Source organism: Sphingosinicella sp., from assembly GCF_041916975.1.
In the GTDB taxonomy this organism is placed as follows: Bacteria; Pseudomonadota; Alphaproteobacteria; order Sphingomonadales; family Sphingomonadaceae; genus Sphingosinicella.
In genome coordinates, this window is sequence record NZ_JAYRYK010000001.1 from 2,063,363 (window position 1) to 2,283,109 (window position 219,747).

226 protein-coding genes, 3 tRNA genes and 2 pseudogenes (2 of these 231 only partly in view) are annotated in these 219,747 nt (G+C 65.5%); 114 read left to right on the forward strand and 117 right to left on the reverse strand.

Going from position 1 to position 219,747, the window contains the following annotated elements:
- From trpS to ACE3TJ_RS09855, 21 genes are all read left to right on the forward strand, one after another.
- Positions 1–698: the 3' portion of a tryptophan--tRNA ligase gene (trpS, locus tag ACE3TJ_RS09755; RefSeq protein ID WP_374595908.1), read on the forward strand. It extends 313 nt beyond the left edge of the window; only the last 698 of its 1,011 coding nucleotides appear in the window; the start codon falls outside the window, past its left edge; it ends in the stop codon at positions 696–698.
- Between the two features lie 91 nt (positions 699–789).
- The gene (locus ACE3TJ_RS09760; RefSeq protein ID WP_374595909.1) at positions 790–1,446 is read left to right on the forward strand and encodes a DUF4136 domain-containing protein; all 657 of its coding nucleotides are present in this window, start codon (positions 790–792) and stop codon (positions 1,444–1,446) included.
- A gap of 91 nt (positions 1,447–1,537) precedes the next feature.
- Entirely contained in the window at positions 1,538–2,488 is a 951-nt protein-coding gene (locus tag ACE3TJ_RS09765) for a hypothetical protein (protein WP_374595910.1), read from the forward strand.
- On the forward strand, positions 2,485–2,943 hold the full coding sequence (locus ACE3TJ_RS09770; protein WP_374595911.1) for a universal stress protein: 459 nt from the start codon (positions 2,485–2,487) through the stop codon (positions 2,941–2,943). Before ACE3TJ_RS09765 ends, ACE3TJ_RS09770 begins: the two co-directional genes overlap by 4 nt.
- Before the next feature lie 84 nt (positions 2,944–3,027).
- Positions 3,028–3,585 carry a NifU family protein gene (locus ACE3TJ_RS09775; protein ID WP_374595912.1) on the forward strand — a complete coding sequence of 186 codons (558 nt, stop codon included), beginning with the start codon at positions 3,028–3,030 and terminating at the stop codon, positions 3,583–3,585.
- A 32-nt stretch (positions 3,586–3,617) separates the two neighbouring features.
- Complete coding sequence (locus ACE3TJ_RS09780) at positions 3,618–4,211, forward strand: malonic semialdehyde reductase (RefSeq protein WP_374595913.1); 594 nt, start codon at positions 3,618–3,620, stop codon at positions 4,209–4,211.
- Complete coding sequence (tsaB, locus tag ACE3TJ_RS09785; RefSeq protein ID WP_374595914.1) at positions 4,211–4,825, forward strand: tRNA (adenosine(37)-N6)-threonylcarbamoyltransferase complex dimerization subunit type 1 TsaB; 615 nt, start codon at positions 4,211–4,213, stop codon at positions 4,823–4,825. Before ACE3TJ_RS09780 ends, tsaB begins: the two co-directional genes overlap by 1 nt.
- A complete protein-coding gene (locus tag ACE3TJ_RS09790) occupies positions 4,822–5,280 on the forward strand; it encodes a GNAT family N-acetyltransferase (protein WP_374595915.1) in 459 nt (152 codons plus the stop codon). The genes tsaB and ACE3TJ_RS09790 overlap by 4 nt, the downstream gene beginning before the upstream one ends.
- A gap of 102 nt (positions 5,281–5,382) precedes the next feature.
- Entirely contained in the window at positions 5,383–5,802 is a 420-nt protein-coding gene (locus ACE3TJ_RS09795; protein ID WP_374595916.1) for a MucR family transcriptional regulator, read from the forward strand.
- Positions 5,803–5,872: 70 nt separating this feature from the next.
- On the forward strand, positions 5,873–6,298 hold the full coding sequence (locus ACE3TJ_RS09800) for a Fur family transcriptional regulator (RefSeq protein ID WP_374595917.1): 426 nt from the start codon (positions 5,873–5,875) through the stop codon (positions 6,296–6,298).
- 14 nt (positions 6,299–6,312) lie between these two features.
- Positions 6,313–7,620 (forward strand): tRNA (N6-isopentenyl adenosine(37)-C2)-methylthiotransferase MiaB, encoded by a 1,308-nt coding sequence (miaB, locus tag ACE3TJ_RS09805; RefSeq protein ID WP_374595918.1) that lies wholly within the window; start codon positions 6,313–6,315, stop codon positions 7,618–7,620.
- A gap of 2 nt (positions 7,621–7,622) precedes the next feature.
- Positions 7,623–8,627, forward strand: a complete 1,005-nt coding sequence (locus ACE3TJ_RS09810) for a PhoH family protein (protein ID WP_374595919.1) — start codon at positions 7,623–7,625, stop codon at positions 8,625–8,627.
- On the forward strand, positions 8,620–9,126 hold the full coding sequence (gene ybeY, locus ACE3TJ_RS09815) for an rRNA maturation RNase YbeY (protein ID WP_374595920.1): 507 nt from the start codon (positions 8,620–8,622) through the stop codon (positions 9,124–9,126). Before ACE3TJ_RS09810 ends, ybeY begins: the two co-directional genes overlap by 8 nt.
- A gap of 13 nt (positions 9,127–9,139) precedes the next feature.
- Entirely contained in the window at positions 9,140–10,051 is a 912-nt protein-coding gene (locus ACE3TJ_RS09820; protein WP_374595921.1) for a hemolysin family protein, read from the forward strand.
- Complete coding sequence (gene lnt, locus ACE3TJ_RS09825; protein ID WP_374595922.1) at positions 10,048–11,544, forward strand: apolipoprotein N-acyltransferase; 1,497 nt, start codon at positions 10,048–10,050, stop codon at positions 11,542–11,544. The genes ACE3TJ_RS09820 and lnt overlap by 4 nt, the downstream gene beginning before the upstream one ends.
- A 66-nt stretch (positions 11,545–11,610) precedes the next feature.
- Positions 11,611–12,003, forward strand: a complete 393-nt coding sequence (locus ACE3TJ_RS09830; RefSeq protein ID WP_374595923.1) for a helix-turn-helix domain-containing protein — start codon at positions 11,611–11,613, stop codon at positions 12,001–12,003.
- 80 nt (positions 12,004–12,083) lie between these two features.
- The gene (metK, locus tag ACE3TJ_RS09835) at positions 12,084–13,304 is read left to right on the forward strand and encodes a methionine adenosyltransferase (protein ID WP_374595924.1); all 1,221 of its coding nucleotides are present in this window, start codon (positions 12,084–12,086) and stop codon (positions 13,302–13,304) included.
- Positions 13,305–13,530: 226 nt separating this feature from the next.
- Entirely contained in the window at positions 13,531–13,938 is a 408-nt protein-coding gene (locus tag ACE3TJ_RS09840) for a disulfide bond formation protein B (protein ID WP_374595925.1), read from the forward strand.
- Positions 13,939–14,111: 173 nt separating this feature from the next.
- Positions 14,112–14,648, forward strand: a complete 537-nt coding sequence (locus ACE3TJ_RS09845) for an RNA polymerase sigma factor (protein WP_374595926.1) — start codon at positions 14,112–14,114, stop codon at positions 14,646–14,648.
- Complete coding sequence (locus ACE3TJ_RS09850) at positions 14,645–15,223, forward strand: hypothetical protein (protein WP_374595927.1); 579 nt, start codon at positions 14,645–14,647, stop codon at positions 15,221–15,223. Before ACE3TJ_RS09845 ends, ACE3TJ_RS09850 begins: the two co-directional genes overlap by 4 nt.
- 35 nt (positions 15,224–15,258) lie before the next feature.
- On the forward strand, positions 15,259–16,245 hold the full coding sequence (locus tag ACE3TJ_RS09855) for a M23 family metallopeptidase (protein ID WP_374595928.1): 987 nt from the start codon (positions 15,259–15,261) through the stop codon (positions 16,243–16,245).
- A gap of 4 nt (positions 16,246–16,249) precedes the next feature.
- On the opposite strand, the gene ACE3TJ_RS09860 is transcribed toward ACE3TJ_RS09855, so the two are convergent.
- The gene (locus ACE3TJ_RS09860; RefSeq protein WP_374595929.1) at positions 16,250–16,534 is read right to left on the reverse strand and encodes a 4a-hydroxytetrahydrobiopterin dehydratase; all 285 of its coding nucleotides are present in this window, start codon (positions 16,532–16,534) and stop codon (positions 16,250–16,252) included.
- Positions 16,535–16,584: 50 nt separating this feature from the next.
- Here ACE3TJ_RS09860 and ACE3TJ_RS09865 point away from each other — a divergent pair, with 50 nt between their 5' ends.
- Complete coding sequence (locus tag ACE3TJ_RS09865; RefSeq protein ID WP_374595930.1) at positions 16,585–16,983, forward strand: metallopeptidase family protein; 399 nt, start codon at positions 16,585–16,587, stop codon at positions 16,981–16,983.
- Here the strand turns inward: ACE3TJ_RS09865 and ACE3TJ_RS09870 are convergent.
- Positions 16,972–17,682, reverse strand: coding sequence for an NAD-dependent deacylase (locus ACE3TJ_RS09870; RefSeq protein ID WP_374599384.1), 711 nt, complete (start codon positions 17,680–17,682; stop codon positions 16,972–16,974). The genes ACE3TJ_RS09865 and ACE3TJ_RS09870 overlap by 12 nt on opposite strands.
- Positions 17,683–17,752: 70 nt before the next feature.
- On the opposite strand from ACE3TJ_RS09870, the gene dapB reads away from it, so the two are divergent.
- Both dapB and ACE3TJ_RS09880 read left to right on the forward strand, forming a co-directional pair.
- The gene (gene dapB / locus ACE3TJ_RS09875; protein ID WP_374595931.1) at positions 17,753–18,556 is read left to right on the forward strand and encodes a 4-hydroxy-tetrahydrodipicolinate reductase; all 804 of its coding nucleotides are present in this window, start codon (positions 17,753–17,755) and stop codon (positions 18,554–18,556) included.
- Between the two features lie 15 nt (positions 18,557–18,571).
- The gene (locus ACE3TJ_RS09880) at positions 18,572–18,865 is read left to right on the forward strand and encodes a putative quinol monooxygenase (RefSeq protein ID WP_374595932.1); all 294 of its coding nucleotides are present in this window, start codon (positions 18,572–18,574) and stop codon (positions 18,863–18,865) included.
- Here ACE3TJ_RS09880 and ACE3TJ_RS09885 read toward each other — a convergent pair.
- Positions 18,862–19,305, reverse strand: a complete 444-nt coding sequence (locus ACE3TJ_RS09885; protein WP_374595933.1) for a DUF2244 domain-containing protein — start codon at positions 19,303–19,305, stop codon at positions 18,862–18,864. The two genes, ACE3TJ_RS09880 and ACE3TJ_RS09885, sit on opposite strands and share 4 nt — an antisense overlap.
- A 48-nt stretch (positions 19,306–19,353) precedes the next feature.
- Here ACE3TJ_RS09885 and nth point away from each other — a divergent pair, with 48 nt between their 5' ends.
- The 3 genes from nth to ACE3TJ_RS09900 all read left to right on the forward strand — a co-directional run bounded on the left by nth (position 19,354) and on the right by ACE3TJ_RS09900 (position 20,678).
- The gene (gene nth / locus ACE3TJ_RS09890; protein WP_374595934.1) at positions 19,354–19,989 is read left to right on the forward strand and encodes an endonuclease III; all 636 of its coding nucleotides are present in this window, start codon (positions 19,354–19,356) and stop codon (positions 19,987–19,989) included.
- A 152-nt stretch (positions 19,990–20,141) separates the two neighbouring features.
- Positions 20,142–20,531, forward strand: coding sequence for a hypothetical protein (locus ACE3TJ_RS09895; RefSeq protein WP_374595935.1), 390 nt, complete (start codon positions 20,142–20,144; stop codon positions 20,529–20,531).
- A gap of 70 nt (positions 20,532–20,601) precedes the next feature.
- A tRNA-Arg gene (locus ACE3TJ_RS09900) sits at positions 20,602–20,678 on the forward strand.
- 220 nt (positions 20,679–20,898) lie between these two features.
- On the opposite strand, the gene ACE3TJ_RS09905 is transcribed toward ACE3TJ_RS09900, so the two are convergent.
- Positions 20,899–21,579: a GNAT family N-acetyltransferase gene (locus tag ACE3TJ_RS09905; RefSeq protein WP_374595936.1), complete on the reverse strand. Its 681-nt coding sequence runs from the start codon at positions 21,577–21,579 to the stop codon at positions 20,899–20,901.
- Entirely contained in the window at positions 21,579–22,076 is a 498-nt protein-coding gene (locus ACE3TJ_RS09910; protein ID WP_374595937.1) for a MarR family winged helix-turn-helix transcriptional regulator, read from the reverse strand. Before ACE3TJ_RS09910 ends, ACE3TJ_RS09905 begins: the two co-directional genes overlap by 1 nt.
- Positions 22,077–22,236: 160 nt before the next feature.
- Between ACE3TJ_RS09910 and ACE3TJ_RS09915 the strand changes: the two genes are divergently transcribed.
- The 6 genes from ACE3TJ_RS09915 (at position 22,237) to ACE3TJ_RS09940 (ending at position 28,516) form a co-directional block, all read left to right on the forward strand.
- Entirely contained in the window at positions 22,237–23,154 is a 918-nt protein-coding gene (locus ACE3TJ_RS09915) for an EamA family transporter (RefSeq protein WP_374595938.1), read from the forward strand.
- A gap of 81 nt (positions 23,155–23,235) precedes the next feature.
- Complete coding sequence (locus ACE3TJ_RS09920; protein ID WP_374595939.1) at positions 23,236–24,393, forward strand: acyl-CoA dehydrogenase family protein; 1,158 nt, start codon at positions 23,236–23,238, stop codon at positions 24,391–24,393.
- 118 nt (positions 24,394–24,511) lie between these two features.
- Positions 24,512–25,891, forward strand: coding sequence for an L-serine ammonia-lyase (locus tag ACE3TJ_RS09925; protein WP_374599386.1), 1,380 nt, complete (start codon positions 24,512–24,514; stop codon positions 25,889–25,891).
- 7 nt (positions 25,892–25,898) lie between these two features.
- A complete protein-coding gene (locus ACE3TJ_RS09930) occupies positions 25,899–26,474 on the forward strand; it encodes an NAD(P)H-dependent oxidoreductase (protein ID WP_374595940.1) in 576 nt (191 codons plus the stop codon).
- A gap of 4 nt (positions 26,475–26,478) precedes the next feature.
- Positions 26,479–27,648 (forward strand): serine hydrolase domain-containing protein, encoded by a 1,170-nt coding sequence (locus ACE3TJ_RS09935; RefSeq protein ID WP_374595941.1) that lies wholly within the window; start codon positions 26,479–26,481, stop codon positions 27,646–27,648.
- An 82-nt stretch (positions 27,649–27,730) separates the two neighbouring features.
- Positions 27,731–28,516, forward strand: coding sequence for a GNAT family N-acetyltransferase (locus tag ACE3TJ_RS09940; protein ID WP_374595942.1), 786 nt, complete (start codon positions 27,731–27,733; stop codon positions 28,514–28,516).
- Between the two features lie 19 nt (positions 28,517–28,535).
- Here ACE3TJ_RS09940 and ACE3TJ_RS09945 read toward each other — a convergent pair whose 3' ends face one another.
- Genes ACE3TJ_RS09945 through ACE3TJ_RS09955 form a run of 3 tightly spaced genes read right to left on the reverse strand, consistent with a single transcriptional unit; the run spans position 28,536 to position 33,896 of the window.
- On the reverse strand, positions 28,536–31,730 hold the full coding sequence (locus ACE3TJ_RS09945) for an error-prone DNA polymerase (protein ID WP_374595943.1): 3,195 nt from the start codon (positions 31,728–31,730) through the stop codon (positions 28,536–28,538).
- Entirely contained in the window at positions 31,727–33,235 is a 1,509-nt protein-coding gene (locus ACE3TJ_RS09950) for a DNA polymerase Y family protein (RefSeq protein ID WP_374595944.1), read from the reverse strand. Before ACE3TJ_RS09950 ends, ACE3TJ_RS09945 begins: the two co-directional genes overlap by 4 nt.
- Positions 33,135–33,896 carry an ImuA family protein gene (locus ACE3TJ_RS09955; RefSeq protein ID WP_374595945.1) on the reverse strand — a complete coding sequence of 254 codons (762 nt, stop codon included), beginning with the start codon at positions 33,894–33,896 and terminating at the stop codon, positions 33,135–33,137. Before ACE3TJ_RS09955 ends, ACE3TJ_RS09950 begins: the two co-directional genes overlap by 101 nt.
- 155 nt (positions 33,897–34,051) lie before the next feature.
- On the opposite strand from ACE3TJ_RS09955, the gene ACE3TJ_RS09960 reads away from it, so the two are divergent.
- Positions 34,052–37,072: an autotransporter domain-containing protein gene (locus tag ACE3TJ_RS09960; protein ID WP_374595946.1), complete on the forward strand. Its 3,021-nt coding sequence runs from the start codon at positions 34,052–34,054 to the stop codon at positions 37,070–37,072.
- 50 nt (positions 37,073–37,122) lie between these two features.
- Here the strand turns inward: ACE3TJ_RS09960 and ACE3TJ_RS09965 are convergent, their stop codons facing one another.
- Both ACE3TJ_RS09965 and ACE3TJ_RS09970 read right to left on the reverse strand, forming a co-directional pair.
- Positions 37,123–37,779, reverse strand: coding sequence for an SdpI family protein (locus ACE3TJ_RS09965; protein ID WP_374595947.1), 657 nt, complete (start codon positions 37,777–37,779; stop codon positions 37,123–37,125).
- Positions 37,761–38,060, reverse strand: coding sequence for a metalloregulator ArsR/SmtB family transcription factor (locus ACE3TJ_RS09970; RefSeq protein WP_374595948.1), 300 nt, complete (start codon positions 38,058–38,060; stop codon positions 37,761–37,763). The genes ACE3TJ_RS09965 and ACE3TJ_RS09970 overlap by 19 nt, the downstream gene beginning before the upstream one ends.
- Positions 38,061–38,188: 128 nt before the next feature.
- On the opposite strand from ACE3TJ_RS09970, the gene ACE3TJ_RS09975 reads away from it, so the two are divergent.
- On the forward strand, positions 38,189–38,578 hold the full coding sequence (locus ACE3TJ_RS09975) for a YbaN family protein (RefSeq protein ID WP_374595949.1): 390 nt from the start codon (positions 38,189–38,191) through the stop codon (positions 38,576–38,578).
- Here ACE3TJ_RS09975 and mdoH read toward each other — a convergent pair.
- The 6 genes from mdoH to katG form a co-directional block, all read right to left on the reverse strand.
- Entirely contained in the window at positions 38,529–40,379 is a 1,851-nt protein-coding gene (gene mdoH, locus ACE3TJ_RS09980) for a glucans biosynthesis glucosyltransferase MdoH (protein WP_374595950.1), read from the reverse strand. The two genes, ACE3TJ_RS09975 and mdoH, sit on opposite strands and share 50 nt — an antisense overlap.
- Before the next feature lie 86 nt (positions 40,380–40,465).
- Positions 40,466–42,010, reverse strand: coding sequence for a glucan biosynthesis protein (locus ACE3TJ_RS09985; RefSeq protein ID WP_374595951.1), 1,545 nt, complete (start codon positions 42,008–42,010; stop codon positions 40,466–40,468).
- Between the two features lie 98 nt (positions 42,011–42,108).
- On the reverse strand, positions 42,109–43,155 hold the full coding sequence (locus ACE3TJ_RS09990; RefSeq protein WP_374595952.1) for a phytase: 1,047 nt from the start codon (positions 43,153–43,155) through the stop codon (positions 42,109–42,111).
- 3 nt (positions 43,156–43,158) lie between these two features.
- Positions 43,159–44,559, reverse strand: coding sequence for a fibronectin type III domain-containing protein (locus ACE3TJ_RS09995; RefSeq protein ID WP_374595953.1), 1,401 nt, complete (start codon positions 44,557–44,559; stop codon positions 43,159–43,161).
- 84 nt (positions 44,560–44,643) lie between these two features.
- Positions 44,644–47,472, reverse strand: coding sequence for a TonB-dependent receptor (locus ACE3TJ_RS10000; RefSeq protein WP_374595954.1), 2,829 nt, complete (start codon positions 47,470–47,472; stop codon positions 44,644–44,646).
- Positions 47,473–47,648: 176 nt separating this feature from the next.
- On the reverse strand, positions 47,649–49,808 hold the full coding sequence (katG, locus tag ACE3TJ_RS10005) for a catalase/peroxidase HPI (protein ID WP_374595955.1): 2,160 nt from the start codon (positions 49,806–49,808) through the stop codon (positions 47,649–47,651).
- 223 nt (positions 49,809–50,031) lie between these two features.
- Here katG and ACE3TJ_RS10010 point away from each other — a divergent pair, with 223 nt between their 5' ends.
- On the forward strand, positions 50,032–50,469 hold the full coding sequence (locus ACE3TJ_RS10010) for a hypothetical protein (protein ID WP_374595956.1): 438 nt from the start codon (positions 50,032–50,034) through the stop codon (positions 50,467–50,469).
- Between the two features lie 236 nt (positions 50,470–50,705).
- The gene (locus ACE3TJ_RS10015) at positions 50,706–52,016 is read left to right on the forward strand and encodes a tyrosine-type recombinase/integrase (RefSeq protein WP_293779470.1); all 1,311 of its coding nucleotides are present in this window, start codon (positions 50,706–50,708) and stop codon (positions 52,014–52,016) included.
- Positions 52,017–52,067: 51 nt separating this feature from the next.
- On the opposite strand, the gene ACE3TJ_RS10020 is transcribed toward ACE3TJ_RS10015, so the two are convergent.
- From ACE3TJ_RS10020 to ACE3TJ_RS10035, 4 genes are all read right to left on the reverse strand, one after another.
- Positions 52,068–52,394 carry a DUF736 domain-containing protein gene (locus ACE3TJ_RS10020; protein WP_293779696.1) on the reverse strand — a complete coding sequence of 109 codons (327 nt, stop codon included), beginning with the start codon at positions 52,392–52,394 and terminating at the stop codon, positions 52,068–52,070.
- Between the two features lie 364 nt (positions 52,395–52,758).
- Positions 52,759–53,220: a MucR family transcriptional regulator gene (locus ACE3TJ_RS10025; RefSeq protein WP_293779472.1), complete on the reverse strand. Its 462-nt coding sequence runs from the start codon at positions 53,218–53,220 to the stop codon at positions 52,759–52,761.
- 159 nt (positions 53,221–53,379) lie between these two features.
- Positions 53,380–55,113, reverse strand: a complete 1,734-nt coding sequence (locus ACE3TJ_RS10030) for a ParB/RepB/Spo0J family partition protein (protein ID WP_293779474.1) — start codon at positions 55,111–55,113, stop codon at positions 53,380–53,382.
- Between the two features lie 93 nt (positions 55,114–55,206).
- Positions 55,207–55,650, reverse strand: a complete 444-nt coding sequence (locus ACE3TJ_RS10035; protein ID WP_293779476.1) for a DUF2958 domain-containing protein — start codon at positions 55,648–55,650, stop codon at positions 55,207–55,209.
- Positions 55,651–56,267: 617 nt separating this feature from the next.
- Between ACE3TJ_RS10035 and ACE3TJ_RS10040 the strand changes: the two genes are divergently transcribed.
- From ACE3TJ_RS10040 to ACE3TJ_RS10085, 10 genes are all read left to right on the forward strand, one after another.
- Positions 56,268–56,597 carry a helix-turn-helix transcriptional regulator gene (locus tag ACE3TJ_RS10040; protein WP_293779478.1) on the forward strand — a complete coding sequence of 110 codons (330 nt, stop codon included), beginning with the start codon at positions 56,268–56,270 and terminating at the stop codon, positions 56,595–56,597.
- 10 nt (positions 56,598–56,607) lie between these two features.
- Positions 56,608–57,036 carry an arsenate reductase (glutaredoxin) gene (arsC, locus tag ACE3TJ_RS10045; protein ID WP_293779480.1) on the forward strand — a complete coding sequence of 143 codons (429 nt, stop codon included), beginning with the start codon at positions 56,608–56,610 and terminating at the stop codon, positions 57,034–57,036.
- 3 nt (positions 57,037–57,039) lie between these two features.
- Positions 57,040–58,101, forward strand: a complete 1,062-nt coding sequence (arsB, locus tag ACE3TJ_RS10050) for an ACR3 family arsenite efflux transporter (protein WP_293779482.1) — start codon at positions 57,040–57,042, stop codon at positions 58,099–58,101.
- 5 nt (positions 58,102–58,106) lie between these two features.
- Positions 58,107–58,877, forward strand: coding sequence for an arsenical resistance protein ArsH (gene arsH / locus ACE3TJ_RS10055; RefSeq protein WP_293779484.1), 771 nt, complete (start codon positions 58,107–58,109; stop codon positions 58,875–58,877).
- 110 nt (positions 58,878–58,987) lie between these two features.
- Complete coding sequence (locus ACE3TJ_RS10060; protein WP_293779486.1) at positions 58,988–59,353, forward strand: hypothetical protein; 366 nt, start codon at positions 58,988–58,990, stop codon at positions 59,351–59,353.
- 66 nt (positions 59,354–59,419) lie between these two features.
- Positions 59,420–59,686, forward strand: a complete 267-nt coding sequence (locus tag ACE3TJ_RS10065) for a hypothetical protein (protein ID WP_293779488.1) — start codon at positions 59,420–59,422, stop codon at positions 59,684–59,686.
- A 64-nt stretch (positions 59,687–59,750) separates the two neighbouring features.
- A complete protein-coding gene (locus tag ACE3TJ_RS10070) occupies positions 59,751–60,980 on the forward strand; it encodes a TolC family protein (protein WP_293779490.1) in 1,230 nt (409 codons plus the stop codon).
- On the forward strand, positions 60,977–62,212 hold the full coding sequence (locus ACE3TJ_RS10075; protein WP_293779492.1) for an efflux RND transporter periplasmic adaptor subunit: 1,236 nt from the start codon (positions 60,977–60,979) through the stop codon (positions 62,210–62,212). The genes ACE3TJ_RS10070 and ACE3TJ_RS10075 overlap by 4 nt, the downstream gene beginning before the upstream one ends.
- On the forward strand, positions 62,209–65,343 hold the full coding sequence (locus ACE3TJ_RS10080) for an efflux RND transporter permease subunit (protein ID WP_293779494.1): 3,135 nt from the start codon (positions 62,209–62,211) through the stop codon (positions 65,341–65,343). Before ACE3TJ_RS10075 ends, ACE3TJ_RS10080 begins: the two co-directional genes overlap by 4 nt.
- A 15-nt stretch (positions 65,344–65,358) precedes the next feature.
- Positions 65,359–65,727, forward strand: coding sequence for a copper-binding protein (locus ACE3TJ_RS10085; RefSeq protein WP_374595957.1), 369 nt, complete (start codon positions 65,359–65,361; stop codon positions 65,725–65,727).
- Here the strand turns inward: ACE3TJ_RS10085 and ACE3TJ_RS10090 are convergent.
- On the reverse strand, positions 65,696–66,154 hold the full coding sequence (locus ACE3TJ_RS10090; RefSeq protein WP_293779497.1) for a helix-turn-helix domain-containing protein: 459 nt from the start codon (positions 66,152–66,154) through the stop codon (positions 65,696–65,698). The genes ACE3TJ_RS10085 and ACE3TJ_RS10090 overlap by 32 nt on opposite strands.
- Positions 66,155–66,222: 68 nt before the next feature.
- Here ACE3TJ_RS10090 and ACE3TJ_RS10095 point away from each other — a divergent pair, with 68 nt between their 5' ends.
- A complete protein-coding gene (locus ACE3TJ_RS10095) occupies positions 66,223–66,861 on the forward strand; it encodes a cation transporter (RefSeq protein WP_293779499.1) in 639 nt (212 codons plus the stop codon).
- A 68-nt stretch (positions 66,862–66,929) separates the two neighbouring features.
- On the opposite strand, the gene ACE3TJ_RS10100 is transcribed toward ACE3TJ_RS10095, so the two are convergent.
- Positions 66,930–68,882: a cytochrome c/FTR1 family iron permease gene (locus ACE3TJ_RS10100; RefSeq protein WP_293779698.1), complete on the reverse strand. Its 1,953-nt coding sequence runs from the start codon at positions 68,880–68,882 to the stop codon at positions 66,930–66,932.
- Between the two features lie 343 nt (positions 68,883–69,225).
- Between ACE3TJ_RS10100 and ACE3TJ_RS10105 the strand changes: the two genes are divergently transcribed.
- Positions 69,226–69,780 (forward strand): helix-turn-helix domain-containing protein, encoded by a 555-nt coding sequence (locus ACE3TJ_RS10105; RefSeq protein WP_293779501.1) that lies wholly within the window; start codon positions 69,226–69,228, stop codon positions 69,778–69,780.
- A gap of 47 nt (positions 69,781–69,827) precedes the next feature.
- Positions 69,828–70,487, forward strand: a complete 660-nt coding sequence (locus tag ACE3TJ_RS10110; protein ID WP_293779503.1) for a class I SAM-dependent methyltransferase — start codon at positions 69,828–69,830, stop codon at positions 70,485–70,487.
- 27 nt (positions 70,488–70,514) lie between these two features.
- Here the strand turns inward: ACE3TJ_RS10110 and ACE3TJ_RS10115 are convergent, their stop codons facing one another.
- From ACE3TJ_RS10115 to ACE3TJ_RS10190, 16 genes are all read right to left on the reverse strand, one after another.
- Positions 70,515–70,820, reverse strand: a complete 306-nt coding sequence (locus ACE3TJ_RS10115; RefSeq protein WP_374595958.1) for a hypothetical protein — start codon at positions 70,818–70,820, stop codon at positions 70,515–70,517.
- 180 nt (positions 70,821–71,000) lie between these two features.
- Positions 71,001–71,645, reverse strand: coding sequence for a thioredoxin domain-containing protein (locus ACE3TJ_RS10120; RefSeq protein WP_293779507.1), 645 nt, complete (start codon positions 71,643–71,645; stop codon positions 71,001–71,003).
- Positions 71,642–72,088 (reverse strand): disulfide bond formation protein B, encoded by a 447-nt coding sequence (locus ACE3TJ_RS10125; protein ID WP_293779509.1) that lies wholly within the window; start codon positions 72,086–72,088, stop codon positions 71,642–71,644. The genes ACE3TJ_RS10120 and ACE3TJ_RS10125 overlap by 4 nt, the downstream gene beginning before the upstream one ends.
- Positions 72,085–72,567: an SRPBCC family protein gene (locus ACE3TJ_RS10130; protein ID WP_293779511.1), complete on the reverse strand. Its 483-nt coding sequence runs from the start codon at positions 72,565–72,567 to the stop codon at positions 72,085–72,087. The genes ACE3TJ_RS10125 and ACE3TJ_RS10130 overlap by 4 nt, the downstream gene beginning before the upstream one ends.
- 38 nt (positions 72,568–72,605) lie before the next feature.
- A complete protein-coding gene (locus ACE3TJ_RS10135) occupies positions 72,606–75,095 on the reverse strand; it encodes a heavy metal translocating P-type ATPase (RefSeq protein ID WP_293779513.1) in 2,490 nt (829 codons plus the stop codon).
- Between the two features lie 55 nt (positions 75,096–75,150).
- Positions 75,151–75,792 (reverse strand): cation transporter, encoded by a 642-nt coding sequence (locus ACE3TJ_RS10140; RefSeq protein ID WP_293779515.1) that lies wholly within the window; start codon positions 75,790–75,792, stop codon positions 75,151–75,153.
- 1 nt (position 75,793) lies between these two features.
- The gene (locus tag ACE3TJ_RS10145) at positions 75,794–76,189 is read right to left on the reverse strand and encodes a DUF305 domain-containing protein (protein ID WP_293779517.1); all 396 of its coding nucleotides are present in this window, start codon (positions 76,187–76,189) and stop codon (positions 75,794–75,796) included.
- An 82-nt stretch (positions 76,190–76,271) separates the two neighbouring features.
- On the reverse strand, positions 76,272–79,556 hold the full coding sequence (locus ACE3TJ_RS10150) for an efflux RND transporter permease subunit (protein ID WP_293779519.1): 3,285 nt from the start codon (positions 79,554–79,556) through the stop codon (positions 76,272–76,274).
- A 1-nt stretch (position 79,557) separates the two neighbouring features.
- Positions 79,558–80,727 carry an efflux RND transporter periplasmic adaptor subunit gene (locus tag ACE3TJ_RS10155; RefSeq protein ID WP_293779521.1) on the reverse strand — a complete coding sequence of 390 codons (1,170 nt, stop codon included), beginning with the start codon at positions 80,725–80,727 and terminating at the stop codon, positions 79,558–79,560.
- A gap of 13 nt (positions 80,728–80,740) precedes the next feature.
- Positions 80,741–81,949 carry a TolC family protein gene (locus tag ACE3TJ_RS10160; protein ID WP_293779523.1) on the reverse strand — a complete coding sequence of 403 codons (1,209 nt, stop codon included), beginning with the start codon at positions 81,947–81,949 and terminating at the stop codon, positions 80,741–80,743.
- Between the two features lie 55 nt (positions 81,950–82,004).
- Positions 82,005–82,286: a hypothetical protein gene (locus tag ACE3TJ_RS10165; protein ID WP_293779525.1), complete on the reverse strand. Its 282-nt coding sequence runs from the start codon at positions 82,284–82,286 to the stop codon at positions 82,005–82,007.
- Between the two features lie 183 nt (positions 82,287–82,469).
- Complete coding sequence (locus ACE3TJ_RS10170; protein WP_293779527.1) at positions 82,470–82,985, reverse strand: RNA polymerase sigma factor; 516 nt, start codon at positions 82,983–82,985, stop codon at positions 82,470–82,472.
- Positions 82,982–83,470, reverse strand: coding sequence for a hypothetical protein (locus ACE3TJ_RS10175; RefSeq protein ID WP_293779529.1), 489 nt, complete (start codon positions 83,468–83,470; stop codon positions 82,982–82,984). The genes ACE3TJ_RS10170 and ACE3TJ_RS10175 overlap by 4 nt, the downstream gene beginning before the upstream one ends.
- 221 nt (positions 83,471–83,691) lie before the next feature.
- Entirely contained in the window at positions 83,692–84,612 is a 921-nt protein-coding gene (locus tag ACE3TJ_RS10180) for a HEPN domain-containing protein (RefSeq protein ID WP_293779531.1), read from the reverse strand.
- A 342-nt stretch (positions 84,613–84,954) separates the two neighbouring features.
- Positions 84,955–85,308 (reverse strand): hypothetical protein, encoded by a 354-nt coding sequence (locus ACE3TJ_RS10185; RefSeq protein ID WP_293779533.1) that lies wholly within the window; start codon positions 85,306–85,308, stop codon positions 84,955–84,957.
- A gap of 119 nt (positions 85,309–85,427) precedes the next feature.
- Positions 85,428–85,622, reverse strand: a complete 195-nt coding sequence (locus ACE3TJ_RS10190) for a hypothetical protein (protein ID WP_293779535.1) — start codon at positions 85,620–85,622, stop codon at positions 85,428–85,430.
- Positions 85,623–85,831: 209 nt separating this feature from the next.
- On the opposite strand from ACE3TJ_RS10190, the gene ACE3TJ_RS10195 reads away from it, so the two are divergent.
- A complete protein-coding gene (locus ACE3TJ_RS10195; protein WP_293779537.1) occupies positions 85,832–86,083 on the forward strand; it encodes a hypothetical protein in 252 nt (83 codons plus the stop codon).
- A 127-nt stretch (positions 86,084–86,210) separates the two neighbouring features.
- Here the strand turns inward: ACE3TJ_RS10195 and ACE3TJ_RS10200 are convergent, their stop codons facing one another.
- A complete protein-coding gene (locus ACE3TJ_RS10200) occupies positions 86,211–86,843 on the reverse strand; it encodes a cation transporter (RefSeq protein WP_293779539.1) in 633 nt (210 codons plus the stop codon).
- Positions 86,844–86,911: 68 nt separating this feature from the next.
- On the opposite strand from ACE3TJ_RS10200, the pseudogene ACE3TJ_RS10205 reads away from it, so the two are divergent.
- A pseudogene (locus tag ACE3TJ_RS10205) lies at positions 86,912–87,326 on the forward strand (helix-turn-helix domain-containing protein).
- 81 nt (positions 87,327–87,407) lie between these two features.
- On the opposite strand, the gene mobF reads toward ACE3TJ_RS10205, so the two are convergent.
- The 7 genes from mobF to ACE3TJ_RS10240 form a co-directional block, all read right to left on the reverse strand.
- Positions 87,408–90,170 (reverse strand): MobF family relaxase, encoded by a 2,763-nt coding sequence (gene mobF / locus ACE3TJ_RS10210; protein ID WP_293779541.1) that lies wholly within the window; start codon positions 90,168–90,170, stop codon positions 87,408–87,410.
- Positions 90,170–92,002: a type IV secretion system DNA-binding domain-containing protein gene (locus ACE3TJ_RS10215; protein WP_366484316.1), complete on the reverse strand. Its 1,833-nt coding sequence runs from the start codon at positions 92,000–92,002 to the stop codon at positions 90,170–90,172. Before ACE3TJ_RS10215 ends, mobF begins: the two co-directional genes overlap by 1 nt.
- Positions 91,999–92,370 (reverse strand): hypothetical protein, encoded by a 372-nt coding sequence (locus ACE3TJ_RS10220; protein ID WP_293779543.1) that lies wholly within the window; start codon positions 92,368–92,370, stop codon positions 91,999–92,001. Before ACE3TJ_RS10220 ends, ACE3TJ_RS10215 begins: the two co-directional genes overlap by 4 nt.
- Before the next feature lie 207 nt (positions 92,371–92,577).
- On the reverse strand, positions 92,578–93,126 hold the full coding sequence (locus tag ACE3TJ_RS10225) for a hypothetical protein (RefSeq protein ID WP_293779545.1): 549 nt from the start codon (positions 93,124–93,126) through the stop codon (positions 92,578–92,580).
- 62 nt (positions 93,127–93,188) lie between these two features.
- Positions 93,189–93,362 (reverse strand): helix-turn-helix domain-containing protein, encoded by a 174-nt coding sequence (locus ACE3TJ_RS10230; protein WP_293779547.1) that lies wholly within the window; start codon positions 93,360–93,362, stop codon positions 93,189–93,191.
- Positions 93,363–93,532: 170 nt separating this feature from the next.
- Positions 93,533–94,387: a hypothetical protein gene (locus tag ACE3TJ_RS10235; protein WP_293779549.1), complete on the reverse strand. Its 855-nt coding sequence runs from the start codon at positions 94,385–94,387 to the stop codon at positions 93,533–93,535.
- A 192-nt stretch (positions 94,388–94,579) separates the two neighbouring features.
- Positions 94,580–94,654: transfer RNA gene (locus tag ACE3TJ_RS10240), tRNA-Gly, on the reverse strand.
- 159 nt (positions 94,655–94,813) lie between these two features.
- Here ACE3TJ_RS10240 and ACE3TJ_RS10245 point away from each other — a divergent pair.
- From ACE3TJ_RS10245 to ACE3TJ_RS10255, 3 genes are read left to right on the forward strand one after another with little or no spacing between them, the layout of a single operon-like run.
- Positions 94,814–95,719: a tetratricopeptide repeat protein gene (locus ACE3TJ_RS10245; RefSeq protein WP_374595959.1), complete on the forward strand. Its 906-nt coding sequence runs from the start codon at positions 94,814–94,816 to the stop codon at positions 95,717–95,719.
- Positions 95,716–96,351 (forward strand): LON peptidase substrate-binding domain-containing protein, encoded by a 636-nt coding sequence (locus ACE3TJ_RS10250; protein WP_374595960.1) that lies wholly within the window; start codon positions 95,716–95,718, stop codon positions 96,349–96,351. Before ACE3TJ_RS10245 ends, ACE3TJ_RS10250 begins: the two co-directional genes overlap by 4 nt.
- Positions 96,348–96,536, forward strand: coding sequence for a Trm112 family protein (locus ACE3TJ_RS10255; RefSeq protein ID WP_293779555.1), 189 nt, complete (start codon positions 96,348–96,350; stop codon positions 96,534–96,536). Before ACE3TJ_RS10250 ends, ACE3TJ_RS10255 begins: the two co-directional genes overlap by 4 nt.
- A gap of 266 nt (positions 96,537–96,802) precedes the next feature.
- Here ACE3TJ_RS10255 and ACE3TJ_RS10260 read toward each other — a convergent pair whose 3' ends face one another.
- The gene (locus tag ACE3TJ_RS10260; RefSeq protein WP_374595961.1) at positions 96,803–98,020 is read right to left on the reverse strand and encodes a UbiH/UbiF/VisC/COQ6 family ubiquinone biosynthesis hydroxylase; all 1,218 of its coding nucleotides are present in this window, start codon (positions 98,018–98,020) and stop codon (positions 96,803–96,805) included.
- 341 nt (positions 98,021–98,361) lie between these two features.
- Between ACE3TJ_RS10260 and ACE3TJ_RS10265 the strand changes: the two genes are divergently transcribed.
- The 5 genes from ACE3TJ_RS10265 (at position 98,362) to ACE3TJ_RS10285 (ending at position 103,975) form a co-directional block, all read left to right on the forward strand.
- Entirely contained in the window at positions 98,362–100,683 is a 2,322-nt protein-coding gene (locus tag ACE3TJ_RS10265) for a DNA translocase FtsK 4TM domain-containing protein (protein ID WP_374595962.1), read from the forward strand.
- Between the two features lie 94 nt (positions 100,684–100,777).
- Positions 100,778–101,380, forward strand: a complete 603-nt coding sequence (locus ACE3TJ_RS10270; protein WP_374595963.1) for an outer membrane lipoprotein carrier protein LolA — start codon at positions 100,778–100,780, stop codon at positions 101,378–101,380.
- 245 nt (positions 101,381–101,625) lie between these two features.
- The gene (xth, locus tag ACE3TJ_RS10275; RefSeq protein ID WP_374595964.1) at positions 101,626–102,417 is read left to right on the forward strand and encodes an exodeoxyribonuclease III; all 792 of its coding nucleotides are present in this window, start codon (positions 101,626–101,628) and stop codon (positions 102,415–102,417) included.
- Positions 102,414–103,475 carry a GTP cyclohydrolase II gene (ribA, locus tag ACE3TJ_RS10280; RefSeq protein WP_374595965.1) on the forward strand — a complete coding sequence of 354 codons (1,062 nt, stop codon included), beginning with the start codon at positions 102,414–102,416 and terminating at the stop codon, positions 103,473–103,475. The genes xth and ribA overlap by 4 nt, the downstream gene beginning before the upstream one ends.
- Positions 103,472–103,975 (forward strand): L,D-transpeptidase, encoded by a 504-nt coding sequence (locus ACE3TJ_RS10285; RefSeq protein WP_374595966.1) that lies wholly within the window; start codon positions 103,472–103,474, stop codon positions 103,973–103,975. The genes ribA and ACE3TJ_RS10285 overlap by 4 nt, the downstream gene beginning before the upstream one ends.
- Positions 103,976–103,984: 9 nt before the next feature.
- Here ACE3TJ_RS10285 and ACE3TJ_RS10290 read toward each other — a convergent pair whose 3' ends face one another.
- Positions 103,985–105,028, reverse strand: coding sequence for a trans-acting enoyl reductase family protein (locus tag ACE3TJ_RS10290; RefSeq protein ID WP_374595967.1), 1,044 nt, complete (start codon positions 105,026–105,028; stop codon positions 103,985–103,987).
- A gap of 10 nt (positions 105,029–105,038) precedes the next feature.
- Positions 105,039–105,701 carry a YggS family pyridoxal phosphate-dependent enzyme gene (locus tag ACE3TJ_RS10295; protein WP_374595968.1) on the reverse strand — a complete coding sequence of 221 codons (663 nt, stop codon included), beginning with the start codon at positions 105,699–105,701 and terminating at the stop codon, positions 105,039–105,041.
- Between the two features lie 22 nt (positions 105,702–105,723).
- Between ACE3TJ_RS10295 and ACE3TJ_RS10300 the strand changes: the two genes are divergently transcribed.
- On the forward strand, positions 105,724–106,263 hold the full coding sequence (locus ACE3TJ_RS10300) for a thiamine phosphate synthase (protein WP_374595969.1): 540 nt from the start codon (positions 105,724–105,726) through the stop codon (positions 106,261–106,263).
- 44 nt (positions 106,264–106,307) lie between these two features.
- Here ACE3TJ_RS10300 and ACE3TJ_RS10305 read toward each other — a convergent pair whose 3' ends face one another.
- The gene (locus ACE3TJ_RS10305) at positions 106,308–107,093 is read right to left on the reverse strand and encodes a porin (protein ID WP_374595970.1); all 786 of its coding nucleotides are present in this window, start codon (positions 107,091–107,093) and stop codon (positions 106,308–106,310) included.
- A gap of 223 nt (positions 107,094–107,316) precedes the next feature.
- Here ACE3TJ_RS10305 and ACE3TJ_RS10310 point away from each other — a divergent pair, with 223 nt between their 5' ends.
- The 4 genes from ACE3TJ_RS10310 to holA are packed head-to-tail and all read left to right on the forward strand — an operon-like array spanning position 107,317 to position 111,801.
- Positions 107,317–107,751 carry a DUF3576 domain-containing protein gene (locus ACE3TJ_RS10310; RefSeq protein ID WP_374595971.1) on the forward strand — a complete coding sequence of 145 codons (435 nt, stop codon included), beginning with the start codon at positions 107,317–107,319 and terminating at the stop codon, positions 107,749–107,751.
- Between the two features lie 6 nt (positions 107,752–107,757).
- Positions 107,758–110,265: a leucine--tRNA ligase gene (leuS, locus tag ACE3TJ_RS10315; RefSeq protein ID WP_374595972.1), complete on the forward strand. Its 2,508-nt coding sequence runs from the start codon at positions 107,758–107,760 to the stop codon at positions 110,263–110,265.
- Positions 110,262–110,750 carry an LPS assembly lipoprotein LptE gene (lptE, locus tag ACE3TJ_RS10320; RefSeq protein WP_374595973.1) on the forward strand — a complete coding sequence of 163 codons (489 nt, stop codon included), beginning with the start codon at positions 110,262–110,264 and terminating at the stop codon, positions 110,748–110,750. The genes leuS and lptE overlap by 4 nt, the downstream gene beginning before the upstream one ends.
- A gap of 7 nt (positions 110,751–110,757) precedes the next feature.
- On the forward strand, positions 110,758–111,801 hold the full coding sequence (gene holA, locus ACE3TJ_RS10325) for a DNA polymerase III subunit delta (RefSeq protein ID WP_374595974.1): 1,044 nt from the start codon (positions 110,758–110,760) through the stop codon (positions 111,799–111,801).
- Between the two features lie 37 nt (positions 111,802–111,838).
- Here holA and ACE3TJ_RS10330 read toward each other — a convergent pair whose 3' ends face one another.
- Together ACE3TJ_RS10330 and ACE3TJ_RS10335 are read right to left on the reverse strand one after the other, a co-directional pair.
- Positions 111,839–112,021, reverse strand: a complete 183-nt coding sequence (locus ACE3TJ_RS10330) for a hypothetical protein (protein ID WP_374595975.1) — start codon at positions 112,019–112,021, stop codon at positions 111,839–111,841.
- Positions 112,022–112,511: 490 nt separating this feature from the next.
- Complete coding sequence (locus ACE3TJ_RS10335) at positions 112,512–112,967, reverse strand: hypothetical protein (protein ID WP_374595976.1); 456 nt, start codon at positions 112,965–112,967, stop codon at positions 112,512–112,514.
- Positions 112,968–113,126: 159 nt separating this feature from the next.
- Here ACE3TJ_RS10335 and ACE3TJ_RS10340 point away from each other — a divergent pair.
- The 6 genes from ACE3TJ_RS10340 to ACE3TJ_RS10365 all read left to right on the forward strand — a co-directional run bounded on the left by ACE3TJ_RS10340 (position 113,127) and on the right by ACE3TJ_RS10365 (position 117,069).
- A tRNA-Arg gene (locus ACE3TJ_RS10340) sits at positions 113,127–113,203 on the forward strand.
- Positions 113,204–113,442: 239 nt separating this feature from the next.
- Entirely contained in the window at positions 113,443–113,925 is a 483-nt protein-coding gene (locus tag ACE3TJ_RS10345; RefSeq protein WP_374595977.1) for a UPF0262 family protein, read from the forward strand.
- Positions 113,926–113,952: 27 nt separating this feature from the next.
- The gene (gene dcd, locus ACE3TJ_RS10350) at positions 113,953–114,507 is read left to right on the forward strand and encodes a dCTP deaminase (protein WP_374595978.1); all 555 of its coding nucleotides are present in this window, start codon (positions 113,953–113,955) and stop codon (positions 114,505–114,507) included.
- Between the two features lie 4 nt (positions 114,508–114,511).
- Positions 114,512–115,393 (forward strand): EamA family transporter RarD, encoded by an 882-nt coding sequence (gene rarD / locus ACE3TJ_RS10355; protein ID WP_374595979.1) that lies wholly within the window; start codon positions 114,512–114,514, stop codon positions 115,391–115,393.
- A gap of 4 nt (positions 115,394–115,397) precedes the next feature.
- On the forward strand, positions 115,398–116,678 hold the full coding sequence (gene murA, locus ACE3TJ_RS10360) for a UDP-N-acetylglucosamine 1-carboxyvinyltransferase (RefSeq protein WP_374595980.1): 1,281 nt from the start codon (positions 115,398–115,400) through the stop codon (positions 116,676–116,678).
- Positions 116,671–117,069, forward strand: a complete 399-nt coding sequence (locus ACE3TJ_RS10365; protein WP_374595981.1) for a DUF2948 family protein — start codon at positions 116,671–116,673, stop codon at positions 117,067–117,069. Before murA ends, ACE3TJ_RS10365 begins: the two co-directional genes overlap by 8 nt.
- Here the strand turns inward: ACE3TJ_RS10365 and ACE3TJ_RS10370 are convergent.
- Both ACE3TJ_RS10370 and ACE3TJ_RS10375 read right to left on the reverse strand, forming a co-directional pair.
- Complete coding sequence (locus tag ACE3TJ_RS10370) at positions 117,066–118,595, reverse strand: lipopolysaccharide biosynthesis protein (protein WP_374595982.1); 1,530 nt, start codon at positions 118,593–118,595, stop codon at positions 117,066–117,068. The genes ACE3TJ_RS10365 and ACE3TJ_RS10370 overlap by 4 nt on opposite strands.
- A gap of 103 nt (positions 118,596–118,698) precedes the next feature.
- Positions 118,699–119,385 (reverse strand): hypothetical protein, encoded by a 687-nt coding sequence (locus ACE3TJ_RS10375; RefSeq protein ID WP_374595983.1) that lies wholly within the window; start codon positions 119,383–119,385, stop codon positions 118,699–118,701.
- A 286-nt stretch (positions 119,386–119,671) separates the two neighbouring features.
- Between ACE3TJ_RS10375 and ACE3TJ_RS10380 the strand changes: the two genes are divergently transcribed.
- On the forward strand, positions 119,672–121,678 hold the full coding sequence (locus ACE3TJ_RS10380) for a transglycosylase domain-containing protein (RefSeq protein WP_374595984.1): 2,007 nt from the start codon (positions 119,672–119,674) through the stop codon (positions 121,676–121,678).
- Here the strand turns inward: ACE3TJ_RS10380 and ACE3TJ_RS10385 are convergent.
- From ACE3TJ_RS10385 to ACE3TJ_RS10395, 3 genes are read right to left on the reverse strand one after another with little or no spacing between them, the layout of a single operon-like run.
- Positions 121,655–122,398: a M48 family metallopeptidase gene (locus ACE3TJ_RS10385; RefSeq protein WP_374595985.1), complete on the reverse strand. Its 744-nt coding sequence runs from the start codon at positions 122,396–122,398 to the stop codon at positions 121,655–121,657. The genes ACE3TJ_RS10380 and ACE3TJ_RS10385 overlap by 24 nt on opposite strands.
- The gene (locus ACE3TJ_RS10390) at positions 122,395–122,838 is read right to left on the reverse strand and encodes a YcgN family cysteine cluster protein (protein ID WP_374595986.1); all 444 of its coding nucleotides are present in this window, start codon (positions 122,836–122,838) and stop codon (positions 122,395–122,397) included. The genes ACE3TJ_RS10385 and ACE3TJ_RS10390 overlap by 4 nt, the downstream gene beginning before the upstream one ends.
- Positions 122,826–123,458, reverse strand: a complete 633-nt coding sequence (locus ACE3TJ_RS10395; protein ID WP_374595987.1) for an SCO family protein — start codon at positions 123,456–123,458, stop codon at positions 122,826–122,828. The genes ACE3TJ_RS10390 and ACE3TJ_RS10395 overlap by 13 nt, the downstream gene beginning before the upstream one ends.
- Before the next feature lie 61 nt (positions 123,459–123,519).
- Here ACE3TJ_RS10395 and ACE3TJ_RS10400 point away from each other — a divergent pair, with 61 nt between their 5' ends.
- From ACE3TJ_RS10400 to ACE3TJ_RS10410, 3 genes are read left to right on the forward strand one after another with little or no spacing between them, the layout of a single operon-like run.
- Entirely contained in the window at positions 123,520–124,152 is a 633-nt protein-coding gene (locus ACE3TJ_RS10400; RefSeq protein ID WP_374595988.1) for an ankyrin repeat domain-containing protein, read from the forward strand.
- 11 nt (positions 124,153–124,163) lie between these two features.
- Positions 124,164–125,453 carry an ActS/PrrB/RegB family redox-sensitive histidine kinase gene (locus ACE3TJ_RS10405; protein WP_374595989.1) on the forward strand — a complete coding sequence of 430 codons (1,290 nt, stop codon included), beginning with the start codon at positions 124,164–124,166 and terminating at the stop codon, positions 125,451–125,453.
- Positions 125,450–126,010: an ActR/PrrA/RegA family redox response regulator transcription factor gene (locus tag ACE3TJ_RS10410; RefSeq protein ID WP_374595990.1), complete on the forward strand. Its 561-nt coding sequence runs from the start codon at positions 125,450–125,452 to the stop codon at positions 126,008–126,010. The genes ACE3TJ_RS10405 and ACE3TJ_RS10410 overlap by 4 nt, the downstream gene beginning before the upstream one ends.
- On the opposite strand, the gene ACE3TJ_RS10415 is transcribed toward ACE3TJ_RS10410, so the two are convergent.
- The 11 genes and pseudogenes from ACE3TJ_RS10415 to ACE3TJ_RS10465 form a co-directional block, all read right to left on the reverse strand.
- Complete coding sequence (locus tag ACE3TJ_RS10415; protein ID WP_374595991.1) at positions 126,007–126,486, reverse strand: MmcB family DNA repair protein; 480 nt, start codon at positions 126,484–126,486, stop codon at positions 126,007–126,009. The two genes, ACE3TJ_RS10410 and ACE3TJ_RS10415, sit on opposite strands and share 4 nt — an antisense overlap.
- Before the next feature lie 183 nt (positions 126,487–126,669).
- Positions 126,670–127,344 (reverse strand): cell wall hydrolase, encoded by a 675-nt coding sequence (locus ACE3TJ_RS10420; RefSeq protein ID WP_374595992.1) that lies wholly within the window; start codon positions 127,342–127,344, stop codon positions 126,670–126,672.
- A 163-nt stretch (positions 127,345–127,507) separates the two neighbouring features.
- Positions 127,508–127,831 carry a DUF1491 family protein gene (locus ACE3TJ_RS10425; protein ID WP_374595993.1) on the reverse strand — a complete coding sequence of 108 codons (324 nt, stop codon included), beginning with the start codon at positions 127,829–127,831 and terminating at the stop codon, positions 127,508–127,510.
- Positions 127,832–127,840: 9 nt separating this feature from the next.
- Positions 127,841–128,209 (reverse strand): PilZ domain-containing protein, encoded by a 369-nt coding sequence (locus ACE3TJ_RS10430; RefSeq protein ID WP_374595994.1) that lies wholly within the window; start codon positions 128,207–128,209, stop codon positions 127,841–127,843.
- Positions 128,206–128,664 (reverse strand): PTS IIA-like nitrogen regulatory protein PtsN, encoded by a 459-nt coding sequence (ptsN, locus tag ACE3TJ_RS10435; protein WP_374595995.1) that lies wholly within the window; start codon positions 128,662–128,664, stop codon positions 128,206–128,208. The genes ACE3TJ_RS10430 and ptsN overlap by 4 nt, the downstream gene beginning before the upstream one ends.
- 51 nt (positions 128,665–128,715) lie before the next feature.
- Entirely contained in the window at positions 128,716–129,300 is a 585-nt protein-coding gene (gene hpf / locus ACE3TJ_RS10440) for a ribosome hibernation-promoting factor, HPF/YfiA family (protein ID WP_374595996.1), read from the reverse strand.
- Positions 129,301–129,405: 105 nt separating this feature from the next.
- Positions 129,406–130,092, reverse strand: a complete 687-nt coding sequence (dnaQ, locus tag ACE3TJ_RS10445) for a DNA polymerase III subunit epsilon (RefSeq protein WP_374595997.1) — start codon at positions 130,090–130,092, stop codon at positions 129,406–129,408.
- Positions 130,093–130,121: 29 nt separating this feature from the next.
- Positions 130,122–130,700, reverse strand: a pseudogene (coaE, locus tag ACE3TJ_RS10450) (dephospho-CoA kinase); the annotation flags it as partial.
- Positions 130,697–131,509 (reverse strand): shikimate dehydrogenase, encoded by an 813-nt coding sequence (locus ACE3TJ_RS10455; RefSeq protein ID WP_374595998.1) that lies wholly within the window; start codon positions 131,507–131,509, stop codon positions 130,697–130,699. The gene ACE3TJ_RS10455 and the pseudogene coaE, both read right to left, overlap by 4 nt.
- Entirely contained in the window at positions 131,506–132,105 is a 600-nt protein-coding gene (locus ACE3TJ_RS10460) for a nucleoside triphosphate pyrophosphatase (RefSeq protein WP_374595999.1), read from the reverse strand. The genes ACE3TJ_RS10455 and ACE3TJ_RS10460 overlap by 4 nt, the downstream gene beginning before the upstream one ends.
- A complete protein-coding gene (locus ACE3TJ_RS10465; RefSeq protein ID WP_374596000.1) occupies positions 132,102–132,932 on the reverse strand; it encodes a pyruvate, water dikinase regulatory protein in 831 nt (276 codons plus the stop codon). The genes ACE3TJ_RS10460 and ACE3TJ_RS10465 overlap by 4 nt, the downstream gene beginning before the upstream one ends.
- Positions 132,933–133,235: 303 nt before the next feature.
- Between ACE3TJ_RS10465 and hemE the strand changes: the two genes are divergently transcribed.
- From hemE to rnk, 5 genes are all read left to right on the forward strand, one after another.
- Positions 133,236–134,258: a uroporphyrinogen decarboxylase gene (gene hemE / locus ACE3TJ_RS10470; protein WP_374596001.1), complete on the forward strand. Its 1,023-nt coding sequence runs from the start codon at positions 133,236–133,238 to the stop codon at positions 134,256–134,258.
- Complete coding sequence (locus ACE3TJ_RS10475; protein WP_374596002.1) at positions 134,259–134,711, forward strand: CopD family protein; 453 nt, start codon at positions 134,259–134,261, stop codon at positions 134,709–134,711.
- Positions 134,712–134,855: 144 nt separating this feature from the next.
- The gene (rho, locus tag ACE3TJ_RS10480) at positions 134,856–136,112 is read left to right on the forward strand and encodes a transcription termination factor Rho (protein ID WP_374599389.1); all 1,257 of its coding nucleotides are present in this window, start codon (positions 134,856–134,858) and stop codon (positions 136,110–136,112) included.
- 22 nt (positions 136,113–136,134) lie between these two features.
- Complete coding sequence (locus ACE3TJ_RS10485) at positions 136,135–136,884, forward strand: YjbE family putative metal transport protein (protein ID WP_374596003.1); 750 nt, start codon at positions 136,135–136,137, stop codon at positions 136,882–136,884.
- A gap of 175 nt (positions 136,885–137,059) precedes the next feature.
- Positions 137,060–137,458 (forward strand): nucleoside diphosphate kinase regulator, encoded by a 399-nt coding sequence (rnk, locus tag ACE3TJ_RS10490; protein ID WP_374596004.1) that lies wholly within the window; start codon positions 137,060–137,062, stop codon positions 137,456–137,458.
- Here rnk and ACE3TJ_RS10495 read toward each other — a convergent pair.
- A complete protein-coding gene (locus tag ACE3TJ_RS10495; protein WP_374596005.1) occupies positions 137,439–138,413 on the reverse strand; it encodes a quinone oxidoreductase in 975 nt (324 codons plus the stop codon). The two genes, rnk and ACE3TJ_RS10495, sit on opposite strands and share 20 nt — an antisense overlap.
- 11 nt (positions 138,414–138,424) lie before the next feature.
- Entirely contained in the window at positions 138,425–138,925 is a 501-nt protein-coding gene (locus tag ACE3TJ_RS10500) for an N-acetyltransferase family protein (protein ID WP_374596006.1), read from the reverse strand.
- Positions 138,926–139,124: 199 nt separating this feature from the next.
- Between ACE3TJ_RS10500 and ACE3TJ_RS10505 the strand changes: the two genes are divergently transcribed.
- From ACE3TJ_RS10505 to ACE3TJ_RS10530, 6 genes are all read left to right on the forward strand, one after another.
- A complete protein-coding gene (locus ACE3TJ_RS10505) occupies positions 139,125–139,376 on the forward strand; it encodes a DUF6489 family protein (protein WP_374596007.1) in 252 nt (83 codons plus the stop codon).
- A 27-nt stretch (positions 139,377–139,403) separates the two neighbouring features.
- Positions 139,404–140,699: a tRNA uridine-5-carboxymethylaminomethyl(34) synthesis GTPase MnmE gene (gene mnmE, locus ACE3TJ_RS10510; protein WP_374596008.1), complete on the forward strand. Its 1,296-nt coding sequence runs from the start codon at positions 139,404–139,406 to the stop codon at positions 140,697–140,699.
- A 97-nt stretch (positions 140,700–140,796) separates the two neighbouring features.
- The gene (mnmG, locus tag ACE3TJ_RS10515) at positions 140,797–142,647 is read left to right on the forward strand and encodes a tRNA uridine-5-carboxymethylaminomethyl(34) synthesis enzyme MnmG (protein ID WP_374599391.1); all 1,851 of its coding nucleotides are present in this window, start codon (positions 140,797–140,799) and stop codon (positions 142,645–142,647) included.
- The gene (rsmG, locus tag ACE3TJ_RS10520) at positions 142,571–143,284 is read left to right on the forward strand and encodes a 16S rRNA (guanine(527)-N(7))-methyltransferase RsmG (RefSeq protein ID WP_374596009.1); all 714 of its coding nucleotides are present in this window, start codon (positions 142,571–142,573) and stop codon (positions 143,282–143,284) included. The genes mnmG and rsmG overlap by 77 nt, the downstream gene beginning before the upstream one ends.
- Entirely contained in the window at positions 143,281–144,063 is a 783-nt protein-coding gene (locus tag ACE3TJ_RS10525; protein ID WP_374596010.1) for a ParA family protein, read from the forward strand. The genes rsmG and ACE3TJ_RS10525 overlap by 4 nt, the downstream gene beginning before the upstream one ends.
- Positions 144,064–144,083: 20 nt before the next feature.
- The gene (locus ACE3TJ_RS10530; protein ID WP_374596011.1) at positions 144,084–145,004 is read left to right on the forward strand and encodes a ParB/RepB/Spo0J family partition protein; all 921 of its coding nucleotides are present in this window, start codon (positions 144,084–144,086) and stop codon (positions 145,002–145,004) included.
- A 172-nt stretch (positions 145,005–145,176) separates the two neighbouring features.
- On the opposite strand, the gene mscL is transcribed toward ACE3TJ_RS10530, so the two are convergent.
- From mscL to ACE3TJ_RS10555, 5 genes are all read right to left on the reverse strand, one after another.
- On the reverse strand, positions 145,177–145,599 hold the full coding sequence (gene mscL / locus ACE3TJ_RS10535) for a large conductance mechanosensitive channel protein MscL (protein WP_374596012.1): 423 nt from the start codon (positions 145,597–145,599) through the stop codon (positions 145,177–145,179).
- 83 nt (positions 145,600–145,682) lie between these two features.
- Positions 145,683–146,354, reverse strand: coding sequence for a TPM domain-containing protein (locus ACE3TJ_RS10540; RefSeq protein ID WP_374596013.1), 672 nt, complete (start codon positions 146,352–146,354; stop codon positions 145,683–145,685).
- On the reverse strand, positions 146,354–147,121 hold the full coding sequence (locus ACE3TJ_RS10545) for a YgcG family protein (RefSeq protein ID WP_374596014.1): 768 nt from the start codon (positions 147,119–147,121) through the stop codon (positions 146,354–146,356). The genes ACE3TJ_RS10540 and ACE3TJ_RS10545 overlap by 1 nt, the downstream gene beginning before the upstream one ends.
- A gap of 2 nt (positions 147,122–147,123) precedes the next feature.
- Entirely contained in the window at positions 147,124–147,705 is a 582-nt protein-coding gene (locus ACE3TJ_RS10550; protein WP_374596015.1) for a LemA family protein, read from the reverse strand.
- A 48-nt stretch (positions 147,706–147,753) separates the two neighbouring features.
- Positions 147,754–149,496 carry an amidohydrolase family protein gene (locus tag ACE3TJ_RS10555; RefSeq protein ID WP_374596016.1) on the reverse strand — a complete coding sequence of 581 codons (1,743 nt, stop codon included), beginning with the start codon at positions 149,494–149,496 and terminating at the stop codon, positions 147,754–147,756.
- A 93-nt stretch (positions 149,497–149,589) separates the two neighbouring features.
- Between ACE3TJ_RS10555 and ACE3TJ_RS10560 the strand changes: the two genes are divergently transcribed.
- The 3 genes from ACE3TJ_RS10560 to ACE3TJ_RS10570 all read left to right on the forward strand — a co-directional run bounded on the left by ACE3TJ_RS10560 (position 149,590) and on the right by ACE3TJ_RS10570 (position 152,370).
- The gene (locus ACE3TJ_RS10560) at positions 149,590–150,792 is read left to right on the forward strand and encodes a parallel beta-helix domain-containing protein (protein WP_374596017.1); all 1,203 of its coding nucleotides are present in this window, start codon (positions 149,590–149,592) and stop codon (positions 150,790–150,792) included.
- A complete protein-coding gene (locus ACE3TJ_RS10565; protein WP_374596018.1) occupies positions 150,792–151,808 on the forward strand; it encodes an SO2930 family diheme c-type cytochrome in 1,017 nt (338 codons plus the stop codon). Before ACE3TJ_RS10560 ends, ACE3TJ_RS10565 begins: the two co-directional genes overlap by 1 nt.
- A gap of 103 nt (positions 151,809–151,911) precedes the next feature.
- Complete coding sequence (locus ACE3TJ_RS10570) at positions 151,912–152,370, forward strand: CVNH domain-containing protein (protein WP_374596019.1); 459 nt, start codon at positions 151,912–151,914, stop codon at positions 152,368–152,370.
- 39 nt (positions 152,371–152,409) lie between these two features.
- On the opposite strand, the gene folE is transcribed toward ACE3TJ_RS10570, so the two are convergent.
- The 5 genes from folE to ACE3TJ_RS10595 all read right to left on the reverse strand — a co-directional run bounded on the left by folE (position 152,410) and on the right by ACE3TJ_RS10595 (position 156,887).
- On the reverse strand, positions 152,410–152,997 hold the full coding sequence (gene folE, locus ACE3TJ_RS10575) for a GTP cyclohydrolase I FolE (RefSeq protein ID WP_300537791.1): 588 nt from the start codon (positions 152,995–152,997) through the stop codon (positions 152,410–152,412).
- 47 nt (positions 152,998–153,044) lie between these two features.
- Complete coding sequence (locus ACE3TJ_RS10580; protein WP_374596020.1) at positions 153,045–153,545, reverse strand: NUDIX hydrolase; 501 nt, start codon at positions 153,543–153,545, stop codon at positions 153,045–153,047.
- 69 nt (positions 153,546–153,614) lie between these two features.
- Positions 153,615–154,388, reverse strand: coding sequence for a CsgG/HfaB family protein (locus ACE3TJ_RS10585; protein ID WP_374596021.1), 774 nt, complete (start codon positions 154,386–154,388; stop codon positions 153,615–153,617).
- Positions 154,389–154,533: 145 nt separating this feature from the next.
- Positions 154,534–156,483, reverse strand: coding sequence for an acetate--CoA ligase (gene acs / locus ACE3TJ_RS10590; RefSeq protein WP_374596022.1), 1,950 nt, complete (start codon positions 156,481–156,483; stop codon positions 154,534–154,536).
- A gap of 41 nt (positions 156,484–156,524) precedes the next feature.
- On the reverse strand, positions 156,525–156,887 hold the full coding sequence (locus ACE3TJ_RS10595; RefSeq protein ID WP_374596023.1) for a DUF4870 family protein: 363 nt from the start codon (positions 156,885–156,887) through the stop codon (positions 156,525–156,527).
- 103 nt (positions 156,888–156,990) lie between these two features.
- On the opposite strand from ACE3TJ_RS10595, the gene ACE3TJ_RS10600 reads away from it, so the two are divergent.
- Positions 156,991–158,265, forward strand: a complete 1,275-nt coding sequence (locus tag ACE3TJ_RS10600) for an MFS transporter (protein ID WP_374596024.1) — start codon at positions 156,991–156,993, stop codon at positions 158,263–158,265.
- A gap of 24 nt (positions 158,266–158,289) precedes the next feature.
- Here the strand turns inward: ACE3TJ_RS10600 and argB are convergent, their stop codons facing one another.
- Complete coding sequence (gene argB, locus ACE3TJ_RS10605; protein ID WP_374596025.1) at positions 158,290–159,192, reverse strand: acetylglutamate kinase; 903 nt, start codon at positions 159,190–159,192, stop codon at positions 158,290–158,292.
- A 66-nt stretch (positions 159,193–159,258) separates the two neighbouring features.
- On the opposite strand from argB, the gene ACE3TJ_RS10610 reads away from it, so the two are divergent.
- Together ACE3TJ_RS10610 and ACE3TJ_RS10615 are read left to right on the forward strand one after the other, a co-directional pair.
- Positions 159,259–159,684, forward strand: a complete 426-nt coding sequence (locus tag ACE3TJ_RS10610; RefSeq protein ID WP_374596026.1) for a hypothetical protein — start codon at positions 159,259–159,261, stop codon at positions 159,682–159,684.
- 58 nt (positions 159,685–159,742) lie between these two features.
- Entirely contained in the window at positions 159,743–160,699 is a 957-nt protein-coding gene (locus ACE3TJ_RS10615; protein ID WP_374596027.1) for a cation diffusion facilitator family transporter, read from the forward strand.
- 99 nt (positions 160,700–160,798) lie between these two features.
- On the opposite strand, the gene ACE3TJ_RS10620 is transcribed toward ACE3TJ_RS10615, so the two are convergent.
- Complete coding sequence (locus tag ACE3TJ_RS10620; protein WP_374596028.1) at positions 160,799–161,431, reverse strand: queuosine precursor transporter; 633 nt, start codon at positions 161,429–161,431, stop codon at positions 160,799–160,801.
- Positions 161,432–161,510: 79 nt separating this feature from the next.
- Here ACE3TJ_RS10620 and ACE3TJ_RS10625 point away from each other — a divergent pair, with 79 nt between their 5' ends.
- Positions 161,511–162,743: a NupC/NupG family nucleoside CNT transporter gene (locus ACE3TJ_RS10625; RefSeq protein ID WP_374596029.1), complete on the forward strand. Its 1,233-nt coding sequence runs from the start codon at positions 161,511–161,513 to the stop codon at positions 162,741–162,743.
- On the opposite strand, the gene ACE3TJ_RS10630 is transcribed toward ACE3TJ_RS10625, so the two are convergent.
- The 3 genes from ACE3TJ_RS10630 to ACE3TJ_RS10640 are packed head-to-tail and all read right to left on the reverse strand — an operon-like array spanning position 162,740 to position 165,282.
- Entirely contained in the window at positions 162,740–163,603 is an 864-nt protein-coding gene (locus tag ACE3TJ_RS10630; protein WP_374596030.1) for a 3-hydroxybutyryl-CoA dehydrogenase, read from the reverse strand. The genes ACE3TJ_RS10625 and ACE3TJ_RS10630 overlap by 4 nt on opposite strands.
- A 3-nt stretch (positions 163,604–163,606) precedes the next feature.
- A complete protein-coding gene (locus tag ACE3TJ_RS10635) occupies positions 163,607–164,536 on the reverse strand; it encodes an electron transfer flavoprotein subunit alpha/FixB family protein (protein ID WP_374596031.1) in 930 nt (309 codons plus the stop codon).
- The gene (locus ACE3TJ_RS10640; RefSeq protein ID WP_374596032.1) at positions 164,533–165,282 is read right to left on the reverse strand and encodes an electron transfer flavoprotein subunit beta/FixA family protein; all 750 of its coding nucleotides are present in this window, start codon (positions 165,280–165,282) and stop codon (positions 164,533–164,535) included. Before ACE3TJ_RS10640 ends, ACE3TJ_RS10635 begins: the two co-directional genes overlap by 4 nt.
- A gap of 166 nt (positions 165,283–165,448) precedes the next feature.
- Here ACE3TJ_RS10640 and ACE3TJ_RS10645 point away from each other — a divergent pair, with 166 nt between their 5' ends.
- A complete protein-coding gene (locus ACE3TJ_RS10645; RefSeq protein WP_374596033.1) occupies positions 165,449–167,452 on the forward strand; it encodes a BTAD domain-containing putative transcriptional regulator in 2,004 nt (667 codons plus the stop codon).
- Here ACE3TJ_RS10645 and ACE3TJ_RS10650 read toward each other — a convergent pair.
- From ACE3TJ_RS10650 to gluQRS, 10 genes are all read right to left on the reverse strand, one after another.
- Positions 167,424–168,134, reverse strand: a complete 711-nt coding sequence (locus tag ACE3TJ_RS10650) for a TfuA-like protein (protein ID WP_374596034.1) — start codon at positions 168,132–168,134, stop codon at positions 167,424–167,426. The genes ACE3TJ_RS10645 and ACE3TJ_RS10650 overlap by 29 nt on opposite strands.
- Positions 168,125–169,309 (reverse strand): YcaO-like family protein, encoded by a 1,185-nt coding sequence (locus ACE3TJ_RS10655; protein ID WP_374596035.1) that lies wholly within the window; start codon positions 169,307–169,309, stop codon positions 168,125–168,127. The genes ACE3TJ_RS10650 and ACE3TJ_RS10655 overlap by 10 nt, the downstream gene beginning before the upstream one ends.
- A gap of 19 nt (positions 169,310–169,328) precedes the next feature.
- Positions 169,329–169,601, reverse strand: a complete 273-nt coding sequence (locus tag ACE3TJ_RS10660; RefSeq protein WP_374596036.1) for a hypothetical protein — start codon at positions 169,599–169,601, stop codon at positions 169,329–169,331.
- An 84-nt stretch (positions 169,602–169,685) separates the two neighbouring features.
- Entirely contained in the window at positions 169,686–169,916 is a 231-nt protein-coding gene (locus ACE3TJ_RS10665) for a hypothetical protein (RefSeq protein WP_374596037.1), read from the reverse strand.
- A 140-nt stretch (positions 169,917–170,056) separates the two neighbouring features.
- Entirely contained in the window at positions 170,057–171,019 is a 963-nt protein-coding gene (gene egtD / locus ACE3TJ_RS10670) for an L-histidine N(alpha)-methyltransferase (RefSeq protein ID WP_374596038.1), read from the reverse strand.
- Positions 171,020–171,032: 13 nt separating this feature from the next.
- On the reverse strand, positions 171,033–172,223 hold the full coding sequence (gene egtB / locus ACE3TJ_RS10675; protein WP_374596039.1) for an ergothioneine biosynthesis protein EgtB: 1,191 nt from the start codon (positions 172,221–172,223) through the stop codon (positions 171,033–171,035).
- Between the two features lie 30 nt (positions 172,224–172,253).
- On the reverse strand, positions 172,254–172,814 hold the full coding sequence (locus tag ACE3TJ_RS10680) for a cob(I)yrinic acid a,c-diamide adenosyltransferase (protein WP_374596040.1): 561 nt from the start codon (positions 172,812–172,814) through the stop codon (positions 172,254–172,256).
- Between the two features lie 4 nt (positions 172,815–172,818).
- Complete coding sequence (locus ACE3TJ_RS10685) at positions 172,819–173,022, reverse strand: twin transmembrane helix small protein (protein ID WP_374596041.1); 204 nt, start codon at positions 173,020–173,022, stop codon at positions 172,819–172,821.
- A 55-nt stretch (positions 173,023–173,077) separates the two neighbouring features.
- The gene (locus tag ACE3TJ_RS10690; RefSeq protein WP_374596042.1) at positions 173,078–174,070 is read right to left on the reverse strand and encodes a YdiY family protein; all 993 of its coding nucleotides are present in this window, start codon (positions 174,068–174,070) and stop codon (positions 173,078–173,080) included.
- A 58-nt stretch (positions 174,071–174,128) separates the two neighbouring features.
- Positions 174,129–174,950: a tRNA glutamyl-Q(34) synthetase GluQRS gene (gene gluQRS, locus ACE3TJ_RS10695; RefSeq protein ID WP_374599393.1), complete on the reverse strand. Its 822-nt coding sequence runs from the start codon at positions 174,948–174,950 to the stop codon at positions 174,129–174,131.
- A gap of 196 nt (positions 174,951–175,146) precedes the next feature.
- Here gluQRS and ACE3TJ_RS10700 point away from each other — a divergent pair, with 196 nt between their 5' ends.
- Together ACE3TJ_RS10700 and ppc are read left to right on the forward strand one after the other, a co-directional pair.
- On the forward strand, positions 175,147–175,725 hold the full coding sequence (locus ACE3TJ_RS10700) for an HNH endonuclease (protein ID WP_374596043.1): 579 nt from the start codon (positions 175,147–175,149) through the stop codon (positions 175,723–175,725).
- Between the two features lie 47 nt (positions 175,726–175,772).
- Entirely contained in the window at positions 175,773–178,475 is a 2,703-nt protein-coding gene (ppc, locus tag ACE3TJ_RS10705; RefSeq protein ID WP_374596044.1) for a phosphoenolpyruvate carboxylase, read from the forward strand.
- Here the strand turns inward: ppc and dapE are convergent.
- Positions 178,472–179,608 (reverse strand): succinyl-diaminopimelate desuccinylase, encoded by a 1,137-nt coding sequence (gene dapE, locus ACE3TJ_RS10710; RefSeq protein ID WP_374596045.1) that lies wholly within the window; start codon positions 179,606–179,608, stop codon positions 178,472–178,474. The two genes, ppc and dapE, sit on opposite strands and share 4 nt — an antisense overlap.
- Before the next feature lie 41 nt (positions 179,609–179,649).
- On the opposite strand from dapE, the gene ACE3TJ_RS10715 reads away from it, so the two are divergent.
- Entirely contained in the window at positions 179,650–180,102 is a 453-nt protein-coding gene (locus ACE3TJ_RS10715; RefSeq protein ID WP_374596046.1) for a cupin domain-containing protein, read from the forward strand.
- Positions 180,099–180,674, forward strand: coding sequence for a GNAT family N-acetyltransferase (locus tag ACE3TJ_RS10720; protein WP_374596047.1), 576 nt, complete (start codon positions 180,099–180,101; stop codon positions 180,672–180,674). The genes ACE3TJ_RS10715 and ACE3TJ_RS10720 overlap by 4 nt, the downstream gene beginning before the upstream one ends.
- On the opposite strand, the gene ACE3TJ_RS10725 is transcribed toward ACE3TJ_RS10720, so the two are convergent.
- Together ACE3TJ_RS10725 and ACE3TJ_RS10730 are read right to left on the reverse strand one after the other, a co-directional pair.
- Positions 180,661–181,428 carry an alpha/beta hydrolase gene (locus ACE3TJ_RS10725; protein ID WP_374596048.1) on the reverse strand — a complete coding sequence of 256 codons (768 nt, stop codon included), beginning with the start codon at positions 181,426–181,428 and terminating at the stop codon, positions 180,661–180,663. The genes ACE3TJ_RS10720 and ACE3TJ_RS10725 overlap by 14 nt on opposite strands.
- Before the next feature lie 34 nt (positions 181,429–181,462).
- A complete protein-coding gene (locus ACE3TJ_RS10730; protein ID WP_374596049.1) occupies positions 181,463–183,724 on the reverse strand; it encodes an NADP-dependent malic enzyme in 2,262 nt (753 codons plus the stop codon).
- Between the two features lie 104 nt (positions 183,725–183,828).
- Between ACE3TJ_RS10730 and mutS the strand changes: the two genes are divergently transcribed.
- From mutS to ACE3TJ_RS10745, 3 genes are all read left to right on the forward strand, one after another.
- Complete coding sequence (gene mutS, locus ACE3TJ_RS10735; protein WP_374596050.1) at positions 183,829–186,423, forward strand: DNA mismatch repair protein MutS; 2,595 nt, start codon at positions 183,829–183,831, stop codon at positions 186,421–186,423.
- Between the two features lie 2 nt (positions 186,424–186,425).
- Entirely contained in the window at positions 186,426–189,155 is a 2,730-nt protein-coding gene (locus ACE3TJ_RS10740; RefSeq protein WP_374599395.1) for a [protein-PII] uridylyltransferase, read from the forward strand.
- Between the two features lie 321 nt (positions 189,156–189,476).
- Positions 189,477–189,776, forward strand: a complete 300-nt coding sequence (locus ACE3TJ_RS10745) for a hypothetical protein (protein ID WP_374596051.1) — start codon at positions 189,477–189,479, stop codon at positions 189,774–189,776.
- Here the strand turns inward: ACE3TJ_RS10745 and ACE3TJ_RS10750 are convergent.
- From ACE3TJ_RS10750 to recF, 3 genes are all read right to left on the reverse strand, one after another.
- Positions 189,724–190,521 (reverse strand): universal stress protein, encoded by a 798-nt coding sequence (locus ACE3TJ_RS10750; protein WP_374596052.1) that lies wholly within the window; start codon positions 190,519–190,521, stop codon positions 189,724–189,726. The two genes, ACE3TJ_RS10745 and ACE3TJ_RS10750, sit on opposite strands and share 53 nt — an antisense overlap.
- Before the next feature lie 88 nt (positions 190,522–190,609).
- Positions 190,610–192,976 carry a DNA topoisomerase (ATP-hydrolyzing) subunit B gene (gene gyrB, locus ACE3TJ_RS10755; protein WP_374596053.1) on the reverse strand — a complete coding sequence of 789 codons (2,367 nt, stop codon included), beginning with the start codon at positions 192,974–192,976 and terminating at the stop codon, positions 190,610–190,612.
- Between the two features lie 7 nt (positions 192,977–192,983).
- Positions 192,984–194,084, reverse strand: a complete 1,101-nt coding sequence (gene recF / locus ACE3TJ_RS10760; protein ID WP_374596054.1) for a DNA replication/repair protein RecF — start codon at positions 194,082–194,084, stop codon at positions 192,984–192,986.
- Positions 194,085–194,132: 48 nt separating this feature from the next.
- Here recF and ACE3TJ_RS10765 point away from each other — a divergent pair, with 48 nt between their 5' ends.
- Complete coding sequence (locus ACE3TJ_RS10765; RefSeq protein ID WP_374596055.1) at positions 194,133–194,852, forward strand: hypothetical protein; 720 nt, start codon at positions 194,133–194,135, stop codon at positions 194,850–194,852.
- Between the two features lie 13 nt (positions 194,853–194,865).
- Here the strand turns inward: ACE3TJ_RS10765 and ACE3TJ_RS10770 are convergent, their stop codons facing one another.
- The gene (locus ACE3TJ_RS10770) at positions 194,866–195,279 is read right to left on the reverse strand and encodes a heme-binding protein (RefSeq protein ID WP_374596056.1); all 414 of its coding nucleotides are present in this window, start codon (positions 195,277–195,279) and stop codon (positions 194,866–194,868) included.
- Positions 195,280–195,440: 161 nt separating this feature from the next.
- Between ACE3TJ_RS10770 and ACE3TJ_RS10775 the strand changes: the two genes are divergently transcribed.
- A complete protein-coding gene (locus ACE3TJ_RS10775) occupies positions 195,441–196,187 on the forward strand; it encodes an SDR family NAD(P)-dependent oxidoreductase (RefSeq protein ID WP_374596057.1) in 747 nt (248 codons plus the stop codon).
- A 13-nt stretch (positions 196,188–196,200) separates the two neighbouring features.
- Here ACE3TJ_RS10775 and dnaN read toward each other — a convergent pair whose 3' ends face one another.
- The 7 genes from dnaN to ACE3TJ_RS10810 all read right to left on the reverse strand — a co-directional run bounded on the left by dnaN (position 196,201) and on the right by ACE3TJ_RS10810 (position 202,710).
- Positions 196,201–197,301, reverse strand: coding sequence for a DNA polymerase III subunit beta (gene dnaN / locus ACE3TJ_RS10780; RefSeq protein WP_374596058.1), 1,101 nt, complete (start codon positions 197,299–197,301; stop codon positions 196,201–196,203).
- A 99-nt stretch (positions 197,302–197,400) separates the two neighbouring features.
- Complete coding sequence (locus ACE3TJ_RS10785) at positions 197,401–198,087, reverse strand: ABC transporter ATP-binding protein (RefSeq protein ID WP_374596059.1); 687 nt, start codon at positions 198,085–198,087, stop codon at positions 197,401–197,403.
- On the reverse strand, positions 198,084–199,334 hold the full coding sequence (locus tag ACE3TJ_RS10790) for an ABC transporter permease (protein WP_374596060.1): 1,251 nt from the start codon (positions 199,332–199,334) through the stop codon (positions 198,084–198,086). Before ACE3TJ_RS10790 ends, ACE3TJ_RS10785 begins: the two co-directional genes overlap by 4 nt.
- Before the next feature lie 5 nt (positions 199,335–199,339).
- Entirely contained in the window at positions 199,340–200,365 is a 1,026-nt protein-coding gene (locus ACE3TJ_RS10795) for an efflux RND transporter periplasmic adaptor subunit (protein ID WP_374596061.1), read from the reverse strand.
- A gap of 140 nt (positions 200,366–200,505) precedes the next feature.
- On the reverse strand, positions 200,506–201,147 hold the full coding sequence (locus ACE3TJ_RS10800; RefSeq protein ID WP_374596062.1) for a CoA transferase subunit B: 642 nt from the start codon (positions 201,145–201,147) through the stop codon (positions 200,506–200,508).
- Positions 201,147–201,995 carry a 5'-nucleotidase, lipoprotein e(P4) family gene (locus ACE3TJ_RS10805; protein ID WP_374596063.1) on the reverse strand — a complete coding sequence of 283 codons (849 nt, stop codon included), beginning with the start codon at positions 201,993–201,995 and terminating at the stop codon, positions 201,147–201,149. Before ACE3TJ_RS10805 ends, ACE3TJ_RS10800 begins: the two co-directional genes overlap by 1 nt.
- A gap of 10 nt (positions 201,996–202,005) precedes the next feature.
- Positions 202,006–202,710 carry a CoA transferase subunit A gene (locus tag ACE3TJ_RS10810; RefSeq protein ID WP_374596064.1) on the reverse strand — a complete coding sequence of 235 codons (705 nt, stop codon included), beginning with the start codon at positions 202,708–202,710 and terminating at the stop codon, positions 202,006–202,008.
- A gap of 105 nt (positions 202,711–202,815) precedes the next feature.
- On the opposite strand from ACE3TJ_RS10810, the gene ACE3TJ_RS10815 reads away from it, so the two are divergent.
- Positions 202,816–203,466 (forward strand): histidine phosphatase family protein, encoded by a 651-nt coding sequence (locus tag ACE3TJ_RS10815; protein WP_374596065.1) that lies wholly within the window; start codon positions 202,816–202,818, stop codon positions 203,464–203,466.
- 33 nt (positions 203,467–203,499) lie between these two features.
- Positions 203,500–204,714: a 23S rRNA (adenine(2503)-C(2))-methyltransferase RlmN gene (gene rlmN / locus ACE3TJ_RS10820; protein WP_374596066.1), complete on the forward strand. Its 1,215-nt coding sequence runs from the start codon at positions 203,500–203,502 to the stop codon at positions 204,712–204,714.
- Positions 204,715–204,738: 24 nt separating this feature from the next.
- Here the strand turns inward: rlmN and ACE3TJ_RS10825 are convergent, their stop codons facing one another.
- A complete protein-coding gene (locus ACE3TJ_RS10825; protein ID WP_374596067.1) occupies positions 204,739–205,281 on the reverse strand; it encodes a septal ring lytic transglycosylase RlpA family protein in 543 nt (180 codons plus the stop codon).
- 66 nt (positions 205,282–205,347) lie between these two features.
- Between ACE3TJ_RS10825 and ACE3TJ_RS10830 the strand changes: the two genes are divergently transcribed.
- The 8 genes from ACE3TJ_RS10830 (at position 205,348) to ACE3TJ_RS10865 (ending at position 213,565) form a co-directional block, all read left to right on the forward strand.
- Positions 205,348–206,571 (forward strand): class I SAM-dependent methyltransferase, encoded by a 1,224-nt coding sequence (locus tag ACE3TJ_RS10830; protein WP_374596068.1) that lies wholly within the window; start codon positions 205,348–205,350, stop codon positions 206,569–206,571.
- Positions 206,568–207,308: a lysophospholipid acyltransferase family protein gene (locus ACE3TJ_RS10835; RefSeq protein ID WP_374596069.1), complete on the forward strand. Its 741-nt coding sequence runs from the start codon at positions 206,568–206,570 to the stop codon at positions 207,306–207,308. Before ACE3TJ_RS10830 ends, ACE3TJ_RS10835 begins: the two co-directional genes overlap by 4 nt.
- An 81-nt stretch (positions 207,309–207,389) precedes the next feature.
- Positions 207,390–208,841, forward strand: coding sequence for an efflux transporter outer membrane subunit (locus ACE3TJ_RS10840; protein WP_374596070.1), 1,452 nt, complete (start codon positions 207,390–207,392; stop codon positions 208,839–208,841).
- The gene (locus tag ACE3TJ_RS10845) at positions 208,838–210,256 is read left to right on the forward strand and encodes an efflux RND transporter periplasmic adaptor subunit (RefSeq protein ID WP_374596071.1); all 1,419 of its coding nucleotides are present in this window, start codon (positions 208,838–208,840) and stop codon (positions 210,254–210,256) included. The genes ACE3TJ_RS10840 and ACE3TJ_RS10845 overlap by 4 nt, the downstream gene beginning before the upstream one ends.
- Positions 210,246–210,950 (forward strand): ABC transporter ATP-binding protein, encoded by a 705-nt coding sequence (locus tag ACE3TJ_RS10850; protein WP_374596072.1) that lies wholly within the window; start codon positions 210,246–210,248, stop codon positions 210,948–210,950. Before ACE3TJ_RS10845 ends, ACE3TJ_RS10850 begins: the two co-directional genes overlap by 11 nt.
- Before the next feature lie 3 nt (positions 210,951–210,953).
- Positions 210,954–212,162: an ABC transporter permease gene (locus ACE3TJ_RS10855; RefSeq protein WP_374596073.1), complete on the forward strand. Its 1,209-nt coding sequence runs from the start codon at positions 210,954–210,956 to the stop codon at positions 212,160–212,162.
- A complete protein-coding gene (locus tag ACE3TJ_RS10860) occupies positions 212,159–213,058 on the forward strand; it encodes a DMT family transporter (RefSeq protein ID WP_374596074.1) in 900 nt (299 codons plus the stop codon). The genes ACE3TJ_RS10855 and ACE3TJ_RS10860 overlap by 4 nt, the downstream gene beginning before the upstream one ends.
- Before the next feature lie 72 nt (positions 213,059–213,130).
- Positions 213,131–213,565 carry an Rrf2 family transcriptional regulator gene (locus tag ACE3TJ_RS10865; RefSeq protein ID WP_374596075.1) on the forward strand — a complete coding sequence of 145 codons (435 nt, stop codon included), beginning with the start codon at positions 213,131–213,133 and terminating at the stop codon, positions 213,563–213,565.
- On the opposite strand, the gene ACE3TJ_RS10870 is transcribed toward ACE3TJ_RS10865, so the two are convergent.
- The 5 genes from ACE3TJ_RS10870 to ACE3TJ_RS10890 all read right to left on the reverse strand — a co-directional run bounded on the left by ACE3TJ_RS10870 (position 213,516) and on the right by ACE3TJ_RS10890 (position 217,598).
- Positions 213,516–213,740 carry a DUF2783 domain-containing protein gene (locus ACE3TJ_RS10870; RefSeq protein WP_374596076.1) on the reverse strand — a complete coding sequence of 75 codons (225 nt, stop codon included), beginning with the start codon at positions 213,738–213,740 and terminating at the stop codon, positions 213,516–213,518. The two genes, ACE3TJ_RS10865 and ACE3TJ_RS10870, sit on opposite strands and share 50 nt — an antisense overlap.
- Positions 213,737–215,299, reverse strand: coding sequence for an FAD-dependent oxidoreductase (locus ACE3TJ_RS10875; RefSeq protein ID WP_374596077.1), 1,563 nt, complete (start codon positions 215,297–215,299; stop codon positions 213,737–213,739). Before ACE3TJ_RS10875 ends, ACE3TJ_RS10870 begins: the two co-directional genes overlap by 4 nt.
- Before the next feature lie 4 nt (positions 215,300–215,303).
- Positions 215,304–216,263, reverse strand: a complete 960-nt coding sequence (locus ACE3TJ_RS10880) for an MBL fold metallo-hydrolase (RefSeq protein WP_374596078.1) — start codon at positions 216,261–216,263, stop codon at positions 215,304–215,306.
- A gap of 118 nt (positions 216,264–216,381) precedes the next feature.
- Positions 216,382–216,960, reverse strand: coding sequence for a TetR/AcrR family transcriptional regulator (locus tag ACE3TJ_RS10885; RefSeq protein ID WP_374596079.1), 579 nt, complete (start codon positions 216,958–216,960; stop codon positions 216,382–216,384).
- Positions 216,961–217,067: 107 nt separating this feature from the next.
- Complete coding sequence (locus ACE3TJ_RS10890) at positions 217,068–217,598, reverse strand: dihydrofolate reductase family protein (RefSeq protein WP_374596080.1); 531 nt, start codon at positions 217,596–217,598, stop codon at positions 217,068–217,070.
- 113 nt (positions 217,599–217,711) lie between these two features.
- On the opposite strand from ACE3TJ_RS10890, the gene ACE3TJ_RS10895 reads away from it, so the two are divergent.
- Positions 217,712–218,140, forward strand: a complete 429-nt coding sequence (locus tag ACE3TJ_RS10895) for a hypothetical protein (protein ID WP_374596081.1) — start codon at positions 217,712–217,714, stop codon at positions 218,138–218,140.
- 26 nt (positions 218,141–218,166) lie between these two features.
- Here the strand turns inward: ACE3TJ_RS10895 and paaK are convergent, their stop codons facing one another.
- Positions 218,167–219,462 (reverse strand): phenylacetate--CoA ligase PaaK, encoded by a 1,296-nt coding sequence (gene paaK / locus ACE3TJ_RS10900; protein WP_374596082.1) that lies wholly within the window; start codon positions 219,460–219,462, stop codon positions 218,167–218,169.
- A gap of 16 nt (positions 219,463–219,478) precedes the next feature.
- On the reverse strand, positions 219,479–219,747 hold the end of the coding sequence (locus ACE3TJ_RS10905) for a VOC family protein (protein WP_374596083.1). Its footprint extends 286 nt past the window's final position; the window shows 269 of its 555 coding nt (coding positions 287–555); its start codon lies off the right edge, out of view; its stop codon occupies positions 219,479–219,481.

The window sequence follows — 219,747 nt, forward strand, 5'->3', positions numbered from 1 at the left end:
GCTGGATGCAGCGCATGACGCAGTTCAAGGAAAAGTCGGGCAAGGACAAGGAAGGCGCTTCCGTCGGCCTGTTCGGCTATCCCGTGCTGCAGGCCGCCGACATCCTCGGCTATAAGGCGACGCACGTGCCGGTGGGCGAGGACCAGAAGCAGCACCTCGAACTTTCCCGCGACATCGCGCAGAAGTTCAACACCGACTACGGCGTCGAGCTGTTCCCGCTTCCCGAGCCCGTGATCCAGGGTCCGGCGACGCGCGTGATGTCGCTGCGCGACGGCACCGCAAAGATGTCCAAGTCCGACCCTTCGGACATGAGCCGCATCAACCTTGCCGACGATGCCGACGCGATCGCGCAGAAGATCAAGAAGGCGAAGACGGACCCCGAGCCGCTGCCCGGCGATATCGCGGGGCTTGAGTCGCGGCCCGAGGCCCGGAACCTCGTTTCGATCTACGCGGCGCTTGCCGGTACGAGCGCGGCAGCGGTGCTGACCGAGTTCGAGGGCAAGGGCTTCGGCGCGTTCAAGCCCGCACTCGCCGATCTCACGGTGAGCGTGCTGGCGCCGATCGCTGCGCGTTTCCGCGAACTTTGCGCCGATCCCGGCCATCTCGACAGCGTGCTGGCAAAGGGTGCGGCGCGCGCCGACGCCATCGCGGCGCCGGTGCTCGCGGAGGTGAAACGGACGGTCGGTTTCCTCGGCTGAGGGCTTTGAAAATTCAGGGATCGTTCAGCCGCGCACATGCACTATATAGGCTTGGCGTGGGTGCGAACGAGAAGGCCCGTAGGTGATGAGCATGAAACTGCCGAAGATCCTGTTGTCGCTGGGGATGCTGGCGCTGGTTGCCGCCTGCACGACGCCCTTCACCGCCGATGTTTCCCGCTTCCAGCGCCTGCCGGCGCCATCGGGCGAGAGCTTCACGATCGAGGCACGCGACGCAGCGCGATCGGGCGGGCTCGAGTTCGCGCAATATGCGTCGTACGTCGAGAACAGACTGGTCCAGCAGGGCTATCAGCGCGCCGCTTCGCCCGAGGCGGCAACGCTCGTCGTCAAGCTCGACTACGGCGTCAACGACGGCCGCGAAAAGATCGACACCCGCTACACCGGCTTCGGCGCAGGTTACGGCGGCTGGGGCGGCTGGGGCTGGCCCTATTACAGCCGCTACCGCTATCATCCCTATTACTGGGGTTCGTTCTACGATCCGTTCTGGGGCCCGGGCTTCGGCGGCGGCACCGAGGTTTACAGCTACACCGTCTACCGCTCGTTCCTGGACATGGACATCGTCCGCAAGAACGGCGCACCGGTGTTCGAGGGCCGCGCCGAGGCGACGACGCGCTCGTCCGACCTCACCAAGCTGGTGCCCAACCTCGTCGAGGCGATGTTCTCGGGTTTCCCGGGCAACTCCGGGCAGACCGTGCGCGTGAAGATCGACCAGAAGAAAAGCGGCTACTGAGCGTTCGTGCTGCGACAGGGTCCGCCCTATCGCAGCGCCTCGCACCCAAAACCGGTTCCCACTCTTGCCTGCGATGTTCTAAGAACAGCGCGTGGGTATATTCGACATCTTCCGCCGCCAGACGGTGAACCCCGTCACTGCCGCCAGCACCGATACGGGCGGCACCAGTCTCATCGGGCGGCTCGCGGCGATTCCGCGCTGGATGCTGCTGATCCTCGGCGCGTTCTTCGCGGCGATCCTCTACTGGGGCGTCCTTGGCAGCCTGCTGTCGGACACGCGCGCCGATCTTACCGTACGCCCTGACACGACTGTGCTGCCGCCGGGCGGAAGCGTTGCGGTCGCGACGGCCGCGATGCTGCTCGATCGTGCGCTGGACAAGGGCTGGACACCGAACGACAGCCTGCTGCGCCCCACGGGCCTGCTCGAAGACATGCCCGCCTTCCAGCGCGGGCAGCATTCGGCGATCAGTGCCTTCGTCACCAGCTTCGACCAGGGCGTGGGCGGCGACCCTGAACTCAGCGAAGCGGCGGACGCGCTCAAGACGCCGCCGGAACGCGGCTGGCTGCACGGCGACTTCCCCTTCATCGGCGGCTCCGCCGAAGGCCGCTACCGTGACGCGGTGGAAGCGCTTGCGCGCTACAATCGCGCGGTTGCCGAAAGCGAGGCGCCGGGCGAGGGCGATGCGCGCGAACTCCGGCTTGCGCTGCTCAGCCTTCACGCCGCGCTCGGCGAGGAGGCCGGCGCGGTCGACCGCATGATCGACGATAGCCGCGTGGGCAGCGCCGATGCGCAGTTCAACGAGGTGCGCGGCGCGGCCTATGCCGCCGCCATGCTGATGCGCGGACTGCGCGAGGATTTCGGCACGACGATCGGCCAGCGCCAGCTCGCCGCGACGTGGGCCGAAACGACGGAGGCACTGGATGCCGTTTCCGGAAAACGCCCCACCTTCGGTGTCGGCCGTCAGGATTTCGTCGAGCAGGGCTATTTTCTGATGCGGGCGCGCGAATCGCTGCGCACGATCGCGGCGGGTCTGGCACGATGACGGTGCCGAACTTCCTGGTCGTCGTCGACGATACCGACGAATCGGCGCTTGCCATGCGTTATGCGGCGATCCGCGCGAAGATGACGGGCGGCAACATCGTGCTCGCACACGTCATTCCGAAGCCCGAATTCCTGCTTTCCGGCGGGCTCCAGGACATGATCGCCGCCGAGGCACAGGAAGCCGCCGAAGCGCTGCTGAGCCGCAAGGCCGACGAGGTGATGGCGGTTTCGGGCCAGCGCCCGGCGCTCCTCATCCGCGAGGGCAAGGCCGTTGACGAAGTCAGCCAGATGCTGACCGAGAACAATGTCCACGCACTGATCCTGGGCGCGGCCGCGAAAGGCGCGCCGGGGCCGCTCGTCAGCCACTTCTCTGGCGAGCGCGCGGGCAACCTTCCGTGCGTGGTGGTGATCGTGCCCGGCGGGCTTGATCCGGACGCGATCGACCGTCTGGCTTGATCCGGCGGCCAAGGCACGCCACATGGGACGAGTATCAGGATCGGACACCCTTCCAAGGACTCCCACCCCGCAAGGACTCCCGCCATGTTCATAGAAACCCAGGCCACACCCAACCCCGCGACCGTGAAGTTCCTTCCGGGCCGCGCTGTGATGCCTTCGGGAACCATCGATTTCGGTTCGCCCGAAGCCGCCGAAGCCTCGCCGCTCGCAAGCGCGCTCTTCACGCTCGGTGATGTTTCCGGCGTGTTCCTGGGCAGTGACTTCATCTCGGTGACGCGCGCCGAAGGCGGCAGCGATTGGCGCGAGCTGAAGCCGCAGGTGCTCGGCATCATCGTCGATCATTTCGCGAGCGGTGCGCCGCTCCTGAACGAAACCGCCGCCGATGAAGCCGAAATCGAGGACGACCCCGAAACCGCGGACATCGTCGCGCAGATCAAGGACCTGCTGGAAACGCGCATCCGTCCCGCGGTCGCGAACGACGGCGGCGACATCATCTACAAGGGCTTCCGCGAAGGCGTCGTCTACCTGCAGATGCAGGGCGCCTGCTCGGGCTGCCCGTCTTCAACGGCAACGCTGAAGAACGGCATCGAAAACCTTCTGAAATATTATGTGCCTGAAGTAACGGACGTCCGCGCCGTCTGACGGATGCGGCCACGATAAAACAGGGAGTCCCCATGACCGATCATCTGCTGAGCGACCGCGACCTCGACCTTATCTTGCGCAGCGCGAGGACGCACAACGACTGGTCCGACCGTGCGGTCAGTGACGTGCAGCTGCGCGCGATCTACGACCTGATGCGCATGGGGCCTACGTCGGCGAACTGCAGCCCCGCGCGAATTGTGTTCGCGAAAACCGCGGAAGCCCGCGAAAAGCTCGCCGCCTGCGCGTCCGGCACCAACGGAGCGAAGATCCGGCAGGCGCCGGTGACCGCGATCATCGGCATGGACATGAAGTTCTACGACCAGCTGCCCAAGCTGTTCCCGCATACCGATGCGCGCGCCTGGTTCACGAGCAACGATGCACTCGTTCGCGAAACCGCGTTCCGCAATTCGTCTTTGCAGGGCGCGTATTTCCTTATCGCGGCGCGCGCGATCGGACTGAATTGCGGCCCGATGTCCGGCTTCGACAAGGCGAAGGTCGATGCGGCCTTCTTCGCGGGCACGGACATCGAGACGAACTTCATCTGCTCGATCGGCTACGGCACGGAGAAGAACCTGTTCGCGCGCAGCCCGCGCCTGTCGTTCGAAGAGGCTGCGTCCATCATCTGATGCTGCTCGCGATCGAAACCGGCACTGCCGCCTGTTCGGTCGCGATGATCGACGGGACCACCATCGTTGCAGCGCGGCACGAGATCATCGGCCGCGGCCATGCCGAGCGGCTCGTTCCGCTTGTCGAGGCCGTACTCGCCGAAACGGGCGGGCGCCCCAGCGCCATTGCCGTTGACGTGGGGCCGGGCAGCTTCACCGGGCTTCGCGTCGGCATCGCGGCGGCGCGGGGGTTCGGGCTCGTCTGGGCCGTGCCGGTTTTCGGTTATTCATCGATGACGCTGGTCGCCGCGAGCGTGCTTGCCGCGCACGATGCCGCGCCTCTCACCGTGGTGATGGACGCCGGGCGCGGCGAGGTGTTCGTGCAAACCTTCGATCGGGATCTGAAACCGGCGGCGCCCGCCGCCGCGATGCCGATCGCTGCCGCGGCCGGGGCCTACGAAGGGGCTCTTGCGGGGACGGGTGCGCCCATACTGAAAGAGGCCGGCAGCGCGGCGATGATTCTCTCCGAGACACCGCCCGACGCACGCGATGTGAGGCTGCTGCCGGCAGGGCTCCGCAGCTTGCCGCCGACGCCGCTCTACGTACGCGCGCCCGACGCGAAGCTGCCCGCATGAGGCACTATCGGCCCGTGACGATCGACGACGTTCCCGCGCTCGCGGCGCTGATGTCGCGCGCGTTCGATCCGCAGTACGGCGAGGGCTGGAACGGCAGTCAGTTGCTCGGCACACTCTCGATGTCCGGCACGCGCGCCGAAGTGGCGGTTGCGGACGGCGTACCCGCCGGCTTCGCGCTGACGCGCCTTGCCGCCGAGGATTGCGAGCTTCTGCTGATCGCGGTTGAGCCCTTGCGCAGCAGGCAGGGTATCGGAACAGAATTGCTGAGAAGATCAATCGACCTTGCGAAAGACGCGCAGGTCCAGCGCATGTTCCTGGAAGTCCGTACCGGCAACAGTGCTGCACGCGGGCTTTATGAACGCCACGGATTTATCTGTGTCGGACAGAGAAAAGATTATTATGTGGGTGAGAATCATTTGCGCTTTGACGCAATGACCATGGCGCTCGCGCTCTAGACATTCCGCACCCTCGCAAATCACGTTAAATCTTGCGAAAATTGTTCAAACGCTACATAAATCCGGGCACCAACAACAAAATGGTCGGGGTCATCGGGTCTTATGAACGAACATAGCGATAATCATCAGGAATTACTTGCGCTTACGGCAGACGTTGTGTCGTCACACGTCGCAAACAATACGGTAGCGGTTTCAGACCTGCCGAACCTTATTGAAAATGTTTATTCGACACTTGCGAAGCTTGGCGGGGTGGTGGAACCTGCAAAGCCGAAGCAGGAGCCTGCGGTTTCTGTCCGCGCGTCGATAAAGCCGGACTACATCATCTGTCTTGAAGACGGCAAGAAGCTGAAAATGCTGAAGCGTCACCTCATGACGCATTACAACATGACGCCGGACGATTATCGCGCGAAGTGGAATCTTCCCGCCGACTATCCGATGGTCGCTCCCAACTATGCTTTGCAACGTCAGGCCCTCGCCAAGAAGATCGGCCTCGGCACCAAGCGCACCGGCAAGCGCAAGTAGCCCCGCGCGGCAACGTCAAATGAACAGGGACGGACTTGTCCGTCCCTGTTTCCGTGCCTAAACTCCGGCCATGACAAAGATCGACATCGAAGCCATTTGCGCCGAGCGCGGTCTCCGCATCACCGAGCAGCGCCGCGTGATCGCGCGGGTGCTTTCCGATGCCGAGGACCATCCTGATGTCGAGGAGCTGTACCGGCGGGCATCGGCGATCGATTCCGGCATTTCCATCGCGACGGTCTATCGTACCGTGCGCCTCTTCGAGGAGGCAGGCATCCTTGAACGTCACGACTTCCGCGACGGGCGCTCGCGCTATGAACCGACGCCCGAGGAGCATCACGATCACCTGATCGATGTGGAAACCGGCACGGTCATCGAGTTCCACGACGATGCGCTCGAAGAGTTGCAGCGTCTTATTGCCGAACGTCTCGGCTTCGAACTCGTCGATCATCGGCTGGAACTTTACGGTCGCCCGACCAAGACGAAGCCGGCCAACTGAAATCCGGACCCAACGTGTCTGATCCCCGTTCCTATTTCGTCAAGACGTTCGGCTGCCAGATGAACGTCTACGACAGTGAGCGCATGGCGGAGCTGCTGGAGGCGGAAGGCCACACGCAGGCCGCATCGGCGGAGGACGCCGACATCGTCGTGCTCAACACCTGCCACATCCGCGAGCGGGCGAGCGAGAAGGTCTATTCGGAGATCGGCCGCCTGAAACACCGCGACGGGCCGAAGCCCATCGTGGCGGTCGCCGGCTGCGTGGCGCAGGCCGAAGGCGCCGAGATCGTGCGACGCGCACCCGCGGTCGATGTCGTCGTGGGGCCGCAGGCTTATCACCGGCTGCCGGACCTGATCGCGCGGGCGAAGGAACGCCCCGTGGAGACCGACCTGCCGACGCTCGAGAAGTTCGAGGCGCTGGGCAAGCGCCGGAAGGCTGCGCCGTCCTCGTTCCTGACGATCCAGGAAGGGTGCGACAAGTTCTGCACCTATTGCGTGGTGCCCTACACGCGCGGCGCCGAGGTTTCGCGGCCAGCCAACGCGATCCTTGAAGAAGCGCGGCGGCTTGCAGGCGAGGGCGCGCGCGAGATCGTGCTGCTCGGCCAGAACGTCAACGCCTATCGCCACGACCGGACCGATTTCGCAGCGCTCATCGCCGAGGTGGCAGCGATCGAAGGAATCGCCCGCATCCGCTACACGACGAGCCATCCCGCAGACATGACGGACGCGCTGATTGACGCGCACCGCACGATCGACGAGCTGATGCCCTATCTGCACCTCCCCGTGCAGTCCGGCTCCAACCGCGTGCTGAAGGCGATGAATCGCTCGCACACGGCAGAGACCTATCTCGCCATCATCGAGAAGCTGCGCGCCGCACGGGCGGACATGGCGATCTCGGGCGATTTCATCGTCGGTTTCCCCGGCGAGACAGAAGCCGAGTTCGAGGACACGCTCGCGATCATCCGCGCGGCGAACTACGCGCAGGGCTATTCGTTCAAATATTCGGCGCGCCCCGGCACCCCCGCAGCCGAGATGGACGGGCAGATCGACGAGGACGTGAAATCGGATCGTCTGCACCGCCTGCAGGCGCTGGTGCAGGAACAGCAGCTCGCGTTCAACCGCGGCGCACTCGGCCGCACCATACCCATCCTGCTGGAACGCCCCGGCAAGCGCGACGGGCAGCTGATCGGCAAGACGCCGTGGCTGCAATCCGTGTATGTCGATGCAGCCGGCACACACATCGGAGACATTGTGACGGTGGAGATCGAGGGCGCCTTCGCGAACAGTCTTGCAGGACGCATCGCATTCGCCGAAGCTGCCTGACGATGGCAAAAAAATCCGCTCCGCTTTCCCCACCCGCCGCCAACGACCGTGTCCGACTCGAACTGGATTTCGACCGCGCCGAACTGCTCGGCGCGCTGTTCGGCCAATACGACCAGAACCTGATCTCCATCGAGAACCGGCTCGGCGTTTATATCGCTGCGCGCGGCAACCGACTTTCGATCGAGGGGGAGGCGCACGCAGCGGCACGGGCGCGTGACGTGCTGACCGGGCTCTACAACCGCCTCGCGCTCGGGCAGGGGGTCGATATCGGCGATGTGGAAGGGGCGCTCGCGCTCTCGCAGGACCCCTCGCTTGAAGGCCTGGTTCGTGCCGAGGATGGCGGCGCCTCGCCGGTCATCATCCGTACGCGGCGCAAGACCATTGTGCCGCGCTCGCCGACGCAGCTCCGCTACATGGAAGCGCTCGCCCGGCAGGACATCATCTTTGCGCTTGGCCCGGCGGGTACCGGCAAGACCTATGTGGCGGTGGCGCAGGCGGTGAGCCAGCTGATCGCGGGCTCGGTGGATCGGCTGATCCTGTCGCGACCGGCGGTCGAGGCGGGCGAACGGCTCGGCTTCCTGCCCGGCGACATGCGCGAGAAGGTCGATCCGTACCTCCGCCCGCTCTACGACGCGCTCTACGACATGCTGCCCTCCGAGCAGGTGGAGCGGCGCATCGCCAGCGGCGAGATCGAGATCGCGCCCATCGCCTTCATGCGCGGACGCACGCTCGCCAATGCCTTTGTCATCCTCGACGAGGCGCAGAACACCACGCCCGAACAGATGAAGATGTTCCTCACCCGCTTCGGGCAGGGAAGCCGCATGGTCGTTTGCGGCGACCCCAAGCAGGTCGACCTGCCGAACCCCGGCCGCTCCGGCCTCAACGATGCGACACAGCGCCTTGAAGGCATCGACGGCATCGCCGTCGTGCGCTTCGGCGTGGCCGACGTGGTACGCCATCCGATCGTCGGCCGGATCGTGGAGGCCTACGAAGGCCCCAATGCTTGATGTCGCCGCAGGCATTGCCGGCGGCAAGTGGCCGGACGCCGACTGGACCGCGCTTGCCGAAGCCGCCTGCCGCGCCGCACTCGGCGAAACACCCTACGCAGGCCTCATCGACGCGAGCTTCTGCTGCGAGATCTCGATCCGACTGACGAATGACGACGAGGTGCAGACGCTGAACGCGCAGTACCGCGGCAAGGACAAGCCGACGAACGTGCTGTCGTTTCCGATGGTGCAGGCGGACTTGCTGGAGAGCCTGTCGAACAGCGACGACGGCGAAGTGCTGCTTGGCGATATCGTGCTTGCCGACGGCGTCGTGGCGCGCGAAGCTGCCGAGCGCGGCATCACGATCACCGATCATGCGACGCATCTCATCATCCACGGACTGCTCCATCTCGTCGGCTACGACCACGAGCATGACGCCGAAGCCGAGGCGATGGAGGAGATGGAGCGCCGTGCGCTTGCATCGCTGGGGATTGCCAACCCCTACGCCGGCGAGGCATGACGGCTGGGAAACGATGAGCGACGAACCTCCGAGTAGCAGCGGCGACCAGCCGTTCCGACCCCTTCTCCGCGCCTTGCGGAGCCTGATCTTCGGCCGTGGCGGCGAAGCCACGCTGCGCGAAAGCATCGAGGAAGCGCTGGAGGATCACGCCGGCGACACCCCCGAAGGCGACGATCTTTCCGAAACCGAGCGCCTGATGCTGCGGAATCTCCTGGATTTCGGGGAGCGGCGCGTGGGTGACGTGATGGTGCCGCGCGGCGAGATCATCGCCTGCGATGTCGAGGATAGTTTCCAGACGCTGGTCGCCGCCTTCGTAGATGCGGGTCACAGCCGCCTCCCGGTTTTTCGCGAATCGCTCGACGACGTGATCGGCATGATTCACGTGAAGGACGTCTACGCCGTGATCGCGGGCGAGGGGCGCAGCGCCAATGTGGAGGCAGAAAGCCTGCTGCGCCCGGTGCTGTTCGTGCCGCCCGCGATGCGCGTGCTCGATCTGCTCGCGCGGATGCGGCAGGGGCGCACGCACATGGCGATCGTGGTGGATGAATACGGCGGTACCGATGGGCTCGTAACCATCGAGGATCTCGTTGAAGAGATCGTCGGCGACATTGCCGACGAGCACGACGAGGAAGAGGCCGAAGCGATCACGCCGCTGCCGGACGGCGGCTTCGAGGTGGACGCCAGGGTTGATATCGAGGCGCTGGAGAAAGCGACCGGCGCGCCGCTTTCGGAGGCGGCAGACGGCGACGTCGATACCGTGGGCGGCCTCGTGTTCATGCTCGCCGGGCACATCCCCGCGATCGGGGGGATTGTGGCGCATCCGGGCGGCTGGTCGTTCGAGGTGACCGCCGGGGACGAGCGCAAGATCGAGCGCGTGCGCGCGTATCCGCCGCAGGCCCTTCCGGCCGCGGCCAACGGGGCGTGACGCTCCCTGCGGGCCGGGCACGTTTCGGCCTTCTGTTCATTGCGGGCATGATCAGCAGCCTCGGCTTCGCGCCGTGGAACCTCTGGCCGCTGACACTGATCGGGCTCGCCTGGCTGATCCGGGACACCGCGACGACCGAGACGGCGCGTCAGGCCGCGAAGGCGGGGTGGGTGTTCGGGTTCGGGCACTTCCTGCTCGGCACGCACTGGATCGCGCAGGCGTTTCAGTATCAGCAGGACATGCCCGCGTGGACGGGCTGGGTCGGCGTGGTACTGCTGTCCGCCTACCTCGCGGTTTTTCCGACGATGACGGTGGCAGCGGCAAGACGGTTCGGCGCTGGGCTGCCGCTGGTGCTGGGCTTTGCGGGCTGCTGGACGATCGCGGAGGCCTTGCGCGGTGTTCTCTTTTCCGGCTTCCCGTGGAACCCGCTCGGCGCGGTGGCGCTGCCGATGGCGGGGCTTGGGCAGGGCGCGGCTCTCGTCGGCGCGCTCGGGCTTTCAGCGGTGATCGTGCTGGCGGCGGGCGGACTTTATCTTCTTGAACGGCAATGGCGCACGGGCGCCGTGATCCTCGGCCTGACGGCGGCGGCGGCGCTTGCCGGGCTGATACCTCTGCGCACGCCCACGCAGCTCACGCCGACGCGCCTCAACATCGTGCAGGCGGACATCGGACAGGACGAGAAATGGTCCGAGGACGGCGTCGAGCGCGCGGTCGTCAAATATCTGAAGCTCTCGCCCGCACCGACACGGGCGGCGCGCCTGCTCATCTGGCCCGAAGCGGCGATCCCCGACCTGCTTGATGAAATGCCGGCGATGCGGCGCAGGCTGGGCGCGCATCTCGGCTCCAATGACCTGATGCTGCTCGGCGCGCTGAAGGCGATCCGCGAGGACGACGGCACCGCGATCGCAGCGCGCAACAGCCTGTTCGTGCTCGACAGCGAAGGCGGCATCCTCGCTCGCTACGACAAGAAGCGGCTGGTGCCGTTCGGCGAATTCCTGCCCGCGCGCACACTGCTGAACGCGATCGGGCTCGACCGGCTCGCCCCCGGCGCGCTCGACTTCTGGCCGGGACCGGGACCGCGCACGCTGCCGCTGCCAAGCGGCTTCCCAGCGGTCGGCCCGCTGATCTGCTACGAAGTCATCTTCGACGGCCGCGTGACCGAGGCCGGATATCGCCCGGCGTGGCTGCTGAATGTTTCCAACGATGCGTGGTTCGCGGGCGCGGGCGCCGAAATGCACCTCGCGCAGGCGCGCCTCCGCAGCATCGAGGAGGGGCTGCCGATGGCACGCTCCACGCCCACGGGGATCAGTGCGGTGATCGACGCGCACGGCCGCGTGACGGCATCCATGCCGCGCGGGCAGGCGGGCGTGATCGATGCGCGGCTGCCGGAAGCGAACCCGCCGACGCTGTTCAGCCACACCGGCCGCATCCTGCCGCTGCTGCTTGCCGCGCTGCTCGCGCTTCTCGGCTGGAGGCTCGGCCGCACACGCTGACGCCTTGCGCCCCGGAACGGATGCAAATACACCCGCTATGGTTGTATTCTGCCCTATCCTGGAGCCATGCCGAGCGAAACCGTCCACCCTGTCGACCTTCACGTGGGCAAACGCCTGCGCGAAAGCCGCACGGCGTGCGGGGTGACGCAGGCCGAACTCGGCGCGGACCTCGGCATCAGCGCGCAGCAGGTGCAGAAATACGAAAACGGCAGCAACCGCATCAGCGCCAGCAAGCTGTTCGAGATCGCGGGGCGGCTCGGCACTGGCATCGACTGGTTCTTCGAGGGGCTGGCCGCGCCGACAGCACCGAGTTTTGCCGAACCCGCCGCACCCTTCGAGGCCGAACCCACGGCGTACGATCAAACGCGCACACTGATCGCCGCATTCAAGGCGCTGCCCGACGACGCGGCCCGTGCGGATGCGCTGGATTACGTGCGAAATCGCGCCGAGCGGACATAAACGATTCTTTATGTCCGCTTGCGCAGGGCGCACGGCGGCGTTAGAGCGGAACAGTCCAAGAGTACTTTCAGGAAAGACGCATGGCGCGCAGCGACTATCTCTTCACGTCCGAATCGGTTTCCGAAGGTCACCCCGACAAGGTCGCCGACCAAATCTCGGACGCGATCGTCGATCTGTTCCTTTCGAAAGACCCCGAAGCGCGCATCGCCTGCGAAACGCTGACGACGACGCAGCTCGTGGTGCTGGCGGGCGAAATCCGCTGCAAGGGCGTGTATGAAAATGGCGCGTGGGCGCCGGGCGCACTCGACGAGATCGAGGCGACCGTGCGCCAGACGGTGAAGCGCATCGGCTACGCGCAGGACGGCTTCCATTGGGAGCAATTCCGCTTCGAGAACAATTTGCACGGCCAATCCGCGCACATCGCGCAGGGCGTCGACGAGGCGGGCAACAAGGACGAGGGCGCGGGCGACCAGGGCATCATGTTCGGCTACGCGACCGACGAAACGCCCGACCTGATGCCCGCGACGCTCGACTACAGCCACAAGATCCTGGCGCGGCTGGCGGCGGATCGCCATTCGGGCGCGGCACCATTTCTGGAGCCGGACAGCAAGAGCCAGGTGACGCTGCGCTACGCGGGCGGCGTGCCCGTGGAAGCGACCGCGCTCGTCGTTTCTACGCAGCACGCGCCGGGCTATTTCTGGCACGGCGGCGAAGGCGACCCCGAGAAATACAAGGTTCTGCGCGACTATGTGATGGGCGTGTTCAAGGACGTGCTGCCGGGCGGCTTCGTGACCGAGAACACCGCGATCCACGTGAACCCCACGGGCCGCTTCGAGATCGGCGGACCGGACGGCGACGCGGGCCTGACGGGCCGCAAGATCATCGTGGACACCTACGGCGGCGCGAGCCCCCACGGCGGCGGCGCGTTCAGCGGCAAGGACCCGACGAAGGTCGATCGGTCAGCCGCGTACATCACGCGTTATCTTGCGAAGAACATCGTCGCCGCGGGCCTCGGCAAGCGCTGCACGATCCAGCTTTCCTACGCGATCGGCGTCGCCGAGCCGCTGTCGCTGTACGTTGACCTGCACGGCACCGGCACGGTGGACGAAGCGAAGCTCGAAGCGGTGATCCCGCAGCTCGTGCGCCTGACGCCCAAGGGCATCCGCGAGCACCTCGGCCTCAACAAGCCGATCTACAGCACGACCGCCGCCTACGGGCACTTCGGGCGGAAGCCCGAGGGAGACTTCTTCCCGTGGGAGAAGACCGATCTGGTGGCGAAGCTGAAGGCTGCGGTTTCGTAGGGCCGAATATTGCCCTGAGAACTGGCGCGACAGAGCCAGCCACTTGCCAAAGTGCTCGACGTAAGGACCGGACCGCTTACTCGATCTGATCGAGCACCTGCCGCCTGAGAATCCTGTGCGGTCATAATCCCAATTCTGGTCCCACGTCCTGCGGGCAGACCCGCTGGCATTGCTGGACTTTGCGGCCATGGAATGAAATCATCAGGGCCGCAAAGGGGGAATATGAATGTTGAGGGCACTTTCCAATCTTTTGTTGAACAGGCGCCTAGTCGGCGCGGCTGTTCTGGCGATTGTGTTGTTTACCCTGGCACTCGATGTTGCCGGACTCGTTCATCCCTGCCCCTATTGCCGAATGCAGAGGTTCGCCCTTGGGGTCATTTCGATTGTTCTGCTGTTCCGCTTCTACAACGCCCTTTTCAGCCGTTACATCGTGGCGGTGGTTGGAATGATGGGCCTTGTTGTTGGAATTATGCAGAATTTCAACCACTTGAAGAAGATGAACAAGGGCGAATTCGACTGGTCTGCGCTTTCAATTGGGCACCCCTGGGTGCTTTCAGGCCTCGCGATACTGACGCTGGTCTGGCTGTTCTTTCTGGTTTTCGATCTCGACAAAACTTCGTCGCGTAAGCTGTAGGATCCGCGTTCCTGTCTCAACCGCGTTTCGCGGGCGGCGTTTGAATTCAGCTTCCCGCCACCAAGCTGTCACCCGGAACGCAAGCCAACATTAAAATAACATCCGGAATTTCTTTGTAAGAAATCCCGTGCGCCTGCGACTGTCTGCACATGAGCCGTGTGCGAAACCGCGAAATGAGCCCTCCGGACGCCCGAAGCGAGCGGCAGGATGCGCTGTACGCGGACGCGGCATCCGCACATGGCGGCATGATCGCACGGCTATCGGCGGGCTATGAGGCGGACCCGGCGCTGCGCGAGGATCTGGAGCAGGAAATCCATCTCCAGCTCTGGCGCAGTTTCGCGAGCTTCGCAGGGCAGTGCAGCATCGCCACGTGGGTACACCGCATCGCGCACAACGTGGGCGCGCGGCATGTGCACCGCGCGGTGCGGTCGAAGCCGGGCGCCTTTGTCGATCTCGACGGCATCGACATCGCCGATGCGCGTGGGGGGCCGGACGAGAACGCCGATGCCGCCGCGACGCTCGATCGGCTTTATGCGCTGATCTGGCGGCTCAGGCCGATCGACCGGCAGGTGCTGCTGCTCCACCTCGAACAGGTGGACGCGGCCGCGAGCGCCGAGATCACCGGCCTGAAACCGGGCGCCGTGGCCACGCGCATCCACCGCATCAAGGCACTGCTCGCCCGGCAATTCGCGGAAGGAACCCGGCCGTGACCAATACGAACGACATGAACGAAATGGGCGCGCTGTGGAAGGCGCAGGCCGTGCAGCCGCGCGCCCTGCCCGCAGACGAAATCCACCGGCAGCACGCCGCGCTCGAACGCCGCGTGGGTCGGCGCAACATGATCGAATATCTGACCGCCGCGCTAGTGATTGTCGGCGTCGTCGGCCTCGTTCTCCTCGACGTGCGGCTCGGCGCATTCGGGATTGGCACAGTCGGCTTGATCCTGCTGGGGATCGGCGGCGGCGTGGTGGCGTGGCAGCTTCACCGGCGCACGGGCGGGGCAATGCCGATCGACGGCGCGCGGCCGAGCATCGAGGCCTATCGCGACAGCCTGCGGCGCGAACGCGATGCGCTCGCATCGGTCGCGCGCTGGTACATCGGGCCGATGGTGCCCGGCATGGTGACGATCTACGCGGGCGCTTTCCTGAAGGTTCCGCCCGGCGGCCGCCTGTTCGTGATCGCGCTCGCAGCGGTGACGGCGATCGCGATGGCGTGGGTCATCCGCATCAATCGGCGCGGTGCGCAGAGGATCGCGGATGAACTCGAAAGCCATGAACGCGGCTGAAGCTGCAGATTCCGCAATCAGAAGGAGAATTATTGGTGCACATTTTCACGATCGCAGCCGTGGTGGCCGCTGCCGCAGCGGTGCCGGCCGCCGATTCGGTTATCGAACGCGGGCGCGCCGTTTCCGACTGGTCTTCGCCCGAAAGCCTCGGCGCGCTGGCAGCGGCGGCCGCGCCCGACCTTAAAGCGAAGATCGATGCGGCAGGCGGGCCTGCGGGGTTTTCCGCCGCGATCAGCGCGCAGATGGGCAAGCAGACGGCGGTGTTCGACGAGGTAGAAATGGCCATCAACGGCCTGACCTTCTACCAGCGCCTCGCCGCGCACGAGCGCGCGCCCGCGGCGATGACCACGGTGGTATGGGACGACAAGGGTGCCGTGGTCGCGGCGACCGTACAGCCTTCGTCTCCGCCGCCGGCCGCGCTTCCCGCCGGTGCGGGCGTCTCCGTCCGCCCGCCTTTCGGAACGCCGCGCGAGGAGACGTGGTTCACCTATTGGGGCGGGCGCAACCTTGCGCGCAATTACCACATGGTCGCCCCCGCGCAGACCTATGCATTCGATCTTGTAGTGGTGAAGGACGGCAAGAGCTTTTCCGGACCCGCGAACGAACACGCATCTTATTATTGCTGGGGCGAGCCGGTGCTTGCCGTGGCGGACGGTGTTGTCAGCGATGTCGTCGATGGACTGCCCGACATGTCGATCGGCGATATGAGCGCGACGGCGGCGGCAGGGAACCACGTGATCGTCAGCGTCGGGCCGGAACAACATGCGCTTGTCGCGCATCTGCAGCGCGGATCGACGAAGGTGAAAAAGGGGGACACGGTAAAGGCCGGGCAGACACTCGGCCTGTGCGGCAACAGCGGCCGCACGTCCGAACCGCATATCCACTTTCATCTGCAGACGGGCGCGACCTTCGCCGAAGCGGGGAACGGACTTCCAGCGAACTTCAAGGGATTGCTCGTGAACGGGCGGCCTGCGCGTAACGGCGAGCCCCTGCGCGGGCAGGCCATCGCGGCGGCAAAATAAGGGCTCAGAGCGCGTCGATCGCCTTCGCCATCTCGATGTCGCGCATCGAAAGCCCGCCCGCATCGTGCGTGGTGAGCAGGATATCGACGCGGTTCCACACGTTCGACCATTCCGGGTGGTGATCCGCCTTTTCGGCGAGCAGCGCCACCCGGCTCATGAAACCGAACGCCTCCGAGAAATCCTTGAAGCGGAAGCTGCGGACAATGGCGTCGCGGCCTTCCGCAAGCGTCCACGCGGGGAGATCGGCGAGACACGCCGCGCGTTCGGTATCCGAAAGTTTCTTCACCATCACGGTACTCCGGCTGGCGCGGTGGGGTGCTTCCTCCTATGTCGTGGAGCATGACCGTACGTCAAACCTTCGCGCCTTCGCTGGATGACATCGAAACGCTGGCGCGCGCCGCCATCGCACGGCTTCCCGAGCTGTTTCAGGCGCACCTCGGCGCGGTCGTGCTGCGCATCGAGGACTTCCCCGACGAGGACGTGTGCCGCGACATGGAGCTTGAAAGCGAGTTCGATATCCTCGGGCTATATCAGGGCCATGCGGTGGGGCGCTCGGTCGATGTGTCGGGCGCGCTGCCCGATACGGTCTATCTCTACCGCCGTCCGATGCTCGACCTGTGGGCCGAGGGCGAGGAGAGCCTGGAGCATATCGTGACGCACGTGCTGGTGCACGAGGTGGGGCACCACTTCGGGCTTTCCGACGACGACATGCACCGGATCGAAGACTCAGCCTTGTAAGAGTTCGTCGACCCATAGGGGCACGAGTTCACCCGCGCGGCCGTGGCGGGCTTCATCGAAGAAATGCGTGCCTTCGGACGGATCGAGATTGATTTCGAGCGTATGCGCGCCGTAGTGCCGCGCGCCCTGCACGAAGCCTGCCGCAGGATACACCGCGCCCGAGGTGCCGATCGAGACGAAGAGGTCGCAGACGGCGAGCGCGGCCTCGATCCGGTCCATGTGATAGGGCATTTCACCGAACCAGACGATATCGGGGCGCAGCCGGCCGTGCGCGCCGCAGCGGGCGCAGGCCGGGCCGTCCGACAGGGTTTCGGGCGCGGGCTGACGCTCTCCGCAGGCGAGGCAGAGCGCGCTTTTGAGCTCGCCGTGCATGTGCACCATGCGCGCGGCGCCGGCGCGCTCGTGCAGGTCGTCGACATTCTGCGTGACGATGAGAAGATCGCCCTGCCACTGCGCATCGAGCCGGGCCAAGGCAGCGTGCGCGGGATTGGGGGCGACGCGGGCGAGCGCGGCGCGGCGGGCATCGTAGAACGCCTGCACCAGCGCCGGATCGCGGCGGAACGCCTGCGGCGTCGCCACGTCCTCGACGCGGTGGCCTTCCCAGAGGCCATCCGGCCCGCGGAAGGTCGGCACGCCGCTTTCCGCTGAAATGCCCGCGCCCGTGAGCACGACGATGCTTTGAAACCCCGCTGCCCGCATGATCTTGCGCACCGCTCCCCGATTGGCCAGAGATACGCCTTCGCATCAGCGTTCAAGGGGTTCAAGGTTTATGGCGAAGCGCGGCGGCACGGCACGGATCGGCGTCCTCGGTGCGGGCGGACGCATGGGGCAGAGCATCATCGAACGCGTGCTCGCCACGAAAGACGCCGTGCTGGCGGGCGCCGCCGAGAAGCCGGGACACCCCGCGATGGGTCGCAGCATCGCGCCGAGCCTCGTCATCTGCGCGAACACGCTGGCGCTCGCGCACAGCGCGGACGTGCTCGTGGATTTCACGATTCCGGACGCGCTCGAGGAAAACCTCACCGCGGCGTGCGACGCATCCTGCGCGATCGTGATCGGGACGACGGGTCTGACGCCGAAGCACCACAGACTGATCGACGAAGCGGCGAAGACGATTGCCGTGCTGCAGACGGCGAACACCAGCCTTGGCGTCACCATGCTCGCCGCGCTGGTGAAGGAGGCGGCAAGCCGCCTTGGCGACGATTGGGACATCGAGATCGCGGAGATGCACCACCGGCACAAGGTGGATGCGCCGTCCGGCACAGCGCTGATGCTGGGCGAGGCCGCCGCCGCCGGGCGCGGCGTCAAGCTGGCCAACGTCGCCGCGAAGGGCCGCGCGGGTGCGGATAGCGCTCGTAAAGTCGGCGAGATCGGCTTCGCGGCGCTGCGCGGCGGATCAGTGGCGGGCGACCACATGGTGATCCTGGCGGCGGACGGCGAGCGCATCGAACTCGGCCACCGCGCCGAATCGCGCGAAATTTTCGCACGCGGGGCCGTGCGCGCGGCGCTGTGGCTCGCGGGAAAGCCGGCGGGACGCTACACGATGAACGAAGTGCTTGGGCTCAGCGCCTGACGAGGGAGGATCACGATGACCGTATTACGCCATTATCTGATGCGTGCCGCAGAGGGCCGCGGCGATGCGCTCGGCCGCGCGCTCGAAACACTTGCGGGCAAGGTGCGGCCGCTCGCGGGCTGCGAGAAAGTGGAAATGTTCGCCGACGCGGGCGATGCCGACGCCTTCATCTTCATCGAATACTGGTCGTCGGTCGATGCCCACAAGGCGGCGGGCGCGGCGCTCGGCAAGGAGGCTTTCGCGGGCGTGATGGCGCTGCTGGCGGGGCCGCCGGAGGGGCGCTACCTCAATCCCGTGGCGCTTGGTTAGGGAAGCGCGCGTTTCAGAACGCTATAAACCTCCTGCCGCTCGCGCGGGGTGAGGAAGCGGCCGACGAGCAGCCGCCTGCCGCGCTCGCCTAGCCAGAGGCGATTCTCCGGCGGGCTCAGCGCTTCAAGCTCGACGCGCGTGAACAGCGGTTCCAGCCGAAACTCGCGCGCGCTGCCGTCCGCTGCGACGCGGCTGTAGAGTAGCCCGGAGGCGTCGAGCCGCACGCGCTCATAGGCGCGGGACGCACGCGCCGCCGCGCGAAACGCCCAGACGAGGAGCGCGAGATCAACGACCACGAACGGCAGGATCGGCCAGGCACCAAGCGCGATGAACCGCGCCGAGGCAAGCAGCATGACGAGCGCGGTGCCGCCGACGATCCACAGCGCCGGGCGCGCGCCGAGCGGGGGCGGGGGCATCAGCTTGAGATCCAGCGTCGTCATGGGCCTCTACGCTACCAATACGGAGGCGGGTGCGGTAGGCGGGGAGACATGAAGCCGCAGACGATCACGCGATTTTTCGACCATCTCGCCGAAGCCGATCCCACCCCGGAAACCGAGCTCGATTACGTGAACGACTACACGCTGCTCGTCGCCGTCGTGCTTTCCGCGCAGGCGACCGACGCGGGGGTCAACAAGGCGACGAAGGCGCTGTTTCAGACGGTGCAGGACCCGGCCGCGATGCTGGCGCTCGGCGAGGCGGGACTGAAGCAGCACATCAAGACGATCGGGCTTTACAACGCCAAGGCCGCGAACGTGATCGCGCTTTCGCAGATCCTGCTCGAAAAACATGGCGGCGAAGTGCCCCGCGACCGCGCGAGCCTGGAAGCGCTCCCCGGCGTCGGCCGGAAGACCGCGAATGTCGTGCTCAACGTGGCGTTCGGCGAGGAAACCTTCGCGGTCGACACGCATGTGTTCCGCGTTTCCAACCGAACGGGCCTCGCGCCCGGCAAGACGCCGCTCGCGGTCGAACTGAAGCTGGAGAAGGCGATTCCGAAGCCCTATCGCCGCCACGCGCACCACTGGCTGATCCTGCTCGGCCGCCACACGTGCAAGGCGCGGAAGCCCGAATGCTGGCATTGCGTCGTGGTCGGCGAATGCGAATATGACGCCAAGACGATAGCATGAGCATGATAGGGCATGAGCGATTCACTTCGCGTTCAGATGGAGACGTTATGAACGGTACGCATAGTGACATTGTAGCGTTTGCGTACCGCCGGACCGCGAACCCGCCTGATGGGGGGCGGTCCGGCAAGTCGCCCTGCGCGGAGAAGCTCCCGATGGCACGGCACATCCCCTTCCTCACGGCTGGATTCGTAGCGCTGGCGCTGGCCGCCTGTTCCACGCCCGAAGCGCCAGTGGAACCCGCGCCCGCACCGCAGGCGGAAAGCGGCGAACGCTGCGTCGGCCTTGCCGCGATCCGGAGCACCAAGGTCGTCGACGATTCGACGATCGACTTCACCATGCGCGACGGCCGCATCCTCAGAAACACGCTGCCGCACGCCTGCCCCTCGCTCGGCTTCGAGGAGGCGTTCACCTATTCGACCTCGCTGTCGCAGCTCTGCTCCACCGATATCATCACCGTGGTGCTGCAGGGCGGCGGGCCCCGGCTGGGCGCGAGCTGCGGGCTCGGCCCCTTCGTGCCCCACACGCCGATCAAGAGCGAATAGCGCCCAAGCGCTTTTCCCGCTGGCCTGCACGCGCGCGCTTTGTTAAGCGTGCCCGCCGAAACGGCGACCGGCACCCGTAGCTCAGCTGGATAGAGCGCTGCCCTCCGAAGGCAGAGGTCACAGGTTCGAATCCTGTCGGGTGCGCCAGTTTTTTGTTGTCCCTCAAACGCCGGGCGGCCGCATCCGCGGCCTTGGCTTCCTCGCATAAGCTCGGGCGGCCGGTCGGCCTTGCGAACCTTGGCAGGTTCGGGGTGTTGTCCCCTCAAACGCCGGGCGGCCGCATCCGTGGCTTTGGCTTTCCTCGCATAGGCTCAGGCGGCCGGTCGACCTTGTGAGCCCTTGCGGGTTCGGAATTGCGCTGGGTCTTTCAGTCCGGGCGGCGGAGGAAGGCGACGTTCATGGGGCGGCGCAGGGTGAAGCCGATCGATGCGTAGAGCGTGATTGCGGGTGTGTTCGATGCGAACGCGTGGAGGAAGGGCTGCGCGCCGCTTTCGAAGATCGCCTGCATGGCATGGAGCGAGAGCCGCTTGCCGAGGCCCTTGCCGCGATGATCGGGGTGCGTGCAGACGCCGCTGAGCTCCGTATAGCCGGGCTGGCGCATTCGCTCACCCGCCATGGCGATGAGCGCGCCTTTGTCGCGCACGCCCCAGAACCGGCCGAGCGCCAGGGCTTCGAGCGAGAAGGGGCCGGGTTTCGTTAGTTCCGCGAGGACAAGCATCGCTTCCGCATCGGCCCGGCCGAGCGGTACGATCTCCGCATCGGGGGACGGACGCGGGGGCTGCGCTGCAAGCATCTGCACGGCATCTGCGGCTGATACGATTTCGAAGTCCTGCGGCGGCACGATCGGGTCGGCCATCAGGAGGACCAGGCTTTCCCCCGGCGCGGCAAGCGCTCCAAGCGCGGCGAGCGCGGCCGGACTGTTGTCGATGGTTGCAGCCATCGGGCCGATCGACGTGCGGTAGCGGCGCGCGAGGGCGCCACCCTCCGCAACATCGGCGTGCAGCGTATCGAGCGCCTGCCAGATCGGCCGGTCGAGAACGTGCATCATCACAGCGGCGCTTCCTCCCGCAGCGCGGCGACGCGTTCGGGCAGGGGCATGTCGCGAAGTGCCCCCTCCAGCGCATCGAGTTGATCGAGCAGCGGCCCTGCGAGGGGCCTGCACAGTTCGGCGACCGCGCGATCGATCCGTGGCCAGAGTTCGGCCCGCAGACGCGCCACGAGTGCCTTTCCGGCCGGGGTGAGCGCGACAAGGCGGACGCGTGCGTCACCTTCGGATTTCAGGACTTCGAGAGAGCCCGCCTCCACAAGAAGGCCCACCGCGCGCGTGGCCCCGGGCTGTGTAATGCCGAGCGCAAGCGCGAGATCGCCGATGGTCACCGGGCCGAGCCGCTCGACGGCCACAAGCACGGGGCACTGGCTCGCCTGAACCGAAAGGCCGCCATCATCGAGGATGCGCTGTGTTTCCGATTGCAGCTGTTCCCCGATCCGCCGCAGCCTGGTGCCGAGGGACAGGTGACCGAGCGCGCGCACAACATCATCGACCATGATTCATTCAATCCATAAGCAGATATATAACTGCTTATACAAATACCGACAGCACCATGCAAGGAAGGAAGTGCAAAGGCGCAGCCATGCCGTGCGGGCAGGTCTGGTCTGCAATTGCAAAGACCTGTCGCGCGCAGACGATAACCGTATAGAGACGCGAATGGCCGAATCGTCCTCTCCCCCGGCGCAGGCCGGCCTGCCGCCGCTGCACCTGCTGCTGGCGCTGGCGGTCGTTGCCGTTTGGGGCACCAACTTCGTGGTCATCCGCGTTGCGCTCGACGATCTGCCGCCGCTGCTGTTCGCGGCACTGCGCTTTACCTTCGCCTTTCTGCCGGCTGCGTTCTTCATCCGTCGGCCCGCGGTGCGCTGGCAGGCGCTCGCGGCCTATGGCGTACTGATCGGGTTCGGGCAGTTCGGGCTGCTTTACATCGCGATGCGGAGCGACATTTCGCCGGGGCTCGCCTCGCTCGTCGTGCAGTCGCAGGTGTTCTTCACGATCGGGCTTGCCATGTATTTCGGGCGAGAACGGCTGCAATCATTCCAGATCGCGGCGTTGCTGCTCGCGACCGCCGGGATCGTCGTGATCCTTGCGCATACGGACGGCAGCACGACGCCGCTCGGCCTCGGCCTCGTGCTGATTGCCGCGATGAGCTGGGGGATCGGCAACCACGTCGCGCGGACGAGCGGGACGAGCGACATGCTGAGCTTCGTCGTCTGGTCGAGCCTGTTTTCGGTGCCGCCGCTCATCATCGGCTCGCTGCTGTTCGAAGGCCCGGCATCGATCGGCGCGGCGCTGGCGCGGGCAGACACCGCCACGTGGGCGGCGGTGCTGTGGCAATCGGTGGGCAACACGCTGTTCGGATATGCCGCGTGGGGCTGGCTGCTGGCGCGGCACCCGGCGGCGACGATCACGCCGAGCGCGCTGCTCGTGCCCGTTTTCGGCATGGCGTCGTCCGCGATCCTGCTGGGCGAAGGCCTGCCGGACTGGAAACTGCTGGCCGCGGCGCTGGTGATGGGGGGCCTCGCGATCAACGTGCTGTGGCCGCTGGCGGCGTCGCACATCCTGCGCCGACGCTAGCCGACACGATCAGGCATTTCATCGCGCGCCGCATTCGCTTAGCAGGCTAACCAGCCAAGCAACGAGAATGGGGATTTGCCGATGTCCGAAACCGCCGCCGCCATTGCCGCACGGGTCGAAGCGTTCGTTCGCGAGGTGATCGTGCCGTATGAGCATGACCCACGCCTCGGCGCGCACGGCCCTTCGGAGGATCTGGTGCGCGAGCTTCGGGAGAAGGCGCGCGCGGCGGGCGTGATGACGCCGCACATCTTCGCGGACGGATCGCATCTCAATCAGCGCGATACGGCGACGGTTCTGAAAAAATCCGGCCTGTCGCCGCTGGGGCCGGTCGCCGTGAACACGATGGCGCCCGACGAGGGCAATATGTACCTGCTCGGCAAGGTCGGCAGCCCCGAGCAGAAGGCGTGCTTCCTCAGCCCACTCGTTTCGGGCGAGGCGCGCTCGGCGTTCTTCATGACCGAACCCGCGGACGAGGGCGGCGCGGGCTCCGACCCTTCGATGATGCAGACGACGTGCCGGCAGGACGGCAACCACTGGGTGATAAACGGCCGCAAGGCGTTCATCACCGGCGCGGACGGCGCGAAAGTCGGCATCGTGATGGCGAAATCGGAAGATGGCGCGTGCATGTTCCTCGTCGACCTGCCCGACCCAGCGATCCGCATCGAGCGCGTGCTCGACACGATCGATTCCTCGATGCCCGGCGGCCATGCGATCATCACCATCGATAATCTGCGCGTGCCCGCCGACCAGATGCTCGGCGCGAGCGGCGAGGGCTTCAAATATGCGCAGGTGCGCCTTTCCCCCGCGCGGCTTTCGCACTGCATGCGCTGGTGGGGCGCGGCGGCGCGCGCGCACGAGATCGCGAGCGCCTATGCCTGCAAGCGGCAGGCGTTCGGCAAGCTGCTCGTCGACCACGAGGGCGTCGGCTTCATGCTCGCCGAGAACCTCATCGACCTGAAACAGGCCGAGCTGATGATCGACTGGTGCGCGGACGTGCTCGACACGGGCGCACTCGGCACGGTGGAAAGCTCGATGGCGAAGGTCGCCGTTTCCGAGGCGCTGATGCGCGTCGCCGACCGCTGCGTGCAGGTGATGGGCGGCAAGGGCGTTTCGGGGGACACGATCGTGGAGCAGGTGTTCCGTGAAATCCGCGCCTTCCGTATCTACGACGGACCCACTGAAGTCCACAAATGGTCGCTCGCCAAGAAGATCAAACGCGACACGCTTGCCGCAGGATGAAAGTGCGGTCCTTGCCGCCGGTGGCGGACGGGCATGTTTGCGCCTAAAAGAGCCCGAAGTTGAACAAGGGACCGGGACGCGCATGACACTGGAACAGGCGGTGGCGAGCACGGCGACGATGAGCGCCGCGCGCAAGGCGATGGCCGAGCGGCCGATCAGCGTGACCGAGGTGTTCACGATCGGCATCGGGCCTTCGAGCTCGCACACCGTGGGGCCGATGCGCGCCGCGCTCGCCTTCGCCGAGGCCGCGGTGAAGCGGGGCAAGGTGCGTGCGGTCGCCTGCGACGTCTACGGTTCGCTCGCGCTTACCGGGCGCGGGCACGCTACCGACACGGCGATCATCCTTGGGCTGGCCGGGAACACGCCGGAGAGCCTCGACCCCGATGCGGCCCCGGCGATGCTCGCGCAGATCCGCGGCGAGGACAAATTGCCGCTCGCGGGTGGGCGCAAGGTGAAATTCCGCGAGGCCGAGCACCTGCGCTTCCGCATGGGCGAGTTCCTGCCCGGCCACCCGAATGCCGCGCGCTTCGAAGCGCATTACGAGGGCGGCGAGGTCTGGATGGCGATCTATTTCTCGATCGGCGGCGGCGCGATCCTGCGCGAGGGCGAGAGTGCGCCGCGCGTCAACATCCGCCTGCCACACCCGTTTGAATCCGCCGCCGACCTGCTGCGGCTCGGCGAAGCGACGGGGCTTTCGATCGGCGACATGCTGCTGGAAAACGAACTCGCGTGGCGCAGCCGCGAAGAGACGGAAAGCTTCCTCGACAGCGTGCGCGCGGCGATGCTCGGCTGCATCGAGCGGGGCTGCCAGTCCGTGGGTGAGCTTCCCGGCGGGCTCAAGGTGAAGCGGCGTGCGAACGACATCCAGCGCGCGCTGACAGCACGGGGGCCGCGCATCGACCCCTCGGCCGTGTTCGAATGGGTGAGCCTGTGGGCGCTTGCGGTGAACGAGGAGAATGCCGCCGGAAGCCGTGTCGTCACTGCGCCGACGAACGGCGCCGCGGGCGTGCTTCCCGCCGTGCTCAAATACTACGAGGTGTTCACGAGCGCGCCGACGCCCGCCGGGAGCCGGCTGCTGCTCGCCACCGCGTCGGCGATCGGCATTCTCTACAAGAAGCGCGCCTCGATCTCCGCGGCCGAGATGGGCTGCCAGGGCGAGGTGGGCGTTGCCTGCTCGATGGCGGCGGGCGGCCTCGTCGCGGCGCTCGGCGGCAGCAACCGCCAGATTGAGAACGCCGCCGAGATCGGCATGGAGCACAACCTCGGTCTCACCTGCGACCCCATCGGCGGACTGGTGCAGATCCCCTGTATCGAGCGCAACACGATGGGTGCGATCAAGGCGATCAACGCCGCGTATCTCGCGCTGCACGGCGACGGGCAGCATGTGGTGAGCCTCGACGCCGTCATTGAGACGATGCGGCAGACGGGCGAGGACATGCGCTCGCAATACAAGGAAACCAGTCTTGGCGGGCTCGCCGTCAACGTCGTCGAGTGTTGAGGCGCGCATGACGCGCATCCTCGTGATCGACGCGCACCCGGACCCCGATCCGGCGCGCTTCTGCCACGCGCTCGCCGATGCCTATGCGGAAAGCGCTGTGGGCGCGGGCCATGTCGTCGAGCGGTTGGTGCTTTCCGGCATCGACGTCCCCGTGCTGCGCAGCCGCGCGGACTGGGAGAAGGGCGAGGCCTCTGCCGCCATTCGCGACGCGCAGGCGATGATCGTGCGCGCCGAGCATCTGGTGATCCTGTTTCCGCTGTGGCTCGGCGACGTGCCGGCGCTGCTGAAGGCGTTCCTCGAGCAGGTGTTCCGGCCCGGCTTCGCGTTCCCGACCGGGCCGCGTAGGCCCAATGCCGGGCTGCTGAAGGGCAAGTCCGCGCGCATCGTCGTCACCATGGGGATGCCCGCGCTGTTCTACCGCTGGGTATACCGCGCGCACAGCCTGAAGAGCCTGCGCAGCAATATCCTGCGCTTCGTCGGCATCGGGCCGATCCGCGAGACGCTGATCGGCAACGTGGCGAGCGCCGGGAACCGCACGGAGGCGCTGGCATCGATGCGGCGGCTCGGAGCCGACGCCGCCTGACGCGATGAGCGCGCCCTCTCCGATCGACTGGCGCGAGGCCGGGCTCGGCATCGGCGAGACCGTGCCCGAGGATCGGCGCGTGACCGGCGCGAACTGGCGGACGTGGCCGTTCAATCGCTGGGCGTTCCAGCACACGCGGATGCTGGTGCCCTCCGTGCCGCTCGCGGGCGCGGATGCACCCGCGCCGCTTGCCGAGCACCCTGCCGATCTTTCGGGGCTGCGCTTCGCCGATGAGAATGGTGAGGTGATCGACTGGGAAACCTATATCGCCTCCACCTACACGGATGCGATGATCGTGCTGCACCGGGGCGCGGTGATCTTCGAAACCTACCGCAACGGCATGACGGCGGCGACGCCGCACCATTTGTTCTCGGTCACCAAATCGATCGTGGGGCTGGTCGCGGAACGGCTGATCGCGGAGGGCGCGGTCGCGGCGGACCTTCCCACGGAGGCGGTGGTGCCGGAGCTTGGCAAAAGCGCCTTCGCGGGAACGACGCTACGCCAGCTTCTCGACATGACCGACGGCATCGCCTTCGACGAGGATTACGCCAACCTCAATTCCGACGTGCACCGCTATTCGGCGAGCTACTGGACGCCGGAGGTGGCGCCGGGCGGCACGCTGCCCGTGCTGGCGACGCTCAGCCGCCGGGAGGCCGCGCCCGGTGGCGTCTTCCGCTACCGAACGCCGATCGCCGATGCCGCCGCATGGGTGCTGCGCCGCGCAACGGGGCGTTCGCTCGCGAGCCTCGTTTCCGAACATGTGTGGCGCCCTGCGGGATGCGGCGACGCGGCACATTTCCTGCTCGATACGGGCGGCCACGAGATCGCCGGATCGGGCCTCAACGCCACGGCGCGCGATCTCGCGCGGCTGGCGCGCTTCCTGATGGTGGGCGGACCGGTGGAAAAGGCGTTGATAGCGGGCGGCAACCGCGCATTGTTCGCGGCAGGCGCGGCGAACATGCGGCCCGATCATAGCTATCGCGGCTTCTGGTGGGTGAACCACGCACCGCCGGCGGCGTTGATGGCGATGGGCGTCTACGGCCAGCGGCTGCATATCGAGCCCGAGAACGATCTCGCGATCATCCGGCTCGCTTCGACGCCGCTGCCTTCCAACATCGCCAGCGATCCCCTGCACATGCGCGCTTTTACTGCCCTCCGCGACCACCTTCTCTGACGCATTTCCGTCACCAGAGCGACGCGCGGCCGAAACACACGCGTGCGAAATCCGCCATGGTCACACATCCGGGGGATACGCCATGCGTCTCATTGAAAACACGGCCCGCGACACACGCCTCAGCATCCGGCTTGCAGACAGCGAGGCCGACGTGCGCGCCGCGCAGGCGCTGCGCTATCAGGTCTTCTTCCGCGATTTGGGCGCGGTGCCGAGCGGTGCTGCCACAGACCTCGACGTCGATCCCTACGACAGGTTCTGCGATCATCTGCTGGTGGAAGAGACGGGTGCGGACGGCGCGCGCGTCGTCGGCACCTACCGGCTGCTCCGCCAGAGCGTCGCGCATCGCCACGGCGGCTTCTACAGCGCTTCGGAATACGACCTCGCCCCGCTCGAAGCACACGCCGCGCGGCACGGGGGCGAGCTTCTGGAACTCGGCCGTTCGTGCGTGGCGCCCGAATATCGCGACACGGCGACGATCCAGCTCTTGTGGCGCGGCATCGGCGACTATCTGATGCAGCGGAGCATCGGCCACATGTTCGGCTGCGCGAGCTTTCCCGGCACCGATCCGGATGCGCACGCCACCGCGCTCGCCTATCTCCACCACAACCACCTTGCCCCGCAAGACCGGCGCGTGAGTGCGCACGCGCGGCACTTCACCGACATGGCGCGGCTGCCGATCGGCGGCTACGATCCCAAGGCGGCGTGGCGCGCGCTGCCGCCGCTCATCAAGGGCTACCTGCGCGTCGGCGCGATGGTGGGCAGCGGCGCCTTCATCGACCGACAGTTCAATACGGTCGACGTGTTCATGATGATGCCGGTGGACGCCATCGCGGCGCGATACGCGAAGCGCTTCGGCGCGGCGGCTTAGGGTCGATCGACCCTAGACCTTAGTGGAAATCCCGCGAGCCGGGGAGGATGCGCACGTTGCGCGGATGCCCCCGGCTGCGGCGCACCGGCATGGCGGCGGCTTCGGAGAGGCGGGCGAGTTCGTCGCTGCGATCGATGACCTTCGAGGCCATCAGGTGGACGACGCCCTCGCGGCTTTTCTGCACTTCGCCTTCGATCACCATCACCCGCGCGGACATGACGGCGCGGCGATAGGGCTCGAACAGGCGCGCCCATAGAAGCGCGTTGGTGATGCCGGTTTCGTCCTCCAGCGTGATGAAGATCGCGTTGCCCTTGCCGGGGCGCTGGCGGATCAGCACGACGCCCGCCGTGCGCACGCGCGCGCCGTTCCGCGCCGCCGCAGTTTCGGCGCAGGTGAGGACGCCCTCGGCGCGGAATACGCTGCGCAGGAACTGCATCGGGTGCGCTTTCAGCGACAGGCGCGTCACCTGATAATCGGTGGCGACATGCTCGGAGAGCGGCATCGCGGGGAGCGCGGCATCGGGCTCGTCGCCGAGTTCGCGCGCGCCGGCGGCGGCGAACAGCGGCAATTCATCCTGCGGCATCCGGCGCGCTTCCCACAGGGCGGCGCGGCGATCGATACCGATGGAGCGAAACGCATCGGCATCGGCGAGCAGTTTCAGGGCGCGCTGAGGCAATGCGGCACGGCGGGCGAGCGTTTCCACCGAGACGAAAGCGCCCTGCGCGCGCGCCGCAGTCATGGCGGTCGCCCAATCCTCGCGGAAGCCGTCGATCTGGCGGAGGCCGAGGCGGAGTGCGAGACTGCCGTCGGCGCGGGCTTCCAGGCTGCTGTCCCAATCGCTTGCGTTGATATCGGCGGCGCGCACTTGGACGCCGTGCTCGCGCGCGTCTCGCACGAGCTGGGCGGGAGCGTAGAACCCCATCGGCTGCGAATTGAGGAGTGCGCAGGTGAACACCGCCGGGTGATGGCATTTGATCCACGCCGAGACGTAGACGAGCTTCGCGAAGGACTGAGCGTGGCTTTCGGGAAAGCCGTAGCTGCCGAAGCCCTCGATCTGTTTGAAGCAGCGTTCGGCGAAATCCTGCGTGTAGCCGCGTGACGTCATGCCGCCGATCATCTTTTCGCGGAAATGATGGATGGTGCCGACGTTGCGGAATGTCGCCATCGCGCGGCGCAGACCGTTCGCCTCGTCAGACGTGAAATCGGCGGCGACGATGGCGAGCTTCATCGCCTGCTCCTGAAACAGCGGCACACCGAAGGTCTTTTCGAGGACGTCTTTCAGTTCATCGGGATCGTGCGGCGGCGCGGGCGAAGGCAGGTCGATCGCCTCCTCGCCGTTCCGCCGCCGCAGATAGGGATGCACCATGTCGCCCTCGATCGGACCGGGGCGGACGATCGCGACCTGGATGACGAGGTCGTAGAACTTGCGGGGCCTGAGACGCGGCAGCATGTTGATCTGCGCGCGGCTTTCCACCTGGAACACGCCGATGCTGTCGCCCTTGCAGAGCATGTCGTAGGTGGCGGAATCCTCCTTCGGAACCGTGGCGAGTTCGAAATCGCCGAGGCCGTGCGCGCGCATCAGATCGAAGCTCTTGCGGATGCAGGTGAGCATCCCGAGCGCGAGCACATCGACCTTCATGAGGCCGAGCGCATCGATATCGTCCTTGTCCCATTCGATGAAGGTACGGTTTTCCATCGCGGCGTTGTGGATCGGCACCATCTCGTCGAGGCGGCCTTCGGTGAGCACATAGCCGCCGACATGCTGCGAGAGATGGCGCGGGAATTCGAGAAGCTGGCCGACGAGATCGCGGAGGCGGACGATCTCCGGATTGTCGCCATCGAACCCGGCCTCTTCATAGCGCCGGTCCTCCATGCCGCCGTAGCTGCCCCAGACGGTGGAGGAGAGGCGCGCCGTTACATCCTCGCTGATGCCGAGCGCCTTGCCGACCTCGCGCAGTGTGCTGCGGGCGCGGTAGTGGATGACGGTGGCGGTGATGCCTGCGCGCTCGCGGCCGTAGCGTTCGTAGACGTACTGCATCACCTCCTCGCGGCGTTCGTGCTCGAAATCGACGTCGATGTCGGGCGGCTCGCCGCGTTCCTCCGAGAGGAAGCGCGAGAAGAGCAGGTTTTCCTTCACCGGATCGACTGCTGTGATGCCGAGCAGATAGCAGACGAGGGAATTCGCCGCAGAGCCGCGACCCTGGCAGAGGATCGGCGGCTCCTGCGAGCGCGCGAAGTTCACGATGTCGTGGACGGTGAGGAAGTAATAGGCGTAGTTGCGTTTGCGGATGAGACCGAATTCCTCGTCGAGGATTGCCTGCATCTTCGGCGGGATCCCGTCCGGATGCTTCGCGTGCGCCGCGGTCATCACCAGATGTTCGAGCCAGCCCTGCGGAGTCCAGCCTTCGGGGACGGGTTCGTGCGGGTACTGGTATTTCAGCTCGTCGAGCGAGAATTGCACGCGCTTCAGAAGCTGCACGCTTTCCGCCACCGCCTCCGGGCAATCGCGGAACAGGCGCGCCATTTCCGCGGGCGGTTTCAGGTGGCGCTCTGCATTGGCGGCGAGGCGGCCGCCTGCGGCATGGATCGTCGTTTTCTCGCGGATGCAGGTGAGGATGTCGTGCAGCGGCCGCGCGGCGGGGGTAGCGTAGAGCGCATCGTTGGTGGCGAGGAGCGGCACCTTGGCACGCGCCGCGAGCGTCATCAGCCGCGCGAGACGGCGGCGGTCGCTTCCTGCGCGCGGCATCGCGGCGCCGAGCCAGACATTGCCGGGCGAAGCGGTTTCGATATGGCGGAGTGCGAGCTCGTGCGTGTCGTCCGCCATCACGATGAAGAGTAGATCCTCGCGATGATCGAGGAGATCGCGCAGAGTGAGGATGCAATCGCCCTTCTCGGCGCGGCGGTTGCCGAGCGTCAGCAGGCGCGTGAGGCGCCCCCAGCCGTGGCGGGTTTCGGGATAGGCGACGATGTCGGGCGTTCCGTCCGCGAAGACGAGGCGGGCACCGACCGCAAGCTTGAACGGCAGCGATTCCGCGCCGGCATCTTTCAGCGACGCCCACGCGCGCACCACGCCGGCGACGCTATTGCGATCCGCGATGCCGATGCCGGCATGACCGAGCGACATCGCCGCCGCGACCATCTCCGCCGGGTGTGAGGCGCCGCGCAGGAAGGAGTAGTTGGTCGCTGCGACCATCTCGGCGAAGGCGACGCTCATGCGAACAGGCCGTGCAGATACCAGCGCGGGTTCACCTCCTCGCGGCCATAGAGGCCGTGGCGGAATATCCAGAGACGTCGACCGGTTTCGTCCTCGACACGGTAGTAATCGCGCGTGAGACCTGGACGCCGCCACCATTCGGCGGCGATGCGCTCCGGCCCTTCAGCACGCACGATGGTGAGGAAAGTGACACCAAGGCGAAAGCGCCGGGGCGGCCCATCGGGCACATCCGCGACGACATGCGAAAGCAGACGCGGCGGACGGAGGAGCGAAAGCGGGCGCAGCGGGGGTTCGTTCGGGGGCGGGGCGGGCCATGAACCGAAGGGGCTTCCGGGACGAAGCCGGGCGGCGCGCTCCGGGATGTGGCTTTCCCGCGGATGAAAGCGCAGCAGACGCTCCGGCCCGAGCCGGGCGGCAAGGCGATCGACGAGCGCATCGAGCGCGGGGCCGGGGGGCGGGGCGCGGTCGAGATCGGGCTGACCGGGGGCAAGCGGCTCCGTGACCGGCACGGCAAGGCACACGGCATCGAAACCGAAGCCGGGATCGAGCGGGTCTTCGAGGCGCGCGAGGCTGTGTGTGAACAGCGTCACGACCGGCGTGGGGTGGCGGACGGGGGTGCTGGTTTCGACGCCGACCGCCTGTTCCTTGCCGTCGGCACGGAAGAACACCGCTTCGAAGCGGCGGCCGCCTTCCCCGCGCGCCTCCAGCATCCGGCACGCCTCGGCGAGCAGATCGGCAAGCACGCCGAGCACATAATCGGTACGCGCGACCGGCTCCGGAAAGCGGCGCTCGACCTCGACCGGCGGCAGCACGCGGCGCGGCACGAAAGGGCTTTCCGCATCGCCGACCATGCGGCGCACCGCCGTCGCCGCCTGCGCCCCGAAACGCGCGGCGAGCCCAGCGAGCGGACGGCAGGCGATATCCCCCACGGTATGGAGCCCGGCGCGACGCAGCGCCGTCTCGCGCTCCTCCCCCAGGCGCAGCACCGCGACCGGAAGCGCCGCGACGGACGCCGCCCCGAACTGCGCGAGAGCCCGCGCCGCGTCGGGCGTGTCCGCGAAGGCGTTGCGCACGGTGAAACCGTGACGCCGGAGCCGCAGGCGCGCGGCGCGCACCAGGCCGTCCTCCCCGCCGAAGAGATGCGCGGCGCCCGCGATATCGAGGATGAGCGTGTCCGGCAGATCCAGCGCCACCATTGGTGTGTAGCGGATGCAGATGTCCGCGAGCCGTTCGAGCAAGCGCCGGTCGGCTTCCGGATCGTGGTCCGCAACCAAAAGCGCCGACACGCGCGCGCGGGCATCGGCGAGCGGCAGGCCGGGCAGGAGCCCGAGCGCTTCGGCATGGCGATCGGCAGCGGCGAGGCGCAGCGCGCCCTTCACCGGCTCTGCGATGACGAGCGGGCGTTCAGGCGACCCTGTGCGCCCGGCGCGCGCCAGCCGCTCCGCGGGGAGCCACGGGAACCACAGCGCCAGATAGCGGCGCTTCACGAAAGACACGTGCGTCACGATCCCACTCCACGCGCCAGAACATGCCGGCGGGGCCGGCACGGCGGCGCAGCAATTCCACATCGAACGCCGGGTGGCCCGGCGCATCCGCCGCCAACGCGCGGGACGGTGCCGCGCTCACACGCCAGCGGGTTTCCGCCGCGCTCGGCGCGGGCTCGGCATCGATCCGCAGCAGGAACAGCGGCACACCCGAGGCTTCGGCCGCGAGTGTCAGCTTGCGCGTGCCGGTGAGCCCGAACACGCGCGTGCGGCCCACGCTTTCCGCGATCACCGCGCCGAGTGCGCCGACACGCAGCGCATCCACCGCCGCCGCAATGAGTGCCGCCTCGTCCGGCGCGTGTGCGACGATGCACGCGGCCGGATCGATGCCGAGCTCCACGAACCCCGGCGCATACAGCGGCGCCCGCCGCGCGGCGGCATCCGTCCGCAGCCAGACGACGGGTGCGCCTTCCGCCGTGAGGAACGTCATCAGCGCCGCGAACCCCGCGGCCGATCCGCTGCCGTCTTCTCCGAACACCTCGTGCAGTCGCCCGCGCACCAGGCCCGCTCCATCGAGGCCGGCATGGCCAGTAACGATACCTACCCCGCGCCCGTACGCACGGCCCTCCATATCGGCCACGATGCCACGCAGATCGGCAAGAGAAGATGGCGAATCGGACATATTGTTCACTATTTGTTCCAGTATCGTTTCTCCGGCGGAAAAGAGTCAAGACCGAACCGGAAGCAGTCCAGCTTATCGTAAATCCCTTTTTAATCATCGGGACTTACCGCTGGCGGGCGACACTTTCCCCAGTCCAACGAAGGATAGAAAACGCGATGAAACTGCTGAATATTGCAACCCTGTCTCGCAAGGCCGCGCTCTATTCAGGCGCAGCGATTGCCCTGCTGGCGGCATCGCCTGCGCTCGCCGCCTCGCTCGTGCTGAGCGGCGATTACATGAAGATCGGTCTTAACGACGGCGGCACGCTGGGGTACTCCGGCAACACCTCCCCTGGTATTCTTTATGACGGCACGGGCACGGGCACCTTTAACGACGCCTATGATTACCTGACGCCGGGCACGCCGTTTGAAGGCTTCGTCGTTGCGGGCAACGGCGGTTCGACCTTCACGCTCGTCAACAACAACATGGGCATCTTCGACATCACCGGCGGTACGCTGACCGATTACAGCGGCGTCGCCTTCAACGGCGCGACCTACGATCAGCGCGCGGTGTGGACGGGAACGGCGGGCGGCCTGTTCACGATCACCCACGATTATTATTTCGACGAGGGCGATCAGCAGCTGAAGATTCGCACCACGATCACGGCACTCAGCGACCTTACCGACATCACCTTCTCGCGCCAGCTCGATCCCGATGCGGTCGCAGCGCCGGGCGATTCGAGCGTGACCAACAACTTCCGCGGGAACGGCGCGGTTTCCGCGAATGATCTCGTCTATGCCGAGGCGCTCGTTTCGAAGTACGTGATCGGCCTCTACACCAACAGCAGCTACACGCACAATTCGGCCGTCACCTACTGGACGACCGATACCGCCTCCTATCTCAGCGGCACGGACGAGGGCGACGGCGACAACACCATCGGCCTCGGCTTCGACCTCGGCGATCTTTTGACCGGCGGCACGATCACCTTCGATTATTCCTATATCTTCGGCACCGATATCAGTTCAGCGATCGGGCAGAACATCACGGGCACCAGCACAACGACCGACCTCATCAACGGCGACGTCAATCCCGTGATCGACGGCGGCACGCTGCTTGTGGATGCGCCGGGCAGCTACGGCGTCGATCTCAGCATCACCGACAATGACGGCACGATCGATACGGACGGCAACAACGCCGCCTTTACGGGCGTGATCTCCGGTTCGGGCGGGCTCACCAAGGCGGGCGCGGGCACGCTCGTGCTGACGGGTGCCAATACGTATTCGGGCGGCACCACGGTCAGCGAGGGCACGCTCGTCGGCACCACGACAAGCCTGCAGGGCGACATCGTGAACAACGCCGCGCTTGTCTTCGATCAGGCGACGAACGGCACGTTTGCCGACGACATCTCCGGCTCGGGCAGCCTCACCAAGGATGGTACCGGAACGCTCACGCTGACCGGCGCGAACAGCTATGCCGGCGGCACCACCATCACGGGCGGGACGCTCGTCGCCAACACCGCGAGCCTGCAAGGCGGCATCGTGAACAACGCCGCGCTCGTCTTCGACCAGGCTGCAAACGGTACGTTCGCAGGCGTCATTTCAGGGAACGGCGCTCTCACCAAATCGGGTGCGGGCACGCTGAACCTGACGGGAACCAGCACCTTCAGCGGCACGACAACGGTCGGCGCAGGCCGCCTTGCGGTCAACGGCTCCCTCGCCGCGTCCGACGTCGACGTGCGGAACGGGGCCAGCATCGGCGGCAACGGCACCGTCGGCGGGCTCATCGTGCGCACCGGCGCGACCGCCGCGCCGGGCAATTCGATCGGCGAGCTGACTTCGGCGACCTTTGTGATCTTCGAAGCCGGCTCCACCTACGAGGTGGAAGTCGATGCCGCCGGCAATACCGACCTGATCGTGGCCACCAGCACGGCGACGATCGAAGGCGGCACCATCGCGGTGCTGGCGGAAGACGGCGACTACCTGCCGCAGACAGAGTACGAGATCGTGACCGCGGGCGGCGGCGTGACCGGAACGTTCGAGGACGTGACGAGCAACCTCGCCTTCCTGACGCCGACGCTGAGCTACGGCCCGAACGCCGTTACGCTCACGCTCACCCGCAACGACATCACCTTTGCGGGTGTGGGCACGACCCCGAACCAGATCGCTACGGGCACCGCCATCGACGACGCGTTCAGCCCGGCAAGCGCTGTCTATGCGGCGCTCGTCGGCGCCTCGACAGCCGAGGCTGGTCGCGGTCTTGATGCCTTCTCGGGCGAGATCCACGCATCGAGCCTTTCGATCGCGTCCGAAGGCGCGGCGCAGTTGCGCCGGTCGCTGCTCGGCCGCTCGCAGGGCGCGGCGGCAACCACCGAGGGCCGCAATATCGTGCTGTGGTCCGAAGCCGGCGGCAACTGGATCGACCGCGACGGCAACGGCAATGCGGCCGACGTGAACAGCTCCGGCTACACGCTGCTGCTCGGCATCGAGGCCAATGTCGGCGACAGCGTGAAAATCGGCATCGCGGGCGGCACGACGGAAGCGGACGTGACGCTGAGCGCGCGCGGATCGAAGGCGGAGACGCAAAGCCTCTACGGCGCGGTCTACGGCAGCGCCGCCTTCGGCGCGCTGACGCTGCGTGCCGGCGCCAGCTATGCCGACCTCGACACCGATACGACGCGCAACGTCGACTTCCGCAGCTTCAGCGAGGAGCTGACGGCGAGCTATGGCGGATCGGCCGTGCAGCTGTTCGGCGAGATCGGCTACACGCTGCCGCTCGGCAAGGGTTCGGTCGAGCCGTTCGCAGGCATCAATGGCCTGTGGCTGAAGGACAAGGACTTCGCCGAAACCGGCGGCACCGCCGCGCTTGAAGGCGACGGCCGCCGCCGCAGCTACAGCTGGTCCTCGCTCGGCCTCCGGGCAACGATCGGCGATGCGGGCGCACCCATTGTCGGCCGCGTACAGCTTGGCTGGGAACACGCGCTCCGCGATGTGGACGTGACTTCGGATCTGCAGTTCGCCGCGGGCGGCACCGCCTTCCGCATCGAAGGCACGCCGCTTTCGAAGGACAGCGTGCAGGCCGAAGCCGGGTTCGACTGGCGCGCGACGTCGCGCCTTACGCTCAGCACGCGCTACACCGGCAACCTCGGCGACCACGGCCAGGACCACGGTGTCCGCGCGACGGTCGCCATCAAGCTCTGACGACAAAGGGAAGGCCGGACTTTGTGCCGGCCTTCCCTCAATTTTCTTCGTCAGCGTCCCGTGCGGCGGTGCCAGAGGAACCAGGAGTAGAAGACGGGCGGGAGCGTGCTGACGAGCAGCGCGCCTATGACCAGCGCGCCGCGTTCCTCTGGCGTGAGCGGAAGCAGCCCCGCGAGGAGCAGCGCCAGGCCGCCTGCCATCGTGGTCCACGCGCCGAAGCGATGCGTGGCGATCCAATTGTCCGTATCGAGCAGCGCCCACGGTGTGCGGATGCCCACGAAGAAGCCGGGGCGCGATTTCGGCAGAACATTTCCAACGTAAATCAGCAGCAGGCCCACGCCCACGAGCGGCAGCATGATCGGTATGGTCCAGCCGAAGGCCGGGGCGGCGACCAGAAGCTCCACCATGATCATGATGCCGAGAAGGCCGATCCAGCCAGCACGGTAGAGCGCGGCGCTGCCTTCCATGCGATTCTGGAGCGGTTCGAGGCGCGGCAGAACGGCAAAGACCAGCGACAGCACGGCGCACAGCACCACCGGCGCGAACAGTGCGAACGCTGGATCGCCATGCCGGTCAGCCTCTCCCGCGATATTCCAGTGGATCGGGATCTGCTCACCTTCAGGGAGCAGCGCGAGCGCGAGCGTTGCAATCGCGGCGAGGACCGCGACGGTGACCCACGAGATGACGATCAGTGCGTGCTCGCGCATTCCGCTGTTCCTTCTTTCGTTTCGCCGACCCCGACCCGGCCCATGAAGGCCATCACGACCTCTTCGAGCGCCGACAGGTTGAGCGTGTAGATGATGCTACCGCCGCGGCTTTCGCCCTGAATGAGCCCCGCCGATTTCAACTTCGCGAAGTGCGCGGACATGGTGGGCTTCGACACCGGAAACGCATCGGCGAGCTCTCCGGCGGACTTGCCGCCCGCCTTCAGCATCTCCAGAACCTGCCGGCGGATGGGATGCGCCAATGCGTCGAAAACCGCGTTCACGAAGCCTCGTTTGTCTATTAGCGAAATAACTAAATCATAAGGCATGTCCTCGGGTCAAGCCTCAACCGGGCGCGAATGATTGGCGATAGCGTATCGACGAAGACGCCATGCCCAGCCATAACCGGGGCATGACTCGCCACCTTTACCTTGCGCTCGGCTTCCTGTCGCTGGCGCTCGGCATCATCGGGGCGTTCCTGCCGCTGCTGCCAACGACGATCTTCATCATCATCGCAGCCTATTTCTTCGGACGGTCTTCAGAGCGGCTGGAGGCCAAGATCCTGGCCCATCCAAAGCTGGGCCCGCCGGTGATCGCATGGCGGCGCGAAGGCGCGATCAGCACGCGCGCCAAGATCGCGGCGTGCACGGGCATGGCCTTCGGATATGCGGTTTTCCACCTGACCGGGAACCCTTCGCCACTGTGGCGCGGCCTTGCAGCGGCGGGGCTGACCGCCTCTGCACTGTTCGTGGTTACGCGGCCAAGGCCGACGGCGGAGCGCGAAGCGGAACAGGGGCGCTAGCCGACGCGGCCAGTACCGGCCTGTCGGCAACGCGGAAGAGCGCAGGTACAGCGGACTGGCGGGCAGTCAGCATCTCGAGCCACGGGCTGAGCACGAGGCCGATGGCGACGGGCAGCAGCCACAGCGACGATCCCATACCGGCCGCCGCGAACGCCAGCATGGCGGCGCCGAGCAGCACATGTGGGCGATAGTGGCGCAGTGCCTCGGCAAGGGCGATGCCGTCCGTCTCCCGGCGCTGCGGCGACCAGCCACTGCTGCGACCCACGAGGATATCGGCAAGGCTCAGTGTCTGCGTGAGCATCATCAGCGGGGCGACGAGCGCCGAGAGCGGCACATCGACAAAAATGCCCGCCGCGATCCGCCGCACACCGCCGAGCGCGGCGCGGCGTCGGCGATCGATCAGCGTCCAGACGAGCCCGAGCAGCTTGGGACCGAACAGCAACGCCAGCGTGAAGCCGAGCAGCCATGGGGCGGGCACAGCGGCACCGCCCCCTCCAAGCGTGACATGGTGCACGACGCCCGCGACGATGAGCAGCAGCCACAGCGGCGAGGTGAAATACGCCGACCCACCCATCAAGAGCTGCAGCCGGTTCACCCAGTGGAAGCCCCCGCTGCCGAGGATGCGCAGGTGCTGCAGATTGCCCTGGCACCAGCGCCGGTCCCGCTTCGCGAAATCGACGATGCTGGGCGGAAACTCCTCCGTGCTGCCGGGCGCGGCGACCATGTGCACCGCCCAGCCGCGGCGGCGGAGCAGCGCCGCTTCGACCATGTCGTGGCTCATGATCGCGCCGCCGAACGGCGCGGCGCCGGGAAGCGCGGCGAGGCCGCAGCTTTCGGCAAAGGCGCGCGTGCGCAGAATCGCGTTGTGGCCCCAGAAGGTCGCCTCGCTGCCCGACCACCAGATCATGCCCGCCGTCGCCACCGGGCCGTAAAGACGGCCTGAGAATTGCTGCCAGCGCGCGAAGAGCGTGCGGGCATTGACGACGTCCGGCACAGTCTGGATGAGACCAACGCCGGGATTGGCGTCCATCGTCGCGGCCATGCGCGCCATCGTGCGGCCGTCCATCAGGCTGTCGGCATCGAGCACGAGCATGTAATCGTATCCGCCGCCGAACCGGCGCACCCAATCGGCTATGTTGCCGGGCTTGCGCTCGATATTCTGCTCGCGGCGGCGATAGTAGAGGCCCGGGGCGAGCGTGGGGCGGAGCGAGAGGAAAGCGGCATATTCGGCGCGGCCGTTTTCGGCATTGGAATCGCTGAGCACGAAGATATCGAAATCGCGCGCGCGCCCTTCGCGGGCCAGCGAACGCGCCATCGCACGGATGCGGCCGAAAACGGCGGAGACGTCTTCGTTGTAGACGGGGACGAGGATGGCGGTGCGCCCTTCGGGTGCGGTTTCCACCACGAGATCGAAATCGCGCGCGCCGACGAGCAGGCGCACGAAACCCGCAAGCGCGGTCAGGAAGCCGAAGCCTATCCACGCGAACAGCGGCACGAACAGCGCAACGAGCAGCAGCTCACCAAGCGCGAAGCCGCCCGGCGCCGCGGCGCGCGCCATTTCGCCGCCGCCCGCGAGCGCGATGAGCAATGTTGCGGCAATCAGCAAAAAACGGCGGAGCGCAATGCCCTGCGGCGCGGTTTCGGAACGGAGCGGTGCGGGATCGCATGTGCTCCAATCCTGCAGCGGCATGGCGAGCGGCGCTTCGAGCGGAAGCCCTTCGGCACGCCGGTGCAGCGTATTGTAGGAAACTGTGTCGTAGCCTCCGGACACGCCTTCAGACAGCAGGACTTCGTGACGCATAATTTCAGTATCGACCCTGGTTACACTTCCGGCCCGCTGTCTTGATCTGCAGCGTCAACCGGTCCGTCAGCAAATGCGCGCCGAGTTCATCCGTTCCCGATCATAGGCAATTGATACAGCCACGTTTCGGTGAGTTGTGCACCGCAGCAGACGAGCGCCCCGCGCAGGTCCGTTGCCGACCCGTTTCGAGCCTCGACATCGATCATCAGCCGCCAGCGATCGGGACGCTCGGCAACCGGATAAGCGGCCTGCATCAGGATCTTGCCGTTCGTGGCGACCTCGGCCGCCACGTCTCCCCGCGCGCGGCCTTTCAGGGCTTCGCCTTCGAAATCGACGACGAGCTTGATGACATCTTCCTGCGCCGGGTGGCCCGGCCTGCCGCCGAGGCCGCGGTAAGTGCCGATGACGCGTGCGAGCGGCGCGGCGTCGGGCTCGCCGCCGAGCCAGCGGAGGCGATAGGCGAGATCGTAGCGCATACCCGCGCGCGCCGGAGCCTTCGGCTGCCAGAAGGCGGCGATGTTGTCGTCCGTCTCGCCTTGCGTGGGAATCTCGACCAGATCGACGGTGCCTTCGCCCCAGTCACCGATCGGCTCGGCCCAGAGCGACGGGCGCTTGTGATAGAAGACACCGTCGTCCTCGTAATTGTCGTAATTCCGGTCGCGCTGCATCAGGCCGAAGCCGCGCGGGTTGCGATCGAGGAAGGCGTTGAGCGCCGTGCGCGGCGGATTGACGAGGGGACGCCAGAGCCGTTCGCCCGCACCGTTGGCGATGAGGAGCCCATCGGAATCGTGGATTTCCGGCCGCCAGTCGCGGCGCGGCCCGGGCTCGGTCTCGCCGTACCAGTACATGCTCGTCATCGGCGCGAAACCGAGACGCTCGACATCGCCGCGCAGGCGGATGGAGAGCGTCACCTCCTGCACGATTTCGTTTTCGATCACGCGGTTCACGAAGCGGTAGGCGCCCGCGACACGCGGGCCATCAAGGAGGGCGTAGACGGTGAAGGCGTCCTCGCCCGGTTCCAGCCAGAAGGCGCGGAAGACAGGGAACTCTTCGGGCGTCGAAAGGCCGGTGTCGATGGCGAGACCGCGTGCGGAAAGGCCGTATTGGTGAAGCGGCCCGGCGGTGCGGAAATAAGAGGCGCCCTGGAAGGCGAGCCAGTCCCCGACATTGCCGGGGTTCATCACACGGAAGCCGGCGAAGCCGCCGTTCTCGGGCGTGAGCGCGCGGGCGGGGCTGTCCTTCGGCATTTCGTAGAGATCGGGTGAGTAGGAAAGCGCACGGGCACGTCCGCTCTCCACGAGATGGATCGCGATGGGTTCGCGGGCATATTTGCCGAGCGGGAACAGGCGTACCGATTGCCCGGGCCGATCCGGCCAGAGCGCGGCGGAATCGCGGTAACGGATACTGTTGAGCGCATCATAGTCGACGGCAGCGGCAGCCTCCACGCGGGGAAGCGGTACGAACGGCCGCTCCGACAGCGCCATCGCCTGCCGCTTCAGCGCCTCCCACGAAAAGGCTTCCGCGCGACCGAGACGGGGCGCGGCAAGCGCCGGGAGCGCGGGCAGGAGGCCGAGCGCGGCAAGGCCGGCGAGCGCGTCCCGGCGCGACCAGCGGGCGCGATCAAGGTTCATCCGTGTTTTCATTGCGTTGCCGCGAACGCACTGCAAGCGAAATGGATGCAAGACCCGGCGCGACAGGAGCGCGCAGCCCTGCGGCGAACGGTGGCCTGTCAGGGCAGCGACAGCGCCCGGCGCACCGCGCGCCAGTCGACGATCTTGAAATTCTGCTGCTCGCCGCCGTCGTCAGTGTCGTGCATCGCGATCGCGCCTTCGGGGAAGGGGCCGATGGGCCCGCTCCACGCGTCGAGGCCGTCGGTGCCGGTGACGTTGTCTATGGCGCCGCCCTCGACGGCGAAGCGGCCCTTGTAAGTGTAGCTGTCGCCTTCGATCTGCCAGACGGGGTAGGTGGCATCGCCCTGACTGGAGGCGATCAGATATTTTACGCTGCGATCCCGCAGGATCGACATGCCCTCGACATCGGCAGTGAGGCGTTCGCCGTCGACAGCGGCAACCTTGATGCCGTCGGCGGATGCGCCGGGGTTGAGATCGAAGCGCCAGATCGCGACGTCTTCCTCGCCGAGATAAAGCCGGCCGGTTTCATCGTCGACGACACAGCCTTCGGGCTGGCTGCCGACCTTGAAGCTGTAGGCGAGTTTCGCCGTTTCGAGCGGTGCGCCGTTCGCGAGGCGAAGCGCGCGGATCTCGCCCGCCTTGTTGTTCGGGATCAGATAGAAATCGCCGCCGAGCTTGCCCATGCAATAGCCGTAGGGTTCGCCCATGCCGAGCGGCAGCACGCCGTAGCGGCGCGTTTCGAGCGTGTCCGGATCGAAGAGATAGGCGATGACCGTGAAAGTCTTCCGCTCGGTCGCAGTGACGAGGACATAGTCCTTGCCCTCCACCGTGAAGCCCGCGCGAAGGTCGACGTTGTTGAGCGGGCCATCGGGCAGGAACTGGCGGACCTTGCCGTCCATGTCGTGAACATAGAGGCCATCGGTCTTGTCCGTGCCGAACAGCACGGCGCGCGAGGGATCGCGCGGATCGGCCCAGAGCGCGGGATCGTCTGCGTCGACGGCGGGGTCGGTGGTGACGACGGTCTCGACGGCGGCAGGCACGGCCTTCGCGGGATCACCCCGCGCAGCGGTACCCTGCGGCAGTTCGATCTCCGGCGCGGCGCACGCGGCGAGCAGAACAAGGGGGAGGGCGGTCAGTATCTTCATCGATCAGTCCTTGGGGTCGGCCGTGCAGGGTATGCCGTCCGGGCCCGCCTGTCCTGCGCAGCGGCGCACAGGGCCCGAGGCCTCGGCGATTTCGACGAGGCGGTTGCCATCCGCATGGCGGATGAGGTCGAAGCCGTCGTAGAGACGGCCCGAGGCGGTGAAGGTGCGGAACTGCAGGCGGTCCCCCGCCACATCAACGACCTGGTAGAGTTCGGTGTCCTCCGCGACGCGATCGGGCTGTGTATTCGCACGATCGTTGAGCCCGTACATCTTCGAGCCGGTGACGGAGACGAGATACACGGGCCCCTGCACCTTGCCGTCGGCGCGCGCTTTCGCCGACGCGGTCTTGCCGCCTTCGGCGGTGAGGCGGCTGTAGCAATGGTCGTGGCCCTGGAGCACGAGATCGACCTTGCGCGCTTCGAATACCGGCTTCCACGCCGCCTTCAGTTTCGCGGTGTCGTTCGGCCGCGCGCAGGTGAAGATCGGCTGGTGGAACAGCACGACGTTCCAGCGCGCGGGGCTCGCCGCAAGCGTGCTGTCGAGCCAGAGCGTCTGGCTTTCGAGTGCGCCAAGTTCGAGCGCAGCGGTGCCATCAAGGATTATGAAACGCACGCCCTGATAATCGACGAAGTATGTCGTCGCCTTCGCGGCATCGGCGCCGTTCGCAGGCAGTGCGAACTGGCGCGGCCAATGCGGCCCGAGCACATATTGCTCCGTGCCGTCCGGAAGTTCGTTGTCGAGATATTCGTGATTGCCGGTCGCGGGAAGCTGCGGAACGATGCTGTAATTATAGCCGCCCGCCTGCGTCCATTCTCCCCACTCGTCGTCGTGCGCAAGATTGTCGCGCTGCGCGACGAGATCGCCCGCGTGGACGACGAGCGCAGGCGCCGCCGTCGCGTGGAACGCCTGCCGGATCACGCGCGAGGCGATGCTGAGGATATTGTTCTGCGTGTCGCCGAAATAGAGGAAGCGGAAAGGCCGCACGTCGGCACTTGCCGTGCGGAATTGCAGCCATTCGCTCCAACCCGCGCTGCCCTTGACCCGGTACACATAGGCGCGGCCCGGTTCGAGCCCGGTGAAGCGCACCTGATGATAGAGCGCCTTGTCGTTTTCGTTTTCGATCGGCGAACTTGTGCCGAGCACGCGGACGGCGCGCGCCGCGAGGCTCGGACCATCGATCGCGGGCGCGATCTCGGCTTCAGCCGTGGCCTGCGCCGTATCGGTGCGGAAGGCGACCGCCATCTCACGCGAGGGGTCCGCACCCGCGGTGAGCACGATGCGATCGGGAAGCGACTTTGCCGCATAGGGAAGGCCGGGCGAACGCGGGATCGCGACCTGCGCTTCAGCGAGCGCGGGCGTGGCTGCCGCTGCGAGCAACAGTGAGAAAATAGCCGTTCGTAACATGACGCGTTCCTTATCGGCCCGAGGCTGACGACAAGCTGACGGCGTGCGCGACATTGCCGCGCACGCCCATCATCAGACGCGGGATCAGAACGTGGCCTTCACACCGAACTTCGCGGTCCAGCTATACTCCTCGTACTGCAGCAGACGCCGCGAGCCGCCGAAGTTCTGATAGGCGAAATAGGGTTCATCCGTAACGTTCACCCATTCGCCGAACAGCTGGAAATTATCGGTGATCTGGTACTTCGCGCTGAGATCGAGCTGGAAGTGCTTTGCGACGTAGCGATCCTCTTCCGGCGCGTCGCCCAGTTCGTCGAGATACTTGTCGCGGTAGGTGCCCGCCACACGAAGGCTGAGCGGCCCCTTCTCGTAGCCGAGCACGGCGTTGAACGTGTGCTTCGCCGATGCGGGGAGGCCGACTTTGCGCAGATCGCCAAGATCGCCGTCGTTCGGCACCGTGCCTTCGGCGTCCGTGTACGTGTAGTTGAACTGCGCGAGCAGACCGTCGAACGGCGCGGGCAGGAAATCGAAGGCCTGATTGTAGCTGAATTCGAAACCGCGGATCTTCGCCGTCTTGCCGTTGATCGAGGTCGTCGCGGAGTCGAGCAGCACGCCGTTATAGAGGACGTCATCCTCGGTATAGTCGACGATGTAATCCTTGATGTCCTTGTAGAAGACGCCCGCCGACACGGCGGCGTTGCGGCCGAAATAATATTCGACCGAGAGATCGGCGTTCCAGGCGCGGTAGGGCTTCAGATCGGGATTGCCGAATTCGCCTTCGTTGTCCTCGATCATCGCGCGCGGCGCGAGTTTCGAAAGCTTCGGGCGCACGAGATTCTTGTAGCCCGCCGCGCGCAGCACGAGATTGCGCACCGGCTCGTAGCGGATCGTGAGGCTGGGCAGCCAGTCGGTGTAGCTGCGATCGAACGTCTGCGAGGTGACGAAAACCGTGTCGTCCTCAACCGGTTCGCCGCCGAATTCGCCGCCTTCCTCGACAAGCGTGACGATGTTGCCGGTGATGCGGTTCTTCGTGCGCTCCATGCGCACACCGCCGATGACGCGAAGCGTAGCGCTGTCCCAACGGCCGAGCAGGTAGGCGGCGAGAATATCCTCGTCGACGCTGTAATCGGATTCAGCAGATGCCGCCGCAGTGTCGAATGGATCGAGTTCGAACAGATCCTGACTGTCGTTCCAGAATTTGCGGAAGGATGTCTTCGCGAGCACGGGATCGATGACGGCGAGACCATAATCCTGCGCGCCCAGGAAATCAGCGAGCGTCAGATCGTCTTCGCTGTCGAAGCCGTCGTAGATATCGAATGTGCCGTTGTAAAATTTCTCGCGCCAGCGGGCCTTGGCGCCGCCCTGCATGGTGAACTCGCCGGTGCCGAGTGCGAACACGTGCGAGACATCCGCTTTCAGGGCGTATTCCTCGTCCTGAGAATCGCTGAGCGTCGTACGCTCCACCTTGTCGAATTCATACTCGGTGGGATCGAGGAAAAGATCGTTTCCGGCAGTGACCGTGTAGCCGGTGAACATGGGCTTGCTGTAGTCGAACTGGACACCGAATTCGCCTTCGTCTTCGAACTTGCGTTCGAACACAACAGGGTCGATCGAGCCGTTTTCGCGCTCGCTCGATTTCGCCCAGCTCGCCGAATAGACGAGTTTCCAAGGCCCTGTTTCCGTCTCGCCGCCGAGTGTCAGGGAGCGAATCTTCTGCGATTCGAAGCGGTCCTTGAGATCGCGCTGCACGCTGATCTCACCGTCATCGGAGAGGAATGTCGCCGTCGTATCCGAACCCTCCGCGGGGGCTTCATCCATCTCGAATATCAGGCGACGGCGATATTCCTGATCGTCGAACTGGCTGTAGAGACCGCGCACGTAAAGCGTGGTGCTTTCGCCCGCCTTGAAATCAAACGAGAGCGAGGCCGAAATGCGTTCGCGCTCCACATCATAGTCGCGGTATTCGACCGTGTCGGCATAGACGGTCCCGTCGTCCTCGTCCCAGCCGTCCATCTCCATGTTGTCGGTCGCGAACTTGCGCTTGTAATAAGAAATGCCGCCGGCGACGCCGATATTGTCGCTGAGCTTCGTCGAGAAATCGATCGCGCCCTTGGGCGAGAGATGATCGGTGAGATCGTTGTAGCTGCCTTCCGCGCTCAGCTTCAGCAGATCCTTCTTGCGCGCGAACGCGCTCGTCGTGTTGATCTCGATCGAAGCGCCGATCGTGTCGCCGTCCATGTCCGGCGTCAGCGACTTCTTCACCTCGATCGATTCGATGAGATCGCTGGAGATCACGTCGAGCGCGACGGAGCGCACGTCCGATTCCGGTGCAGGCAGGCGGACACCGTTCAGCGAAGAGGAATTCAGCTCGGGATCGAGGCCGCGGATCGAAACGAAGCGGCCCTCGCCCTGATCGTTGAGGATGTTGACGCCGGGCAGGCGGCGCAGCGATTCCGCGACGTTCTGATCGGGGAACTGGCCGACCGCGTCACGCGTGAGCACGGAAGCGACGCCGTCCGCCGCACGCTGGCGAGAGATCGCACTGCCGAGGTTCGCCTGCTGGCCGATGACGAGGATGAGGCTGTCGTCGCCCGCGCTGAGCGCGATGTCCGTGCGCGTTGTACCGTCTTCAGTGATGCTGACCGAGGTGCGGCTTTCGTCCGCACCCGCATAGACGGCGCGCAGCGTGTAGCTGCCCGAGGGCACGTCCGCGAACCGGAAGCTGCCGTCCGCCGCTGCCGACGTCCGACGGCCAAGTTCAACGAGTTCCACCTCGGCACCCTGCAGACCGCGAACGCCGCCAGCGTCGACGACGCTGCCGACGAGCGTGCCTGCGAAGGCGGGCGTGGAAAGCGAGGTGACGGCAAACAGCGCGGCCACGAGGCGGCTGCGACGAACGCGAATGCGGTGCGACATGGAATACCCCTTGTGCGGGGCAGTCCCGATGCCGCCCCTTCGCGGCGAGGCATTAGGGGCGGGTCGTTACGCGCGGGCGTCGTTTGTATGACGGAAAAATGCACGAAAGATTTCAGAATGATAACGGCAAGACCGCATGGGCCTTGCCGTTATCCCCTGTGCATGGACAGCCGCAATCAGAACCGATCGGCGTTCATCACCTTCGTCCACGCGGCGACGAAATCCTTCACGAACGTCTCCGCGCTATCATCCTGCGCATAGACTTCCGCATAAGCGCGCAGGATCGAATTGGAGCCGAAGGTGAGATCGAGTTCGGTCGCGGTCCACTTCGCCGCGCCCGTTTTGCGATCGCGGATTTCGAAGATGCCGTTCCCGGCGGGCACCCATTTGTTGGCCATGTCGCAGAGGTTGACGAAGAAGTCGTTCGTCAGCGTGCCGACGCGGCCGGTAAACACGCCGTGGCTGGTGCCGCCGTGGTTCGTGCCGAGCACACGCATTCCGCCGACGAGCACGCTCATCTCCGGTGCGGTGAGGCCCATGAGCTGCGTGCGATCCAGCATCAGCTCGGCGGGCTTCACGGCGTAGTCCTGCTTCAGCCAGTTGCGATAGCCGTCGTGGATGGGCTCGAGCGGTGCAAAGCTCTCCGCATCGGTCATCGCATCGGTCGCGTCGCCGCGGCCCGGCATGAACGGTACCTCCACGTCGAAGCCCGCAGCCTTTGCCGCCTGCGCGACGCCGACATTGCCGGCCAGGACGATGACGTCCGCAATGCTCGCCCCGCTTTCTGCCGCGATCGGCTCCAGCACCGAGAGCACGCGCGCGAGGCGCGCTGGCTCGTTGCCTTCCCAATCCTTCTGCGGAGCAAGGCGGATACGCGCGCCGTTGGCGCCGCCACGCATGTCCGATCCGCGGAAGGTTCGTGCGCTGTCCCATCCGGTCGTGACCATGTCGCTGATCGAAAGGCCGCTCGCGGCGATCTTCGCCTTCACTGCGTCGACGTTCCACGATGTGCTGCCCGCCGGAACCGGATCCTGCCAGATCAGGTCTTCCGCCGGAACATCCGGCCCGAAATAGCGAGCCTTCGGACCCATGTCGCGATGCGTGAGCTTGAACCACGCTCGCGCGAAGGTTTCCCTGAAATAGGCCGGATCGCGATAGAACCGTTCCGAAATTTCACGGTAGGCGGGGTCCATCTTCATCGCCATGTCGGCATCGGTCATGATCGGATTGAGCCGGATCGAGGGATCTTCGACGTCAACCGGCCTGTCCTCGTCCTTGATGCTCACCGGCTCGTACTGCCACGCACCGGCCGGACTTTTCTTCAGCTCCCAATCGTGATTGAGGAGCATTTCGAAATAGCCATTGTCGAACACCGTGGGATGCGTCGTCCACGCGCCTTCGATGCCGCTGGTGATCGCATCGCGGCCTACGCCCGTGCCGCCCGGATTGGCCCAGCCGAAGCCCTGCTGATCGACGCCCGCGCTTTCCGGGTCCGCGCCGAGCGCGCCCGCATCGCCATTGCCGTGACACTTACCGACGGTGTGGCCTCCCGCGGTGAGCGCGACGGTCTCTTCATCGTTCATCGCCATGCGGGCAAAGGTTTCGCGCACGTCGCGCGCCGTGCGCAGGGGATCGGGCTGTCCGTCCACGCCTTCGGGATTGACGTAGATAAGGCCCATCATCACGGCGGCGAGGGGGTTTTCCAGGTCCCGGTCTCCCGAATAACGGCTGCCTTCGCTGCCGCTCGGCGCGAGCCATTCCTTCTCAGACCCCCAGTACACATCCTTTTCTGGATGCCAGATGTCTTCGCGCCCGAAGCCGAAGCCGAAGGTTTTGAGACCCATCGATTCATACGCGACGGTGCCCGCAAGGATGATGAGATCGGCCCAGCTGACGGCGTTGCCGTATTTCTTTTTGATCGGCCACAGGAGGCGCCGCGCCTTGTCGAGGCTGACGTTATCGGGCCAGCTGCTGAGCGGCGCGAAGCGCTGATTGCCGGTGCCGCCGCCGCCGCGGCCGTCCGCCGTGCGATAGCTGCCCGCCGCGTGCCACGCCATGCGGATCATCAGGCCGCCATAGTGGCCCCAATCGGCCGGCCACCAATCCTGGCTGTCGGTCATCAGCGCATGGAGATCCTGCTTCAGCGCCGCGATATCCAGCGTCTTCAGCTTTTCGCGGTAGTCGAAACCCTTGCCGAGCGGATTGGTCTTGCCGTCGTGCTGGTGGAGAATGTCGAAATTGAGCGCCTCCGGCCACCAGTTCATACTGGACGACAACACCGTATTGCTGCCGTGCATAACCGGGCACTTGCCCTTCGGACTCGTCATCTCGTTCATCGCTTCCTCCCGCCTTGCGAAATACTGCCATCAGGATCGCACGAGTTAGACCGCGGACGATTTATTGGGCAATCCGATTTATCTCGTCACAGTAATCGATTGGGGCGATATATCGCCGCGCGCGTCCGCAGTATACGCGCATGAACGGCCTAGGAGAACCATCGGACCGGCCGTGACCATAATTGACGGCTCATCAAAATGGATGTTCTTGAAGGCGTGATCCATGGCGATCACGACGGGGGCAGACATGCGTATCATCAGCAGCATCTTGACCGGCGCGGTCATGACGACATCGGCCTCGGCCGAACCCTTGGCGGTCCAAGACAGTTTCAGCAGAACGGAAGGCGTTGTCGGGCTGGGTCTCACCATCCCCATCGGCGGTTCCCGGGACAAGGCAGAGCCGCGCGTGGAATTGCGGCTGACACGCGATGTGGTGAATTTCGACGGCACCCGGCAATCCTCCGCGCTGCGGCATCAAATGGGCACCCGGATCGGCTTTTCGCTCGCGCCGGGACACAGGCTTCTGCTCAACGGAGAGCCCGTCGAAGACCTGCAGAAGAACGGCATGTCCACGCTTGGATGGGTTGCGGTAGGTGTGGGGGCCACGCTGATTATCGGCGGCGTGCTCGTGGCGGATGCGGCGCGCGACGCCAGCGAATAAGCTGGTTTCTTTGTGAAAACACTGGAGCGGGCGAAGGGATTCGAACCCTCGACCCCAACCTTGGCAAGGTTGCAAAAACGCGTTTTTGGCTGATTGCCGTTGACTGCCTTTGACTTCAAATATCCTAGTATTCTGCCGTTTTCTGTTAAAATGATCAGTAGCAGACAGCGACGAATATTCGCTCGGTGGTAGCCCGGTGGTAGCCCAGAAGGCAAAATCATGCTATAGGTTCGGTCATGAAGACCAAACTTTCCAAGACTGCCGCAGACATCGCCGAGCCGAAATCAGTGCGGTATACCATCTGGGATTCCGAGCTTACCGGGTTCGCCCTTCGGGTGACCCCCGCTGGCGCGAAGTCGTGGGCAGTGAAGTATCGCGTAGGTGAAGGCGGCCGGACCGCCGCCGTCCGCTGGTATACGATCGGCACCTATCCCGAGACGCCTGCCACAGACGCGCGCAAGGCCGCCGAAATTGCTCTGGCGCGCGTGCGGTTAGGCGAAGATCCCAGCGGCGAGCGCATTACGAAGCGCGCCGAAATGACCGTGTCGCAGGCCATCGATTTCTATGAGCAGGAAGGCTGCTTCGTGCAGCGCGGCATTCGGCAGGGCGAACCGATGAAACCGATGACGAAGGACTATACTCTCGCCCGTCTGCGCCATCACGTCGTTCGGCTGCTGGGCAAAAGGCGTATCACCGAAATCGACGAGGGCGACATCACCACGTTCGTGCGAGATGTGAGCGCCGGAAAGACCGCGCGCGACGAGTGGATCGTCGATCCCGAAACCGGCAAGCGTAAGCGCGTTATCGTCCGCGGCGGCGAAGGCGCCGCGCGGAAGGTCGTGCGCGACCTGTCCGCGGTCTATTCCTTCTTAAAGACGCATAAGAGGAAGACACGGGTCACTCACAATCCGGTAGAAGACGCAAGCGTCCGAAAGACGGACAATAAGCGCACGCGCTTTCTCTCGATAGAAGAGGTGAAGCGCCTAGGCGAAGCTCTCAATGCGCTGGAGGCCCAAGGCGTAAACGCCAAGGCAGTAAATATTGCCCGGCTCTGGGCGTTGTCCGGCTGTCGCCGAAACGAAATCGCCGGCCTGAAATGGTCGGAAGTCGATTTTGATCGCGGCTTGCTCGTTTTCGATGACACGAAAACCGGCAGAAGCGTCCGCCCGCTCGGCGCTGCGGCCATAGCGCTACTCGAAGCTTTGAAACCCGAAGAGGCCGAAGGCTATGTCTTCCCGGCGGAGCGTGGCGACGGGTTCTACCAGGGCACGAAGACCGTGTGGCAGGCTGCAATCAAGAAGGCGGCGCTTCCCGGCGTGACGCCTCACGTTCTCCGCCACACTCTCGGTAGCGCGGCTGCGTCTGCGGGCGAGGCCCTGCTGATGGTTGGCTCGCTTCTCGGACATGCGAATGCACGATCGACAGCGATCTACGCTCATATCTCTCATGATCCGGCGCGGCTGGCGGCCGATCGCGTAACCGGCCCTCTTGCTGAAGCATTGGGCCGCCCTCTACCAAAGCAGGCGATGGAAACGATCCCCGCCTGATTTCTGGAAAAATGCCCGCCCGGCGCACCGGACGGGCTTTGCGCTGGTAGGTCAGTCGCCGGTCCGGCGATTGGAACGCGACCAGATCAGGCTGAAAGTCTCGCCGCCTTCATCGTCGAAGAGGTTGGCGTAGATCGGTGCGGCGAAGCTGGGATCGTCGAGCTTTAGCCCCAGATATGCGCGGCCCTCGTTCGACTGCTTGGTCCAGGCAGCGCCGACTTCGGCGTTACCGGTGTAAACCCGGTGCGTGGGGGCGTTCTCGCTGGGCGGGTTCTGATCGGGGACGATGCGAACCCCCTTGGCCTGAACGCTGAGTGTCACGATGTCGCCGACATATTCGCCTTTGGCGGTCTTCTTGAAAGTGCCGATGGTAGCCATGATGATATCCTTTCCTTGCTCCGAGACCATGCCCTTCATGGCCTCGATGGCTTGGGACATGACCGGGACTGCCGCGGCCGCAGCCGAAGGCCCGTAAGCAAAGCTGGAGGACGGCGAGGGGCGCTCTTTTTTGCCTCGCGAGGAATGACGGCGCTCGCCGCCGGCAGGGGAAAAAAGGGCGAACCTGCCGTTGCGGCCCCAAGCGGCAGAGGCGCAGCCGGTTTCGGTCATCAAGCCTTTCGAAGAGGCCATGAAGGGCATGGTCTCGCGAGGCGCAAAGGAGACTGGCTAGCGCGTTCGGCTTTGAGCAGACCGGCGCGAAATTGGAGGCCGACCGGCTCACCAACTCCTAGGCAGGGTGCCGTCAGGCGCCGGATTTTGCGCGCCCGCGAGCCGGCGCCTTCGCTGCTGGCTTGCGGCCGCCGCCGCGTCCCTTGGTGCCAAGGCCGATCTGCTTGGCGAGCGCCCGCCGCGTCTCGGCATAGTTCGGCGCGACCATCGGATAGTCTTTGGGGAGATTCCACTTTGCGCGATAGTCGTCGGGCGTCATGCCATAGGCGTTCATCAAATGACGGCGCATCATTTTCAGCTTTTTACCGTCCTCGAGACAGACGATATAGTCGGGCTTAACCGACGAACGGATCGAAACCGCCGGTTTCTGCTCCTCGACCGGCTCGACGACCGGCGAACCCAGTCCCGCCAGCGCGCCATGAACGCGCGCGATCAGGTCGGGAAGATCGGCGAGGCCGACGGCATTGTTCGAGACATGCGCCGCGACAATATCGGCGGTGAGCGTGAGCAGCATATCCTGAGTGTCTTCGGCCATCGGTCATCTCCTATTCGACCCATGCCCTATCGCCTGTGTTACCGTCCGGCCACGACTATTTGGCCGTTAGGGTATCGCGCCGTGCGCCCAAGGGGCGCGCGGCGCGCGATTTTTTTGCCAGATGGAATGGGCGGCGGCACGCGCCGCCGCCCTCGACCGTCACGCGGCTTCGCGCCGCGGCCGGTCCTCGGCCTCCGGCACAGTCAGTTCGCCATGTGCCGTCACGGTCCCTACCCCGCCGCGCGCCGTGTAGGCGGCGGGCGGGAAGGCCATCCATTTCGGGACCCAGCCATCGACCTTGGTCCGGCCGTTGGTGCCGTCTAGATGGTCGCGGATGATCGTCTTCAAGGTCGCGCCCTTCTCCTTGGCATTGGCAGCGGCGACCTCGGCTCCGCCCACCTCGGCGACCAACGCGGTCAGCACCTCCCTGTCGCGCAAGCCTTCAAAGAAGGCATCGTCGGCGCTCCACCATTTGGCCATGTCGAGACCGATGTGGAGGCCCACGGCATCGACGGCGGCGCTTCCCGCAAACAACGTCTCGCCAATCACGATGGCGATCACGTCCATGACCGCACGGTCGGGAAGGTCGAGCAGACGCTGGAACAGCGCCGCGAGCGTCATCCGATTGCCGCCGGTCACGCTCGGCTCCTCGGCGTCGAACCCGAGGAGCGCCAGCACCGCACGGCGCTTCTCGTCGAAGACCGTCTCTGCGCGGCAAACCTCGACGCTTTCGCGAACATCGTGGTCCTTCGCCGACTGCGGTTCGATCTTCACATTCCACAGCGGCGATCCGGCGACGGCATGGGCAACCATCAACCGCAGTGCGGCGGCAGGATGACCGGTCAGCGCCGCACGCACGGCGGCATGACGATGTAGGTCGACATAGGTCTGCATGCGCGCGGTCATCTCGGGGCGAGCCACCTTGGCCGCCGCCTCGAACTTCTCGCCCTTTTCAAGCTGCGCCGCTTCTTTCGCGGTGACATAGCCCTCGTGGATATCGACCTCGCCGCTATCGCGGACCTCGATATAGACGCGCCCGCCCTTGCGCTTCGCGGCGTGGCGATGCTCCCATTCGGGGAAGTGGTCACCCTTGGGCAGGACGACGACATCGCTCCACCCCTCGTCCAGAAATCGTGACCGGCGTTCCTCGACGGCAGGAAGCTGGGCGGTCCAGAAAGCATCGCTGTCCGCGAAATAGCGCTCGTCCCCAAACAGGTCGGCAATGATCGAAAGGCCGCTTGCTTCGACGTCGAATAGCGCGTGCTCAACGCGGATCGCGCCGCCGCCGAACAGCCAATTTTTGAGTTGCTGACCCTGCGGGCAATAGACATTCGCGTCATCGAACAGCGCCAGCCATGCTCGCTGCTGCGATTTGGAGGCCATCGTTAGGTGCCGCACCGTGCCCACGCTGATCCTCTCCTTGGCGTAAAGCGAGCGGATGCGGGGCAAGAGATTGCCGAGCGCGAGGATGCGTTTCACCATTGCCTCGGGCATTCCGAACGTATCGGAAATATCCCCTATGCTACGCCCCTCGCGAACGAGCCGCGTGTAAGTGACCCACTGCGTGACCTCGTCGGCATCGCGCCGCGCGACATTCTCGATCAACGAAGCTTCGAGCGCGGCGGCATCATCGCCTTCTTCGAGGATCGCACAAGGCATCGGCTCGGCCTCACCCTTTTCGCTGGCGACAATGGTCGCCGCAGTGAAGCGCCGCGCCCCTGCGACGATTTCGAACGCGCCCTCGGCGCAATTCGGACGGACGATCAGCGGAACGAGAACGCCGCGAGCACGGACGGTCGGCAGAATATCAGCAACGTCGGGCGCCTTTTTGGCGTAGCGCATGTTGGTTTTGCTGATCGACAGCTTGCCAAGATCGATAAAGTCGAGTTTCATGGTCTTGCTCCTTGTGAGCGTCGGTCCCGTTGTGTCTTGAAGCGTGGCGGGACCGACTATGGATGACGGCGAAACGCGCCGCCTGCGTCAGCCTCAGCCCTTTGGCTTCGGAAGCTCGTCGCCACGCGCAGCGCGACGGAAATTCTGTTCGGCGGTGATGATCGACCCCGCGCGGCGCGCCGCAGCGGCCCAGCCCGACAGCGGAACCTCGGACGCAAAGCTTTGATCGCGCTCGATGCCGAGGCCAAAGGGCAGCCGCACCGACGCGAGTTCAGACAGGCTGAACGAACCGAGTTCGGGACAGCCGAACCCAAGATCGGCCAACCCGAACAGCGTATCGCCATCCTCGCCCAATTCGGTCGCCAGCCAAGTCGCCGCACCGACCGGTGAGAAGAATTTAGCAACCGGCACGAAATCCGGCTCCACCGCACCCGCCATCACGGCAGTACGCCGCGCTTCGTCATTCGCGCGCAAGGCGGCATGTAGTTCAGCGGACAGAGGCTTGCACCCATCGCGGCGCTCGTTGGTCTTTCCCATGTCATCCTCCATTCCCGCCCCCTAACCATCAGGCCCCCGGCGGAGCGGGGGTGGGCGGCGAGAACGACCTGCCGGGCGCGGCCAGGAAGGCGGCCCGCACCCAAAGGGCTGGAACGAAGAGGAAGAGCCGTGCAGCGGCTTGCGGGACGCCGGGACGCGCCCAGAGGGGAGAGCCGGCCAACCCAGCGACAGACGGGAGGCCGATCGAAAACGCCGCCGCGCACTGCGCGGCGCCATTATTCTCGTCAGCTATGACGACTGATCTGCCGCGACGGCGAACTAAGAGAAGGATCGCGCTCTCGGCGCGACCGCCGGCGGTGCGGCGTGCGCGCGCAGCTGTGCTTAGCCGTCGCACCGCCAAGACAGGCGCACCGAGTGCGCAGCGCGGTCAAAACAAACATACGATCCCTGTCGGCGCCTGCCGCCGACAGCGAGCGCCCATCAACTGCCGCGCTCCTTCATCAGGGGGCGTCGCGGGGGCGTCCAGCCCCAGCGGATGGGGTACGGCCAGACGCGGCTGGCCGTCAGGGGAAGGTTTTCCCCTCGCTTTCCATATTTAGTATCGGATTTTCCCGATGGGATTTGACGGCGATAAATGCATCGGATAATGCCGATGAATGAACAGCGATTCGGCACTGTCGGCCTTGGCCGCCCTCGCACATCCCACGCGTCTCAACGCGTTCCGACTGCTGGTCCAGCACGAGCCGGAAGGCCTTTCCACCGGCGAACTCGTCGACGCGTCGGGTCTCTCGCAAAGTACCTTCTCGACGCATCTGGCGGTCCTCGCGAAAGCGGGGCTGGTGACGTCGGAGAAGCGCGGCCGGCAGATCAACCAGCGCGCCGAACTCGACACGCTGAAAGGCCTGATGCTCTTCCTCGCTAACGACTGCTGCCAGGGACGACCCGAGCTTTGCGAACCGCTGCTCGCCGAACTTGCCTGCTGCTGAAGGACCTCATGTGACCGACATCGTCATCTACCACAATCCCGATTGCGGAACGTCACGCAACGCGCTGGCGATGATCCGCAACGCCGGCATCGAGCCGCACGTCGTCGAATATCTGAAGACGCCGCCATCGCGCGAGTTGCTCGAACAAATGATAGCGCGCGCGGGCATCGCGCCCCGCGCACTCCTCCGCGAGAAAGGGACGCCTTTTGCCGAACTCGGTCTCGGCGACGAAAGCCTCGACGATGAGGCGCTCATCGATGCCATGATGCTGCATCCGATGCTCATCAACCGGCCGATCGTGGTCTCGCCGCTCGGCGTGAAGCTCTGCCGCCCCTCCGAGGAGGTGCTCGACCTTATCCCGGCGCAGCAGCGCAGCAGTTTCGCCAAGGAAGATGGCGAGCAGGTCGTCGACGACGCCGGCAATCGCGTCGGACTCTGATCGATGGCCAGCAAGCGCGAACGCCTGTCGTTCCTCGATCGGTACCTGACCCTGTGGATATTCCTCGCCATGGCGCTGGGCGTCCTGCTCGGCTCGACCTTCGCCGGACTTCCCGCCGCGATCGACAGCCTCTCCTGGGGCTCGACCAACATCCCGATCGCGATCGGCCTCATCCTGATGATGTATCCACCGCTGGCGCGCGTGCGCTACGAAGAGCTGCCGCGGGTGTTCGAAGATAAGCGGGTCCTCGCGATCTCTCTGATCCAGAACTGGATCATCGGCCCGGTGCTGATGTTCGCGCTCGCGGTGATCTTCCTGTCGGACAAGCCGGAATATATGACCGGCCTGATCCTCATCGGCCTCGCGCGCTGCATCGCGATGGTGATCGTCTGGAACCAGCTTGCGAAGGGCGACAATCAATATGTCGCGGCGCTCGTTGCCTTCAATTCGATCTTCCAGATTCTCTTCTTCAGCGTGTACGCTTGGTTCTTCCTGACCGTGCTGCCACCACTGTTCGGGCTCGAAAGCAGCGTCATCGACGTCAGCTTCTGGACCGTCGCCGAGGCGGTCCTCATCTATCTCGGCATCCCGTTCCTCGCCGGCTTCCTCACCCGCAAGATACTAGCCGGTGCAAAGGGGAACGACTGGTACGAGACCCGCTTCCTGCCCAAGATCGCGCCGATCACGCTCGTCGCGCTGCTATTCACGATCGTCGCGATGTTCAGCCTCAAGGGGAGCGAGATCGTCACTATTCCGGGCGACGTCGTCCGTATCGCGATCCCGCTGACCATCTATTTCGTGGTCCAGTTTGTCATCAGCTTCTGGATGGGCAAGCTGATCGAAGCCGATTATCCACGCACCACGGCGATCGCCTTCACGGCGGCGGGCAATAATTTCGAACTCGCAATCGTCGTCGCGATCGCTGCCTTTGGCCTCGCCTCGCCCGTAGCCTTTGCCGCGGTCATCGGCCCGCTCGTCGAGGTGCCGATCCTCATCCTTCTCGTCCATGTCGCCTTCCGGTTAGGTCGGCGCTGGTTTCCAGGTTCCACTCCCGCAAAAGACTGAACTTCATGACAGCTCCGACTTTCTCCCGCCTGCGCGCGCTCGCCGACCCCGACCACCTTCCCGCACTGAGCGCGGAATATGTCCGCGCACAACCCGGTCTCGGCCTCGGCCCCCTCGATCCCGCACCACGCATCCTGCTCCTTTACGGTTCCTTGCGTGAACGCTCCTACTCGCGGCTAGTCGTCGAGGAGACTGCCCGCCTTCTGCAGCTTTTCGGCTGCGAGACGCGCATCTTCGATCCCTCGGACCTGCCGATGCCCGACCTGATCGCCGACGACGATCATCCCGCCGTCGAAGAACTGCGCCAGCATTCGCTCTGGTCTGAAGGCCAGGTCTGGTGCAGCCCCGAGCGCCACGGGCAGATCACCGGGATCATGAAGGCGCAGATCGACCATCTGCCCCTCGCCTACAAGGGTCTGCGCCCGACGCAGGGGCGCACGCTGGCGGTGATGCAAGTCTCCGCAGGATCGCAGTCGTTCAATAGCGTCAACACGCTGCGCATTCTCGGCCGCTGGATGCGGATGATTACGATCCCCAACCAATCGAGCGTTGCCAAGGCCTATGCCGAGTTCGACGAAGCGGGCCGCATGCTGTCTTCGAGCTATTACGACCGGATCGTCGATGTCGCCGAAGAGCTTGTTCGATTCACCGTTTTGACGCGCGGCCATGCCGACCAGCTTGTCGATCGCTATTCGGAAAGAAAGGACCGCCAGGAACCGGTCGTGACGCCGGCGCAACTTGCAGAGCTTCCGGGGACATGGCGGACCGAGAGGTAAAAGCTCAGTGGTTGCGCCGTCATCATCCCGCTTTCGCACTCCTCGGTGTGTAACCGATCGCTACGCGCGACGAATTGACTCAGGAAGCCTCCGCGCCGAGAAGGGAATTTGTGAAGCACTGGCTTACCTTGATGCTCCTTGCGGGAGCGCTCCTTGGTCTCTTTGGCCAGGAGGCGGCGTTCGCGATGGCAAGACCGGTCGTCGAAGCTCAGCAACCCGTTGCTTCGCCAGCGATGAGTCCCGAGTGCGCCGAAATGATGGGCGTCGACACCGCGCAGCCCGATCAGCCGTGCAAGGGCATGACGCTCGACTGCATCGCCAAGATGGGCTGCGCCGTTCCGCTGGCGGTCGTCACGCCCGGCGCGCCGCTTGTGGTCGCCGGTCATCGGCGCGAACTGGTCGATCCGCTTGCCGTGCAGCGCTTGGTTGGACGCAGCTTCGGCCCAGAACCCGAGCCACCGCTAGCCCTCGGTTGAATCGCGCATTGCGTGCCGCCTCGTCGCGGCGCGCAATTCCCGGCTTTTCAATCGAGGAAATTCAAAATGAAAATAATATTGTTCGCCGCAGCGATTGCGGCCGTCGGCCTTGCAACGCCGACCTTCGCCCAGGAAAAATCGGGCGGTCACTATGAATGGCGCGAGCGCCAACTTCCCGGACCGAACAAGTCCAACATCTCGCCGCGCGTTCGCGTCTGGGTCGATGACGCCCCGCCCGAGATGGCGAGTTGCGACTGCGACATGATGAAGTCCCATGCAGCCAACTGCATGAAGACCATTTCCGCTCGTCAGATGATGCCCGCGAAGGGCTGACGCTGTGCCGCCCCCGGCGCACGCGTCGGGGGCGGACCTGCCTTCGCCCGGAGAGGGGAACATCATGCGCATATTGCTTGCAACCGCCGCCCTGGCGCTGCTGCCCACGGTGCTTCGCGCCGAACCCATGTCGCTGGACGAAGCGCTTCGGCGCGCCGAAACACAGGCGCCCGAGCTTCGCGCGCGCGAAGCGGGCGTCGATGCGGCCACATCCGCGGCCATCGCGGCGGACCGCTTGCCCGACCCGAAGCTCGATCTCGCGGTCAAGGATTTCCCGGTGACCGGCCCCGATGCGGGCCGGTTCAACCGCGACGACTTCACGATGCAAGTCATCGGCGTGAGCCAGGAATTCACCAATCCCGCCAAGCGCCGCGCCCGCGCCTTGCGCGCGAGCGCCGACATCGACGTCGCCGAGGCCGAGCAGGCGGTCGCCGCGCAGGATGTCCGGCTCGCAACGGCACTGGCATGGATCGATCTCCATTATGCGAAGAAGCGGCTGAAGGAACTCGATCTGCTCGACGCCGAACTCGACGACCTGCAAGCAACGGTGGCCGCCCGGCTCGCAAGCGGCGCGGCGCGTCCGGCGCAGGCGCTCGAGCCCGAGCAACTGCGCGCCGGGCTCGCCGACCGGCGCAGTGCGCTCACCTCCGAAATCGCGCGATACCGGGCGCAGCTTACCAGATTTACCGGCGATGCCGCCGCCGATACGACGGGCGATCTGCCGCCGCTTGTGGTCGATGGCGACGCGCTTCGCGCCGGGCTCGCCGCCTTGCCGCTGCTGCGCGCCTATGACGCACGGACAATCGCCGCCGACGCCGAAACCGGCCTCGCGCGCGCCGAGAAGCGACCCGACTGGACGGTAAATGCCGCCTATGGCCGGCGCGAGCCAAATTTTGGCGACCTCGTCACGGTCGGGGTGACGATCGACCTGCCGCTGTTTGCGAAGAAACGGCAAGACCCCAAAATTGCCGCCCGCGCGAGTGAAGCGACGCGGGCGCGCCTCGACCGCGAAGCGGCCGAACGCGAGGTCGCGGCAGCGCTTTCCGCCGATCTCGCTATGCACCGCATGCACGACGAGCAGCTAGCCAATGCGCGGACCAGACTGGTGCCGCTCGCCAAGAAGCGTGCGCAGCTCGATCTTGAGAGCTTCGGGGCGGGCCGTCTCGATCTCGGGACCGCCCTCTTATCGACACTCGCGCTTGCTGAAGCAGAGGTCGATGCGCTCGCCCGCGAAGCCGAAGTGGCGCGCGACGGAGTGCGGATCATTTACACTTATGGGGAGGCACGGCGATGACCGATGCAACGACAGCGGCACGGTGGCGTGCCGCAATATTGGCTGCCGTACTCGTGGCTGGCGGCGGGGGCTATTGGCTCGGACAGCGCGGCACGGACGAGATGGCGTCGGGGGCGGCGAGCGGCGATGGCGGCAAGATACTCTATTATTACGACCCGATGTTCCCGAACCAGAAGTTCGACCAGCCCGGCAAGTCGCCCTTCATGGATATGGAACTTGTGCCCAAATATGCCGACGGGGGCGGCGGAAGTGAGGCTGCGCCGGGCGTGGCGGTCGATCCCTCGGCGCGGCAAAGCCTCGGCATCCGCGTGGTCGCCGCCGAAACGGGCAGCCTTGCGGCGACGCTCGACGTCACGGGGACGGTCGATTTCAACCAGCGCGACTTCGCGATCGTTCAGGCGCGCTCCGGCGGTTTCGTCGAGCGCGTCTACCGGCTCGCGCCAGGCGATGTGATCCGCGCGGGCGCGCCGATCGCCGACGTGCAGTCGCCCGAATGGGGCGGCGCGCAGACCGAATATCTGAGCGTCAAGCGGCTCGGCAGGCCCGAACTTACCGCAGCAGCGCGGCAGCGCCTCCGCCTCATGGGCATGCCCGAAGGGGTGATCGCGCAGGTCGACCGCAGCGGTCGCACGAGCGGCACTGTCACCGTGCGCGCGCCGATCGGGGGCGTCGTCCAGACGCTCAGCGCACGTGCCGGCGTGACGCTTGCCGAAGGCCAGACGCTTGCCGAAATCTCCGGCCTCGGAACGGTGTGGCTCAATGCCGCGCTTCCCGAGGTCCAGGCCGGAACGGTGCAGATCGGCCAGCGCGCGAACGCCAAGCTCACCGCCTTTCCGGGCGAGACCTTCGCCGGCCGTGTCGTCGCGATCCTGCCGACCGCGGCGGCGGACAGCCGGACGCTGACCGCGCGGGTCGAACTCGCGAACCGCGGCGGGCGCCTGCGCCCCGGCATGTTCGCGACCGTCGCATTGGGAGGCGACGCCAAGCCAGCGCTGCTCGTGCCGAGCGAGGCGGTGACCCGCACCGGAACGCGCACGATCGTGATGCTCGAGATGGGCGACGGCCGCTATCATCCCGCCGAAGTCGAGACCGGACGCGAGGGCGGCGGCAAGACCGAGATCTTGCGCGGCCTTGCGGCGGGCGAGAAGGTGGTCGCCTCGGGCCAGTTCCTTCTCGATTCCGAAGCGAGCCTGACCGGCATCGCGGTCCGGTCCCTGGGCTATGCGAAATGATCGAACGGATCATTCGCGCATCGGTCGCCGCGCGCGGGCTGGTCGTCGCGGCGGCGTTGATCCTGACGCTGATCGGGATCGCCGCCGTGCGGACGACGCCAGTCGACGCCCTCCCCGATCTCTCCGACGTGCAGGTCATCATCCGCACGACCTATCCCGGCCAGGCGCCGCGCATCGTCGAGGATCAGGTCACTTATCCGATCACGACGACGATGCTCTCGGTCCCGGGGGCGCGCGTTGTGCGCGGCTATAGCTTCGTCGGCGACAGCTTCGTCTATGTGCTGTTCGAGGACGGCACCGACCTTTATTGGGCGCGCAGCCGGGTGCTCGAATATCTGAGCCAGGTGCAAAGCCGCCTTCCCGAAGGGGCGAAAGCGTCGCTCGGCCCCGACGCCACCGGCGTCGGCTGGATCTACGAATATGCGCTGGTCGACAAGAGCGGGCGCCACGATCTCGCCGAGCTGCGCAGCCTGCAGGACTGGTTCCTGCGCTTCGAACTCAAGGCGGTCCCCGGCGTCGCCGAGGTCGCGAGCATCGGCGGCATGGTGCGGCAATATCAGGTCGTCGTCGATCCGACGAAGCTCGCCGCCTATGGGGTAACCGCGCAAGAGGTAACCGAGGCCCTCCAGCGCGCCAATCAGGAGAGCGGCGGCGGGACGGTCGAAATGGCCGAAGCCGAATATATCGTGCGCGCCAGCGGCTATCTCAAAAGTCTGGGCGACTTTCGCGCGGTGCCGCTCCGCACGGCAGCGGACGGGATTCCGGTGACGATCGGCGACGTCGCAACCGTCCAGATCGGCCCCGAGATGCGGCGCGGCATCGCCGAACTCAACGGCGAAGGCGAAGTCGCGGGCGGGGTGATCGTGATGCGCCAGGGCCAGAACGCCCGCGAGGTGATCGAGGGTGTGCGCGCCAAGCTCGCCGAGCTGAAGCGCGGCCTGCCACCGGGCGTCGAGATCGTCACCACCTATGACCGGTCGGGTCTCATCGACCGCGCGGTCGACAATCTCACCTCGAAGCTCATTGAGGAGTTCATCATCGTCGCGATCGTCTGCGCGCTGTTCCTCTGGCACGCGCGGTCGGCGCTGGTCGCGATCCTCACCCTGCCGCTCGGAATCCTGATCGCCTTCATCGTCATGCGGTTCCAGGGGCTGAACGCCAATATATTGTCACTCGGCGGCATCGCGATCGCAGTCGGCGCAATGGTCGACGCCGCGGTCGTGATGATCGAGAATGCCCACAAGCATCTCGAACATTGGGAAAAGGATCATCCCGGCGAGCAGCTCGCTGGGCCGGAGCGTTGGCGCGTCATCACTGACGCCGCCGCCGAGGTCGGTCCGGCGCTGTTCCTCAGCCTCCTCATCATCACCTTTTCCTTCCTGCCGATCTTCACGCTCGAAGGACAGGAAGGAAAGCTGTTCGGGCCGCTCGCCTTCACCAAGACCTATGCCATGGCAGCGGCGGCGATCCTCTCGATCACCCTCGTCCCGGTGCTCATGGGCTGGCTCATCCGCGGACGGATTCCCAGCGAACAGGCCAATCCGGTCAATCGCTGGCTGACGCACGCCTATCGCCCCGCGCTCGACCTGGTTCTGCGTTATCCCAAAAGGGCCTTGGGGTTCGCGGGGCTGATCTTCGCGAGCAGCCTGTGGCCGCTGACCCAGCTCGGCGGCGAGTTCATGCCGCAGCTCGACGAAGGCGATCTCCTCTACATGCCCTCGGCATTGCCCGGCATCTCGACCGCCAAGGCGTCGAGCCTGCTCCAGCAGACCGACCGGCTCATCAAAACGGTGCCCGAGGTCGAGAGCGTGTTCGGCAAGGCCGGCCGCGCCGACACCGCGACTGATCCTGCGCCGCTCGAAATGTTCGAGACGACAATCCGCTTCAAGCCGCGCGATCAATGGCGCGCGGGCATGACGCCCGACAAGCTGGTCGCCGAACTCGACGCGCGCGTGAAAGTCCCCGGCCTCGCCAATTTCTGGATCCCGCCGATCCGCAACCGCATTGATATGCTGGCGACCGGAATCAAGAGCCCGGTCGGCATCAAGGTCGCAGGATCGGATGTGGCCGAGATCGACCGCACTGCGAAGCGGATCGAAGACGTCGTCCGCAAGGTGCCAGGGGTCGCGTCGGCTCTCGCCGAGCGGCTGACCGGCGGGCGCTATATCGATGTCGACATCGATCGCGCCGCCGCCGCCCGTTACGGGCTCAATGTCGCCGACGTGCAATCCATCGTCGGCGGCGTCATTGGAGGTGAGACGATCGGGCAGACGGTCGAGGGGCTAGCGCGATACCCGATCAGCGTGCGCTATCCGCGCGAGCTTCGCGACAGTCTCGGAAAGCTGGAAAACTTGCCCATCCTCACCCCATCGCGCCAGCAGATCACGCTGGGCACCGTGGCGAGGGTGCGGATCAGCGATGGCCCGCCAATGTTGCGCAGCGAGAACGCGCGGCCGGTAACCTGGATCTATGTCGATGGCCGCGACCGCGACCTGCAGACGCTGGTCGGTGATATCCAGCAGGCGGTCGCGCGCGACGTAAAATTGCCGCCGGGCATCAGCGTCTCCTACACTGGCCAATTCGAATTCCTCGTCCGCGCGGCCGAGCGGATGAAGATCGTCATACCCGTCACGCTCGCGATCATCCTCGTCCTGCTCTACCTGACCTTCAGGCGCTGGGACGAGGCGCTGCTCATCATGGCGACGCTGCCATTCGCGCTCACCGGCGGGCTGTGGCTGCTCTACCTGCTCGGCTACAACCAGTCGGTCGCGAGCGCGGTCGGTTTCATCGCGCTGGCGGGAGTCGCCGCCGAGTTCGGCGTCGTGATGCTCATCTATCTCAAGCAGGCGCTTGCGGCGCGCGGCGACGGCCCGATCGAAGCGGCAGTACGCAACGGTGCCCTGCTCCGGGTTCGGCCGAAGGCAATGACCGTCGCGGTCATTCTCGCGGGCCTGTTCCCGATCCTCGTCGGCACCGGGACCGGATCCGAGGTGATGAGCCGGATCGCCGCGCCGATGATCGGCGGGATGATCACTGCGCCGCTGCTCTCGATGTTCATCATCCCCGCCGCCTATCTCTTGATGCGCCGGCGCTGGCCCGATCAACCACCATTAAAAGCCCCGAAGACGTGAAATAAAAAAAGGAGAATGAACGTGAAATCGATACACATTTTAACCGGCAGCTTCCTGCTGCTAGTTGCCGTCTCGGCTTGCAGCCCTGAAGCCGACAAGCAAAAAACGACCGCTCCCAAGGATGCCGCCGCGGACGCCCCGGCTTCCGTAGTCCAACATGGCAAGGGCGAAGGAAAGATCACCGCGATCGACGAAGCCAAGGGCACCGTCACGCTCGATCATGGCGAGATCGCCGCGCTGAAATGGCCGCCGATGGCGATGGGGTTCGAGGCACCCGCGGATTTGCTCAAGGGCCTGAAGGTCGGCGACCGCGTCGCCTTCGAACTTGACTGGAACGGCGCAACGGGACGCATTACGCGGATCGAGGCGCTTCCCGCGTCCTGATCAAGCCTCCCCGGGCTTGGCGTCGCGCATCAATTTCGCGCAGCGGCTCGAGAGTCTGGATGATCTTGCAATCGCCCACCTTTCCCAAGCGGCAGCCGCCGATGACGCGTGCCAGTTCGTCGCGCATCTGGGAAAGGTCGGCGATCTTGCGTTCGATCGTGGCGAGATGGCTGCTTGCGACCGCGTCGACGGCACCGCAAGGCTGGTCGCGATCGTCTGCTAGCGCGAGAAGCTCGCGGACCTCGTCCAGCGAAAAGCCGAGATCGCGCGCGCGCCGGATGAAGGACAGTCGCAACAGCTCTTCGGTCCCATAGGAGCGATAATTGCCGTCCGTCCGCGCGGGCGGCGCCAGCAGACCCGCGCCTTCATAATAGCGGATGGTTTCGACCTTGGTGTCGGTGGCACGCGCGAGTTCGCCGATTTTCATCGCTTGACCCTCTAGTTGCTAGAGGGTGCATATAGCTGTCCGACTCGAAGCGGGAAAGGACGAACGGCATGAGCGATTGTGGCTGCGAAGCCGACGAAAAGCGGGCAGGCGTCGACCCGGCCTATCGGCGCGCGCTCTGGATCGTCGTCATCCTCAACCTCGGCTTCGGCGTGATCGAGCTGGCCGGCGGCTTCCTCGCGCGATCGCAGGCGCTCAAGGCCGACTCGCTCGATTTCATCGGCGATGGATCGATCACCCTCGTCGGGTTGATCGCGCTCGGCTGGACCGCGGTCGCGCGCAGCCGCACGGCATTGGTCCAGGGCTGCTTCCTCGCCATCCTCGGCCTCGGCGTCATCGGTTCGGCGATCTGGCGCTCCTTCCATGCGATCCCACCCGAAGCCGATCTCATGGGCGGCATCGGCATCGCGGCGCTGCTGGTCAATATCTCCGCCGCACTCGTACTCAGCCGCTTCCGCAACGAAGGCGATGCCACCGCGCGCGCCATCTGGCTGTTTTCGCGCAATGACGCCTTGGCCAATGTCGCCGTCATCGTGGCGGCCGGCCTCGTCGCCGTGACCGGTGCGGCTTGGCCCGACCTTCTCGTCGCGGGCGTCATCGCGCTGCTCTTCCTCCACTCGGCCTATGATATCATCCGCGATGCGCTTGGAGAGATTTCCTCGCACAAGGCTGGTGTGGCCGCAGAGTGACGTGCTGGAAACCCGTCGTTTACTCGTACCACTGACGGTATGCCGACGATGTTCCTCGCGGCGCGCAGCTAAACCGCGCGGGGCGCCCTTGCCCGATTGAACCAGAAACCGGCGGTAAGGATGATTGCGGCCGCAAGCTGCGCCAGCACCGTCTGAAACGTCGGGTATATCCCCAAGATCGGAACCCGGGGAAATCCGGCCAGCGGCGTAACGCCGAACAGGCCAGCCTCCTGCAATCCGCCAATGCCCTTTCCGGCCAGCACGACTGCCAAGATAGCGATCAACGCCGCGCTCCATGAGAAGAACTGCGTGATCGGAAGTCGAGCGCTGTAGCGCAGCATCGCCCAGGCGATCAGGCCCAGCAGAACCGTAGCCGTCGCAGCCCCTGCCAGCAGAGCGCCGCCATTCCCCTGTGCCCATAAGGCGGCGTAGAAAAGGATGGTCTCGAACACCTCGCGATAGACCACGAGGAAGGTCAGGCCGAACAGAAACCATGCCGACCGGCGCGACAGCGCGGCGGAGATTTTCTCCTTGATATAACGCTGCCAAGCTTCGGCATTGCTCTTGCCATGCATCCAGATACCGACCGAGATCAGGATGATCGCGGCGAAGAGCGAACCAAAGCCTTCAGTGAGCTCGCGCGATGCCCCGCTGACCCCGATAAAGTAGGTTGCCACGAACCAGGTCAACGCCCCTGCGGCAAGAGCCGAAACCCAGCCGCCATGGACATATCCCATCACGTCGGTTCGCCCGGTTTTGCGAAGAAAGGCCATCATGGCGATGACGATCAGCAATGCCTCAAGGCCTTCGCGCAGAAGGACGCCGAACGCGCCGAGAAAGCTGGAAGACGCGCTCGCCCGCTCGGGCGCGAGGGCCGCCTCGGCTTCGACGAACAGCCGGGCCACTTCGGCATTTGCCGCCTCGACGTCCGCGACCGGGCGACCCCTTCCGATAGCCGAACGCAAATTTCCCATCGCCAGCTCGATCTTTGCCATGAGGTCGGGATTGCGCGCGGCAAGAACCGGTTCGACTGGTTCAAATCCATCGAGATAGGCGGATAACGCCAGATCGGACGCGGCGCCGCGGTTGCCGGCGGCATAGGCTTTCAGGCTCGCTTCGAGGCGCTGGCGGGACAGCGCCAGCGAGCCGGCCGGTTTCGCAACGACGGCTTCGGGCTGGCGACGCAAGAAGGCAGTCAGCGGCCCGGCCTTGCTATCCCCAAACTCGCGCGCAAGCTGGGCGGGAGTCTTGGCCACGAGGGTCGCAAGATCGGGTATGGCGGCCCGAACCGGCGCGTCCCTGTCCCATATCTGCCGACCGGAGGATCGCGAAGATTCGGGAAAGGCAAGGCTGCCGATATAAAAGGACAGCGCCCAGCGATCGCCGTCGGGAAGGTCTTCGAAACTCGCCATCGACGTGCCCTCAAGGCCTTGCGAAATCACCTGATAGAGCGCGAACAGGCTGCGCTCGCGCGCGCGCGCCGCGTCGGTGAAAGCGATCGGTGGCGGATCGAGCCCCGCGGCGCCCGGACCGTTTCCAGCGCCGGTCGCGCCATGACACACGGAACAATTTTCCGCGTAAAGCTTCGCGCCGCGCGCCAGATCGGGAGCCGACCGCGGCGCCAGCGGTACGGGATAGCTTCCCAGCAACGCCTCGGCGAGCCCCCGCGATTGTTCTTCGACCGTCGCCGGCGCAGATTTCGCAGCGATCGATTGGCGCAAGGTGGCGGCGCGAGCCACCAAATTCGGCTTCGCGGTTTTCTGCGGCAGTCGCTTCAAACGCGCTTCGACCTGCGCGGCAAACTCGGTCATCTCGGCATATTCGGCTGGACTGATTACCTTGCCGCCCGACACCGCACCGGGATAATCAACGGCAACATAATCGAGCAGCCGCCAAATGGTCTGAACTTCGGGTTCGCTCGCGCGGGCCGGCTGGAGCGCGATCAGGGCCAAGAGCAGGACAGCCAGAGCGCCGCGCCCCAGCGCCCGCATCGGTGCGAATGAATTTCGGTTCAGGGTCATCGCCACGCAAGCCACCTTTATTGAGAATGATTTGCATTGACTGATTAAGTCTTGGCAATCAACATAGAATCGGCATCTTTGGCTAACCTGCGATCGACAGGACCAAACTTCCGAGGGCGCAACGCCAACGGGCGCGAGCGTCTTGCGCTGCTTCGAACCGAGTTACGCTCGGTCCATGCGAGCTCCTTCCTGACCGGATGCCGCCCCTTCAGGAAGATATGCGCATTGGAAAGGCAGACTTCGCATTGGCGATTTCCTTGCCTGCTGGTCGGGCTCGGTCGGCGATGCCGTTCCCCATCGGCACTTCGCCGCGCAGGCGGTCTTTGCCGACGATCCGGTCGAAGTGACCGACAGCCAGGGGCAACGCTACAAAGGTCGGTGCCTGCTCATCGAGCCCGAAGCCGTTCACTGTCTTCTTCCGGCGAGCGAGGCGGAGCTCTGGTATGTCGAGCCGACGATCCAATTCGGTCCGCCCGACGATCTGAAAACGCGCCTGAGCGGCGTGAAGCCGATCAATATCCCAACCGGCCGCGGCACGGGCTTTTGGAAGGCTTGGCTCGCACTGGAATCGCGCCGACCGCTCGATGCGCGCATCGTGCAAGCCGCGACGACGATCGATCGGCTCATCGGGGCAGGACCCGTCCGGCTTGCCGACGCCGGCCGGGAGAGCGATCTGTCGCTCGGACGGTTCCGCCATCTCTTCACCGCCGAAATCGGAATGCCGTTCCAACGCTATGTACTGTGGCGCCGTTTGCTGATCGCGTTCGACGCGATCGGCAGGCAGCGGAGCGCGACGGAGGCGGCGCACATGGCGGGGTTCAGCGACAGTGCCCATTTCGCGCGCACGATCAAGACGATGTTCGGCATTTGCGCGAGTGATCTCATGATCGAGGGATAGCCCCTCCGTTCAAGCGCGGATGGGATGGCCGCCGTTAAAGAAGGGTCATGACCGACACCGACAGAGATTTCGTACCCGCGCTTGGCAAGAGCGGTTCGCTCGACCGCTATGACGCCGCAATCGCACTCATGACCCGTGAGAAAAGGTGGCGAAGAGACTTGCTGAAGCTTGTCGCAGCGCAACCGGGCGATCGGATTGTCGATATCGGTTGCGGCACGGGGACCCTGGCGATCGCGTTGAAGGAAGGCGAGCCGGAAAGCGAGATTTTGGCAGTGGACCCCGACCCGGCCGTGCTCGAGATCGCTCGAACCAAAGCCCGCACTGTCGGCGCCGATATCCATTGGTTCGAGGCAATGGGCGATGAGCTGGATGGGATCGCCGCGCTTCAGGGATGCGACAAGATCGTCTCAAGCCTCGTTTTTCATCAATGTTCGATGGAGATCAAGCAAGCCATAGCCGCGCAGATGCATCGCCTGCTCAGGCCGGGCGGCCAACTGTTCATCGCCGATTACGGCGAGCAGCGCGCGCCCCTGATGCGCATGCTGTTTCGCCAGATCCAGTGGCTCGACGGGGTCGAATATACCGAACCCAATGCCCGCGGCTGCATGCCAGACACACTCGCAGCCGCCGGGTTCGACGCCGTGGAAGAGGCAAAGATCATCGCGACGCCGACCGGTTCGATTTCAATCTATCGGGCGGAGCGGTAACGGCCTTCGCCCACCGCGCGATCGGGCCTAGCCGCGCCAGTGGCGCCCGCGATGATGATGGTGCATGCGGCGCTTCTGGTAGCGTCGTTCATAGCGATCGCGCCGCTCGTAGCGATGATCATTGCCGCGATAATAGCGATCATTCGAGCGATAGCCTCGGTCACAGCCATGATTGGGTACGTCGTGGCGCACCGAGCGATAATCGCGGTCGTGCCCCCGCGGGGCGTTATGGTCGCGGCTCCAGCCGCCACGATCGTCACGATGCTGGGCAAGGGCTGTGCCCGGAACGGCGAAAGCGAGCATCGCCGCCACGATGGTCAAGAATTTGCGCATGTCAGTCTCTCCTTTTCGGCTTCCAGCAATTCGCCCTCGTCTTTGAATGCCTTCTGAATATGCCGTCTTCGCCCGCGACGGGGCGGCGATCCGGGTCATATTTGCGGCAAGGTGGCCGGAATCTTGCGCATCAATTGCGGTGCGGAGGCCCCGCCCCGGCCTTCGCCGGGACGGGAATTATCACTTGCCCTTCGCAGCGACCGCCGCGCGAACCACAGCTTCGAGCTGTTCCGGCGAGGAATTGGGCAGTTTTTGTCCATTGATGAAAAAGGTGGGCGTTCCGCGCACGCCGACAGCGCGCGCATCCGCGATGTCCTGCTCCGCCCATGCCATCGCCTCGGCCGAGGGCATGGCGCGCGCCTTCGCGACATCAAGCCCCGCCTTTTCGGCAGCCGCCCATGCCGCGTCCATCCTGCCGTCATGCCAGTCGGGCTGGGCTTCGAGGACCGCGGCCATCACGGGCTCGAGCTTGCCCTGGACACGTGCGGCCTCAAGCATAACGATCGCTTCGGCCGATCCAGGGTGGAGGGGAAGATAGCGCATCACCAGCCGCACATCTTTCGGATATGCGGCGAGGATTTCCTTCACCTTGGGAAAGAATGCGCGGCAGGCTTCGCATGACGGATCGAAGAATTCGACGATGGTCACCGGCGCATTTTTCGGCCCGATGACGGCCGAATGCGGCCGGATGAGCGCATCGACGGGACCGGCGATCACCTTTGGCGCAGGTTCGCCGGCGACCGATCCGCTGTAGAACATGGCGCCGCCGGTGAATGCGAGCGCCGATACGACGAGGGTGGCTACCACGCCGAAACGTCTGTTCATGATTTCAGTCTCCTTTGGAAAATGAGCAAAAGCCCGAAAATGGCCGAGAAGGCAGCGAGCGACAGCAGCGGAAACGGCACGCCAGCGACGCTCATCGCTTCGCCCGAGCAAGACGGCCCGCCGTCGCACGGAACGATCGGTGCGGAGATGAATCCCACGAAAAGGAGCAGGTGATAGAGGGCGACAAGCCCGCCCCCCGCCGCCAGTGCGAGCCCGTAGGGCACGACATGGCGGTCTGACCGGAAGGCGGCGATGGCAAGCATGATTGCCAGCGGAAACATGAAGGCGCGCTGGAACCAGCAAAGGACGCACGGGGCCTGCCCCATCACCTCGCCGATGAAGATGGCCCCGAGGCTCGCGGCGAGCGCAACCAGCCAGGCGACGAACAACGCTGACCAAGCGGCGCGATCTCCGGCCCGCGCTTCGCGGACAATCCGGCTCACGGTCGCCGCCCGCCTTTCGGTCGCATGACCTTCGCCGGCGGCTTGGCGCGCGGCCGAGCGAGATATTGGGTCAGGAAGCGGTCGGTTTCGCTGAGAAGGACTTCAAAATTTCGGCGCGTCTTGGGCAGGCTGAGCCGCGCGATCAGGCCCTTGCAGCTTATGGAGTGGACCAACTGCGCCCCTTCCGGCGCGGGCTCTATCCGGAAATGTTCCTCGATCGAAAGCAGCAGCCGGCTCAGCTTTACGTCGAACGCGAGGTGCGCACCCGGCTCGCATTCGGACACGGTTGCCGTCACGCGCCAGAAGCGCGGATTGGCCGGATTCATCCTGAAGGAATATTCGACCACCGCCCCGCGTTCGGCGAGACCTTTGGGCCGGACATAGGGGTTCCAGCGCCCATAGTGGTCGAAATTCACCAAAACGTCCCAAAGCTGCGCCGGCGACCACGGCAGCAGCGTCTCCTTTGCAATCTCAAACACACTCACCCTCCCGTATTGGCTACGCCGCCGCGGCCCGGTTATTCGCGATAAGCCAGAAGCCGCAGCGCGTTGGCGACGACAATGAGGGTCGAGCCTTCATGCGCCGCGACCGCCGGACCGATCCCGAGGCCGAAGATCGTCGCCGGCACCAGCACGACGACGACGCCGAGGCTGACGACCATATTCTGCCGGATGATCGAGCGGGTACAGCGGCTAAGTCCGATTGCGAAAGGCAGATGCGACAGGTCATCCGCCATCAGCGCGATGTCGGCGGTCTCGAGTGCGACGTCCGAACCCGCGGCGCCCATCGCGATCCCGACGGTCGCGCTCGCCATCGCCGGGGCGTCATTGACGCCGTCGCCTACCATCGCGACGGGCATCTCGGCGCGAAGCTTTTTGATGGCATCGACCTTTTGCTCAGGCATCAGGTCACCCCATGCCTCGCTGAGACCGACTTCTGCAGCGATCGATTCAGCGACCTTCTGATGATCGCCAGAGATCATGATCATGCGACGAATACCGAGCTTGCTGAGACGCGCGATCGTCTCGCGCGCCGCGGCGCGCGGCGTGTCCATGAGGCCGATCGCACCGAGATCGCGCGTTCCCCTGCGCACGACCATCGTTGTTCGGCCCTTCTCACGGAGCTCGGCGATGGCGGTCGCCATTTCGGCCGATAGCGGTGCGATGCCGTCGGTGCCGAACATTTCGGCCTTGCCGATGCTGACGATTTCGCCGTCGACCTTGGCTTCGACCCCGCGGCCCGTCAGGCTCTTCAGATCGGTGGCAACCGGAAGCGCGGCGCCGGGAAAAATCTCCCGGCCATCGCGTGCGATGGCGGCCGCGAGCGGATGATCGCTCAGGCTCTCGACTGCGACTGCAATGGCAAGCAGCTCTTCCTTGGTGACCCCAGGCGCCGGGATCGTGTCGGTTATGCGCGGCCGTCCTTCGGTCAGCGTTCCCGTCTTGTCGAAAGCGAGCGAGGTCAGCGAACCGAGATTTTCGAGCGGCCCGCCGCCTTTGACGAGGACGCCGCCGCGCGCGGCGCGCGCGACCCCGGAGAGCACGGCGCTGGGGGTGGCGATCGCCAGCGCGCAGGGGCTCGCCGCGACGAGGACGGCCATGGCGCGGTAGAAGCTGTCGCGGAACGGCTCGTCGACGACGAACCCTGCGAAGAGAAGGAGGAAGACGAGGCCGAGAACACTCGGCACGAATATCCGCTCGAACTTGTCGGTAAAGCGCTGGGTCGGGGATTTCTGGGTCTCGGCCTCGTTGACCATCTTCACGACCTTCGCGAGCGTCGTGTCGGTGGAAAGCCGGGTGACCGCGATTTCGATCGCGCCTTCGCCATTGATGGTGCCGGCAAACACGCGATGTTTCGCATCGAGCGTGTCGGCGCGCAGCGCGGCCTCTTTGGCATCGGCGACCGGTTCCTTGTCGACCGGCACGCTCTCGCCGGTCACCGGCGCCTGGTTGACGCTCGATCGGCCGAGGACGATGAAGCCATCGGCCGGGAGCCGCTCATTGGGTTTGACGATGACGATATCGCCGACCACCAGTTCCTCGACCGGAAACTCGCGCACTTCACTGTCGCGGCGAACAAGCGCGGTTTGCGGCGCCAGTTCCGCCAGCGCCTCAATGGCCCGCTTGGCACGCCCCATCGCATAATGTTCGAGCGCATGGCCGAAGCTGAAGAGAAAGAGCAAGAGCGCCCCTTCGGCCCAAGCGCCAAGCGCGGCGGCACCCGCCGCGGCGACGAGCATCAGCGTGTCGATCTCGAATCGCTTGAGCTTCAGATTCTCGATCGCCTCGCGCAGGGTGAACCAGCCGCCAAGGCCATAAGCGGCAATATAGAAAGCGAGCGAAACCCAGGTCGGCGCGTCGGCCACCTTCTCGATCGCGAAGCCGACCCCGAGCACCGCCCCGCACAGCAGCGCGACATAAAGCTCGGGGTTCGCGCCAAAAATGCCGCCATGGGCATGTACATGCTCCCCTTCGGCATGCTCGGCGTGATCATGGCCACTATGATCGCCGATCTCGTCGTGTGCGTCCTTCACCGGCGTCGCCGCTATTGCGGTCGCCGATTTCGGATAGACGCCCATATCGGCCAGCGCCGCGCGGATCCGGTCGAGCGATATGTCGGTTCGGCTGAACTCGACGCGGATCATCCCCGCCGCGCTCGCCTCGGCTTCGACGACGCCGGGAAGCTGGCGCAAACGATCACTCACCGTTCGGGCGCGCCGCGTGTGTCCGAGCCCCTCGACGTCGGTCCAGAGAAGATGCTGATATTGGTCGGTCAGTGCCGCCCCGGCACTTCGGGCGAGCTGGCGCACCCGTTCGAGCGGCACGACGTCGGGATCATAGTGGATACAAAGCTGGACGGGTGCGTCGCCCTGCGCGGCAACGACATGCGCCTTTTCGACGCCCGGCCGGCCCTGCAGTTCGCCGGACAACCGTTCTAAACAGCGGTCCGCCTCATCGGGCACCTCCGGAAGCAAGAGTTCGATATCGAGCCTGACCGTTTCCGTCATCTTTCGATCCTTTTAGTTGACCACTTGCGCATGCCGGGAACCATTCGTGTTCCCGCTATATCGAGCCGCCATTAGAACTTTTCTCTTCGCCGTGTGCGTCGCGCAGAATCTCGACGGCGCCTTTGATCGCGATCCCGGCGGTGGCGAGGCCGACGAGCAGGTCGGGCAAGTTGCTGCCGAGCCACAGAACGAGCGCGCCGGCGACAAGAATCCCTCCGTTGGAAACGAAGTCGTTGAAACTGAACGTCTTCGCCGCACGGACGTTAACGTCGGGCTTCTCCAACCGTTGCAGCAACCGCAGGCAGATGTAGTTCACGACTGCGGCGACCGCGGATATGATCATCATTGTCGCTCCGATAGGCTCGCTACCCATGATATAGCGGCGGCCGACATCGATCGGGATGGCGATCGCGAACAGCAGTAGCATGACGCCCGATGCCTTCGCAGCGCGGGCTTTCCACTGGTCGCCGCGAGTTAGCGCGGCCAAGCTGATCGCATAGACCGCGACATCGGCCGTGTTGTCGACCCCGTTGGCGACGAGCGCGCTCGAATCGGCGAAAATGCCGCTGGCGAAGAAGCCGCCGGCAATGGCGGCGTTAAGCAGGAGGACGGCCCACAAGGTGCGCCGTTCGTCAGGGCGTTCGCCGCCGTCATCGGGATCGATTGCGGCGGCGGGAGGTTCGGGTGCCGCAGCCATTTTAGTTCGCCGTGCCCGGACTTGGGCGCCCCGCCTGGTCGCGCCGTTCCAGCCAGTTTAGTATGACAGCGATCTCCTTTTCCTGCGCCGCGATTACCGATTGGGCGAGCGCGCGCACTTCGGGGCCACTGCCATGTTCAAGCACGACCTTGGCCATCGCCACCGCGCCTTCATGATGCGGGACCATCGAGCGCATGAAGTCGGTATCGGCGTCGCCGGTGAGGACGACCGCCATATCCTTGTACATCCCATCGGCGACCGCCCCAAAGGCCTTGGAAGTGGAGGTCGCCGCCGCATGCTGCATGGCGCCATGCCCCGCGCCGTCCGCGGCGCTATCCTGTTTCGCGGGCGCGCACGCAGCGAGGAACATTGCCGGCAGGAGAATTTGAAACTTCATCGGACGGCCTCCGGAAAAGCCGATGGCGGCGGATAGCCACCATCGGTTTCGCCATATCGCGCAGCACTAACATGAACTTTGCTCACTCGGGCTGCCCGCCCTTCTTGTCGTCGCCCGGCAGGAAGACCCGTTCGCCGAGCGCGGTAACGTCGGTGTAGTCGCCAGCCACATGCTTGTTGTGTCGTCCGCGGAGCAGCAGATGGCTGATAGCGGGGAGGACGAACAAGGTCAGCAGCGTCGAGGTAATCAACCCGCCGATCACGACGATCGCGAGCGGTTTTTGCACCTCGGCGCCGGTCCCGGTGGCCAGCGCCATCGGCACGAAGCCGATCGCGGGGACGATCCCCGTCATCAGCACCGCCCGGACACGCTCCATCACGCCTTCACCAATGGCGACATCGACAGGTTTGCCTTCGTCGATGCGCTGGTTGATGCTCGACATCACGACAAGACCGTTAAGCACCGTCACGCCCGACAGCACGATGAAGCCCACCGCCGCCGAGACCGAGAAGGGAAGCCCGGTCAGGAGCAGCGAGAAGACGCCGCCGGCGAGCGCGAGGGGAATTGCCGAGTAGACAGCAATCGCCTGGCGCACGCCGCCCAGTGCCATGAACAATATGCCGAAGATGGCGACGAAGATGATCGGGATAACGATCGACAGACGCGCCGACGCAGCTTGCAGATTTTCGAACTGCCCGCCCCATTCGATAAAGCTCCCGGTGGGAAGCTTGACCTGCGCATTCACCTTTTCCTGCGCTTCGGCGACGAACGAGCCCAGGTCATTGCCGCGGACATTGGCTTGCACCACGACGCGCCGCTTGCCGTTTTCGCGGCTGACCTGATTCAGGCCTTCCGAAAAGCCGAACCTCGCCAATTCGCTGAGCGGCACCGATGCCCGCGCGCCGCCTTCGCCCGGAAGGAGCACGGGAAGCGCACCTACCGCGTCGAGATCGTCGCGCGTGGCCCGGTCGAGCCGGACGACAATATCGTAGCGCCGGTCGCCTTCGAACACGATCCCTGCCTCGCGCCCCCCAAGGGCCGCGGCGACCGTATCGCTGACATCCTGAAGCGTCAGGCCGTAACGCGCGATCGCGTCGCGGTCGAACTGGACATCAAGCACGGGGAAGCCCGCGGTTTGCTCGACCTTGACGTCGGCGGCACCCGGAACGGTGTTCAGGATCGCCGCCACCTGCTGCGCGGCGCGGCCCATTTCATCGAGATCATCGCCGTAGAGTTTGATCGCGATGTCACCGCGTACGCCCGCGATCAGTTCGTTGAACCGTAGCTGGATCGGCTGGCTGATCTCGAAGGCGTTGCCGACGAGCGGTTCGAGCTTCTTCTCCACCCGCTCGATGACGTCGTCCTTGGTGCTCACGCCATCGGGCCAGGCATCGCGCGGCTTCAAGATGATGAAGGTGTCCGACGCGTTGGGGGGCATCGGATCGCTGGCGACCTCCGCCGTACCCGTCTTCGAGTAGATGAAGGCGACCTCGGGAAGCGACGAGACCGCCCTTTCGACCTGCAGCTGCATTTCCTGCGACTTGTTCAGCGATGTCGAGGGGATGCGCAGCGCCTGCATTGCGAGATTGCCCTCGCCAAGCACGGGGATGAACTCACTGCCAAGCATCCCGAAGACGAGGATGGCGGCGGCAAAAGTCCCGCCACCTGCACCGATCCACGGCCAAGGGCGCGCGATGACGCGCTTGAGCACGGGCTCGTAGCGCGTCTTCACCCAAGCGATCGCGCGCACTTCCTTCTCAGCGACTTCGCCGCGAATGAGCAGCGCGACCATTGCCGGGACGAAGGTGAGCGATGCAACGAACGCACCGGCGAGCGCCAGCAGCACCGTAATCGCCATCGGCGAGAAGGTCTTGCCTTCGACGCCGGTGAAGGTGAGCAAAGGCACGAATACGAGAAAGATGATTGCCTGCCCGTAGATCGTTGGCTTCACCATTTCGCGCGAGGCTTCGAACACCTCGTGCAGCCGCTCGCTCAGCGAAAGCAATCGGCCTTCATGATGTTGTCGTTCCGCCAGCCGCCTGAGGCAGTTTTCGATGATGATGATCGAACCATCGACGATCAGTCCGAAGTCGAGCGCGCCAAGGCTCATTAAATTGCCCGATGTCCCGGTAATATTCATGCCCGTGCCCATGATCAGGAACGAGATCGGGATCACCAAGGTCGCGATTACCGCGGCGCGGAAATTACCGAGCAGCCAGAACAGCACCGCCGCGACGAGTAGCGCGCCTTCGGCGAGATTCTTCTCGACGGTGCCGATCGTTGCATCGACGAGCTGCGATCGGTCGAGCACCGGTTTTACGACGATGCCCGGCGGCATCGATTTCGCAACATCCTTCAGGCGCTCAGCGGCGGCCGAGGCCACGATCCGGCTGTTGCCGTCGGCAAGCATCAACACTGTGCCAACGACAAGTTCTTTGCCATTTTCCGACGCCGAGCCGGTGCGCAGTTCACCGCCGATCTGCACCGTCGCGATGTCGCGGACCATGACGGGAACACCGCCGCGGCTAGCAACGGTCGCACGGCCGATTTCGTCGAGCGAGCGGATGCGGCCGTCGGCGCGGACGAGGAAGGCCTCTCCGCCGCGTTCGATGAAGTTCGCGCCGACCGAGATGTTGGCTCGCTCGAGAGCTTCGGCAAGCTCGGAGAAAGAGATGCCGTAGCTCGCCAATTTGGTCGCGTCGGGCTGGACGACGAACTGTTTTTCATAGCCGCCGATAGAATCGACGCCGGCGACACCCGGCACCGTTCGCAGCTGCGGACGGATAACCCAATCCTGCACGGTGCGCAGATAGCCAAGCTTGGCAACATCATCGACGAGGATTTCGCCGGTTGGAGTCATGTAGGAGCCGTCGGGCTGGAAACCCGGCTTCCCTGGAATTTTCGGATTGTCCTTGGTCGCGGTCGGCGCAAAATCGACCGTGTACATCAGCACTTCGCCAAGGCCCGTCGAGACCGGCCCCATCTGGGGTTCGGCGCCGTCGGGTAAGGTGCCCTGAGCCTGATTGAGGCGCTCGGCGACCTGCTGCCGCGCGAAATAGAGATCGGTATGATCTTCGAAAATCACCGTGACCTGGCTGAACCCGTTGCGCGAGATCGATCGCGAACTTTCCAGTCCCGGAATGCCAGCCATCGCGGTTTCGATGGGGAAGGTCACGAGGCGTTCGATGTCGAGCGGCCCGAGATTGGGCTGGACGGTGTTGATCTGCACCTGCTTGTTGGTGATGTCGGGCACGGCATCGACGGGCAGCTTCAAGAGCTGCGTGAGGCCATAAGCCGAGATGATGAGGGTGAGGATGACCACACCCCAGCGAAAGCGTATCGACGCGTCGAGGAGTTTTTCGATCATCTCAATGCTCCGCCTCGCCCTTGCCGATTTCGGCCTTGAGCAGGAAGGCACCGCGCGTTGCGATGACCTCGCCAGGCTTTACGCCGTCGACGATCTCGATGCGGCCGCCGCCGCGCTTGCCGGTGACCACCGTGGTCGCCTGGAAGCCCATGGCGGTCTTGACGAAGACAACCTCGCGGCCTTCGACGGTCTGCACCGCCTCTTCGGGCAAAGCGATCAGGGCGGAGCCTGCACCACCCTGCGGTTTGATGCGTGCGCGAAGGCCCTGACCGGGCGTCAGCCCGGCAATGCCACCGGGAATGAGTATGATTGTGGCGCTTTTGCTCTCGGGATCGAGGCTGGGGGTTGCCGAGCGAACCCGTGCGTCGACCGTCTCGCCACCGAGAAGTTCGATGACCGCGGTATCGCCGGGCTTGATCCGACGCGCATCGGCCGCGAGCACCGATGCATTGATCTGGATACGATTGGGGTCGGAGACGCGGAACAATTCGGTTCCGGCGAGCACATAGGATCCGAGCTTGGCGTCGGATTTCGTGATTCGCCCGGAAATAAGGCTCGTCACCGCCAGGGTGCGACCGTCGCCCGAAACCTTGGCGGCAGCGGCAGCCGACTGCGAACGCCGTGCTTCGGCCTCGGCTTCGGCAAGCGCGGCGGCGGCGGCTTCGAGATCCTGCTTCGCGGTAATCCGCGCATCAAATAGCTTCTTCTCGCGCGCATAGGTTGACCGAGCGAGGGCGAGGCGGGCGCTGGCCGCACTCCGTTCGGAGGCAATCGCGGCCGCATCGCGGCTTTCCATCACTGCTACCGCTTCCCCGGCACGCACGGCGTCGCCGAGACGGCGGTTGATACGCGTAATCGCTCCATCTGCACGCGCCGTCAGAACGGCCTCGCCTTCGGGCGTCGCTGCCACGACTCCCTGCGCAAGTATTTCCGAGCCGAGGCCGCCAGCCTGGATCGTCTCGGTGACGATGCCCGCGCCTTTGGCGCGCGCCTCGTCCATCAGAATCTGCCCTTCGACATGTCCTTCCTCTTCTTCCTCGGCGGATGCCGCGGGTGCGGCGGCCTCGGGAGCGGTCATCGAGCGACCGATCAGGATACCGCTGCCGCCCAACAGGAGAGCCCCGACCGCGACGGCGGCCATGAGGCGATTCTTGGTTTCGAAGATTTGCATGATTTTCAGTTCCCTATTGCGCGTTCGCGCGGCCCAGCGCGGCAAGGGCGCGGGCGCGATCGAGCTGCGCTTCGATCAGTTTGAGATTGGCGCTGGTCAGCGCCTCCTGGGCGTCAATCAGTTCGATGAGCGTGAACTTGCCTTGTTGGTAGCCGATCTCGGCGACCCGCGCGGCTTCACTCGCCTGGGAAAGACCGGCTCCCGACAAGGCGGAAACCCGTTCGTTCGCCGCCGCCAGCATCAGTTCAGCGCCGCGCCGCGAGAAGCGGGTATCGAGGCGCGTCTGGGCCAGCTGCGCTTCGGCGGCTTCGCCACCGGCGCGCGCGGCAGAGATGTTGCCGCGATTGCTGTTAAACACTGGCAGTGGAATGGAAACACCGACGATGAAGGCGGTATCCTTGTTTTCGCGGAAGTTGCGAACTCCTCCCGATGCCGTGATGTCGGGCACGCCCTCGGCCTGAGCTAGGTGTACTCGTGCCGAAGCGGCATCTCGCTCCGCCGCCGCGAGGCGTTCGTCGAGGCTCTGCGCATCGGCCGGCAAGGCGGGCGGCGGCGGAAGATCCTGAGCGATGACCGACAGCTCGGGATCTTCGCTGCCGATGAGCAGGGCCAATTCTTGCCGCGCCGACAGAAGTTCTGACTGCGCGCGCAGACGTTCGGCCTTTGCCTCCGCCAGCAGGGCGTCGGCCCGCAGCTTCGTCAGCGGCGGGTCGCGACCTACATCAACGAGCGCCTCAGCGATGCGCGCCAGCTCGACCGCCCTTTCTTGGACACTGTCGGCGAGCGCTTCCCGATCCTCCGCCGCGCGCAGTTCGGCGTACGACACGATAATGTCGTGGATGAGGTCGGCGTCGGCCATTCGTAGCGCGATCTCGGCGAACGACCGCTCGGCGGCGGCGACCTCCTTGCGCGCGCGCCTTTTTCCCCCGAGCTCGAAAGGCTGCGACACCGCAATTGTGGTCTCGGTCTGGCGAAAGGTTCGATAGGGTCCGGTGCCGCTGAAATTCTCGACTTCGGCGGATATGGTGGGATTCGGACGCACACCCGCCTGCATGGCACGTCCCACGGCCGCCTTAAGTTCGGCTTTGGCCTTGGCGAGCCGTGGCGATACGTCTCGTCCGCGCGCCAGCGCGTCGGACAAAGAGACAGGTTCGGCGAACGCGGGTTGCCCTGCCATTGCCAGCGTCCCTGCGAACAGCAGGACGCCCAGTGATTTCGACATAAGTACTCCTGATCAATGCAAAAGGGCGCAGGCGAATGCCTGCGCGGGGCAATGATCAGGCGGCGGGAGGCTCGGTTGGGGGGGCGGGGGCGCGTGAAGCGAGCGCAACAGCTGCGCGCGCGAGATGGATATCGCGCGCCGGCCAGCTGCCAGGCATCTCGGACGCGTCGGAAAGCAGGCCTGCGGGGCAATGATGATGGTGGAGAAGCGCGTTGCCGTTCGGAGCACTGTCGTCGGGGGTCGCGTCGTGCGCGGCCTCTACAAAAACATGCTGATGCACATCAACGCCCACCGGTGCAGCGTCATAAGCCATGGCCAGCGTATCGAGGCCCGCCATAAGCGCTACAATGAGCAACAATAAGTGGACCAAGCGGTTTCGCATCTAACGCCGGTTAGCAGCCGTACAAAATACAGGCAAGTCAGGAATTCGCCGCGGCCAAGACTGCAAATCCTGTGGCTGGCGTCCGTGCAAAGTGGCTGAGACTAGAACATTGTTCCCAGAGAGCTTTGCCCAGACGGGTTATCCAGCCACACTCCAGGCTGTCAATGCTCGGCGAATCCGCATCAATGCCAAGCTCATGTGATGTTGGACGCCCTTGTCGCCGATGCCGAGGTGTTTCGCAATCTCCGTATAGGTCATATGTCTCGTCCGGTGCATCATGAAAACGCGCCGGGTCCGGCGCGACATGGCGCGGAGTGCCCGCCCGTAAGCTCGCCGCAAGTCGGCCTCCTCGATTCGCCATGTCTGCTCCGGGCAGACGGGGGCGTCGCAGCCTTCGTCGAAGGGAAAGATGACGGCTTGCGACTGCTGTTGCTGGCGCGCGCGGTCGATCAGCAGATTGCGGGCGGAGCGGGTCAGGTAGGCCTGCGGATTGTCCATCCGCTCGAAAGCGCCGCTGCGCAGCAGGCGAGCGAAGGTCTCCTGCATCAGATCGGGCGCCTCGTCGCGACCGACCCTCGTCCTGAAGTAGCGCAGCAGTCGCCCGTGCTCGGCCCGATAAAAGGCCGCGAACGCGGCGGTCGAATCGCGCGTCATGGCCGTGCTCCCCGGCGTTCACGCGCATAGAGCGGTGCATCGCGCGCGGCACGGTACAGCGTGATGCCTGCCTCAATGCGGTCGAGAATGAACGTGTCCCGTTCGGTCCTGGCGATGCGAATGTCGGACTTGGCGAAGATTTCAAGATCGACCGCGCAGCGGTCGCCGAGTTCGCGGTCGATGACCGTGCGGGCGCGGCGCCAGCAGCGGTCATCAGTGAACAGCGGATGGTTGACGACGATCCAGAGTTCGTAGTCAGAAAAGGCAAGCGTGTGCCGGTCTTCATACCAGGAGCGCCGCGCATAGGGGCCGATCAGGATGATCCGCTTGATCTGGCCGGGCTCGGGCGCCTGCACCTGTTCGGGGTCGAAGCAGCCGCGCACTATGCGCGCGATCCGTTCAACCTCACTCTGCTTGCGGCGGATGAGATGGTCGACGCGCGCCATCACGACCTCGCGCGCGTAAACGTCGATAGGGGGTGTCATATACAGCTCGCACACCAGCGGTCCGCGCGTTCATGCGCGGATGTGCAAGCGGTGTCCGCTGCGTGCCGCAGATGCGGCTTACAGCAACTGCCCGACCATAATGGCCGAGCCTGCATGATGCCTGGCAGGGTTATCCCGGAGATGGCCGCCAGTCATTCCATCCCGTGGCAGGAATATGCCAGAATCCGGGCGGTTCGGCAAGTTGCCGGGAAGTGGCGGGTTTATTTGTTCGCCGCCGCTTCCAATTCGGCGACGCGCTCAGAACAGACCTGATGAACAACGCGCCCAAGTTCCTCGACACGGGCGCCGAGCCAAGTCAGCTCTTCATCGCTGATCTTGTAATGCTTGGAGTAGCGGGCCTTCGTGTAGGCTTCCTTCAGCTTCTGAAACATGGCGCGGTCACGACGATTGTCCTCGGGCCATATCCCGAACAAGCGCCGGTCCAATCCTTCAGCGAGAGAACGCAAGAAAGCGATATTGTGATTGTATGGCGTATAGTATGTCAGCGTGAGCAAAAGGCAGGAATAAAGCCGCTCTGTGGTTTGGTGAAAATCAAACGCTGCGTCCTTCAGCAAGCCTTCTCCCATAGCGTACTTTGCGAGTTTCTGACGCGACATCGCACTTGCGATGCCGTCTTCAAAATACTCTTTCGCCGCCGCTAGGGCTTCTCCCGGTGATTTGGGTCGGGGGGCCCGTAGTTCGCGGTCGTCCGCCTCATAAAGCGCGACACCGTCTTTGGCGACCTCCATGAAAAAGACGCGGCCATGCGCGAGGCCGTCGTTCACCTCATGCAGAGAGTGGACGATGAAGTTGACCGGCGTGCGTAGCGTCTTCTCGATCGTATAGGCCCGGATCAGTCGTTCCTCGGCTTTGGCCCAATAGGTGGCGCGGTCGGTCAGCTCCTTCTGGCTGACGATGATGAGGATGTCGTAGTCGGACTTGTACTGGTTCGCCGAGAGCGGCGCATCGACCCAATTGCCGCGCGCATGGCTTCCAAACAGGACGATTTTAAGGATACGCGCGCCCTTGCGCCGCCCGACCGCGTTCTCGGTCGCCTCGCGAAACTCGTCAAAAATGATCTCGACGATGCGCTCAAGCTCGCGCTGCTTCGCGGCAGGGAGGTGGTCGATATCGGTGCGCATAGCCCGGATTCTTCGCCTTTCTCAATGTTTTGGCAAGCGCTATCGCCAAGAGCTCCTTCGGCGGCGAGAAGCACGTTGCTGGTGTCACACATGGCGACCACAACCGTGTGGCAATAACCACTCTGCGGACCACTACATTACAGGGGCACGCCAGCCCTACCCAGATAACCCCAGTGATCGCGGTGCACGCCACGCCTCGGAGCTATTCCAAGACCAACGATCAAGAGACGTCTATACAGGCAGGCGGAGAGAGTCGGTCACTCCGCCCACAACAATAATCGATACGTCTACAGCGCATCTGTTGCCGGGCGTCGCTATCGCGACAAGCTGAACCTTCTCTCCTCAGGGGTCTGGATTGATTCTGATCTCGACGAGTAGACGGGAAACTTCCGTTACGTCATTCACGTTGAGCTCGCCGTAGAAACTCTTGCCCACGAACGGGTGGCTAATCATTTTTGGCAGATAAGTATCGGTCTTTGCGATGATCTCTCCGGATTTGGTCAAGGCTTCCAAGTGGATATGACCATGCGTGTGACCGTAGTTTCCGCGGCGCACTTTACCCCAAATTTCAACACCCTGTTTACCTCGATAGGCGTGGACCCATTGGATGGTGTAAGGCTCGCTGAAATTCTGCGTAATCGGAACTTCGAGCTTAGGTCCTAAAGCGCAACCACCGGTTGCGAGAACGACTGTCATTGCGGTTACGAAAAGTCTCGCTCTTGATAGCATCGTACTATGCCTCTCATATTTTGGAGTTATCGGCGCGGCCCCTCCTTCGGGTTTGCGCGTCGTTCTGCCCTGAATCCTCAAATTTTTCATGTCGATGCACCGGCAGGTAAAGTGCCGGGACCGACAACAGTGTCAGGAGCGTTGACGAGACGGTCCGGCCAATCACCGGTGGCGAGTGCACGCCGTACAGCCTTCTCAAGGCTGATCGGCTCGGCTCTTGCGGCATTTGGCAAATGCAGCACCGTCCCGGCCAAAAAGCCGGCGGCCATTTTCAATAGCATGGGATTAGCTCCTGAAACGTAGCACATCACGGGCCGGAATTTTCCCGACCCAGCGAAGGGGCATTTCAGGCTAGGGGCGGTTCCGTCGGTTGGTCCGGCGTCAGTGAGAGAAGCACCGTGGCTTCTCCCGGCCAGAGAATTTTCCTGCTAAAAAAGGCGAGCTCGGCGGCATCCCTCGCATCACCTACCACCGTCATGGGACAATGGATATGATGCGCGATTGGTTGCAATTTGTCGGTAGCGCCATCCTGCGGGGATTGTTCATGGTCATCTATATGATGCGCGCCCGCAACTTGAACGAATTCCACTCCAAGACCACGCTGCTCGTCATGGGCTTCTACGGGCGTGTGAAGTCCGGCGCACAACACCGAAAACAGAACCAGAATCTGAAGAACAATGCGCCCCATCGACTAACTTTTAGCAAAGCGCATCAATTTTTCAAAACAAATCATCAATGGTAGTCCCACCATCACTATGGTTCTGAAATGTGCATACGCCAGAGCATATGCTGGGCGATCGCGCGGTCACCATCACCGCGAGCGCGAAGCGAAGTGATTTGCTCTGGACCATAACGGCAATCAACTGCAGTCATGTTGCCGCATCCGCGCCGGAAAGTTCGCGCCGTGCTTGCTTTATGACTTCCAGACCGCCTTGCAGGCCCAAAAAGGCAATAATGAACGCTGCAATGATGTCGGGCAGACCGCTACCCGTCAAAAGCACGGCGAAACCTGCTGCAATGACCAGCAAATTGTTGATCGCATCGTTACGTGAGCATATCCAAACGGAACGCATATTAGCATCGCCTGACCGAAACCTGTAAAGCATCAGAGCAACCGTTACGTTGACGAACAGCGCAAGTGCGCCGATGCCGCTCATCATCCAGGGTTCGGGCTGGCCTCCAGCGAATAATCCCCAAATGGCCGAAATCAGGACGCCGAGAGCAAAAGTAAATATAGTAAAGCCCTTGATCATCGCGGTCCGCGCGCGCCAGGCTAATGCCATTCCCGTCACGCCGAGGCTAATCGCGTAATTTGCCGCATCACCCAAAAAATCGAGCGCGTCAGCCTGCAGGGAGCGGGAACCCGAGACGGCACCAGCTGCAATTTCGATCAGGAACATTAGGGTGTTGGCTGTAAGGGCAATCCAAAGGATGCGTCTCCACGCCGGATTGGCATGTGACTGAACAGTTTCGCACGAACTGGTGCAGCACGTACTTCCCATCGCCAAACTCCTTGGTTCATTCGAGTCGGCCAATTATATGGACCCTGTAGCAACTACAGGGTCAAGTCGTGAAAATTGGGAAGCTCTCGCTGACCACCGGCACTAACGTCGAGACGATCCGTTATTATGAGCGGATCGGCCTTTTACCCTTGCCCGACCGCACACCTGCCAATTACCGGTCCTATGGGTGAGTCACACCGAGCAAGACTCGCGTTCATACGTCATTCGCGTGAACTTGGCTTCACCATCGAAGACATTCGCTCGCTTCTTGACTTGGCGGACCATCCAGACCGGGAATGTTCGGCAGCCGACCGCATCGCCAGTCGCCATCTTGAGCAGGTCGAGACCAAGATTGAGCATTTGCTCAGACTTCGTGACGAACTGAAGCGCCTGATCGGCGACTGTCGGGGCGGTCTGGCGGCCGATTGCCGCGTCATCGAAGCGCTTGGCGACCACGCTTTCTGCGAAGTACATCACGCATGACGTATATCACTGCTAAGTTTCGCTCTCCGCCGCCGTCATTGCCTTGGTAGCGCCGAGCGAGGTCGCAATGGCCGGCATCTGCTACCCGATGCCGGCCCCCTTGGCTTTAACGGCGGCGGGGGAGGGCACGACCGCCTGCGCGATGGCAGTTTGCATCTGTCCCGCCCGTTCGCTGATCGCGGACACCAGTCTTCCGCGATCATTGGTGAACACGGTGGCAGAGGCCTTGGCACGAGAAATCCCCACATAGAAGCTCTTCTGATCGACAAGGTTGGTGGCCCGGCTGTCGGCGTGGACGATGACATGGTCGGCGGTGCGGCCCTGAGCGGCAAAGGTGGTTTCGACATAGGCGTGGGCGATGTGCCGGTCCCGCGCCGCGTCCAGATTCAGCGTTTCGGTCCTGCCTTTCGACGTCTCGATGGTTGCCGTGCGGGACTTCTCTTCCACGGAGATCACGACGCCACGCCCACCGTTGACCCGGCCGGCTCCGCGATCGTTTCGTGTGAACCGAATGCTGTCACCGGCTTTGAGCTCCAGCGACTGCGGCGCAAATGCCTGGCTCTTGCCAGCACCCCATTGCCGCAAACGCCAATCCACCGCGCGTCCGTCCTCTGATTTCAAGGTGATCGCGGCCTTGGCCGGATCGATGCTCTCCACCTGGTAAGCTTCGCCGCGCGCCACGCCCTTGTCGTCATAGTCGCGAGTAAACCGGACGACATCGCCCTTGTCATAGCTCAAGGGATCGCGCGCCTCGGCGCGGGTCAGCCCCTTGTTTGCGAGGCTCTGCACCGTGACGGCCGGCCCGGTGAGCGCGCCCGACCCGGTCAGTGCAGCACGGATATCGGCGGTCAGGGCATCGCGCCCCTCGCGCGACGGCTCGATGACAAGCGTTCGCGCGCGGCCAGCCTTGTCCAGCGCGGCATATGACTCGGCGATAGCGGCAAACCGTTCGGCGCGGTCGGCACGCTCGATGATCTGCCCGCCGCCCCGATCGAGCGCGTCGAGCGCCGCCTTGGCGTCTCCGGCGATCGATGCGAGCACGGCCTCTCTGGTCGCCGCATTGGTCTGCCGGACGATCTCGGCGAGTCTGGCGGTTTCCATACCGGCGTCCTGCAACTGCGCGAACGCGGCGCCTGCTTCGACCGAGCCAAGCTGCTTCACGTCGCCGACAAGGAGGACGCGGGCATTGTGCCGGTCGGCGAGGTCGAGCAACCGTGCGGTGTCGCGGGCCGAGAGGAGCGAAGCCTCGTCCACGATCCACGCCGCAGGCTGGCCCTGAGGGGAGCGCTCGGGTGACAGAAGGTGCCGCGCGACCGTATCGCCGCGCGTGCCGAGCGCCTCGCCCAGCACCATCGCCGCCGATGCGGTGGGGGCAAGCGCAATGACCGATACGCCGCGCGCCTCGGCCTCGCGCGCGAAGGTCGCGAGAACCGTGGTGGTCTTGGCGGTGCCCGCATAGCCCTGCACGGCAGTGACGCCGTTCCGGCTGCTCAGAAGCTGCGCCGTGGCTTGGCGCTGGTCGGCATTCCAATCAAACCCCGCGCGTTCCGCCTTCGCCGCTGCATGGGCGGCGGCCTTGGCGGCGGCAAGCGGCGAAGCGATCGGGGCAAGGGTACCGCGTCCTTCCGCCTCGATGCGCAGCATCCGGGCTTCGGTCTCGACATTCCGGCAAGTGGTGAACCCGGCGAACGCCGCGCCGCGCCGGTCCAGAAAGGTCCGGTCGATCAGCGTGCCTTTGTCAGTCGCCGCCGCGAGGGCCGTGCCGACCTGCGCGTAGCTGACCTTGCCGAGCCCAACCCGTCCGGCTTCCTCATGCAAGGCGGCTACGGAAAACACCGATTGCCGTTCGCCGAGCTTCTCGGCGGCCTGGGTGATCGCGCGGGCTGCCGCATTCTCGCCCTGCATGTCGCGGCGCAGGCGGTAGGCAGGATCGGCGGCCGTGGCTTTGGCCTCGCGGATCATCGCCAGTCGTGCTTCCGGACCGAACCCTGCCTTGTCGGCTGTCTCCCGCCAGCCCGCGACAAGCGCGGCATGATTGGCCGCGACCTTCGCCTGCCGCGTGTCGAGCGCCGCGACCTGCTTTTCCGACGCGCTCGCGATGTTGCGCGACGTCCCGCGCGCGGCAAGGGCCGCTTCGATCTCGGCGCTGCGCGTGCTGAACGCGGCCATCACCGCGCCGGACACGCCCTTGATCTCGAACAGCGAGTCCTTGCCCGTCTCGATCTCATAGCCGAGCTCGCGCACTTTCAAGGCGAGTTCCTGCCGGTAGATCGCGCCGATCTGCTTCTGAAGCTGGTAGAACGCGCGCGGCTCAAGGCTGCGCCAGCTGCCATCCTCGCCCTGCGTCGCGTTCATGATGACGTTGTGCGTATGAAGCTGCGGGTCCTGCGCGCGGCTGGTGCCGTGCTGGAAGCTGGCGATGATGAGATTGCCGGTCGCTTCGCGGGTGACAGTGCCGCAGTTGCGGACGCGCGTCGCGGCCATGTGCGTCTCGACATGCGCCATCGCGGTCCTGACCGCTTCGTAGTGAGCGGCGATCAGCCGCCGGTCGCCTGCCACCTCCGCCATGATCGACACCGACTTCGGCGCGCTCAAGGTCACATCCCAGCCAGGGCGGTGTTCAAGCTGGCCGCCGCGCACCGTGCCGAGCTGCGCGCCCTCGACCTTGCCGTCCAGAAGCGCGCGGAACCGGTCGCGGTCCACCTCGCCGGAGAGGTCCAACGCCTCGGCGCCCTTGCCCTGCCATTCCGAAGGCGAGAGGCCGCCCTCGGCGTAATAGTCGTCGGCCTCGTAGTAGCTGCTCGCCTGCGCCGAGCTGGTAAGCGCCGACACGGACGCGACCATCACACCGGCCCTTGGCTCGTGGGGGATGGCGAGGACTCGGACGGGGGCTGCGAGGAGGGCGCTGCGCGTCCCGATTGCCAGAGCGTCGTGCCTGGATCGCCCGCGACGAAGCCCGGCTGGCGGGGCGGCCCGCGCCGCGCGACATGATTGGCGGTGAGCTTCACGCGCGCCACCGGCAGGCCGTCCGGCAGCAGCAGGAAGCCTTCATGCTTGGGGAGCCGCAGTTCGCTTTCGAGGACGGCGGGCCGTGTCTTCCGCATCCGGCCCAGGGTGGTGCGGGCTTCATCGTCGCCATCGGCCAGCGCGTCGGTCATAGTCTGGATTTCGACATCGCACGTGCCGATGGTCTCGCTGGCCCATCGCCGGGTCTCGCTGTCGATGGTTTGCAGAAACAGCTTGGTGTTGCAGCAGCCGAGCATCGACTCGGCGAGCTGCGGCCCGTAGCGGTGCCGCATCTGCCCGAGCGCCTGAAAGGTGAGCACGACGGCGGCGCCGAACTTGCGCCCTTCGGGGAGAAGCCGCGCGAGATTGTCGACGCGGGGGAGGTCGGCAAGCTCGTCGAGCACGAACCAGATGCGCCGCTCAGGAGAGGGCGCGAGCCCCAGCACGGCGCTCGCCGCGCATTCTAGCCAGCAGGCGAGGAGCGGTTTCGACGCTTCAAAATAGTCTTCCTTCCGCGGCACGAAGATCCACGGGCGCGGGGTCTCGCGCGCATCGAGCCCGCTCATGAAGTCGCGGAACGCGAACGGCGCCCCGCCGCTGTCCTCGGCGCGCAGGAACTGGATGAGGTCGGCGGCCTTGGCGAGCATGAAGAGCACGCTGCCCGTCGCCCGGTCGGCATCGTCGGCGAAGGTCCGCGCCGATGACGTATCGGTCAGCCAGACCTTGAGTTCGTCCTTGGTCTTGACCTGAAGCGCGCCGAGCAGCGCGGTAAGGGTGGGGTTTCCCTCTTCCCAGAGCTTGCGGATCATGTTGGCGACGAGGATGCGGGCTGTCTCCAGCCACACGTCGTGGTCCTGGCTGTTCGTCTCGGTGATGAACTGGTGCGCGATGCGCGCGGCGTCGGCGGGGTGGCCGATCTCCGCGAAGGGCGTCCAGAACGCGCAGCGGGCATCGAACGGGTTCAGGATGACGTCGCCGCGCTCGGGTCGGTAGTAATGCGCGACGAACTCACCGCTGGTGTCATAGACGAGCGCGGCGTCGCCGCGTCCCTCAATGCAGTCGAGCAGCTGACGCAGCGCCGTGGTCTTGCCGCTACCTGTCGTGCCGATCATCGCCATGTGGCGGGTTTCGAGCGGCGCGGGGATCGGCACACTGCCGATCGACAGGGCATCGGCATGCGCGTCTCTGGCCACGAGCTTCGCCAGCTTCTTCTCTGTGGTGACGAGGGTTCCGGCGATGACGCGATCGTCAAGCGCGCGCTCGCGCCGCCGCGCAGCGGCACCGCGCAAGAGGACGAGGCCGAACAGCCAGGCGGCAAAGCCCAGCCCGCATCCGCGTCCTGCGTAGACCAGCACGGCACCTACTGCCTCGCGGTAGTGGCGGCTCGCAACCACGGCGCGTGCGGATACGCGGTAATCCGCTCCCCTATACGTAACGCTGATCTCGGGATCGGCGACAGCCCCGTCCGCGACCCACATGCTCGTCCGCACGTAGGCGTAGACGCCCGCCGCCCACTGAGCGTCTCTGTCCAGCATCGTATAGGGTGCGGCGACTGAGCCCAGTGCCATGGCTCCGAGCATGACACCGGCTTGGCGCTTGAAGCGCCGGGCGTGGTTGCCGCGAAGCTGCCGCCGGACGGCATCGGCATGGATGCGCCGGTCATGGGTCACGATCGGCCCTCCTGCGAGAGTCGCCGCTGGCGGTCATAGGCGGCGTTGATCTCGGCGGTGATGACCTCGTCGCCCTTGCGTGCGCCGAGTGCCGCGCTGCGCGCATAGGCGTAGGCGGCGCACGCGGTGAACAGCGTGCGGTCGAGCATCCGCTCGACGTCCACGATGCGGGTGCCAAGCGATGCCAGTTCGGCGACGAGTTCGCGGTCGTCGGTGCCCGGCGCGGGCGGGTTGGCGAGCGCCGCAATGCCGGCTTGCACGCTCAGCTGAAGAGCCGCGTAGACGCTCGTGTTCTGCTGCCTGGCCAGCGAACGCAGCGCATTGTCGAGCGATGCGGGCAGGCGGACGGTGTATTGAACCGGCTTCATAGCGCTACCGGGCTCAGAGTGCGCCGCGCACTCGTGAAACGCCGCGCAAATGCGAGGGTCTGCCGATCCGCCGAAGGCGCGCACTCTCGGCGCACTCTCAAAAAACGGCGGAAAAGCGGGATGCACACGTGCGTGAGGTGTGTATCCAAATTGCGGGCTCGATGCGCAGCATCGCGGCCCTGCAACGCTGCCCTTTGCGTGACGGGGTCAGACATGATGCGGGCCTTTCGCATCATCGACGGCGGGTCGGCTTATCCGCTCCTGCCGCGCCGCCCAGGCCGCGATCATCGCCTTCGCGACGCGGTCGGCCTCACGGCGATCGAACTCCACCGGGACTGCCGGGTGGGCACGGCGACTGCGATCGGCAAGCCATGCCCGAATGGCCCGTTCGACCGCGCCTTGCATATGACCGTGCAACGCCTCGGCCTCGAACGGATCAAGGTGCGCGGTCACGCCGGGACTGAGGATCAGCCCGCCTAGCGGAAACGGATGATCCCCGACCCATTGGCTGGGGCCATCGATCCGGCAGAAGCTGGTGGTTCCGTGATAAAGGGCGAGAGGCGGCCGCTCCGCCCGGTGCCAGTCTATCAGCGCGGTGCGGTAGGTCTCGCCGTCGTCGTCATCGGCGATAAGCTTTCGGACGAGCGGACGGACGTAAGCCGCGGTGCGCCGATTGGCGATGAAGTGCAGACTGATTCGCTCAGGCGCACCTAGAAGGCGGCCGAACCAGCCAAAGGCTTTACGGAATACGCACACGATTCGACCTCAGCCGATGATGTGGAGGGGAAAGGCGCGGGCTACGCATCGTCACGCGAGCGTCAGCTTGAGCGATGCACCTCGGTAAGCCGAGCAATCGATTCGGTCGTTATCAGCGTCCGCGTTCCGATTTTGAGCGCGTCGATCTGACCGGTCTTGATGAGTTTGTAGATGGTGCTGCGGCCGACACCGAGCGCTCTGGCGGTCCGGTTTATCGAGTATGCGATCTCATCCATGGTCGCCTCCGTTGGGTGCCGCGATGCGGCGGACGACCCGATCATTCGCGTCTAAGCGCCGGTGGTTCCATCGGTGTGCTAATGCGTGGGGAGACCGCCAGATTTGGCGATCACGCGGTAACAATCAAAATTGGAAGTCGTGGATTTCCGCCATTCCTCGGGAATGGCGGCTAGGATTTCGTGGCGCGATTTTTCGCGATCACGTCCAATATCTGCTTGGCATAGAGGCTCAGCTGGGTTTCACTGGGCGCTGGCCCGCGCCGGCTATGATACCAGTCCTCCAAAAGTGCGACGATCTGCTTTTGGTTGCCGCGTTTTCCGATCTGGAGAGCCCGGACGGATGGATGTTCGATCAGCGACATGACAGCATCCGTATAATCATATGTTTTCGGAGCCCCCGTACGATTGGGTCTGGCCTTCGCGCTTGTAATGAGTTGATCGATATCGGCTTCCAGAAACAATTCGCGCGCGAACCAGAATCCAGTGGGCCCGAACAGCGCGTCGCGGAGAGTGCTGCTCTTGGACACGTGTGCCGCGCGCAGACTGCCAAAGAAATAGCGCTCGTCCACATAGCAGCGCGTGCCGTTGCGCAAGCGATAGAAGGCCCGCGGGGTCGATTCGAGCTGAAGGACGGCAAACAGGCGTTCGAGGTTCCGCGCCGCAGGATCATCAGCATCGGCATAAACAGGCTTCTGCGGCGCAGATGCTTTCAAGCCACCATACTGGAAGGAACGCCACAAAGCGAGAATAGCCATAAGCAGGGCGAAGCATGCCAAGCCCACAATAAGAGCAACTTCGGCGCCAGGCGTCTCGCTGGCGACCAGAAAAAGCCCGGGAATAAGCGTAATCCCAGTTGTCAAAATTGCGACGGCAAATGCAACCAACAAGATGGCGTATCTCTTCCGAATAATACGGGAGGCATCCGCTGTAATACGGTCAAGCTCGGTGAGACCCGCTTGCTCATTGATGTTTATGAAGCGGGCAGCAACTATACGAAGCGGCAATACGTCCTTGCGGTCGTCCACGAGTTACCCCTCACGAGACGATCACATTGCCCTGTTCGCCGCGCATGTACAAACACTTGCTTAAGCATCAAACGCTGGGACGCAGTGGAACCTGCGCTTCCGAGCGTGGTAGCCTGGTGGTAGCCCGAGAGTTGACACGTGATTCGCGAGTCACGCCGAAGGCGTCTAAGCGATTGTAATCACTTGAAAAACTGGAGCGGGCGAAGGGATTCGAACCCTCGACCCCAACCTTGGCAAGGTTGTGCTCTACCCCTGAGCTACGCCCGCTCGAACGTATGCGGAGGCTTGGCTCCGCCAGAGGTCGCGGCTGCTAGCATGAGCGCGGCGAAAAGCGCAAGCGGATTCGCGATTGGGGTTGGACGGGGTGCGCGCACTTCCCATATGAACGCCGGGAACCAACCCTATCTTTCGAAAAGGGCACGCATCTTGGCCACTCTCAGCACCCCCGAATCCGAGCGGGCTTCGATCGAGGCCTTCAAGCGCGACGTGATCGAGCCTTCGATGACCTCGCTTGTCATCCTCGATTTCTATGCGGATTGGTGCGGCCCCTGCAAACAGCTCGCGCCCGTTCTCGAAAAGGTCGCGACGGACTATGCGGCGCGCGGCGTGAAGCTGGTGAAGATCGATGTCGACAAGAACCAGATGATCGCTTCGCAATTCCGCGTGCAGTCGATCCCCACGGTCTATGCGTTCTTCCAGGGCCAGCCGGTCGCGGACCTGACGCCCGCACGCACCGAGCGCGAGCTTGCCGCCTTCCTCGACCAGATCCTGCCGCAGCTGCCGATCGGTGCAGCGGACGGGCATGACAAATCGCTGGCCGCCTATGCCGAAGCCGCTGCTGCGGCGCTCGACGCCGGCGACTTCGCGCAGGCCGAGCAGATTTACACCGCGCTGCGCGCCGAAGAGCCCGAGCAGGAACCGCACGCGATCGGCCTTGCCCGCGCGCTCGCCGGGCTCGACCGGATCGATGAGGCCGAAGCGGCGCTTGGCGCCGTTGCCGCCGACAGCAAGGCGCCGGGGCTGGCGCAGGTGCGCGCTGCGATCGAGATGGCAAAGAAGCGCGTTCCCGCCAGTGCTCTTGCCCCGCTGGAAAGCGCGCTCGCCGCGAACCCGGATGACCATGCGAAACGGCTGGAGCTTGCCGCCGCGCTTGCCGCGAACGGCGAACGCGATGCTGCGGCCGAGCACCTGTTCGAGGTGATGCGCCGCGAGCCCGGCTGGAACGACAATGCAGCGCGCGCGCAGCTTTTGAAGCTGTTCGAAGCGATCGGTCTTGAAGACCCGTGGGTGAACGCCGCCCGCCGCAAGCTTTCGGCGCTGCTGTTCTCGTGAGCGGTTTCGGTGCCAGCGCGCTGCCGGAGGTGATCCCGGTGTTTCCGCTGGAAAACGCGATCGTGCTGCCGCGCGGACAGCTGCCGCTCAACATCTTCGAGCCGCGCTACCTCGCGATGGTGAAAACCGCGATGGGCGGCGACCGGCTGATCGGCATGATCCAGCCCAAGGAAGATGGCAGCCTGTTCGAGATCGGCGGGCTCGGCCGCATCACGCAGTTTACCGATCCCGAAAACGGGCGACTGCTGATCGTGCTGACCGGCGTCACGCGGTTCCGCATCGCCGGAGAGCTCGACGTGGAAACGCCCTATCGGCAGGTGCGTGCCGACTACCGGGATTTCATCGAGGACTTTCAGGCGCCGCAGCCGATGGCGGCGGTGCTGCGCGCCGACCTTGAAACGACGCTGCGCACCTATCTCGATACGCAGAACCTCTCGGCGGACTGGGAGGCGGTTTCGGGCGCGGACGACGAATCGCTGGTGAACACGCTCGCCGCCGTCTGCCCGTTCGACGTGGCGGAAAAACAGGCGCTGCTGGAAGCGAAGACCGTGCCGATCCGCGCCGCAACACTCTGCGCGCTGATGACGCTCGCGCAGCCCGGCGCCGAAAATGGTTCAGGACTGGTGCATTGAGCCGCGATGTCGATCCGCGGCTGCTCGCGATCCTTGTGTGTCCGCTCACCAAGGCGCCGCTCAGCTATGATCGCGAGCGCCAGGAACTCGTCAGCAAGGCGGCGGGGCTCGCCTATCCTGTACGCGACGGTGTGCCGGTGATGGTGATCGAGGAAGCCCGCGAACTCGGCGAGGACGAGAGTTAGAGCCTGTCCTGTTCAGTTTGAGGCATCGTGATTGCGTTTCCGCATTCGTCCGGCAAGGAGCGTGGTGCGGCGCGTAGCAGAGCTACGCGCAAGCCGCGCGACGCCGTCCGGCGGGCGCGGTAACGCAACCGCGAAGCGGCGGGCGGAAATGGGCGCATGGGGGCGTCGCTCGTCGGTCACGATGCCTCTGCATCGCTCCCTCCTCGCTCCTACCCATGCACCCATTTCCGCTCCGTCACGACGCCTCAAACTGAACAGGACAGGCTCTAAGGCAGATCGCCGCGCAGCAGCGACGGCAGATCGCCCGACGCACCGCGCGCCTCCGCCATGAAGAAGCGCTTGAGCGGCGGCAGACGGTGCACACCGGCAAGACCGAGGCGGCGGATCGTTGCCGCAGGGCGTCCGGGGATCGCGAACAGCTTGTTGAGCACATCGGTCGCGCCCATCACCGACATGCTGTCGAAACCCCGCCAGCGCTGATAGCGCGCGAGCACCTGCGGATCGCCGAGATCGAGCCCGAGCCGCACGGCCTCCGCCAGCACGTCTGCCAGCGCGGCCGAATCGCGGAGGCCGAGATTGAGACCCTGGCCAGCGATGGGATGCATACCGTGCGCACTGTCGCCCACGAGGATCAGGCGGCGATCCGTGTAACGCTCGGCATGATGGAAGCCGAGCGGGAAGGAGCTGGGCTTCGCGGCGAGCCGAATGTTGCCGAGGAAACCGCCCATGCGCTTGTCGATCTCGGCGACGAAGGCACGTTCCGGCAGCGCCAGCGTGGCGGCGGCATCGCGCTCGCTCACGGTCCACACAATCGCCGAGCGCGTGCCCGGCAGCATCGGCAGCACCGCGAACGGCCCGGCCGGATAGAACAGCTCGAACGCGACGTTCCCGTGCGGCACGTCGTGCTCGATCATGCCGACGATCGCGGTCTGGTGATAGCTCCACGCCGCGATGCGAATGCCCGTATCCTCGCGGATTTTCGAACGGCGACCGTCCGCGGCGATGAGAAGCGGCGCGGTGAGCGTGTCGCCGCTTGCGAGACGCACGGTGACGCCCGCCTCTGCACGTTCGATCGCGGCGGCGGCATCGGGCGCATAGACGTCGATGTGGGGGGAAGCCGCCCCGGCCGCGACCAGGGCCATGCGCAGGTGGCGGTTTTCGAACATATAGCCGAGGGGCTCGCCGGACGCGTCGCCGGTGCCGTCGAAATGGAGGTGCAGCGGCGAGAGGCCGTCCGTGACACGAATCTCGCGGATCGGGCAGCCTTTCGATTCAAGCTCGCCATCGAGGCCGAGCGCGGCGAGCATCCGCCACGTCGCACTGGCGATCGCCGAGGCGCGGCCGTCGAAACCTGCCGCGAGTGTCGCGTCGAGATCAGCGCTGTCGATGACGGCGGAACGGATGCCGGAGGCGGCGAGCGCAAGCGCCGTCGTCATGCCGACGAGGCCGCCGCCGATGATGATCGTATCGTGGGTGTGCCGCATGGCCGGACCCTAGCTGCACATCGCATCGTGCGAAAGAGCATGACGAATGCCCAATTTTGAGGCGTGTGCTTTGGTGCGCCTATTTATTGGGCATTTAACAATCCAGAATCCGCGAAACCTCGCCATTCCGCGCTTGGCACGGATTTTGAAGAGGCTTCGGCGAGACGCATTTCGCGTCTCTGCTCGCTCGGGAACCTGGATTTTTCAGGACCGTTCCTGTCGGCCGGCTTCACCGCCGGCCGACTTTTTCTTGACCCCGGCGCCCCACGGACTCAATCTTAGGCATGTTCGCGGGATGTTCCGCGCGACAGTTGCATTGAAAACGGGGTCGGCAAAGGGTCATGGCGCGCGGGGCAGCAGGCAAATCGACGGCGATCATGCCGCAAAGCTGGGTGGTGGCGCTGGAGCGCGCGGCCGTCGTGGCAGGCGGCGGCGTGCTCGTCATGCTCGCGCTGGCGCTGACGCTGGCATTCGCCAGCTACGACAGCACCGATCCCTCCTTCAACCGCGCCACGATCACTGCGCCGCAGAACTGGCTTGGCTATACCGGCGCCTACGTATCCGACCTGCTGCTGCAGCTCGCGGGGCTTGCGAGCCTGCTTGTCGTGCCGGTCGTCGCGCTCTTCGGCGTGCGGCTGATCCAGCGGCGCGGTCTCGACGGTTGGCGGCGACAACTTGCCGCGACGCTCGGTGCGGTGCTGCTCGCCGCGGCCGCGCTGGCGCTGCCGGGGCGCGACCTCCTCGGCGATCTTCCGGCGGGTGCCGGAGGCATCGCCGGGCTTCTGCTCGGCCGCATACCGGAAGCCGCCGCGGGCCTGCTGCCGCCGGACGTGAGCCCCGCCGCTGTGACGGCACCGATCGGCGTGCTGCTCGGGCTCGGGGCGATCGCCCTTTTCTTCTACGCGCTCGGTATCAGCCGCGAAGATATCGCTGCGCTCCGCACGCGCCTTGCCGAACGCAGCAGCGAGCGTGCCGAAGCGCCGCAGCCGCGCGCCACACCTCGCGCGCAGCCGCGCCGGGAAGCGCCGCGTGATGCCGAGACCGTGCCGGAAACCGCCGCCGCGCCGACCAAGCGTATCGTCACGCCCGAGAAGAAGGCCGCACCCTCCAAGCGCGAGGCGCGCGAGAAGCAGTCGCGGCTCGATCTGCGCGATTCCTTCCAGCTGCCGCCGCTGTCGCTGCTGTCGCCGCCGCCGAAGACCACCGCGCGCAAGATCGATGCGGCGAGCCTTGAACAGAACGCGCGCCTGCTCGAATCGGTGCTCGACGACTTCGGCGTGAAGGGCGAGATCGTGGAGGTGCGCCCCGGCCCGGTCGTCACCATGTATGAGCTGGAGCCCGCCGCGGGCATCAAGGCGAGCCGCGTGATCGGCCTTGCCGACGATATCGCGCGCTCGATGTCCGCGCTTTCGGCGCGCATCGCCGTCGTGCCCGGCCGCAACGTAATCGGCATCGAGCTGCCGAACGTGAAGCGCGAAACGGTGTCGCTTTCGGAAATGCTCTCTTCGGATGCGTTCGAAACGCAGTCTGCCGCGCTCCCCATCGTGCTTGGCAAGGACATCGCGGGCGATCCCGTCGTCGCCGACCTTGCGCCGATGCCGCACCTCCTCATCGCGGGCACCACCGGCTCGGGCAAGTCCGTGGGCCTCAACGCCATGATCCTCTCGCTGCTCTACCGGCTCAGCCCGCGCGAGTGCAAAATGATCATGATCGATCCGAAGATGCTGGAGCTTTCCGTCTACGATGGCATCCCGCACCTGCTCTCGCCCGTCGTCACCGAACCTCCGAAGGCGATTCGCGCTTTGAAGTGGGCTGTGGAGCAGATGGAGGACCGCTACCGGATGATGGCGTCGGTCAACGTCCGCTCGCTTTCCGGCTTCAACTCGCGGGTGAAGGAAGCGCGGGCCAAGGGTGAGCCGTTCGTGCGGCGCGTGCACACCGGCTACGACAGCGAGACGGGCCAGCCGATCTACGAGACCGAGACGCTGGAGTTCGACACGCTGCCGCTGATCGTCGTTGTTGTCGACGAGCTTGCCGATCTGATGATGACCGCGGGCAAGGAGGTCGAGTTCCTGATCCAGCGCCTTGCGCAGAAGGCGCGCGCGGCAGGCATCCACCTCATCATGGCGACGCAGCGGCCTTCTGTCGACGTCATCACCGGCGTCATCAAGGCGAACCTGCCGACGCGCATCAGCTTCTCGGTCACCTCCAAGATCGATTCGCGCACAATCCTCGGCGAGCAGGGCGCCGAGCAGCTTTTGGGCAAGGGCGACATGCTCTACATGCCCGGCGGCAAGCAGATCGCGCGCGTGCACGGGCCCTTCGTGTCGGACGAGGAGGTCGAGCGCGTCGCGATACACTGGCGCGCGCAAGGCGCCCCCGAATATGTCGCCGCCGTCACCGAGGAGCCCGAAGGCTCTGACGGCCAGTTCGGCCTGCCGATCGACGAGGACGACGCCGAAGCCGGCCTCTACCGCCGCGCCATCCAGGTGGTCGCCGAAAGCCAGAAGGCCTCCACCTCCTATCTCCAGCGGCAATTGCGCGTCGGCTACAACAACGCCGCGCGCCTCATCGAGCGCATGGAGAAGGACGGCTACGTCGGCACCCCCGACCATGTCGGCCGCCGCGAGGTGCTGATCGACCCGGACGGGAACCGGATCTGACGGCGGCTTGCCGGTTCAACGCGGGTTCAAGCGCGATACGGCAACGTGCGCCCGCATTTGCCGCACCTTCGCGTCGGCGCTATCAGGACTCGCGATGAAAAAAGCCCTTCTTGCCTTTGCCTTCACACTCGGCCTTTCGGCGCCGGCCGCCGCTTCGATCCCCGAAGTGAGCGCGCATCTTGCTGCAACGCGGACGATGACGGCGGATTTCCGGCAGACCGCCGAGAGCGGCGCGGTCGCGACCGGTAAACTCACGCTAGCGCGGCCGGGGAAGGTGCGTTTTCAGTATCAGAAGGAGGTGCCGCTGCTGGTGGTCGCGGACGGGCGCAACCTCACCATGATCGACTATCAGGTGTCCCAGGTCTCACGCTATCCGATCAAGCAGACGCCGCTTTCGGTGCTGCTCGATGCCAATGCCGATCTTACGCGCTACGCCCGAATCGTCTCCTCGACACCGAAGGCGCTGACCGTGGAGGCGAAGGACAGGAAGCATCCCGAATACGGCGTGATCACCATTTTCTTCGAGCGCGACCGGACCGCGCCCGGCGGCCTTGAACTCAAAGGCTGGCGCGTGCTCGATGCGCAGGGCAACACCACGCGTGTCGATCTTTCCAACATCGCCTTCAACGTGCCGGTGAGCGACAACGCCTTCCGCTACCGCGATCCGCGCCCGCGCAACCGCCCCGGCAGCCGATAGGCGGGGATTCGGAGGCGGAACGGTCGAATTTGCTGACCAAGCGTCGCGCCGTTCATTGAAGCGACAGGATCGGCCCCTTAAATTGTCATCAGTCGGCTGGTGTTCGGGATTTGCCCCCTGTTGCCCGGACCCGCCGCCGACTTGCGTGACGAGCGCAAAAAGGGCCCCCGTCTTCACCTTGAAGGCGGGGGCCTACGCATTTCTGAGCCTTTGCGTTGGCGCCCGGCCTTGCTAAGCCGCTCGGCATGTCCCGTCTCAAGATCGCCAGCTGGAATATCAACTCCGTCCGCATCCGCCTGCCCATCATCGCGCAGCTGGTGAAGGACGAATCGCCCGACATCATCTGCCTGCAGGAAACCAAGGCGCAGAACGCGGACTTCCCGCTCGCCGCGATCCAGCGCATGGGCTACCCGCACATGATTCTGAACGGCCAGCGGATGCACCACGGCGTCGCCATCCTTTCGAAGCAGCCGCTCGTGGAGGAGCGCCGGTTCGACTGGCAGGACAATGGCGAGGCGCGCCACATCGGCGTGCGGCTGCCGAACGGTATCCTCCTTGAAAACGTCTATGTGCCCGCAGGCGGCGATATCCCCGACCGCACGCTGAACCCGAAGTTCGGACAGAAGCTGGATTTCGTGCAGCGCATGACGCGCTGGTCCGAATCCCTGCGCGATCCCACGATCATCCTCGGTGATTTCAACATCGCGCCGCTCGAATGCGACGTGTGGAGCCACAAGGCGCTGCTCGACGTCGTCAGCCACACGCCGATCGAGGTGGAGGCACTGACCGGCCTGATGCAGAGCCACGACTGGGTGGACGTGGCGCGCACGCTCGTGCCCGCGCCGCAGCGGCTCTACACGTGGTGGAGCTATCGCAACAAGGACCACACGGTGAACGACCGCGGCCGGCGGCTCGACCATGTGTGGGTCTCGCCCGCGATGAAGGACTCGCTCGCCGGCTTCCGTGTGCTGGAACCCGCACGGAGCTGGGAGAAGCCATCCGATCACGTTCCCCTGATCGCGGAGTTCGCGCTTTGACCAGCGCGGTGCAGAGCGCCGAACGTGCCATCGACGCGCTCAGGCGCGGTCACCCCGTGCAGGTGACGGACGGCGAGGCGGCAATCACCGTGCTCGCCATCGAGCTTGCCGATCCCGAATCGCTTGCAGCGTTTGAAGGCGGCGCGCGCGCAAACGTGCTGCTCACCGACAAGCGCGCCGCCTTTCTGGGCCTCGGCAACCAGCTCGCCGCAGCGGGGATGCAGGCCGTGCTGATCGAACGCACGCCGTGGCTCGACCTCGATACCGCACGTGCGGTCGCCGATCCGGTGCTCGACCTTGCAACGCCGATGAAGGGCCCGTTCCGTAGCCTGCCGCCAGGGCGCATCGAACGCGCCGGCCGCGCCGCGCTGAGCCTTGCCAAGCACGCTGGACTGCTGCCCGCGCTGTTCGTGATCGAGGGCGGCGCGGCGGATGACGTCGTGGCGACGGCGGACATCGAACACTTCGCGGAAACCGGCGCGCTGAAGCTCGTCAGCCGCGCGCGACTACCGATCAAGGTGCACGAGAAGACCGAGATCGTCGCTTTCCGCCTACCGGGCGGGCCGGAGCATCTCGCGCTACTGATCGGCGATCCCTACGGCACCACGCCCCTCGTGCGCCTGCACAGCTCGTGTCTCACCGGCGATCTGCTCGGCTCGCTGAAGTGCGATTGCGGAGATCAGCTCCACGCCGCGCTGCACGCGATCGCTGAGTCCGGCGGCGGCATCCTCCTCTATCTCCAGCAGGAGGGGCGCGGCATCGGCCTCATCAACAAGCTGCGTGCCTATGCGCTGCAGGACCAGGGCTTCGATACGGTGGACGCCAACCTCCGCCTTGGCTTCGAGATCGACGAACGCGAGTTCGCGCTTGCCGCGAACATGCTGAAGGCGCTCGGCTTCGGCACCATCCGCCTGCTCACCAACAACCCCGCCAAGGTCGCGGGACTTGAGGCGGAGGGCATCACCGTTGCCGAGCGGCTGCCGCTCAAGGCCGGTGAAGGCGCGCATAACGAGGCCTACCTGCGCACCAAGCGCGACCGCACCGGGCACATGCTGTGAGCGCCATCCGCGTCGATGCTGCCACACGCACGCTGACGGCGTTCGGCAAGACCATCCCGTGCCTGATCGGCAAGGCGGGTGCGACGGACGCGGCGGACAAGCGCGAAGGTGACGCCATGACGCCGCGTGGCACCTACGCCATTCGCGCATTGCTGGTACGCCCCGACAAGCTCGCCGCCCCGAACACGCGGCTGCCATGGCGCTGGCTGCACCCCAGCGACGGCTGGTCCGACGACGTGCACGACCCTGCCTACAATCGCCCGGTGCGGCATCCGCACGCCTTTTCGGCTGAGCATCTGTGGCGCGATGACAGTCTCTACGACCTCATCGTCATCCTCGGCCATAACGACACGCCGCCGGTGCCGGGCATGGGCAGCGCGATCTTCCTGCACTGCACGGCAGCGAAGGATTTCACGCAAGGGTGCGTGGCAATTCCGCGTGACACGCTGCTGGCGATCGTGGAGCGACTTGTCCCCGGCGAGGTGATCGAGATCGTCTGAAGCCTGCGCCTACGACAGATCCCGGCGTTTGACGCCGCTGAAGCCGAGGATGAAATCGGGGCCGAACGCGCTGGAGGGTGTGTGGAAGCCCGGCGCGACCTCCCCGCCGTGGATGCGACGGGCGATCTCGACAGCGGTGAGTGCGGTAAGCGTGTAGCCCTCGGGGGTTTCGAGCTGGCTGACAGCGCGGTTTCCTTCGGCATCCGCCGCATGGCCGACGAGCACGCTGCGCCCCCGGCCCCGTGCAGCCGCATCTGGGCCGGGCGGCATCCGATCGATGGCGCGACCCGCGAGCCAGCGGCCCGGGGCGCTGGCGATCAGCGACCGGAGCAGGCGCGGCATCCCGAGCGCGCGTTCGAGCGGCGGGCTTGCTTCAAAGAAAACGCGGATGTCGGGGATGCCGGTGGAATGCCAGGCGGTCGAAACGTCTCCCCAGCTCACGCCTATAGTGGGCTTCAGGCCGCGTCCGAAATCGGCTGTGCCGCGCGGCACCTCGGAGAGTTCGACGATGGCCCCGCCCTCGCGCACGCGGGTGCCCGCCGCCATGCCTTCCAGCATCGTGCGTGTCGTCCCCCGGCTCGCTTCGTTGAGGCCGCCGATGACGAGATCGAGCGAAACCGCGCCGGGCAGGCGACGTTTCAGGTGTGCCGCGAGGCAATCCGACGGCACGACGTCAAACCCCGCACCGGGGAGCACGGCAATTCCCGCGGCCTTCGCTTCGGCATCGCGGGCGGCGAGCGCTTCGAACACATCGATCTCGCCGGTGATGTCGATGTAGTGCGCGCGCGCCGCGAGGCAGGCCTCGAGCATCGGCGCCGACGTGCGTGAAAACGGCCCGGCGAGGTGCAGCACCGTGCCGATACCCGAAAGCTCGGAAACATCGCCCTTGAGGTCGAAGACGCGCGAAGGAAGGCCGGTTTCGTCGGCGAGCGCTTCGACCGCCTGACGGTTACGCCCCGCCAAAACCGGCTTCAATCCGCGTGCGAGTGCGCGCTCCACCACCAGCCGGCCCGTGTAGCCGTTTGCGCCGTAAATGAGGATGTCGCCGCCCATAAGGGGCAGCCTAGTGCGTTTCGCGTGTTCCGAACAGTGCCGAGCCGACGCGCACGTGCGTAGCACCGAGTTCCACGGCGGTTTCGAAATCCGACGACATGCCCATGCTGAGCCCGGAGAGCCCGTGGCGCGCGGCGAGTTTCGCGAGCAGCGCGAAATAGGGCGCGGGCTCCTTGTCGGCGGGCGGCACGCACATCAGCCCGGCGAGCGGGATCTCTGCCGCGCGGGCTTCAGCGAGAAGCTTGGGAAGATCATCGATGGCGACGCCGCCTTTCTGCGGCTCGTCGCCGATGTTCACCTGCGCGAAGCAGGGTACCCGGCGGCCCGATACGGCCATGGCCTTCGCGAGCGCGGCGACGAGTGAAGACCGGTCGAGCGAATGGATGACGTCAAATAACGCGACCGCCTCAGCCGCCTTGTTGGACTGCAGCTGACCGACGAGGTGGAGCTCTACGCCGGGGAACGCATCACGGAGCGTGGGCCATTTCGCCGCCGCTTCCTGCACGCGGTTCTCCCCGAACACGCGCTGGCCGGCTTCGAGGAGAGGACGGATATCCTCGGCACCGAAGGTCTTGGAAATTGCAACCAGCGTAACGTCCGGTTTCCGGCCTGCGAGCTTCGCGGCCTTTTCGATGCGGGTGTGAATGTCGGCGAGTGTCTCGGCAGCGGTCATGCGCTTCCCTATAGAGAGGGGGATGCGCCGCCGCCACTCCCAGCACCTGCCTGAAACCTGGCTCTTCACCGATCCGCGCATGGGAGAGGCGCTGTGGGACGCGATTCACCAACTGCCGCGCGGCAGCGGCATCGTGCTGCGGCACTACGATGCAGCGGATCGCTCGGTCATTGCGCGGCGCGCGGCAAAACTCGCGCGGCGATACGGGCACGTGCTGATGGTGGCTGGAGATGTCCGGCTCGCGCGGGCCGTGGGTGCGGCGGGAGTGCATATGTCGGACGGCGGACGCCCAGTGCGTGACGTCATAACGGCAGCGTCACATGATCGCGCCGGGCTCGTGCGGGCACGGCGTGCGGGAGCGAGCCTCGTGTTCCTCTCACCCGTGTTTCCGACGCGCTCGCACCCCGGCGCCCGAACGCTCGGCGCGCTCCGGTTCGGACTGACGGGGCGTGGAACCGGGATCGCCGTCGCAGCGCTCGGCGGCATGACCCCCAAGCGCTACGCACGGATGCAAGCCCTCGGTGCACAGGCATGGGGCGCGATCGACGCTTGGAATAAGTGAAGCCCACTGTTTGCAGCCCAGAACGGGCGAAACAGGAGCCGATTCTAGAAGCTGAAGGAGGTGCCGAGGTAAACCGCGCCGGCTTCGCCGTCGGTGCCGAGGCGTTCGCCACTACGCAGCAGGTAGCGGCCCGAGGGATCCGGTTCCGACAGCTGGTAACGCACACCGCCGATGACCGAGAGGCGCGGGTTCAGCGCATAGGCGCCGCCGAGTTCGACCGTGTAGCGCTTGTCGAGGCTGAGCGGGTTCACCCAGCCGTCGGCATCGCGTTCGGCGTTCAGCTGAAGCGCTGTCTTCCAGCGGCTGCCGCGATAGGAGAGACCGAGATCGACGCCTTCGCGCTCGTCGCTGAGCACGCTGGCGATCTTGCTGTAGCCGCCGGTGAGCGCGAAGCCCCGGAGCGCCACGGACACGTCGAAGTTGTAGGCCGTCGCCGCTTCGGTTTCAGCCGGACGCGCAGTTTCCGGCGCAGCCGCGCGGACGACGCGCGACGTGACGCCAAGCGCCAGCGCCTTGTTGTCGCGGCTCTTGCCCGAGGGCGTGAAGCGGAACGTGCGCTCCTGCGAAGCCCCGGCAACACCGGCGCGGCGCGCATTGTCGAGCATCGGCGGCGTGAAGGAGCCGAGCGTTTCGGCCTTCAGCGGCGTCACCACACCTGCGGTGGTCGTAAGCTTGCGGCGGGTTTCGGAACCCTTTGCGGCAGCGGCCTTGTCGGCAGCAACCTTCTCGATCGGCTTCTTCGAAGAGGCGGCGGCGGGAAGCGCGCACAGCATCAGGCTCGCGGAAACCGCGACCAGTGCGTTTGCTGCGTATGTCCCAACCCGAATCATAACCCCCGCGCTTCTGTCGCGTGCCTGTGACAACTACGTGACAGAACTACAGATTCCTCCGCACGAATCCGAGTCCGAATCGCTCGTTTGGCGGCGACCGGCCGGGTTCGTTCGAACCTGTTGCAACATCTCAACAGCGAATGCAACGCGAAGAGGGGCTATGCGCCCCCGAAAGCGCTGCCTATAACGGCCGCCGAGCAAGCCTGATGGAGCGGAAATCCACGTGAAGACGAGTGTACGCATTACGGGTCTGGCGATCGCGCTGGCCCTGCTCGCCGCCTGCGGAGGCAAGAAGGACGCGCCGCGCGCCGACCTCGCCGCCGCGACGACGACGACGATCGGCGTCAATTCCTACCTCTGGCGGGCAAGCCTTGAAACGCTGGCGTTCATGCCGATGGCGCAGGTCGATTCGAACGGCGGCGTCATCGTGACGGACTGGTATGCCAATCCGCAGGCGCCCGGCGAACGCGTGAAGGTCACCGTCTACATCCTCGACCGCGAACTGCGCGCCGATGCGCTCCGCGTTGCCGCCGTCCGCCAGCAGCAGCAGGGCGGCAACTGGATCGACGCGCCGGTGCGCGCCGGCACTGTGCAGAAGCTCGAGGAAACCATCCTCGCCCGCGCCCGCGACATCCGCAGGGCCGTGTATCAGGGCTAAAGGCCGATGACGCGATTCAACCCCGCGGTCGCCGACGGCCGCTGGCAACGCATTTGGGACGAGCGCCAGGCCTTCGCGGCCGACAGCGCGTCCGAAAAGCCCAAGACCTATGTGCTGGAGATGTTCCCGTATCCGTCGGGGCGTCTGCACATGGGCCATGTGCGCAACTACACGATGGGCGACGTGATCGCGCGCTTCCGCCGCGCGCGCGGCTTTGAGGTGCTGCACCCGATGGGCTGGGACGCCTTCGGCATGCCCGCCGAGAACGCCGCCTTCGAGAAGAAGACGCACCCGGAAAGCTGGACGCGGCAGAACATCGCTGCGATGCGCGAGCAGTTCCGCAGCCTCGGCTTCGCGCTCGACTGGAGCCGCGAGTTCGCGACCTGCGACGCCGAATATTACGGTCACGAGCAGGCGCTGTTCCTGAAGATGTACGAGGCGGGCCTCGTCTATCGCAAGGAAAGCTACGTCAACTGGGACCCGGTCGACATGACCGTGCTCGCCAACGAGCAGGTGATCGACGGCAAGGGCTGGCGTTCCGGCGCGCCCGTGGAACGCCGCCTGCTCAGCCAGTGGTTCCTGAAGATCACCGCCTTTGCCGACGATCTGCTCGACGGGCTTTCCGGCCTCGATCAGTGGCCGGACAAGGTGCGGCTGATGCAGGAGAACTGGATCGGCCGCAGCCGGGGCCTGAAGTTCCGCTTCGCGATCGAAGGCCGCGAGGATGGGCTCGACGTGTTCACGACGCGGCCCGACACGCTGTTTGGCGCAAGCTTCGCAGCGATTGCCGCCGACCATCCGCTCGCTGCCGAGCTTGCTGCGAAGGATGCGGGGCTTGCCGCCTTCATCGAGGAGTGCCGCAAGACCGGTACCTCCGCTGAGGCGATCGAGACCGCCGAGAAGAAGGGCTACGACACGGGCCTCCGCGTCGTGCATCCGCTCGACCCGACGTGGACGCTGCCGATCTTCGCGGCGAACTTCGTGTTGATGGAGTACGGCACCGGCGCCATCTTCGGCTGCCCGGCGCACGATCAGCGCGACCTTGATTTCGCGCGCAAGTATCAGCTGCCGGTGACGCGCGTTGTCGGCGATGCCGAGGAGCCGATCGGGGACGAGGCGTATGTCGGGCCCGGTCGTCTGGTGCACTCTGGGTTCCTGACGGGCATGGAGGTCGATGACGCCATTGCCGCGGTGATCACGCGCGCCGAGGGCGAGGGCTGGGGCGAGGGGACGACGCAGTTCCGGCTTCGCGACTGGGGCGTTTCGCGCCAGCGCTATTGGGGCACACCGATCCCAGTGATCCACTGCGGGGCGTGCGGTGTGGTGCCGGTGCCGGACGACCAGCTACCGGTACGCCTGCCTGCCGACGTCACCTTCGAGACGCCGGGCAATCCGCTGGAGCACCACCCCACGTGGAAGAACGCCGACTGCCCCAAGTGCGGCAAGCCGGCGCGGCGCGAGACCGATACGCTTGATACGTTCGCGGATTCGAGCTGGTACTTCATCCGCTTCGCGAGCCAGCCGAAGGACAAGGCGTTCGATCGCGGAGAGGCGGAAAGCTGGCTGCCGGTCGACCAGTATATCGGCGGTGTCGAGCACGCGATCCTGCACCTGCTGTACGCACGCTTCTGGACACGCGCGCTCAAGGCCTGCGGGCTCATCGACCTCGACGAGCCGTTCCGGCAGCTCTTCACACAGGGCATGGTGACGCACGAGACGTATCGTGCCGCCGACGGCCGCTGGCTGCTGCCGAGCGAAGTGGAACGGCGCGACAATTCGCTCTTCGAGATGGGCGGCGGACCGGTGACGGTCGGCCGCGTCGAGAAGATGTCGAAATCGAAGAAGAACACCGTCGATCCCTCGCCGATCCTCGATCAGTACGGCGCCGATGCCGTGCGCTGGTTCGTGCTCTCCGATTCCCCGGCCGAGCGCGACCTGCAGTGGACCGAGGCGGGCATCGAGGGCGCGTGGCGCTTCGTGCAGCGCGTGTGGCGCCTGGTGAACGAGACCAAGGACGATGCCGGGAAAAGCGACGCCGGCGAGGACGAAGCGCTGACCCGCGCGGCGCATGTCGCCATCGACGGCATTACCGCCGACATCGAGGCACTGCGTTTCAACAAGGCGGTCGCCAAGAGCTATGAGCTTGCCGCCGCGATCGAGAAGGCTGCGCCGTCTTCCGCGCGCCGCCACGCGGTGAAAACGCTCGTGCAGCTCGTTTCGCCCGCGATGCCGCACCTTGCCGAAGAGGCATGGGAAGCGCTCGGCGAAGCCGGGCTTGCCGTGGACGCTGTGTGGCCCGAAGCCGACCCCGCGATGCTCGCGCAGGACACGGTGACGATCGCCATCCAGGTAAACGGCAAGCTGCGCGACGAAGTTGAAGCCGCGAAGGGCGCGACGCGCGAGGACATGGAAGCGCTGGTCTTGACCCGCGAGAAGGTGCAGCGTGCGCTGGATGGCAAAATCCCGCGCAAGGTGATCGTGGTGCCCGACCGGCTCGTGAACATCGTCGCATGAAACGCGCCGCCGCCCTGCTGCTCTTGCTGATGGCGGGCTGCGGGCTGCAACCGGTCTATTCGGGCGGCAGCCAGGGGCCGGGCGCGACGATCCTGACCGGAATCGACGTGCCGGTGATCCCGGAAAAATCGGGCTATCTGGTGCGGCAGGCGCTGCTCGACCGTTTGCCCGACGCGAGCGGCGAGCGGCGCTACAAGCTGATCGTGAAGCTCGACGACAGCATCAGCGGCTTCGGTGTGCGCGGCGACGATTCGATCTCGCGCGAACGGCGCCAGCTGCGCGCGCGCTGGCAGCTGGTTGAAGACGCGAGCGGCGCCGTGCTGATCGATGCCGCCGCGCGGTCCGACGCGGGCATCGACATCGTGAGCTCCGAATATGCCGTGATCGCGGCGGAAAACGCAGCGCTCGAGCGGCTTTCCGAAGAGATCGCCCAGCAGATCATCGCGCGCGTCGCGCTGTTCGCGCGCAGCGAAGCGGCCCGGTGAAGGCGGCGTGAAGGCGGCCGATCGCAAGGCGATCGACGCGGCGCTGGCGCGCTTCGACCCGAACACCCGCCTGGTTCTGCTTTACGGCCCCGACGAGGCGCAGGCGCGTGAGATCGCGGACAAGTTTACGACGCTGCTTGCCCCTGCAGACGACCCGATGGGCCGCATCGATTTCGATGCCACCGCGCTCGCGGGCGATCCCGCGAGGCTTGCCGATGAAGCCGCCGCGGTTTCGATGTTCGGCGACCGCCGCCTGATCCGCGTGGACGGCGCGGGCGACAATTGCACCGCCGCAGTCGAGGCCCTGCTGACCGCGCCCGCCGCAGGCAATCCCGTCGTGATGGTGGGAACCGGGAGCCTGAAGGCGACATCCTCGCTCATCAAGACGGCGGCCGCATCGCCGCTTGCCATCGTCGCGCAGTGCTTCGTGCCCGATGGCCGCGAGGCGGTGGACATGGTGATCGATGCCTGCGCGCGGCACGGCCTCAAGCCCTCACGCGAGGCGGCGGAGGCGCTTGCGGCCGGCTTCGGCGCCGAGCGCGGCGTGCTGGCCCGCGAACTCGAAAAGCTCGCGCTCTACCTCGATGCCGCGCCGGACCGGGTGCGCGCACTCGAAATGGAAACGCTCGCCGAACTCGGCGCGGCGATGGCCGAATCGGATTTCGACGCGCTGGTGAACGCGGTCGCGGACGGCAATTCCGCCGAGGCCGAAGTGCAGGCGGCAAAACTCGGCCGCAACGGCATTGTCGGGATTCCGCAACTGCGCGCGGTGGCGCGGCGGCTGACGCTGCTCGGCGAGCTCAGACGCACGATCGACAGCGGGCGCAGCGCGAAGGAAGCTGTGGAAGCCGCGCGGCCACCGATCTTCTGGAAAGCGCGCGACCGCATCGCGCGTCAGGCTTCGGCGTGGAACGCGCCGGCGCTGCGCAACGGCCTTTCGCGCCTGCTGGACGCGGAGCGCCAGATCAAATCGCCGGGTGCGGCAAGTCCTGAACTGCTGACGTCGCGCGCGCTGCTTGCGGTCGCGCATCTGGCACGGCGGCGGCGCTGAGACGAGGTACCCCGAAACGATCCTGTCGGCGCTCGGTCTATTGGCGCCCGGAAACGAACGTCGCGAGCCGCAGCAAACCCCGATCGACCACGGCCTGATCAAGGGGACGTTCGAGTTCTTTCAGCAGATCCTCCAGATCCATGTTCTGCAGGTCCGGACGTTGCCCTGGCTGGGAGGAGGCCCCCCTGCCATGTGTGCTGCCGGTGTCCTTTTCGGCCATCTTGTTTTCCACCTCGGCGCTCGCGGCCCCCATCAGGCAGGTACGATGCACCGTTTTTCTTAATGTTCCCTCACGGCGCTGAACGCACGGCGGGAGATTCGGGTCCACGCCGATGCGACCGTGTGCGACTGCGTTGCAAGCCTGCATCACAGGGCTGCCGCGCGTCAACGGCGCGCACAAACGAAAAGCCGCCCGGCCCGGCGGGGTGCACGGACCGGGCGGCGATCAAGGCCAGGGCGCACGGGGGACTTGGCGCCGCGGCCCTTTCGGGCACCGTTGGAGCACTTGGATCGCCGCGGGGGCGGCAGTGTGCCCTTCTTTCAGCAGACCGCCCGGCGGGAACGGAGAGGAACCAGGGGACGAACCGTTGGCTGATCAGTCTGCAGGCACAGCTTTAGGGTCAGGATCGTAAACAAGTCGTAAACGACACACGTATAAGTTGTGAAGGGCACGAAAAAAGTTGCGCCGGACGACTTTTCAGGAAGACGCGTTAGCGGCGGAGTGCCGAGCGAAGCCGGGCGAAGGCTTCGAGATGACGCGCCCGGTCGGCCTCTGCCGCCTCTCGCAGCGCTGCGCCGGATTCGGACCCTGCGAGCGCTTCGGCAACCTCCGCGAACGGTGCCGCCGCGCGTTCGAGCCGGCTGAGCTGAAGCTCCGCCGCCGCCCACGCGCTTTCACCCGCATCGGCGCGCGCCGCCACCGATACAGCGGTCCCCGCAACTTTCAGCTGATCGGCCCATGCACTGCGCGCCGCCGCAAGGCGTGCTTCAAGCGCGGGAAGATCGGGCGCGGGGATCGGGGCCGCCGTCACCGGCGGCGCGGCAACGCAGGGGCGCGCTCCGGCCGGCGCCGATTCGGCCGCGGGACCGCAGGGTGCGTTCGGCGAACCCGGCACGCGCGCCAGCGAGGGCCATTCACCGCCGCGGTCCGCACAGGCGCCGAGCATCAGGGAAACGGCCAGAAAAGCCGGGAAAGCAAGGTATCGCATCGGGGCGGGACGATAGAGGTGCCGCCCCTCAGCCGCAAGCACGCGCAAACGATCACAACAGTGCAAACACGGGCTTGAACACGATGCCGGAGGCGACTATGTAGCGCCCTCCCGTGCGCGCCCGTAGCTCAGCTGGATAGAGCATCAGACTACGAATCTGAGGGTCGGACGTTCGAATCGTTCCGGGCGCGCCAATTTTTCTTTTTTGATTGTCCCTCAAGCGCCGGGCGGGGTTGTTTGTTGCCCCCTCAAACGCCGGGCGGCGACATCCGTCGCCTTGGCTTCCTCGCATAAGCTCGGACGGCCAGTCGGCCTTGCGAACCCTTCGGGTTCGGGGGGCGTTCAGCCCTAAGACGTCCGGTGTTGCATCCGTTGCCTTGGCGGTGCCGATTTCGGGCTATCGTGTCGGCGCTTGCCCCGATAAAGCAGCGACATGGGCGATTACCGCATCATCGATGTCCAGCTCGACGACCGCACGATCCTGTGGCGGAGCGCCGATATCGAGCAGGAGCGGCGCGTTGCGATCTTCGATCTGCTCGAAGGCAACAGCTTCCGGCTGGTGACGACGCGGGGCGCCGCGTACGAGGGGCCTTACCGGATTCGCCTTCGCGTGGAGGACGGTCGGCTCGCCATCGATATCGCGGCCAGCGACGATACGCACATCGAGACGATCGTGCTCGCGCTTTCTCCGTTCCGCCGCGTGATCCGCGAATATTTCGCGGTCTGCGAAAGCTATTACCAGGCGATCCGGCAATCGACGGCGAGCCAGATCGAGACCGTCGACATGGCGCGGCGCGGTATCCACAACGCCGCCGCCGATACGCTGATCGAGCGGATGAGCGGCAAGATCGAAGTGGATTTCGATACCGCGCGGCGGCTATTCACACTGATCTGCGTGCTGCACATCCGCGGCTGACGCTGTCTTCTGGAAGGGCCGGGTTACATGGCGGTGATGTCCGACAAATGGATTCGCGGGCAGGCGCTTGAGAACGGCATGATCGAGCCGTTCGTGGACAGCCAGCGCCGTGAGGGCACGATCAGCTTCGGCCTTTCCTCTTATGGCTATGACGCGCGCGTCGCCGACGAATTCAAGATCTTCACCAATGTCGATTCGGCGGTGGTCGACCCGAAGAATTTCGATTCGAACAGCTTCGTCGACCGCAAGACCGACGTGTGCATCATCCCCCCCAATTCGTTCGCGCTTGCCCGCACGGTCGAATACTTCCGCGTGCCGCGCGACGTGCTCGTCATCTGCCTCGGCAAATCCACCTATGCGCGCTGCGGCATCATCGTGAACGTGACGCCATTGGAGCCCGGCTGGGAAGGCCACGTGACGCTGGAATTTTCGAACACCACGCCGCTGCCCGCGCGCATCTATGCGAACGAAGGCGCGTGCCAGTTCCTGTTCCTGCAGGGCAACGAGCCGTGCGAGACGAGCTATGCCGACCGGGCAGGGAAATACATGGGCCAGCGCGGCGTGACGCTGCCGCGGCTTTGAGGCCGTGACCGACGAACAGACGCGCCGCGGCCTAGCGGCGGGTGTCGGCGCTTTCCTGATCTGGGGCACGATGCCCCTCTACATTCACATGTTCGCAGGCATTCCAGCAGCGGACGTTCTGGCGCACCGCGTACTCTGGGCGTTCGTGCTGCTCGTCGCCGCCGTCGTCGCGTTAAGGAGCTGGCCCCGGCTCCGAATGGCAATGGCCGCGCCGCGTCTGATGTTGATGCTCGCCGCGAGCGGGGCGCTGATCGCGGTCAACTGGCTGATCTACACATGGGCGGTGCTGAACGACCGGGCGCTCGACACCAGCCTCGGCTATTTCATGCAGCCGCTGCTCAACGTCGCGATCGGTGTGCTGCTGCTGAAAGAAGCGTTCCCGCTTTCCAAACGCATCGCCGTCGCGCTGGCGGTCATCGGCGTCGGTATCGTTACCGTGGCGCACGGATCGCTGCCGTGGGTTTCGATCGGTCTTGCGCTCTCGTTCGGATTTTACGGGCTGATCCGCAAATATACGGCGGTTGATCCGGTGACGGGGTTGCTCCTGGAAACCGGGTGGCTGGCGCCTGTCGCGGCCTTGTGGCTGGCGATGGCGCCGCGCGATCTCTTCGGCTACGGCACAGCCATCGACATCGCGCTCGTCGGTTCGGGTCTCATCACCATCATACCGCTCGGCCTCTTTGGATATGCGGCGCGGCGGTTGCCGCTTTCGACCATCGGAATGCTTCAGTATCTGGGACCGTCGCTTGTCTTCCTCGCAGCGGTCTTCGTTCTCGGCGAACCGCTCGACATCGGGCGCCTCGCCGCTTTCGGCTGTATCTGGGCAGGCCTTGTCGTCTTCTCGATCGGCGGCTTACGTGCCGCTGCAAATCCCGCTAGACCATAACCCCATGGACAAGATCATCATTCGCGGCGGCAGGCCGCTTTCGGGGCGCATCGCCATCTCGGGCGCGAAGAACGCCGCACTCACGCTGATGCCGGCAGCGATCCTCACCGAAGAGCCGCTGACGCTGCGCAACCTGCCGCGCCTTGCCGACGTCGATACTTTCGGCCACCTGCTCAATCAGCACGGCGTCTCGACGCTGATCGAAGGGCACCGGCGCGGCGAATTCGGGCGCGTGATGACGATCAAGGCGGCGCGGCTCACCACGACGCTCGCGCCCTACGATATCGTGCGCAAGATGCGCGCCTCCGTGCTCGTGCTCGGGCCGCTGCTCGCGCGCGCGGGCGAGGCGACCGTGTCGCTGCCCGGCGGCTGCGCGATCGGCAACCGGCCGGTCGACCTGCACCTGAAAGCGATGGAAGCGCTTGGCGCCGAGATCGAGGTGACATCGGGCTATGTGAAGGCGACAACCGCCAAAGGCCTCGTCGGCGGGCGGATCGACTTCCCGATCGTTTCGGTGGGCGCCACCGAAAACGCATTGATGGCCGCCGTGCTCGCGAAGGGCGAGACGGTGATCGAGAATGCCGCGCGCGAACCCGAAATCGTCGACCTCGCCAATTGCCTGAATGCGATGGGTGCGAAGATCGAAGGCCACGGCACCTCGACGATCCGCATTCAGGGCCGCACCAGTCTGCACGGCGCGACGTACGCGGTGATGCCGGACCGGATCGAGGCGGGGAGCTACGCCTGCGCGGTCGGCACGGCGGGCGGCGAAGTGGAACTCGTCGGCGCCGATCTCGCCACGCTCGGCGTCGTCGCGGACCGGCTGCGCGATGCGGGGCTGGAGGTGGAGGCCACCGAAGGCGGCGTCCGCGTGAAGCACACCGGACGTATCCAGGCGATCGACATCGAAACGCAGCCGTTCCCCGGCTTCCCGACCGACATGCAGGCGCAGTTCATGGCGATGCTCGCGCTCGCCGAGGGCACCAGCCACCTCACTGAAACGATCTTCGAAAACCGCTACATGCACGTGCCCGAGCTTGCGCGTATGGGCGCGGACATTCGCGTTTCGGGCCGCACCGCCGAGGTGCACGGGGTTGCCCGGCTGACCGGCGCGCAGGTGATGGCGACCGACCTTCGCGCCTCGATGAGTCTCGTGCTCGCGGGGCTTGCGGCCGAAGGCGAGACGGTGGTGAACCGCATCTATCACCTCGATCGCGGCTACGAGCATCTGGAAGAAAAACTCTCCGGCGCGGGCGCCGACATCGAGCGGGTTTCCGATGGCTGAGCGGCTGCGGCTGCTGGCGGCGGACGAAGCGGATCTCGAAACGATTTCCGCGCTGGTGCAGGATGCCGCCGTGAAGAGCGGCGACATTGCCTATGATGCGAAGGCGCGGCGGCTTGTCATCATCGCCAACCGCTACCGTTGGGAAACGCGGCAACCCTCGCGCGTGCGCTGCGTGCTGCGGCTCGATTCGCTGACGGGTCTCAAGCGGCGGAGCTGGCCGTCATCAGGCACGGTGCTCGATCTGCTCGCGCTGCGCTGGGAAAACGGCGGCATCGAGATCGATTTCGCAGGCGGCGCTGCACTGCGCGCGGAGGCGGAATGCATCGATGTTGAGCTTCATGATCTCAGCGGCCCATGGGGTGCGAAACGGACACCGCGACACGCGCTTTAGGATTGCTCCCGATCCTTGAGCAGCTTGTCGCGCCCGGCGAAGAGCAGCCGGTCTTCCTCTTCGAAACCGCGATACCAGAGCACGATGCCGTAGGTGGCAAGGATCGCCGGCAGACCGAGCACGAGTTCCCAGTACGCGACCAAATAGCGCTGCACGAGAATGCCGATCGCGAAGGCCGCACCGGCCGCGAGCAGCATCGGCCAGCGCCAACCGGAAACCGGCTCGCCGAGCGTGGCACGCAGCAACCGCGATTTCACGACGGTCGCGAACAGCGCCGATGCGAGCAGCGCGGCGGCAGGCGCAATGCCGTTCACCGCGGCGTTCGGCGATTCGGCCGGAAACAGCACGCGGAACAGCGGAATGAACGCCAGCGTGAGGCCGACCTGTACGCCGAGCGTCGCCACCGACAGCATCAGGTTGCGGTGCCGCGCGGTGTAGACGAGGCAGGTTTCCGCGACCGCGCCCGTCACGTAGGCAATCTCGGCGAGCAGCAGCAGGTTGAGGATCATCGTGCCGCTGCCGAAGCCTTCGCCGACGAGATCGAGCACAGCCTCACCGGTCATCCCGAGCGACAGCGCGATGCCGATCTGCGCGGCGAGAATCCAGAAACCGACCTGCCGAAGATGCCCGGCGATGACCGCATTGTTCCGCTGCTTGAGACCATTGGTGATGACCGGCGCCAGAATCGGATCGAACGTTACTTTGAGCTTTTGCGGCAACGTGACCACCTGCTGCGCGACATAATAGATGCCGAGCACGGCGGGCGTCGCGAACTGGCCGAGGATCAGGAGATCGATGCGGCGCGAAGCCCATTCGATGGCGTCAGCCCCTGCGATCGGCAGATTTTCTCGCATCATGCGGAACAGCCGCCCGGGGTGCGGCCGCCATCCGCGCGGCAGGCCGAACACGCGCACGCACGGCACGATCGATGCGACGAACGCTGCGCCCAGCGACACGGCATAGGCGATGATCATCGCATCCGGCTTCCATTCCGGGATGAACGCGAGCGCGGCGGCGCAGATGGTGAGCACCCACGGTTCGACGATCGAACGCGCCGTTACCGTCGCGCCGACGCGGTGCCGATAGGCGAGCGCCGCGAGCGTGACGTCAGAGCCGACGATGAAGATCGCAGCGAGCGGGAAAATCCTGTCGAGCCCGGAGATCTTGCTGTTCGGGAAGACGATCTGCGGCACCGCGATCATGATAAGCGCGCCGATCAGCGACAGCATCCACGCGAGCACCAGCCCATCGCCGACGACGTGACTTTCCGGGCGATCGCCTTTGCTGAGTTCCTTCGCGAGGCCGCGCTTGAGGCCGATGGTGGCGAGCGCCGCCATCAGCTCCACGATCATCGTGGCGTAGGCGAAGCGGCCGAGCGCCTCCGCGCCGTAGAGCTGACCGGCGATGAACAGGAAAGGCAGGCGCGCCAGCAGCCGGAGCACGAACCCGAAGAAGTTCGTGCGCCCGCCCTTGGCGAGCGCCGCGGTATCCGCGTCGCGCGTTCCGTCTTCCGCTTTTTCGGTCAAACCCGGCGCACCGGGCGGTTCGTCCTCATGGCACCGCTTTAGAGTATCGCGCGCCAAAGTGTGAGGAGATTTGAAGCGCCGCCCGCCTCAGCCTGAAAGGCTCTCAGCCCAGAATCGCCTCGGCGCGCTCTATGTCCATCATCGCGGCGGCGCGGCTGGCATGAAAACCCGCAAACGCGACCTGCTTCATCAGCGGACCTTCCGAGAGCAGCAGCGCGTCGCCATAGACATCGAGCTGCCCCGCCGCCTGTTCGGCACGGCGCAGCAGCGGCTGCACGAGCACCGCCGCGGCAAGGCTGGTGTGGCCGTTTTCGGTGCGTGCGAACAACCGCTCGAGCGCCAGCTTCACCGCGCGGCGTTCTGCGTTCGCCTCCACGATCATCTGCTCTTCCTCGGTGAGCACGGGGCCGGTGGGGACGGGAGGCAGCGCCGCAGCGGCAACTGCGATGTGCGCCCGTTCGACCTGCGCCAGAAGATTGAGCGGCGGTCCCTTAGCTTCCGCAAACACATCGGCAGGGGGAAGATCGGCACCCGCCGAAAGATCCACGGGTTCGGTTTCCATGAGATCGGCGAGTTCTGCATCGATATCGAAGGCGGCGGCCTGCGACATCCCGGCCTCCTTCCGAATCTCTCCCGCAACGCGTTCGACAATGAACGGCTGCATTGCAAGGAAGGTCACCACGAACAGCGCCAGGGCGGCCGCGAGCAGCCCGGCGAGCAGCCAGCGTTCCTGCCGCGCGAGCGTCGCGGTGGCCGGAACCGATGGCACGATGATGACTTCTGGTTTCATGAGCGACCGCAATGTAATCGATCGCGGCAACATCATGGTGAATTATTTCATTGTCGAACAGATTAAGTGATTGTTTACTTCCGCGTCTTGCGAACGCGAAATGAAACTGTTTCGTATCTGAAGTAATTAATGTTTTATTAACCTCGTTTTCACCAGTGCCGGGAGCGCCGCGCGCTTCAGCTTGGCGAAAGGTCGGCGCGCGCAGTCTCTTCGTCGAACGGGCCTTGTTGCCGCCGCGATTGGCGCATACACGGCGCACACGGGGACGGTAACGGATACGCACGCCTTGGGCCGATTTCTGAAATCAGCACTGAAAATTTCGCTCGCCTTCGGAACCCTCCTGCTCGTCATTCTGGCGGTCGCGGTAGGCATCCAGATGTCGTCGCTGCCCTCGTTCGACGACATGATGCGCTCGCCGAACGGCCAGTCGATCCGCGTGCTTTCGGCGGACGGCGCCGTGCTCGTTTCGGTGGGCCCGTCCTACGGCCAGTGGCTGACTTACGACGAGATCCCCGATGTGATGGTGGATGCGATGCTGGCGGTGGAAGACCGCCGCTTCCGCTGGCATCCCGGCATCGATCCGCTCGGCATCGCGCGTGCGCTCTTCGTGAGCGTGAAGACGGGCGACCGGCTGAAGGCGACCTCCACGATCACGCAGCAGCTGGCGCGCAACATCTTCCTCAACAACAACCGCACGTGGACGCGCAAGGCGAAGGAAGGCCTGCTCGCGCTCGCCATCGAGCGCAAGTTCTCGAAGGAGCAGATCCTCGAGCTGTACCTCAACCGCGTCTATTTCGGCGGCGGCGCCTACGGCATCGACGCGGCGAGCCGGCGTTTCTACGGCCACAGCGCGCGCACGCTGAGCCTGCCCGAGGCGGCGATCATCGCGGGCCTTGTGAAAGCGCCGTCGCGCTATGCGCCCTCCTCCGATCCCGAGCGCGCACGCGAACGTGCCGCGGTCGTGCTGTCGGTGATCCACGAGACGAAGCCGCTGCCCGATCTTGCCTCCGCGCAGGCCCAGCTCAAGGATATCACGTTCGCGCCGCAGGCCCGGCAGAACAACGTGCGCTATTTCACCGACTGGGTGATGTCGCAGCTCGATATCCTGACCGACGAGACGGTGGAGCCGCTCGTCGTGCGCACCACATTGCTGTCTTCGATGCAGAAAGCCGCTGAAGATGCCGTCCGCACGCAGACGCCGGCGGAGGCGCAGGGCGCGCTCGTCGCGCTGTCGCACGACGGTGCGGTGCGCGCGATGGTGGGCGGCAAGGACTATGTCGAATCGCTCTACAACCGCGCGACGATCGCCGAGCGGCAACCGGGTTCGGCGTTCAAGCTGTTCGTCTATCTCGCAGCGATCGAAAGCGGCGTGCTGCCCGACGATGTCGTCGTCGATGAGCCGGTGCAGATCGGCGGCTGGAGCCCGCGCAATTCGAACGGGCGATTCGCAGGCGAGGTGACGGTGCGGCAGGCGTTCGCGCTTTCCATCAACACGGTCGCGGTGCAGCTCGGCGCGCGTGTCGGCTTCGATGCGGTTGCCGACATGGCTCGGCGCTTCGGCATCACCACGCCGGTGAGCCGCCAGCCCGCGACGGCGCTCGGCGCCTCCACGGTCCGCCTGATCGACATGACCTCCGCTTACGCCGCCGTGGCGCGTGGCGGCATCGAGGTGCGGCCCTATGCCGTCACCACGATCGAGACCGCACGTGGGCGCAAGCTCTATGAGCGCCAGGCGGAAAACCCGCGTGTGCTCGTCGCGCCGTGGGTCGCCGCGAACATGACCAACCTGCTCCAGGCGGCGGTCGAGACCGGCACCGGACGCCAGGCGCAGATCGGGCGGCCGCTCGCGGGCAAGACCGGCACGACCAGCTCCAACAAGGACGGCTATTTCGTGGGCTTCACCGGCGATCTCACCGCCGGCGTCTGGATGGGCCGCGACGACAACAAGCGCGTCGGCGGCCTGCAGGGCGGTACGGCGCCCGCGCGTGCCTTCGCGGCGTTCATGCGCGTCGCGACGAAGGGGATGCCGATCGTCGAGCTGAACAGCAACATCCAGATCGACGATACGCTGAGCGAGCCCGATGCGGAGGTCTATGGCCTGGACGGCACGGTCGCGGGCTATCCGGATGAATATTATCGCGGCGGACCCGACTATCAGGGCGCCATCGAGGTGCCGGTGGACGGCGAGGGCAATCCGATGCCGCGCGTGCACCGGCCGGGGAGCCTCGACAATGCGTGGCTGGAAGAGGCCGCGCCGCCCGTGGAGCCTTCAGCGGCGCCCGATCCAATGTAACGCGGCGCCGTGTGCGGCGAGCCAGCGCGTCGATTTGCGCGCGGTGGCACCCGAAAGGCGGCTGCACAAAGCGTGGAATTCCGGCCCGTGATTGTGATGGACGATGTGTGCGACCTCGTGCGCGGCGACCGCACGGCGCACGTATTCCGGCGCCATCACCAGCCGCCAGCTGAAAGCGAGCGCGCCGCGGCTGCTGCAGCTACCCCAGCGGCCGGTGGTGTCGCCGAGGCGGACCGGCGGCGGCGGCAGGCCGATCTCGGCGGCAAGCGCGGCGCAATCCTCGGTGAGAAGCCGCTGCGCCTCGCGCCGCAGCCAGGTTTCGACCCGCCGCGCCATGGCATCTGCTGGTCCGCCGACCTGGAGCACCTCGCCCTCCAGCCGGGCGGTGCGAGGAAGATCGGCGCGCCATTCGATCCTGATCTCGGTGTCGCCGTAAGGGATCGACACCCCCGGCGCGAACGGGCGCGGAGACGGCCATTTGCGCGTGCACGCAGCGATCCACGGCTTCTGTGTTTCGAGGAACGCGGCGGCGCGGCGGTGCGAAACCCCGTTCGGCAGGGTGAGGCCGATGCAGCCGAGCGCGGCGTCGGCACGAAGCGTCATGCGCCGGGCGCGCGGGCTGATGCGCACGCGAAGCGGAACCATGCGGCCATCGACATCGAGCACATCGGGCAACACCGGCTTGCGCGAAAGCGTGCGCCGCAGGAACGCGAGGCTCACAGCTCGCGGTCCAGCATATGGTGTTCGAGCGGACCGGCCTCGTCCTCCGAAACCGTCCACCCGCTCACCGATTCGCCGGCGCGCTTCACGCTTTCCGGGTCTCCCGTGATCAGCGGATGCCATTCGGGGAGCGGCTCGCCGCGATCGAGCAGGCGGTAGGCGCAGGTGGAGGGGAGCCAATCGATGCTGCGCACCTTCGCTGGGGTGAGGCGCACACAGTCCGGTATGTGCGCGCGGCGGTTGCGATAGTCCGAGCAGCGGCCGGTGCGGCGATCGAGCAGGCGGCAGGCGACGTTGGTGGCGACGAGTTCGCCCGACTCCTCGTCCTCCAGCTTATGCAGGCAGCATTTGCCGCAGCCGTCGCAGAGGGCTTCCCACTCCGCGCGCGACATGTCCTCAAGCCGCTTGGTTTCCCAGAAGCGCGTCGTCAGCGCACCCATTTCGCGAGGCCCGCGGCGATGGCCGCCGCATCATCCGCACGTTCGAAATACATGACGGGCTTTCCGTCCGGGTCCATCAGATAGATGAACGCGCTGTGATCCATCAAATAGTTCTGCGGATCGGTGCCCTCGCCCTTCGCGGCATAGACCCGGTAGGCACGCTTCGCGGTATCGATCTCCGCCTCGGTCCCGGTGAGACCGATGAGACGCGGATGGAACGCCGCGACGAAATCCTTAAGCACAGCGGGTGTATCACGCGCCGGATCGACGGTGACGAACACCGGCTGCACGCGCGCTCCAAGGGCTGGATTCGCGGCTTCGAAACTTTTCAGGCCCTGCGCCATGCGCTGCACGTCCACCGGGCATACATCCGGGCAGAAGCTGTAGCCGAAATAGATGAGGCGGTAGTTGCCCTTCAGGCTGTCGTTTGTAACGCGCTTGCCGTTCTGATCGGTGAGCGCGAAATCGCCGCCGATGGGCGCACCGGCGAGCGGCGGCTCCTCGGCACCCTGAGCAGCAGGTTTCGGCGCAGCGAGCCAGATGAAGGCTGCCACGAGCGCAACGGCCGCCGCGAGCAGCAGTGCGATGCGAAGAAAGGGGAGACGACGCGGTTGTTTCATATTCAGCTCGTCCGGCCTATAGACCAGCTTTGCCCTCAGGGACAAATCGGATCCGTGCCACATGTCCAGCCTGCGTAATCTTGCCGCCCTTCTCATGACGTTTGCCGCGCTGTCGCTCGCCGCGCCGGCCGCCGCACAGTTTTCGGACCGTTACAATTTCTTCAAGGCCGTGAAGGAGGGCGACGTCCTGAAGGTGAAGTCGCTGATCGACCAGCCGGGATCGACGCTGATCGACATGCGCGACAACGAGACTGGCGAGATGGCGCTGCACATGGTGACGAAGCGCCGCGATGTGCCGTGGATGAACTTCCTGATCGCCAACGGCGCGAGCGTGAACGTACGCGACAAGGACGGCAACACGCCGCTCCACGTCGCCGCGCAGCTCGGCTACATCGACGGCATCCAGACGCTCGTGCGCCGCAAGGCCGACGTGAACGCGGCGAACGGCCGGGGCGAGAGCCCGCTGATCGTGGCCGTGCAGCAGAGGAACGCCATGGTCGTGCGCGAGCTGCTGAATGCCGGGGCGAACCCCGATCTTGCCGACCATGTCGCCGGCATGTCCGCGCGCGAATATGCGGAGCGGGATCGCCGTGCCGCCGCGATCGTGCGCATGTTCAAGGACAACGACAACAAGGCCAAGGCCGAAGAGGCAAAGCCCGCGACCGTGCTGCCGCTGCCGAACCCGGGCAACTGACGGGCCGCGGCGTGCCGCAGCCGCAATCTCTCCAGCAGGCGCCGCTGCCGACGGCGCTCGGCACCGCCGGTGTCCGCGTCCGCACGCTTGTCACGATCCGCTGGATGGCGATCGCCGGCCAGTCGATCGCGTTCCTCGTCGTGCATCTTCTGCTCGGTTTCCAGGTGCCGCTCGCGGCTGCGGGTGCCGCGATCCTTGCCTCCGCGCTGCTCAACATTGGGCTTTCGACGCTGTATGCGCCGACGGCGCGGCTTGTAGGTGTCGAGGCGCTGCTGCACCTTGCGTTCGACCTCCTGCAGCTCGGCGTTCTTCTCTACCTCACCGGCGGCCTCGCCAATCCGTTCAGCGTGCTGCTGGTCGCACCAGTGACGATTTCCGCGACGCTGCTCAGCGCGCGCGCCACGGTTGCGCTGATCCTGATCGCGATGGCGACCCTCGGCGTGCTCTGGCAGTGGTCGCTGCCGCTGCCGTGGGCGGGACCGCCGCCGGTGTTGCCGCCGATCTACGTGCTCGCCAGCCTCGTCGCACTCGGCTTCACCGTCGTCTTCCTCGCCATCTATGTGCTCCGCGTCTCGCTCGACGCCCGGCGCTGGCAGCAGGCGCTCGTCATCACGCAGGCGGTGCTGGAGCGTGAGACGAAGATGTCCGCGCTCGGCGCGCTTGCCGCCGCCTCGGCGCACGAACTCGGCGGCCCGCTCGGCACGATCAGCCTCGTCGCGCGCGATCTCGCCGAGACACTCGAAGGCGACCCCGATTTCGGCGAGGACGTGGCGCTGCTCGACCGTGAAGCCAAGCGCTGCCGTGAGATAATGACGGACCTTGCCCGCCGCGCCGAGGTGGACGCGCCGTTTCCGCACGTGCCTCTGCGCGTGCTGCTCCACGAGGTGGTGCAACCCTTCGAGGCGAGCGGGAAGAGCATGCATGTCGATGCGCCCTCGACCGTGGTGGCGCGCACGCCCGAGCTGCTGCACGGTCTCGTGAACCTCGTCGACAATGCCGTTCGCCACGCGGCACGTGAGGTGAGCATCATCGCCCGCACGGACACGGACTCCGTGACGCTCGAAATCACGGACGACGGCGCGGGCTTTCCACCCGAGCTGCTGCCGCATCTCGGCGAGCCCTATCTTGGCCCGTCACGCTCGGCGCGGGGCGGCACAGGGCTCGGCATCTTCATCGCCACGACGCTCATCGAACGCACCGGCGGCGCGCTGACGTTCCGAAATGCCGCAGGGGGCGGGGCGGTAGTCGAAATCGTCTGGCCGATCGCCTATATCGCGGCAGGAACGGAAGGACAGGCATGACCACCGAAACCGAAACCGGCGCTCCGCCCGCTGCTGATCGCACGCTGCTGCTCGTCGACGACGACAACGCCTTTCGCCAGCGCCTTGGCCTGACGCTCGAGCGCCGCGGCTATACTGTTGCGGCCGCATCCAGTGTTGCGGAGGCGCGCGGGATCGCCGCTGAACTGAAACCAGCTTACGCCGTGCTCGATATGCGGCTCGGCGACGGCAACGGCCTCGATCTCGTCGGGGAACTCCGCGCGCTCCGGCCCGGCATCCGCATCGTGATGCTTACCGGCTACGGCAACCTCGCCACCGCCGTCGCCGCGGTGAAGGCGGGTGCGGTCGATTATTTGCCGAAACCCGCCGACCCGGACGCAATTCTGAACGCGCTGCTCGCGCCCGGCGAAGCAAAACCAGCGCCGCCCGAAGAGCCGATGTCCGCCGACCGCGTGAAGTGGGAGCATATCCAGCGCGTCTACGAGCTGTGCGACCGCAACGTCTCGGAAACCGCGCGGCGGCTGAAGATGCACCGGCGGACGCTGCAGCGCATCCTTTCGAAACGCTCGCCGCGTTAGGATAATTCCCCGAAAAACGGATCTTCGGCTCGCTGGAAACGGCTCGCAGCGAGTCGGCCGAAGCGCAGGATTTCCGTGCGTCGTCTTGCAGCGGGAAGCGGGCTTGCCGGGGCGTTTCGCAGGATCGCCGCATCGAAGCGGTCTGCGACGATCACGCCGCTGATCTCTGGCCGGAACGCGGGCTCATCGAGAATCGCCGCCGGGATGTGCGGTGGCACCGCCCAGAAGAAACGGTCGCAGAAATCGAGATAATCGGGCCACTTCATGTCACCGCGCAGATCGGCGAGCGACACCTTCACCTCGCAGATCACGATCTCGCCCTTCGCGTCGATCGCATACACGTCGGCGCGACGCCCATTGCGCAGCGGCACCTCGGCGAGCGCGGCAAGGCCCAGATGATGGAACATGCGCGTGACCCCGCGCACGACGTCGCACGCGACCATCGGCGATTCGGCGGGAAGGGGGGCAAGGTTCATTCTCCGCACTGTAGCCAGAACAGGACGGGAACGAAAGTGGCCTAGGACCGATCGACATTCAGAAGATGACGTGGCGAAAATGGTGGATTTCGGGAACCGGCGCGCAGCGTACGTCAGTACGTGAGCACCGGAAGCGCAGAAAGACGCCATTTGCAGCCCGTCAGGGCTGAATGTCGATCGGTCCTAGCGGTAGAAGATATGCCCGCCGATGCGCCGCGTCTGTTCCTTCACACGGCGCCAGCCCGGCTTCACATAGGTGGCGTGGAAGAACGTCGCCTTGTCGGTCACGTCCTGCCAGCCTTCGCCGACCGCAATGATCGCGATCGCTTCAGCGCGCTTCCAAGCCGCACCCTTCACGGCGGGAACATCGGGTTTGCCATCGAAGGTGAAGGAAAACTGCCCGCTCTGGTAGACGACAGCGCAAATATCATCGGGCCAGCGATCGTTCTCCGCACGGTTCAGGATGACCTGCGCGACGGCGAGCTGGCCTTCGAGCGATTCGCCCCGCGCCTCGTAGTAGATGGCGCTCGCAAGACAGCGCATGTCGTCATCGAGTTCGCTGCGGTGCATATCGGCGACATCGCCGACGAGCGCGGCAAGATCGAGCGTCGGCGCGGCCTCAGAGACGATCATGCCGCCGGCGCGCGGGGTCTGATCGATATCGAGTTCGTTTTCGATGGGGATCGGCGAGAACGGAAGGCCCTGTTGAGCGGCAGCCGGCACGTTGAGCACGATCGCGGCGGGTTCGAGGTTGCTGACGATGTGATCGCCCGCCACCGGGGCCGCACTCGGCCATACCATCGCGATCATCGCCGCGCAGAACGCGACGAGGCTGATGCCCCGTATGGATTTCGACATGGAAGGGTCCGCTCGTTGTCCGGGGCTGCCCAAGGGGGCAAACGGGGCCGAAAATCAGGCCGCCAGCGCCGGGAGTTCAACATCAGCACCGGCCCAGAAGGCTTGGCGCATAATCATTTCGCGGTGCGGATTGCCTCCCGAACAATCGAGAGTCAAGAAATTGTTAATCTTTGTCGACAAAACGCCCTGGATTCTCGATATCCAGTTCGATGATCCATAGATCGGGATCGAATTTCCTGCGCTTTTCGAGTGCCTCTTGTGCGGCGGGATCGCGCTCTTCACGATTCTCGAAGATCGGCTGCCACGAAACCTTGCCGTCCCCCATATTCACACGGGAAAGCGCCGTTATCGTGCCCGAAGCTTCGCGCAGGAGAAGCAGGACGGCACCCGAATCAGGCTCGCCCTTGGCAATGATGGTGGCGAATCCGCCCGAAGCCTCGACCCGGCGACGAAGCGCGCCGACCCATATGTCCGTCTTGATTCGCACCCCGCGCGGTCAGGCGCTGGCGGCGGCGGCGTGTCCAGGCTGATCCGGCTTGGCATCGAGCAACCCGAGCATCCGCGCCTTATCACCCAGCCGCTGCAGCCCGCCCGAATCGCCATCGACGAAGACGAGGCCCATCAGCCCCTGATCCGCCCACGCGACAAGGCACGGAAACGTGCCGTATTTGGGAAGGAACAGGTGAAGCGCCGTGCCTTTCGCCAGCATCTGCTTGCAGGCGATGCGCGCGCCGCTCGTGGAGATATCGCGCACGATGCACCCGAACTGCCGGTCGATCAGGCGAATCTCGCCCTTGAACACGACCTGACGGCGGCCCGCGAGACGCGCCGCTTTGCCTTCAGCCTGGGTGACTTCGATGCTCATGCCGCTTCGCTATGCCCGACTCCGCTTAAAAGCGCGTAAAGAGCATCGCTATTGTTTGTGCCGCGCAGCTTGTCGACGAGGCGGCGATCCCGGAACATGCGGCTGATCTGGGCCAGCGCCTTCAGGTGATCGGCGCCTGCATCCTCGGGCGCGAGCAGCATGAACACGAGATCGACGGGCTGGCGGTCGATCGCATCGAAATCGATCGGCGGATCGAGCTTCGCGAACAGGCCCTGCACGCTCTTCAGTTCAGGAAGCCGCGCGTGCGGCACGGCAACGCCGCCGCCGAGCCCGGTGGACCCGAGTCGTTCGCGTTCGAGCAGCACCTCCATGATCCGTGCCTCGGGCACGCCCACGACCGGCCCAGCAAGCGCGGCAAGCTGCTGGAGCAGGGCCTTCTTGCTGCCGGCACGGAGTCCTGTGTGGACCGTTCGCGGTGTGACGAGATCGAACATGGCTGAGCTTATACCCCAAACCGTCTGGAAGGGCCGTTAACGCGCCGCCGCTCAGGCGGCGGGCGGTTCGACCCAGCCGATGTGCCCATCCTCGCGGCGGTACACCATGTTGTATGCGCCCGTCCGGCTGTTGCGGAACATCAGCGCGCCGGTGTGGCGAAGGTCGAGCATCATCACGGCGTCGGAGACACTCGCATCGGGAATGTCGACGCGGGTCTCGGCGACGATGAGCGGGTTGTCGGCGCTCTCGCCGGCCTCTTCGACCTCTTCGTCGGCGGCGCGCAGCACGCGGTATTCGGCGTCGAAGGCGACATCTTTCACGCCGTTCAGCCGGTGGTGATCCTCAAGCCGGCGCTTGTAGCGGCGCATCTGCTTGTCGATCTTTTCGGCCGCGCCGTCGAAACCGAGCTGCGCGGTGTGCGTCGACCGATCCGAGGCCTTCAGCACAAGGCCCTGCGTCAGCTGCATCAGGATATCGCAAACGAAACCGGCGTCGTGTGGACCGGGCTTCAGCGTGACATTCGCGCCGGTCGCGCGCACGCCATACTTCTGCACCATCGCGCCCAGCGCGGTTTCGATATGCGTCGTCAGCGAAGCACCGACGTCGATCTGCTGACCGGAAACGCGGATATCCATTTCGGCCCATCCTTTCTTCTTGGCCTCGCCCGCCGGTTTGCCGGGCGATGGCGGTAAACTCTTCTCAGACGCGCCTCTCGGCGCATCCAACCCCAACACGAAAACTCAACCCGTGCCCGACTGCTCCCACAGCGGATTTTTCAGCAGCTTGAGGAAAGCAGCGTGCCGCGCCAGCTCTTCAGGCGTCGCGGCGTGCGGGCGGGGCGCCACGTAGCTGCGTTCGACGCGGATCGCAACCGTTTCCTCTTGCGCGGTGGCTTGACTAAGCGACATGCCGATCTGCCGCCCGCCCATGAGCTCGACATAAACGCGCGAAAGCAGCTGCGCATCGAGCAGCGCGCCGTGCTTGTCGCGCGCGGTGAGATCGATGCTGAACCGCGTGCAGAGCGCATCGAGCGAATGCTTGGCGCCGGGGAACTTCTTGCGCGCCATGACGAGCGTGTCGCCCACGCGCTCGATCGGGATCTGATCATGGCCGCAGTTGCGCAGTTCCCAGTTGATGAAACGCCGGTCGAATTCGGCGTTATGCGCGATGAGCCGCGCATCGCCGATGAAGGCCACGAATTCGGCAGCAATCGCCGCGAAAGCCGGCTTGTCGGCGAGAAATTTGTCGGAAAGTCCGTGCACAGCCTCGGCCTCGGCGGGCATCGGGCGGCACGGATTTATGTACGCGTGGAACGTGCGCCCCGTTTCGATGCGGCCGACGAGTTCGACGCAACCGATCTCGCAGATGCGATGCCCGTCCGACGGGTCGAGACCCGTCGTCTCGGTGTCGAAGATGACCTCACGCATGACTTGCAATATCGGACTCCATGACGCCGGAGACAAGAGACGAGATGACGGATTTCAGCGCGCGTTTCGCGCAGGCTCTGCCCCGTGTCGATCACGAAATCGGCGCGGCGGCGCTTTTCCCGGTCGCGCATCTGGGTGGCGAGGATCGCCGCGAACTTTTCGTGGCTCATCCCCGGCCGCGCGAGCACGCGGCGGCGCTGCACGTGCGCGGGCGCGGACACCACAATGGTCGCGTCGACATGCGCGTGGCCACCGCCTTCGAAAAGAAGCGGAATATCGAGCGCGACGATCGCCGCGCGATTTTGCCGCGCCTCGGCCAGGAACGCCTGCTGAGCCTGCCGCACCAGGGGATGCACGATTTTTTCGAGGCGGCGGCGGGCTTCGGTGTTGCCGAACACGGCCGCGCCGAGTTTCGGGCGATCGACGCCCTTGGGGCCGGTCGTGCCCGGGAAGGCCGCCTCGATCGGCGCAAGCGCCGCGCCGCCGGGGCCTTGCAGCCTGTGCACCTCGGCATCGGCATCGAACACGGGCACACCCGCGCGCCGCAACATCGCCGCGACGGTCGACTTGCCCATGCCGATCGAACCGGTGAGACCGAGAATGATCATTGCGTGAGCAGGGCCTTCAGTTCGTCTTCGCAACCTTCGGGCGGCGGCGCTCCGAAGAACAGCGTAAAGGCGATCGCGGCCTGGCCGATCAGCATTTCGAGCCCGTCGACGGTTTCGAGGCCCTGAGCTGCGGCTGCTTTCAAGAGCCCGGTTTCAAGCGGGCTGTAGACGATGTCGTAGACGACCGCGTCGTCGGGGAGCGGCGAGAGGTCGAGGTCGAGCGACGGCTGTCCCGTCATGCCGAGTGCGCTTGCGTTCACCAGCAGCGCGGCTTCGGGAAGCGGCACATCGAGCGGCTTCGCCGCGCCCTTGAGGCCGAACGCAGCGAGCAGCCCCATCGCCTTCAGCGGACTGCGATTCAGTACTGTCACCGGGCCGACGTTCGCCTTCGACAGGGCAAACAGTACGGCCCTTGCCGCGCCGCCAGCGCCGACGACAGCAACCGGCCGGCCCTCGAGATCGAGGCCCGCGATCGGCGCGAAAAACCCGCCTGCATCGGTATTCGTGCCGAAGAGCGTACCATCGTCGGCGCGCGCGATCGTGTTCATCGCGCCGATGCTTTCGCGGACGCCGCCGGGATCGGCGACATGATCCATCACCGCGATCTTGTGCGGAATCGTGACGTTGCAGCCGCGCCAATCGGGATCATTCCGGCGGATTTCGATGTAAGCGGCGAGGTCTCCGGGCTTCACGTGCGCGCGGCGATAGTCGGCGGCGATGCCTAGCCGGTCCAGCCAGAATTTGTGGATGGTGGGCGATTTGGAATGGCTGATCGGATCGCCGATCACCTCCGCATAAGGCAAGGTCATATCGGCATCACATTGCGGGTTCTGAGATAATCGAGCACGGCGAGGAGCGGCAGGCCGCGGATGGTGAACTGGTCGCCGTCGACGCGCGCGAAGAGCTGCGCGCCGCGCCCCTCGATATGATAGCCGCCTACCGAACCCAGCAGCACGTCGCCGCCGGCATCGAGATAGGCATCGAGGAACGCATCCGAAAAGTCGCGCATCGTGAGCTTCGCCACGCCGACGAAACGCCACACGGGAGTTCCGTTTTCCGCAACGACGGCCGCGGAGATCAGCCGGTGCGTCCGTCCGCGCAAGCTGCGAAGTTGGGCGGTGAGGGTCTCCCGGTCGGGCGCCTTGTCGATCATGGTGCCGTCATCGAGCGCAACAACCGAGTCGCTGCCGAGCACCAGCACGCCCGGCAGTTTGCGCGAGATCTTCACAGCCTTTGCTTCGGCGAGCGCATCCGCCACCCCGCGCGCGTCGGTGCCCTCGGCGGCAAGCGCGCGCTTCAGCTCGGCCTCGTCAACCATCGGTGCCAGCGCCTCGAACGGTACGCCCGCCGCGGTCAGCATCGCCTGCCGTGACGCGCTCGTCGACGCGAGAACGAGTGACGTCATGCCGCCGAGCCGTTGGCGCGCGCCTCAGCACGCTCGTTATAGAGGTTGATGATCGCCGCGGCCGATTCCTCGATCGAACGGCGCGACACGTCGATCACCGGCCAGCTGTTGTCGGCGCAAAGTCGGCGCGCTGCTGCGACCTCCTTGGTCACCTCGTCCATGTCCACGTACGCGGTCTCAGGTGCCTGCGCGAGGCTGAGCAGGCGGTTGCGGCGGACCTGCACGAGCCGGTCGGGATTTGTGGTGAGGCCGACAACCATCGGCTTCGACAGCCGGAAAAGCTGCTCTGGCGGGCGGCTTGTCGGCACCAGCGGCAGGTTTGCGGTCTTGTAGCCGCGGTTCGCGAGATAGATCGAGGTCGGCGTCTTCGAGGTGCGCGAGACGCCGATCAGCAGGATATCGGCCTCTTCCCAATTGTCCGCACCTTGCCCATCATCGTGGTTCATCGTGTAGTCGATGGCAGCGACGCGGCGGAAATACGCCTCGTCCATCTGGTGCTGGCGGCCCGGACGGGCGGCGGCGCGCTGGCCCAGCACTGCCTGCAGGCCTTCGATCACCGGATCGAGCACGCCGACGGCCGGCAGACCCATCGCGCGGCACCGCGCCTCGAGGTGGCTGCGCATATCGGCGTTGACGAGCGTGAACAGCACGAGACCGGGACGGGTCGCGATATCCATCAGCACGCGATCGAGGTGACCCTTCGAACGCACAAGCGGCCAGAAATGCTTGATCGTCTCGACGTCCTCGAACTGCGCGAGGCCGGCTTTTGCAACCGATTCAAGGGTTTCGCCGGTCGAATCGGAAACGAGATGCAAGTGCAGCCGCATGTGTCGCCTCCTGCCGCGCGGTTGTGGATAAGCCCCCGGACGACTCGATTAAGGACTCAGCGGATAACCGGCAAGCGGGTGGTCGTTCATCCCCCCGCCGATCGGTAGCGGCAGATCATCCCCAGGTGGACAATCCAAAACGCTTCCTGTGAATCCGGTGGATAAGTCGGGCTGTGCGATGCAAACCCGCGCGATGCTTCACCGGGCTGCGTCATGCTTGCCTGTGGACTTCACAGGAAACCCCGTTATCCCCAGCCCAACAATCATCCAAAACCATTTCTATATATCTATAAGAGAAGAGATATGGGGTTTCGATCCTTACTCGCAGTGCTGAACGGTGAACGGCAGGCCGCCCCGCCGGTATGGTTCATGCGTCAGGCAGGACGCTATCTGCCGGAGTATCGCGCGCTTCGTGCTGAGAAGGGCGGCTTCCTTGAGCTCGTGTACGACAGCGACGCCGCGGCGGAGATCACGCTGCAGCCGATCCGGCGCTTCGGCTTCGACGGCGCGATCCTGTTTTCGGATATCCTGATCGTGCCGCACGCGATGGGCCAGACGCTGACGTTCACGGCGGGCGAAGGCCCGCAGCTCGCACCGCCGCTTGCGGGTGCGCGGCTCGAAGGCTTGCACGCAGCGCCGCAACACCTTGCCGCGATTTACGAGACGGTTCGCAAGGTCGCCGCGGCGCTTCCGAGTGAAACCACATTCCTGGGCTTCGCAGGCGCCCCGTGGACAGTCGCCACCTACATGGTGGCGGGCGAGGGCAGCCGGGACCAGGCGGCGGCCCGTCTGATGGCTTACAGGGAGCCTGAGCGCTTCTCCGCGCTGATCGATGCGATCGTTGACGTCACCGTGGAGTATCTCGCCGGGCAGGTCGCCGCGGGCGTCCATGCGGCACAGATTTTCGACAGCTGGTCGGGCAGTCTTGCGCCGCAGGAATTCGATCGCTGGGTGATCGCGCCGACACGCGCGATCGTGGAACGGCTGAAGGCGCGTACGCCCGTGCCGATCATCGGCTTTCCCAAGGGCGCGGGCGGCAATCTGCCGCGCTATGCGCGCGAAACCGGCGTTGACGCCGTCGGGCTTGACGAAACTGTCGATCCCGTGTGGGCGGATGAGGCGCTACCGAAAGGCCTGCCGGTGCAGGGCAATCTCGATCCCTTGCTGCTGCTCGCGGGCGGGGATGCGCTTCCCGCGGCCGTCGTGCGCATCCGCGAAGCGCTTGGTGGTCGTCCGCATGTCTTCAATCTCGGCCACGGCATCGACAAGGAAACGCCGATCGCGCACGTCGAAGCTGCGCTCGCCGCGATCCGGAAGCCCCTGTAGATGGAAAACTGGGTCGGCTGGCTCGGGGCCGCGCATCTCTGGGTGCGGGCCTTCCACATCATTTTCGTGATCTTCTGGATGGCGGGCATGTTCATGCTGCCGCGCTATCTCGTCTACCAGCACCCGGCCGCGCCCGGCTCGCCTGAGGACGCGCTTTGGATCACGCGCATCGAACGCCTCCGCAAGATCATCGTGGGCCCTGCCATGGTCATGGTCTGGGTGCTCGGCCTCGCGCTCGCTTTCAACATCGGTTTCGCCGGCAACGGCTGGATCCACGCGAAGCTCGCGATCGTGTTCCTGTTTTCGGGCTTCCACGGCTGGATCGTGGGCGTTTCGAAAAAGATGGCGCGCGGTGAGCGCCCGGTGAGCGAACGCGGCCTCCGGATGCTGAACGAACTTCCGAGCCTCGTCGCGATTGTCGTCGTGCTGCTCGCGGTGCTCCGGCCGTTCTGATCCGCTTGACTTCCACCGGGCGCGTTCCTAAGTCGGAAGCCAAGTCCTCGTTCTGAGGCGCCCGCGCAGGGCATTGTTTCGTTTTCTGACGTATCTCCCTGGCGCCAGCTTTTCACACGATTCACCGAAGGCCCATCGATGGTCATGCACCTTAAAGACCTCAAGAAGAAAACCCCCGCCGACCTCGTTGCCATGGCCGAAGAGCTTGGCGTCGAGGGCGCGTCCACCATGCGCAAGCAGGATCTGCTGTTCTCGATCCTGAAAGCGCTTGCCGATAATGACGAGCAGATCATGGGCGGCGGCACCATCGAAGTGCTGTCCGACGGTTTCGGCTTCCTGCGCTCGCCAGAAGCGAACTACCTCGCCGGGCCGGACGATATCTATGTGTCGCCGAACCAAGTCCGCAAGTTCGGGCTCCGCACCGGCGATACGGTCGAAGGCGAGATCCGCGGCCCCAAGGACGGCGAACGCTATTTCGCGCTCACCAAGCTCTCGCTCATCAACTTCGACGACCCCGAGCAGGTCCGCCACCGCGTCAATTTCGACAACCTGACGCCGCTCTATCCGGACGAGAAGCTGACGCTCGACACGCTCGATCCGACGTTGAAGGACAAGTCCGCGCGCGTCATCGATATCATCGCGCCGCAGGGCAAGGGCCAGCGTGCACTGATCGTCGCGCCGCCGCGCACGGGTAAAACCGTGCTCCTGCAGAACATCGCAAAGGCGATCACCGACAACCACCCCGAGGTGTTCCTGATCGTGCTGCTGATCGACGAGCGGCCCGAGGAAGTCACCGACATGCAGCGCAGCGTGAAGGGTGAGGTCGTCTCCTCCACCTTCGACGAGCCGGCGACGCGGCACGTGCAAGTCTCTGAAATGGTTATTGAAAAGGCAAAGCGCCTTGTCGAGCACAAGAAGGACGTCGTAATCCTGCTCGATTCGATCACCCGCCTTGGCCGCGCTTACAACACCGTCGTGCCGTCGTCTGGCAAGGTGCTGACGGGCGGTGTCGACGCGAACGCGCTGCAGCGTCCGAAGCGCTTCTTCGGCGCCGCGCGCAACATCGAAGAAGGCGGTTCGCTCTCGATCATCGCCACCGCGCTCATCGATACCGGCAGCCGCATGGACGAGGTGATCTTCGAAGAGTTCAAGGGTACCGGCAACTCCGAGATCGTGCTCGACCGCAAGGTCGCGGACAAGCGCATCTTCCCGGCGATTGATGTGGGCAAGTCCGGCACCCGCAAGGAAGAGCTGCTCGTCGAGAAGGACAAGCTTTCGAAGATGTGGGTGCTGCGCCGTATCCTCATGCAGATGGGCACGGTCGACGCGATGGAATTCCTGCTCGACAAGATGAAGGATTCCAAGACCAACGACGATTTCTTCGCGGCAATGAACCAGTAGCACGACGGAGCGTTAGCGAACGATGGATTTCAGCGTTCTTTTCGGCGTGGCAGGGGCCGCTGAGGCGGCCACAAGCCTCGGTGGGCCGGCCGACATCTGGGCTGCCATCGTTCACGACTTCTCGAATATCGGTTCACCGGCCGCGCTGGCCGCGTTCACGCAGGTTCTGCTGATCGATATCGTCCTTGCGGGCGACAACGCCATCGTCGTCGGTGCGCTTGCGGCGGGCTTGCCGCCCGATCAGCGACGCAAGGTGATCATGATCGGCGTGCTTGCCGCGCTCGTGCTGCGCATCGCGTTCGCACTTGTCGTCACGCAGCTCATGCAGATCGTCGGACTTATCCTTGCAGGCGGCCTGCTGCTGCTGTGGGTCTCTTGGAAGATGTACCGCGAGCTTCATCCGGCAGGCGCTGGTGCATCACCCGGATCGCCGGAAATCGCAGGCGACGAAGATTCGGGCATTCGCCCAGCGAAAAGCTTCCTGGCTGCAGCTTGGGCGGTCGCCGTTGCCGACGTTTCGATGAGCCTCGACAACGTGCTTGCCGTCGCAGGTGCGGCGCGAGACCATCCGGGTATCCTGATCGTAGGCCTCGTCCTGTCGGTGGCGCTGATGGGCATCGCGGCGAACATCATTGCCAAGTATATCGAGCGCTATCGCTGGATCGCCTATTTCGGCCTCATCGTGATTGTCTATGTTGCGTTCAAGATGATTTACGAGGGCATCGTCGATCCTTCGGTCGGGGTGATGACGCTCGGCATGTTCGGCGGTTGACACCGGCCGAGGGTCCGGACAGCATCCGCGTTATGGATACGCGCTGTCTTTCACGCCGCCTCTGCAGCGGAGGCCAGCTTCTGGCGGGCATTTAGCCCCGGACCCTGACGGCATGCCCCGACGGGTTCGGGGCAGTTCAGCCACGTCCCCCAATGCCGTCAGAAAGACCTGTTCCATGATCGACGCATCGCGTCCGCCGATTCACCTCATCGATTCCGAAGCTGAAAGGCTTGGAGACCTTGCCCTCGCCGCGGAGGCGCGCCTTCCCGAGGTCGCAGCGCTTCTCCTCCGCGAAATCGAGCGCGCCGCTGTGCACGGCGTTGAAAACTTCCCGCAGGGCGTCGTGCGCATGGGAGCGCGTGTCGATTTCATCGATGAAGGCAGCGGCGCGCACCGCACGGTCGAACTCGTCTACCCGCCGGATGCGGATATTGCCGCGGGCAAGCTTTCGATCCTTTCGCTCGTCGGCGCCGGGCTCATCGGGCTGGCCGAAGGTCAGACGATCCGCTGGCCGGACCGGAGCGGCGCGGAGCGCGTGCTCAGAATCGAGAAGGTCACGCCTCCGGCAGCATGATCGTTGCGCCCGTGGTCTTGCGCCCTTCGAGATCGCGGTGGACCTGCGCGGCGTCTGTGAGCGCATGGCGCTGGTGGATATCGGCCTTCAGCTTGCCGATGGCGAGCATGTCAAGGAAGCGGGCCGATCCGGCACGGAAGTCCTCGGGCGTGGCATAATAGTGCGCGACCGTCGGGCGTGTGACGAAGAGCGAGCCTTTGGCGGCGAGAACGCCGAGGTCGACGCCCGATACGGGCCCCGACGCATTGCCGAAGCTCACGAGGAGCCCGCGGGTGCGGAGCGCTGACAGCGATATGTCCCATGTTGCCTTTCCGACGCCGTCGAACACCGCGTCTACCCCGGCGCCCCCCGTCATCTCCCGGGCCGGGGTTGCGGCATCGGCATAGTCGCAGACGACATCGGCCCCCGCGGATCGGGCAAGTGCTTGCTTGTCAGCGGACCCGGCCGTGGCGACGACGCGGACGCCGATCGCTTTCAGCCACTGGACGAGCAGCAACCCGACGCCGCCCGCGGCCGCGTGAACGAGTGCCGCGTCTCCGGCTTTCACGCGGGCACAGCGTTCGACGAGATACTCGGTGGTTGCCGCCTTCAGCATCACGGCTGCGGCGTCTTCGTCCGTCAGGGTGTCCGGAAGCTTCAGCGCCTGCGTGGCCGGAATGTTGCGGTGCGTGGCGTAGGCGCCGGGTCTTCCGGTGAAGTAGCCGATGCGGTCTCCCGGCGCGAAGCCGCTCACACCTTCGCCGATAGCTTCGACAACGCCGGCGGCTTCGATGCCGGGCGCGGCCGGAAGACCCACCGGGTAGAGCCCGCTACGGTGATAGGTATCGATGAAGTTGACCCCGATCGCGGTATGCCGGATCGCGAGTTCGCCGGGGCCGGGCGGTACTGGCGTGAAATCCTGCCGCGCGATCACCTCCGGCCCACCGGTTTTCTGAAACGCCATTCGATACGCCATCGGACTTTCCTTCACAGCAGTTTCTGCATGAACACGAGCGTGAGCCAGCGATCGAACTTGCGCCCGACCTCGCGCAGCCGTCCGGCTTCCTCGAAGCCGAGTGCGCGGTGAAAGGCAAGGCTTCCTGCGTTTTCGGAATCGACTCCGCCGACAAGCGTATGGAGGCCGCGACTGCGTGCGAGATCGATCAAGGCTTCCAGAAGCTGCCGCCCATAGCCATGGCCGCGATATGTGCTTGAAACATATACGGAATGCTCGGCCGTGCCAGCGTAGGCCTGCCTGGCGCGGAAGGGGCCGAAGCTGCCGAAGCCGGCGACATCGTTCGCGACGTCCGCAACGAGGACCGGCCAGCCGTCTGCGAGCTTTGCAGTGTGCCATTCGGCAACGCGTTCTGCAGTCCACGGCTCGTGATCATACCACGCGGTCGTATTGAGGATCGCGTCGTTGACGATGGCGAGAATCACCTCGTGATCATCGGCACGCGCGGCCCGGATGATGGCAGGGTCAGCCATGGAGTATGCCGGAGGCATGGGAACGTTTCAGTGTTTCGTTTCGGAGCGTTTCTGCCATGGGTCTGATCTTCCCGGTTCCGCTCTGTTCTTTTTCTGTTGCGTCGTTTTTGCGGAAAACCGGTTCCCACTTTTGCGCGCGATGCTTTAGCGTCGCAAACCTATCCGCCACCGTGCGGCTTTCACAAGAGGAGGGGCGCCCATGAAGGTGAATATCGAGATCGACTGCTCCCCGGAAGAAGCGCGCGCGTTCATGGGGCTTCCCGATGTCCGTCCGCTGCACGACCTTTACATCGATCGCATGACCGGCCTGATGAAGGACGGCATCACCGCAGGCGATGTCGAGCGTCTGATGTCCAACTGGATGCCGAGCGCGGCGAGCGGGATCGGTGAGGTGCAGAAGGCGATGTGGAACGCCATGACCGGAGGCGTCACGAGCGGCAAGAAGGGCTAGTACCCGACGCCATGACGTCACTTCTAAATGATTGAAAAGAAAACAATATTCTCACTTTCGTCAGGTCGACCGCCTGCCGGTGTCGCGGTTGTTCGCGTGTCCGGCCCGGCGGCGGGCGCGGCGCTGCTGGCGCTTGGGGGACGTTTGCCTGCACCGCGCCGTGCAACGCTCGTGCGCCTTCTGGATGCCGGAACGGCGATCGATGATGCGCTGGTCCTGTGGTTTCCCGCACCCGCGAGCTTCACGGGAGAAGACGTTGCCGAGCTCCACGTAACCGGCGGCCCGGCGGTGGTTGCGGCGCTGCTGCGTGCACTGGGTACGATCGAGGGATTGCGACCGGCCGAGCCCGGGGAGTTCACGCGGCGGGCGTTCGACAACGGCAAGCTCGATCTTACGGAAGCTGAGGGGCTTGCCGACCTCATCGACGCGGAGACTGAGGCGCAGCGGCGTCAGGCGCTGCGGCAGGCATCGGGCGGCCTGCGGGCGCTCGCCGAAAGCTGGCATGGACGACTGCTTTCCATCCTCGCTGAAACCGAAGCGTCACTGGATTTCGGTGAGGACGAAGAGGATGTCAGCACGCGGCTCGTTGAAGGCGAGGGGCCGGAGATCATGGCGCTGGTGCGCGAGATCGAAAGTCACCTGGGCAATTACCAGTTTGCAGAACGCCTGCGACGCGGGCTCACCATCGTTTTGCTCGGCGCGCCAAATGCCGGGAAATCGAGTCTGATCAATGCGCTTGCGAAGCGCGACGTCGCCATCGTCTCACCCGAAGCTGGCACCACGCGCGACCTGATCGAAGTGCATCTCGATCTCGGCGGCGTTGCGGCGACGCTTGTCGATACGGCGGGCCTTCGTGATGCAGCTGGGGCCGTCGAAGCTGAAGGCGTCCGCCGTGCGCGTGAACGCGCGGACGAGGCGGATCTCGTGGTCTTTCTTGTCGGCCCGGATGATCGGGACACGACGATCCCGGCAGGGGCGGTCGTCGTCGAATCCAAGGCGGATCTTCGTTCCGATCCTGTGGACGGATGGCAGCGCGTGTCAGCGGTAACGGGAGAGGGACTTGCAGCGCTTGAATCGCTTCTCGTTGAGAGGGCAAGCGTACTGGCCGGCGCAGGGCAGGATGCGCTCGTAACACATGCACGTCAGCGCGATGCGCTTGCTGAATGTCGGGACGCGCTGCTCGTTGCTTCGGAAGAGTACGACGTCGTGCTGCGAGCCGAATCGCTTAGGCTGGCGATGCGTGCTTTGGGTCGGCTGACGGGCCGGGTTGGCGTCGAAGACATACTGGATATTGTGTTTGGACGCTTCTGCATTGGCAAATGATGTTTCACGTGAAACATTTTCAGCCGTTCTGAGGGGCCATTGTTTCACGTGAAACACGTCGTCGACACGAAACGCCGATTCGGCTAGTCCGTCTCCCATCATGGAACGATTCGACGTACTCGTCATCGGGGCCGGGCACGCCGGTTGCGAGGCAGCGACCGCCGCTGCGCGCACGGGTGCGCGTACGCTGTTGGTAACGCCGGGTCGAGAAACCATCGGTGTCATGTCCTGCAATCCGGCGATCGGTGGCCTCGGCAAGGGTCATATCGTTCGGGAGCTTGATGCGCTGGGCGGCGTGATGCCGGAAGCCGCTGACGCGGCAGCGATCCAGTATCGACTTCTTAATCGCCGTAAGGGGCCAGCGGTCCAGGGCCCACGCGCGCAGGCCGACCGCAAACTCTACCGCCGCGCGATACAGAGCGCGATCGATACTCAAAACGGCCTCCAGGTTCTGGAGGCACGCGTGGACGATTTGCTCGTCGACGCGGACGGCGTATCCGGAGCCGTACTTTCAGACGGATCGGAAATCGCTGCGCGTACGGTGGTGCTCACCACCGGCACCTTTCTTGGCGGGGTGATCCACGTGGGGGGCGATGTTCATGCGGGCGGGCGCGTGGGCGAGGCGTCGTCTGTCGCGCTTGCGCGCCGCCTACGCGATCTCGGCTTGCCGATGGCGCGTCTCAAGACCGGAACGCCTGCGCGTCTGGATGGTCGGACGATCGACTGGACGCGCGTTGATTGGCAGGAGGGGGATGAGGCGCCTTCGTTCTTCGCGGCGTCTACGCGAAGGGCTGTGAACCCTCAGCTAAGCTGCGGAATCACCCGGACCAACGTCGACACGCACGACATCATCCGCGAGAATATTCAGAGCAGCGCGGTTTATAGCGGACGCATTGAGGGTACCGGCCCCCGCTACTGCCCGTCGATCGAAGACAAGGTGATGCGCTTCGGCGACCGCGATGGACACCAGGTCTTCCTGGAACCGGAGGGACTCGACGACCCGCTCATCTATCCGAACGGGCTCTCCACTTCGCTTCCCGTGGATGTGCAGCTGGCATTCCTGCGGACGCTTGCTGGGCTGGAACGGGTCGAGATCGCGCGGCCGGGCTATGCGATCGAGTACGACTATATCGACCCACGCGCTCTCTCGCGGACGCTCGAACTGCACGCGATCCCGCGCCTGTTCCTTGCAGGGCAGATCAATGGGACGACCGGCTACGAGGAAGCCGCAGGGCAGGGGCTGGTCGCGGGGCTGAACGCTGCGCGAGCGGCACTGGGATTGGACGCGGCCGGGTTTGATCGCGCCGAATCCTATATCGGCGTGATGATCGACGATCTCGTGACACAAGGCGTGACCGAGCCCTACCGGATGTTAACCTCGCGCGCCGAGTATCGCCTGCACCTCCGCGCCGATAACGCCGATCAGCGACTTTCCGAAAAGGCGATCTCTCTCGGCCTGCTCGGCGGCGATCGCGCCCGCGTTTATCGCGAGCGGGCAGAGGCGCTTGGGAAGGGGCGGGCACTGCTGGAGGCTGCCCGAGCATCCCCGGCCCACCTGCAGCGCGCTGGCCTCGCGGTACGTCAGGATGGTGTGACGCGGTCGGCATTCGAATGGCTGCGCTTTCCTGATGTCGCGTGGGCGGATGCGGTGGCGGTGTGGCCCGTACTCTCCGATGTGGCGGAGGCCCATGCCGAGCAACTTCACACGGATGCACGCTACGCTGTCTATCTGGAACGGCAGTCCGACGAGATCGATGCCTTCCGTCGCGACGAAGCACTGCGCCTGCCACACGACCTCGACTATTCCGAGATCGGTGGTCTGTCGAACGAGATGATCGATCGCCTGAAGCGCGCCCGACCCGACAGTCTCGGTGCCGCTGCGCGCGTCGCCGGTGTCACGCCCGCTGCTCTCACCGCACTTCTCCGCCATGTCAAACGCGCCGCCTGAAGCTCCTGAAGAACAGCGCGCATGGTTCGCGGCGACGTTCAATGTTTCACGTGAAACATTGGCGAAGCTCGATACCTATGCAGCGCTGCTCGAAGAGTGGCAGGGCAAATTCAATCTTGTCGGCCCGGCGACACTTCCCCACGTCTGGGTCCGCCATTTCGCTGATTCCGCACAATTGCTCAATCTCGTGGAGCGCGAAAGCTCTGCGCATCGGCCGACATGGCTTGATATCGGCAGTGGTGCCGGGTTTGCCGGAATGGTGATCGCGCTACTGACGGGTGATTCGGTCACGCTCGTCGATTCGATTCGCAAAAAGACGGTGTTTCTTGAAACCGTGCGCGATGCGCTGGGATTGGAACGAAACGTCAAGGTGTTGAATCAGCGGGTGGAATTGCTTGGTTCCGTGAAGTTCGATTGCATCACCGCGCGCGCCTGCGCGCCGCTCGCGAAGCTGTTTGACTGGGGTGAACCCTATGCTGCAAAGTCCTGCACATGGCTGTTGCTGAAAGGCGCGGCGGTTGAGGACGAGCTTGCGGAAGCCAGGCGCCGCTTCGTTTTCGAACATGAATTGATTCCAAGTCTTACCGATTCGCGGGGGCGGATCGTGCGGGCGCGCAGTGTACGGAGGCGTCGGTGATCAGAATCGCGGTGGCAAACCAAAAGGGCGGTGTCGGCAAGACCACGACCGCCATCAACGTCGCGACGGCGATCGCCGCGACGGGCCGGAGTGTGCTGATCGTGGATCTCGATCCGCAGGGCAACAGCTCGACCGGCGTCGGTGTCGATCAGCATACGCGCCAGCGCACGAGCTATGATGTGCTGATCGGCGCGTGCAGCGCAGCCGATGCCGTCGTCTCCACGGCGATCCCTCGCCTGTCGCTGATTCCCTCGACGGTCGACCTGTCGGGCGCCGAGGTCGAACTCGTCGAGATGGAAGGCCGCATCCACCGCCTCGATACCGCCCTGGCGGCGCCTGCGATGCAGGCCTACGATTACATCATCATCGATTGCCCGCCGTCGCTCGGCATCCTGACGATGAACGCGATGGTCGCCGCGCAGTCTCTGCTCGTGCCGCTCCAGTGCGAGTTCTTCGCGCTTGAAGGTCTCAGCCAGCTTCTGAACACGGTCGAGCGCGTGCGCGCTGGCTACAACCAGCGGCTCAACATCATCGGCGTGGTGCTGACGATGTACGACAAGCGCAACCGCCTCTCCGAACAAGTGGCGGCCGACGTGCGCGCCGTGCTCGGCAAGATCGTGTTCGAGACGATCATTCCGCGCAACGTCCGCCTGTCGGAGGCGCCGAGCCACGGGCTTCCCGCGCTCGTCTACGATCACCGCTGCGCAGGCTCCGAAGCCTATATCGACCTTTCCCGCGAGCTTCTGGGGCGGACCGAACCGCACGCCCGCGCCGCTTAATCCTTTGAAAGTACAGGTCCATGTCTCAGCCTAAGCGTCCCACCGGCCTCGGCCGCGGCCTGTCCGCCCTGCTCGAGGAAATGGGGAGTGCTGCCCTGCCGCCGCGCACCGAAGCCGGAGCAGCAGCCCCGGCGGTTCCGGCGGGCGATGCGGGCAGCAGCATGGGCGCGCAGATGCTCTCGATGGCGATGATTTCGCCGAACCCGAAGCAGCCGCGCCGCCGCTTCGACGAGACCGCGCAGGCCGAACTCATCGCCTCGGTGAAGCGGCAAGGCCTGCTTCAGCCGATCCTCGTGCGCCCGGTCGATGGCGGCCGTTTCGAGATCGTGGCGGGCGAACGCCGGTGGCGTGCGGCGCAGGCCGCGCAGCTTCATGACGTGCCCGTGCTCGTCCGCCGCCTGACCGACGAAGAAGCGTTCGAGGTCGCGCTCGTCGAGAATATCCAGCGCCAGGATCTGAACGCGATCGAAGAGGGGGAAGGCTACAAGCGGCTGATCGACGACTACGGCCATACGCAGGAAGACATCGCCCGCATCGTCGGCAAGTCGCGCAGCCATGTCGCGAACCTCGTGCGCCTGCTCGATCTTCCGGATGACGTGCGCGACCTGCTGATCGATGGGCGACTCACCATGGGCCATGCGCGCGCGCTGCTCACCGCGCCCGATCCTTCGGCGCTGGCGCGCGACGTCGTGCAGATGGGCCTGTCGGTCCGTGAGGTCGAGGCGCGGGCGAAGAAGCCGCGCGCGGCTCGCAGCAAAACCGCACCGCGCGAAGCGGCCCGCAGTGCCGATCTCGAATCGCTGGAAGGTCAGCTCGCCGAGCAGCTCGGCCTCCGCGTGCGGCTTGAGTTCGATGGGGAAGGCGGGAAGCTGACGCTGTTCTACAGCGATCTCGATCAGCTCGACATGCTCTGCCAGCGGCTTTCGGGCGAGCGCTTCTAGAGCATCGTGCGGAAAAGTGGGAACCGGTTTTCCGCCAGAAACGATGCGACAACAAAAAGATAGAGTGCACGTCCTGCGTCAGAGTTCACGCAGCGCGCTCTAACAAAGACCGGACAAGAAAAGGGCCGCGCGACTGTCTCGTCCCGCGGCCCTTTGCTTTTCACAGTGAAGACTATTTCTTCAGCGAATCCCGGATTTCGCGAAGCAGCAGCACCTCTTCGCTCGGGCCGGCAGGCGCCTCTTCCTTTTTCATGATCAGCTTGTTTGCCGTGCGCACGAGCAGGAAGATGATGAAGGCGAGGATCAGGAAATTGATCGCGGCGGTGATGAAGGCGCCGTAGCCAAGCATCGGCACGCCGGCTTCCTTGAGCGCGGCATAGTCGGTCAGCGATCCCGCATAGCCTTCGGGCACGGCGCCGAGCCGGATGAACAGGCTGGAGAAGTCGAGCCCGCCGAAGATCGCGCCGACAACCGGCATGATCACATCCTGTGTCAGCGAGGTAACGATGGTTCCGAACGCGCCGCCGATGATGACCGCGACGGCGAGGTCGAGCACATTGCCCTTTGCAATGAAAGTCTTGAATTCATTCAACATTTTCAGTCCCCTTGCCTGCAATACATCTCTGTGGCCGCATCGTTCTTGCCGGAAAACAGATCCCCACTTTTCCGCACAATGCCCTAAATTTCAATCAGCTTGTCCGGCAGTTCGTTGGGATTGCGTTCGCATGGCGGGAAGTGGGCCGAAAGCACGCTGCCGCACAGTCCGATTGCCTTGATGAAACCGTCGGCAATCCTGCCGTCCCGTACCTCGGCGAGCAGCGTATCCAGCGCATCGCCCCACACATCGTGCGCGACCTTCGCATAAATACCCTCGTCGGCAACGATCTCAGCGGCATGGTCTTCAAGCGACAGGAAGATGAGCACGCCGGTGCGGTCTTCGGTGACGTGAATGCCGTGCGAGAGGAAACTTTCGACAGCCGCACGATGCACGGCGCTGCGTTGCAGCGAACGCGGCGTGAGCAGGCGCAGGACCGGCGGAATGCGCGCGACGAGGAACGCCGCGACGAAGAGCAGCGCCGAAAGCGAAGCGTAGAGCGCGTAGATGAGCCGCGGCGCGGGATGCCCGCCGTCGCTCCAACCGCCGCTCGTGAACCACAGCGGATCGGGAATGCCGATCCAGAGCAGGAGGGGCGGCAAAACGATCGCGGCGAGCGCCGCCCATGCGAAGGGGACGGCGCGATAATCGTCCGTGCGCCGCGTCACCACGCAGAAGATTTCGCCGGAGGTCGCCCGTTCCGCTGACGTAATGGCGTCACTGATACGGGCGTGTTCGTCGTTGGTCAGCCGCATCACCAGCTCCCGCTCGCGCCGCCGCCGCCGAAGCTGCCGCCGCCGCCAGAAAATCCACCACCGCCGAACCCGCCCGAGGAACCGCCGCCCCAGGAACCCCCGCCCCAGCCACCGCCACTCCCTGGCCCCCAGATGATGATGGGCCGGCCGCGCCCACGCCGCCTTTTGCCGCCGAGCACACCGCGCAGCATCCAGAACACGAACCAGATGATGAGGATCGTCGGAATGAGCCCGAGCCCGTGCCGCGTCTCTTCCTGTCCCCGCTCGCGCGCGGCGATCAGGTTCGCACGGGCCTCCTCGGGCGGCAGCGAGAGCTGCGCGACGATGGCGTCTGTGCCGGCAACAACGCCGCCTTCCATGTCGCCCTCGCGGAAGCGCGGTACGATCTGCCGGTTGATGATCACGGACGAGAGCGCGTCCGTCAGATAGCCTTCGAGTCCATAGCCGACCTCGATCCGCACCTTGCGCTCATTGGGTGCGACGATGAGCAGCGCGCCATTGTCTTCGTCTTTCTGGCCGAGACCCCAGTCGCGGCCGAGCCGGTAGCCGTAGTCCGCGATGTCGTATCCTTGCAGATCGGGGATCGTGGCCACGACGAGCTGACGTGTCGTCGTATCCTCAAGCGTCTTCAGCTTTTCCGTGAGCGCAGCCTCGGTTTCAGGCGACAACAGATCGGCGGCATCGACGACGCGCCCCGAAAGCTTCGGGAACTCCTGCGCTGCCGCCGGAAACGACAGCAGCGCCGCGAGGCACGCCAGCCGGAGCATCCTTATTCGAACGAGACGGTCGGCGCGGTTTCGGCTCCGGCGGTGGTCGCCTTGAACGGCGTGATCGGCTCGGCGCCGTAGATGAACTTCGCCGCGATCAGGCTCGGGAAGGTGCGGATCTCGGTGTTGTAGGCCTGCACCGACTGATTGTAGTCGCGGCGCGCGACGGTGATGCGGTTTTCCGTGCCTTCGAGCTGCGATTGCAGTGCGAGGAAATTCTCGTTCGATTTCAGGTCTGGATAGCGCTCGACGGTGACGAGCAGGCGGGAAAGCGCGCCTGAAAGCTGGTCCTGCGCGGCCTGGAAGCGCGCGACAGCGGCGGGATCAGTGAGCTGGTCGGCATTGATCGTCGTCTGCGTGGCGGAGGCGCGTGCCTGCGTCACCGCCTCCAGCACCTCTTTCTCCTGTGCGGCAAAGCCCTTCACCGTGGCGACGAGGTTCGGGATCAGGTCCGCGCGCCGCTGATACTGGCTTTCCACCTCGGCCCAAGCCGCCTTCACGGCCTCCTCGCGCGTCGGCACGGTGTTGATGCCGCACGCCGCGAGCGTCAGCGCGGCAAAAAGCGGGAGCAGGAACTTGCGCATCAGACGAACCCCTTCCGTATCAGTCAACTAATACAGGGCCCTTTTCGCTTATTCCGCCGCCATTAGCAACGGTTCCGCCTGCGGACCGCGCACGACGCGTCCGGGCCGCGCTGCCTGTACCGCGCCGTTCCGGAAGGTGACGGTACCGGACTTGATCGTCGCGGTATACCCATTCGCCGTCTGCAGCAGGCGTTTGCCGCCCGCCGGAAGGTCGAATGCGAGCCACGGTTTGCCGAGCTTCAGCCGATCGAGATCGATGACGTTGACGTCGGCGAGATACCCCGGTGCGAGCAGCCCGCGATCGGCGAGACCATAGAGCAGCGCGGTATCCCGGCACTGTCGTTTGATCGCGAGTTCGAGCGGGATGCGGCCGCGCGCGCGGCCCTTCACCCAGTGCGTCAGCAGGAAGGTGGGGGAGGCCGCGTCGCAGATCGTGCCGCAGTGCGCGCCGCCGTCCGACAGCGAGATGACCGTGTCGTCGCGCTCCAGCAGGCCCTTCACGAAGTCGAGGTTGCCGTCGACGTAATTGAGGATCGGCAGATAGACGAAGCCCGTGCCATCGCCCTCCATCATGACGTCATAGGCCACCTCGGCCGGGCTCTTGCCACTCGCCCTCGCGAGCGCGGCGAGGCTGCGTTCGGGCGCAGGCTCGTAGTCCGGCTCCTCGCCGAGCGGGAACTGCATCGTCCAGCCCTGCGTCACCAGCATGAACAGCGCCGCCGTATCCGGGTGCGGCGGCGGCAGGTTTTCCTCGGCGAGCAGCTTCGCGCGGAACGCGGGATCGCGCAGCGTCGCGAGCTGCTCGGCCCATGGCTTCCCTGCAATCGCCTGCCACGACGGGCGCATCACGAACGGATGCACCGTGCCGCGCCACGCCATCAGCACGCCGGTGCCGCGCAGCGAAATCTGCGCGCGGATGTTGGCGCCGTCGTCGTTCGCGGCCTTTGTCGCCGCCATCTGGTCCGTCCAGTGCATCGCTTTCAGCGGCGATTGCAGCATGGCGAAGGTCACCGGCATCGCTGTTTCCTTCGACAGGCGCTTCATCCAGTCGAACTCGTTCCATTCGGGCATCAGGTCGGATGCCATCTCGAAGACGCCGTGGCCGACGCGGCCCATCGCGCGGCCGATGCCGATCAGCTCTTCGGCGGTGGCGGTGGTGCCGGGCACGAGTTCGCCGTCCACGGATTTGTGGATCACGGTGCGCGATGTCGAGAAGCCGAGCGCGCCGGCGCGGAGGCCTTCCTCGACGATCCGGGACATCGCCTCGATCTCGTCCACCGTCGGCGCCTCGTTCGCGGCACCGCGTTCACCCATCACATAGGCGCGCACGGCGCCGTGGGGCACGTGGCAGGCGACGTCGATGGTACGCGGCAAGGCTTCGAGCGCGCCGAGATACTCGGGGAAGCTCTCCCAGTTCCACGTCATGCCCTCGGCGAGCGCGGTGCCGGGGATGTCCTCGACGCCTTCCATCAGGCCGATCAGCCACTGGTGCCGGTCCGGCCGCGCGGGCGCGAAGCCGACGCCGCAATTGCCCATGATGACCGTGGTCACGCCGTGCCATGCCGAAGGGGCCATGACGTCATCCCACGTCGCCTGTCCGTCGTAGTGCGTGTGGATGTCGACGAAGCCGGGCGTCACGATCTGGCCGGCCGCGTCGATCTCCTCGCGCCCCGCCTCGTTCACGTTGCCGACCGCGCTGATGCGGCCGTTGTCGATGGCGATGTCGCCGGTGAACGGCGCGCCGCCGGTGCCGTCGACGATGGTACCGCCGCGAATGACGATGTCGTGCATGATGGGCCTCCCTCAAGGTCTCCCGCTCAGTTTCCGCAGGGTTGGCAGGGTTCGTCAAGCTGACGATAATGGCCGGAAAAGGGGAGGATGGACATGATGCGCAAGGCATTGCTCGCTTTTCTGCTGGTTTCGGCATCGCCCGCATGGACGAAGGTGATCACTGTCGCGCCCGGCGAAAACGATCAGGAGGCGCTGCAGACTGCGCTTATCGAAGCGCAGCCGGGCGATGTGATCGAACTCGGTGCGGGTACCTTCCGGCTCACGAACGGCCTGTCGCTCGATGTCGACAATGTCACCGTGCGCGGTGCCGGTCCGGCGAAGAGTGTGCTCAGCTTCAAGGGCCAGACGGGGGCGGGCGAGGGGTTGCTCGTCACGTCGGACCGCGTTCTGCTCACCGGCTTCGCCGTGGAGGACACCAAGGGCGACGGCATCAAGGCGAAGGGCGTCGACCGCATCACGATGGACAATCTGCGCGTCGTATGGACGCGTGGGCCGCACAAGGACAACGGCGCCTACGGCCTTTATCCGGTCGAGGCGACGAACGTGCTCGTACAGAATTCGGAGGTCGTCGCCTGTTCGGACGCGGGCGTCTACGTCGGCCAGTCCGAAAACATCATCGTGCGCAACAACCGCGTCAGCTTCAATGTCGCGGGCATCGAGATCGAAAACTCGACGCACGCCGACGTCTACGGCAACCTCGCCCACCACAACACCGGCGGCATCCTCGTCTTCGATCTGCCGAACCTGCCGAAGATGGGCGGGCACTCGACGCGTATCTTCTCGAACACGGTCGTCGACAACGACACGCCGAACTTCGCCCCGCCCGGCAACATCGTCGCTGAGGTACCGCAGGGCCTCGGCATCATGGTGATGGCGAACGAGAACGTTGAGGTTTCCAGCAACCGCATCGAGGGCAACCGCACCGCCGCCGTGATGGTGGTCTCCTATGTGCGGCCCTTCGAGGACGCGAGCTACAACCCCCTCGCGCGCAATGTCCGCATCTTCGGCAACGTGCTCGGCAGGAACGGTTGGGACCCCAAGTTCCCGGGCGGCGCGGAGCTTGCCGCTGCGCTCGGCGGCGGTCTGCCGCCGGTGCTGTGGGATGGCGTGACGCGTTTCGGCGACAAGCCTGACGATACCACGACCACCCCCGCGAGCGATGCGCCGATGGTGTCGCTCGGGCTTGCCGTCGCCGGAACGCCGCCCTCGAAGGCTCAGCCAGCGCCGGTCGCGCCTGCGGGCGCTTCCGCAGCGCTTGCCGCCGTGGTGCTTCCGGCCGATCAGCCGATACCCTGATGCTGCGCGCCGCCGCCCTGCTTGCGGCCGCGCTGCTGGTCGCCTCCGCCGCACCGCCAACGGTGAACGACGCGGTGCTTGCGAGCGCGGCGGCACCCGCGACGCTCGCCGAAACCGGCCTCTTCCTTGATACCGGCGCGACCCGGTCGAACGCGCGCGTCGTCCCTTATGGCCTCGCGACGCCGCTGTTCTCGGATCATGCCGACAAGGCGCGCTTCCTCTATGTGCCGGAGGGCAAGACCGCGCACTACGCGGGCGAGGGGCTGCTCGATATTCCGGTTGGCAGCGTGCTCATCAAGCATTTCGGGTTCGCACGCGCGGACGGCAGCCTCGATCTCATCGAGACGCGGCTGCTCGTGCACCAGACAGATGGCTGGAAGGCGTGGCCCTACGTGTGGAACGCCGACGACAGCGCCGCGACGCTGAAACGCGCGGGCGTGCGCGTCGCGGTGACGGGGCATGACGGGGCGGGAAGGCCGATCGCGCTCGATTGGCAGGTGCCCAACATCAACCAGTGCAAGGGTTGCCACGCCACCGGGAACACACTGGTGCCGATCGGTCCCAAGGCGCGGAACCTCAACCATGATTTCGAGGGCGAGAACAATCTCGCGCGTCTTACGCGCCTCGGCCTTGTCACAGGCGTTCCCGAAAACGCACCGCGCCTACCGGATTGGAAGGACGCGAACGAAAGCCTCGAACATCGCGCCCGCGCCTATCTCGACGTCAATTGCGGCCATTGCCACAAGCCCGACGGTCCCGCCTCGAACTCGGGCCTGTTCCTCACGTGGGAGACGCCTTCGGGTCCGCACATCGGCATCGGCAAGGGACCGGTCGCGGCGGGACGCGGCTCCGGCGGGCGCATGGTCTCGATCGATCCCGGTCATCCCGATCGCTCGATCCTCACCTATCGGATGGAATCGACCGAACCCGGCGTCATGATGCCGGAGCTTGGCCGCACGCAGCCCGACGAAGCGGGTCTCGCGCTGGTGCGCGACTGGATCGCCGCGATGCGGTGAGCCGTGCTTTCTGGTCGGCCCTGATTGCGGTATCCTCCTGCAATGCTGGGGCTTTTCGAGTCGCAGTGGCTCGAAGATCCCCGCTCAACTGGGGAGAGGTCCAATGCGGGTTACGGGACTAGTCGGCGCGCTTGCCGCGCCGCTCTTGCTTGCTGCGTGCATGGGTTACGAGAATGATCGGCCGACGCCGCTTCCGGGTCCGCTGCCCGGCGGCTCGTGGCAGCAGTCCTGCCGCGATGGTCAGGTCCGCAACGGCTACCTCCGCGCGCAGTGTCTCACTGCGAACAACACGTATCGCCCCGCTGCGGCGCGCATCGGCACCTGCCGGTCCTTCGGCAACCGCAACGGCACGCTGTTTTGCGAAACGGATGGCGGCGGCAGTTATCGCTGGAGCGGCTCCTTTGAAACGAGCTGCCGTGATGCTTCGACCGGGAACAACGGAAACCTGATCGCAAGCTGCCAGAACGCAAAGGGCGTATGGCAGCGAACGATGATCACGCCGCGCCAGTGCCCATCCTACCGCGCCGGGAACCGGAACGGGCAACTCTTCTGCGAAGGTTAGCGAGGCGCTGGACCGCGATCCCGGTCTAAACGATCCGCCCTAGAGCCCCATCAGGCTCAGCACTTCCTTGCGGCTGCGCTCGTCGTCACGGAACACGCCCATCATGCGGCTCGTCGTCATGGTGACGCCGGGGGTGTTGACGCCGCGCGCGGACATGCAGGCGTGCGCCGCCTCGATCACCACGGCAACGCCGCGCGGCTGCAGATGCTCCCAGATGCAGTCGGCGACCTCAGCGGTCAGCCGTTCCTGCACCTGCAGGCGCGAAGCGAAGCCTTTGAGGACGCGCGCGAGCTTCGAGATGCCGACGACGCGGTCACCCGGCAGATAGGCGATGTGCGCCTTGCCGATGATCGGCGCCATGTGATGCTCGCAGTGCGACTGGAACGCGATGTCGCGCAGCAGCACGATCTCGTCATAGCCGCCCACCTCCTCGAAGGTGCGTGAAAGGTGGAGCGCGGGGTCTTCGGCGTAGCCGCGGAAATACTCGCGGTAGGCGCGCGCCACGCGGCCTGGCGTGTCGGCGAGTCCCTCGCGCGCGGGATCGTCTCCGGCCCATTCGATAAGACGGCGGACGGCGCCGAGCACGTCTTGCGGGATGCCGTTGTCGCGGTCGTTGGATGCGGTCATGCCACTCCCCTAAACGCCGACGGCGGCTCGCCGCAAGCCCCGTGCCCTTACAGCAGGGTCAGCGCAGCAAGCAGCCGAACGTCGATCATCACGCCTGCGCGGCGCTTTTCGGCGATAAACGCCGGCAATGTTCGAAGCGGAACGCAGTGAACCGTGATGGCCTCGCCGTCGACGCCGCCGCCGGGTCCGACACGGGCAAGTCCCGTCGCCCGCACCAGCGTGAAGTGCTCGCTCGTCATGCCGGGAGAAGAGGTGAACACGCCGAGGTCTTCGAGCGCTTCGGCGCGAAAGCCGGTTTCCTCCTCAAGCTCGCGCCGCGCCGCCGTCAGCACCTCCTCGGGGCCGTCGTCGCCGACGAGTCCGGCCGGAAGTTCGAGGCAGTGCACGCCGAGCGGTACGCGGTACTGCTCGACCAGCACGATCTCTTGAGCGTCCGTCACGGCAAGGATCACCGCCGCGCCCATGCCGCCCGGACGGCGAACATACTCCCAGTCCTCTTCGACGACGGCTTCAAGGAAGCGCCCCTTCCAGACGGTCTTGTCGGTCACGCGTGTTCTTTCAGGCAAAGAAAAAGGGCGGCGCCATGCGGTGCCGCCCCCTTCCCGATGTTCTCAGGCTTACTGCGCGACCGGCGCCGCGGCGCTCGGGTCTTCCGGCAGACCGCCGAGCTGCGTCACCAGCTGCTTGTAGGCGTCGAGATAGGCGAGCGTGATCACCTGGCCGATTTCGGTGTTCGAGTAGCCGCCGCCGCCGACAGCGCCAAAGCCGCCCCACCAGCCGCCGCCGCCGCCGGCCGCCCACGACAGGTCCTTCTTGCGGAAGTAACCTTCGGTCAGGCGCTCCTGCTCGGTGGTGCGCGCGTTCACCAGCGTCAGCATGACGTTGGCTTCCTTGCTCTTCGTGGAAAGGCCGCCCGCGAGCATACCGAGCGTGCGGCTGCCGAGCAGGCCGCCCGCGATGGCGCCGATGCCGCCGCCGCCCGAATTCTCGTTCTTCGAAACGAGGTCGGGAACGATGAAATAGTCAGCCGCCTTCACCTGGCGCTTGCCGATGTTGGAGCCCTTCTGCAGCTCGCCCGAATCGGCGAGCGCGCGCTCGATGTTGCGGCTGGCGAGGCCCTTGCCGCGATCGACGAGGCCGAAGCAGCCGGATTTCATCACGAACAGCTTGATGATCGCTTCCGGGCTGCCGAGGCCGAGCTGCTGCCACCAGTTGGTGTCCGGCTCGACGATCGAAACCGTGCCCAGCCGCTTCTGACAGACCGGGATTTCCTGCATGCTCTTCGTCTGCGCCTTGCGCGCGGAGGACTGGGATTGCGCGGATGCCGCGCCTGAAGCGACGGCCATGGCGGCCACGGCAACGCCGAAGCCGAGTGTTTTCAGGATCTTCATAAACTTCCCCATGTTCAAATGTGCTGGTTGGCGAAACCCCTGTCGCCGTTTCCGGCGCCGCCCGCAGCCGAGCGTATATTGCCGGAGTTGGGCGATCCCGGCAATCGTTCCCGCATAGCGTGAGGACGTTATGATTCGGTTGCGTTTACCGGTTCTTGCGTCCGGCGATCAGGCTGTCGACCACCGAGGGGTCGGCGAGCGTCGTCGTGTCGCCAAGCGATCCGAAATCGTTCTCGGCGATCTTGCGCAGGATACGCCGCATGATCTTGCCGGAACGTGTCTTGGGCAGTGCCGGGGTGAAATGGATCTGGTCGGGCGTCGCGATCGGCCCGATCTCGCGGCGCACTTCCGCCTTCAGCTCGGCTTCGAGCGCGGCGTCGCCCTCCACCCCCGCAATCGGCGTCACGTAGCAATAGATGCCCTGGCCCTTGATGTCATGCGGATAGCCGACGACCGCAGCCTCCGCGACCTTCGGGTGGCCGACGAGTGCCGATTCCACCTCCGCGGTGCCGAGCCGGTGGCCTGAAACGTTGAGCACGTCGTCGACGCGGCCGGTGATCCACCAATAGCCGTCCTCGTCGTGCCGCGAACCGTCGCCGGTGAAGTAGAGGCCCTTGTAGGTGGAGAAATACGTCTCGGCGAAGCGCTGGTGATCGCCGTAGAGCGTGCGCGCCTGCCCCGGCCACGAGCTCTTGAGCACGAGGTTGCCCGAGGCCGGGCCTTCGATGAACTTGCCGTCGGCGTCCACGAGCGCAGGCTCGATGCCGAAGAACGGCATCGTCGCGCTGCCCGGCTTGGTGGGGATCGCGCCCGGCAGCGGCGAGATCAGGATGCCGCCGGTCTCCGTCTGCCACCACGTGTCGACGATCGGCAGCCGCTCCTTGCCGGCGACACGGTGATACCAGAGCCAGGCTTCCGGGTTGATCGGTTCGCCCACGGTGCCCAGCAGGCGGAGCGAGGAGAGGTCGTGTTTCAGCACGGGTGCGTCGCCCTCGCGCATCAGCGCGCGGAGCGCGGTCGGCGCGGTGTAGAAGGTGGCGGGCCGATGCTTTTCGATCACCGCCCAGAAGCGGTCGACCGCAGGGTAGTTGGGCACGCCCTCGAACATCAATGTCGAAGCGCCGTTCGAAAGCGGGCCGTAGACGATGTAGCTGTGCCCCGTCACCCAGCCCACGTCCGCTGTGCACCAGTGGAGTGCGCCCTCGTCGCGCCAGTCGAACACGTATTTGAAGGTCAGCGTCGTCCACACGAGATAACCGCCCGTGGTGTGCAGCACGCCCTTCGGTTTTCCGGTGGAGCCGGAGGTATAGAGGATGAACAGCGGGTCTTCGGCGTTCATCGGCTCGGCCGGGCAATCGGCGGAGACGGTCTCGCGGCGCTCGTGCCACCAGCTGTCGCGTTCGTGCGTCATCGGCACGTCGGTTCCGGTGTGGCGCACCACGAGCACGCCCTTCACCTCGTGCCAGGCATGGCAGATCGCGTCGTCGATGGTCTGTTTCAGCGGAATCGTCTTGCCGCCGCGGCGGCCTTCGTCGGCGGTGATGATGAAGTCGCTCTTCGCGTCGTCGATGCGTCCCGCCACCGCTTCGGCTGAAAAGCCCGCGAAGACGACGCTGTGCACCGCGCCGATCCGCGCGCACGCCAGCATGGCGACGGCGGCTTCGGGGATCATCGGCAGATAGATCGTCACGCGGTCGCCCTTTTGGACGCCCATTGCCTTCAGCACGTTCGCGAACCGACACACCTCCGCATGAAGCTCGGCATAGGTGAGCGTGATCGACGCAGCGTCTGGGTCGTCTGCCTCCCAGACGATCGCCGGCTGGTCAGCACGCGCCGGCAGGTGCCGGTCGACACAGTTGAAGCAGGCGTTCAGCACGCCGTCCTCGAACCATTTGATATCAACCGGCGCGTAAGACCAGTTGCCCATCACGCCCGGCGTCTTGATCCAGTCGACGATCCCGATCTGCTCGCGCCAGAAACCATCGGGGTCCTCCAGCGACCGCCGGTACATCGCCTCGTAGGTTTCAGTGTCGCAGATCGTCCGCGCGGCGGTATGCGCGGGCACGGGATACGTCGCGGTCGCGGCGTCGCTCATCGGTCAAACTCTCCCAAGGACTTCGCGGCACGTTGGCCGCACTACCACAAATACGTGTTCGGATCGGGCATCGGCTCGTGGCGCTGCGCCTTCGCGATCGAAACGATGGCGCGCACGACGAGCCAGATCGAGATCAGCGGAAACAGGACCGCGAGCAGGCCGAATGACAGAAGCGTCAGCACGGCGAGCCCGATCACCGCGACGACAGTGATCCAGAAACCGCGGATATGATAAGCGTAGTGGCTCTCCTCCCACGGCGCGTTCTCCGCCGCTCCCCGCCATGCGTATGCGAGGATCGCGCCGATGAGAGTCGGCAGACCGGAGACCGCGCCGACGAGGATCAGCAGCGCCACGATGGTCGGCCGATTGAGATCGAAACCTTGTGCTTCCGGTCTGCTCGCCATGGTCCAGACTCCACTGTTTTCAGGCGGCAATTCTGGCGCGCGGCGGCGCATTCCGCAAGGATGGGCTTTCGCAGGCCTGCACGTCGCGCTAGCGTCCGTGGCCGTGGGCATCCCTCTTCTCGCCGCGCGCCGGTTCGGGCCGCTGTTCGCCACCCAGTTCCTGGGGGCGTTCAACGACAATTTCTACAAGACGGCGATGCTGTTCCTCATCACCTATACGCTGCTCGCTGGGGATACGGCGGCCTCGGCGCAGATCGTCACGGTGGCGGCGGGCGTGTTCATCCTGCCGTTCGTGCTGTTTTCCGCGCTCGCCGGGCAGATCGCCGACAGCGTCGACAAGGCCCGGCTCGTCCGCATCATCAAGGCGGCCGAAATCGCCATCATGGTCGTCGGCGCGGCGGCGCTGACACTGGGCTCGGTGCCGCTGATGATGCTGGTGCTGTTTTCGATGGGCCTGCACTCCACCTTCTTCGGGCCGATCAAATACGCGATCCTCCCCCAGCACCTCGCGCCACGGGAACTGCTCACGGGAACCGGCCTCGTCGAGGCGGGCACGTTCATCGCCATCCTTACCGGGCAAGTCGCCGGGGGCCTCCTCGCGCCGCAAGTTTCGGCGTGGGCGATCGTTGCGGTCGCCGTGCTCGGCTATGCGAGCGGTCGGCAGGTGCCCCCAGCGCCGGCGCCCGGCCGCGCACGCATCGAATGGAACATCCTTGCAAGCTCGCTCCGCATCACGCGCGAGGTGACGCGTGATCCGCAGCTCGGCCGTGCGGTGCTCGCTGTGTCTTGGTTCTGGTCGGTGGGGGCGGTGTTCACCAGCCTGTTCGTGCCGCTGGTGAAGGGCGATCTCGGCGGCGCGGAAACCGTGGCGACGCTGTTCCTCACGATCTTCTCCGTCGGTGTTGCGGCCGGCTCGCTCGTCGTCGCGCGTCTGCTGAAAGGTGCCGTCTCCGTCCGCTACGCGCCCGCGTCCGCCGTGCTGATGACCGCGTTCATCGCCGACCTCTATTTCGCGATCCGCGCGTTCGACGTTCCACACGCCGAACTCATCGGCGTTGGCGCCTTCCTTTCCGATCCCGGGAGCTGGCGCATCGTGCTCGATCTCTTCGGGCTTTCCGTTGCGGCGGGTGCATTCATCGTGCCGCTTTATGCTCTATTGCAGACCGCGAGCGACCCGTCCGCGCGGGCGCGGACCATCGCGGCGAACAACATCATCAATTCAGGCTTCATGGTCGCCGCCGCGCTCGGGTCGGGCGTGCTTCTGAAGGCCGGGCTCGACGTGCCGCAAATCCTGCTCGCGGTCGGGCTCGCGAACCTGCTGATCGTAATTCCCTGCCTCAGGATTCACCGCATCCAGCGTACGCTCGGCACGGTCTGAAAAGTTGCGCCGCGCAACTTTTGTCTAAGCGCGAACGAGTGTGCCCGCACCCTTGCGCGTGAAGATTTCGAGCAGCAGTGCGTGCGGTACGCGGCCATCAAGGATCACGGCGGCCTCGACGCCGCCGGTCACGGCGGAGAGGCAGGTCTCGAGCTTGGGGATCATGCCGCCCGAAATCGTGCCGTCCGCGATCAGCTCCTCAATGCGCGCAGGCGTGAGATCGGTGAGCAGCGACTTGTCCTTCGCGAGCACGCCCGGAACGTCGGTGAGCAGCATCAGCCGCGCCGCGCCCACCGCGCCCGCGATCGCACCCGCCATCGTGTCGGCGTTGATGTTGTATGTGTGGCCTTCCGCGTCCTCGGCGATCGGGGCGATGACGGGGATCACGTCGGAGCGCGTCATCAGATCGAGGATCTTGGCGTTCACCGCGATCGGCTCTCCGACGAAGCCGAGGTCGACGACGCGTTCGATGGCGCTGTCGGGATCGCGCGCGGTGCGTGTCAGCTTGCGCGCCGTGACGAGCCGCGCATCTTTGCCGGAGATCCCGACTGCCGTGCCACCCGCGCGGCCGATCCAGCTCACGAGATCCTTGTTGATGGCACCCGCCAGCACCATTTCCGCGACTTCTGCAGTGGCGGCGTCGGTAACGCGCAGGCCGTCCACGAACTCCGACTTGATACCAAGCCGTCCGAGCATGTTGCCGATCTGCGGCCCGCCGCCGTGCACGACGATCGGGTTGATGCCGATCGCCTTCAGCAGCACCACGTCCTCGGCGAAGTCGATCGCGCGTTCGGGGTCGCCCATGGCATGACCGCCGTATTTCACCACGAAGGTCTGGCCGACATATTTCTGGATGAAGGGCAGCGCCTCGGTCAGCGTTTCGGCCTTGGCGAGCATGGCCGGATCGGGCGTATGGTCGGCAGACATTCGGCAGGACTCCTCAGGCGTGATCGTGGGTCGCTATAAAGGCTCGGCGCGAAAGGAAAAGAGAAGATGACAGGGTCTGCCGCGGGGTATTCGGGAACCCCGCTCGCGCGCAAGCTCGGGGTACGTCCGGGCGAAACGGCGTGGCGAAAGGCGATGCCCGAAGCGATTGCAGAGGAGATCGCCTCATCAGGTATTGTCCAGCACGTCGTCGCGGCCCCCGAGCCGGGTCTTGCGTTTGCCCATGTTTTCGAAACGCGGCGCAGTGCGTTGGAAGCCGATCTTGAGGCTTTGCGTACTCTGCTGGCGCCAACGGGCATGGTGTGGGTTTCCTGGCCGAAGAAGGCCGCGAAGGTGGAAACCGACATCACGGAAGATGTCGTGCGCGCGGTCGCGCTTCCGCTCGGCTTCGTCGATGTGAAGGTCTGCGCCGTCGATGCCGTCTGGTCGGGTCTGAAACTGGTGGTTCGAAAGGCATTGCGAACCGCAGGGTGATATCACGTAACATCCTGTTTTTATTGACGTCGCAAACAAAGAAGATCAGAGTTTCCTCATGAGCCGCGACCACGACCATCCGCACACGGATCATGACCATGGGCATGATCACAGCCATGATCACGGCCACGGCCATTCGCACGCACCGACCGTAAGCGCCGGCAACGAGCGCCGCGTCGGCCTTGCCGCGCTGCTCACTGGCGGTTTCATGATCGCCGAGGTGGTGGGCGGCATCGTCTCCGGCTCGCTGGCGCTGCTCGCCGATGCGGGCCATATGCTCACCGATTTTGCAGCGCTTGCGCTGGCATGGTTCGCCTTCCGGCTGGCGCGTCGGCCGGCGGACTGGCGGCGCACGTTCGGCTTCGATCGCTTTTCGGTGCTCGTCGCCTTCGTGAACGGGCTCAGCCTGTTCGTGATCGCCGCGTTCATCATCTGGGAGGCGGTGGAGCGTCTGCAGGCGCCGCCCGCCATCGCGGCGTCGACGATGCTTTGGGTCGCCGTGCTCGGCCTCGGCGTCAACATCTTCGCCTTCTGGCTGTTGTTCGGTGCCGATCGCGGCAACCTCAACGTCCGCGGTGCGCTTGCGCATGTCGCGGGAGATCTGCTCGGCTCGATCGGAACCATCGCAGCTGCGATCATCATCATGTACACGGGTTGGACTGCTGCCGATCCGCTGCTCTCGGTGTTCGTGGCGCTGATCATCCTTCGAAGCGCATGGACCGTCACGCGCGATGCAGCGCACATCCTGCTTGAAGGTGCGCCGGCGGGGCTGGAAGCCGACACCGTCGTTGCCGATCTCTCTGCGAACATCGATGGGGTGGAGAGCATCGACCATGTCCACGTCTGGTCGATCAACGAGGCGCGCCCGATGGCGACGCTCCACGCGCGCATCCGGGCTGACGCGTCCTCAGCGCTGGTGAAGAAGGCCATTCGCGAACGGCTGCAATCGCGTTTCCATGTCGATCACGCCACCGTCGAAATCGAAGACGGCGATCACGCGCCGCTCTGTCGCTAGAGTGATTTCGAGGCAGGTGGACTCACCTGCCGACTCGGAAATAACGACAAACAAAAGATCATCTGGAGTCGTTCCGGTTCAATCTGAACCGGAACGATTCTAGCGCGAATCGAGTTTCCGGCCCAGCGCGACGAAGCCGTGGATGAGCGGCGGCACCAGCGCGATCGACAACACGACCTTCGTCAGCATCTGGCCGATCATCAGATCGAGGATCGGGAACACGCCATAGAAGGCGAGCGTGATGAAGATCAGCGTGTCGACGATCTGTGAGAGCACGCTCGCAAGCGCGCCGCGCAGCCACAGCAGCCCGCCTTCACGGCGCATCAGGCTGAACAGGCCGACATTCAGAAACTGCGAGATGCCGTAAGCGACGATCCCGGCACCCATCAGTCGCGGGCTTTGGGCGAGCACGAGCTGGAAACCGGCCAGCCGCGCCGGGTCCATCTCGGAGGAGGCGGGGAGCGCGAGCACGATGATGATCAGCAGCATCGAGACCAGAAGCGGCACGAACCCGAACAGCACCAGCCGGTTCGCCGTCTCGCGGCCGTGCAGCTCGGCGACCGCGCTCGACAGCACGACGAGCAGCAGGAAGGCGAAGATGCCCGCCTCCACCGCGAGCGGCCCCAGCGCCACCTGCTTGTTGCCGAGGATACCGGCAATGCAGGTCATGCCGCCGTAGAGGATCGAGAGCACGAAGAGCGAGCGGGATATCGGCGCGGCAGCGGTCGTCATCGCCTGTTGCTAACGGCTTTTCGCGGCCCGAGAAAGCTATATAGCTTGGGGCCTGGAGCACGCGTTCGCCGGGGGAACAATGCAAATATTGATCGGCCTTGGCGGCATTGCGCTCATCCTCGCCATCGCCGTTCTTTTGTCCTCCAATCGCAAGGCTATCCGTTTCCGTGTCGTCGGCGCAGCCTTCGCGCTTCAGGCCGGAATTGCCGTGCTCGTGCTCTATGTTCCGGCCGGCCGGCGCGCGCTCGCCTGGCTCTCCGCAGGCGTCGGCGAACTCCTCGGTTATGCGCGCGCAGGTTCCGAATTCCTGTTCGGCAAGCTGCTCGGCGATCCGCTCGGGCAGAGCTTCGCGTTTCAGGCGCTGCCGACGATCATCTTCTTCGCCGCGCTCATCGCCATTCTCTATCACCTCGGCGTGATGCAACTCATCATCCGCTGGATCGGCGGTGCACTCGAGAAGATCACCGGGATCAGCAAGGTCGAATCGCTGTGCGCGGCATCGAATATCTTCGTCGGCCAGAGCGAATCGCCGCTCGTGATCCGGCCCTATCTGGCGGGCCTTAGCCCTGCACAGCTCTTCGCTGTGATGTCATCCGGCATGGCGGGCGTCGCGGGCACGATCCTCGCGGCCTATGCGTCGATGGGGATCAGCATCGATTATCTGCTCGCGGCGAGCTTCATGGCGGCGCCGGGCGGCATACTGATGGCGAAACTGATCATGCCCGATGACCCGGCAGACCTGGCGCGCACTCAGGGCGAGGTCGTAGAAATCTCCGACCATGACGAGGAAAAGCCCGCGAACATCATCATGGCCGCGGCGCAGGGCGCGCAGACCGGTGTGAAGCTCGCGGTCGCGGTCGGTGCGATGGTGCTGGCGTTCGTGGCGCTGGTGGCACTTGCGAACGGGCTGCTTTCAGGCATCGGCGGCTGGTTCGGGCTCGAAGGCCTTACCTTCCAGCAACTCATCGGTCACGTCTTCGCTCCGATCATGTACCTGCTCGGCGTGCCGTGGGACGAAGCCGGGATCGCGGGCGGCCTCTTCGGCACCAAGGTCGTGCTCAACGAATTCGTCGCCTACATCGATCTCAGTGCGCAGCAGGCAACGCTGTCGCCGGCGACCGTGGCGATCGTCACTTTCGCGCTCTGCGGTTTCGCAAACTTCAGTTCGATCGCGATTCAGATGGCGGTGACGGGCAGCCTCGCGCCCAGCCAGCGACCGATGATCGCGAAGCTCGGTATCAAGGCACTCGTCGCGGGCAGCCTTGCCAATCTGATGAGCGCCGCCCTCGCGGGTCTGCTGCTTTCGGTTTAGCGGGTGGGAACCGGCGTCTCGCCCGAATAGTCGTAGAAGCCCTTGCCGGATTTCCGGCCGTACCAGCCAGCTTCGACGTACTTCACGAGCAGCGGCGCGGGGCGATACTTGGGATCGCCGGTCGCTTCCTGCATCACGTGCATCACGCTGAGTAGCGTATCGAGGCCGACGAAATCGGCGAGCGTCAACGGGCCCATCGGGTGGTTGGCGCCAAGGCGCATACCCTGGTCGATATCGACCACCGAGCCGACACCCTCGCCGAGCGCGAAGATCGCCTCGTTCAGCATCGGGCAGAGCACGCGGTTGACGATGAACGCCGGGCTGTCGAGCGCTTCCACCGTCGTCTTGCCGATCGCCTGGCAGAAGGCGTGCATCGCCGCCGTCGTGGCGTCCGACGTCGCGAGACCGCGGATGATCTCCACGAGCTTCATCACCGGCACGGGGTTGAAGAAATGGAGGCCGACGAAGCGATCGGGACGATCGGTCGCCGCCGCCAGCCGCGTGATCGAGATCGACGAGGTGTTGGAGGCGAGAAGCGCGGAGTCTTTCAAGGTCAGTCCCTTGAAGATCGCCTTCTTGACCGTCTCGTTCTCGGTCGCTGCCTCGATGACGAGGTCGCAGTCCGAAAAGTCGGCGGGGTTGGTGGTCAGGCGGATGCGCGCGAGCGTCGCTTCAACCTCGTCCACCTGCATCGTACCCTTGGCAACGGCGCGGCCGAGGTTCTTCTCGATCACGGCCTTGCCCGCTTCGGCGCGCGCGAGTTCCACATCCGAAAGGATGACGTCGAACCCGGCGAGCGCGGAGACGTGCGCGATGCCGTTGCCCATCAGGCCTGAGCCGATGACCCCTACCGTTTTCATGGTCTAGAGCTTCTGCGTGAATTCGGGAACGATGGTGAACAGGTCGCCGACGAGGCCGAGGTCCGCGACCTGGAAGATCGGGGCGTCCTCGTCCTTGTTGATGGCGACGATGACCTTCGAGTCCTTCATGCCCGCGAGGTGCTGAATGGCGCCCGAGATGCCGATGGCGACATAAAGCTCCGGCGCAACGATCTTGCCGGTCTGGCCGACCTGATAGTCGTTCGGCACATAGCCCGCGTCGACCGCGGCGCGCGATGCGCCCACTGCCGCGCCGAGCTTGTCGGCGAGCGGGAAGATGACCTGCTGGAACGTGTCGCTGTCCTTCAGCGCGCGGCCGCCCGATACGATGATCTTGGCGGAGGTGAGCTCCGGACGCTCCAGCTTGGCGATCTCGGCGCCGACGAAGCTGGAAAGACCCGCGTCACCGCTGCCGGAAACCGCCTCGACGCTTGCCGAGCCGCCGTCACCGGCCTTTTCGAAGGCCGTGCCGCGCACAGTGATCACCTTTTTGGCGTCGCCCGACTGCACGGTGGCGATGGCGTTGCCCGCATAGATCGGCCGCTCGAACGTGCTGGCGTCGACGATCCCGGTGATCTCGGAGATCTGCTGCGTGTCGAGCTTCGCGGCAACGCGCGGCGCGATGTTCTTGGCCGATGTGGTGGCGGGCGCGACGAGCGCATCGTAGCTCGCCATCAGGCCTTCGATCAGCGGCGCGACGTTTTCGGCAAGGCCGTTGGCATAGGCCGCATCGTCGGCGAGCAGCACCTTCGAGACGCCCGCGATCTTCGCGGCGGCGTCGGCTGCACCCTGCGCGCCTTGCCCCGCGACGAGCACGTGCACGTCGCCGCCGAGCTTGCCGGCAGCGGTGATGGCGACGCGGGTTGCATCCTTGATCGAGGCGTTGTCGTGTTCAGCGAGGACGAGGACGCTCATGCGATCGCTCCCATTTCCTTGAGTTTGCCGATGAGGGCGTCGACCGAATCGACCTTGATGCCCGCCTGCCGCTTCGGCGGCTCGGTGACCTTCAGCGTCTTCAGGCGCGGCGTGACGTCGACGCCGTAGTCGGCGGGCGTCTTCGCATCGATCGGCTTGGACTTCGCCTTCATGATGTTCGGCAGCGAGGCATAGCGCGGCTCGTTGAGGCGAAGGTCGGTGGTGATGATGGCCGGGGCCTTCAGGCTCACCGTCTCGAGGCCGCCGTCGACTTCGCGCGTCACGTTCACCTTGTCGCCCGCCACTTCAACCTTGGAGGCGAAGGTGCCCTGCGCCCAGCCGAGCAGCGCGGCGAGCATCTGGCCGGTCTGGTTAGCGTCGTCGTCGATCGCCTGCTTGCCGAGGATGACGAGGCCGGGGCCTTCGGCTTCTGCGATCTTCGCAAGGATCTTCGCAACCGCGAGCGGCTCGGTGGTGACGTCGGTGGTGACGAGGATGCCGCGGTCGGCGCCCATGGCGAGCGCGGTGCGCAGCGTTTCCTGGCACTGTTGAACGCCGATGGAAACCACGACGATCTCGGTCGCCGCGCCTTTTTCCTTCAGGCGGATCGCCTCTTCGACAGCAATCTCGTCGAAGGGGTTCATGCTCATCTTGACGTTGGCAAGCTCGACGCCCGACTGGTCGGACTTCACGCGGGCCTTCACGTTGTAATCGATGACCCGCTTCACGGGCACTAGGATCTTCATCGGCATCCTCCGGAAAGCTGGCCCGGCCTCTAGGAGCCGGATCGCGCGACGACCTGCGTCAACAGGACGTATGTGTCAACGCCCAAGGCAAGCAACTCACCGTTTGACGTGAAGAATTCGCGTGCCAGAATGGCGCAACTCCAAAAAGAAGCAGTCGGGGTCGGTCGTGAACAGGGAGACATCGCCGGGCGGCGGTGGCGTGCATTTGCGTTTGCAGCTCCTGGGAGAGGTGCGATTCAGCGTCGGCAGTGCGGATGTCACGCCGCGCTCCAAGCGCGCGCGCGCGCTCGTCGCGTATCTTGCGCTCTCGCGTGGGTATACGGCTACGCGTGCGCGGCTTGCTGATCTGTTCTGGGGTGATCGTGGGGAAGCGCAGGCGCGCGGCAGCCTCCGGCAATGCCTGCTCGAAGTCCGCAGCGCCGCGGGCGATACCGGCGTCGACATTCTCTCTTCGGACCGGGAAAGCGTCTCGCTGGGCCATGGCTGGACGAGCGATATCGCCGAGATCGAGGCGGCGATGACGGGGCCATCTGCAAGCATCGCGGATGCGATCGAAACTGCGGGGCGGGAACAACTGCTCGGCGGGCTGTTCGTCAGCGATGAGTATGACGAGTGGCTGACGCTCGCCCGCGCCGATTTTGATGCGCGGCTTGCCGATGCGGCGCGGCGCGGCCTCTCCCGGGCGATAGAAACCGGCGATGCGGAGTCGGCCCGGCGCATCGCGGATCATTATCTGCTGCGCGATCCGGGCGACGAAGAGGTCACCGTGCTCGCCATGCGGGCCGATGCGATGCGCGGCGCGGCACCTATTGCCCACCGGCGCTTCCAGAAGCTGCGGGACTATCTCGCTGCCGAACTGGGCACAGTGCCAGGCTCTACCGCGCTCGACGCGCTTGCCGCAGTCGCCAGCGCGCCGGTGGCCGAGCCTGTAGCGCTGGCAGCGCCCGCGCTTCCAGTGCTTCCCGCCCACGATGGGCCGCCGCTGCTGCTGGTGTGCCCCTTCGCCGAAACGGGCTTTGCGAGCAATCTGATGCACCTTGCGGATGGTGTGCGCGAGGAGGTTCTGTCCGGCCTGTCCCGCTTCAAGGATCTGCGAGTGCTGGTGGAAGACCGTATGCCGTCGTCGGACGAGGCGGCGATGTTCGGCGCGGGAACGATCGCCTATGCGCTCACCGCAACGCTCCGGCAATCGGGCACGCACATGCGGGTGACACCGGTGCTGACGCGCCTTTCCGATCGTTCGGTCGTCTGGTCGAACCCCGTGTCGATCGAGGTGGGCGATCTTCAGGAGGCGATCGATGCGATGGTCGATCGGATCATCGGTGCGGTGACGCCGCGCGTCGAGCGCGATGCCGTTCCGCGCGCACAGCCGGGTGCCGTGTACGACCGTTACCTCGTTGCCCGCCACCGCGCGCGGACGGCGGCCACGCTGGGCGAAGCGAAAGCGGCGGCCGATCTTCTCGAAGGCGTGATCGCCGACGCGCCGGACCTCGCGGTCGCCTATCCGCATCTCATCCGGCTCTACAATACCAACTATTTCTACAAGATCGCAGGTATCGACCCAGCGCCGAACCGGGTGCGTGCCTTCGAGCTGGCGAAGACCGCGCTGTCGCTCGATCGTGGCCACATTCACGGCTACACGGTGATGGGCTGGTGCCAGCTCTGGCGCGGCGGATGGGATGCCGCGCGCGCGCATTTCGAAAAGGCGGTGGAGCTCAACCCCTATCACTCGGAGCGCATCAAGGAGGCGGCCTTCGGCCTCATTTTCCTCGGCGAACATGCGAAAGGCGGCGACTATCTGCAGCGCTGCCTCGATCTCGATCCGCTGCCCAACGACAATTTCTTCGAAGACCTCGGCTTCCTCAAACTGATGCAGCGGAGGCCTGACGAGGCCGTGGCCTACTTCGACCTGATCGTGGAGCCGACGGTGTTCGCCGATCTCTACGGCGTGCTTGCAAGCTGCGCGGTCGGGCATCCCGCAGGACAGGCCATGGCGGCAGCGTGGCGGCAGCGCATCGCGGCGATCTGGTCGCCCGACGTGCCGATGACGGACGGCAACATGGTCTCGTGGCTGCACGCGCACCTGCCGTTCCGGAAGCCCGAACATTGGTCGCTGTTTTCGTCCTATCTCGGCCCCGTGCTCAGGGACGCTCATCCCGAAGCCGCTTGAGGAATAGCGTTTCGGGCGGCGGCTCGCGACGGCAGGGGGTGAATGGTGCGGTGATGGCGGCAGTGATGGCGCCTTGCGCATCTCGAGCCTTCTGCGAAACGAAGCCGGTCGGCAGCCACGCCGCGAAACGCTCTGCGCGGTCCGGTAACAGCTCTGCGGCGGTGGAGATCAGCGCGGGTATCGTGCGGTCCTTGAAGAAGATGGCGTGCGACGCGGTACGAAGGCGCTGAGCCTCGTCCACAGTCAGCACGTGCGCACGAAGCGCTGCGGCGAGCGTGGCACGCACATCGACCTGCGCCAGTGAAAGCGCGCGGTGACCCAAGGCGCTCGGCGCGTGGGCAACCGCCACCTCGTCGTCCCCGATAATGCGCCCGGCGGCATAGGCGCGCGCAATGGCGCCCTCCGGACGCATCCCGAAGCGGTGAAGCTCCGCGGCGCGGAGCGCGCCAAGGCTTGCCGCCCCCCACACGTCGAAGCCTTCGGCGAGCAGCACAAGGATTTCCTTGTGCCACGGCGCGCGCGCGGCTTCGAAGATGCCGTCGATGAGCAGCACGCGGTGCGGCGGCTGTTTGGCAAGCGCGAGCATGTCGCCGGCGCTGGCCGGGGGAAGATATGTGATGGTGTCGGCGGTGGTGCGGTTTTCGGGGGAGAGCGTGGGGCCGATGTAAACGCTTAAAGGCATTGTTCGGAGCCCAGCATTCCCGGCATCCACAGCCGTACGACGCTGACGCTGCGGCAGGGCGGGGAGATGTCGCAGCGCAGCATGTTCCGTACGCCGTCCTCGGCAAGGCGCGCGCACAGCGCTTCAAGCCTGGGGCGCGCCGAATAGGCATCGCGCACGCGGTGCCAGTCTATGCTTTGACCGGTTGGCGCCCCGAGCGCGCGATGCCCGGCCTGCGTGGGTTCTTCGGGCGTGATGTCGTCGCGCGCTCCGCTGATGATGGTGAGGCGCGATTGTGCCGCCTCGGCGAAGGCGCGGAACAGAGCGTCGTCGGGATCGGGGCGACACGCGGCGCCTAGGAACGAGGGCGCATAGCCTGGATCATCGAGACGGCACATCACCACCGGGAGTCGGCCGGCGCCCTCCACGACATACACGGCAATGGCGATGCCGAGACCCGCGAGATGGTGCGTAAGCGCGTGGAACCACGGCGCTTCTATCGTCTCTGGATCAACGCGCGCCCGCGCCTGCCCGGCCATGCCGCCTTTGAGCCAGTAGGCCTGCGCGTCGCGTTCGATGCGTTCGAGGAGTGCCGCTACGGTTGCGTCCTCAAGGTTTGCCCCCGCACCAAGGCCAAGGCTTGATCGCGCGAAGGGGCTGTCGCCATCAAACGTGAAATCCACCGAAACCGTATCGAAGGGGACGAAAATCCGGCCACCTTCCGGGAAGCGCTCCGCCGCGTGCCAACGGACGGGCGCATCCGGCCAACGCGTTCGGCTTGGCCGGACCTCGCCATAGTCGAGGAAGCGGGGTAGGCGTGTCTCCTCGTCAAGGTCGTCGTAGCGGCAGAACGGCCCGTCCACCTGCACGGATTCCGCGCACGCCCCCTCGATCGCCTCCATTACGGCGGAAATGCGCGCGTCGGCTTCGCACCGCCCCTTGCCCTGATGTACGGCAAGCGAGCGACTCATCGGACGCACCGCCTGAAACACCGGCAGGCCGATGCGATCGAGGTGCGTCACCTCGCCGACCCGCGTGACGCCTGCCCAGTCGAGCACCGGGCCGAGCTGCAGGAGCAGCGCCGCGGAATCGACCTGCCGCCAACGGTCGGAGGGCGGCACCAGCGTCAGCCATTCGGGAAGTGTCCGGGCATAATCCCCCGTTCGCTGCCGGAACCCGGCAGCGCCACCGCTCATCACAAGCCGATTGTCCGCTTTACTTACCGCCGCCCCAGGTCTGCTGGAAGGCCATGACGTTGTTGGCCTTGGGCAGCTTTACCGCCTCGACCGAATCGCCCGCCTTCTTCGCGGCGTCGAAGATACGGATGAGGTTTTCGACGTCAGACTTTTCCTGATCGGTCTTCGCCTGTGCGAGATCGTAAGTCGCGACCGACTGGGTGACGTAGTAAGTTTCGCCATCCTTGATGATGAACGTCGGTTCGCTGGAGCCGCCGAGCTGAACGCGCGTGATCGTCGGGGGTACGCTCATGGTTTCTGCCTCCTGCCTGATGGATTCAGTCCGCATTGCCTACGTCCGGCGGCAGGAAAGCGCCAGAGACAAACAGAGTGAAGATCAGATTTCCAGAAGGTTGGTGAAGTGGATGTCCTCTTCCTCCGCGCACTTTCCGATCCGAATCCGGTTCGGCCGGTGCTCGGCAAAGAAAAGGCGCGGTGCGGCATCGGCGCCCGCAAGCATCGCGGGTGCGCCGGGCATGTCGACAGCGCGGCTGGCGGGTGCGGTGGCGTTGAACGCGGCGGCGGCGAGCGCGGCGGCAACGAGAATGCGCTTGAGATCGGACGGCATGGGTTCGCGCTTTCAAAGGAGAATTTCGTGCCGGCAGCGGCTGCGACCACCACCACCGACACGTGCTCTTCTAGGCTGCCAGCGTCAGCCGCCCTGCGAATGCTCCGTCAGATCATCGTCAAATCGCCCAAAATGGGGCGTTACGGCTCCATTTCGTGTGCGCCGCCGCGCCACAGGTGCAGGCTGAACAAGCCGCGCGCATCGGTCCAGTAGCGGATAGGCCGCCACCCGGCCGCGCGGGCAAGGAGGCGCGCCTCCTCGATCGTGTATTTGTGGCTGTTTTCAGTATGGATCGTCTCGCCTTCGCGAAGACTGAACGTTTCGCTGGCTGCATGGAAGCGTACGTCGCGTGTCGCAGCGAGATGCATTTCGATACGGCCGAGATCGTCGTTCCACAGCGCGCGGTGCTCGAAGGCGTCCAGCGGGATGTTGCCGCCGAGTTCGCGGTTGATGCGCGCCAGCAGGTTGAGGTTGAACGCTGCGGTCACGCCGGCCGAATCGTCGTAAGCCGCCTCGATCAGGCGCGGGTTCTTGCGCAGATCGATGCCGATGGCGAGCCACGGCGCTTCTCCGAGCGTGGCGCGGAACGCGCGTAGCAGGTCGATGGCGGCGGCGTGTGTGAGGTTGCCGATGGTGGAGCCGGGGAAGAAGCCGATCATCGGGCTGCCCCGGGTGGCCCGGGGAAGTGCGATCGGTTTCGTGAAGTCCGCCGCAACCGGCAGGATATCGAGACCGGGCAGAAGGCGCGCCAACCCGGCGGCTGCATCGTGCAGGAAGTCCGCGGAAATATCGATCGGCACGTAAGCGGAGGCTCGCACAGCCTCCACGAACACCGGAGTTTTCGTCGAGGAGCCCGAACCGAACTCCACAACCACCTTGCCGGTGCCGGCGATTCGTCCGATTTCGTGGGCGTGCGCATCCAGAAGGGCTGTTTCGGTGCGGGTTGGGTAATATTCGGGAAGTGTGGTGATCGCTTCGAAAAGCTCGGAACCCTGTCGATCATAGAGGTAGCGCGCCGGGATCACCTTGCGGGGCTGAGACAGTCCCCGCACCACGGCATCCGCGAAATCGTCCTTCAGCAGGGCTTCTGTTGCTGACGTCATGACGCATCCGTTCCTAAATGTCTTTCGCCAGCCGTACGCCGGTGAATTGCCAGCGCTGGTGGGGATAGAAGAAGTTGCGATAGGTGTTGCGGGCGTGGTCTGCGGGCGTTGCGCACGATGAGCCTTTCAGCACGAATTGCCCGCACATGAACTTGCCGTTGTACTCGCCGACCGCGCCCGCCGCCGGCTGGAAGCCGGGATAGGCGGCGTAGGCGCTTTGGGTCCATTGCCAGCAGGCGCCGAACATTTGCGACAGTGCCGGGCTTCCAGCCATCGCTTCCCATTCCGCCTCACGCGGCAGGCGCGCGCCGGCCCAGCGCGCGAAGGCGTCGGCCTCGAAATAGCTGATGTGCGTTGCGGGTGCGGCGGTATCGATGGACCGTCGCCCTGCGAGCGTCATCGTGGACCAGCCGCCGTCTTCGCGCTGCCAGTAAAGCGGCGCGGTGACGTCATCGCGCTCTACCCATGCCCATCCGTCCGAAAGCCAGAGCGTTGGCGTACGATAGCCGCCGTCATCGATGAACGTCGCCCATTCGGCGTTCGTCACAAGCCGCGATCCGAGCGCGAAGGGTTGCAGCAGAACGGGATGGCGGGGCGTTTCGCAGTCGAACGCGAAGCCATCACCAGCGTGGCCGATGGAAACGATGCCGCCGGGATGCGCCAGCCAATCATGGGCATCGGCGTTTGCCGCCGGGAACGGAGCGTCCTCCGTATAAACGGGCGCGAGGGGGTTTTCCGAGAACAGGTGCAGCAGATCGGTCAGCAGCAGTTCCTGATGCTGCTGCTCGTGGTGGCAGCCGAGCGTGACCAGTGCCCGCGCGGCGTCCGGCAGATCATCGAGCGCGCGGTCCAGCGCGGCATCGACGTGCGTGCGCCACGCGAGAACTTCGGCAAGCGCCGGTCGCGTCAGGAGGCCACGCCGGTCGCGGCGGAGGCGCGGCCCGGCGGATTCGTAGTAGCTGTTGAACAGGAAGCCGTATGCCGGGTTGAAAGCGCGGTAACCCGGCATGTGTGGCGTCAGCACGAAGGTTTCGAAGAACCATGTCGTGTGCGCGAGGTGCCATTTCGCGGGACTTGCATCGGGCATCGACTGTGCGCTCGCGTCGGCGTCCGAAAGCGGGGCGGCAAGATCAAGGCTATGTTGCCGTGTCGCCCGGAAGAACTCCCGAAGCGAAGCGGATTGTGAAACCGTTCGTGAAGCCATGTGCTTCCCCATGCGCGGGGAAGGGCCGGCTCAGCTTTCCCTGTTTGCGCCGGGAACCCAAAGCACGTCGGCCCTGCCCTTGTCGTTGCAGTGACGTGCCATGACAAACAAATGATCGGACAAACGGTTCAAATATTTGATCGGCAGATCGCCGATCGCATCCGTCTCGTTCGCCTCCACCGCGATGCGCTCGGCACGGCGGACGACGGTGCGCGCGACGTGGAGATGCGCGGCAAGCGCTGATCCGCCGGGCAGGATGAAGCTGGTGAGCGGCTCCAGATCGGCGTTCATCGCATCGATCTCGCGCTCCAGCCGGTCGACCTGCGCCTGTGTGACGCGGAGTGCGCCCGTGATCTCGCCCGGTGTCGCGAGGTCGGCGCCGAGGTCGAAGAGGTCGTTCTGGATACGCGCCAGCATCGCATCGTCTTCGCCGGTCGCATGAAGCCGCGCCACGCCGATCGCGCTGTTCGCCTCGTCGGCAGTGCCGTAGGCGGCCACGCGCGCGTCGTGTTTGGCGCGGCGGCTGCCGTCGACGAGGCCGGTGGTGCCGTCGTCTCCTGTGCGCGTGTAGATCTTGTTGAGCTTGACCATGAAATCAGCCGCCGTTCCGGGACATCATGATGAGGATGATGACCAGAACAACGGTGACGCCCTGCAGCAGCACACGGTAGCTCATCAGCTTGTTCGATTGCTGGCCGGTAATGTCCTTCCCACGCGCCATCACGATGATGCCGCGCACGAGAACGGCGGCAGTCGCGAGCGCGCCGAGCACGATGAGGGTGATGACGAGTCCGGTCATTCGTCAAGACTAATACGGGTTTCGGCGCGCATGTCACGCCGCTGCGTATCCGTGCTCAGAATTTGTAGACGAGGCTGGCGCGCGTCACTGTGTCGGTCTTCACGCGGTCGTCCGGCGGATCGGTTTCGTGCTTCACATCGAACGACAGGCGTGTCGAAAGGCTGCCGACGAGCTTCGTGGTGAGCGCGCTGTTGGCGAACAGCGTGTCGTTGCCGTTGCCCACGATGAAGCCCGCGTCTTCCGTGAAGATGAGATCGCCGACGATCGTCCAGCGCAGGTTGGTCTTGCCGCGCACGCTGAGCTCATTCCGGCTGCGGTCTGCATCGGGCTCCAGTTCATCGAAGACGAAGCGCGTCTGCCGAAGCGCCGGGCCGCCTTCGAGCGCGAGCCGCAGGCGTGGGCGCTCCGCTGCGATCCAGCCGAAACCGGCGGATTCGGTGAAGCGGCGGCTGAAACCTGCGAAGCGATCGTTTTCCCAGCCGATGAAGCCGAAGGTGTAGAAGCGCGGGCTGAAGCGATGATCCGCCTGATAGGAGGCGCCGTAGCGTTCGCGCGTACGCTCGCCGTCCGATTCCTGGAAATCGGCCTCGGCGAACAGGCGGTGTCGCCACGTGAGGCCTTGTTTCACAAGATCGATCTTGCCGGATGCGCCCTGCTGATCGGTGTTGCCGGTGGTGAAGGTCGCGCCGAGCGCGGCCTCGCCCTCCCAGCCGTTTGTGAAGCCCTGCGTTGCCAGAATCCGGCGGCGCTGCTTCTCGGCTTCCTGCACGGCACGGATTTCCGAAACCATCGCGTCGATCTCAGCCATCGCCTGCGGCTGCGTGCGGCGTGCGAGCGCCGCGATCGTATCGAGCTGGCCGGGCTCTGCCGCGCGGATCATCTCGGCGACGGGCGCAGGCAGCACGCCTTCGGCGGGCTTCTCTTCAGCCGGCACCTCGGCAGGCACCTCAACGGACGCCTCGACGGGCACCTCAAGGGGCGGGGCCGCCTGCGCGGACGCAGTGGCGGCGGCAACGCAAAAGGGAGCGGCGAGCGCGATACGCCACACGTGTCGATCTCCTTGTCTCTCGCCCCCCGGCGGACACCGCCTAACAAAAGTCGGCGCGTCAGGCAAAACCGAGCTGATGTTTTATCACTTCGGGCGGGACGCCGCGCGCACGAAGCTCGGCGAGTGTTTCGGCGCGATCGCGCTTGGCAAGGCGCTTGCCGTCCGGGCCTGTGAGCAGCGGATGGTGGTGGTAGCGCGGCGTCGGCAGCCCGAGCAGCGCCTGCAACAGACGGTGGATGTGCGTCGCGGAAAACAGATCCTCGCCGCGCACGATGTCGGTAACACCCTGCAGTGCGTCGTCGACAGTGACCGAGAGGTGGTAGCTGGTGCCTGCATCCTTGCGCGCGAGCACGACGTCGCCTTCCGCCTCGGGCGTTGCCGCGATCTCGCGCTCAGCCGCGTCGTGCCACGAAAGCGGCCCGGCGATGGCGGCGGCGCGATGCACATCGAGGCGCCATGCGTGCGGCTCTGCCATTCGCCCGGCGCGTGTTTGCGCATCTAGCGCGCGGCAGGTGCCCGGGTAGAGCGCCTGCATGCCGTGCGGGGCGGTGGCCGCGGCGGCGATGTCGGCACGCGTGCAGAAGCAGGGATACGCCACACCCGCCGCCTGCAACCGCGCGAGCGCCGCGGCATAGTCGGCCATGTGCTCGGATTGGCGGCGCACGGGCGCTTCCCATGCGAGGCCGAGCCACACGAGATCCTCGAAAATACCGTCCACGAACTCGGGGCGACAGCGCCCGGTGTCGATGTCCTCGATGCGTAGCAGGAAGCGGCCGCCGTGCGCTTCGGCAAAGCGGAACGCCATGAGCGCCGAGAAGGCGTGGCCCAAATGCAGTCGCCCCGTGGGGCTCGGCGCGAAGCGCGTGACGACCGTTATGATGGACTCCTCGAAAATCTTGGCGCAGTCTGCACAAAGCGCATTGACCTCACCCCAGATCAAGTGGTGTCATAGCGGCGACACACAATACGCTGTATGGTGCGTGCAGTAAGGTTACGGACGGCCGGTGCGGCCGCCTTGCGTGCGACAGGGTACGGGTAGCGCCCCGGCAGTCCGCGAAATTGCGGACTGGGGCTCAATGTATACGACCGAACTTCTCGATGCGCGTGCGGTTTCGCCGGAGAGTTGCCCGGCATTGGTGTTGAACGCCGATTATACGCCGCTTTCTTATTATCCGCTCAGCCTGTGGTCGTGGCAGACCGCGATCAAGGCGGCGTTTCTCGATCGGGTCTCGGTCGTCGCCGAATACGACCGCGTGGTGCACAGCCCGCGCTTCGCGATGCGGCTGCCCTCGGTGATCGCACTTCGGGATTATGTGAAGCCGTCGTCGCATCCGGCGTTCACGCGCTTCAACCTGTTCCTGCGCGATCGGTTCAGCTGCCAGTATTGCGGCGGGCGGCACGATCTCACCTTCGATCACGTCGTCCCGCGCGCCTACGGCGGTCGCACGACATGGGTGAACGTCACTACGGCGTGCGCGCCCTGCAACCTGCGCAAGGGCGGACGCACGCCGGCGGAGGCGCACATGGCGCTGCGCTCGGCGCCTCGCCAGCCAACCGCGCACGAGCTGCAGGTGAATGGCCGGGCCTTCCCGCCGCACCACCTCCATGAAACGTGGCGCGATTACCTCTATTGGGACACCGAACTCGAGGCCTAGACGTTCTCCTGTTGCGGTGCAGCATCGGCGGGAATAGCGTTGCCCGCATGAACCCCGTTCCACTACGCCAGCCCGCCGCCATGCTTTCCGACCGTGATGAAGTGCGCCACCTCGGCCGTCTTCTGGGTGACGTCATCCGCGATTTCGATGGCAAGGCCGCGTTCGATACGATCGAGGCGTTGAGGCAGGCCTCGGTCGCGGTGCACCGTGACGACGGGCCGGAACGGCGCGCCGAACTCGCGCGGCTCCTCGCTGGGCTCAGCCTCGACGAGGCGGTGCGTTTCATCCGCGGCTTCCTCAACTTCTCGCTCCTCGCGAACATCGCCGAGGATCGGCAGGCGGCGATCGTGCCGGAGGGATCGGAAACCCGCCCCGAACGCCTCGAAGGTGCGCTCGCCGAACTCGCGCGTCACGGCATTGCGCCGGGAGAGGTCGCAGCGACATTGATGGGCGCGCTGATCTCGCCCGTGCTCACGGCGCACCCGACCGAGGTGCGGCGCAAAAGCGTGATCGATCGCGAGAGCGCCATTGCCGAACTCATTGCGAGCCGTCCGTCTGTCGCCGATGCTGGGGCCGTCGATGCGGAGCTTTACCGGCAGATCGCATTGCTCTGGCAAACACGCCCGCTGCGCGCGGTGCGCCTGCTCGTCGTCGACGAGATCGCGAATGTGCTCTCGGTGATGCGCGACAGCCTGCTGCCGGTGTTGCCCGCGCTGCACCGCCGTGCCGAGGCGCTGATGGGCGCCGAGGTCGGCAGCTTCCTGAAACCGGGCAGCTGGATCGGCGGTGACCGCGACGGCAACCCGTTTGTCACCGCCGAAACGTTGCGCGCGGCACTCGCGGGGCAAGCGCGCGCGGCGCTGCAATATTATCTGGACGAGGTGCACCGGCTCGGCGCTGAACTTTCGATCAGCGCCTCGATCGCGGGCATCACGCCGGACCTTGCCGCGCTTGCCGACGAAAGCGGTGATGAGTCTCCGCACCGGCAGGACGAACCCTATCGCCGCGCGCTTTCGGGCATCTACGCGCGCCTCGCAGAGACCCATGCGGAACTGACGGGCACCCGCCCGCCGCGCGCCTCGACGCTGATCGCGGAGAGCTATGCCGGGCCGGATGCGCTGATCGCCGACCTCGAGGTGGTGCGCGCGAGCCTTGTCGCGCACGGCGGCGAGCGGCTGGTGGGCAATCGTCTCGACGACCTGATCCGCGCTGCGCGCATCTTCGGCTTTCACCTTGCCTCACTCGACATGCGGCAGAACAGCGGTATCCACCGCGCCGTCGTTGCGGAGTTGCTGCGCGAGGCGGGTGTGTGCGCCGATTATGAAGCCCTCACACCCGATGAGCGCACGGCGCTGCTGCGCAGCGAACTCGCGCACCGGCGTATGCTCGGCAGTCCGTTTGCCGAGTATTCGGATCTCGCGCAAAGCGAGCTCGCCATCCTGCGCGCGGCCGCCGAGGCGCAAGCGCGCTACGGCCCGGCCGCCGTCCGCAACTACGTGATCTCGCACTCGACCTGCGTCGCCGATCTGTTCGAGGTGTACCTGCTCCTGAAGGAAGTCGGCCTTTACCGACCCGGCGATATTCCGGCATGTGACGTCATGGTGTCGCCGCTGTTCGAGACGATCGAGGATCTCGAAGCCGCGCCTGCCGTGATGCGTGCATTCCTGTCGATGCCGGAAGCGCAGGCGCTCGCCGAAGCGCGCGGTGGCGTGCAGGAAGTGATGATCGGCTATTCGGACAGCAACAAGGACGGCGGCTATCTGACGTCGAGCTGGGCGCTGTTCGAAGCGTCGCAGGCGCTCGCCGATGTATTCGCCGGGGCGGGTGTGCGGCTGCAGCTTTTTCACGGGCGCGGCGGCACGGTGGGGCGCGGCGGCGGCTCGGCGTTCGCGGGCATCCGTGCGCAGCCGCCGGGCACGGTCGGCGCGCGTATCCGCATCACGGAACAGGGTGAGGTGATCGCCTCCAAATACGGGACGCCCGCACTCGCTGCGCTGAATCTCGAAACCATGACGTCAGCAACGTTGCTCGCGACGCTGGCACCGCCCGAAACCGATCCTGCCGACCTCGCGCGCTTTCGCGCGGCGATGGAGACGCTGAGCGCCGCCGCGCGCACGGCGTATCGCGGGCTCGTTTACGAGACGCCCGGCTTCAACACGTATTTCCGTGCAGCAACGCCCGTAGGCGAGATCGCCGAACTCAAGATTGGCTCACGGCCGTCGTCGCGCACGAAGTCCGACCGGATCGAGGATCTGCGTGCGATCCCCTGGGTGTTCAGCTGGTCGCAATCGCGCGTGATGCTGCCCGGCTGGTACGGCGTCGGCACGGCGCTCGCCGGGTTTGAAGACAAGGGGCTGCTACGCGCGATGAACGCCGAGTGGCCGTTCTTCGCGGCGACGCTTTCGAACATGGGAATGGTGCTCGCGAAGTCCGACATCGATATCGCCGCGCTCTACAGCGATCTCGTGGAAGACGAGGCGATTCGGGCCAAGGTGTTCGGCGCGATCAGTGCGGGCTGGCACCGCACGCGGGGTGCGCTGCTGGAAATCACCGGCAAGGCTGATGTACTCGGCGACGATCCCGTGCTCGCGCGCCGCATCCGTATGCGCCTGCCCTACATCGAGCCGCTGAACGCGCTGCAGGTGGAACTCATCCGCCGCTATCGGCGCGGCGAGACGGATGCCCGCGTGCGCGAGGGCATCCACCTCACGATCAACGGCATCGCCGCGGGTCTGCGCAACAGCGGTTAGGCGAAATAGTCTTTGAGGATGCGCCCGTAGATGCGGGTGAGCGCGTGGAGATCATCCACGGCGACATGTTCGTCCGTTTTGTGCATCGATTGGCCGGGCAGGCCGAATTCTACGACCGGGCACAGGCGGCGGATGAAGCGTGCGTCCGATGTGCCGCCGCTGGTCGAGAACTCGGTTTCGACGCCGGTTTCGGCGCGGATCGCATCGGCGAGAAGCGCACTGAAATCGCCGGGTTCGGTGAGGAACGCCTCGCCCGAAATCTTTGCCTCGACGCTTGCACCGGCCGTCTCGCGCGCGGCGACCTTTTCGATCCACTGCACGAGGCTCGCGCCGGTGTGCTCGTCGTTGAAACGGATGTTGAGCCGCGCTTCCGCGATCGCCGGGATCACGTTCGTCGCCGGATTGCCTACGGTCATGTCGGTGACTTCGAGGTTCGAATGATCGAACCACGCATTGCCGGTATCAAGCTCGCGCGCCTGCAGCGCGTGGAGAATGTTGACGAGGTGGCGGATCGGATTGTCAGCCATGTGCGGATAGGCGACGTGGCCCTGCGCGCCTTGCACACGAATCCACACGTTCACCGAACCACGCCGCCCGATTTTCACCATGTCGCCCAGCCGGTGCCGGCTGGTGGGTTCGCCGACGAGGCAGTGATCGGGGACGTTGCCGGTCGCCTCCATCCAGTCGAGCAGCGGCTTGGTGCCGAACGTTGCCGGGCCTTCCTCGTCGCCGGTGATGATGAGGCTGAGCGAACCCTGCGCGGGAATATTCCCGGCGGCCGCCGCGACGAACGCGGCGATGGCGCCCTTCATGTCGGCGGCACCGCGTCCGACCAGTTGCCCGTTCCTGACTTCGGCGGCGAACGGCTCCACCGACCACCCGTCGCGGTTGCCCACTGGCACCACATCGGTGTGCCCGGCGAAGGCAAAATGAGGGCCGCTGCTTCCGATGCGCGCGAAGAGATTGTGTACGGGGCCGTCGGGCGCTTCGCCCCACACGTGCCGCCACACCTTGAAGCCGATCGCCTCCAGCGCTTCGGCGAGCACCGCCTGCGCCCCTTCGTCGCGCGGCGTGATGCTGGGGCAGTGGATGAGCGCGCGGGCAAGCGCAAGCGGATCGGTGGCAGCGGACATGAGAGGTGCTTATAGTGGTGCCGCTGGGTTAAGGAAGCGCCATGCCAAAACTCGATCTCGATGCGATCCCCGAAGTCTGCCGCACCGGCTATCCCGCGCCCCATAACGCCGCCGTCGCGGGGCGGCACTACCGGCGGCTCGCAGGACCGGGCGGTCTCACCGATTTCGGCGTCAATTTCTGCAGGCTCGAACCCGGCGCATGGTCGAGCCAGCGCCATTGGCACAGCACGGAGGATGAGTTCGCGATGCTGATTTCGGGCGAGGCGGTGCTGGTGACGAACGCGGGCGAGACGCTGATGCGTCCCGGCGACTGCGCTGCCTTTCCCAAGAACGACGGTGATGCACACCATTTCATCAATCGTTCGGACGCGGACGCCGTGCTACTCGTCGTCGGCACCAATGTGCCGGACGATATGTGCACTTATCCCGATATCGACATGCACCTGCCACGGAACGACGGCCCGTTCACGCGCAAGGACGGCAGCGCGTTTTGATCGCGGAGGCGCGCAATGCCAAAGCGGCAGGCGCCATCATCGCGCGCGCGTTTCACGATGATCCGGACAACCGCTGGGTGTTTGGTACCCGGCCCATGGCGCCGACGTTCACGGCGCTTGCCCGCCATCTCTATCTGGCACGGGGCTTCGGGCACATGGCGGGCGGCGATGGCGCAACGCTCTGGCTGATGGATGCGCGTGACAAGAATGCGGGGCTCATCGCCACGCTCAAGGTCGCGGCTGCGCTAGGCCTGAGTGCGGGGCTTGGTGCGATGCGGCGCGGGCTCGCGCTTGATGCCGTTTTCAGCAAGGCGCATCCGCCGCAGCCGCACGCCTTCCTGTTCGCGGTCGGCGTGGTGCCGGAAGCGCAGGGCAAAGGTCTCGGCGGCGCGCTGATCCGTGCGGGCCTGGAGCGCGTCGATACTGCGGATCTGCCCTGCTATCTCGAAAGCACGAAGGAACGGAACCTGCCGCTCTATCGCCACTTCGGGTTTCAGGAACTGCCGCTGCTCGCCGCGCCGCGCGGCTGCCCGCCAGTCTGGCCGATGTGGCGACCGGCTAAAGCTGCCTGAGGAAGCTGTCCATTTCCGCCGCGACCTTTTCGCGGACGGGATCGTGGAACAGCCAGTGCCCGGCGCCCGTGATCTCGCGGTAGTCTGTGTGGCCGGTGAGCGCGCGTGCGGTCGCGCGCGCGACGGCGATGGGGGTGATGCGGTCGCGGTCGCCGACCACGACGAGCGCGGGCATCGAAAGCTTGCCGTAGTCCACCCGCGCGCCGCGCGTCTTGTCGGCCCACGGCATCGACATCTGAAAGAGCACGCGGCCCGAATCCCAAACGAGCTTCGCGATTTCCGCATTCGCGACATCGAAGGGCACTTCGTTGAAGATGCCCCAGCGCGCGCGTTCGGCGTCGATCTTCGTCGGCTGCTTCCACCACTGGCGCTTCACGGCGATGCCGAACACGGTGCGCAGCGGCGCCAGCGAAATGCTCTGGGTTTCCGCCGTCGGCCCGGGCGACAGCAGGATGAGCCCACGCGCGCCGGTGGCCTCCGCGACCTTCTGCGCGAGCATACCGCCCATCGAATGGCCGACGATCACCGGGCTTTCAGGCAGCGTGCGCACCACGGCGGCGACCGCGTCCACATAGTCCTGAATACCGATCGTGGCGAGGATGGCGGGTGGCGGCTCGGCCGGATCGATGTCGTGATAGGGCAGCGCAGGCACATGGACGGCGTATCCGGCGGCGCGGTAGCGATCTGCGAACCAGTCCCACACATGCGGTGTCGACCACATGCCGTGGATGAAGAGAAGCGGCGGCTTGCTCATGAACGGGCCCTCCGGTTCGCCAAACAGGGGCAGGTTAGTCGACAACGCCGCTTGCCGCCAGCACCGACATTGTCACCAGATCGCTCGTCGTCGAGGTCATCGGCACGATCTGCACCGGCTTCGACATGCCCATCAAGAGCGGCCCGAACACGCGTCCGCCGCCCAGCTCCTTCAGCAGCTTCGCCGAAATGTTCGCCGAATGCAGTCCGGGCATGATCAGCACGTTCGCAGGGCCGGTGAGGCGGCTGAACGGATAGAGCTTCGCCATATCGCGGTTGAGCGCGACGTCGGCGGACATTTCGCCTTCGTATTCGAAACCGACACGGCGATCGTCGAGCACGGCGACCGCGTCGCGCAGTACGGTGGTGATGTCGCCGGGTGGATTGCCGAAGTTCGAATAGGAGAGGAAGGCGACGCGCGGCGTCTTGCCCATGCGGCGGGCGACGCTTGCAGTCTGCTCGGCGATGTCGGCGAGTTGTTCAGCCGACGGGCGCTCGTTCACCGTGGTGTCCGCGATGAGGAAGCTGTCGGAGCGGCCGACGATGAGGTGGATGCCGAAGGGCACGTGGCGCGGCGCCGGGTCGATCACCTGCTGCACCTGGCTCAGCGTCTGGCTGAAATGGCGCGTCACGCCGGTGACGAGTACGTCGCCGTGGCCGAGCGCGACGAGGAGCGCGCCGAAGATGTTGCGGTCCTGGTTCACCATGCGCTGCGCGTCGCGGTAGAGCACGCCCTTGCGCTGCAGGCGCCGATAGAGATGTTCGGCCATGCCGGGCACCAGCGGGCTGATGCGGCTATTGTGGATTTCGAAGGTGGCGGCGTCGTCGACACCGAGTTTGCGCAGACCCTCCTTCACGCGGTCGTCGCGACCCACAAGCACCGGAACGCCGTAGCCCGCGTTCTTGATGGTGATCGCGGCGCGCAGCACGGTCTCTTCCTCGCCCTCGGCGAAGACGATGCGCTTGGGGTTCGCTTTCGCGGCATCGTAGCTGTTCGAAAGCACGGCCGTCGTCGGGTTCAGGCGGGCGCGGAGTTCCGTGCGGTACGCCTCTTCGTCGATGATCGGGCGCTGGGCGACGCCGGTGCGCATCGCGGCGCGGGCGACGGCGAGCGGGATCGCCTCGATCAGGCGCGGATCGAACGGTGCGGGGATGATGTATTCAGGGCCGAACACCGGCTGCTTGCCGTAAGCGACGGCGACCTCGTCCGGCACCGTCTCGCGCGCGAGATCGGCGAGCGCTTCGGCGGCGGCGATCTTCATTTCCTCATTGATCGTCGTCGCGCGCACATCGAGCGCGCCGCGGAAGATGTAAGGGAAGCCGAGGACGTTGTTGACCTGGTTCGGATAATCCGAACGGCCCGTCGCGATGATCGCGTCGGAACGCACGGCGTGCGCGTCTTCGGGCAGGATCTCGGGCACCGGGTTCGCCATCGCGAAGATGATGGGGTTGGGCGCCATCGCCTTCACCATCTCGGGGCTGAGCGCGCCCGCCGCGGAAAGGCCGAGGAACACGTCCGCGCCCTGCATCGCATCCATCAGCGTGCGCTCGTCGGTCTCGATCGCGTAGGCGGATTTCCACTGGTTGAGGTTGTGGCGATCCTTGTGGATCACGCCGTCGCGGTCGCACATGCGCACGTTCGTGCGCGGCATCCCCATCGCGATGATGAGTTCGGCGCAGGCGATGGCGGCGGCGCCGGCGCCGTTTACCACCATCTTCACATCCTTGATCGACTTGCCGGTGATCTTCAGCGCGTTGATGAGGCCGGCGGCGGAGATGATCGCGGTGCCGTGCTGGTCGTCGTGGAACACGGGGATGTTCATCATCTCGCGCAGGCGGCTTTCGATGATGAAGCAGTCCGGCGAGGCGATGTCTTCAAGGTTGATGCCGCCGAAACTCGGCTCCATCAGCGAAATGGCGCTCACCAGCGCATCGACGTCCTCGCTCGCAAGCTCGATGTCGATCGCGTCGACGTCGGCGAAGCGCTTGAAGAGGACGGCCTTGCCTTCCATCACCGGCTTCGAGGCGAGCGCGCCGAGGTTGCCGAGGCCGAGGATGGCGGTGCCGTTGGAGATGACGGCGACAAGATTGCCCTTGGCGGTGTAGTCGTAGGCGAGCACGGGGTCGGCGGCGATCGCTTCCACGGGCACCGCGACGCCGGGGGAGTATGCGAGGCTGAGGTCGCGCTGCGTCGCCATCGGCTTCGATGCGATGATCTCGATCTTGCCGGGGCGGCCCTGTGAATGGAATTGCAGGGCTTCCTGGTCGCTGAACTTGACCGAACTGCCTTTTGACAAATGTTTTCTCCACCAACGCGCCTGAGATCGCTATTAGCGTCCGCATGTGCGCTGACGCCAGTCCCCAATCCGTGAAATCTGTAAAAGCGGATTCCCCTTCACCCATGATGGAGCAGTACCTCGCGCTTAAGGCAGAGGCTGGGGACAGCCTGCTGTTCTTCCGCATGGGCGATTTCTACGAGATGTTCTTTCAGGATGCTGTCGCGGCGGCCGGCGCGCTCGATATCGCGCTGACCAAGCGCGGTCAGCACTTGGGTGAGGATATCGCGATGTGCGGCGTCCCCGCGCACAGCCACGAAACCTATCTGGCGCGGCTGATCTCGAAGGGCTTCCGCGTCGCCATCGCCGAGCAGGTTGAAGACCCGGCGGAGGCGAAGAAGCGCGGATCGAAATCGGTCGTGCGCCGCGCGGTCATCCGCGTCGTGACGCCGGGTACGCTCACAGAGGAGAACCTGCTCGATGCGCGGAGCGCCAATCGCCTCGCTGCCATCGGTGAGGCGGAAGGGCGCATGGGCCTCGCGTGGTGCGACCTGTCGTCGGGCGAGTTCATGACCGCGCCGGTGGACGCCGCACTCGTCGGCGCGGAGCTGGCGCGGCTGCGTCCCGCCGAGCTTCTGCTCGCGGACGGCAGAGAGGCGCCTGCCGGGCACCTCGTCGCCGTGCGGCCGCGCGCCGATTTCGACAGCACGGCGGGCGAGCGGAAGCTGTGCCGCCGGTTCGATGTCGGCACGCTCGACGGATTCGGGGCGTTCACGCGCGCCGAGCTGGCAGCGGCGGGTGCGCTCATGGCCTTCGTCGAGGCGACACAGAAAGACGCCGCCGTGCGCCTGCGTCCGCCCGCACGGCACCTTCCCGAAAGCGCCATGCTGATCGATGCGGCGACGCGCGCCAGCCTCGAACTCGCCGAAACCATGGCGGGCAGCCGCAAGGGCTCGCTCCTTGATTGCATCGACCTCACCGTCACCGGCGCGGGCGCACGCCGTCTCGGCGCCGATCTCGCCGCGCCGCTCACCGATCCCGAAACCATTGCCCGGCGTCTCGATCTCGTCGGCTGGTTCGTCGGTGCGCCGACCATACGTGAACGTGTCCGCGGCGCGCTGAAGCGCATTGCCGATATCGAACGCGCGCTCGGCCGGCTCTCGGCGGGGCGCGGCAGTCCGCGCGATCTCGGCCTGCTGCGCGATGCGCTGTCGGGCGCGCTCGATCTCAAACGGCTCCTGTCGGAAAGCCAGCTCGGCGTGCCGGCGATGCTTGCGGACTGCCTCGATCGCATCGGGCCGCACGGCGCGCTCGTCGAAGGCCTCGCTGCCGCGCTCGTACCCGAGCCGGGCTTTTCCGTGTCCGACGGCGGCTTCGTCGCGGAAGGCTTCGACCCGGCGCTCGATGAACTGCGCGGACTCGCGCAGGACGGGCGCCGCCATATCGCGGCGCTGGAGGCGCGCTACCGCGATGCAACCGGGATCGCCGCGCTCAAAATCCGCCACAACAACGTGCTCGGCTATCATGTCGAGGTCTCGGCGCGCTACGCCGACCCGCTGATGGCGGCGGACAGCGGCTTCACGCACCGGCAGACGCTCGCGGGCGTCGTCCGTTTCAACAGTGTCGATCTCGCCGATCTCGCGGCGCGCATCGCCGAGGCGTCTACGAAGGCGTTGGCTCTGGAAACCGCGCATTTCGCAGCGCTTCGCGACACTGTGCTCGCCGAAGCGGAAGCTGCCGGAGAAACGGCAGCCGCGCTCGCCCGCATCGATGTCGCGGCAGCACTCGCCGAGCTTGCCGCGCGCGGCGGCTGGGTACGGCCGGAGGTGGATAGCAGTACCGCCTTCGATATTAGCGGCGGTCGACATCCGGTCGTCGAGGCGGCGCTCGGCTCGAAGCGCGAGGCATTCGTTGCGAACGACTGCGATCTCGGACCCGACCGCCGCCTGTGGCTGCTCACCGGCCCCAACATGGCCGGTAAATCGACCTTCCTGCGTCAGAACGCGCTGCTTGCCGTGCTCGCGCAGACGGGGAGCTTCGTGCCTGCTCAGTCGGCGCACATCGGCGTCGTCGACCGGCTGTTCAGCCGCGTCGGCGCATCGGACAATCTCGCCGAGGGGCGCTCGACCTTCATGGTCGAAATGGTGGAGACGGCGGCGATCCTGCGGCAAGCGACGGCGCGGTCGCTCGTCATCCTTGACGAGGTCGGCCGCGGCACCTCCACCTACGACGGGCTCGCCATCGCGTGGGCGGTGGTGGAGGCGGTGCACGACAGCCTTGCCAGCCGCTGCCTGTTCGCGACGCACTATCACGAGCTGACCGTACTCGCCGAGCGCCTCTCCGCCGTGCATCTCGCGACGGTGAAGGTGCGCGAATGGAAGGGCGAACTCGTGTTCCTGCACGAGGTGATCGCCGGTGCGGCCGATCGCAGCTACGGCCTCGCCGTCGCGCGTCTCGCAGGGCTGCCGGAGCTTGTCACGCACCGCGCTTCCGAGGTGCTCGCGCGGTTGGAGCAGGGCAAGGCGAAGACCGGCGGTATCGCCGCGGGCCTCGGCGACCTGCCGCTGTTCAGCGCCGCGGCGCCTTCCGCACCGGCACGAGACGCGCTTCGGGATGCGCTCGCCTCGCTGCGGCCGGACGAGATGAGCCCGCGAGAGGCGCTCGATGCGCTCTACGACCTCAAGCGCTTGGCAGACGGCGGCGGAGGGGCGATATCATGAGCATGACCGACCGCTTTCACCGCGTCACAGACCGCCGCGCAATCATCGACCGCCGCGAGGTTGCCGAAGTTCTGGCTTCGATTCCGGCTGACCGCGCCGCTGCCGTCGGCGTGCTGCGCGTCGCGCTTGCAGGCGGGCGGGCCGAACTCAAACGGCGGCTGGAAGCGGCGCCCTACAAGGGGCTGGAGCTTGCGAACGGCCATGCGTTCCTTACCGACCAGCTTGTCCGGCTCGTCTTCGATTTCGCGACGCAGCGCCTCTATCCCGCGAGCAACCCCAGCGCTGCCGAGCGTATTGCCGTGTGCGCCGTCGGCGGCTACGGCCGCGCCGAGATGGCGCCGTTCTCGGACGTCGACATCCTGTTCCTCACCGCGCAGAAATCCACGGGCTGGATCGAGCAGGTCGTCGAAACGATGCTCTACACGCTGTGGGATCTCGGGCTGAAGGTCGGCCACGCGACGCGCTCCATCGCCGATGTCGTGCGCCTGTCGCGCGAGGACGTGACGATCCGCACCGCGATGCTGGAGGCGCGCTACGTGTGGGGTGACGAGGCACTCTATGACGAGTCGAACGCACGGTTCCTCAAGGATGTCGTCTCCGGCACCGAGCGCGATTTCACGCAGGCGAAGCTCGCCGAGCGCGAGGCGCGGCACACGCGCATGGGCGACAGCCGCTACGTCGTCGAGCCCAATATCAAGGAGGGCAAGGGCGGGCTTCGCGATCTCCACACCTTGTTCTGGATCGGCAAATACGTGCTGCGCGTCGAGCGCGCCGCGGAGCTCGTCGACAAGGGGCTGCTGACGCCGCGGGAGTATCGCCAGTTCAACAAGGCCGAGAACTTCCTGTGGGCCGTCCGCATCAACCTGCACGACATCGCGAAGCGCGCCGAGGAGCGGCTGACCTTCGATATGCAGCGCGAGCTTGCCGAGCGGCTCCACTATCAGGACCGCGCGGGCATGTCGGCGGTCGAGCGCTTCATGCGCCATTATTTCCTGATCGCGCGGCAGGTCGGCGATCTCACCGGGCTGTTTCTGTCACACCTTGAAGAGACCTACGCGGAGAGCCGGATTCGTCTGCCGAGTATGCGGCGGGCGCCCAGAAAGCTGAACGGCTTCACCGTGCAGCGCGACCGCCTCGGTGTGCCGACCGACGATTTCTTCGCGAAGGACCCGGTGCGGCTCATCGAGATGTTCGCGCTCGCCGAAAAGCACGCGCTTGAAATCCATCCGCAGGCGATGCGGCAGGCGGGCCGCGACGCGAAGCTGATCGACGCACGCGTGCGCCGCGATCCGCGCGCGAACGCACTGTTCATGGATGTGCTCACCAGCCGCCGCGCGCCCGATACGGTGCTGCGCTGGATGAACGAGGCGGGCGTGTTCGGCCGCTTCGTTCCCGATTTCGGCCGCGTCGTCGCGCGGATGCAATACGATATGTACCACCATTATACGGTGGACGAGCACACGATCCGCGCCATCGGCCTCCTCGCGCGCATCGAGAACGGCGAGTTGACGGCGGAGCATCCGATCAGCGCCGTCCTTATCCACCAGATCGCCTCGCGTCGGGTGATCTACGTGGCGGTGCTGCTGCATGATATTGCCAAGGGGCGCGGCGGCGATCACAGCGTGCTCGGTGCCGATGTCGCGTTTGCGCTTTGCCCGCGGCTCGGCCTCACGCCCGCCGAGACCGAAACCGTTTCATGGCTGGTGCGCTACCACCTGCTGATGTCGGAAACGGCGACGCGCCGCGACCTTTCGGATTTCAAGACGATCCAGGATTTCGTCGCGGTCGTGCAGGACGTGGAGCGGCTGCGGCTGCTGATGATCCTCACCGTGGTCGATATCCGCGCCGTCGGCCCCGGCCGCTGGACGGAATGGAAGGCGCAGCTTCTGCGCGATCTTTATGTCGCCACCGAGGAGATGCTGCGCCTCGGCCACCAGCAGCGCGGCCGCGCCGAGCGCATCGCCGCGAAGAAGGAGGAGCTGAAAACAGCACTCGGCTGGAGCGACCGGGTCTTCAACGCCCATGCGAAGCGGTTTTTCGATAGTTATTGGGTCGCCGAACCTGCCGGCTCGCTGCTTGCGAACGCGCGGCAGATCGCGGAGGCGAAGGACGAGATTTCCGTTTCGATGACCTGCGACGATGCGCTCGGCGCCACGCAGGTGTCGGTCTATGCGCCCGATCATCCCGGCCTGTTCTACCGAATCGCGGGCGGCATCACGCTCTGCGGCGCGAATATCGTTGATGCGCGCATCCATACGACGCGCGACGGCATGGCGATCGATAATCTCGTCGTGCAGACGCCCACGGGCCGCGCGCTTGAGGAGGCGCACGCGCTCGACCGGCTGAAGACGACGATCATCGAAGCGGCATCAGGGCAGGTAAAGCTCGCCGAGCGGCTGGCGGCGCGGCCGCTGACGCGGCACCGCGCCGACGTTTTCAAGGTGGAGCCGAACGTGCTCGCCGACAACAAGGCATCGAACCGCTACACCGTGATCGAAGTGCACGCGCTCGATCGGCCGGCGCTGCTCTACGGGCTTACCCGCACATTGTTCGATGCGCGGCTTTCGATCAGCTCCGCGCACATCGCCACTTATGGCGAGCGCGCGGTCGACGTTTTCTACGTGACCGATCTCACCGGCGACAAGATCGAGAATGGGCAGCGCCTGAAGGGCATCACACGCAAGCTGCTGGCGGTCGCCTCGGGCGAAACCGAAGCGAAGGCCGCCGCTTGAAAAAGGACCCGCGCCCCTCGGGGCACGGGTCCAACTCCCCGGGTCAGCGTGGAGTGTCTCCGAATATCCCCGTCCAGACTGCGAAAACCGGAACTGCAGCCGGACGCACGCACGGAACCTGCCGATAGCTTCCGTTCGCGTAAAGACCTAAGTTGGGGCGAAGCGCACAATCCTGCAACCATTACGGACGGCGGCAAGGTGCCCCCGCCGTGCATCGCTGTCCGGTGTTGCTGGAATGTCACGCTTTTGTGACAGCCAACGCCGGAACCTGCGCGCCGCACGGGGCTTGAACCTCTCGGGAACACCGAGAAGGAACGCGCCATGCTGGAAATCGTGAAGTGGGCCGCCTCGATCAGCGGCATGGTGGCGGCGTTCGCGGTCGCCGCCGATCTCGGCCGGCGCATCACCGGCTGGGGTTTCGTGCTGTTCCTGTTGTCGAGCGCGGCGTGGATCACCGCCGGACTGCTCGACGCGGAGCCGGCGCTCTCCACACAGAACGCCGTGCTCTTCGTCATCAACGCCGTCGGCGTCTACCGCTACCTGATCCGAAAAATGCCAACGCGTGACGTCAGTGCGACAGCACCAGCGGCAGCGAGGCATCCGCCAGCAGCGAGCGGGTGACACCGCCGAGGATGAATTCGGCGAACCGCGAGCGGCCATAGGCGCCCATCACCAGATAGCCTGCGCGCACCTCGGCGGCGATGCTGCTGAGCGTATCCGCCACCGTGCCGCTCTTCGCGCGGGCATGGACCTCGGCCTTGATCCCGTAGCGGGAAAGGTAGGAGGCCGCCTCGCGCGCCGGGATATGCGTGTCGAAATCCTCTTCGATGCAGGCGATGTGAACCCCCTTCGCGGCGGTCAGCAGGCCCATGGTGTTGCGCACTGCCTGCGCCGCCTCGGGCGAGCCGTTCCAGGCGATGAGCGCGGCGCCTGCCGGATCGAAGCTCTTCTGGTCGTCGCGGACGGCGAGCACCGGCGCGCGGACCTTCGTCGCGATCTCGCCGACGATCGGCAGCGCCGCGTCGGGGTCGGTGAGCTTGCCCGTGGGGCTCAGCACGATGAGGTCGGTGAGCTGGCTGTGCATCATCACTGCGACCGAACCGCTGCCGCGCGAATCGATCCAGTCCCACGGCACGCCCTCCTTCTGGAGCTGCGCTTCGATGCGCGTGCGTGTCGCTTCCATCGTTTCGGCATAGGCCTCGTAGGCGATCATAGCGCCCGTGAAGGGCTCGCCGGCGTAGGCCGCGAACGGCATGGCCTGCAGGCAGGTCAGGTGCCCGCTGTAGTAGCGCGCAACGTCGAGTGCGGCCTGAAGACGCGCATTCTGCCCGGCATCGTCATGGATATGAACGAGAATCGATTTCATCTTCCGGTCTCCCGCTATTCACCCGAACGGGTGATACCACCGCCACCGCAAGCAACATTGCGGCAGATCAAGAAGGAGAGCGAGCGGTTTAAACGTCCAGATTGGCGACGCTCAGCGCGTTCTCCTGAATGAATTCGCGGCGCGGCTCCACCACGTCGCCCATCAGACGGGTAAAGATGTCGTCGGCAAGGTCGGCCTGTGCGATTTCCACCTTCAGCATGGTGCGCACGGTGGGATCGAGCGTCGTTTCCCAAAGCTGTTCGGCGTTCATCTCGCCGAGGCCCTTGTAGCGCTGGATGGCCAGTCCCTTGCGGCCGATCTCGAAAATCGCCTCCAGAAGCGCCGAGGGGCGCGTCACCGGACGGTCGCCGAGCAGGATCGGCGTGCGGTAGGCGGCAGCCTCGCCCGCGAGCAGCTGGTTGATCTTGCGCGCTTCCGCTGAAACGATGAACGCGCGGTCGATCGCGTAGTGATCGGTCACGCCGCGGAAAGTGCGGGCAAGCTTGTAGCCGCCGTCGACATGCTCGGCACTCCACTGGGCGTCGTCGTGGCCGTTCAGCCACGCAGCGACATCCGCCGCGGCATCGCGCTCGGGATTGAGCCCGCCGGAGATCGCCAGCGCCTCGACGATGCGGGAATCGTAGCGCCCCGGGACATAGGCCATCAGCGAACGCAGCTTGCGCGCCTGATCGACAAGGCCGCGCAGATCCTCACCGGTGCGCTGGCCGTCCGCCGTTTCGGCGACGAGGCCGTCGAGGCCGGTGCGGATCAGATAGTCGTCAAGCGCGGCCTGATCCTTCAGGTACACTTCGGAGCGGCCGCGGCTCACCTTGTAGAGCGGCGGCTGCGCGATATAGACGTGGCCCGCCTCGATCAGCTCGCGCATCTGGCGATAGAGGAACGTCAGCAGCAGCGTGCGGATGTGCGCGCCGTCCACGTCGGCGTCGGTCATGATGACGATCTTGTGGTAGCGCAGCTTCGAAATATCGAAGTCGTCGCGCCCGATGCCGGTGCCGAACGCCTGGATGAGCGTGCCGATCTCGCGCGATGCGAGCATCCGGTCGAAACGCGCACGCTCGACGTTCAGGATCTTGCCCCGAAGCGGCAGGATCGCCTGGAAATGCCGGTCGCGGCCCTGCTTGGCGGAGCCGCCCGCCGAATCGCCCTCGACGAGGAACAGCTCGGATTTCGCGGGGTCCTTCTCCTGACAGTCGGCGAGCTTGCCGGGGAGCGAGGATATCTGCAGCACGTTCTTGCGGCTCGCCTCGCGTGCCTTCCGCGCAGCCTCGCGCGCCACGGCTGCGGAAACGATCTTCTCGACGACCACGCGCGCCGGGCCGGGGTTCTCCTCCAGCCACTCGGCGAGTTTCTCGCCCATCAGCGATTCGATCGGCTGCCGGACCTCGGAGGAGACGAGCTTGTCCTTGGTCTGCGACGAGAACTTGGGGTCGGGCACCTTCACCGAAACAATGGCGGTCAGCCCCTCGCGCATGTCCTCGCCCGTCGGCGACACCTTTTCCTTTTTGAGGATGCCGGAACTTTCCGCGTAGTTGTTGAGCGTACGCGTCAGCGCGCTGCGGAACGCGGCAAGGTGGGTGCCGCCGTCGCGCTGCGGGATGTTGTTGGTGAAGGGTAGGACCTGTTCGTAATAGCTGTCGTTCCATTCCAGCGCGACATCGATGGAGATGCCGTCGCGTTCGCCCTGCATCAGGATCGGTTCGGGGATCAGCGGCGTCTTGGTGCGGTCGAGGTACTTCACGAAGGCCGCGACACCGCCTTCGTAGAACATCTCGATCGATTTCGGCTCGGTATGGCGGGCGTCGCTCAGCACCACCTTCACGCCGGAATTGAGGAATGCCAGCTCGCGGTAGCGGTGCTCCAGCTTTTCGAAATCGAATTCGATGACCTTGAAGGTTTCCTCGGAAGCGAAGAACGTGACATGCGTGCCCTTCCGGCCGTTCGCATCGCCCACGACCTTCAGCGGCGCGATGGCATCGCCGCGCTCGAAGCGCATGTAATGCTCCTTGCCGTCGCGGAAGATGCGGAGATCGAGCCAGTCCGAAAGCGCGTTCACCACCGAAACGCCCACGCCGTGGAGGCCGCCCGAGACTTTGTAGCTGTTCTGGTCGAACTTTCCGCCCGCGTGCAGCTGGGTCATGATGACCTCGGCGGCGGAAACGCCTTCGCTCGGGTGGATGTCGGTCGGGATGCCGCGACCGTTGTCGGTCACGGTCACCGATCCGTCAGCGTTGAGCGTGATCGTCACCGTGTCGCAGTAGCCCGCGAGCGCCTCGTCGATGGCGTTGTCGGAAACCTCGAACACCATGTGGTGCAGGCCCGAACCGTCCTCGGTGTCGCCGATGTACATGCCCGGCCGTTTGCGCACGGCGTCGAGCCCCTTCAGGACCTTGATCGAATCGGCGCTGTATTCACCGGAAGGTGCGTTGCTGCTCATGATTTCCTTAAAGTCTGCTCAGGCGACCGTTTGACACATCTATATAGGTAGCGTCGGCGCCGATTGCACGGAAAAGTGACACATCCGTACCCGTCATCCACACCTGCATGGCGTCCGCTTCCAGCATCGCGAAAAGCGCGGCGCGCCGTGTTTCATCGAGGTGCGCGGCGACCTCGTCGAGCAGCAGCACGGGTCGCCGCCCGGTGCGCGCGGCAACCACACGGGCGTGGGCGAGGACGAGGCCGAGCAGCAGTGCCTTCTGCTCGCCCGTGGAGGCGCGCGCGGCGGGCTGATCCTTGGCGAGGTGCGTGACGGCAAGGTCGCTGCGGTGCGGGCCAACGGTAGTGCGCCCCGCCATCATATCTGTGCGGCGCGAGGCGGCAAGCGCTTCTGCCAGCGCCTCGGCCTCCCACGCCTCGCCTTCCAGCAATAGCGCGCCTTTCGGGAACGGCCCTGTATCCGACGCGGCGATCTCTTGCCCAAGCGCCGCGATCGCCATGCGCCGCGCGGCGTCCACGGCCGCACCATGCTCGGCCATCTGCTTTTCGAGCGAAGCGAGCCAATCCGCGTCGGGCGCGCGTTCGCCGCCGAGCAGCCGGTTGCGCGATTGCATGGCGGCATCATAGCGCTGCGTGTGCCCGGCGTGCTGCGGCACCAGCGCCAGCGTCAGCCGGTCAAGGAAGCGCCGCCGTCCTCCCGCGCTTTCCAGGAACAGCCGGTCCATCGCCGGGGTCAGCCACAGCACGGAAAGCCATTCGGAAAGCGCGTTCGCCGCGGCTCCGGCGCCGTTCACGCGCACAAGCCGCCGCCCCGGGGCCTCGGCCTGCGTGCCCGTGCCGATCTCGACCGAGGCGTCCGCGCCGCAGCCGAGCGTCGCGGCGACCGCGAAGCCGCCGCTGCCGCTGATGCGCCCCATTTCGGGAAGCCCTGCACGCCGGAGGCCGCGCCCCGGCGCGAGCAGCGAGATGGCTTCAAGAAGGTTGGTTTTCCCCGCGCCATTGTCCCCGGTCAGCACGACCGCGCCCGCCCCGGCGGTGATGTCCGCGTGCGCGTAGCTGCGGAAATCCGTCAGGCGCAGCCGGTCTATGGTGCGGGGCTGTGTCGGCATGGCGGCCCCGTCTATCGCGTGCTAGTCTTGGGCGAAAGGGAGACGTCCATGATCCGTGCCGCCGCGCTTGCCGCCGCCATGCTGTTTTCGTCCGCCGCCCTCGCCGACCAGACCGTTGTCTACAAAGGCGAGGACGGCAAGAACCTCACGCTCGAGATTGCGGACAGCGGCGCCGTGCACGTCGGTGGCCCAACGCCGGGGCAGACGGCGGTGATCCTGAACGGCGAGCTTTTTCTCGTCGACACCACCCGTCCCGAGGCGCGTGTCATGCGGATCGCCGATTTCGCCGCCGTGGTCGACGAGGCGATCGGACCGATCTTCAAGGGCCTGTTCGAGGCGGCGGCGAAGGGCGATACGAAGCCGAAGACGCCGCTCGCCATCGAAGCCGCGGGCACCGCGAGTGTCGCGGGCTTCACCGGTGATCGATACCGCGTAAAGGGCCTCGACGATCAGAAGCCGGACGAAGCGGTCGAATGGATCGCGACGCGCGATCCCGCGCTCGCCCCCGCCGGCAAGGCGATGCAGCAGTTCATCGAGGCGACGATGGTGCTTGCAGCGCCGTTCCTCGGCGAAGCGGCACCGGACATGATCGGCGAAATGCGGCAGGCGTTCGCGCTCGGCACGCCGCTGAGGGCCGGGGGCAAGTTTGAACTGGTGAGCGTGAAGGACGGCGCCATCGATCCGGCACGCTTCAAGCTCCCCGCCGCGCCGATCAGCCGCGCCGACCTCCTCAAGGAAATGAAGGCGGGCGCGCCGCCCACCAACTAAACTTCCGGCTTCCTTAAACGAACGCGGCGGCGCCGGCTTCTGCGACCCGCTCGTCCTCCTCGCCGGAGGCGCCGCTGACACCGATCCCGCCGATGCCGCCGCCGCCGTGCATGATCGGCACGCCGCCCTTCGCGGCGGTGAGGCCTTCCACGGCAAGAAGCGACGGTTTTCCGCCGTCCACCATCTGCTGGAACACGCTCGTCGGCGCGCCGAGTTCAGCGGCAGTCCGCGCCTTGGCGAGCGCGACCGCCACGCTGAGCGGCGCCGCACGGTCGCGCCGAGAGAACGCCAGCAGGTGGCCCGCGGCGTCGACGACCGCGATACTGACCTTGAGGCTGTTCGCGGCAGCGGCCTCCTCTGCTGCTGCAAGCACGTGCTTCGCGCCTGCGGTGGTCAGCGTCGGTATTTCCATCGTGAAGCCGGACATGCGCGAATCCCTTCCATGCCTGCGGTGATGGCAGTGTTGCCCGTGCACTGCCAACGCGCCCGGCCCGCCGGTTCTCGCATTCCGAGACACGACGGGCAGGCGGGTTTGGAGCGTACAGGCTCCCTTGCCTACGCTGGCGGCGGTTCGGGAAAGGGCACGCCATGCAGTTCGCAGACAGGATCGCACTCGTCACCGGCGCGGGCTCGGGAATCGGCCGCGCGGTGTCGCTGATGCTCGCTGCGGAGGGGGCAATCGTGGTTCTTGTCGGAAGGGACCGGGCGCGGTTGGAGGCAGTGGCGGCCGAATGTGCGGGAACCGGCGGCGAAGCTGTGGTGAGCCCTGCCGACGTGACGCAGCGCGGTGCCATTGAGGCCGTCGTCGATGGGATCGGCGCACGGTGGGGCAGGCTCGATCTCGCGGTGAACAACGCCGGCGGCCACGGCGACTTCAAGCCGCTCCACGAAACCCCTGTCGACGAATGCGAATGGGTGTTCGATCTCAATCTGAAAGCCGTGTTCTACGGTATGCGCGCGGAGGTTTCGCTGATGCTTCGGCAGGGGCACGGCGCGATCGTGAACATGGCCTCGATCTTCGGCATCAAGGGCGTGGCGGGCATCGCGCACTACGTGGCGGCCAAGCACGCCGTCGTCGGCATGACGCGGGCGGCCGCGCTCGATTATGCGCGAACCGGCATCCGCATCAACGCGGTCTCCCCCGGCGCGACCGAGACGCCGAACCTGCTTCGCGTCACGGGCGGCGACGCCCATGCGCTCGATGCCATGATTCCCGCAGGCCGCGTCGGGCAGCCGCAAGATGTCGCACGCACCGTGCGTTGGCTGCTCTCAGACGACGCGCGCTACGTCACCGGCGCCAATGTCTCGGTGGACGGCGGCATGAGCGCGGGGTGATTGTGCGAGCGCGTCAGACGCGCATTGGCATCAGAACGTAGAGCGCGGGAGACGATTGGCCCTCGCGGATCAGCGTCGGCGCGGCAGCGTCGGCGAGATGGATTTCGATCTCGTCGGTCTCGATCTCGCTGAGGATGTCCAGCAGATACCGCGCATTGAAGCCCACATCGAGGCTTTCGGACGCGTAGTCGGCGGGCACTTCCTCGGCGGCGGTGCCGGTTTCAGGGCTCGTCACGGAGAGCACGATGCGGTCGCGGTCGATGCTCATCTTCACCGCGCGGGTCTTCTCGGTGGCGATCGCCGCCACGCGGTCGACGCCCTCGGCGAGCGACTTCGTGTCCACCTTCAGCAGCCGGTCGTTCTTCGTGGGGATCACCCGCGAATAATCGGGGAAGGTGCCGTCGATCAGCTTCGAGGTAAGCACGGCGGTGCCCGCGCGGAAGCGGATCTTGGTGGAGGAGAGCGAAACCTCGATCTCGCCGGTCACCTCATCGAGGAGCTTGCGCACCTCGGCGACGCACTTCCTGGGCACGATGATGTCCGGCATCCCGTCCGAGCCCGCGGGCGCGTCGAGCGCGACGCGCGCCAGCCGGTGGCCGTCGGTGGCGACCGCGTAGAGCTTGCCCTCGACGACATGCATGAAGATGCCATTGAGGTAATAGCGGGTCTCTTCGGTGGAGATCGCGAAGCGCGTCTTGTCGATGATCTGCTTCAGCGTTTCGGCGGGAAGCTGGAACTTCGTCGGCAGGTCGCTCTCGGCGATCATCGGGAAGTCGTCGCGCGGCAGCGTCGCGAGGTTGAAGCGCGCGCGGCCCGCCGCGATCGACATCTTGTCGCCCGAAACCGCGATCTCGACCTGGCTGCCTTCGGGCAGCTTGCGCACGATATCGAACAGCGTGTGCGCCGAAACCGTCGTTGCGCCCGATGTCTCCACCTGCGCAGCGATCGAATCGACGACCTGCAGGTCGAGGTCCGTCGCCATCAGCTTGAGGCCGTTGTTTTCAGCCTCGATGAGAACGTTCGACAGGATCGGGATCGTGTTGCGACGCTCCACCACCGACTGGACGTGACCAAGGCATTTGAGCAGCGTCGCCCGCTCGACCGTCGCCTTCATGCGTTTCCCTTCAAACCCCCGATTGTGAGCGCGCGACTATAGCGCCTGCGTCAACCTTCGGTAGGGGGAATCCGGGGCCAAATGCAAGCCCCCGCGACCTCAATCGATGCGTTCGATCCGCCCGTCGAGCATGTGGATGCGCCGGTGTGCCGAGGCGGCCACCTCGGGGTCGTGCGTCACGCAGATGATGGTGCGGCCTTCCTTCGCGGCAAGGTCGTGGAAGATTTCGATGACGCGCTTCGAATTGAGGCTGTCGAGGTTGCCGGTGGGCTCGTCGCCGAGGAGGAGTGCGGGGTCGTTCGCAAGCGCGCGGGCGATGGCAACGCGCTGCCGCTGGCCGCCGGACATCTTGTCGGGCGTCTTGTGCTCCTGTCGCTCAAGCCCCATCGCGCCGAGCAGCGCGCGACCCCGCGCGTCGATTTCAGCACCGCCGAGCCGCGCCAGCCGCCGCATCGGCAGCGTCACGTTTTCAAGCGCGGTGAACTCGGGCAGCAGGAAGTGGAACTGGAACACGAAGCCGAAGCGCGCCAGCCGCAGGTTCGCACGTGCGTTGCCATCGGTGCCCGTCGTATCCTCGCCGTCGAACAGCAGCCGGCCTTCTGTCGGCCGATCGAGCAGGCCGAGCAGGTAGAGCAGCGAAGACTTGCCGCACCCCGAAGGCCCGATCACCGCGACGAACTCGCCCCGGTTGATCTCGAACGACACGTCCCGGATCAGCGTGACCGGCGGCTCGACCGCGAGCACGCGTGTCAGCCCCTCGGCGCGGATCAGCGGCGCGCCCGTCATACCGCGCCCCGCAGGATATCGACCGGATCGACCTGCGCGGCCTTCCGTGCGGGCAGCCACGCGGCGATGATCGCGGAAAACAGGCTTGCCCCCGCCGAGATCGCATATTGGAAGAACGAGCGGTCGAGCGGCATCGTCTCGGTGGAGCCCTGGATGTTGAACTCGATGCTGCCGAGCACCTGCATCAGCGCGAAGCCAAGCCCCCAACCCGCGAGCACGCCGACGCACGCGAGCGTAAAGCCCTCCATCACGAATACGGCCTGCAGATCGCCCGAGGAAAAGCCCATCGAGCGCATGATGGCGATGTCGCGGCGCTTGTCGGCCACGCTCGTGGAAACCACAGTGTAGATGCCGAACGAGGCGACGAGCAGGATCGCCGAGATCACCGTGTACATGATGACGTTGCGCGTCACGAGGAGGCTGAGGAAATCGGCGGAGCGCTCCTGCCAGCTTTCCGCCTTGTAGCCGTAGCGCGTTTCCAGCCGCTTCGCGATATCCTCGGCCGCATAGGGGTCGTCCAGCCTGATGCCGATGCGATTGATCACGAACGGCTGGCTCGTCAGCGATTGTGCCTCGCGCAGCAGCACATAACCAGAGGATCCGCCGAACTGGCCGCGGCCGCGTTCGAACAGGCCGACGATCTTCAGTGTTCGCGTCACCCCGCGTGCCGAGGTCGCGGCCATGATGTCACCCATGCGCACGCCGAGCCGGCTCGCCATCTCCTCGCCGATGATGACGCCGCCCTGTGTGGTTTCAAGGTTCCGGAGGCGGCCCTCCTTCAGATATTGCTCGACGTCGGAGACCTGCGCCTCGATGCCCGGCTCGATGCCGACGATGGCGAGCGCCTCCTCGCGGCCGCCGACGCGCAGCGTCACCGCGCCCGAGAGCGACGGTGACGCCACGGCGTCGGAGCGCGCCCCGATCGCGCGCATGATGCCCTGCCAGTCCTTGATGCCGCGCACTTCGTTCCGCGTCTTGTAGTGCCGCACCTCGACGGCGGCATCCGGGAAGGCGCGCACGGCGGGCTGCGGCGTCGGGCTGCGGATCTCGTCGGAAATGATGATGTGCGGTGCCGCGTCGATCAGCGTTTCCACGAAGTCGTTCTGGCTACCGATCATCAGCGCCGAGACGGCGAGGAAGAAGCCGACGCCGATGCCGACGCCCGCGATGGCGACCATGGTTTGCCGCTTGCGCTTGGAGATGTGGCGGAGCGCGATCCCGAGCAGCAGGGAAAAGCGGCGCAGCACCGGACTCAGCGTGGCCCGGCGGTCTTCTTGGCGGCGCTCGCCTGGCTGCTCACGCGCGCGCCGTCATCGAGCCCTTCCGGTGGGTTCACGAGAATGGCGTCCCCGGCGGCGAGGCCTTCCGTCACTTCGGTCCGGTCGGTGCCGACGATGCCGGTCTTCACCGGTGTGCGCTTCGCGCGTCCATCGCTCACGCGCCAGACGTGGCCGTCCTCGACCGCGCCGTCGGGCACAAGAAGCGCGCCCTCTTTCTCGCGGGTGACGATGTTGACCTCCAGCGTCATCCCCACGGGCAGCGGATCGTTCGAAAGCGGCTCCAGCCGCACGCGGAACGAACGCTGATCGGGGTCGCCGCCAGGCGTGATCTCGCGCACACGCGCCGGGAAGATGCGCCCCGCATAGGCATCGCTCGACATCAGTGTCTGCTGGCCGACGCGGACACGCGGAATGTCGCGCTCGTCGACCGTAGCTGTGATCTTGATGCGCGCCGGGTCGCCGATCACGAACAGTGTGCGGCTCGGGCTCGCAAGGTCGCCCGGCTCGACATCGCGGCGCAGCACGACGCCGTTCACGCCCGCGCGCAGCGCGTAGTTTTCCAGCCGCTCGCGCGCAGCCGTCTCGGCGGCGCGCGCGGCGTCGCGGTTCGCGATCACATTGTCGCGCGCGGCCTTCGAGGCGAAGCCGCGTTCGACGAGCACGAGCGTCCGCCGCGCTTCGGCTTCCGCACCCCGCGTCACTGCGGCCAGCCGGGCGATCTCGGCATTCAGATCGGCGATGTCGAGCGTGGCGAGCAGCGTGCCGCGCGTCACGCGGTCGCCTTCCTTCACGCGGATGTCGACGACGGGGGCGGTGACGCGCGCAGCGATCTCGACGGGCTCCTCGACCTCGACGAAGCCGGTCGCGTAAACGACCTCCACGGCCTTGCCGCGCGTGACCTCGCCGGTTTCCACCGGCGTGGGCCGCAAGGTGCGATAGGCGAAGGCGGCAGCGACGAGCGCCACCAGAAGCCCGAGAAAGATCCAGCGCGCGCGCATGTGGGATTGCTAGGCCGAAAGCCTTTGCATCGCAACGACCTGGATCAAAATGCCGCTGGTCTCAGAGCATCGTGCGCAAAAGTGGGAACCGATTTTGCGCGATTAACGATGCGCCAACAAAGAGCGGAGCGCGTAGCGCTCTAAAGCGCGACCTCGTAGTGCGCTTCGGTCTTCGCCGCGACCTCTTCCAGCGTCACGTCGGGCGCGAGTTCGATCAGGCGGAACGGCTGGCCCTTCGCCGAGCGTTCGAACACGCCAAGGTCGGAGATCACGACATCGACGACGCCCTGACCCGTCAGCGGCAGCGTGCAGGCCTTCAGGAACTTCGATTCGCCCGCCTTGTTGGTGTGGTCCATCAGCACGATGATACGCTTCACGCCCGCGACGAGGTCCATCGCGCCGCCCATGCCCTTCACCATCTTGCCGGGGATCATCCAGTTGGCGAGATCGCCGTTCTCGGCGACTTCCATCGCGCCGAGGATCGAAAGGTCGATGTGGCCGCCGCGGATCATGCCGAAGCTGTCGGCGGAGCTGAAATAGCTCGTGCGGCGCAGTTCGGTGATCGTCTGCTTGCCCGCGTTGATGAGATCGGGGTCGACTTCGTCCTCGGTGGGGAACGGCCCGATGCCGAGCATTCCGTTCTCACTCTGCAGCGTGATGTCGATGCCCGGCTCCACGTGGTTCGCGACCAGCGTCGGGATGCCGATGCCGAGGTTCACGTAGAAGCCGTCCTTCAGCTCCTTCGCTGCGCGTGCTGCCATGCCGTCACGGTTCCAGGCCATCAGTCGTTTCCTTTGTACGTCCAGCGTTTGTCGGGCGCGACGACCTCGTCGCGGTTCATCGGCGGGTTGTTCCAGCCGCCGTAAAGGGGATTCGGGAGCACGAACCAGTCGGCGCCCCAGTGCGCGCCATAGCGCGCGGCTGCGAGTCCGCGCCGCTCCGCCATCGGGCGCTTGCCGACGGGGCCGTTGTCGATGCCGTCTGTAAAGTCGCCGTTCTGGTCGCCGACGAGCGCGAGCACGCAAAAGTGCTTCGCGATCTCGGCGCGGCGGGCGTCTTTTCCTGATTTGCCGTCGACATCGCCCTTCAGGAACAGCGTCTCGGCGTGCACGGCCGGGCCGAGGCCCGTGTGCGCCAGCGCGGCTTCGGTGTGCTTGGCGTTCTCGGCGCTGCGATTGGTGTTGAACACCGGCGTCACGCCCATCGCTCGGAGCGCATCGAGCGCCGTCTTCGCGCCGGGAATCGCAACCGTCTGCGCGGCGCCTTCGCGCTCCCACGCGGCCCAGCTCGCCTCGTCGAACGGCGCGTCACTGCGCGCTTCATAATAAGCGTGGCCGATATTCCAGATCAGCGTCTCGTCCACGTCGAACACCGCGGCGGGGCGCTGCGCCGTCTCCGCCGTGCAGGGCAGCGGCGTTCCGTCGGCTGCAAGAATTGCGGAAGGCGTGCCTGCGGTCACGGGCAGTCGTGCTTTCACGGATTGCACCAGCGCGCGGTACGTCTGCGTAGTGATCGCGCCCGCTTCCGCAGAGCCCAACGTCCACGCGAGCGGCTGCGTCGTGCGCGGCACGCCCGTTGCCGCGCAACCCTGCAGCGCTGCCATCAGGCAGACCGCTGCGATACGGTTCACGCCGCCTGCCTCACGCTGCCTGCCTTGTGGTGCGCTGCTCGATGCGCTTCTCGTAGTTCTTGCCGACGAACAGCCGCTGCACGAAGATGCCCGGCGTGTGGATGTGATCGGGGTCGATCTCACCGGGGCCGACAAGCTCTTCCACCTCGGCCACCGTCACCTTGCCCGCGGTCGCCATCATCGGGTTGAAATTGCGCGCGGTCTTGCGGAACACGAGGTTGCCGTAAGGGTCCGCTTTCCACGCCTTCACGATGGAAACGTCCGCCACGAGGCCGGTTTCGAGGATGTACGTCTCGCCGCCGAACTCCTTGTGCTCCTTGCCCTCGGCAACGAGCGTGCCGACGCCGGTCTTGGTATAGAAGCCCGGGATACCCGCGCCGCCCGCGCGGATGCGCTCGGCGAGCGTGCCCTGCGGGTTGAATTCAAGCTGAAGCTCGCCCGACAGGTACTGGCGCTCGAACTCCTTGTTCTCGCCCACGTACGACGAGATCATCTTGGCGACCTGGTGGGTTTTCAGCAGCAGGCCGAGCCCGAAATCGTCGACGCCCGCGTTGTTGGAGATGAACGTCAGGCCCGTCGTGCCCGAATCGCGGAGCGCCGTGATCAGGTTTTCCGGAATGCCGCAGAGGCCGAAGCCGCCGGACATCACCGTCATGCCGTCGAAAAGCAGGCCATCAAGGGCGCTCACCGCGTCGTCGTAAAGCTTGTTCGCCAAGGGGAACCTCCCGCGCTGCAGCAAAGAATGTCGCCCTGCTAGCGCACGCGCTGCGCTTAGGAAAGAGTAGGTTTTCTGTAAAATTCTTTGCATAAGCGCGGCGCCATGACACTGACGACACCCACGCTCTATCTCGCCCGCCACGCCGAAACCGTGTTCAACGCCGCCGCCCGGATGCAGGGGCACATGGGCCACACGCCGCTCACCCGCAACGGCATCCGGCAGGCCGACGACATGGGCCGCGCCCTGCGCGCGGCGCTCGGCCCGAAGCCCGATATCGATCTCTGGGCTTCGCGCTCCGGCCGCACGATGCAGACCGCGGCGATCATCGCCGAGCATCTGGAACGCGATTTCTTCGATATCCGCGCCGACGACCGGCTGCTCGAGATCGATGTCGGCGACTGGGAAGGCCGCCTCTATCACGATATCGTCGCCGAATCCGGCCCGGTCATGTGTCCGGATCGCCGTATTTTCCTGCGCCAGCCCCCGAACGGCGAATGGTATCCGGATATCGCCCGCCGGCTTCAAAACTGGCTCGCGGGCCTCGATCCGGCACGTCCCGCGCTCGTCATCAGCCACGGCATCACCGCCCGCGTGCTGCGCGGCGCGCTCGTTGGCGGCACCCCGTTCGAGCCCGGCTGCGTACCGCTGGCGAAGGATGCGCCGCAGGGCACGGTGTTCCGCATCGAAGGCGGCCGTGAAGAGCCGATCCACGTCGGCCACGGCAGCGTGGATGGCAAAGCGAAGGGCTTCTAGTCAAAACGGCGCAAAAGCCTTACAGGACGCGCCATGCCCACTGCAGCCATGACGATTCCCGGCGGGACCGATCCCGTCCCCGTGCCCCGCGCGCCGACCGCGCGTGAAGACGGCCGCATCGACCTCGTCGGCCTGAACAAGGCGGAGATGGCGGCGGCGCTGGTCGCGGCGGGCGTGCCGGAAAAACAGGCGAAGCTGCGCGCCAAGCAGGTCTGGCACTGGATCTACCACCGCGGTCTCACCGATTTCGCGGGCATGACCGACATCGCGAAGGAGACGCGCGCGCTGCTCGCCGAACGGTTCGTCGTCGGCCGCCCCGAAGTGACGCTCCAGCAGGTTTCGACCGACGGCACGCGCAAGTGGCTGCTAAAAACCGACGACGGCAACGAATACGAGATGGTGTTCATCCCGGACGCGGACCGGGGCACGCTCTGCGTCTCCAGCCAGGTCGGCTGCACGCTCAACTGCCGCTTCTGCCACACCGGCACGATGAAGCTTGTCCGCAACCTCACGGCGGGTGAGATCGTCGGGCAGGTGATGCTGGCGCGCGACACGCTCGGCGAATGGCCGCAGCCGGGCGAGGACCTGACCGGCGAGGCGCGGATGCTTTCCAACATCGTGATGATGGGAATGGGCGAGCCGCTCTATAATTTCGACAATGTTTCCAAGGGTCTCGGCATCGTCATGGACGAGACGGGCCTCGCGCTCAGCCGCCGCCGCATCACGCTCTCGACAAGCGGCGTCGTGCCGATGATGGCGCGCGCGGGCGAAGAGATCGGCGTCAACCTCGCCGTCTCGCTCCATGCCGTGACGAAGGACGTGCGCGATGAGATCGTGCCGATCAATCGCAAATACGGCATCGAAGAGCTCTTGAAGGCCTGCGCCGACTATCCGGGCGCCAACAACGCGCGCCGCATTACGTTCGAATACGTGATGCTCAAGGACAAGAACGATTCGGATGAGGACGCACGCGAGCTCGTCCGCCTGATCCGCAAGTACAAGCTCCCCGCGAAGGTGAACCTCATCCCGTTCAACCCGTGGCCGGGCGTGGCCTACGAATGCAGCGACGACGACCGCATCGCGCGCTTTTCGGACATTATCTTCAAGGCGGGCATCTCGGCGCCGGTTCGCACCCCGCGCGGGCGCGACATCATGGCCGCGTGCGGCCAGCTGAAAAGCGAGAGCGAGCGGCTATCACGCGCAGAGCTTGATCGGATCGCAGCGGAAAAGCAGGCCGCGCTGGCCTGACAGGGCCAACGGCAAGCAATAAAATCAAGCGGTGGGAAGCAGTTCCAGCGTCACGTCGGTAAGCCCGGCGTTGATCATGCCGAGCTCGCGGGCCGCGGCCTTCGAAACGTCGATCACGCGGTTGCTGCCGCCGAAGGGGCCGCGATCGTTGACGCGTACGGTCACGCTGCGGCCGGTCTTCTCGCAGGTTACCTTCACCCGGCTGCCCATCGGCAGGGTGCGGTGCGCCGCGGTCATCTCGTCCTGGTCGAAGATTTCGCCGTTCGCCGTGCGGCGGCCGTCAAACTTGTCGGCATAGTAGCTGGCGCGGCCGGTCCCGATCAGCTGCAGCTCCGCTTCGCTCGCGAACACGGCGTCTTCGGCATCGACCGTAGCGGAAAGCTCGTCGGCAAGCGATGAAGCCGGCGTTGAGGCGTCGGCGAAGGCGCAAAGCGCAAGCGCCGTGGCTGCCGCAGCCGTTGCGCGGATCCAGCGTCCGCGAATCTGAAAGAGATTGGCCCCAATCACGATTTTGTCACTGACGACTTCGCTTCGCCGCATCCACTCGCCTGCGATGAAGCGTTTCAAACTCGCGTTCCGGCGAGAGGGTTAACGGGGATTTGCATGGCTCAAGTTCTTGATTAGGGTCACACCATGCTGCTGCTGGATCGTATGCTGAAGCGGCTCGTCCGCGACGGCGAGCTGACGGTGACGACTTCGGATCGGCGTGTCCGCCGCTATGGCAGGCCGCATCCGGCGCTGGTGCCCGTCTCGCTGCATTTCACCGATGCGCGCACGCCGCTGCGCATCGCGCTCAATCCGGCGATCGCTGCCGGGGAGGCCTTCATGGACGGCCGGATGCAGTTCACCGCGGGCAGCATTTCAGAGCTGCTCGACCTCGTCGCGTGGAATGCCCGCTGGTCCGACGACAACAATATCCGCAGCGAAACCCGCCGCGCCCAAAGCATCGGCGCCTACCTCTATCAGCTGAACTACCGCCGCGCCGCGAAGCGCAACGTCGCGCACCACTACGACCTTTCGGACCGGCTCTACGACCTCTTCCTCGATGCGGATCGGCAATACAGCTGTGCCTACTACCGCGCGGATGACGAGACGCTCGAACAGGCGCAGGTCGACAAGAAGGCGCACATTGCCGCGAAACTGGCCCTGAAGTCGGGGCAGAAGGTGCTCGACATCGGCTGCGGCTGGGGCGGCATGGCGCTCTATCTGAACCGCGTCGCCGACGTGGACGTGCTCGGCATCACGCTGTCGGAGGAGCAGCTCAAGGTCGCGCGCCGCCGTGCCGCGGACGCCGGCGTCGCGGACCGTGTCCGGTTCGAGCTCATCGACTATCGCGACGTGGAAGGCAGGTTCGACCGGATCGTCTCGGTCGGCATGTTCGAGCATGTCGGTATTCCGAACTACCGCACCTTCTTCCGCCATGTGCGCGAACTGCTCACCGAAGATGGCGTCGCACTGCTTCACACGATCGGCCGCGCGGACGGGCCGGGCGCGACCGACGCGTTCACCGCGAAGTACATCTTCCCCGGCGGTTATTCGCCCGCGCTTTCGGAAATCGTGCCCGCGATCGAGCGCGAAATGCTGTGGATCACCGATGTCGAGGTGCTGCGCCTCCATTATGCGAAAACGCTGGAGGAATGGCTGCGCCGCACGGAGGCCGCGAAGGCGGAGATCGTGCAGCTCTACGACGAGCGCTTCTACCGCATGTGGACCTTCTACCTCGCTGCCGCGCGCGGTGCGTTCCGGCATGACGGGCACGTCAATTTCCAGATCCAGCTCGCGCGCCGCCGCGATGCGCTGCCGATCACGCGCGACTACATGGCCGAGGCCGAAGCGCGTTACGCCGGGATGATATGAGCCACCGCTTCTTCGGGCGCTCGCGCGCCGCACTCGGTCTTGCGAGTGCCGCCATGCTGGTTCCGCCCTGGCTCCTGATGAGCCCGAAAAGCGTGCCCGCAAAGGCGCTGGAGCGCCGCTTCCACCGCACGATCGCGGCGGGCTTCGGCCTGCGTCCGCAGGTGCTGGGCACGCCGGGTGCGGCGGGCACCATGTTCGTCGCCAATCACATCAGCTGGGCGGATATCATCAGCGTCGCGGCGGTGGTGGATACGGATTTCGTCGCGAAGGCCGATGTCGCCGCCTATCCGGGTATCGGCGCGCTCGCCGGGCGCACCGGCACGATCTTCGTCGAGCGTGAACGGCGCTCGCAGGCGGTGAGCCAGATGGAGGCGATCCGGAAACGTCTAATTGCTGGTCGCCGCGTGCTGATGTTCCCGGAAGGCACCACGTCGGATGGCCGCGGCCTGCTGCCCTTCCGCAGCAGCCTGTTCGCGGCGGCGGACGCGGCCGTTGCCGTTCAGCCCGTCACCATCCGCTACACCGCGCCCGGCGGCGGACCGCTCGATCCGGCGGCGCTCGATGCGATCGCGTGGATCGGCGACGAGGACATGCTGCCGAATGCGCTCGCACTCGCGCGCCTGCGTGCCGGTGTCGTCCTCCATTTCCACGAGCCGGTCGCCGCATCCGACTTCGATACGCGCAAGGCGCTTGCCGAGCATTGCCGCGACGTGATGCTGCGCCATTATCAGCCGTGAAACGGGGCCGCCCAGTCTCTCCCACGAAATTTCTTCAATATATTCATCCGGGCTGCAGGGAATAACCTGTACGTCGTACGTATGGCGTTTGTGGCGACGGTCCGTTGCCATCTGAAATCGAACAAGGTGCGTGTGAAGAAGCTGTTTCCCTTGCTTTCCGGGCTGGCGCTCGCCGCGTGCGCGGCCGGGCCGGATTACCGGGCGCCCGTCCCCGCCGCGCTCGGCGTGCCTGCCGCGTGGAGCGACGGCAGTGCCGCGCCCCAGGGCGACGCTGCGCTTGCTGAATGGTGGCGCGTCTACAACGATCCGGTGCTCGACGGGTTCGTCGCGCGCGCCGTGGAAAACAACCTCGATATCGCGCAGGCGGTGTCGCGGCTTCGGCAGGCGCGCGAATCGCTCCGGCAGTCGCAGGCGGATTTCCTGCCGTCGGTCAGCGCCTCGGGCAGCGGCGGGCGCAATTTCCGCGAAGGCTCGTCTGACAGCAGCAGCTATTCGCTCGGTGCCGACGCGTCGTGGGAGATCGACCTGTTCGGCGGCACCCGCCGCGCGGTCGAAGCCTCGCGCGCCGATCTCTCCGCGGCGGGCTACAGCCTTGCGAACGTGCGTGCGGCGATCATTGCCGAAACTGTCAGCAACTATGTCACCGCGCGGCTCGCGCAGGAACGCCTGCGCATCGCGCGCGACACGCTGAAAACGGTCGAGGACAACTACGATATCGCGCGCTGGCGCGTAGAGGCCGGTCTCGTGTCGTCGCTCGATGCGGAGCAGGCGCGCGCGCAGCTCGCGCAGAACCGCGCGTCGATCCCGTCGATCGAGCAGAGCCTCGCGGGCGCGCTCAATCGCATCGCAGTGCTCACGGGCGAAGCGCCCGGAGAAGCGACGCGCGCGCTTGAAGCCGCCGCGCCGATCCCGGATGCGCCCGATGCGATCACCGCCGGAATCCCGGCCGATACGCTCCGCCAGCGGCCGGACGTGCGTCAGGCCGAACGTGCGCTCGCGGCGGCGACGGCGAACATCGGCGTCGCGCAGTCGGCGCTTTACCCGTCGCTCAACATCAGCGGGAACGTGGGTACGAGCGCGCTGTCGCTCGGCGGTCTCGGCGACATCATCACCGGCGGGCTGTTCGCCTCGATCGGCCAGCTCATCTTCGACGGCGGTGCCACGGCCTCGCGTGTGCGTGCCCAGCGCGCGGCGGCGGATCAGGCATTCTCCGCCTATAAGGCGTCGGTGCTCGGCGCGCTCGAGGACGTTGAAAACGCGCTTGTCGCCCTGAAAACTGCGCGCGAGCGGCAGGTGCAGTACGTCGAGGCTTACGATGCGGCGAACACCAGCGCGATGCTGGCGCGCAGCCAGTATCAGGCGGGCCTCACCGATTTCCAGACGTTGCTCAGCACCGAACAGTCGTTGCTGTCGGCGCGGGAGAATCTAGCCCAGACACAGGGCGATGAAGTGCTCGCGGCCGCGCAGCTTTACAGCGCGCTTGGCGGCGGATGGCAGACAATGAACCCGATTGACGGATGGCAGCCCGAATGAACGACACCAACACCCAGCCGCTCGATGATTTCCTCGGCGCGCAGCCACAAAAGCCGTGGCGCAAATGGGCGATCTATGCGGGGCTCGCCGTCGCAGCGATCGTCCTCATCCTCGTCGTCCGCAGCTTCCTCTCCGATGATGCGCCGCAATACGACACGCGTCCCGTCGAGCGCGGCGACCTCACCGTCACGGTCTCGGCGACGGGCAATCTGAAACCGATCAATCAGGTCGATGTCGGCTCCGAACAGTCGGGCCTCATCACCAAGGTGTTCGTCGACGTGAACGACCGCGTCACGCGCGGCCAGCAGCTCGCCGAGCTCGATACCTCGCGGCTTCAGGATACGGTGGCGCAGTCGCGCGCGCAGGTGGCATCCGCCGAGGCGGGGGTCGCGCAGGCGAAGGCGAGCGCCGCGCTCGCGAAGGCAACGCTCGACCGGCAGGAGGAAGTCTCCCGCCTTTCGGGCGGCCGCGTCCCGTCGAAGACCGAGCTGGACAGCGCCCGCGCGAACTACAGCCAGGCTGTCGCCAGCCTGCGCTCGGCGGAGGCGCAGGTGCTCGTCGCGAAAGCCCAGCTCTCGTCGGCGCAGACCAATCTTTCGAAGGCGCGCATCGTCTCGCCCGTCACCGGCGTCGTGCTCTCGCGCGATATCGAGCCCGGCCAGACCGTCGCCGCCTCGCTGAACGCGCCGGTGCTGTTCACCATCGCCGAGGATCTGAAGCAGATGGAGGTCGAGGTCTCGGTCGACGAGGCGGACGTCGGCCAGGTGAAGGACGGCCAGCCTGCGAATTTCAGCGTCGATGCGTTCCCCGGCCGCAGCTTCCCGGCGAAGGTCACGCGCGTGAACGTCGGCTCGAACGCCAGTTCGAGCAGCAGCTCCTCGTCCTCTTCTTCCTCGTCGAGCAGCACCAGCACGGTCGTCGCCTACACGGCGGTCTTGAACGTCGACAACCGCGACGAGACGCTGCGCCCCGGCATGACCGCGACGGCCGATATCGTCGCGACCCGCGTCGAAAACGTGCTTCTGGTGCCGAACGCCGCGCTTCGTTTCAATCCGGCGACGCAGTCCGGCGGCAGCGCGCGGAGCGGCGGCATCACCGGGCAGATCGTCGTCATGCGCCCGGGTCGCGGCAGCGCGCAGAAGTCGGTCGGCTTCGGTGCGGGCAGCACGCAAACCGTTTATGTGGTCGGCGAAGACGGCACGCCGAAATCGATCGAAGTCATCGTCGGCGAAAGCGACGGCACCAACACGGCGATCCGCAGCGGCGATCTCAAGGACGGGATGAAGGTCATCGTCGGCCAGCTCGTCGTCGGGCAGGAAGCACCGCAGCAGCGCGGGCAGCGCTCGGGCGCCAACGGCAGCGGCAGTTCGGGGGGTAGCCAGCGTTCGGCGGAAAAGGCCGGCAATGGCCGATGATCCGATCATCCGCCTGCGCGGGATCACCAAAACCTACGGCACCGGCGCGACCGCGTTTCAGGCGCTGAAGGGCGTCGATCTCGATATCGCACGCGGGGATTTCGTCGCGGTGATGGGTCCGTCGGGATCGGGCAAATCGACCGCGATGAACATCCTCGGCTGCCTCGATGTGCCGACGAGCGGCGAATACCTCTTTCGCGGCCACCATGTCGAAACGCTGGACCGCGATCAGCGCGCGCTGCTCCGTCGCCGTTATCTCGGCTTCGTGTTCCAGGGCTTCAACCTGCTCTCGCGCACCACTGCGCTCGAAAACGTCGAGCTGCCGCTGCTCTATCGCGGCGAGGACCGGCGAGAGCGCTACGAGCGCGGCATGGCGGCGCTCGAAAAGGTCGGCCTCAAGGATTGGTGGGACCATACGCCCGCCGAGCTTTCCGGCGGTCAGCAGCAGCGCGTCGCGATCGCGCGCGCCATCGTGACGAGCCCCGACGTGCTGCTTGCCGACGAACCGACCGGCAACCTCGATACGGAGCGTTCTTTCGAGATCATGGAGCTGCTCACCGATCTCAATCGCAGCGGCATCACCGTGCTGATGGTCACGCACGAGCCCGACATGGCCGCGTTTGCGCGCACCATCGTGCATTTCCGCGACGGCCTCGTCGAACGCATCGAAAACACCGGAAAGGCGGGGGCGTAACGGATGCTCGGCACCACGGTCACGCTCGCCTTCCGCGCCATCATGCGCCACAAGCTGCGCTCGTTCCTCACCACGCTCGGCATCATCATCGGCGTCGCCGCTGTCGTCACCATGACGACGCTCGGCAATGGCGCGACGGCCGCGGTGCGCGAACAGATCGCCAGCCTCGGCGCGAACATTCTCCAGCTTCGCCCCGGCCAGGGTTTCGGGCGCGGCGGCGGCGGCCCGCGCCCGCCCGATTTCAAGCCCGAGGATGTCACCGCCATCGAAAGCCAGCTCACCGGTGTGCGCGCGGTCGCGCCGATGGCGCAGTCGTCGGGCACCGCGATCTATGAAGGCAACAACTGGAACACCACGGTCAACGGCACCACGGCCTCTTACTTCGAGGCGCAGCAGTGGCCGCTGAACAGCGGCCGACTGTTCATGCCGGAAGAGGAGCAGGCGGGTAAGCCCGTCTGCATCATCGGCAACACGCTGAAGAACAACCTGTTCCGACAGGCCGATCCGCTCGGTAAGCGCTTCCGCATCAAGGGTGTCTCGTGCCAGGTGATCGGTGTGCTCGGCACGCGCGGGCAGGGCGGCTTCGGGCAGGATCAGGACGATGTCGTCGTCATGCCGATCAAGTTCGTGCAGCGGCGTTTCACGGGTGATCGCGACATCGGCCAGATCATGGTCGCGGTGGATGACGCCTACGACACGCAGACCGTGCAGGCCTCGCTAGAAGACCTGATGCGCGAGCGGCGCAAGATCAAGCCGGGCGACGCGGACAATTTCAACGTCTTCGACACCAAGCAGATCTCCGATACGCTCACCGGCACAACCACGATCCTCACGCAGATCGTCGGCGCGGTCGCTGCGATCTCGCTGCTCGTCGGTGGCATCGGCATCATGAACATCATGCTGGTGTCGGTGACGGAGCGCACGCGCGAGATCGGCATCCGCCTGGCCATCGGTGCGGTGGCGCGCGAGGTGCTGCTGCAGTTCCTTGTCGAAGCCGTGGTGCTGTCGTGCCTCGGCGGACTCATCGGCCTCGTTATCGCGCTGTTCGCCTCGATTGCGATCGCGCCGCTAATGCAGGTGCCCTTCATTTTCGACCTGAAGATCAACGTGCTCGCGTTCATCTTCTCGGCGGCGATCGGCGTGGTGTTCGGCTATTTCCCGGCGCGGCGCGCGGCCTCGCTCAATCCCATCGACGCGCTCCGCCACGAATGACGGCCCGCAGCGCCGAGCTTCGGGCCTATGTGATGCTGGCGCTCGTGATGCTGTTCTGGTCGGGCAACGCCATTGTCGGGCGCGCCGTGCGGGGCGATGTCCTGCCGTTCACGCTCGCCTTCGTGCGCTGGCTCGGCGCGTTTCTCCTGCTCGCGCCCTTCGCGCTGCGCCATGTGGCTGCGGACAGAGAGGTTCTGCTGCGGCACTGGCGCCCCGTGCTGGTTCTCGGCCTTGTCGGGGTCGCTGCGTTCAACGCGTTCCTCTATTCGGGGCTGCGGTACACGACCGCGACCAACGGGATGCTTTTGCAGGCCGCGATCCCGGCGCTCGTGCTCGTCGTCGATGCGCTCGCTTTCCGGGTGCGCGCGTCTGCGTCGCAGATCGCGGGTGTCGGGCTTTCGATCCTTGGTGTCGGCGTCGTGCTGTTCCCGGATTTCGCCTCGGTGCTCCGTCTGCACTTCGGGCGCGGCGATACGCTTGTCCTCGCGGCGGTGGTCGCGTGGGCGATCTACACGAGCCTTTTAAGGCTTCGTCCCGATGTGCACCCGCTGTCGTTTCTCGCCGTCACCTTCGCCATCGGGGTCGCCGCGATGCTGCCGTTCGCGATGTTCGAATGGCGGCACGCACCCCCGATCGATTGGCGGCCGGAGATCATCGGCGCGTTTCTTTACGTGGCGCTGTTCCCGTCGCTTGCCGCCTATTTCCTGTTCAACGCTGCGGTCGGGATGATCGGGGCGGCGAAGGCGGGCCAGTCGATCACGTTGATGCCGGTGTTCGGCGCGCTGCTTGCGGCGGCGCTGCTCGGCGAACCGCTCGGCCCGCGTCATTTCGCGGGCATGGCGCTCATCCTCTGCGGCATCGGCGTGTCGGTGTTCCTGGCGCGGAAGCCGGGCTGAAGAATACCCGCGCCAGCATGTCAATTGCCCTCTGCCATGGCATTGCCTTATTGCGGCATCATAGGGGGGACCATGCTTTCTCAACGGACGCGGTATACAATTCGCGCGCTCCAGCACCTCGCCGACCATTATGGCGAGGGGCCGATCCGCCTCGTCGACATCGCAGACGCGCAGAACATCCCGAAAAAGTTCCTGACCGTGATCCTTTCGGAGTTCAGCCGTCTCGGCATTGTCGGCACAAAACGCGGGCCTGACGGCGGCTACTGGCTCGCCGTGCCGCCCGTCGACGTGCGCTACGGCGACATCGTGCGGCTGACGCGCGGCTCGCTGGCGCTGGTGCCCTGCGCCAGCCGCTTCGACTACAAGCCCTGCGAGAATTGCGTCACCGAAGAGAAGTGCCGCCTGCACCGCCTGATGGTGATGGTGCGCGATGAAACCGCGCGCATCCTCGATACGGTTACGCTCGCGGACCCGATCCCGCTCCCGGAGTCTGAGCTGGCTCTCTAGCCGCCTCGATCGCGTCCTTCACCAGCGCGTCGTTGCCGATCTGGTTGACGAGCAGCAGGATCAGCCGCGCCGAAAAGCGCAGGCTCTCCGCTTCGCTCATCCCCGCCTGCGCGGCGATCATCGCCTCGTAGATATCGTCGGGCCGCGCCACGTTCGGCTTCGTTTCAAGGCTCATGCGGCTGCTCCTTCGGCGCGGGCGATGGCAGCGCTGATCTTCGCCGCCGTCGGCTGGCGCCAGCGCGCCGCGACATACTGGTCGGGCCGGATCAGGCAGGCGTTTCCCGGTGCAAGATCGTAGCGGTCCACGATCAGTGCTTCGCCCTCAACATCGATCACCGGCACCGGGGCGTCACCCTGCCAGCCGTTCGCGATCAGCCGGAAGCCGCCGCCGAGCGTGCCGAGCAGCCAGTCTCCGCCAAAGGGCGCGTCGAGCGCGGGCGATCCCGGCGCAACGCCGTCCCAGTCCGCATCCTCATCCGCCGTCGAAAGCGGGCTCGCGGGGTATGACACCGCCGTTGAAAGCCGCCCGCTGTTCACGAACGGCCGCGCGAACGCATGTTCGCCCGCAAGGCTGAGCACGGCATCGCGGTAGGCGGCGCTCGCGGTGGACTTGGGCGTCAGGAAGTCGGTCGAACGCGTCGAATTCAGGATATTCTCGTCCGCCGTCGTGATCGCCTCATGGTTGTAGCTCTCGAGCAGGCTTTCGGGTGCCTTGCCCTCCAGCACCCGCTCCAGCTTCCAGCCGAGGTTGTCGATGTCGGCAAGCCCGCCGTTGGCCCCGCGCGCGCCGAATGGCGAGACGAGGTGCGCGCTGTCCCCCGCGAACAGCACGCGCCCGTGCACGAAGCGCTGCATCCGGCGGCACTGGAACGTGTAGACGCTGTACCACTCACGCTCGAATTCGATTTCATCGCCCAGCATCGCGCGCACCAGCGGCTCGACGTTCTCAGGGCGCATCGCCGCCTCACGGTCGATGTTCCAGCCGAGCTGAAAATCGAGCCGCCACACGTCGTCGGGCTGCTTGTGCATCAGTGCGGACTGGCCGGGGTTGAACGGCGGATCGAACCAGAACCAGCGCTCGGCCGGATGCTCGCCCTTCATTTTGATGTCGGCGATGAGGAAATTATCCTCGAACACGCGCCCCTCGAAATCGAGGCCCATCAGCCCGCGCACCGTGGACTTGTTGCCGTCGCACGCGATCAGCCAGTCGGCGCTGAGCGTATAGCGCCCGCCCGGCGCTTCCACGGTCACGCTCACGCCGTCCGCCCGCGTATCGAGCGCGGTCAGTTCATGCCCCCAGCGGATGTCGACATTCGGATACTCAGCAAGCGCATCCACCAGGATCGCTTCCACGTGATACTGCTGCAGGTTGATGAACGCGGGCCGCCGCTGGTCCTTCACCGGCAGCAGATCGAATTCATAGATCGGCGTCGTGCTCTCGCCCCAGAACACCTTGCCGAGGTTCCACACGACACCCCGGTCCACCATCGCCTGGCCCACACCGAGCCGGTCCCAGATGTCGAGGCTGCGCTTCGAATAGCAGATGCCCTTGGAGCCAGCGGCGATGAAGTCGAGCCGGCTCAGCACCGTCACCTTGCGTCCCCGCCTTGCGAGGTCGAGCGCCATCGAAAGCCCCACCGGCCCCGCGCCGACGATCAGCGTTTCAAGATGTGCGCCATCCGTCCCCACCGGCGAAGCGCCGATAGAGCGGTGGACCGGAATGCCTGTCGTCATCGTGTCAGTCCTGAAGTTCAGCCCAAACCTCGCGGTCGCGCTCCATCGTCCAGATGCGCGGCCAGTCGATGCCGTCGAATTCGTCCCACAGCCGCTGTACGTCGAAGGGCAGGCAGTGCTCGAAGATCGGCCAGCGTCCGAATTTCGGGAACAGCGCCTCGTGCGTCGCCTCGAACGCTTGCTTCAGCGTGCCGCCCGCGCGGTGCACGGTGCCCACCTTGTCGATCATGGTCTTCAGGAATTCGCGCGTCTGCTCGATCGCGGCGTCGGTTTCGGCAAGGCCGCGCGGCACGCGCCCGCGCCCGCCGATCAGGTTCTCGGCGCGATAGGCCTTCACCTTGTCGAGCGTGCCCGCCGCCCAGTCCATGTGGAAGGCGTCGCCCGTGTAGAGCGCCGCTTCCGCCTCCACGAGGTCGCCCGCGAACAATGTCTTCGATTTGTCGTGCCACACCACGATGTCGCCCGCCGTGTGCCCGCGCCCGCAGAAGGCGAGGTCGAGCTTGCCGCGTGTTCCGCCGAGTTCGATTTCGAACGTATCGGCGAACGTCTGCGTCGGCCACGTCAGCCCCGGCACCGAATCCGGGTCCTTGAACAGGCGCGGCATCCGGCCGAACTCGCTGTCCCAGTCTTCCTTGCCGCGCTCCTCGATCAGCTTCCGCGTCATCTCGCTCGCAACGATATGCTCGGCCTCGAAGGCGCTCGCACCGAGCACGCGCACGGCGTGATAGTGCGTCAGGATCAGGTATTTCACCGGCTTGTCGGTGTGCTGGCGCAGCTTCGTCAGCCATTCGCGCGCGGCGACCGGCGTCGCGCGCGCCTCGATGGCGACAATGAAATCCTCGCCCTCGATCGCGCCCACATTGGGGTCGCCCTCGGCGGTCAGCGCGTAAACGCCGTCCGCCAGGATCTCCAGCGTCTCTGTCTTCTCGGCGGTGTCCGCCGACGATGCGAATGGTTTTGCCACGGATAAACCTCCTCATGTGTCACGCCGCATTCGCGGACCTTGAGGGGGACTTTAGCGGAAGGGACGGCAAGCGTCTGTCATCAGCTCTGATGACAAGACCCGCAACCGGGGCGCGGCCTTAGCGTAGCCCGTCCAGCATCTGGTCGATCACCGTCTCGGCGAGCGCCTCCACGGTGAAGCGGCCCGTGGGGCGGAACCATGTGTGCGACCAGTTGATCATGCCGAAATACAGCATGGCGCGCACGCGGGCTTCCTTTTCGGAAAGCGCAGGCGCGATCTCTCCGAAGGTGCGCGCGACAAGGTCCACAAGCATCCGCTCGGTATCCACGATGTGGCGCCGCCGCTCTTCGGGCAGCTTGTCGAGATCGTTCACCAGCACGCGGTGCCGCGCCGAAGCGTCGGCATAAAGCTCAAGGAACCCGTGCGTCAGCTTGCTGAACCGAGCGACAGGATCGGCCTCGCCCCGATACGCGTCCGCCACCTCGGCAAGCGCGCCGATGTGCCCGTCCATGATCTCGAACAGGATGTCCTCTTTGGACGCGAAATAATGATACAGCAGCGACTTCGACATGCCGCACGCGGCGGCAAGGTCAGCGATCGAGCAGCCGTGGAATCCCGAATGCGCGTAAAGCTCGGCAGCCTTGTCGAGCACGGCCATCCGCCGCTCGTCATAATCCGCCGCCTGTGTCCGGGCCACCCGCGCCCCTTTCGTTCGGGAATAATAGAGCGTTCGTGTCTAGGCGGTGCGCGCGGTGCCCGCAACGGTCCGTCTGGTGAATTTCCGCCCGTATGACAACGCCGTGGCTACGCCGGAGCGTATGTCAGCCTGACCACCTGCGCGCCGATGCGGTCGTGCGCCAGGAGCCGCAGCGACGGCCGCGACCCGGCGAAGACCGTTTTTCCCCCGCCGATCACGACGGGATGAACGTACAATCGATATTCGTCGATAAGGCGCAGCGCGGTCAGGCTTGCGGCCAGTTCCGGTCCGGCGACTTCGATCTCCCCGTCGAACCGCTCTTTCAGCGTGCGGATTGCCGTCTCCACGTTGTTGTCGACAAGCGTGGCATTCGGTCCGACCGACTTTAACGTGCGCGACACCACCCACTTCGGCAGGCTCCGCCATGCCGCCGCATATTCCCGCTGCGCGTCGTCCCAGTCGGAATGCTCCTCGTCCCAATAGCGCATCGTCTCATACATTCGGCGACCGTAAACGGCTGCGGACAGCCCGCGAACGTCGGCGATGAAATGATGAAAAACCTCAGGGTCAGGCGCAAACGCCATGTGATCGACGTAGCCGTCCAGCGATTGGTTCAAGGCATAAACGAGCTTCGACATATGGATTATCTACCCCGTCGCCCTCGACTCCCAAGTCTTTGTCACCATAATAAACGGCCAGTGAACATTGTAGTTATGAAACGCGGACGGGGGCAACGTAGCTAAGCTTTCGTATGACTGATCGATTTGAGAGATTGTTCGACCGTGCCGAGGCAATCTTGGAAGGGCGTCAGAACGGGCTTGGCATGCCAATCCTGCGACACTTGGCTTTCCGGCGGTATGGCCCGGCATTGTTGAGCCTGGCGTGTCGAATGACACAAAAGGGTACCCGCTTTGAATGGGGTCGTATCTGCCGAGCGTCCAGCGCTGCAGGAATGATGTATCGCGCGTACCGAATTGGCGAGATCAATGCGGCGCAAAACTTGGCAATGACGCGATTCAATATGGGCGACATGCAAGGCTATCGGCATTGGATGCACCGCGCTGCGAAAGCCGGTGACACCAATGCAGCTTATGAGTTGAAGCTGTTTGAAATACGGATGCCTCATCCCCTCGCGCGCAGGCTGCGTCGATTAAGGTCGTATCGTCGCGACGGTAGCTGACGAATGCAACCATCGCCACAAATACCCTACCCGCGCGGTCGTTTATCGACCACCCGCGCTGCCTTCCCCTGCGACCGTGGGAGCGATCCTGCGGGCTGGATGTCGATCTTCACGGAGATGCCGACCATGGTCTTGATGCGGTGGGCGAGCGTGTAGGCGTGCTCGGCGTGGGTGCTCTGGTCGGTGTCCTCGCGCGCCTCGACCGAAAGCCGCACCATGTCCATCCGGTCCGGGCGGGTCAGTTCAATGAGGAAGTGCGGCGCAAGCGCGGGGACCGAGAGGATATGCTCCTCGATCTGGCTCGGGAACACGTTCACGCCCCGGATGATCATCATGTCGTCGCTGCGGCCCGTGATCTTCGCCATGCGTCGCATGCTGCGCGCCGTGCCGGGGAGAAGCCGGGTGAGGTCGCGCGTGCGGTAGCGCACGATCGGCATCGCCTCCTTGGTGAGCGAGGTGAACACGAGCTCGCCCTCTTCGCCATCAGGCAGCACCGCGCCCGTCTCCGGGTCGATCACCTCGGGATAGAAATGGTCCTCCCAGATCGTGAGCCCGTCCTTGGTCTCCACGCACTCCTGCGCCACGCCCGGCCCCATCACCTCGGAAAGGCCGTAGATGTCGACAGCATCGATCGCGAAGGACCGTTCGATCTCGCTGCGCATCGCCTCGGTCCACGGCTCGGCGCCGAAGATGCCCGTCTTCAGCGAACTCGTCGCCGGGTCGATGCCCTGCCGCCGGAACTCGTCGAGGATCGCCAGCATGTAGCTTGGCGTCACCATGATGATCTCAGGGCTGAAGTCGGTGATCAGCTGCACCTGCTTCTCGGTCTGCCCGCCCGACATCGGGATCACCGTGCAGCCCAGCGCCTCCGCGCCGTAGTGCGCACCGAGCCCGCCGGTGAAGAGGCCGTAGCCGTACGCCACGTGCACCTTCATCCCCGGGCGCCCGCCCGCCGCATGGATCGAGCGCGCGACAAGGCTCGACCATGTGGCGATGTCGGCTTTCGTGTAACCCACCACCGTCGCCTTGCCCGTCGTCCCCGACGAGGCGTGGATGCGCGACAGCTTCTCCTGCGGCACCGCGAAGAAGCCGAACGGGTACGCGTCCCGCAAATCCGCCTTCGTCGTGAACGGGAACTTCGAAAGGTCACTCAGCGATTTCAGATCGTCAGGATGCACACCCGCCGCGTCGAACTTCGCCCGGTACGCAGGGTTGCCCGCATACGCATGGCTCAAGCTCTGCTTGAGGCGCTCCAACTGCAACGCACCAAGCTCATCTCGCGACGCATGCTCAATCGCGTCGAGGCCAACCGTGTCTGTCATGGGTTTACTTCTGCACTCACTCGGCCGGGGGCTGCAACACGCGGATCGGGTCGCTGCCGTCCCAGTTTTCCGACGCGGTCTTCATCATCGTGAAGAAGGCTTCGGTCTGGTCGGTCATCTCGATCAGTTCGATCATGCCCGGCAGCACGTCTGACGTGTCCATATAGGCCGCGCGCGCGCCGACGCCCGCGACGCCGTACAGAGCCATCTCGTGGCCGAGTGCCTTGTACTTGGCAACGTCCGCGTCGAAATCCGCGCACGAGACGGCGAAGTGGTGGAAGCCCC

Excerpts from the sequence above, each read along its gene's own strand:
- ACE3TJ_RS09940 (WP_374595942.1), top strand. The coding sequence starts at position 27,731 with ATGCGTCTCATTGAAAACACGGCCCGCGACACACGCCTCAGCATCCGG.
- ACE3TJ_RS10455 (WP_374595998.1), bottom strand. The coding sequence starts at position 131,509 with ATGACCTTGCCTTATGCGGAGGTGATCGGCGATCCGATCAGCCATTCC.
- ACE3TJ_RS10115 (WP_374595958.1), bottom strand. The coding sequence starts at position 70,820 with ATGCGCAAATTCTTGACCATCGTGGCGGCGATGCTCGCTTTCGCCGTT.
- ACE3TJ_RS10110 (WP_293779503.1), top strand. The coding sequence starts at position 69,828 with ATGACCGACACCGACAGAGATTTCGTACCCGCGCTTGGCAAGAGCGGT.
- ACE3TJ_RS09995 (WP_374595953.1), bottom strand. The coding sequence starts at position 44,559 with ATGTTACGAACGGCTATTTTCTCACTGTTGCTCGCAGCGGCAGCCACG.
- ACE3TJ_RS10840 (WP_374596070.1), top strand. The coding sequence starts at position 207,390 with ATGGCGTTTGTGGCGACGGTCCGTTGCCATCTGAAATCGAACAAGGTG.
- ACE3TJ_RS09990 (WP_374595952.1), bottom strand. The coding sequence starts at position 43,155 with ATGAAGATACTGACCGCCCTCCCCCTTGTTCTGCTCGCCGCGTGCGCC.
- ACE3TJ_RS10615 (WP_374596027.1), top strand. The coding sequence starts at position 159,743 with ATGAGCCGCGACCACGACCATCCGCACACGGATCATGACCATGGGCAT.
- ACE3TJ_RS10415 (WP_374595991.1), bottom strand. The coding sequence starts at position 126,486 with ATGAACCTTGCCCCCCTTCCCGCCGAATCGCCGATGGTCGCGTGCGAC.
- ACE3TJ_RS10035 (WP_293779476.1), bottom strand. The coding sequence starts at position 55,650 with ATGGGAAAGACCAACGAGCGCCGCGATGGGTGCAAGCCTCTGTCCGCT.
- ACE3TJ_RS10715 (WP_374596046.1), top strand. The coding sequence starts at position 179,650 with ATGCCAAAACTCGATCTCGATGCGATCCCCGAAGTCTGCCGCACCGGC.
- ptsN (WP_374595995.1), bottom strand. The coding sequence starts at position 128,664 with ATGTTCGATCTCGTCACACCGCGAACGGTCCACACAGGACTCCGTGCC.
- ACE3TJ_RS10680 (WP_374596040.1), bottom strand. The coding sequence starts at position 172,814 with ATGGTCAAGCTCAACAAGATCTACACGCGCACAGGAGACGACGGCACC.
- argB (WP_374596025.1), bottom strand. The coding sequence starts at position 159,192 with ATGTCTGCCGACCATACGCCCGATCCGGCCATGCTCGCCAAGGCCGAA.
- ACE3TJ_RS10530 (WP_374596011.1), top strand. The coding sequence starts at position 144,084 with ATGTCTCAGCCTAAGCGTCCCACCGGCCTCGGCCGCGGCCTGTCCGCC.
- ACE3TJ_RS09760 (WP_374595909.1), top strand. The coding sequence starts at position 790 with ATGAAACTGCCGAAGATCCTGTTGTCGCTGGGGATGCTGGCGCTGGTT.
- ACE3TJ_RS10890 (WP_374596080.1), bottom strand. The coding sequence starts at position 217,598 with ATGTCGAAGCTCGTTTATGCCTTGAACCAATCGCTGGACGGCTACGTC.
- egtD (WP_374596038.1), bottom strand. The coding sequence starts at position 171,019 with ATGACGTCAGCAACAGAAGCCCTGCTGAAGGACGATTTCGCGGATGCC.
- ACE3TJ_RS10685 (WP_374596041.1), bottom strand. The coding sequence starts at position 173,022 with ATGACCGGACTCGTCATCACCCTCATCGTGCTCGGCGCGCTCGCGACT.
- ACE3TJ_RS10395 (WP_374595987.1), bottom strand. The coding sequence starts at position 123,458 with ATGAAACAACCGCGTCGTCTCCCCTTTCTTCGCATCGCACTGCTGCTC.
- ACE3TJ_RS10025 (WP_293779472.1), bottom strand. The coding sequence starts at position 53,220 with ATGGCCGAAGACACTCAGGATATGCTGCTCACGCTCACCGCCGATATT.
- mobF (WP_293779541.1), bottom strand. The coding sequence starts at position 90,170 with ATGGTCGCGTCCGTGTCGGCGCTTACCAGCTCGGCGCAGGCGAGCAGC.
- ACE3TJ_RS10650 (WP_374596034.1), bottom strand. The coding sequence starts at position 168,134 with ATGCCTTTAAGCGTTTACATCGGCCCCACGCTCTCCCCCGAAAACCGC.
- ybeY (WP_374595920.1), top strand. The coding sequence starts at position 8,620 with ATGCTTGATGTCGCCGCAGGCATTGCCGGCGGCAAGTGGCCGGACGCC.
- ACE3TJ_RS09775 (WP_374595912.1), top strand. The coding sequence starts at position 3,028 with ATGTTCATAGAAACCCAGGCCACACCCAACCCCGCGACCGTGAAGTTC.
- ACE3TJ_RS10545 (WP_374596014.1), bottom strand. The coding sequence starts at position 147,121 with ATGCTCCGGCTGGCGTGCCTCGCGGCGCTGCTGTCGTTTCCGGCGGCA.
- ACE3TJ_RS10550 (WP_374596015.1), bottom strand. The coding sequence starts at position 147,705 with ATGCGCAAGTTCCTGCTCCCGCTTTTTGCCGCGCTGACGCTCGCGGCG.
- ACE3TJ_RS10305 (WP_374595970.1), bottom strand. The coding sequence starts at position 107,093 with ATGATTCGGGTTGGGACATACGCAGCAAACGCACTGGTCGCGGTTTCC.
- ACE3TJ_RS10565 (WP_374596018.1), top strand. The coding sequence starts at position 150,792 with ATGCTGCGCGCCGCCGCCCTGCTTGCGGCCGCGCTGCTGGTCGCCTCC.
- dapB (WP_374595931.1), top strand. The coding sequence starts at position 17,753 with ATGGCGAAGCGCGGCGGCACGGCACGGATCGGCGTCCTCGGTGCGGGC.
- ACE3TJ_RS09800 (WP_374595917.1), top strand. The coding sequence starts at position 5,873 with ATGACAAAGATCGACATCGAAGCCATTTGCGCCGAGCGCGGTCTCCGC.
- ACE3TJ_RS10180 (WP_293779531.1), bottom strand. The coding sequence starts at position 84,612 with ATGCGCACCGATATCGACCACCTCCCTGCCGCGAAGCAGCGCGAGCTT.
- murA (WP_374595980.1), top strand. The coding sequence starts at position 115,398 with ATGGACAAGATCATCATTCGCGGCGGCAGGCCGCTTTCGGGGCGCATC.
- ACE3TJ_RS10475 (WP_374596002.1), top strand. The coding sequence starts at position 134,259 with ATGGAAAACTGGGTCGGCTGGCTCGGGGCCGCGCATCTCTGGGTGCGG.
- dnaQ (WP_374595997.1), bottom strand. The coding sequence starts at position 130,092 with ATGCGTGAGGTCATCTTCGACACCGAGACGACGGGTCTCGACCCGTCG.
- folE (WP_300537791.1), bottom strand. The coding sequence starts at position 152,997 with ATGACCGCATCCAACGACCGCGACAACGGCATCCCGCAAGACGTGCTC.
- ACE3TJ_RS10540 (WP_374596013.1), bottom strand. The coding sequence starts at position 146,354 with ATGCGGCTGACCAACGACGAACACGCCCGTATCAGTGACGCCATTACG.
- ACE3TJ_RS09880 (WP_374595932.1), top strand. The coding sequence starts at position 18,572 with ATGACCGTATTACGCCATTATCTGATGCGTGCCGCAGAGGGCCGCGGC.
- ACE3TJ_RS09975 (WP_374595949.1), top strand. The coding sequence starts at position 38,189 with ATGACTCGCCACCTTTACCTTGCGCTCGGCTTCCTGTCGCTGGCGCTC.
- ACE3TJ_RS10635 (WP_374596031.1), bottom strand. The coding sequence starts at position 164,536 with ATGAGCGTCCTCGTCCTCGCTGAACACGACAACGCCTCGATCAAGGAT.
- ACE3TJ_RS09945 (WP_374595943.1), bottom strand. The coding sequence starts at position 31,730 with ATGAGCGTCGCCTTCGCCGAGATGGTCGCAGCGACCAACTACTCCTTC.
- ACE3TJ_RS10150 (WP_293779519.1), bottom strand. The coding sequence starts at position 79,556 with ATGATCGAAAAACTCCTCGACGCGTCGATACGCTTTCGCTGGGGTGTG.
- ACE3TJ_RS10270 (WP_374595963.1), top strand. The coding sequence starts at position 100,778 with ATGAAAAAAGCCCTTCTTGCCTTTGCCTTCACACTCGGCCTTTCGGCG.
- ACE3TJ_RS09780 (WP_374595913.1), top strand. The coding sequence starts at position 3,618 with ATGACCGATCATCTGCTGAGCGACCGCGACCTCGACCTTATCTTGCGC.
- ACE3TJ_RS09960 (WP_374595946.1), top strand. The coding sequence starts at position 34,052 with ATGAAACTGCTGAATATTGCAACCCTGTCTCGCAAGGCCGCGCTCTAT.
- ACE3TJ_RS10260 (WP_374595961.1), bottom strand. The coding sequence starts at position 98,020 with ATGCGGCACACCCACGATACGATCATCATCGGCGGCGGCCTCGTCGGC.
- ACE3TJ_RS10815 (WP_374596065.1), top strand. The coding sequence starts at position 202,816 with ATGACACTGACGACACCCACGCTCTATCTCGCCCGCCACGCCGAAACC.
- xth (WP_374595964.1), top strand. The coding sequence starts at position 101,626 with ATGTCCCGTCTCAAGATCGCCAGCTGGAATATCAACTCCGTCCGCATC.
- ACE3TJ_RS10175 (WP_293779529.1), bottom strand. The coding sequence starts at position 83,470 with ATGACACCCCCTATCGACGTTTACGCGCGCGAGGTCGTGATGGCGCGC.
- ACE3TJ_RS09985 (WP_374595951.1), bottom strand. The coding sequence starts at position 42,010 with ATGAACCTTGATCGCGCCCGCTGGTCGCGCCGGGACGCGCTCGCCGGC.
- ACE3TJ_RS10000 (WP_374595954.1), bottom strand. The coding sequence starts at position 47,472 with ATGTCGCACCGCATTCGCGTTCGTCGCAGCCGCCTCGTGGCCGCGCTG.
- ACE3TJ_RS10595 (WP_374596023.1), bottom strand. The coding sequence starts at position 156,887 with ATGGCGAGCAGACCGGAAGCACAAGGTTTCGATCTCAATCGGCCGACC.
- ACE3TJ_RS10800 (WP_374596062.1), bottom strand. The coding sequence starts at position 201,147 with ATGGCCTGGAACCGTGACGGCATGGCAGCACGCGCAGCGAAGGAGCTG.
- ACE3TJ_RS10120 (WP_293779507.1), bottom strand. The coding sequence starts at position 71,645 with ATGAACAGACGTTTCGGCGTGGTAGCCACCCTCGTCGTATCGGCGCTC.
- mnmE (WP_374596008.1), top strand. The coding sequence starts at position 139,404 with ATGATTGAAAAGAAAACAATATTCTCACTTTCGTCAGGTCGACCGCCT.
- ACE3TJ_RS10190 (WP_293779535.1), bottom strand. The coding sequence starts at position 85,622 with ATGCTATTGAAAATGGCCGCCGGCTTTTTGGCCGGGACGGTGCTGCAT.
- ACE3TJ_RS10070 (WP_293779490.1), top strand. The coding sequence starts at position 59,751 with ATGCGCATATTGCTTGCAACCGCCGCCCTGGCGCTGCTGCCCACGGTG.
- ACE3TJ_RS10830 (WP_374596068.1), top strand. The coding sequence starts at position 205,348 with ATGCTGCTGCTGGATCGTATGCTGAAGCGGCTCGTCCGCGACGGCGAG.
- ACE3TJ_RS10630 (WP_374596030.1), bottom strand. The coding sequence starts at position 163,603 with ATGAAAACGGTAGGGGTCATCGGCTCAGGCCTGATGGGCAACGGCATC.
- arsB (WP_293779482.1), top strand. The coding sequence starts at position 57,040 with ATGGCCAGCAAGCGCGAACGCCTGTCGTTCCTCGATCGGTACCTGACC.
- ACE3TJ_RS10165 (WP_293779525.1), bottom strand. The coding sequence starts at position 82,286 with ATGGCGGGCCTCGATACGCTGGCCATGGCTTATGACGCTGCACCGGTG.
- ACE3TJ_RS10135 (WP_293779513.1), bottom strand. The coding sequence starts at position 75,095 with ATGACGGAAACGGTCAGGCTCGATATCGAACTCTTGCTTCCGGAGGTG.
- ACE3TJ_RS10160 (WP_293779523.1), bottom strand. The coding sequence starts at position 81,949 with ATGTCGAAATCACTGGGCGTCCTGCTGTTCGCAGGGACGCTGGCAATG.
- ACE3TJ_RS10040 (WP_293779478.1), top strand. The coding sequence starts at position 56,268 with ATGAACAGCGATTCGGCACTGTCGGCCTTGGCCGCCCTCGCACATCCC.
- ACE3TJ_RS10420 (WP_374595992.1), bottom strand. The coding sequence starts at position 127,344 with ATGTCGAAATCCATACGGGGCATCAGCCTCGTCGCGTTCTGCGCGGCG.
- ACE3TJ_RS10430 (WP_374595994.1), bottom strand. The coding sequence starts at position 128,209 with ATGAGCATCGAAGTCACCCAGGCTGAAGGCAAAGCGGCGCGTCTCGCG.
- ACE3TJ_RS09965 (WP_374595947.1), bottom strand. The coding sequence starts at position 37,779 with ATGCGCGAGCACGCACTGATCGTCATCTCGTGGGTCACCGTCGCGGTC.
- ACE3TJ_RS10200 (WP_293779539.1), bottom strand. The coding sequence starts at position 86,843 with ATGGGAAGTACGTGCTGCACCAGTTCGTGCGAAACTGTTCAGTCACAT.
- ACE3TJ_RS10770 (WP_374596056.1), bottom strand. The coding sequence starts at position 195,279 with ATGTCCGGCTTCACGATGGAAATACCGACGCTGACCACCGCAGGCGCG.
- ACE3TJ_RS10585 (WP_374596021.1), bottom strand. The coding sequence starts at position 154,388 with ATGAAGATCCTGAAAACACTCGGCTTCGGCGTTGCCGTGGCCGCCATG.
- ACE3TJ_RS09840 (WP_374595925.1), top strand. The coding sequence starts at position 13,531 with ATGTTGAGGGCACTTTCCAATCTTTTGTTGAACAGGCGCCTAGTCGGC.
- ACE3TJ_RS10015 (WP_293779470.1), top strand. The coding sequence starts at position 50,706 with ATGAAGACCAAACTTTCCAAGACTGCCGCAGACATCGCCGAGCCGAAA.
- ACE3TJ_RS10145 (WP_293779517.1), bottom strand. The coding sequence starts at position 76,189 with ATGAAGTTTCAAATTCTCCTGCCGGCAATGTTCCTCGCTGCGTGCGCG.
- ACE3TJ_RS09795 (WP_374595916.1), top strand. The coding sequence starts at position 5,383 with ATGAACGAACATAGCGATAATCATCAGGAATTACTTGCGCTTACGGCA.
- ACE3TJ_RS10745 (WP_374596051.1), top strand. The coding sequence starts at position 189,477 with ATGCTGGAAATCGTGAAGTGGGCCGCCTCGATCAGCGGCATGGTGGCG.
- ACE3TJ_RS09885 (WP_374595933.1), bottom strand. The coding sequence starts at position 19,305 with ATGACGACGCTGGATCTCAAGCTGATGCCCCCGCCCCCGCTCGGCGCG.
- dapE (WP_374596045.1), bottom strand. The coding sequence starts at position 179,608 with ATGTCCGCTGCCACCGATCCGCTTGCGCTTGCCCGCGCGCTCATCCAC.
- ACE3TJ_RS10655 (WP_374596035.1), bottom strand. The coding sequence starts at position 169,309 with ATGAGCGGTGGCGCTGCCGGGTTCCGGCAGCGAACGGGGGATTATGCC.
- paaK (WP_374596082.1), bottom strand. The coding sequence starts at position 219,462 with ATGACAGACACGGTTGGCCTCGACGCGATTGAGCATGCGTCGCGAGAT.
- ACE3TJ_RS10875 (WP_374596077.1), bottom strand. The coding sequence starts at position 215,299 with ATGACGACAGGCATTCCGGTCCACCGCTCTATCGGCGCTTCGCCGGTG.
- ACE3TJ_RS10860 (WP_374596074.1), top strand. The coding sequence starts at position 212,159 with ATGACGGCCCGCAGCGCCGAGCTTCGGGCCTATGTGATGCTGGCGCTC.
- ACE3TJ_RS10570 (WP_374596019.1), top strand. The coding sequence starts at position 151,912 with ATGCGGGTTACGGGACTAGTCGGCGCGCTTGCCGCGCCGCTCTTGCTT.
- ACE3TJ_RS10030 (WP_293779474.1), bottom strand. The coding sequence starts at position 55,113 with ATGAAACTCGACTTTATCGATCTTGGCAAGCTGTCGATCAGCAAAACC.
- ACE3TJ_RS10230 (WP_293779547.1), bottom strand. The coding sequence starts at position 93,362 with ATGGATGAGATCGCATACTCGATAAACCGGACCGCCAGAGCGCTCGGT.
- rho (WP_374599389.1), top strand. The coding sequence starts at position 134,856 with ATGCACCTTAAAGACCTCAAGAAGAAAACCCCCGCCGACCTCGTTGCC.
- ACE3TJ_RS10505 (WP_374596007.1), top strand. The coding sequence starts at position 139,125 with ATGAAGGTGAATATCGAGATCGACTGCTCCCCGGAAGAAGCGCGCGCG.
- ACE3TJ_RS10080 (WP_293779494.1), top strand. The coding sequence starts at position 62,209 with ATGATCGAACGGATCATTCGCGCATCGGTCGCCGCGCGCGGGCTGGTC.
- rlmN (WP_374596066.1), top strand. The coding sequence starts at position 203,500 with ATGCCCACTGCAGCCATGACGATTCCCGGCGGGACCGATCCCGTCCCC.
- ACE3TJ_RS09955 (WP_374595945.1), bottom strand. The coding sequence starts at position 33,896 with ATGTCCGATTCGCCATCTTCTCTTGCCGATCTGCGTGGCATCGTGGCC.
- ACE3TJ_RS10170 (WP_293779527.1), bottom strand. The coding sequence starts at position 82,985 with ATGACGCGCGATTCGACCGCCGCGTTCGCGGCCTTTTATCGGGCCGAG.
- tsaB (WP_374595914.1), top strand. The coding sequence starts at position 4,211 with ATGCTGCTCGCGATCGAAACCGGCACTGCCGCCTGTTCGGTCGCGATG.
- ACE3TJ_RS10700 (WP_374596043.1), top strand. The coding sequence starts at position 175,147 with ATGTATACGACCGAACTTCTCGATGCGCGTGCGGTTTCGCCGGAGAGT.
- ACE3TJ_RS10555 (WP_374596016.1), bottom strand. The coding sequence starts at position 149,496 with ATGCACGACATCGTCATTCGCGGCGGTACCATCGTCGACGGCACCGGC.
- ACE3TJ_RS09895 (WP_374595935.1), top strand. The coding sequence starts at position 20,142 with ATGGCACGGCACATCCCCTTCCTCACGGCTGGATTCGTAGCGCTGGCG.
- rnk (WP_374596004.1), top strand. The coding sequence starts at position 137,060 with ATGATCGACGCATCGCGTCCGCCGATTCACCTCATCGATTCCGAAGCT.
- ACE3TJ_RS10850 (WP_374596072.1), top strand. The coding sequence starts at position 210,246 with ATGGCCGATGATCCGATCATCCGCCTGCGCGGGATCACCAAAACCTAC.
- ACE3TJ_RS10390 (WP_374595986.1), bottom strand. The coding sequence starts at position 122,838 with ATGGGTGCGCTGACGACGCGCTTCTGGGAAACCAAGCGGCTTGAGGAC.
- ACE3TJ_RS10460 (WP_374595999.1), bottom strand. The coding sequence starts at position 132,105 with ATGACGTCACTCGTTCTCGCGTCGACGAGCGCGTCACGGCAGGCGATG.
- ACE3TJ_RS10625 (WP_374596029.1), top strand. The coding sequence starts at position 161,511 with ATGCAAATATTGATCGGCCTTGGCGGCATTGCGCTCATCCTCGCCATC.
- ACE3TJ_RS10155 (WP_293779521.1), bottom strand. The coding sequence starts at position 80,727 with ATGCAAATCTTCGAAACCAAGAATCGCCTCATGGCCGCCGTCGCGGTC.
- ACE3TJ_RS10300 (WP_374595969.1), top strand. The coding sequence starts at position 105,724 with ATGCGCCGCCGCCACTCCCAGCACCTGCCTGAAACCTGGCTCTTCACC.
- ACE3TJ_RS09920 (WP_374595939.1), top strand. The coding sequence starts at position 23,236 with ATGTCCGAAACCGCCGCCGCCATTGCCGCACGGGTCGAAGCGTTCGTT.
- ACE3TJ_RS09845 (WP_374595926.1), top strand. The coding sequence starts at position 14,112 with ATGAGCCCTCCGGACGCCCGAAGCGAGCGGCAGGATGCGCTGTACGCG.
- ACE3TJ_RS10485 (WP_374596003.1), top strand. The coding sequence starts at position 136,135 with ATGGATTTCAGCGTTCTTTTCGGCGTGGCAGGGGCCGCTGAGGCGGCC.
- hpf (WP_374595996.1), bottom strand. The coding sequence starts at position 129,300 with ATGGATATCCGCGTTTCCGGTCAGCAGATCGACGTCGGTGCTTCGCTG.
- ACE3TJ_RS10775 (WP_374596057.1), top strand. The coding sequence starts at position 195,441 with ATGCAGTTCGCAGACAGGATCGCACTCGTCACCGGCGCGGGCTCGGGA.
- ACE3TJ_RS09925 (WP_374599386.1), top strand. The coding sequence starts at position 24,512 with ATGAGCGCCGCGCGCAAGGCGATGGCCGAGCGGCCGATCAGCGTGACC.
- ACE3TJ_RS09790 (WP_374595915.1), top strand. The coding sequence starts at position 4,822 with ATGAGGCACTATCGGCCCGTGACGATCGACGACGTTCCCGCGCTCGCG.
- ACE3TJ_RS10410 (WP_374595990.1), top strand. The coding sequence starts at position 125,450 with ATGACCACCGAAACCGAAACCGGCGCTCCGCCCGCTGCTGATCGCACG.
- ACE3TJ_RS10465 (WP_374596000.1), bottom strand. The coding sequence starts at position 132,932 with ATGCGGCTGCACTTGCATCTCGTTTCCGATTCGACCGGCGAAACCCTT.
- ACE3TJ_RS10140 (WP_293779515.1), bottom strand. The coding sequence starts at position 75,792 with ATGGCTGCGGCACCCGAACCTCCCGCCGCCGCAATCGATCCCGATGAC.
- ACE3TJ_RS10335 (WP_374595976.1), bottom strand. The coding sequence starts at position 112,967 with ATGCTCGGCGCCTGTGCGGACCGCGGCGGTGAATGGCCCTCGCTGGCG.
- ACE3TJ_RS09905 (WP_374595936.1), bottom strand. The coding sequence starts at position 21,579 with ATGATGCACGTTCTCGACCGGCCGATCTGGCAGGCGCTCGATACGCTG.
- ACE3TJ_RS10865 (WP_374596075.1), top strand. The coding sequence starts at position 213,131 with ATGCTTTCTCAACGGACGCGGTATACAATTCGCGCGCTCCAGCACCTC.
- recF (WP_374596054.1), bottom strand. The coding sequence starts at position 194,084 with ATGCCGACACAGCCCCGCACCATAGACCGGCTGCGCCTGACGGATTTC.
- ACE3TJ_RS10725 (WP_374596048.1), bottom strand. The coding sequence starts at position 181,428 with ATGAGCAAGCCGCCGCTTCTCTTCATCCACGGCATGTGGTCGACACCG.
- ACE3TJ_RS10620 (WP_374596028.1), bottom strand. The coding sequence starts at position 161,431 with ATGACGACCGCTGCCGCGCCGATATCCCGCTCGCTCTTCGTGCTCTCG.
- ACE3TJ_RS09860 (WP_374595929.1), bottom strand. The coding sequence starts at position 16,534 with ATGGTGAAGAAACTTTCGGATACCGAACGCGCGGCGTGTCTCGCCGAT.
- dcd (WP_374595978.1), top strand. The coding sequence starts at position 113,953 with ATGGCGGTGATGTCCGACAAATGGATTCGCGGGCAGGCGCTTGAGAAC.
- ACE3TJ_RS10075 (WP_293779492.1), top strand. The coding sequence starts at position 60,977 with ATGACCGATGCAACGACAGCGGCACGGTGGCGTGCCGCAATATTGGCT.
- ACE3TJ_RS10090 (WP_293779497.1), bottom strand. The coding sequence starts at position 66,154 with ATGAAAATCGGCGAACTCGCGCGTGCCACCGACACCAAGGTCGAAACC.
- ACE3TJ_RS10220 (WP_293779543.1), bottom strand. The coding sequence starts at position 92,370 with ATGAAGCCGGTTCAATACACCGTCCGCCTGCCCGCATCGCTCGACAAT.
- dnaN (WP_374596058.1), bottom strand. The coding sequence starts at position 197,301 with ATGAAGGCGACGGTCGAGCGGGCGACGCTGCTCAAATGCCTTGGTCAC.
- ACE3TJ_RS10660 (WP_374596036.1), bottom strand. The coding sequence starts at position 169,601 with ATGAGCGTACCCCCGACGATCACGCGCGTTCAGCTCGGCGGCTCCAGC.
- ACE3TJ_RS10765 (WP_374596055.1), top strand. The coding sequence starts at position 194,133 with ATGATCCGTGCCGCCGCGCTTGCCGCCGCCATGCTGTTTTCGTCCGCC.
- ACE3TJ_RS10665 (WP_374596037.1), bottom strand. The coding sequence starts at position 169,916 with ATGCCGTCCGATCTCAAGCGCATTCTCGTTGCCGCCGCGCTCGCCGCC.
- ACE3TJ_RS10835 (WP_374596069.1), top strand. The coding sequence starts at position 206,568 with ATGAGCCACCGCTTCTTCGGGCGCTCGCGCGCCGCACTCGGTCTTGCG.
- ACE3TJ_RS10290 (WP_374595967.1), bottom strand. The coding sequence starts at position 105,028 with ATGGGCGGCGACATCCTCATTTACGGCGCAAACGGCTACACGGGCCGG.
- ACE3TJ_RS10870 (WP_374596076.1), bottom strand. The coding sequence starts at position 213,740 with ATGAGCCTTGAAACGAAGCCGAACGTGGCGCGGCCCGACGATATCTAC.
- ACE3TJ_RS10610 (WP_374596026.1), top strand. The coding sequence starts at position 159,259 with ATGACAGGGTCTGCCGCGGGGTATTCGGGAACCCCGCTCGCGCGCAAG.
- mscL (WP_374596012.1), bottom strand. The coding sequence starts at position 145,599 with ATGTTGAATGAATTCAAGACTTTCATTGCAAAGGGCAATGTGCTCGAC.
- ACE3TJ_RS10375 (WP_374595983.1), bottom strand. The coding sequence starts at position 119,385 with ATGAAACCAGAAGTCATCATCGTGCCATCGGTTCCGGCCACCGCGACG.
- ACE3TJ_RS10640 (WP_374596032.1), bottom strand. The coding sequence starts at position 165,282 with ATGAAGATCCTAGTGCCCGTGAAGCGGGTCATCGATTACAACGTGAAG.
- ACE3TJ_RS09830 (WP_374595923.1), top strand. The coding sequence starts at position 11,611 with ATGCCGAGCGAAACCGTCCACCCTGTCGACCTTCACGTGGGCAAACGC.
- ACE3TJ_RS09935 (WP_374595941.1), top strand. The coding sequence starts at position 26,479 with ATGAGCGCGCCCTCTCCGATCGACTGGCGCGAGGCCGGGCTCGGCATC.
- ACE3TJ_RS10785 (WP_374596059.1), bottom strand. The coding sequence starts at position 198,087 with ATGACGGGCGCGCCGCTGATCCGCGCCGAGGGGCTGACACGCGTGCTC.
- nth (WP_374595934.1), top strand. The coding sequence starts at position 19,354 with ATGAAGCCGCAGACGATCACGCGATTTTTCGACCATCTCGCCGAAGCC.
- mdoH (WP_374595950.1), bottom strand. The coding sequence starts at position 40,379 with ATGCGTCACGAAGTCCTGCTGTCTGAAGGCGTGTCCGGAGGCTACGAC.
- acs (WP_374596022.1), bottom strand. The coding sequence starts at position 156,483 with ATGAGCGACGCCGCGACCGCGACGTATCCCGTGCCCGCGCATACCGCC.
- ACE3TJ_RS10560 (WP_374596017.1), top strand. The coding sequence starts at position 149,590 with ATGATGCGCAAGGCATTGCTCGCTTTTCTGCTGGTTTCGGCATCGCCC.
- ACE3TJ_RS09915 (WP_374595938.1), top strand. The coding sequence starts at position 22,237 with ATGGCCGAATCGTCCTCTCCCCCGGCGCAGGCCGGCCTGCCGCCGCTG.
- ACE3TJ_RS10010 (WP_374595956.1), top strand. The coding sequence starts at position 50,032 with ATGGCGATCACGACGGGGGCAGACATGCGTATCATCAGCAGCATCTTG.
- hemE (WP_374596001.1), top strand. The coding sequence starts at position 133,236 with ATGGGGTTTCGATCCTTACTCGCAGTGCTGAACGGTGAACGGCAGGCC.
- ACE3TJ_RS10495 (WP_374596005.1), bottom strand. The coding sequence starts at position 138,413 with ATGGCGTATCGAATGGCGTTTCAGAAAACCGGTGGGCCGGAGGTGATC.
- ACE3TJ_RS10095 (WP_293779499.1), top strand. The coding sequence starts at position 66,223 with ATGAGCGATTGTGGCTGCGAAGCCGACGAAAAGCGGGCAGGCGTCGAC.
- ACE3TJ_RS10740 (WP_374599395.1), top strand. The coding sequence starts at position 186,426 with ATGACCGACCGCTTTCACCGCGTCACAGACCGCCGCGCAATCATCGAC.
- ACE3TJ_RS09910 (WP_374595937.1), bottom strand. The coding sequence starts at position 22,076 with ATGGTCGATGATGTTGTGCGCGCGCTCGGTCACCTGTCCCTCGGCACC.
- ACE3TJ_RS10400 (WP_374595988.1), top strand. The coding sequence starts at position 123,520 with ATGTCCAGCCTGCGTAATCTTGCCGCCCTTCTCATGACGTTTGCCGCG.
- ACE3TJ_RS09870 (WP_374599384.1), bottom strand. The coding sequence starts at position 17,682 with ATGCGGGCAGCGGGGTTTCAAAGCATCGTCGTGCTCACGGGCGCGGGC.
- ACE3TJ_RS10345 (WP_374595977.1), top strand. The coding sequence starts at position 113,443 with ATGGGCGATTACCGCATCATCGATGTCCAGCTCGACGACCGCACGATC.
- ACE3TJ_RS10750 (WP_374596052.1), bottom strand. The coding sequence starts at position 190,521 with ATGAAATCGATTCTCGTTCATATCCATGACGATGCCGGGCAGAATGCG.
- ACE3TJ_RS09930 (WP_374595940.1), top strand. The coding sequence starts at position 25,899 with ATGACGCGCATCCTCGTGATCGACGCGCACCCGGACCCCGATCCGGCG.
- ACE3TJ_RS10065 (WP_293779488.1), top strand. The coding sequence starts at position 59,420 with ATGAAAATAATATTGTTCGCCGCAGCGATTGCGGCCGTCGGCCTTGCA.
- metK (WP_374595924.1), top strand. The coding sequence starts at position 12,084 with ATGGCGCGCAGCGACTATCTCTTCACGTCCGAATCGGTTTCCGAAGGT.
- ACE3TJ_RS10185 (WP_293779533.1), bottom strand. The coding sequence starts at position 85,308 with ATGACAGTCGTTCTCGCAACCGGTGGTTGCGCTTTAGGACCTAAGCTC.
- katG (WP_374595955.1), bottom strand. The coding sequence starts at position 49,808 with ATGAACGAGATGACGAGTCCGAAGGGCAAGTGCCCGGTTATGCACGGC.
- ACE3TJ_RS09770 (WP_374595911.1), top strand. The coding sequence starts at position 2,485 with ATGACGGTGCCGAACTTCCTGGTCGTCGTCGACGATACCGACGAATCG.
- ACE3TJ_RS10365 (WP_374595981.1), top strand. The coding sequence starts at position 116,671 with ATGGCTGAGCGGCTGCGGCTGCTGGCGGCGGACGAAGCGGATCTCGAA.
- ACE3TJ_RS10020 (WP_293779696.1), bottom strand. The coding sequence starts at position 52,394 with ATGGCTACCATCGGCACTTTCAAGAAGACCGCCAAAGGCGAATATGTC.
- ACE3TJ_RS10100 (WP_293779698.1), bottom strand. The coding sequence starts at position 68,882 with ATGACCCTGAACCGAAATTCATTCGCACCGATGCGGGCGCTGGGGCGC.
- mutS (WP_374596050.1), top strand. The coding sequence starts at position 183,829 with ATGATGGAGCAGTACCTCGCGCTTAAGGCAGAGGCTGGGGACAGCCTG.
- egtB (WP_374596039.1), bottom strand. The coding sequence starts at position 172,223 with ATGGCTTCACGAACGGTTTCACAATCCGCTTCGCTTCGGGAGTTCTTC.
- ACE3TJ_RS10265 (WP_374595962.1), top strand. The coding sequence starts at position 98,362 with ATGGCGCGCGGGGCAGCAGGCAAATCGACGGCGATCATGCCGCAAAGC.
- ACE3TJ_RS10195 (WP_293779537.1), top strand. The coding sequence starts at position 85,832 with ATGATGCGCGATTGGTTGCAATTTGTCGGTAGCGCCATCCTGCGGGGA.
- ACE3TJ_RS10895 (WP_374596081.1), top strand. The coding sequence starts at position 217,712 with ATGACTGATCGATTTGAGAGATTGTTCGACCGTGCCGAGGCAATCTTG.
- ACE3TJ_RS10330 (WP_374595975.1), bottom strand. The coding sequence starts at position 112,021 with ATGGCCGAAAAGGACACCGGCAGCACACATGGCAGGGGGGCCTCCTCC.
- ACE3TJ_RS09810 (WP_374595919.1), top strand. The coding sequence starts at position 7,623 with ATGGCAAAAAAATCCGCTCCGCTTTCCCCACCCGCCGCCAACGACCGT.
- ACE3TJ_RS10845 (WP_374596071.1), top strand. The coding sequence starts at position 208,838 with ATGAACGACACCAACACCCAGCCGCTCGATGATTTCCTCGGCGCGCAG.
- ACE3TJ_RS10500 (WP_374596006.1), bottom strand. The coding sequence starts at position 138,925 with ATGGCTGACCCTGCCATCATCCGGGCCGCGCGTGCCGATGATCACGAG.
- ppc (WP_374596044.1), top strand. The coding sequence starts at position 175,773 with ATGAACCCCGTTCCACTACGCCAGCCCGCCGCCATGCTTTCCGACCGT.
- gyrB (WP_374596053.1), bottom strand. The coding sequence starts at position 192,976 with ATGAGCAGCAACGCACCTTCCGGTGAATACAGCGCCGATTCGATCAAG.
- lptE (WP_374595973.1), top strand. The coding sequence starts at position 110,262 with ATGAAACGCGCCGCCGCCCTGCTGCTCTTGCTGATGGCGGGCTGCGGG.
- arsH (WP_293779484.1), top strand. The coding sequence starts at position 58,107 with ATGACAGCTCCGACTTTCTCCCGCCTGCGCGCGCTCGCCGACCCCGAC.
- ACE3TJ_RS10085 (WP_374595957.1), top strand. The coding sequence starts at position 65,359 with ATGAACGTGAAATCGATACACATTTTAACCGGCAGCTTCCTGCTGCTA.
- ACE3TJ_RS10855 (WP_374596073.1), top strand. The coding sequence starts at position 210,954 with ATGCTCGGCACCACGGTCACGCTCGCCTTCCGCGCCATCATGCGCCAC.
- ACE3TJ_RS09865 (WP_374595930.1), top strand. The coding sequence starts at position 16,585 with ATGACCGTACGTCAAACCTTCGCGCCTTCGCTGGATGACATCGAAACG.
- ACE3TJ_RS10295 (WP_374595968.1), bottom strand. The coding sequence starts at position 105,701 with ATGACCGCTGCCGAGACACTCGCCGACATTCACACCCGCATCGAAAAG.
- ACE3TJ_RS10795 (WP_374596061.1), bottom strand. The coding sequence starts at position 200,365 with ATGCGCGCGCGCTGGATCTTTCTCGGGCTTCTGGTGGCGCTCGTCGCT.
- ACE3TJ_RS09820 (WP_374595921.1), top strand. The coding sequence starts at position 9,140 with ATGAGCGACGAACCTCCGAGTAGCAGCGGCGACCAGCCGTTCCGACCC.
- leuS (WP_374595972.1), top strand. The coding sequence starts at position 107,758 with ATGACGCGATTCAACCCCGCGGTCGCCGACGGCCGCTGGCAACGCATT.